Genomic DNA, 164,731 nt, shown 5'->3' on the forward strand with positions numbered 1-164,731 from the left:
TCGCTGACGCTGCCGCTGAACACCACCGGATCCTGCGGCACGACGGCGAATCGGTGGCGCAGCGCGGTGAGGTCGACCGCGCGCGCATCGATGCCGTCGATCAGCACACGCCCCTGTTCCGGGTCGTAAAAACGTTGCAGCAACTGGAAAACAGTGCTCTTGCCCGCGCCCGAGGGACCGACCAGCGCCACCCGTTCGCCACGCGCAACATGAATGTCCACGCCGTCGAGCGCCGGTGTGCCCCTTCGCGTGGGATAGGCGAAACGCACGCCTTCCAGCGCCACGGTGGCCAACGGAGGCTCCGGCAGGGGGCGCGGCGATGCCGGAGACACGATGCCTGGACGTGTATCGAGAATTTCGGCCAGCCGACCGGCCGCACCCGCCGTCTGCGATACCTCGCCCCACACCTGGCTCAGTTCGCCAAGCGCGGAGGCCGCGAACACTGCATAGAGCACGAACTGCGACAGTCTGCCGCCGGTCATCTCTCCGGCAAGCACGCTTTGTGCGCCATACCACAGCACGGCCACGATGCTGCAGCCGACCAGAAACAGCGCCACCGCCGTCAACACGGCGCGCGCACGCACGGAAAGCCGCGCGGCGACATAAGCTTCCTCAGCGGCGTCGCGAAAGCGGCTTGCGGTTTGCGCCTCGGCGTTGAAAGCCTGCATCGTGCGCACCCCGCCGATCGCCTCCGTGGCATAGGCCGTGGCGGCGGCGAGGGTATCCTGCGCCTTGCGGGAGCGCCGCCTCACTCCCCGGCCGGAAAACACCAGCGGCAGCACGATGAGGGGAATGGCTGCCAGCACCAGCGCCGAAAGGGGAGGGCTGGTGACGACCATCATCGCGCTGGCGCCGATGAATATCACGAGGTTGCGCAGTGCCTGCGAGATGCTGGTGCCGAAGGCCGATTTGATCTGCGTCGTGTCGGCGGTCAACCGCGAGGTCAGTTCGCCCGTGCGCGCCATGTCGTAGAATGTCTGATCGAGCGTGACCAGATGCCGGAAGGTTGCGGCGCGCAGATCCGCCACAACCCTTTCGCCGAGCGTGGTCACGAAATAATACCGTGTCGCGCTGGCGACCGCGAGCAGGGTGACTACCCCGCCCAGCAAAAGGAAATAGGCATTGATCAGCCAGGCATCGAGGTCCGAAAAGCCATAGTCGATGACCCGGCGCACGGCCACGGGCAACACCAACGTCGCCGCCGCCGCGATCACCAGCGCGACCAGCGCCGCCAGCGCCTGCCCCCGGTAGCGCCACGCATAGGGGAGAAGGATGCGCATGGCGTCACGGGTGGATTGTTCGCGCGTATGTTGCCCGTCGTGTGCGACGTTCTCCGCCGACGCGGTTGCAGCCCCGCCGTGCGGGATTGAGCCACGAGGGGCTGAGTCGGTCTTCACCGCCGATTCCGCTTTCACGCCGGTCCGCACTCCAGATGGCTCCCCTGCCGTTGATGATTGCGGGTTGGCTATAGGTGCGTTGGCCGTCCGGCGCAAGGATGCGTGTTGATCGGCAGCGGCAAAAGCGCCGGTCTGCGACGAGGTGCCGCTCGCCGCATTTCTATGGAGAACCGCCTTCACAGACCGCTTGTGTCCCGGGCCGTCCTGCGTTATAGGGACGGGAATTCACTTTCAGTTTCGATAGTCGTCAAGGGTCGCCTGTTTCATGGCTGGCCTCGACAGAGACTTTATCCGAGGACCGCGCCATGCCGAAGCAAGATATCCACCCTGACTACCACTTCATCCAAGTCGTGATGACGGACGGCTCCAAGTACGTCACCCGCTCGACCTACGGCAAGCCAAACGGCACGCTGAACCTCGATATCGACCCGACCAGCCACCCGGCATGGACGGGCGGTTCGCAGCAGCTTCTCGACCGTGGCGGTCGCGTGTCGCGCTTCAAGAACAAGTTCGCTGGCATCAGCTTCGGCCAGAAGTAAGTCGCCTGATACGATCGGGGCCTCCGCAGTTATCGTGCTTCTGGCGCTCCGATATGTTCAGCCTTGCAGCGAAAACAATAAAGCCGGTTCCCGCGTAGGAGCCGGCTTTGTCGTTTGCTGTGGGAATAGATGATCCATCAGAAACGCTCTGCGGCGCGTGATTGACGCAGGTGCAGATTGCGCGCTCCCTCATCGTCTTGGGCGAAAGTTTCTATGGAATCGGCTGAAAAAATGCTAGAGCGTTCTCAAGCGAAGTTGATGGCGCTTTTCGTGAATAAAGCGCGTAAAAACAATAGGATAGAGCGTATCTGTGTTTCAGCGAGATGCCGAAATGCTCTAGAGCAACCTGCGTTCGGGGAGATCCGTCGAATGGAACGCAAGTGACGGTAAAATATAGGGTTTAGAGTGCGGGGCATTGTGTTCCGCTGCAACGTTTTGCCTTCTGCCGCGCAACGTTGAATCAGTCAGTAACGTCAAACAGGTTTTGCCCCGCACGCCACCGGGCGTATCGGGCGGACAGGAGTGCGCATGCCGGACGACCGTTATTTCCTCTCCTTATCCTGCCGCAATCGCCCGGGAATCGTCGCCGCGGTCGCGCGGTGCCTGTTCGAGGCCGGTGGGAACATTCAGGAAGCGCACCAGCACGACGATATCGAAACCGGCATGTTCTTTGCCCGCATCGGCTTCAATTTCGTCAACGGCGATGATCTGGAAACGTTGCGGACCCGATTTGCCGATGTCGCCGCGTCGTTTGACATGAACTGGACCATGCGATCAGTGTCGCAGCCGCTGCGTGTGCTGGTTCTGGTGTCGCGTTTCGACCATTGCCTGTCGGATATTCTGTATCGCTGGCGCATTGGCGAGTTGAACATGTCCATTGCCGGCATTGTCGCGAATTATCCGCGCGAGACGTATCCGCATCATGATTTCAATGGCACGCCTTTCGATTACCTGCCTGTTACACGCGAGAACAAGGCAGAGCAGGAAGAAAAGCTTTGGAGCATTATCGAGGAGCGGCAGGTCGATCTGGTGATACTGGCCCGCTACATGCAGGTTCTCTCGCCGGAGCTGGCGCGGCGGCTGGAAGGGCGCTGCATTAACATCCATCACTCGTTCTTGCCCGGCTTCAAGGGGGCCAAGCCCTATCACCAGGCGCATGAGCGCGGGGTGAAGCTGATCGGCGCAACGGCACACTATGTCACCAGCGATCTCGATGAAGGTCCGATCATCGAACAGGACGTGGAGCGGGTGACGCATCACGATACGCCGGAAACACTGGTGCGCAAGGGCCGCGATATCGAGCGTCGCGTGCTGGCGCGTGCCCTGGCGTGGCATCTCGACGGCCGGGTTTTGCTGAATGGCCGGAAGACCGTGGTATTCAAGGACTGATATCCGTCAGCCGATAACGAGATATCCCAAGTCCGTTACTTGATTTCAACGTGCGTGCAATGCGATGGATCGATTGGCACGCCAACCGCCCCAGCGGAAGGACCGAGCTTATGAGCGCCAAGATCATCGACGGCAAGGCCATCGCCGAGAACCTGCGCAATACCATTGCGGCTGAAGTCGCCGATATCGCTGCCCGCACCGGCGCGCAACCGGGGCTTGCCGTTGTGCTCGTCGGCAACGATCCCGCCAGCGAGGTCTATGTCGGATCGAAAGCGCGCCAGACGGTTGCGGTTGGCATGCGTTCGTTTGAACACCGGCTTCCAGCCGACGTGCCGGAAGCCGAATTGCTGGCACTGGTGGCGCGTCTCAACGCTGATGACGCCGTGGACGGCATTCTCGTGCAACTGCCGCTGCCGGCGCACATAAACACTGATCGCGTCATCGAGGCCATTGATCCGGCCAAGGATGTCGACGGTTTTCATCCGGTCAACGCCGGCCGCCTGTTGATCGGTCTGCCGACGCTCGTTGCCTGCACACCGCTTGGTTCGCTGTTGCTGCTGCAGAGCGTTCATCAGGATTTTTCCGGTCTGTCCGCCGTGGTGGTCGGGCGCTCCAACATCGTTGGTAAGCCGGTGGCGCAGCTTTTGTTACAGCATAATGCCACGGTCACCATCGCCCACTCGCGCACCCGTGACTTGCCCGCGGTTGTCCGCGCGGCAGACATCGTGGTTGCGGCTGTCGGGCGCCCCGAACTGGTTCGTGGTGAATGGATCAAGAGCGGCGCGACAGTCATCGATGTCGGCATCAACCGTTTGCCGCAGGAGCCAGGCGCGGCGAAGGGTCGTCTTGTCGGCGACGTAGCATTCGATGAAGCCGTGAAGGTTGCAGGGGCCATTACCCCCGTTCCCGGCGGCGTCGGGCCGATGACCATCGCGTGTCTGCTGCGCAATACGCTTCAGGCATTCCGCGCGCGGCGTTTCGGCGAATAAGAGCTACCGCTTAGAGTATAGCCTCAATGAAAAAGGACCGGGAAATCCCGGTCCTTGAAGTAATCACGGGCTATATGGCCCAATTTGAAGCGTCCATCAGCGCGAGAGGGTAACCGGCGCTCCCGATTTGGCCAGCACGCCATTGAAGTTCCCGCCGCCGCCACGCATCCGCGCCACGACATTGCCGCGCGCATACAGATAGACCTCGTTCCCACGAAGATCCCACGCGTTGACGCTTTGCAGATCCTGCGAGGAGCAGCCGCTGGAAGACGCCTTATAAAGATCGAGTGACGGCGAACTGGACAACACCACCCGGCACGAACCGCCTGCGGCTTCGCTCGCCCGCCAGCTTCCCGTTACCGATGTCCGTGTCGGGGCAACGGCCGGGGGCGGCGCTGCCGGAGGCGCACTGGTGGACGGAAGCGACGCCACCTGTCCCGGTGTCGTCTGCCCGAGCGCAGCGTTGGGATCTTGTCCGGGGAAGGAGCCCGGCGTCGCTGTCGCTTCCGGAAGCGTTGCCTCGGGCGCGACAACTGTGCCCGGCGCAGGCGGGAGAGGGGAGGCGATGACCGAGGCGGAAGGGGCGTTGGGCGCAACAGGAACGATATCGTCAACGGGCGCGGAAATCACGCGCGGCGAACCATAACCACCGGCGGAGCCATAGTGGCTGCCGGGGGAAAGGCGAGCCGAACTCGCGCATGCGGCCAGCAAGAGAACGGGCACAACGGCCACTGCCATTTTGACGGCAGGCTTGGCCCGTGCGCGCATAAAAGTCCAGCCGGCAGTGTTGACGACAGTATTGCCAACGGGGGCAAATTTTTCATCGCTCCCTGTTGATCGGATTCCGTGGGCCATCATCGATTCCTCACCAAAACGCGCATGTCAGAAAGAGCAGGCATCAACCGGCCCGCTCTAGCCGCGCAACATGTTGTGCCACGAACGTTAACGAAACAGGAGAAAAATCTGTTCCGCCCAAGCCAGCTGAATCAAAGATGGCGCATTCCTGCAACAGAATGCGCCATCTCTTGAAACAATGGACGGAAACAGACGCCGCTTCGGATCACACCTGTCGAGCGACCATCATCTGCTTGATTTCAGCAATGGCCTTGGCCGGGTTAAGTCCCTTCGGGCAGGCATTGGCGCAGTTCATGATCGTGTGGCAGCGATAAAGACGGAACGGATCCTCAAGATCGTCGAGCCGGTCGCCGGTCGACTCATCGCGGCTGTCGATCAGCCAGCGATAGGCCTGAAGCAGTGCTGCCGGTCCCAGATAGCGGTCGCCGTTCCACCAGTAGCTCGGGCAGGACGTGGAGCAGCAGGCGCACAGGATGCACTCATAAAGGCCATCGAGCTTCTGCCGGTCCTCGTGGCTCTGACGCCATTCCTTTTCCGGAGCGGGCGTCACCGTGTGCAGCCAGGGCTCCACGGACGCATGCTGCGCATAGAAGCGGGTCAGATCAGGCACGAGATCCTTCACCACCGGCATGTGCGGCAGCGGGTAGATGTTGACGATGCCGTTCTTCTCGACCTCGTTGATACCCCGCGTGCAGGCGAGGGTATTCGAGCCCGAGATGTTCATGGCGCACGAACCACAGATACCTTCGCGGCACGAGCGGCGGAAGGTGAGGGTGGCGTCGACGTTGTTCTTGATCCAGATCAGCGCATCCAGCACCATCGGACCGCAATCGTCACGGTCGACATGATAACTATCGATGCGCGGGTTGTTACCCGTATCCGGATCGTAGCGGTAAATGTTGAACAGCGTGGTCCGCGTGGCGCCCTGCGGGGCAGGCCAGACCTTGCCCGACTGCACCCGGGAGTTTTTCGGAAGCCTGAACTCAGCCATTGTCTTTACTCTCCGCTGGGCTGCGCCTTTCGACGCGCCTCAGTAAAAACGAGGTCCGCAAGAGCGCCTCAATCCTATAAGCGTCAGTAAACACGCGCCTTGGGCTCGATATACTGAATCTCATTCGACATCGTGTAGGTATGAACCGGACGATAATCGAGCGTTACCTTCTGTGAATGCGTATCGAGCCACGACAGCGTGTGCTTCATCCAGGTCTGGTCATCGCGATCCGGATAATCCTCACGTGCATGGGCGCCGCGGCTTTCAAGACGGTTGGCCGCGCTTTCCATCGTCACCACTGCCTGAGTGATGAGGTTGTCGAACTCCAGCGTCTCGACGAGGTCCGAGTTCCAGATCAGTGAACGATCGGTCACGCGGACATCGGCTGCCGATGTCCACACGTCGTGAATGAGCTTCACGCCTTCGGCCAGCACCTCACCCGTGCGGAACACGGCGCAGTTGGACTGCATCGTGCGCTGCATGTCGAGACGCAAATGCGCCGTTGGCGTTCCGCCCGATGCGTGACGGAAGCGATCGAGGCGCGACAACGCCAGATCGGCCGAGTCTTTCGGCAGCTCCGGCTGCTTTTCACCCGCCCTGACAATCTCCGCCGCGCGCAAACCTGCGGCGCGGCCAAACACCACGAGGTCGATGAGCGAGTTCGAGCCAAGGCGGTTGGCGCCATGCACCGACACGCAGGCGGCCTCGCCAAGCGCCATCAGGCCAGGCACCACCGAATCGGGGTCGCCGCCGCGCTTGGTCAAAACCTCGCCGTGATAGTTGGTCGGGATGCCGCCCATGTTGTAATGAACGGTCGGCAGAACCGGGATCGGTTCCTTGGTGACATCGACGCCGGCAAAGATGTGCGCCGATTCGGAAATGCCGGGCAGACGCTCTGCCAGGATCGCCGGATCGAGGTGATCGAGGTGGAGGTAGATGTGGTCTTTGTTCTTGCCCACACCCCGGCCTTCGCGAATCTCGATGGTCATCGAACGCGATACGACGTCGCGCGATGCAAGATCCTTGGCTGACGGCGCATAACGCTCCATGAAGCGCTCGCCCTCGGAGTTGGTGAGATAGCCGCCTTCGCCGCGCGCACCTTCGGTGATCAGACAGCCCGCGCCATAAATGCCCGTGGGATGGAACTGCACAAACTCCATATCCTGCAGCGGCAGACCTGCCCGCAGGATCATGGCGTTGCCATCGCCCGTGCAAGTATGCGCGGACGTGGCGGAGAAGTAAGCGCGGCCATAACCGCCGGTCGCGAGGATGACGAGCTGAGAGCGGAAACGATGAATGGTGCCGTCGTCAAGCTTCAGCGCCACGACACCACGGCAACGGCCTTCCTCGTCCATGATCAGGTCGATGGCGAAATATTCGATGAAGAACTCGGTGCTGTTCTTTACCGCCTGGCCATAAAGCGTGTGCAACATCGCGTGGCCGGTACGGTCGGCGGCGGCGCAGGTGCGCTGGGCAGTGCCCTTGCCGAAATGCGTCGTCATGCCGCCGAACGGACGCTGGTAGATCTTGCCTTCCTCGGTACGCGAGAACGGCACGCCCCAATGCTCCAGCTCATAAACCGCAGCAGGCGCGTTGCGCACCAGATACTCGATAGCGTCCTGATCGCCGAGCCAGTCCGACCCCTTGACGGTGTCGTACATATGCCATTGCCACTTGTCCTCGCCCATGTTGCCGAGCGAAGCGGATATACCGCCCTGTGCCGCCACCGTATGCGAGCGGGTGGGGAACACCTTCGTAACGCAAGCCGTGCGCAGGCCCGCCTGCGAGCAGCCAACCGTGGCGCGAAGACCCGCGCCGCCGGCGCCCACAACCACGACGTCAAAGGTGTGGTCGGTGATCGGATAGGCGCTGCCGGTCGCGGCGGGAGAGGAATGCGTGGCCATCTTTATACCCCGAACGAAATCTTGAGAACGGCAAACACCGCAGCAACTGCCACCACAACCGTGAACAGGATATTGGCGATAACCGCCGCAACCTTCAGACCCTCATGATGGATGTAATCCTCAATGACGATCTGCACCCCGAGCTTGCCGTGGACAGCGCCAGTGACGACGAACAGCAGCAGCAGGATGGCGACAAACGGGTTCGCGATGAGCGCCCGGGCGGATTCATAATCGCGCGTCGATGCGCAGATCACGATGGCGACGAAAGCCAGCGCCAACGGCACCATCGCAACGGCGGTCACCCGCTGCCGCCAGAAATGTTCGGTGCCGGACTTTGCCGACCCCAGCCCCCGCACACCCTTGGCCGGCGTGCGAATGGAGAAATGAAACTGACTCATAGCAAGCTTCTCCCGTGTCCCGGTTTCCCGTTCCCTTGGTCCCCGTTCAGCCGACGCTCAGGCCGATGACCCAGATGACGATGGTGAGGATGCCGGATGCGATCAGCGTGCCGCGCGCAAGACCCATGCGCGACTTGTAATCGAAGCCGTAACCGAGATCCCAGACGAAATGCCGGATGCCGCCGGCCATATGATGCAGCAGCGCCCACGTGTAGCCGAAGAGGACAACGCGGCCGATGACCGACCCGAACACGTCCTGGGCGATGGCATAGGCCGCCGGCCCCGCCGCAAGCGAAACGAGCCAGTAAGCCAGCAGCAACGTACCCGCATAGAGAGCAATGCCGGTGGCACGGTGAATCACTGACATGGCCATCGTCCATGTCAGGCTGTAGATCTGCAAGTGAGGCGACAGCGGGCGTTCCGCCGGTCGCGCAGGACTTTTCGCCTCGGCCATGGTCGTCGATCTCCTCCGTGGTTGCCGGGTCCGCAACGCCGATCCCCTGATGGAACAACGCCGGTTGGCCGACACAAATCCGATAGTCTAGAGCTACTCGAAGTTGCAAAGCTTCGTATCTAATCCATCGTCTCTTAGCAACGGAATGCAACAGATCGCCGGTGACAAATTATGAGAATTGTCATTCGCCATTTTTCGCGCGTGGCGTTCGCCGGCGTGCTTCAGGCTTTTTTGCCGCGCTTGTTCGGGCCTCGGCTCCCTGCTGCCAGCAGGGCGGTGAGCGCTTCTGCGATGCCGGATCCTTCTCCGGCGAGCCGCACTGTTTTGAGGCGCGATGTGTGCCCGGACACGAGATCTGCGGCGGAGGCCGGTACGCCTGTCGCTTTCGCCAGCAGCTTGAGCAGCGCCTGATTGGCGGCGCCATCCTCGGGCACACTTCTCACGCGCGCCAATAGCACCGAGCGCCCATCGGAGAGTTCGCCGATTCCATCAATAGCGTCGCGTCCGCCTTTCGGTGTCAGGCGAACGGAAATCGTGACGCCATCATTATCGATGCGCCACGGCAATTCGTTCCCTTCCGTCTGCGGCATGCGAATCAGGGCAGGGCGGGACGGAGGTAGCGCTCGATGAAGCTTTGCAGGAAGAACACCAGCAGCAGCAGAATCACTGGAGAAATATCGATGCCGCCGAGATTAGGCAGCACGTTCCTGATTGGTCTCAGGACAGGCTCCGTTGCCTGATACAGAAAGTTCACGACGGAGTGGACGAAGCGATTGCGGGTGTTCACGACGTCGAAAGCGATCAGCCAGCTGAAGATGGCGCTGGCAATGATGATATAGGTGTAGAGATTCAGCGCGAGCTGAATGACGTCGAGGACCGATTGCATATCGTCTCCTGAAACCCGAATACCGAGAGGCGGGAAATTCTGTCGCTCTTATATAACGAGCATCGCCCGCGAGAGCCAGAGGGGAAGAGCGCATTCCCCGATCGGCCTCCTGCTTAGCGGGAATGCTCCTTCATCGTCAGTGGAAAAGAGGGTAGCGGAAATTCTCCTGGCGGTGATGCGCGGGCAATTGACACTGCATGGGCGGAGTCCTAAAAGCCACTCCATCGGGGCTGTAGCTCAGTTGGGAGAGCGCTGCAATCGCACTGCAGAGGTCGTGAGTTCGAATCTCATCAGCTCCACCAATCACTTCCATTCCGCTGGCGTTTTTAATTTCAACAGGCACCGTATTCAACGGTACGGCGGTTGAGCGGCGAGCATGCTGGCCATCTGATTATCCTCCGACCCACCTGGACGCAAAGCCGAATCAGCTGTCCGGCCATAGCTTGTCACGCTGCCCGAACGGCCTCGCAAGCTCATTGAACTTGGCGGGCGTTCCTTGCTGTTCAAGATCCGGAAGAAGGTTGCGTGACAGAAGACGGGTGATTGTCACTCACCCTTGCGGCGTTTTTCGCGTTACGGAAGCGGAATGCCGGGACTGTCAGGATGAGCAGGGACCCAACAATCAGCCCAATTCCTGTCCAGCCTTGGGCGGGCAGGCGTTCGCCAACGATCAGCACGGCGAGTATAGCTGCCACCACAGGTTCCAGCAGTGTCAGTGTGGTTGCCATGGTGGCTGAAATGCTCGCCAGTCCGTAGCCGAACAGGAGATAGGCGATCACCATCGGCACCAGAACCATGTAGAGGCCAACCGCGACGTTGGACCAGCTCGCCATCAGCGGCGCTCCGGTCAGCAGGAGGACGGGCAGCAGCAGGACGCCGCCGCTGCCGAACATGGCTCCCATCGTCGCCCGGGAGGGCAGGCCGGACAGCATCAGACGGCGTGCGATCCATGAATAATAAGCATATGAGAGACCGGCGCCGACGCCGAGTATGATTCCATAAAATGTGTCCGCGCTTTCAGTGCCGCTTGTCGCCGCGGCGGTGGATGCCTCCCCCAGGCAGAGCAGTGTCGCGCCGGCGAGCCCGACGATCACCCCCAGAAGCCACCGCAGCGTGAGGCGTTGGCCGTCGAACAGCCACTCGATCAGCGAGGCCGCCAGTGGTGCGGAGCCGAGGGAGACCACGGAGCCGATGGCGACGCCGGCATAATGCATGGACGAGTAGAAAGTCAGCGGATAAATCGCGACCGCTACTGCACCCAACGCCAGCAGACGCCATCGTTTGGCGATTATATGGCCATGCTTCAGCATTGGTCCGAGCGCCGTCAGGCACAGGATGATGCCCCCCAGCCCCATCGTGACTGCTCCGATGCCCAAAGGGCTGACGCCGGTGGCAAATGTCGCCGTTGTTCCGGTCGTTCCCCACAATACCGAGGCGATGAGGACGCAGATGCCCCCGATCTGCGATGAGCGCTGCATGGTCATGCCCTGTCGATGATCGAGATGGCGATCTGGCGCGCTGTCGCAAGTCGCGCGTCATGGCCCTCAAGTCCGGCCCGCGCCATCGCGCCTTCGAGCAGGAAGGAGAGATGCTCGGCGGTTTTATCGATTGAGGCGGCGCCATCTGGATCGCGCTCTCTCGGGGTCAGCTCAAGAAGGTATTGCCTGAACAGGCTTTCGACTTCCTCTTTCTGGGAAATGACGATAGCGCGCGCCGGCTCGCCGACCGGAAGCTCCGCGGCAGCGTTGAGCAGACCGCATCCACGGAAACCCCAGGCAAAGGAGCATCCGGCGTGATCGACATATGAGTCAAATACCGCGAGTATCTTGTCCCGTGGCGTCTGTGCTTGCTCAAGTCGTTGCTTGCACAGATCCTGCCATTCGGCGTTGCGGGCATGGACGTAAGCGCTCACGAGATCTGCCTTCGATGAGAAGTTGTTATAGAGACTCATTCGGGCAACCCCGGCATGATTGATGATGGCGTCTATGCCGGTGGCGCTGACACCGTCGCGATAAAACAATTCGGACGCTGCTTTCAGCAGGCGCTCCCGTGCAGGCGCTTTATCGGACATCTTTGGCTTCCCCCAGCATTATGTATAGACCGATCTACCTATTGACTGGATTTGTCAAGCTTCCAGGGGAGTTGATGGCGGTGGCAAGATGCGCCGAAGCGCCGTTTGTGGCGGGGCGTGCCAAATATTGGATATTTTTGCGATGTTTTCGCCGGCAAAAGCCTTTTAGCGTCATTTGTGCAACATCGAGTTAGAATTGATCGCATAATGACAGATATGTCTTTTACGGGGCTTGTGTCGTGGCGACGAATAAATCATGGTCTGCGACATAAGTTGCGTTTCCATCGGTGGACTCTTGATCGAGGGTCGTGGGCGCAATTCCAGCTTTCCCTGCAAGTCCATGCTTGCACGCGATTTTTTGTCACGATTGATATGCTTCGGAGAGTGATGATTATGAATATTGTGAAAAGCCTTCTCTTGGGCTCAGCCGCCGGTTTCGTTGCAATTTCTGGCGCCCAGGCAGCGGATCTGCCGATTGCCAAGGCCGATCCGGTAGAATACGTCCGCGTTTGCTCCACGGAAGGTGCCGGCTTCTTCTACGTCCCCGGTACGGATTCCTGCATCCGCATCGGCGGCCGTGTCCGCGCCGAGTTCGGCTACAGCCAGCCGCAGAACACCGCTGGTGTTTATGCGACAGGCAATGGCCGCCGTCAGGACGCCACCGGCTTCCGCGCCCGCGGCCGTCTGGACGTCGACGTCCGCACGCCCAGCGATTACGGCACGGTTCGCACGTTCATCCGCTTCCAGATCGACAAGAACTCCGGTGGCCTGTTCGGCACGGACAACGGCGCTCTGCTTGACCGTGCATTCATCCAGTTCGCTGGTATCACCGCTGGTCGCGCGCAGTCGTTCTTCGACTTCTACGCCAACGACCTGAACTACGGCGGCAGCCTCGGTTCGGATACGAACACCAACCTGTTCGCCTACACGGCAACGTTTGGTTCGGGCTTCTCGGCCTCGCTGTCGCTTGAAGACCGCAACAACCGCAACGTCAACGGCACCGTGTATGACGTCGCCGGTCAGCGTCTGCCCGACGTTGTTGCCAACCTGAAGATCGATCAGGATTGGGGTTCGGCACAGCTCTCGGGTGCCCTGCACCAGCTCAACTCCGCAACCGTGTATCTCCCGTGGGCAGGCCAGTACCCGACGTGGGGCCAGCGCGTTGACACGACCTACGGCTTCGCCGTTCAGGCCGGTGCCAAGTTCAACATCTCGCAGCTCGGCAAGGGTGACGTTCTGTGGTTGCAGGCTGCTTATGCAGACGGCGCTCTGGGCTATCTCGGTCTCGGCAGCCAGACCATCGGCCGTGTGAACTCCATCGCCGCTGACGGTGTCATCTCCAACGGCGACATCAAGAAGACCAAGGGCTGGAACGTTCTGGCCGCTGGCGTCCACTACTGGACCCCTGGTCTGCGTTCGACCCTCTGGGGTTCGTACACCGACGTGAACTACAGCTCGGCCGTGAAGTGGGACAACAGCGCCTACCGCGACTTCAACCTGTTGCAGGCCGGTACGGCTCTGATCTGGTCGCCGGTTCGTCAGTTCGACATCGGTGTGGAAGTTCTGTACCGTCGTCTCGAAAACAACCGCAACTGGGCTGATCTGACCACGCCGTACTACATCAAGCGTTCGGAAGACCAGTTCCAGACCCGTCTGCGCGTTCAGCGCGACTTCTGATCGGACACCCGGCATCTTTGCCGTCGCTATCCTGAAAAGCCCCGGTGCTTCCGCACCGGGGCTTTTCTTATGCGCCTGGCATGATCAATCTGGTGGAGTGACCCCCGCTGAGAGTTGATCACGATGGATGAAGCGAAATGAAGCGGGCCAAGTGAGAATAGTCGTACTTAAAGTCGTAAGATTCAGGTGTCTGTTGTTGGCAAAGCGAATCATCACTGTATCGGTAGCGGGTTATGCAACTCAAGCGGAGCAGCCCGGCAGGGCCATCGCGCGCTCTGGCAGGCGATTACTCGGACGTCTGCCGTTTCTGATGACCGCCTGGCAGCTTGTTGTAGAACGGCGTGCAGAATCTGGCGCGTTTAACTGGCTATACCTGCTCCGACTCGCATAACCTTGGTCTGAAACCGTCCAGCATCGGTTTGCATGCGGGGAGGGGCTCTGCCAAAGTGCGGGCACCTGTTCCATGCAGATCAGCTTGTATCCTTGTGAGAGCTTGCATCCTAGGGAGAGTAAGAGCACCATCCGGCGGTTGTTCTTGTTTAGGCTGTCGAATGACCAAGGCTCCGCTGAACGATCAAGTGACCAAGCCATCCCGGCGAACTGCTGTTGTGGTTGAGGGGTATCCGCGCCTTTCGGATACGTCCGTCGCGCAGGAGCTGCTGGCGCTGCAAAAACGTGGCGTGCCATTCGAAGTCTGGTCGCTGCGTCGCGGCTTGGAGGAGGGTGCGCACCCCGTTTACCGAACTGTGTCCGCACCCGTTGTTCGGTTGCCAGGACGTCTGCTTCGCGCGCCGTTCCGGGCGGTGTCAGGATTGCTGGCTGTATCTGGATTGCCCGGCTTTCCGGCCGCTGTCCGGCAGTTTCGCCGGGACTTTGCCCGTGACCGCTCGCTGGCCCGAATGCGCATGTTCGGACAGGCACTCGTGATGGCAAATGAGCTGCCGGCCGATATTGGACACATACATGCCCATCGGCTGGATGCCCCGTCGTCTGTCGCGCGTTATGCGGCGACGCTGCGGGGGATAACGTGGAGCTTTTCCGCGCATGGAGGTGACATCTGGCGCATTCCGGACTGGGAGCAGCGTGAGAAGCTGGCGGACGCGCTCTGGGGCGTGGCCGGCACCAAGGAGGGCAGGGACCATCTGGCGGAGCGTGCGCCTTATCGCGAGCACGTTGCGCTTGCTTATCATGGGCTCGATCTGGGGCACATTCCCGCGCCGCTTCCACCGTCAGGACGGAATGGCTCCAACCCGGCCGATCCGGTGCGCATTGTGTCAGTGGGCAGTGCGGTGGCGAGGAAGGGGTACGATGATTTGCTATCCGCGCTTGCAGCGCTGCCGAAAGACCTTCACTGGCGTTTTGTGCACATTGGAGACGGCGCACAGCTTGATGCGTTGAAGGCGCAGGCCGCGCGCGAGGAACTTGCTGACAAAGTGACGTTTCTTGGTGCGCGTTCCCAACCGGATGTTCTGGCCCTTATCCGCGAGGCGGATTTATTCGTGTTGCCCAGCAAAGCCGGGGAGGGCGGTGACCGTGATGGTTTGCCCACCGCGCTGATGGAAGCCGCGAGTCAGGGACTGGGAATCATCGCAACGCGCTTTGCGGCGATTCCGGAATTCATCGCTGACGGGCACGAGGGTATTCTGGTCCCACCGGGCCGGCGGGACATACTGGCGCTGGCCATAGAAAGCCTGGTGCGTAACCCGGCGCGGCGGGCGGTGCTGGGGTTTGCCGCTGCGGATCGCTTGCGTGAGGATTTCACGTCGGATGCGGGCATCGACGTCGTCGAGGCGCGGCTGAGGGCGGCTTTGGGGTTGGCAAGATCGTTCGTCCCGGTGCAGCGCGACCCGGTGCCATAAAACAGTTGGATAAAGCATGAAAAAAGACGGCGGCGCATATGAGCGCCGCCGTCCTGATAATCTAGCAGTACCTGATGGAGAAGGTTCTTCAGACAACCGCGTTGCCCGGGCGCGACTTCAGCGACAGGGCCACGGCAATGAACGACCAACCTTCGAAAATGAGTTCGATGGCAAGGATCAGGCCGATCAGATAAACCGTGTCTGCAGGCCAGCGCGCGGCGATGATCAGGCCCACGACCAGCGCCAGCACGCCAGCGGCGACAAGCCAGCCCCAGCCGGCGCGGGGGCGCGAGGCAAAGCCGGTCCAGATGCGCAGGATGCCGGCGACGATCAGCGAGATGGCGAGCACGAACGTCAGCGCCACCGAGGCCAGCAGAGGGTTATAGAACGCCAGAAAACCCGCGATGGCATAGAAGACGCCGCTCAGCAGCCAGATGAAAAAGCTGCCCCATTCCTTGACCTGAAAGGCGTGCACGATCTGCACGACACCCGCCACGATGATGAGCGCGCCGATGTAGTAAACGGTCGCGATGGTCGCCACCAACAGATTACCGAGGGCGATGACGCCCAGAACGATCAGCACGATCCCCAGCAGAAGAAACCATATCCACTTGGAGCGCACTTCTTCCCCAAGTGCATTGATGTTTCTAACGCCGCCGGGGCCGCCCTGGCCCTGTCCAACCGAATTCGCCATGATGTTTTCCTTCTTGTTCCAGACTGGAATGGCCTGGCCACATGATATTCACCAGAAACTCTGATGCTGCCACTCGACAGCTTGGACGCGAAGTGTAACCGCAAGTTGTCATGCTGCAAAGCAGCAAAGTTTAATTATGAATTTTTACAAATCCTTATCGGCAATGCGCGTGCGCCGCAGCATTGGACTGTTTCAGGTGTCTAGCTTACCGGCCCTTGACTCGCGGACGTCATGGGTACATATATGGTCCATGCGCCCGGTGGGGCGCCTTTTGGTGTTCAGGTCGCGTGAGCGGTGCCCAATGGCCCGTCCTGCCGGACACGTTGTCTTCAGGAACAGCCCGGATCACGCGGGGCTTCCATCACCCCGCGATAGCTGCCCCTTTAAGATAGCGGGCGGCAACGTCGCTTCATGCGAAAGAACTGACTTTGACTTCATTTACTGACCTCGGTCTTGCCGCCCCGATCCTTTCGGCGCTGGCAGCCGAAGGATACGAAAAGCCGACTCCTATTCAGGAACAGGCAATTCCTTACCTGTTGAAGGGTGAGGATCTTCTAGGCATCGCCCAGACCGGCACCGGCAAGACGGCGGCGTTCGCGTTGCCGATTATCGACCGCCTGTCGCGGGATCGCAAGCCTGCCCCCCGCCATGGGTGCCGCGCGCTGGTGCTCAGCCCCACACGCGAACTGGCCAGCCAGATCGCCGAGAGCTTCCGTTCCTACGCCCGCAACCTGAAGCTTCGCGTCGCCGTTGTGTTCGGCGGTGTGTCGGCTCGGCCGCAGGCGCAGGAACTGGCGCGCGGCGTTGACATTCTGGTTGCGACTCCCGGCCGTCTGCTCGACCATCTCGACGGGCGTGCGGTGATGCTCGACCATGTCGAGGTCTTCGTGCTCGACGAGGCCGACCAGATGCTGGACATGGGCTTCATCCACGCCATTCGCCGCGTTGTGCCGCGCCTGCCCAAGGTGCGCCAGAACCTGTTCTTCTCCGCGACGATGCCGAAGGAAATCGGTATGCTGGCGGGTGAACTGCTGCGCAACCCGGTCGAGGTTTCGGTGACGCCGGTTGCCACGACCGCCGAGCGCATTGCGCAAAAGGTGATTTTCGTGGAAACGGCTCGCAAGCGCGGCTTGCTTGTGGAGCTTCTGCGCGACGACGTTATGGGCCGTACGCTCGTGTTCAGCCGCACCAAGCATGGCGCGGATCGCATCGTGCGCAATCTCGAAGATTCGGGCATTCCGGCTGCTGCCATTCACGGCAACAAGAGCCAGGGCCAGCGCGAAAAGGCTTTGGCCGATTTCCGTGCCGGTCGGCGGAAGATCCTCGTCGCGACCGATATCGCCGCGCGCGGCATCGATGTCGACGGTGTGACGCATGTCGTGAACTACGACCTGCCGAACGTGCCGGAATCCTACGTTCACCGCATTGGCCGCACGGCCCGTGCTGGTGCTGACGGTTCGGCGATTTCGTTCTGTGACGCCGAGGAGCGCCCCTACCTGCGCGACATCGAGAAGATAACGCGCCAGAGCATTCCCAGCGAAGACCGCCGTCTGCCGGCGACTGTCGCGGCGGAAGCACAGGCTCGCCCCGCAGCAAAGCAGGGCAAGCCGGGCGGGCGCGGACCGGGCAAACCGGGCAGCAAGCCTGCGGGCAAGCCCGCAGCGGGTGCGGGACGTGGCGATGCGCCCGGCCGCGGTCGTCAGCGTTTCTCCAGCTCCGAGCAGGGGCAGGGCCGTGGCTCCGCGGGAGGTTTCGGTGCGCGCCGAAACAGCCGTGGACAGGGCGGGCAGGATCGGGCCGCCGGTGACGGTATGTCCGGGGTGGCCTTCATGAAGCCGGCTCGCGGGCGCTGATCCGCTGGATACTTTGAATATTGCAAGGGCGCCCTAAAAGGGCGCCCTTCGCATATGTGTTGGCCACATATTCCCCTCGTGCCGCAGACATCGTAAGCAAGGGCATCATTGCCGGCGGGGGGATCATGGACAGAGGCGAGTCGGATAAGGCCGGGGCACCGGCATCGCAACCCGCAGACGCCATCGGCCTCCCGGTTCTGGCGGCTGTCGTGGCCATCGCATTTGTTGCCATGCTGCCGTATTTCTATGGCTACCGGCTGTCCGGCGACGACATCTGGTTTTTGACGCTGGCGATCGAAGGCCGCGACGCGATCATCAGTAACGCTATTCACGTGGCGCAAGAGCAGGGGCGCATCGGGCAGGTATTGATGGTGCCGCTCAACGTGCTGGGCTCCGTGATTGCTGGGGACGCGGCCGGGCGTATCGGTATTCTGGTGGCATATACGGCCCAGTTGATGCTGTTCGCTGTATTCGTCGCGCAATTGCTGCGGCGATCCTCCGCCGCCCAACAGGTATGGCCATTCCTGTTCCTCCTACTCGTGGCGCTGCATCCGCTGGCTTTCTCGTTTATGCCGCCCAACGCCTATCCGTTGCAGAATACGATTCCTTTCATCGTCATTCTTCTGGCGCGCCTGGCGATGCTACGCCTGCGGCGTGCGCGGGCGCCGTGCCGGTTGTGCGTGGCGCTGGCGCAGGCCGCGTTTGCGCTTGGCATGTTCGTGAGCGAATTTGCCGTCGCATTCGGAACCGCGCTGCTGATAGCGGAATATCTGGCGCGTTACGGGTGGGCGCGGGCCGAGGGGCGCAGTGGCAGCTCGGGCGCGATTCGCGTTGCCTTCGCGCCGCATTTCCTTGTTTCGGACGCTGCGGCCGCGCTGGCCGTGCTGGTGCCGTACGTGGTTTTTCGGTGGATGTTTCCCGGCACTTATGAAGGGAACTCCATCGGCGGGGTGTCCGATCCTGCGCGCGTTATCATAACCGTGTTCGGGCATGTGCGGGATGGAACGGCTTTCCCGCGCCTTGGGGGAGGGCTGCGGTCGGCATCGCCGGGCGATCTGGTGATCGCGCTCATGCTCGGCCTTGCCGTCGCGGTGGCGTTGTACCGAACATCCGCGCCGGTGTTGAGCCTTGCCGCACCGGGCTGGACGCTGATTGTGAGCCTGATGCTCGCGGCCTATGTGACGCTGCCGGTGGCGGTCAGCGCCAAGTATCAGTCCGCCTGCGTCGAATGGGGCGCATGCGGTTATCTCGACAGCCGCATGTCGTATCTCGCCGTGACGGTGGCGTTGATGGCTGCCGTTGCTGCCGGCTGGCGGCTTTGCGGGCAGGCTCGTGACCGGCGGCGTTTTCTGATCGGCGCGTGTGCGGCACTGGGAGTGATGGCTGCATTGGTGTCGATCTACAACGCCGGTAAGGCGCGGGATATGCGGCATGTGCATGAGGTGTGGCTGCGCGCGGATGCGCTGGTCTGTGCCGGCCCAATACCGCCCGACGGCATGGAGGCGTGGGTGCAGCAGGTCGATCCATCGGGGTTTGTCGTCGTCAATCCGCCGAATCAGGTAGCCGATTTCTGGCGCGTGTATGCCCCGTGGCGGGCGCAGAGAATTTGCCAATAGGTGCTTTGCATCGGCGCACAAGCGCTGCTCTTAGGGCGGTGCGGTCGCGATTGCGTATTCCATCGAGGCTTGTGGATTCCGAGCGCCGAGGGTGCTGGAAACGAGCGCCGAAGCCTGCTATCCAATGGCCCATGAAAGAATTGACAAGACCCGTTCTGACGCCGCCCGGAGGGCACCGCAAGGTGCTGCTTCATTCGTGCTGCGCGCCTTGCTCCGGCGAGGTGATGGAGGCCATGCTGGCTTCCGGGATCGATTACACGATCTATTTTTACAATCCGAACATCCATCCCAAGCGCGAGTATCTGCTGCGCAAGGATGAGAACATCCGCTTTGCTGAAAAGCATGGCGTGCCGTTCGTGGATGCGGATTACGACCGTGACAACTGGTTTGCCCGCGCCAAGGGCATGGAATTCGAGCCGGAGCGCGGCGTGCGATGCACCATGTGCTTCGACATGCGATTCGAGCGCACGGCGCTTTACGCCCATGAGAACGATTTTCCGGTGATGACCAGCTCGCTGGGCATCTCGCGCTGGAAGAACATGGCCCAGATCAACGATTGCGGCCACCGCGCGGCTTCGCCCTATGAAGGGCTGGCCTACTGGGATTTCAACTGGCGCAAGGGTGGTGGAGCCGCCCGCATGATCGAAATCAGCAAGCGCGAAGAGTTCTATCAGCAGGAATATTGCGGCTGCGTCTATTCCCTGCGCGATACGAACGAGCATCGCGAGCGGCAGGGGCGGGAGCGGGTCGTGCTCGGGCAGAACTATTATACGGCCGACGAAAACGAGAAAAACGGCTGATAACGCTCTCAGGAGATTCTTATACTGACGCACCTGACGATATTGCAGAAAAAAGGCTGTTCCCATGCTTATCTAAAGCACGGAAACAGCCTGTTTTTTGTTGGGTTGCTTGTGTTGCCGAATGTCAGGTCTTGCTGTCGTCCGTGAACGGGCGCCCGTCTGCGGCCAGCAGGTTTCCGCGATCTGTCGGATGCCACGGTTCTGCTTCGAATGGTCTTGGCGGTATGAAACCGCGTGCTCGCAGTTGCTGTAGAATGACCATGTTCAGCTGACTGGTAACGGACGTCGATTCCTGAATATTGCCAACGAAGCAGAACATGTCGAACCGGATCTTGTTGTCGGTGAATTCGACAAGGTACGCATTTGGCTCCGGCTGCTTCAGAACTGACGGGTGATTGCGTGCGCAATCCATCATGATCTGGCGGACTTCGTTTTCGTCGGAATTGTAGGCTACGCCAATCGATATCGTGATGCGCCCCATCTTGCCCGCGTGAAGACGGTTCTTCACCACGCCGGAGACAAGATTCGAATTGGGAATGATTACGGAGGATCTGTCGAACGTTTCGATCTCTGTAGCGCGGACGTTGATGCGCCGGACGTAACCTTGTTCCGAACCGACGACAACCCAATCTCCCACCCGCACCGGGCGCTCCCACAGCAGGATCAGGCCGGATACGAAGTTGTTGACGATGGACTGCAAGCCAAAACCCACGCCGACGGATAGCGCGCCAGCCACCAGCGAAATGCGGCTCAGGCTGACGCCGAGCTGTGTGCAGGCGAGGGCGATGGCGATGAAGAAGCCGATATAACCGACGGCCGTGCGGATGGAGTTGCGGATGCCGGCGTCAAAGCCGGTCGTGGGCAGCAATTTGTTTTCCAGCCAGCGCTGCAACGCATGGGTGATGATGCTCACCACTGCGAAAGTCAGAATGGCGCTTGCGATGCCGATAGGGGAGATGGATATTTCGCCGATGGTGAAGCCGGTCCGGATGGCCTGAACCGGCGCGTAAAGATCGTCCTTTTCCATTCCCCATGGTGCGATGATGAGAAGAATGGCAATAATCAGCAGCACGATGTTGATGGCGCCAGCCGTCAGGACGCTCAATTGCTCGACGGAGCGGCGGCGCAGACCAATATTCGTTTGCAGGAACAGTGAAGCCTTCGATTCGCGGGCAGGCAGTTTCTCCACCAGCTCTTCCGTGAAGACGCGGAGCAGGAAGTAGAAGCCGATGACCGTGAGAATCCAGATGACCTGGCTGACGATGAACGAGGCGAAGGCGATGTAGCCCGTCGTGACCGCGCAGACGATGGCCAGCACAGCCAGCCAGCCGACGATGGCGGCGATGCCCCTGTAGTCCCCTTCCGCGGGGACGTAGGGGCCGAAGTCGTTCGTTTCAGGCTTTTCGCTGTGCTTCATGCCGCGCAGCGCCCAGACCAGAATGCCGGCGACCACCAGCGCCCACAGCCCGTCGATCAACACCACAAGCGACAGGGCAGCGCCCACGGCGGCGACCGTCGATTGCAGCAGCGTGCCGCCGAGAATCGCCAACGTGCCAACACTGGTGACGCGCGACAAATGACGCGCGGTTTCGTCATCCACCTCAAGCAACCGCCACGCGCCCAGCTCCGGCGCAAAGAGCGCGTCTGAAAGCGCCCGCATGAAAATGATGAACACGATGCTGAACAGAAACCACGAAATCACCGGCGCAATACGGCCACCGAGAAGATTCTCCGAATCCAGTGCGAGGTAGAACACCAGATTTGCACCGGCCACGGGAATTGTGCGGCCCAGCATGAGGCCAAGTGCCTTCACAACTTTTTGCAGCCGGGAGGGGCTGGTGTTGGAGGGGTCGCGCCATGTGAGGCGCGGCAGAATGCGCAGCCTGACCCAATGCAGGACGATGCCGACGAGGAACGCGCCGAATATGTAGGTGAGGCCGCCGCCCTCGAAGCGCTGCTTTACATCTGCCGCCCAGTTGCCGAACGCTCTCTGAACGGCGGCCATGTCGCCCGGCAGGGCATCGCCCGCCAGTTTCCACAGCGTGGGACTCCAGATGCTCATGCTGCGCGCGAACAGGGAACTGGTGAAGGCCGTGCGGCGCAGATCGCTGATGCGCGTCGATAGTTGATTCGCGTGCACCATCAACGTTTCAGCCAGTTTCACTCCGGCGTTGAGTTCCGCGAGGGTGGCGCTGGTTTCCGCCCGCTCGTTGATGATGGTCTGGCTTTCTGCCGGAGCGCCTTCCTCGGGCTTGGCGCCCAACTGTTCAAGCTGCGCATTCAACGCCTGCGCGCGGGGCGTCAACTCGCCGATGATGGTGACGATCTCGGTGGCCAACTCGTCGATGCTGTGGCGCATCTGGGACAGATCGGCATCTTGCTGGTTGCCGGCCTCAAGCCGCTTGTCCATGTCTCCAAGCGAGATGTTAATCGCGTTGAGGCGCTCCATTTGCGGCAGCGGAGCGGTGGCCGCCATCGCTGCTGCAAGACTGGCCCAGACAAACAGCACGAACCCGATCAGAAGCAGGCAATATCGCGGGAGGCTGAGCGCAGTGTAAGGCATAGCTGAAGATTATCCCTGCAAATCCGTGGCCGGATCAGTGAAATTCTGCCGCAACGATAAATCAAATTATCCCGAAGGCCTACCGTCGCACGCCATCTTTTGCATGAATCAGTTTTCGTTCAACTCAGGCGATGATGTGAACGTCAGTGCCACGGAAACGTAGTGTTTTATAATGTGGCATAATTTGTCGCGATTTGACGATGCGTCACTATAACCGACATCACCCTGGCGCTGTACTTGACTTGAGCGCTCACGGGTATTTTCGGAACTGATGCGGCTGTGCGCTTCCCGGTCAGCGGCCGGGTGGCCTGACGGGCAGGGTGCCCGCCCGTCAGGAAGACGCGTATCAGAAACCGGCCAGCTCGGGCGGCAGCTCGGCTTCGAGCACGACGACCTTGGTGCCGATCGGCACGCGGTCATGCAGATCGATGATGTCCTGATTCAGCAGGCGGATGCAGCCGCTCGACATGGACTGGCCAATCGACAGCGGATCGTTGGTGCCGTGGATGCGGTAGAGCGTGTCGCGGTCGCCCTGATAAAGATACAGCGCGCGGGCACCCATGGGGTTTTCGAGGCTGGGCGGCATGCCGCGGCGGTATTCTTCCAGCTCCGGCTGGCGCTTGATCATCTCGGCGGGCGGCGTCCACGTGGGCCATACGGCCTTGCGGCGAATCGTGGCGCGGCCATCCCAGTCGAACCCGGCGCGGCCGACACCTACGCCGTAGCGGATGGCGCGGCCTTCCGGGCGCACGAGATAGAGGAAGTGGTTGGCGGGGTCGATGACGATCGTGCCCGGCTGCTCATCCGTCGGATAAGCAACTTCACGGCGCAGCAACTCCGGCCGGATCTGGGTCAGATCGACGGCGGGGATGGGGAAACGCTCATGCGGCAGGGCGGCGTACATCTGGTAGTAGTGCGGTTCGATCGCCGGCAGCACGGGTTCCGCCACCCGCGGTTGCGTGGATGCGCAAGCAGCGAGAGACAGGGGAGCGCCGATGACAAACAGGCGTCTGCTGATCACGAACATTATTTCCTCGAAACTGGATGAGAGCACCTTACCCCTCGTCGCCAGCGACGGGTAAAGCGCACCCGCGCCGGATCGGCGCTTCAGGGTGGAAGGTCCAAAAAATCTATTCAACTAACCGGCGGCACGGTTTGTTGGTTCCGGCCTCTCGCGAAGTGAAGGCAATTTCATGGCACGCGAAGATGACGGACGCCCGACACGTCATAGTTGAACCCAAATACGTTAACGTGTGGTATTTCAGGCACAAAAATCAGTGACTTCGCTTCACGTCCGCGTGAGGGAGCCGAAGTGGGAGGCGTGAAATAGGAAAATAGTCCTTGACAGCGTGACGCTGGTTTGCTATGGTTCTTACATGCTCCAAAAGTGTGTCCGGAACCCGCCGTCGTTCGCGACGGGCGGGTTTCTTTTTGGGCGCGGGCGCCGTGTGCAATGCATTGCGACCTGCGAGGGAGGAATCATGCCTCGACCAGACCGTGCCGGTGCGAAACCGGGCAGCGACGCCGCATGGGCGGAGGCGCGGCGGCTCTACGAACAAACCGATGCGCCCGCGCGGGACATTGCCGCGCTGCTCGGCAAGGACAATGCGCGGGGGCTCGCCAGCATCGCCAGCCGGTGCGGCTGGAAACGGGTTGGCAGGACCGGGCCGGAGAAAACGGATGTAAAGACGGAGGGCGCGCGCAAGGGAAGCGTCGATACGGCGGCGGCAAAACGGACGTTGCCCGCCAGCAGCCGGCAGGTGTTGATCCGCAAACTGGAACGGACGGTGGCGCGGGAGATCGGCGCCATCGATGCGCGGTTGCGAAAATATTCCGTTGGGGACAAAGGCGACTCGCAGGGCGTCGACCACGAGCGCCACGCCAAGGCGCTGGCAACGCTGGCGCGCACCCTGCGCGAACTGGCGGCCATCGACAGGGCGGAAACGCCGGATCGGGACATGACGCGCGCGGATGCGGACAGGGCGGAGGATGAAGAGGATGACGCGTTCCCCCGTGACGCCGACGCGCTCCGCGAAACGCTTGCGCAACGCCTTGCGCAATTGTCTGGCGGCCGGAAAGCTCGATGAGTTTCTGGCCGGCTGCGATGCGCGGGCGCTGACTTTTCTGATGCATGCGTGGAGCGACGTCTGGGCGCGCGACGACCAGCTGCCGCCGACCGGCGCGCAGGGCGGCGGCGACTGGACCATATGGCTGGTGGTCGGCGGGCGCGGTGCTGGCAAGACCCGTACTGGCGCGGAATGGGTGCGCGGGCTGGCGCAGGGCATGCCGCCGTTCGCGCCGGAGCCGGTGGAGCGCATCGCGCTCGTGGGCGAGACCATCGCCGATGCGCGTGAGGTGATGGTGGAGGGGGTGTCCGGCGTGCTCGCCGTGCATCCGCGCCACGAGCGCCCGACTTGGATACCGACGCGCCGCCGCCTGGAATGGCCCAATGGCGCGGTCGCGCAGGTGTTTTCGGCTGAAGATCCGGAGGCGCTGCGCGGGCCACAGTTCGGGGCCGCGTGGTGCGACGAGCTGTGCAAATGGCGGCATGCGGAGGAAACGTGGGACATGTTGCAGTTCGGCCTGCGGCTTGGGCGGCAACCGCGTGAACTGGTGACGACCACGCCCCGGCCCGTGCCGTTGTTTCGCAAACTCCTGGCGGATCCGCGTGCGGCGGTGACGCGGGCGGCGACGCGGGCCAATGCGTGGAACCTCGCGCCGGCGTTTCTCGATACCGTGGTCGGCAAATATGCCGGGACGCGGCTGGGGCGGCAGGAACTCGACGGCGAACTGATCGCGGAACGGGCGGACGCACTCTGGACGCGCGACATGATCGACACGGCGCGGGCCGATGCCGCCCCGCCGCTGACGCGCATCGTGGTGGCGGTCGATCCGCCTGCAACATCCGGCCGCCGTGCCGACGCTTGCGGGCTGGTGGCGGCAGGGGTGGATGCATGCGGGCAATATTGGGTGATCGAGGATGCCACTATCGAACGCGCGCGTCCCGCTGAATGGGCGGCGCGGGCGCTGGCGCTCTATCATCGCCACCGGGCCGACGCGCTTGTTGTCGAGGTGAATCAGGGTGGCGAGATGGCGGCGGCGGTTATCGCGGGCGTCGATGCATCCGTGCCCGTGACGCCGGTGCGGGCGACACGCGGCAAATACCTGCGCGCGGAACCCGTGGCGGCGCTCTACGAGCAAGGCAGGGTGCGCCACGCGGCGGCGTTTCCGGCGCTGGAAGACGAGATGGCGGATTTTGGCCCCGGTGGCCTCTCAAGCGGCCGCTCGCCCGACCGGCTCGATGCGCTGGTCTGGGCCATTACCGCCTTGGGGGTGAAGGGGGGTGAGCCACGCGTGCGAACGTTGTGATCGCTCCGGTGAAGCCTGAGCACGCTGCCCCTTCACCTTTTTTGTGAAGACAACCTCGCATTGGCTCGGGCGCGCATTCGCGCTTGCCGCGCTTTGCGCGGAGAGGAGGTGAGCCACGCGTGCGGACGTTGTGATCGCTCCGATGAAGCGGGTGCATGCTGCCCCTTCACCTTTTTTATGAAGACAGCCTCGCATTGGCTTGGGCGCGCGTTCGCGCTTGCTGGGCTTTGCGCGGAGCGGGGCGCCAGCCGCGTGTGCGGGCGTTGTGATGAGATGGCCGATTGGTCTTGTGGGAGGGTGGCATGAGCGATTCATATGGTGCCGGCGGTGGGGTTTCCGACAATATGACCGCCAGCATCGAGGCGACGCGGGAGGCGATGCTCGACCTTGAAAATGTCGCTGAGCGCTTCGGCAATACCGTTACCGGCGTGTTCTCGCGCGCGGTGGTCAACGGCAAGCAGTTCGATGACGTTATCCGCTCGCTCGGAACCCGGCTGACGCAGATGGCCTTGCAGGCTGCGCTCAAGCCGCTGGAGTCGGCGATCACATCCAGTCTCGGCGGGGTGCTCGACAAGGGCATCGGCTCGCTGTCGTCGGCGCTTTCGGGAAATCTGTTGTCGGCCAGCGCGGCGGGCAATGTCATTACCGGAGGCGCGGTGCGGCCCTTCGCGGACGGCGGTGTCATCGCCGCGCCGACCTATTTTCCGCTGGGGCGCGGAACGGGCCTTATGGGCGAGAAGGGGGCGGAGGCCATCATGCCGCTGGCGCGCGGACCGGACGGCAAACTCGGCGTGCAGGCCGCAGGTGGCAGGGGCGCAACCGTGAACGTCACCATCAATGCGCAGGACGTGGAAAGCTTCCGACGCTCGGAAACGCAGGTCGCAGCCGCGCTGGCGCGGGCCGTCGCACGCGGGGGGCGCGGGTTGTGAGGCGATCCTCGGCAGCGTCGGCGGCTGTTCAACGGCTGTCGTTGGAGCGCTTGCTCTGACGGCATCGGGGCGGGCGCTAGAGAGCCGCTATTTTTCAGCAAGTTACGTTCGGTTTGGCGGGTCGGCCTGAACGCAGGCTGCTCCATTTTAACGGGATCATGTCATGGCTTCATTCATCAACCGCCTGTTCGGCGGGGGAGGGCGCACGCGCGCGCCCGATAGGCCCGCAGAGGGGGCGGAACCGCCGGCCACGGAGCGCAAGGCGTCGCGTGCGGCGATGTTCGCGGTTTCCGGGCTGGGCAGGCCGGTGTGGACGCCGCGCGACTACACGGCGCTGGCGCGGGAAGGCTTCCAGCGCAACGCCATCGTGCATCGCTGCGTGCGGCTGATCGCTGAATCGGCGGCGTCGGTGCCGCTGATGCTGCGCGACGGGCGGCGCGAATATGACGACCATCCCCTGCTGGCGCTGCTGACGCGGCCCAACCCGCGTGAAACCGGGGCGGCGCTGATGGAGGCGGTGTACGGGCATCTGCTGATCGCGGGCAATGCCTATGTCGAGGCCGTGCTGCTGGATGGCGCGCCGCGCGAATTGTACGCCCTGCGGCCCGACCGCATGCAGGTGGCGCCGGGGCCGGATGGCTGGCCGGCGGCCTACGATTATCGCGCCGGCACGCAGACGGTGCGCTTCCATCAAAGCGGCGACGTGCCGCCGATCCTGCATCTGCGGCTGTTTCACCCGGCGGATGACCATTATGGCCTCTCGCCCATGGAGGCGGCGGCGGTGGCGCTGGATATTCATAACGCCTCGGCGAGCTGGAACAAGGCGCTGCTGGACAACGCGGCGCGGCCTTCCGGCGCGCTGGTTTATGCCGGGCCGGACGGGGCGAACCTCACGGATGCGCAGTTCGAGCGGCTGAAGCAGGAGCTTGAGGCGCAATTTCAGGGCGTGGCCAATGCCGGCAGGCCGCTGCTGCTGGAAGGCGGGCTGGACTGGCGGCAATTGTCGCTGACGCCTGCGGAAATGGACTTCATGGAAGCCCGCGCGGCGGCAGTGCGCGAGATCGCGCTGGCGTTCGGCGTGCCGCCGCTGATGCTCGGCCTGCCGGGCGATTCCACCTACGCCAATTATGCCGAAGCCAACCGCGCCTTCTGGCGGCAAACGGTGATTCCGCTGGTGCGGCGCACGGCACAGGCCTTGGCGCACTGGCTGACACCGGGGTTCGCGAATGCCGGCGCGCGCGGCGGGCTGACGCTGGAGCCGGACCTCGACGGCATCGAGGCGCTGGCGGGCGAGCGCGAGGCGTTGTGGCGGCGCGTCTCGGCGGCGGATTTCCTCACCGACGACGAAAAACGCGAGGCCGTCGGCTATGGCCGCAGAACGGCGGGAGGGCCTCGTGAACGGCATTGACGCGGGCGGGCTTTCAGTCGTCGAGCAGGTGACGGCCAGCTTCGTGGCGCGCGGCGACCTGGCGCATCTGGCGCTGCTGCTGTGGGCGCTGGCTGCCTCGCTGTTGCTGGTCGCGACCTTTCGCGAACTGGCCAGCGCCAACCGGCGGTTCGACGCGTTCGTGCGCGAACTCGCCCGTTTCAACACCCGGCATGACCGGCACACCGATGCATCATCATGAAGGAGGCGGCTCATGGCACGCTTGACGATACCCCGTGCGCGGACGGGCAAAACCGCATCCGCTGACGCCGCATCCACCCGGGCGGGCAGAGGCGGTTCCACCCGGCGCGGCACGGGCGGGCAGGGAACGGCAGGGCAGGCGCGGGAGGCTATCACGGGCTTCATCCGCACGCTGGAGCGGCTGGATGCCGCCGCGCCGCGCGCGGGAGCCGGGCCGGTGCAGACCAAGGCCGCCACCCGCGCGCCGGAGGGCGAGTGATGCGGCGGAAACTGCCGGAGCCGATACGGATGGAGCCGGAGCGAAAACAGCTTTCCGGCGTGCTCGGCCCCATCGATGGCGAGGGCCGCTTCGAGGGTTATGCCAGCCTGTTCGGCGTGCCGGACCTTGGCGGCGACATCATCGAGCCCGGCGCATTCAGCCAGACGCTGGCCAAACGCGGCGCGGCGGGCGTGCGGCTGCTGTGGCAGCACGATCCCGGCGAGCCGCTGGGCGTGTGGCTGTCGTTCCGCGAGGACGAATACGGATTGCGCGCGCGTGGATGCCTCAGCCTCGATGCGCGGCGGGCGCGCGATGTGCATGCGCTCATCGGCAGCGGGGCGGTGGACGGGCTGTCCATCGGCTTCCGCACCGAACGCGCACGCCGGGAGGCGAACGGCCTGCGCCGTATCTCCCGGCTCGACCTGTGGGAGGTGTCGGTCGTCACCTTTCCCATGGCCCCGGGGGCGCGGGTGCTGGCCGCGCCGCCCGTCGATACCCGCGCCGCAACGCCGTTGGCGGAAGCCATCCGGCGCGCGGCGGCGCAGCTTCTTCATCCCTGAACGGAGAGATCCTCATGACCGTTGAATATGCAGCTTCAGCCAACCATGCCGTCATCGCCGGCGCGCCGGAAACCAAGGTAACGGGCATGTCCCACGGCGAGGTGGCGTCGGCCTTCGCCGATCTGTCGCGGGCGTTTTCGTCGTTCCGCGAGGCCAACGATGCAAGGCTCGATGCGCTGGAAACGCGGCTCGCCGGCGATCCGGTGATCGAGGAGAAAGTGGCGCGCATCGACCGTGCCGTCGATGAGGCCAAAAGCCGCCTCGAACGGCTGGTGCTGGACGGGCGCAGGCCGGTGCTCGGCGGGGCGGGGCCTGTCGCCGATCCGGTGATCGACGAGCATAAGGGCGCGTTCGATGCCTATGTGCGCGGCGGCGAAACGGCAGGGCTGAAGGCGCTGGAAGCCAAGGCGCTGTCGGCAGGGTCTGGGCCGGACGGCGGCTATCTCACGCCAGCATCGGTGGAACGGGAGGTGCTGGCGCGGCTTGGCGCTATCTCGCCTTTGCGGGGGCTCGCCTCGGTGCGGCTGATCTCGGGCGCGTCCTATAAAGGGGCCGTCACGAAAACCGCGCCCGTCACCGGCTGGGTGAGCGAAACAGCGAACCGCCCGCAGACGAATTCGCCCGTGCTGGAGGAACTCGATTTTCCGGCGCTGGAGCTTTACGCCTTGCCGGCTGCAACGCAGACACTGCTCGATGATGCGGTGGTGAACATCGAGGAATGGCTCGTTTCGGAGATCGAGACGGCTTTTGCCGAGCAGGAAAGCAAGGCGTTCGTCGTGGGAACGGGAACCGGCCAGCCCAAGGGCGTGCTGAGTTATGCCACGGTGGGGCATGACGCGTGGAGCTGGGGAAAGCTTGGCGCGACCGTGACCGGGGTTTCGGCGGGGTTCCCGGCGAGCAATCCGGCGGATGTGCTGATCGATCTCATCTACAGCCTCAAGGCCAGCTACCGCCAGAATGCCGCCTTCCTGCTGAACCGCAAGACGCAAAGCGCCGTGCGCAAGCTGAAGGATACCGACGGGCATTATGTGTGGCAGCCGCCCGCCACCGCCGATCAGGCGGCATCGCTGTTCTCCTTCCCGGTGGTGGAATCGGAGGACATGCCGGACATCGGGGCGAACAGCCTGTCGGTGGCGTTCGGGGATTTCCGGCGCGGGTATCTTATCGTCGACCGGGCGGGGGTGCGCGTGCTGCGCGACCCGTATTCCGCCAAGCCCTACGTGCTGTTCTACACTACAAAGCGTGTCGGCGGCGGCGTGCAGGACTTCGACGCCATCAAGCTGCTGAAGTTCGGCACCGTGGCGGCGTCAGGCTGACGCCGGTTACCGCCACCGGGCTGCGCGGCCCCAGCGCTTGAGCGTGCCGTCGATGAACGCGCGCTGCGGCGCGACGAGCACGCCTTGCGTGTAGAGGCCGCACTTGTCGTTGCCGGAGCCCTTCGCCCAGGTGGAAACCGCGACCACCGCGCCATCCGCCCCGGCGATGGGGCCGCCGGAATCGCCGTTGCACACACCCGCGCCGGCGCGCTTGCCGAGGCCCGCCGGGTCTGCCGCCCACAGCAGGATCTTGCCCGGTCCGTAAGGCTCGACCGTGACGAGGCCGGCACGGCGGAACGTGCCCATGCTCTCCTGCGCGCCCTCGCGCTCCACGCCCCAGCCGAAGGCTGAGATGGGGGAGCCCGCGGGCGGCAGGCCGCTGGATGCGAGCACAGCCGGCGTGAAGGGCGCGGGAAGTGGTGCGGCGAGGCGGATGAGCGCCAGATCGATGGAGCGTTCGCGCGCTTTGATCGCTCCGGCGTTGTAGCCGGAATGGGCAACGACCCCGGCCGGCTCCAGCAGAACCGGCTGGCCGGCGGCGTCGCGGTAATGCACGCGGATGGCCTTGCTGCCAGCCTTCCCGCCCGCATTGCCGCCCGTCACGCAATGGGCGGCGGTCAGCACCGCATCCGGCGCGACGACGATGCCGGAGCATACGCCGCCACCCTCGGCCAGAACCATCACCGTGCGGGTTTTCAACGGCCCGTCATCCGGCGCGCCCCTGACGATGGCGGCAGCGGGCGAGGCCGTGACGGCCATCGACATCGCCAGCACCGCACGCCGCATCGCCGGGGTGTGCCGGCCTGTCCACAGATTGCGAAGGACCATCATGATTCCCATTCTCCTGACCGGCCCGCAGATCGAGCCGGTGACGCTCGCCGATATCAAAGGCTATCTGCGCCTCGACGGCAATGACGAGGACAGGCTGCTCCACTCCCTTATCACAGCCGCGCGGCTCATGGTCGAGGCCGAAAGCGGACGCTGCCTCATCGGCCAGACGTGGAGGCTCGTGATCGACCGCTGGCCGGGCGGCGGCTGCATCCGGCTGCCGCTGTCGCCGGTGTCCGGCATCGTCGGGGCGCGGGTATTCGACGGCGATGGGGTTGCATCGTCCCTGGAGGCCGATGCGCTGCGGCTGGACCGGGGTGCGGACCCCGCCGTCATCGCCGTGGCGGGAACGGTGGTTCATCCCGGGCGGCCCTTCGCCGGCATCGAGATCGACGTGCGTGCCGGATATGGCGAGGGCATGGGCGACGTGCCGCCACCGTTGCGGCAGGCGGTGCGCGTCATCGTGGCGCGCTGGTTCGAGCTGCGCGGCGACTGGCCGGAGCAGGTGCCGGCCATTCCGCCGGAAGCGCGGGCGATGATCGCGCCCTACAGGCGAGCGAGGCTGTGACATGGCGCGCACAGGCAGAACCAGAGCCGCCGACATCGGCCTGCGGCGGTTGCGCTTCGCGCTGGAACGGCCGGTCGAGGAAGCGGATGGCGCGGGCGGGGTGGTGCGCCGCTTCGCGCTCTGCGCCTTCGTGTGGGGGACGTTGACGGCCATCGCGGCATCGTCGTCCGCCGCGCGCGATGTCGGGGACAGGCCGGATCTGGCGGCGCGATACCGGGTCGCGATGCGCTGGTGCCGTGGCATCGACGGGCGCAGCCGCTTGCGGCTGGGCGAACGGGTGTTCGAGGTGCTCTCCGTCGTCGATCCGGACGGGCGGCGGCGCGAACTTGTCATCGTCGTGCAGGAGGTGACGCCGTGAGCGCTGATTCAGTGAAAGGGCCGGTGCTGGCGCTGCGTGAAGCCATCGTGGCGCGGCTTGCCGGTGACGAGGCGCTTGTCGGGCTGCTCGGCGGCAAACGACTTTATGACGAGCCGCCGCGCGGCATCGGCGGTGTGTATGCCGTGCTGTCGGATACCCGCTCGCGGGATTGGTCCACCGGCTCGGACAGCGGGTGCGAGCAGGATTTCGCCATCAGCGTATGGGCGCACGCGGGCGGGGCGCGGTCGGCACTGCTGGCGGCGGCGCGGATCGAGGCATTGTTGCATGACACGCCGCTGACGCTGGACGGCCATCGGCTGGTCAATCTGCGCGTGACCAGTGCGGAAACACGCCGCGACGAGCGCGCCAACCGCTCGCGCACGGTGCTGCGGCTGCGGGCCGTGACCGAAGCCGTTGCGGACAACTCTTCCGGCAATTGATGGAGAACCCGATGGGAGCCCAGAAAGGCAAAGACCTGCTGCTGAAGGTGCGGCAGGGAACGGGGGCGTTCGTGACCGTGGCGGGCCTGCGCGCCCGGCAGATCGCGTTCAACGCCGAAACCGTGGATGTGACGCACGCAGAATCGGCCGGGCGGTGGCGGGAGCTGCTGGCCGGGGCAGGGGTGCGACGCGCGGGGGTGACGGGCTCCGGCGTGTTCAAAGATGAAACCTCGGATGAACTGGTGCGGCAGAGCTTCTTCGATGGCGCGATCCTGACATGGCAGGTGATCATGCCGGATTTCGGCAGGGTCGAGGGGCCGTTTCAGGTGACGACGCTTGAATATCGCGGCGATCACGCTGGCGAAGTGACGTTCGACCTGTCGCTGGAATCCGCCGGGCAACTGACGTTTACGGCGATATGAGGCGGATCATGGTCAATCGTAGACGCGGCGAGATCGCCGCCGAACTCGACGGCAGAACATGCAGGCTGGTGCTGACGCTCGGTGCGCTGGCGGAGCTGGAAGACGCTTTCGGCGTCGCGGACCTCGCGGCGCTTGGCGAGCGGCTGGCGGCGGGCAGGCTCTCTGCGCGCGACATCGTGCGCATCCTGCAAGCCGGGCTTCACGGCGCGGGGGAGGATGTCGACGTTGCAGCGCTGCCCGTGGCGGCGGCGCTGCCGGACTATGCCCGCGCGGTGGCGGAACTGCTTGCCGCCACTTTCGGGGAACCGGGCGCGACGCCGGACCCTCGCAAGCCGTAGACGCCGGATGCGCACAAGCCGGGGCGCGGCCCTTCCCCTGGGATGAGGCCATGCGTCTTGGCTTTGGTGTTCTGCGGCTTTCCCCGCGCCAGTTCTGGGGCATGACCGCGCGCGAACTCGCGGCGGCGGCGCTTGCCGTCTACGGGACGCCCGTCGCGGCGCTCGGCGCCGATGGGCTTGCGCTGCTGATGCGCGCCTTCCCCGATGATGAGCAGGATGAGGAATGAGAAGCTATGCCCGCCGATTTTCATGACGTGCGTTTTCCGCTCGATGTCGCGCTCGGTGCGACCGGCGGGCCGGAATGGCGCACGGATGTCGTCACGCTCGGCTCCGGCGCTGAGCATCGCAACGCGCGCTGGGGCCGCTCGCGGCGGCGCTACAATGCCGGATACGGCGTCAAGACGCTCGATGCGCTGCACGCGGTGCTGGCCTTCTTCGAGGAACGGCGCGGCAGATTGTTCGGCTTCCGCTGGCACGACCGGCTGGACGGGCGCTCGTGCGCGCCGCAGCAACAACTCGGCGCGGGCGATCAATGGCTGGCGCATGGCGACGGCGCGGCGCGGACGTTCCAACTGGTGAAGCGCTATGGGACGCACTTTTCGCCCTATGTGCGGCGGATCGGCAAGCCGGTGGCCGGCAGCGTGGTCGTGGCGGTTGCCGGTGCGCCGCTGCCGCCCGCCGCGGTGAGCGTGGACGCCGCAACCGGGCTGGTCACGCTGGCCGCAGCGCCACCGCCGGGGGCGGATGTGACCGCCGGTTTCAGCTTCGACGTGCCGGTGCGGTTCGATACCGACGCGCTCGACATTGACCTTGCGGCCTTTGCCGCCGGGGTCATCCCCGCCATTCCGCTCGTCGAAATCATCGATTGAAGGATATGCCATGCGCGATATTCCTGAAAACCTCGCTACGCATCTGGGCGAGGGCGTCACGACGCTTGCCCGCTGCTGGAAGCTGCTGCGCCGCGACGGCGTGGTGGCGGGATTTACCGATCACGACCGAGACCTGACGTTCGCGGGAGTCACTTTCCGTGCCCGCTCCGGGCTGGAGGCGGCGGAGGCGAGCGCGGAACTCGGCTTTGCCGTTGGCGGCGGGGAGGTGGCGGGCGTGCTCTCCGCCGCCAGCATCGCGGAGGCCGATGTCGCGGCCGGGGCCTATGACGACGCGACCGTCGAAACATGGCTCGTCAACTGGAGCGACGTTGCCGAGCGGGTGTTGCTCGACGTGGCTTCCATCGGCGAGATCCGGCGCACGGAACATGCCTTCACGGCAGAGCTGCGCGGTGTGATGCATCGCTATGACGAGGAGCGCGGGCGCGTCTACCGCGCGGATTGCGCCGCCACGCTTGGCGATGCGCGCTGCCGGGTGGCGCTGGATGCACCGCACCTGCATGCCGCCGGGACCGTGACGGCGGTGGACGGAGCATTGGGATTGTCCAGCCCCGTGCTCGCCGGTTTCGCGGATGGCTGGTTCACCGGCGGCGCGTTGCGCTTCGCCAGCGGCGGCAACGCGGGGGCGGTGATCGAGGTGCGGGCGCATATCGGATCGTCGCTGCAACTGTGGGTGGCGACGGCGCGGCCCATCGCCGTTGGGGATGCGTTCCATGTTACGGCAGGGTGCGACAGGAGCTTCGCCACCTGCCGGGCGAAATTCGGCAATGCCGTCAATTTTCGCGGTTTTCCGCATATGCCGGGCAACGACTTCGTCATCCGCTATCCGTTGCAGGGCGAGCCGGGGTTCGACGGCGGGAGCCTCTTCCGATGACGACGCGTATGCGGATCGTGGAAGAGGCGCGCGGCTGGATAGGCACGCCCTACATCCATCAGGCGATGCTGAAGGGCGTGGGCTGCGACTGCCTCGGGCTGGTGCGCGGCGTGTGGCAGGCGCTCTATGGCCAGCCGCCGGAAATGCCGCCGCCCTATACGCCGGACTGGGCCGAGGCGGGCGGGGTCGAAACGCTGCGCGATGCGGCGCTGCGCCATCTCGTGCCCGTGCCGGAGGGGCGGATCAGGGCCGGCGATGTGCTGCTGTTCCGCTGGCGGGTGCATGTGCCGGCCAAGCATCTTGCCATCGCCGCGGGGGAGGATGCGGCGGTGTCGATGATCCATGCGCACGACGGCGGGTGCGTCTGCGAGGTGCCGCTCTCGGACTGGTGGCGGCGGCATCTTGCGTATGCGTTCGCGTTTCCCGGTGTCATTGACGATTGAAGGGATGCGCCATGGCGACTCTGGTGCTTCAGGTGGCGGGCGCTGCCGTCGGCGGGCTGATCGGCGGGCCTGCCGGGGCCATCGCCGGGCGGGCGCTCGGCGGTATCGCGGGGGCGATGATCGACACCTCGCTGCTGTCTTCCGGCAGCGGCGGGACGAAACACACCGAGGGGCCGCGCCTGGCCGACATGGACGGGTTGACCTCGACGGAAGGCGCGCCGGTGCCGCGCGTCTACGGACGGGCGCGGATCGGCGGGCAGCTCATCTGGGCGACGCGGTTTCAGGAGGAAGCGACGCATGACGTGAGCCGCTCGCCAGCCAGCGGCGGCAAGGGCGCGATGCGCGGCAAGGCCAGCGTCACCACAACCTACAGCTATTACGCCAATCTTGCCGTTGGGCTGTGCGAAGGGCCGATCGGGCAGGTGCGCCGCGTGTGGGCGGACGGCAAGGAGCTGGAGCCCGAAATCGGCTATCGCGTCTACGGTGGCACGGAGGATCAGCCGCCGGACCCGCTCATCATCGCCAAGGAGGGGGCGGACAACGCGCCCGCCTATCGCGGCCTTGCCTATGTGGTGTTCGAGCGGCTGCCGCTGGCGGCGTTCGGCAACCGGGTGCCGCAGTTCTCGTTCGAGGTGGTGCGCCCGCTCGACGGGCTGGGCGGGCAGATCCGGGCGATCCAGATCATTCCGGGGGCGTCGGAGTTCGCCTATGAAACCGCCGCCGTGGTGCGGATCGTCGAGCCCGGTGTGTCGCGCATGGAGAACATGCACCAGCAGGGCGGCGTCGCGGATGTGGTGGCCTCGCTGGATGCGCTTGCGGTGGTGTGCCCCAATCTGGAGCGCGTCTCCATCGTCGCGAGCTGGTTCGGGGATGATCTGCGGGCCGGGAACTGCACCGTCGCGCCGCGCGTGGAGTACAACCTCAAGAATACCACCGGCAGCTTCTGGACAGTGGCCGGCTTGCGGCGTTGGCAGGTGAAGGAGGTCAGCCGCCTGAACGGTGCGCCCGCTTATGGCGGAACGCCTTCCGATGCGTCAGTCATTGCGCTGATCCGCGAGGCGAAGCGGCGCGGCTGGCAGGTGATGCTGTATCCGTTCGTGATGATGGACGTGCCGCCCGGCAATGCCCTGACCGATCCCTACACGGGCGGACGGGGCCAACCGCCGTATCCATGGCGCGGGCGCATTACCTGCGATCCCGCGCCGGACCGGGCCGGAACCGTGGATGGCACGGCGGCTGCCGCTGCGCAGGTGGCGCGGCTGTTCGGGCCGGCGAATGGCTGGGGGTTGCGGCGGCTGGTGCGCCACTACGCTGCCCTTGCGATGGAGGCGGGCGGGGTGGACGCGTTCGTCATCGGCTCCGAGATGGTAGGGCTGACGCGCGTGCGCTCCGGGGCAGGGGTGTATCCGGCGGTGGCCGAATTGCAGGCGCTGGCCGGGGAGGTGCGCGCCATCGTCGGCGGCGGAATACGCATTACCTATGCCGCGGACTGGACGGAGTATGGCGCGCATGTGCGCGACGGCGGGGCAGAGGTGCGCTTCCCGCTGGACCCGTTGTGGGCCGACCCGGCCATTGACGCCGTGGGCATCGACTTTTATCCGCCGCTGTCCGACTGGCGCGACGGCGACGGCCATGCCGACGCGCGGGAGGCGGCATCCGTTTACGATCTCGATTATCTGACACGGCGCGTGACCGCCGGCGAGGGATACGACTGGTATTACCCGGATGCGGCGGCGCGTGTCGCCCAGGTGCGGGCGCCGATTGCGGATGGGGCATATGGCAAGCCGTGGATGTTCCGTCAGAAGGATCTCGCCGGGTGGTGGAGCCATCCGCACGTCGAACGGGCCGGGGGTGTCGAAGTGGGCGCGACGGCGTGGTCGCCGGGCTCGAAACACATCTGGCTGACGGAAATCGGCATCCCGGCGGTGGACCGGGGAACCAATGGCCCCAACGTGTTTCCGGACCCCAAATCATCGGAATCGGCACGGCCGCCGTTCTCACGCGGCACGCGGGATGACCTCATCCAGACGCGTGGCTTGCAGGCGATCATCGGTGCTTACGGTTCCGGCGTTACCCCTGCCAATCCGATGTCGCCGCTCGACGGGCTGCCGATGGTGGACGCCAGCCGGCTTTACGTCTGGACTTGGGACGCACGGCCCTATCCGGCGTTTCCCGCGCTCACCGATGTCTGGCGCGACGGCGAGAACTGGGAAACGGGACACTGGCTGACCGGCCGGCTCGACGGGCTGACGTTGCAGGGGCTGGTGGAAATCGTACTCGCCGATTGGGAACTGGGCGGGGCGCAGGTGACGCTCGACGGGGAGCTTGACGGCTATGTCATCGACCGACCGATGTCGGCGCGGGCCGTGCTCGAACCGCTGGCGGCGGCCTTCGGCTTCCATGCTGTGGCAAGCGGCGGGCGGGTGCGGTTCCGGCATAACGCCGGGCCGCCGGTCGCGGCGCTGACGGAGGGGGAGATCGTGCCGGATCGCGACGGGGCGGGCATCGCCCTGCGGCGGGCGCAGGAGACGGATCTGCCTTGCGAGATCAGGCTGGGCTATACCGATGGCGACCGCGACTATCGCCGGTCGGCGGCGTTGTCGCGGCGGCTGGCGGTGGGAAGCCGCCGCACGGAAGGGCGCGACCTTGCTGCCGTGATGCGACCGGGACTGGCGCAGCACCTGGCGGATATCGGTTTGCAGGCTGTCTGGGTGGGGCGCGAGACGGCGACGTTCGCCCTGTCGCCCCGCCACGCCGCGCTGGAGCCGGGAGATGTCATCGCCTTGCCGGTGGATGGCGGGACGCGGCCATTCCGGGTGTCGCGCATCGCAGACGGGGCTGTGCGGCAGGTGGAGGCTTTTGCCGTCGCCCCATCGCTGGAGCGGGGCGCGGTGCCGCATCTACCGCGGCACAGACCGTCCGTGCCGGCGCTGCCGGGGCCGCCTGACGTGACCGTGCTGGACCTGCCTGTCGCCACGGGATCGCCGCCGGTGTTGCAGGCGCTGGCGGTGTTCGCCGATCCGTGGCCATCGCGGGAGGCCATCTGGCGCTCCGGCGACGGGGCGGGCTTCGCGCTGCATGCGGTGGCGGAACTGCCGGCGATCACCGGAGAGACGCTGACCGATCTGGGGCCGGGGCCGCTGTGGCGGTTCGACGATGGCAACAGTGTCGATGTGCGGCTGCGGGGCGGGCTGCTCGCCAGCATCGACGATGCAGCGCTGCTGGCTGGCGGCAATGTCATCGCCGTCGCCGGGTCGGACGGTCGCCACGAGGTGCTGGGCGCAGGCCGTGCGGAACTGGTGGCGGATGGCGTGGTGCGGTTGTCGCGCCTGCTGCGCGGGCTTGGCGGTTCCGAACCGGAGGCGGCGCGGCATGTCGCGGCAGGGGCGCGGGTCGTGGTGCTGGACAGCGCGCTGGTGCCGCTGACCACGGATGTCGCCGATATCGGCAGGCCGTGGCTCTATCGTGTCGGCCCGGCGTCGAGCGACCATGCGGGGCCGATGGTGGTGAACCTCACCGCTGCCGCAACGGGCGAGGCGCTGAAGCCGTTCGCGCCGGTGCATCTGCGGGCGCGGCGAGTGCCGGAGGGCGTCGTGCTGTCGTTCATTCGGCGCACACGCGTCGGGGGCGACAACTGGGAGCTGGCGGACGTGCCGCTGTCGGAAGAGCGCGAGGCATATGAGATCGACATTCTCGCCGGAGGTGCGGTGCGGCGCACGCTCACCGGCGGGGCAGCGGCCATGCTCTATGAAGCGGCGGCGGAACTGGCGGATTTCGGTGCGCCGCAGAGCCTGTTGACGATTTCGGTTTTCCAGATGAGCGCGGTTGTGGGGCGGGGCTCTGCCGCGACCGCGACATTGCAAGTGCGCTGAAGTTGCAAGTGCGCTGAAGGAGCGCCCTGAAAGGACAATCATCATGAGTGAGACGACGAAACTGCGCCTGCCGTTGCTGGCGGCGGCGCAGGCGCAGAAACACGTCACCCATAACGAGGCGCTGCAGAAGCTCGACGCGCTGCTGCATCTGGAGGTGCTTGACCGACATCTGGCCGCCCCACCCGCCAGTCCGGCGGACGGGGATCGCTACATCGTCGGCGCGGGGGCGAGCGGCGCGTGGGCTGGTGAGGACGGCCATGTCGCGGCGTGGCAGGACGGTGTGTGGCGTTTCTTCGAGCCGCAATCGGGCTGGCGTGCCTTCGTGCGCGATGAGGCGACGCTTTATGTGAAGGCGGAGGGCGGCTGGGTTGCCGTGGGCGGCGGCGGTGGTGGCGGGGCGTTGCAGCATGTCACGCTGCTGGGCATCGGCACCGAGGCGGATGCGCAAAACCCGTTCTCGGCGCGGATCGGCAAGGCGCTGTGGGCGGCGACCGAAACATCGCAAGGCGGCACTGGCGATCTGCGCTACACGTTCAACAAGCAGGATGAGCCGAACGTTCTGTCGCTGCTGTTCCAGAGCGGCTGGACGGCGCGGGCGGAGGCCGGCCTGATCGGCGATGACGATTTCCGCATCAAGGTGTCTGCGGACGGTCTGGCGTGGCGGGATGCCATGCATGTCGATGCCACTTCCGGGGCCGTATCGTTTCCGCAAGGTGTCAGTCCCCGGCCGTGGGTGACGCTGGCGGACGCGCCCGTCATCGCCATCGACGCGGCTGCCGGTGACAGCTTCCGCGTCTCGGCAAGCGGGGCGCGCACGGTGGCGAGGCCGGACAATCTGGCGGACGGAGTGCGATTTTTGCTGCGCATCGTCAACACGGCGGCAGTCAGCCTGACCCTCGATGCCGTCTTCGTACCGTGGTCCGGCACCGTGCCGGTGTTCCGCACTGCCGCCGGGGCCGCGAACACGATCGACTGCGTCTATGACGCGGCGGCGGGCAGCATTTTTTATGCATGGTACTGATCCGGAGATGTCATGAGCGATGAAACACACCATTGCGTGACACGGCCATCGTCATGTCACGATCCCTTGTCGCGCCAGGATCCATTGTCGCGCCACGATCTCTGCATCCGGCGCGGCGACAGCGCCGTCGTCACCTTGCGCTTCGGCACGCTGTCGCAAACGGGGGTGAAGGAGGTTCTCGACCTCTCCGGCAGTGACATCGTGCTGGAGATCGACTGGCCAGGTGGCCAACTGGAACGCCGTTCCGGTAACGGGTTGACGCTTGACGGGCCTGGCGGCGTCGTAACCTGGCGGGCAACCCCGGAGGAAACGCTGGCGCTGCCGGAAGGCAGAACCGCCACGTACTGGCTGATGCGCGACATGCCGGATGGCGAGCGGCGAACACTGCTCGCCGGGTATGTCATCGGTGAGGGATTTGTCAGCGAGACAGGAGGGCCGGCGCATGATTGAACCGGAGAATGACGGCATCCTGACCGTAGAGGTGCTCATATCCGGGCCGCAGGGGCCGCGCGGGGAAGCTGGACCGGAAGGGCCGGCAGGGCCTGTTGGTCCACCCGGCCCACAAGGCAGTCAGGGCGAGCCGGGGCCACGCGGCGCGAGTTTCGATGTCGATGTGACCGGGCCATTGGCCACGCGCGATCTGTATGACGGGGAGGCTGCGGGGTTCGCGCTCCTCGCCAGCGATGCCGGCCAGCTTTATATCCGCGAAGGCGCTGCCGGATGGTCTGACGGGATATCCTTCGGCAAGGGCGATCCCGGTGCTCAGGGGCCGTCTGGCCCTGCGGGGGTGCAAGGCCCGCAAGGCGAGACCGGGCCGCAAGGGCCGAGGGGTGACGCGGGGCAAAGCTTCAGCGTCAACGTCGTCGGCGTGCTGGTGGATCGTCCTTTATATGATGGCGAGGCAGCCGGATTCGCCTTTCTCGCTTCCGATGTCGGCCAGCTTTACATCCGCGAAGGCGCTGCCGGGTGGTCTGACGGGATATCCTTCGGCAAGGGCGATCCCGGTGCCCAGGGGCCACCCGGTCCTGCGGGTTTGCAAGGCCCGCAAGGTGAGATCGGCCCGCAAGGTCCGAAGGGCGAGCCGGGTGTGCAGGGGCCTGCCGGGCCAACGGGGGCAACGGGGCCAAAAGGCGCAGCAGGGCCGCAAGGGCCAGTAGGCGCGGCGGGGCCACAAGGGCCTAAAGGCGATGATGCCGCTATCACTTTCGCCACAGACGAGCAGACGAAAACCGGCACCGCGACTGCCTTGTCCACGCATCCGGCCGGCGTGGCATCTGCGGTGCAAGCCGGGTCGTGGATATACGCCGCCGCAAGCGGCAGCGCCAACGCTATCACGATCACGCTCTCACCCGCGCCGGCGACACTGGGGGCGGGAATGCGCGTCGCCTTCATGGCGGCGGTTGCGAATACCGGCACCGTTACCCTCAACGTCAATGGGCTTGGCGCGGTTTCGATGCGCGACAGCAACGGCAGCGTGCTGAGAGCCGGGGACATCGCGGCCGGGAATCTCTACCCTGCCGTTTATGACGGCACCTGGTGGCGGTTGATGTATCCGTTCCAGTCCACCGTTGATCGTGCCGGCTTGCTGGAACTGGCGACCAATGCGGAAACCCAGAGCGGCACCGACAGTGTTCGCGCCATAACGCCAGCCGGTCTCGTATCGCGGACGGCGACGGAAGGGCGCACCGGCCTTGTAGAGCTGGCGACCGCCGCCGAGGTTGCGGCGCTGGCGGATACGGCGCGGGCCATTACGCCGGCCGGGCTTGCGTCGGTGTTCACAGCGTCGAAAGCTCTGGGCGGTTATCAGAAGCTGCCCGGCGGCCTCATCCTGCAATGGGGAACGTCAGTGGTGACGACGGGCGCCGCCGGCGAGGTCGCCGTTTATTATCCGGCAGCCTTCCCGACCGATACCCTGTCGGCTGTCGCATGGAACGGCTATGCGGCCTCCGGTGCGCTGAACATCAATAATTTCAGGGCCGGAGGCGAGTGGCCCAAACCGACCGGATTTGCGGTGCAGGTGTGGAGCATCCAGTCCTCAGCATGGCTGGCCAGCGCGACAGTTCGCATCGACTGGCAAGCGGTGGGCCACTGAAGGAGATTGCGATGAATGTTTACGCTCATGTCGTTGACGGCGCTCTGGCCGGTTTTTACGCCGCAGACATTCACAAGCCGCCGCTGCCTCTAAACGCTAAGGCCAAGGTTCTGGCTGCATGGCATGCCGACCCGCGGCCGCCCATGCCCGAGGGCGTGGTTGCCATTTCGGATGACGATCATCGGCGCTGGGTGGCTGATCAGACTTTGATCCTCGATGGAGATCGGCTGATGCACGCGCCGTAACTCTGTACGCCGTAATTTGAAATAAGCGCCGCTGCCTGGTTCAGCGGTTTTTTGTTGCCCGGCTCAAACCGGGTTTTTTCGGATGCCCGTTTTTTCTTTGCCTGGGGATCATCATGACACGGAAAATCACCGGCTACTGCCTTGAGAAGCTGAAGCAATGGGAGGGCTTGCGCCTCGCCGCGTATCAGGACAGCGGAGGGGTCTGGACTATCGGCTATGGCCACACAGGACGGGATGTCTATCGAGGCAGGACGATTACAGCGGCGGAGGCCGAAAGTCTCCTCGTTGCTGACGTGGCACGCTTCGAACTTGCGGTCGACGGAGCCGTGAAAGTGCCGCTCTCCGACAACCAGTTCGGCGCGCTGGTGTCGCTGGCGTTCAATATCGGGGCAGGGGCTTTCGTGCGTTCTACACTGGTGAAAAAGCTCAATGCGGGCGACTACGATGCGGTGCCCGCGCAACTGGCGCGCTGGGTGCACGCCGGCGGAAAACGAGTGCAGGGGCTGGTTAACCGCCGGGCGGCGGAAGCTGGTCTGTGGGCGACGAATGCTTTCGTCGCATCGGCGCCGGTCCCGGCCTCGCTACCGGCAGCGCCCGTGATTACGGGGGAGTCGGCTGCTGTCACCGCCGGTTTGCTGTCCGCAATCGCCGCTGCTGCCAGTGAGCCGGGGCCATTGCAGTGGATGTTCGGCGCCCTGCTTGTCTTGTCCTACGGTGCGAGCGCGCTGCTGTGGGTGAAAGCGCGATTCGACACGCAATAGAGCCGTTGCGGTAAAGTCATGATATGCGGGGGCGCTCTTGACGTGGCGATAATCTTCAATATCCCGGGTGTCGTTGATTGTCGCCCCCGTATCACCATATTGGCGCGGCAGATGGTGCCACAGACAGATATGCCGGGTGAGTCAGGTTCATGCAGCCGTCCCTTGAGGAAATACTCGATAATTTCGCCTTTCTCGACGACTGGGACGACAGGTATCGCTACCTGATCGAACTGGGCCGAATGCTGGAACCGCTGCCGGAAGATGCGCATACCGACCGCAACAAGGTCCACGGCTGCGCCAGTCAGGTTTGGCTCGACGCGAAAGTCGAGAACGAGCCTGAGGGCGCGCCGCGGCTGATCTTTCGCGGTGACAGCGATGCCCATATCGTGCGCGGGCTTATCGCGCTTGCATTCGCGATCTATTCCGGCCGCCCAGCGAGGGATATTCTCCAGACCGATGCCTTGCCCATCTTCGATCGCCTCGGCCTTGGCGCGCACCTGACGCCGCAACGCTCCAACGGACTGCGATCCATGGTGGACCGGATCAAGGCGGATGCGCGTGTAGCGGCAGCGGGCTGAAACGGAGGCCGCGCTATCTTTCGCCCACCCGACGGTGTGAAATTATCCACAGGGTTCGGGTATGCGGCAAAAGATTTCACCAAGCCCCGTTGACAGTCCGAGAGCGGTTTCGTAGATAGACATCCTCGCTTGACGGCGAGCCCAGGTGGCGGAATTGGTAGACGCGCTGGTTTCAGGTACCAGTGACGCAAGTCGTGGAGGTTCGAGTCCTCTCTTGGGCACCATTCATCCTGATTATCCCTAAGGGGAGGATGAATGACAAAGCAAAGCCATACGGCATCATCCTAAAAATCAGATAGTGCGATCACGGCAGACGATCTCTGCCGTACTCCATCCATGTCCAGCCAAGGCAGTGTAGCCATTCTCCTGTCCATGACGCGGATTCGGGGTGTTCGCGCAGGCCGGGTTCCGGGCGATTTGCAAGCCATGGTTCCTTCGGCGGCAGGGTGGCTTGCGTTGCCAGCGGCGTGCTTGCGCTGCGGTGCATTTCACGCCACAGGGCCAGTCCCGAGGTTGGGCCACGTGCCACGCCCGCGGTCAGAATCGGCATGCGGCGCGTCGTGTTGCCGAACCAGAGCGTGACCTTCAAATCATCCCGGTAATGCGAGCCGTCGATGACGTACTCGCCCGCTCCCGGAACCGGGAGTACGCTCCCCAGAAGAACGCCGTCGAGCAATTCCGCGCAGATGTCGATGGATTTATCTGAGACGGTATCACGGGAAATGACGGTAATTTCCCCGGTTGCCAAAGAAATTTTCTGCAATATATCCATCGTACTGTTTTCTGAAACCTCGCAATTTGACGGGTTGATACGGTCGGGAAGCCACGCATGCGGCGTTTTCGTTTCTACCGTTGATGATAACCTGCGTTTAATTCGAAGTGGCGACTTGAACGCAAACTGCTCTGGATTCTCCGTTCTTGCCAGCGAAACGCCGACAAAAATCGAAGCGTTTTCTTTAATATGGGCTGAATGCTTGTTTAGCTGAAGAAAGCGCTCGATATCAATTTCTTGCTCACCTGATTCTTGCAGATTTGAATATCGAAGGTTCGCTGTTTGCGGGACATGTTTCCCTGGTCATCGTGTCACTCATGAGCCGGCAATCTGTGATCAGGTTGTCAGCCTTGATATGGCCGGAGAAAAACGCAATTTTCCGCTATATACAATCTCAATTTCCGCGTTGAAACGGGATTTATGTTTATTGACATTCCAATACGGGGAATGATAGCTTTTTTGTAATAAGATATTTTTGTCAGCGCATTGCTGAATGGACGTCCGATCTTGATTACCCTAAGTCATGCCAAAAAGCTGTTCTCGACGTCATCCGGAGCGATCACAGCGCTTGATGATGTCACGCTGACTGTCGAGCGTGGGCAGATTTTCGGCATCATAGGCTATAGCGGCGCCGGTAAAAGCACGCTCATACGCTTGTTGAACGGTCTTGAGCGTCCTGACAGCGGTTCTGTGATCGTCGGCGATCTCGACCTTTCCGTGGCATCCGAGGCGCAACTGGCGCGGGCGCGTCCCAAGATCGGCATGATCTTTCAGCATTTCAACCTGCTATGGTCGCGTACCGTGGCGGGCAACATAGCCTTCGCGCTGGAAATCGCCGGGGTCGACAAAAGCGCCATCCCGGCGCGCGTTGCGGAATTGATCCGTCTCGTCGGCCTGGAAGGGCGGGGTGGGGCCTATCCCTCCCAGCTCAGTGGCGGCCAGAAGCAACGCGTCGGCATCGCGCGCGCGTTGGCGAACCGCCCCGATGTGCTGCTGTGCGATGAAGCGACATCTGCGCTCGATCCTGAAACCACCGATTCCATCCTCGATCTGCTGCTGAGCATCAACCGGCGTTTTAATCTTACCATCGTGCTGATTACGCATGAAATGCACGTGGTACGCCGCATCTGCGACGTCGTGGCGGTGATGGAAGCTGGCCGGATCGTGGAGCAGGGGACCGTGGCGGAGCTTCAGGCCAACGCGAAACAGCCAGTCACGCGCCGTTTTCTGCGTCAGTTGACCGAAGATGCCGAGGCGCAGGAACTGGACGAGGGGTTTGATCCTTACGCGGTCGACATCGGTTCTGGCGCGCTCGTCAGGCTTGTGGCTTCGGGGGCTGGCGCGCGCGATCTCGTGCTGGCCGATGTGGCGCGGCGGTTCAATCTGTCTCTCGATATCGTGCATGGACATTTGTCCTTTACGCGTGAGGGCGCTTCAGGGGAACTTTATGTCGAGGTGCCGGCCAAGGGGCAGGAGCTAGTCGAGGTTCTTGCGTGGCTCGCCGAGCGCGATATCGCTGCCGAAATCGTGCGGCGCGGATAAGGAAAACCATGCTCGAAGCGCTCTTTCCTCACGTCCGGCTCGATTCGCTGCTCCAGGCGACCTATGACACCATCTATATGACGGCGCTCGCCGGTGCGGCGACGTTCATTCTCGGCCTGATTCTGGGCGCGCTGCTGTTTCTCACCGGGCCGGGGCAGTTGCTGGCCAATCGTTTCGTTTATGGCCTGCTGTCCATGTTCAGCAACGTCTTCCGGTCCATCCCCTTCATCATCCTGATCGTGTTGCTCATACCGTTCACCAAACTGCTCGTCGGGCGGATTTTGGGCGTTAATGCTGCGCTGCCTGCGCTTATCGTCGGTGCGGCACCGTTCTACGCCCGGCTGGTGGAGATTGCCTTTCGCGATGTCGACAGAGGCGTGCTGGAGGCGACACGCGCCATGGGAGGCGGCATTTTTACCACCGTCTTCAAGGTGCTTATCCCCGAGTCCTCACCTGCGCTTGCAGCCGGTCTGACGGTGACGCTGATTTCGCTCGTCGGCTTCACGGCCATGGCCGGTGTCATCGGCGCCGGTGGCCTTGGGCATCTCGCCTATCTGGAGGGTTTCCAGCGCAACAATGCCGATGTCACGCTGGTAGCGACGGCGATGGTTCTGGTCATCGTTTTCATCATCCAGTTCGTTGGTGATGCCGTGACGCGGAGGCTCGATAAGCGCTGAATTATCTTCAAGCAAAGTGAATGCTGGTTTGCTTGCAGAAGAGGCGTCGTAAAAATTTCCCGAATAGATTGGGATTTCGTGGATTATCGTTCATTCAACTGAAGGAAGCCGCTATGATCAAAGCTCTTGTTTCCGCAGCCGTGCTCGGCGCTATAACGTTTGCTGCTCCGGCATTTGCCCAAACCAAGCTGACGGTCGGGGCATCGTATGTACCCCACGCCGAAATTCTTGAACAGGCCAAGCCTATTCTGGCCGAGCAGGGCATTACGCTGGAAATCGTACCGTTCCAGGACTACATCCTGCCGAACACCGCGTTGGCCTCTGGCGAGATCGACGCCAATTACTTCCAGCACACGCCTTATCTCAACTCGGTACTGGCAGATCACAAGGGCGATCCGACTTATGATTTCGTCAGCGCCGGCGCCATCCATATCGAGCCGATCGGTATTTATTCCAAGCGCGTCAAGAGCCTCAAGGATCTGCCTGAGAACGGCACTGTGATTCTGCGCGATGCGGTTGCCGAGGAAGGCCGTATTCTCTCGATTTTCGAGCGTGAGGGCGTCATCAAGCTGCGCGAGGGACTGACGCCGATTACCGCCCGCATCACCGATATCGTCGAGAACCCGAAAAACCTGAAGTTCCAGGCCAATGTCGAAGCCGGCCTGCTGCCGAAGGTGTATGAGAATGACGAAGCCGATGCGGTCGTCATCAACGCCAATTACGCGTTGGACGCGAAGCTTGATCCGGTGAAGGATCCGATCGCTGTCGAAAGCGGCGAGAACAATCCTTATGCAAACCTGATCGTCGTGCGTCAGGCGAATGCTGAAAAGCCTGAGATCAAGAAATTGGTCGAAGTCCTCCAGTCGAAGCCCGTTCACGACTTCATCCTGGAAAAGTACAAGGGCGCCGTTCTCCCGGTTAATGACTGATGCTGGCGCTTGCACGCGGGTCTGACCCGCATGCAGGCCAAGTTTGACTGGAAACCACCGAAACCCGCTCGGTGGTTTCCAGCATTGTTTTATACTTTGTTTTCAAGATACTCATCGGTGGCTTGCAGTGTCGCATAAGCGAACCCCAGCGCCGCCATTGCAGCGGCATGCACCTGGGCGGCCGGGATAACCTCACCGTTGAACTCAAGCGCACGCGTCGCAACCGCATCGTGGATGACGGTGACGGGATAGCCATAGTCCGCAGCCGCGCGCGTTGCGCCCTCGACGCACATATGGCTCATGGCCCCGGCAATGGTCACATCCGTAATGCCGTTATCGTCGAGAATGGCCTTCAAATCCGTTCCCTTGAAAGCATTGACGGCATTCTTGAGAACCACCGCCTCGCCATCGCGCGGTTGGACGGACGGATGAATGGCCGCGCCATCAGAGCCCGGCGCGAAGAACGGGGCGTCTGCGGACGCAAACTCATGCCGGACATGCACGACAAGATCTCCGCTTTGACGTGCGGCATCAAGCAGATGCGCGGCATTATCGGCCGCTGCCTCGATGTTTTCGAGCTCAAACTTGCCGCCGGAGAAGTAGTCGTTCTGCAAATCGATGACTATCAGTGCGCGTTTGCTCATATCATTCTCCCTGTCGAATTATCGCATGCCGCGCCCTGACTCTGGCGCGCTGGCGTTGCATGAGACCCCCGTCTGGTAGGTCGGCTGATCATAACCTGATGTATCGGGGCTTTTCCATGCCGCTCATGGCCCTATATCAAGATATAGATCGGTTTGCGTTTTGGGCACAAAGTGCCTGAAGGCAAGGTGTTCGGGAGTGGGAAGAGCGCGGTCTCTCGGCGAACGGTATAGAGGTTGGCATGGCATTGGTCTTCGATAACAGTTACGCCCGGCTGCCGGAGCCGTTTTTCGCCCGCCATCAGCCCATGCGCATGCAAAAGCCTGAACTGGTGCTGTTCAACGCGCCGCTCGCGGATGAACTGGGGCTGGATCACGAAGGGCAATCTCCCGATGATCTGGCCGCAATGCTTGGCGGCAATGCGCTGCCGGACGGCGCCGACCCGGTTGCGATGGTTTATGCGGGGCACCAGTTCGGCGGCTGGGTGCCGCGGCTTGGCGATGGGCGTGCGCTGCTTCTTGGCGAGGTCGTGGATGTGAATGGTGTGCGCCGCGACCTTCATCTGAAAGGCTCTGGGCCGACGCGATTTTCGCGCAGGGGCGACGGCCGCGCGGCGCTCGGTCCCGTGCTGCGCGAGTTCGTCGTCAGCGAAGCCATGGCGCGGCTGGGCATTCCCACGACGCGCGCTCTGGCCGCAATCTCGACAGGCGATGAGATCATGCGCGAGACGCTGCTGCCGGGCGCTGCGCTGGTCAGGGTGGCCGAAAGCCATCTGCGGGTCGGGACGTTCCAGTACTTCGCCGCGGCGGACAATCTCGATGCGCTCCGTCTGCTGGCCGACTATGCCATTGCGAGGCTTTATCCTGAAATCGGTGACGGGCCTGAAAAATATAGATTGTTTCTGGAGGCGGTTATTCGCCGGCAGGCGCGGCTTGTTGCCGGATGGATGAGTATCGGTTTCATCCATGGTGTCATGAACACCGATAATACCTCTATATCCGGCGAGACGCTCGACTATGGGCCGTGTGCTTTCATGGATGTATTCGATTGGGGCACGGTTTTCAGCTCCATCGATGCGCAGGGGCGCTATGCTTATGGAAACCAGCCCAACATCGTCTATTGGAATCTGGCGCGTCTTGCACAGGCCATCATGCCATTGATGGCAGAGGATGCTGAAGCCGCTGCGGGTGAGGCGCAGGGGGCGCTGGATGTTTTCCCGGATCAGTATGAAGCGGCATGGCTGGCCGAAATGCGCCGCAAACTGGCGCTTGAAACGGCGCAGCCTGACGATCTTTCGCTGGTGCGTGATCTGCTGGTCGCGATGCGGGACAATGGTCTCGATTACACGCTGACATTTCGACAGCTAAGTAATGTGCTCGCTCCCGACAGATCGCCGGATGAGATGCCCCTGCCGATTGCGCTTGAACCATGGATTGCGCGCTGGCGCGGGCGGCTGGCCGGGGAGCGGACAGGAGACGCAGCCGCGCGAAGCGCCATGAAGCGTATCAATCCGCTCTATATTCCGCGCAATCACCTGGTCGAGGAGGTGATAGCCGCAGCCTATGACGGCGATTTGGGGCCAGTTCGTGCGTTGCATGACGTGCTCGCGGAGCCTTATGAGGAGCGCGCCGAACATGCCCGATACGCCCTTGCGCCGATGCCCGATCAAGTTGTGCCCGCCACTTTCTGCGGAACGTAAAACCAATTGTGCCGGCCCGAGGCTATCGCTGTGACGTGGCGCGATCAAATCCCCGTTGAACCTGCAAATATAATAAAAACATCGGCATAAAGACAAAAACCTTAACCCTGATCATTGACACTTTTAGTTCATGTTGGATGAATTCCCTCCGTACCGCATGAGTCAATGAAGAGGATCTGATTTTGCTTTACGTCGATATTCCCTCGCTTGCCGAGATCAAGGCCCTCAGCGAACTGCGCGCAGATGCCGTGGTGTCGATTTATCTGCCGACGACGCCGGTGACGCAGGAAAACGAGGCCAGCCGGATCGCGCTGGGTAACCTCATCAAGGCCGCTATCGGCCAGCTTGAGGAAGCCGGGTTCGACAAGCGTCGCCTGGGAGAACTGCGCGAGCAGCTTGAGCACCTGCGCGCCGATGACGAATTCTGGGTGCATCAGGCAAACAGCCTCGCCATCATCGCCACGCCGGACCAGTTGCGCACATACCGCCTCGCCAACCGGCTCACCGAGATTCTCGAGGTTTCCAACCGCGTCCACCTGAAGCCGCTGCTGCGCGCAGTAGCATTCCCGCACAGCGCTTACATTCTGTCGTTGTCGGAAAACAAGGTGGGGCTGGTGGAAATGTCCGCCGACTTGCCGCCACACCCGCTGTCCGTGTCGAAGTTCCCGGCCAGTGCGGCATCCGTTGCCGGCAAAAAATCTGTCAACGACCGTGCCACGGACGAGCGCAGCCACAACGGCAGCAGCCAGCGTCAGTTTCTGACGCAGTACGCCCGCAGAATCGACACTGCTCTTCGTGAGTTGGTGTCTGGCGGTGACGTGCCGGTTATTCTGGCCGCGGCAGAGCCGCTGGCATCCATCTATCGTAGCGTCAACTCCTATCCGAACCTGCTGCCGCAGATCATTGCCGGCAACACGGAGCATCTGACGCCGCTTGAGCTGGCCGATGCCGCCCGGCCTGTTCTGGACGCTCATTACGCAGCACAGATCGACGAGCAGAAGGCGCTTTTCTCCGCTCGGACAGGCGATCGCCGCACAACCACGGACGTCTCGGACGCAGCCCGCGCAGCGACCTTCGGACAGGTAGCGACGCTGTTCGTGGATATCGATGAAGTGCTGCACGGCACCGTTGACGATGGAACCGGCGAGGTGCATTTCGGCGAAGAAGGTCCGGATACCTATGGCATCGTCGACGAGATCGCCGTGCGCGTTCTCAACAGCGGCGGGAAGGTGCTGGCGGTGCGCCGGGTGGACATTCCTGGCGAAGGTTCGCTGGCTGCGATTCTGCGTTTCCCTCTCTGACGTTCAGCTGATTCCCTCCCGCCGCATGGTTATGCTCCATCGGCGGGAGGTCTTGCGTAATAAGTGTCGCGCGCGAGAATTTTGTCGAATCTTGAGTACGAATGTGTATACTTGCCTTTAGTTGCTGTTTTTAGAACTATTCGCAACTCTCATAAGTTTCGCGGAAGTATCGATTGGACAGAGAAGGCATGACGATGTCAGGCAATGGTGGTTACGGAAATCAATACTCGGGCCAGTATGGCGACCCCCGGCAGAACCGGCGCATCGATGCGCTTGATGTTCTCGAGGGAGTGCTGAAGGACGGGTTCAGTTTGTCCAATTTTACGCGTATCGCCCGCGCCAGCGGGTCGAGGTTCTGGCTGGGTGCTGCGGTTGGCGCTGGCCTTGTCGTCGTCGCGACGCGCCCGGATGTGCGTGCCGCTGTCTCCGGTGTTCTGCACGCCGGAGCAGCCGCAGCGGGCAGACAATCCACAAAACACGACATCTGAAACTCTGAGGGATTTCGACAGCATACGCTTACGTCATGCAAAGCTTTATACGCTTTGCGTGAAAGCGTCTTGTTGCGACATCCGGTCATTGACGGTGCCGGTACGAAGCAAGATTGGTTGAATAAAGCGGTTCATGGCGTGCAGGCTTGTCGATCTGTCATGCATGATCCCGGTCGTTGCGCCTTGCGCTCCCGGCCGGGAATCGTGTTCGTCCGGCGTTAAAGCAGTTTGCATTCAAGTCGATCCATCGAGCCAAACGCAAGTTGCCGTAAAATATAGAGTTTATAGCGCTCGTTCTCATTCCGTCAGAACATCCGGCGCTCTGACTGTATACTCAGGAGCAAAAGCATGTCGAACGATCATCGAAAAGAGCAGGAAATTCACTATCACTACCACTTTTATGGTGTGAATCCCCAGCAGATATTCGGTCCTGGCGCACAGGCCTCCGGAAATCCGGCTCAGCCCGCCGATCCTGCGCAGGCTGGCGTCCAGGGTAATCCGGGTGGCTTTGCCCCTCAGGGACCGGCTGGCGGCAACCCCTTCGGAGCGTCGGGAGCGCCCTTCGGCGTTCCTCCAGGCGCAGCTCCGCAACAGCCGTTTCAGGCCGGTGCTCCCCAGCCGAATGCGCATCAGCACCCCACGGCGGACTCCTTCATCAAGGGTCTTCTCGTCGGCGGCGGCGCGGCTTATCTGCTGACGAACGAAACGGCCCAGCGCACGATCCTGCGCACGGCCGTACAGCTCTGGAGCGTGGTGCAGGGCGGTTTCGAGGAACTGAAGGAGCGTCTTCACGACGCCGAGGCGGAAGTGGCTGCGGCCGATGAATCCGCCGATATCGCCGACGACGTGCAGGCGGCGGCTGAAGAGGCGCAGGAAACTCTGTCCGAAGGTGCCGACGCAGCCAGAGCGGCGGCCGATGGCGCTCGCGTGGATACGCCTCGTTTTCCTCGCACAGTGAGCTGATTGGCCATGCCGCGTATCGTCCATGAATTGCCGAACCGGCTCAGGCTGAGGTTCGGTCCCGCCGATGCGCGGCTTGAGAGAGCTGCGGGTGCGGTGCGTGATCTTGCCGGGGTTGCGGGCGTGCGCCTCAATCCCGGCGCGCGGACGCTGGTCGTGCAATATGATGGCGACCCTGCGACACGGGCGCGCGTCCTCGCGGACGCCGCCAACCCGCCCGAAAGAGCCTATCCGCTGATCGATGTGGATGGCACCGAGGGTGCTGAACTGGCGCTCGCCGGCGCCGCGGTTATCGCCTCGCTCGTGCTGCCGCGGCAGGCCGCCGGGGTCGTGACTGTCGCCAACATTGCCGGCACAGTCCTCAGCGGTGTGCATGCGGCGCTGACGTCGGGCCTCAAGGTCGAGGTGCTCGATGCGTTGGCAGTCGGGCTGCCGACATTGCGCGGACGTTTCGCCACGGCAAATTTTGCCCGCTTCCTCGTGGAGCTGGCAAACTACATTGAATCCACAACGGTCGAGCGCTCCGACGCTCTGCTGCGGAGCCTGTTGCATCGCAAGCCTGACGACGTTTGGGTGGAAGGGCCGGGCGGGCAGCTCATCCGCACGCCGTTCAACGATCTCAAGGGCGGAGAGCACATTGCCGTCGGTCTCGGCGAGACCGTGCCGGTTGATGGCGTGGTTGTGTCTGGCGATGCGTATGTCGACCAGTCCGCCGTCACCGGGGAAAGCCTGCCAATTCCGCGCGCGCCGGGCGGGGAAGTGCTCGCCGGCAGCATCGTCACGGACGGGCGGCTGGTGGTGCGGGCTGATCGCATCGGCGAGGCCACGGCAACCGGGCGGATCACGCGCTATATTCAGGATGCTCTGGAGCAGCCCGCCGAAATTCAGTCGATGTCCGACGCTCTTGCCGACAAGCGCGTGGGTATCACGCTGGCATCCGCGGCGGGCGTCTTCGCTTTGACGCGTGATTGGCGGCGTATCGAGTCGGTTTTCATGGTGGATTATTCCTGCACCGTGAAGCTGGGCACGCCCATCGTGCTGAAAACAGCCATGTATAATGCCGCGAAGAATGGTTGCCTTGTGAAGAGCGGCCAGACTATCGAGAATCTGGCCAATATCGATACTGTCATTTTCGATAAAACCGGCACGTTGACTCACAATACCTTGCAGGTCACGGATGTCGTGCCGCTGGCCGACGGCCTCACCGAAGAGCAGGCGGTTGCGATCGTTGCGTCGCTTGGTGAGCACACGACGCATCCCATCGCCCGCGCCGTGGTGCAACTGGCGAGAACGCAGAAGCTCGCTCATGTCGACCACGAGGAAGTCAACTTCATCGTCGGGCACGGCGTCGAAGGTGTGATCGACGGCGATACCATTCGCTTCGGAAGCCGCCATTATCTGGAAGATGACGAGCACGTCTCGTTCGCCCGCCAGCGGAAACTGGTGGAAACCTTCCAGGCAGAGGGCAAATCGCTTCTTTACGTGGCGCGCAACAACCGGCCGCTGGCGGTGTTCGCTCTGCGCGACCGGCTGCGGAACGAAGCCTATGATACCGTGCAGCGCTTGCGGGACATCGGCATCGAGCGCTGCGTGATGATTACCGGCGATCACCGCGCCAAGGCGCTTGCCTTCGGCGAGGCGCTCGGGTTGGATGAGGTGCATTACGAGCAGCAGCCGGAAGACAAGGCCGTAATCGTTGCGCGGCTGAAAGCTGAAGGGCGGCGGATCGCCTACGTTGGTGACGGCGTTAACGATGGCCCGGCGCTGATGACGGCTGATGTCGGTATCGCCATGCCGCGTGCCGCCGATATCGCCCGCGCGACGGCTGACATCATTCTGCTTGATGACAAGCTGGAGTCGCTCGTCACTGTGATCGACATTTCGCAGCGCGCGATGAAGCTCGTCGACTCCAACTTCAAGGTGGCCGTAGGCGCGAATTCCGCCATTCTCGCGGGTGCGGTGACCGGGGTGCTGCCCTCCATTGCCACGGCGGCGCTGCATAACGGCACGACTATCGGCGTTCTGGCGCGCTCGCTGCTGGCAAACCGCAGCCATCCGTCACACTAAAGCAGGTCGCGTTCAAGTCGATTTATCGCCCTGAACGCGCCTCGTCATGGAATCGGAGTTTTCCGACTGAATTCCGATTCCACGCGAGCCGGGCGTACTCCCTTCGTTACTGAATCTGCGCTGTTGCCTGCAACGAAGTGGATGCGTATAAGCTGGATACATATTGCGAGCCTGAATGAAATATCCACTAAGGCGCAGATCCGCAAAGCAATTTGCCTGCGAGGTGGCATTGGACATTCATGTTTCGGCTTCATTGTTTGCCGGACTGTTCCCAGGGGAGGGGATCGGTGAACCTTCCTGTGTCGCCCATCATCGGGATATCTCTTCTGGTTCGGATAAGATGAAGAAAGAAAAGATCTACGACTTCGCAATCGATAATCCGCTGACCGACGACAGGCGCAAAATCATCGAGGCGCATATCAAGAAAGCGGCGCAAAGCTCCGGCATGCCGCTGCGGTTCGGTTGGGCACAGGAAGATGCGCGCGATCTGCGCATTGCTGTCGGGCCGGTGGAAATCGAAGTGCGCTTCCATGCCGAAAAGGCAGAGCTGTTCGCCGCCGCTCCGATATGGGCACGGATGCTGTTCACGGATGCCAAGAAAGTCGAGCTCAAGACAATGATTGAGAAAGTCATCGTCGCTTCCGGTCTGCGCGGCCCGGTCGAAACGGCTTGATTGCATTCAACGCAAGCTGCACCGGGCCATTGCTGTATTCCGGTGCAGTCTTCCTGCGGTTCACAGTGATGCGCATTTCCCGATCGGATCATTCCATCTGACCGGGAGACGTTTCATGCGCCGGTCTTGGCGCGTGGCTCTGCTTCCTCTACCCAGCAATAGAACTTCGATGTATGGCCGATGCCGGGGTTGAAGATGTTCTGCGGGTCGATGTTGCGGTAGAACTGCTTCAGGGCTGGTTTTGCGTAATAAAGATGCCCGACATTGTGTTCTGCCGGATATTCCGCGCCGCGCTCATCAAGCAATTTCCACATCGCATGTTCTATAGCAATCGGATCATTGCCCTTCTTGACGATGTAGTCTTGATGGAAGACGTGGCAGAAGAAGTGCCCGTAGTATAGTTTGTTGATGAGCTTGCCCTCGATATCGGCGGGCAGACGCTCGAACCAGTCATCGTCGTTACGGCGCAAGGCGATATCAAGCGCAACGATGTCCTCGACAGTGCTCTTGTGCGTATCACGATAGCGGATTGCTGCACTCGCGACGGCGAAGCGATGCAGGAAGGCTTTGCGGCCTTCCTCTGCGTCGCATTCGAAGTAATCGCCGTCGTGCGTGGCGAAGTAGGTCTTCAGGAATTCGCGCGTCTCGTCCACGCTGTCGATGGATACGCGCACGAGCAGGTGATGCTCGTATAGCGAGCGGAAGTCCTTGATCCGTTTCGGCAAATGGCTTGGCAGAATTGAGACCACCGCCTGAAGCACGTGGTCCGTGACGCCCTTCAGGCCGATACCCTCGAAAAAGGCGTCCACGCGGCTTTTAAGAGCGAAGGCCTTAGGCACATATTCCGTGCCGAGCTTGTCGATGAGCAGGAACGTATCCTTGCCGTGACTTTCGCCGATGTCGAATGCATCCCGGTGGATATACTCGCCCGCGATGGGCAATTGCGCGAAGGCGGTCAGCATATGCCGGCGCACGGCGGTCAGGCTGGCTGTGTCGTTGGCACCGATGTAGAAAACCTGGCTCTTCTCGGCCGGGAAAGTGTCCAGCCGCACGGCGAACAGCACCAGCTTGCCGGCCGAGCCGGACGCCTCGAACAGCCGCCCCGGATCGGCGTTGAAGCGCGCCGGGGTATCTGCATCGACCTGCCGCACGTGCTCGCCATAGTTCTGGTCCGAGGCCGCAAGGCGTTCATCGTGAATGACGTCCGTTGGCGTATAGCGGCGCTTTTCCAGCCGATCGAGGATGTCTTCCGGGTCGTTACCGAGCTGGACGCCCAGATGATTGACGAGGCGCAGCACGCCGTCCTCGCCGACCTGTCCGTAAAGCGCAAGCTGGGTGAAGGCCGGTCCGCGACGGACCAGCGCGCCGCCCGAGTTGTTGCACACTCCCCCTAAAACCGACGCACCGATGCAGGACGAGCCGATAACCGAATGCGGTTCGCGGCCGAGCGGCTTGAGCGTTTTTTCCAGGTTGTCGAGTGTCGCGCCCGGCAGGCAGATCACCTGCCGACCGTCATCGATGACCTGGATGCCGTTGAGCCTGCGCGTGCTGATGAGCACGATCTCGCGGTCATAGGCATTGCCGTCCGGTGTCGAGCCGCCCGTGAGGCCGGTATTGGCGGCCTGCATCAGCACGATCTTGCCGGCCGCGACGGCCGCCTGCACCACGCGCCACTGCTCGACGAGCGTGCCGGGCTGGACGACGGCGAGCACCTCGCCGTCACCGAAACGGTAGCCCTTGCGGAAGCGGCGCGTCTGTTTCGCATCCGTCAGGACGTGAGCGTCGCCGACGATCTTGCGGAATGCGCCGACGAGATTGTCATTGGTGGGGGAGGGCGTGTTCATCCGACGTGTTTCACTTCCGAAGCCAGATATTCTGCTGCGTGAGAATCGATTGCCAGCGAATCCCGCGTCAGCTCGTTGACGGATTTCGCGCCGGTGAGCGTCATGGCAACCCGCATTTCCTTTTCGAACAGGTCCAGCAGGTTGGCGACGCCCGCCTCGCCGGCCGCGGCCAGCGCATAGACGAACGCGCGCCCGATCAGCACTGCATCGGCGCCAAGTGCGATCATGCGCACGACATCGAGGCCGGTGCGGATGCCGCTGTCGACGAGGATCTTGAGATCGCCCTTGACCGCGTCGGCAATCGGCGGCAGCGCGCGCACCGAGGACAGCACACCATCGAGCTGGCGGCCGCCGTGGTTGGAAACGACGATGCCGTCCGCGCCGAAGGATACCGCGTCTCTTGCGTCAGCCGGGTCGAGAATCCCCTTGATGACGATCGGTCCCTTCCAGAAGTCGCGAATCCACTCCAGATCCTTCCACGAGATAGAGGGATCGAAGTTTGCGCCAAGCCAGCCGATGTAATCCTTGAGGCCGGTGGCCTTGCCCAGATAGCGCGACACGTTGCCAAGATCGTGCGGCTTGCCGTTGATGCCCACATCCCACGCCCATTCCGGATGGGTGACGGCCTGCAGAATACGGCGGAACTCGGCGTTGGGGCCGCTCATGCCGGAGTGGGCGTCGCGGTAGCGCGCGCCGGGCACGGGCATGTCCACGGTGAAGACCAGGGTCTTGACACCTGCGGCCTGTGCCCGCTCCAGCGCATTCTTCATGAAGCCCCGGTCGCGCAGCACATAAAGCTGGAACCAGATCGGCCGGTCGATAGCCGGGGCAACTTCCTCGATGGGGCAGACGGACACCGTGGAAAGCGTGAAGGGAATGCCCTTGCGCGCCGCAGCCTTGGCCGCCTGCACCTCGCCGCGCCGGGCATACATGCCGGTGAGGCCAACGGGCGCGAGAATGACGGGCAGATCGAGCTTTTCGCCCCAAAGCTCCGTACCCAGCGTGAGGTCGGACATGTTGCGCAGCACCCGCTGGCGCAGGGCAATATCGGCGAGGTCGCTGACATTGCGCCGCAACGTGTGTTCCGCATAGGCGCCGCCGTCGATGTAGTGGAACAGGAACGGCGGCAGCTTGCGGCGGGCGGCTTCGCGATAGTCTGTCGAGGCGGAGATGATCATGGCGTCTACACTTTTTCCGATGGCAGACGAAGTGAGCGTGCCTTGCGGGCCTCATCCTCGTCTATGGTTTTCAGAGAGGTATGCACGAAATCGATGTGGACATGGGCCGCATGCCGGGCGCGCTCGGGGTCGCCGGCGATAATCGCTTCCATCAACTCACGGTGCTGGGCAGACAGAGGCTCGAAGACCTTCGGCAAGGTGTAGAGCTTCTCTAGGTTCTGCGAAATGTTGGTCTGCAAAAGGGTGAAGAGGCCGCGCATGACCTGTAGCAGGACGAGATTATGCGACGCTTCGGCGATGGTCAGGTGGAACGTGGCATCGGCCCGGGCTTCGTCCATGGTGTTTTCGCTGCCGTGCAGCTCGATCATGGCGTCGAAACGCGCGCGCAGCCTGCGCTTGTCGTCATCCGTGGCACGCAGGGCCGCATGCCAGGCGCCGGCGCCTTCGAGGCCGTGGCGGATTTCCAGCACGTCGAACCTGTATTCCGGATTGACCATGAACAGCGATGCAAGCGGGTCGACGATCACCTCTTCAGACCAGCTGTGCGGCACATCGCAAACATAGGTGCCGCCACCGGGACGGCTGACGAGGCGGCCACGGCTAGCCAATTTCTGGATCGCTTCACGCAATGAGGAGCGGGAAATATCCAGCTCCTCCGCCAGCTTTCGTTCCGCCGGCAGCCGATCACCCGGCAACAGGCCGCGGGCATTGATCATGATCTCAAGCTGTTGAGCGATATGATCGGACAGGCGCATAGGTTTCATCGCGATGTTTACCGGCATTCCGTGGTTATTGGTCTGACCGGAAGATGACGTCTCCGCTTCGGAAGGTCAACAGACAGATATTGCAGTGCGTGCGGCATTTCTCCGCAGCGGTGCCGCCGGCCATTTTCGGTCGCCGGCGTGATGCATCCGGGCGATGCGGCATTTGTATGCCGCATCGCTTGTTGGATCAGGGCAGCATCCACGTCAGGACATAGGCCTGGAGCGTGGTGAGGATGCCGATCAGCACCGTGAAGAACAGGCTGTGCTTCAGGGTGAAGCGGAACAGGTCGGATTCGCGTCCGGCCAGACCAACCGCCGCGCAGGCGATGGCGATGGACTGGGGCGAGATCATCTTGCCGGTCACGCCGCCCGTGGTATTGGCCGCGACGAGCAGCACGTCCGATACGCCGATCTGCTGTGCCGTTGTCGCCTGCAAAGCGCCGAAGAGCGCGTTGGACGAGGTGTCCGAGCCGGTGAGGAACACACCAAGCCATCCGAGGAAGGGCGAGAAGAACGTGAACGCCTTGCCCGTATGCGCCAGGGCCAGCGCCAGCGTGGCGGACAGGCCGGAGTAATTGGCGATGAACGCGAAGGCCAGCACCATGCCGATGGCATAGATCGGCGTCTTCAACTCGCTGACTGTCTCGGTGAAAGTGCTGACAGTGTCGGAGGGGCGCTGGCGCAGGTAGAGCGCCGACAGCAGGGCCGCGATGAAGATCGCCGTGCCCGTGGCCGAGAACCAGTTGAACTGATAGACGGCGTCATAAAGCGTGGGCTGCGGAACGATCGGCGGCACCTTCTCCACGAGACGGTGCAGGAACGGAACCTCGATCTTGATCACCCAGCTTTCCAGCGCGCCGCCAGCAGCGAACAGGCGCTTGAAGGGCTGAATGCTCCAGATGGTCACCATCGCCGTCAGGATCAGAAACGGCGACCATGCCTTCAACACCTGTCCGGCGGTGTGATGGGTCTTAACCTTGACCTTGTCCGCGTTGACATTCGCCTTTTCTTCGGCGCTCAGCTCGAAGCGGAAGATGTGCTTGGGCTGCCACACCTTGAGGAACAGCGTCAGGCAGACCAGCGAGGCGATGGCGGAGGTGATGTCCGGCAGCTCCGGCCCGACATAGTTCGAGGTCAGGAACTGGACGATGGCGAAGGAACCGCCGCCAACGATCACTGCCGGCCACGTTTCACGCACGCCGCGCCAGCCGTCCATGATCGCCATGATCCAGAACAGCACGATGATGGTGAGGAACGGCAGCTGCCGGCCGGCGACCTGACCGATCTCGAAGGGGTCGAGGCCAGTCACCTGTCCGGCGACGATGATCGGGATACCCATGGCGCCAAAGGCCACCGGGGCCGTGTTGGCGATGAGGCACAACCCGGCGGCATACAGCGGCTTGAAGCCAAGCCCGACAAGCAATGCAGCCGTGATGGCCACTGGCGCGCCGAAGCCGGCCGCGCCTTCAAGGAACGCACCGAAGGCAAAGCCGACGAGCAGCATCTGCAGGCGTTGATCTTCAGTAATGGACAGGATCGACGTGCGGATGATGTCGAACTGTCCTGTCTTGACTGAAATCTTGTACAGGAAGACGGCCGCGACGATGATCCACGCGATTGGCCACAGGCCATAGAAAAAGCCGTATACGGCGGATGCCAGAGCCCGGTCTACGGGCATGCCGTAGAACAGGATCGCAACCAGCAGCGACAGGATAACGGTAATCGTGCCGGCAACGTAGCCCTTGAGGCGCAATACCGTCAGCGCGAGGAAGAAGAAGGCGATGGGAATAAGCGCGACAAGGCTTGAAAGCCAGATATTGCCTGCAGGATCGTATATTTGTGGCCATACTTGCATGGTGGGAGGGCTCCACATGATCGAGACGACTTCAGAACAGCGGCAGGCTCTTGTGCCGCGCTGTCAGGGGCGGGCTGGATAGCAGGGAATGTTCGGTCCGACCGGAGGCGGGACGCGGAGTCGATCAGTTCCTCGTCCAGCCGTCGCCGGCAGATCTGTGCGACACGTCGCGATCTGCGGGGGCTGGCATGCAAGCTATTGCTTTGAAGTATTTGATATCTTTTAGCGCTGCGATCCGGCAGGACCGGCGCGCATGTTGTTTGCACTTCATCGGTTCTATCTCCTCCTACGGACTCTATTTTTAACTTTTCTACAACGGTCAGACCAAAAGACCGATTGGTGCGACATAACGCCCAAAGCATGCCGCAAGTCAAGATGTCGCATGGTCGAAGATCATAAAAAAACAGACGAGCGGTCAGACCAAAATGGGGGCGGGCTTGACTGATCGAAAAGCAGGCGCATGGAGGTCTGCATTGCACGCTTTGTCCGCTCTGCTTATGGCGGCACAGTCCTGATATTTATAGAAAAGCTGTCGACATGTAACAAATAACAATATTGATAAGTAAGTCGTCATTGTTATGTCACCGTTTTTGAAGATCAGTAAAAAATATAAGCTTCGGCGTCATGTTATGTCATTCCGGTGTCATTATAAGTGGATGACATGACGCGTTGTTGTTGTCCTAATCCCCGCTGCGGGCCTCGGAGAAAATCGCATGAAACGTTCCATCCTGCTGGCTATTGCCGCCGGCCTGCTGTCCGCGACGGCATTGTCTGCCGCCGAGCCGCTGAATTTCAACCGGGTTTCGGTCTTCCCGGTCATCCGTAACCTGCCTGCGGGCGCTGACCCCAAGGAAGAGACGGTATCCGAGATCATCGCGACGAATGCCGAGGGCACGTTGCTGGTCTATACCGACTCGCCCGGGGGCCGTATCGGTCTCGTCGACATCACCGACGCCGCTGCGCCCAAGCCCGCCGGCACGGTTGCCCTTGATGGCGAGCCGACGTCGGTCGTCGTCGCCGGTAACAAGGCTTTCGTCGCGGTCAACACGTCGAAGAGCTACAAGGAGCCTTCCGGCTTCCTCGCGGTTGTCGACCTTGCCGGCAAAACCGTCGAAAAGAAGATCGATCTCGGCGGTCAGCCCGATTCGGTGGCGCTCGGCCGTGATGGCAAATCCCTCGCCATTGCTATCGAAAACGAGCGTGACGAGGATCTGGACGATGGCAAGCTGCCGCAGGCGCCGGCTGGCTTTCTCGTGCTCGCCAGCGTGGGCGAGGGCGGCGGCGTCGATGAGGCCAGCGTGCGCCGCGTCGAGCTGACGGGCATTGCTGCCTACGCGCCTGAAGACCCGGAGCCTGAATTCGTCGATTTTAACGACAAGGGCGAGGTTGTGGTGACCTTGCAGGAAAACAACCACCTCGTCATCGTCGACTTCGAAACCGGCAAGGTGGTCAGCCACTTCCCCGCCGGCGACGTGACGCTTGAGAACGTTGACACGAAGCGTGACGGCGTCATCAACCCCGTCGACCGTGTCGAGAATGTCCCGCGCGAGCCCGATGCCGTGCGCTGGATCGACAATGATCGTTTTGTGACCGCCAACGAGGGCGATTATAAGGGCGGCGCGCGCGGTTTCACCATTTTCAACCGTGATGGTTCCGTGGCGTTCGAGAGCAACTCGGCGTTCGAACACGAGTTGGTGCGCATCGGTCATTATCCGGAGAAGCGTAACTCCAAGGGTGTCGAGCCGGAAGGCATCGCCTTCGCAAAGTTCGGCGATGACAATCTGATCTTCGTTGGTTCCGAGCGTGGGTCGGTCATCGGCGTGTACCGCGACGAAGGCCCCGGCAAGGAGCCCACTTTCCTTCAGGTTCTGCCGGGCGGCGGCATCGGCCCCGAGGGCCTGCTGGCCATTCCGCAGCGCGACCTCTTCGTCGTGGCGAATGAAACCGACCGCCGCGAGAAGGGCGGCCAGGGCACGACCGTCGCCATCTTCAAGCGCGACGAAACGCCGGCTGCTTATCCCACGCTCGCATCCGGCAACAATGATGCCGGCATTCCGATCGGCTGGGGCGCGCTCTCCGGCGCGGTTGCCGATCCTGAGGTTCCCGGCCGTTTGTATGTCGTCAGCGACAGCTTCTACTCGCAGGGCGCGATCTATGTCGTCGACGCGACGCAATCTCCCGCACGCATCATCGAGCAAATCGTCGTGACCGAGAATGGCAAGCCTGCTGCCGACCTCGATCTCGAAGGCATTGCCGTGCGTCCCGATGGCGGCTTCTGGCTGGCGTCGGAAGGCAATCCCGAACGCGAGAAGAACCCCACGCATTCAAAGCTCGTGCGCGTGGATGCCAAGGGCGAGGTGCAGGAAATCGTCGAGCTTCCCGATGAGTTGAAGCATCACGCCACGCGTTATGGCTTCGAAGGCGTTGCCGTCGGCGGCCAGGGCGACGAGGAAACGCTCTGGATTGCCGTTCAGCGCGAGTGGAAGGATGACCCGAAGGGGCATGCCAAGATTCTGGCCTATACACCTGCGGACAAGAGCTGGGGTGCGCTGCACTATCCGCTCGATACGCCCGCGAACGGCTGGGTTGGCCTGTCCGAGATCACGTATATCGGCGACGATACGTTCATCGTCATCGAGCGCGATAACCAGATCGGCGACGATGCTCAGATCAAGAAGCTGTATCGCTTCTCGGTCAAGGATCTGAAGCCGGCCGCTGTCGGCGAAAAGGAAATCGCCGTTATCGACAAGACGCTGGTACGTGATCTGCTGCCCGATCTGGCTGCTACCAACGGCGTCATCCTTGAGAAGATTGAAAGCTTTGCTATCGACAAGGCCGGCAACAGCTACATCATCACCGACAACGATGGTGTGGACGGCTCCTCGGGTGAGACGCTGTTTCTGAACCTCGGCAATATTTCGCTGCGGTAATCCTGCGGGCCATTCCGTTATATTTGAAAAGCCGGCGGAGCGATCCGCCGGCTTTGTCTTTTCATTCAGGGCTTATCCTCGGGGTGCGTCGCATGGATCAGAAGACCTGACGGAACACCAGGAACAGCGTGAAGGACAGTGCGATCGAGGCAGGCAGGGTCAGCACCCATGCCAGCAGCAGGCTGCGGACCGTGGACCACTGCACGCCCGATCCGTTCGCGGCCATGGTGCCGGCAACGCCGGACGACAGAACGTGCGTGGTGGAAACCGGCAGGCCGAGGTGGTCGGCGGCGCCGATGGTCGCCATCGCCACGAATTCGGCGGATGCGCCCTGACCGTAAGTCAGGTGGCTCTTGCCGATTTTCTCGCCCACCGTCACCACGATGCGCTTCCAACCGACCATCGTACCAAGGCCCAACGCCAGCGCGACGGCGATCTTCACCCAGAGCGGGATGAACTTCGTCGCCTCATCCACCGTCTTGTGGTAGGTGGTCACGATGGCCAGATCAGCGTCGGTCATGGCCAGAAGATGCCGCTTGTCGATCAGCTTCAGCGCTTCACCGATGAGGTAGATGTTGTTGCGCATGTTGCTGACGAGGTCTGTCGGCATGTTGTCGACCGCCGGATAAGGCTCCAGCGCTGCCGTGGTCTGGCGGATGAAGTCGAGCATGCCGACCGTTGTCTGGTCGTTCCATGTTCTCGTGCGCACGGCCTCGCTGACGACTGCCTGCGGGTCCTCGACGGTGATGCCCGGCTTGACATAACCTGCCAGCACCTGCTCCACGGCGACCGATGCGGTCTTGTAGGCTTCGAGGTGGTTCGGGATAGGCGCGCGGTTGAGCGCGTAGGCGGTGGGGACGACACCGATGAGGATGAGCATGATCAGGCCCATGCCCTTCTGGCCGTCGTTGGAGCCGTGCGCGAAGGAAACGCCGGTGCAGGTTGCGATCAGGAGGCCACGGATCCATGTCGGCGGAGGCTGGTTGCCCTTCGGCGCCTCATAAAGCTCCTTGTTGCGGATGATGACCTTCATCGCCAGCAGCAGGAGACCGGCAACGACGAAGCCGATGACCGGCGAGATCAGCAGCGCCATACCAACGTTGCTTGCCTGCGACCAGTCCACGCCGCTGGTGGCCGATCCGGCCGGAGCGATGAACTGGTTGGCGAGGCCGACGCCGATGATGGAGCCGATCATGGTGTGCGAGCTGGAAGCCGGCAGGCCGAGGAACCACGTGCCGAGGTTCCAGAGGATCGCCGCGACCAGAAGTGCGAAAACCATCGCAAAACCGGCGGACGAGCCGACCTGCAGGATGAGCTCGACCGGCAGCAGGGTGAGGATGCCGAACGCGACAGCACCCGAGGACGTGAGCACGCCGATAAAATTGAAGAGCCCGGACCACATCACGGCGACTTCCGCGGGCAAGGAGTTCGTATAGATGACGGTCGCGACGGCATTCGCCGTGTCATGGAAGCCGTTCACGAACTCGAAGCCCAGTGCAATCAGCAGGGCGATGCCCAGCAGCACCCAGGGAACGGATTTTTCGACGACGAGATCCTGAGAGAGAGCGTAACCAATATAAATAATACCGGCAAAAATAATAGCTCCGAAGACAAGAAAGAACCACTTTGTATTGGAGCTTTTAATCGGGTGCTCGGGCTTTAGAACCCCCGCTTCGTTTGATACGACATCGACCATTTGGAACTCCATACCCTATGTGCTGAAAGTATAAATCCATTAAAATTAAGTTAATTCCACGCATGAGCATGAATAATTAAACACTATGATAATATCATGAATTCAGTGTGACGTATTATTCTATGTTTTGTTAAAAAATAATCATTAAAAAGCGATCAGATAATAAAGATAATTGGCAATTTAAAAAGAAATTTAAATTTAAATATCAATAGTATTGTTTCTTAATAAGAATATTTTTATGTGAATTATTGATGTTCTATTGCGCGATTTTTCTGACTTCGCCATGGCGAGCAGGCGAGCAGGCGAGCAGGCGAGGGGGCATTCGAAAGGCTGGAGCGGTTTTCACTCAGGTCGGGGCGACCGTCATTCCGGTCTTCAACCTTTGATATCAATATCGGTATAATTTGGAATCCGGGCGGGCTATATGGGGCCGTCGGGTTGTCGGTAGCGGATATATCAATGCAGGATCTGGTTAATTTCGTTTGGGATCATCCCGCTCTTCTGACGGGTGTCGGCGTATTCCTGGTCATTCTCGCGGCGGTGATTGTCGGCCTGATTGCGCGGTTCGTGCTCGTGCGTCTGGTCAACCGTCTGATATCAGATCTCAGCTTCGTCAAAGGCACGGATTTTGTGAAGGCCGGCATCATTACCCGGCTGGCTAATGCCGCGCCCGCCATGGTGATTTCAAGCTGGATCAGCGAGGTGCCGGGCCTGCCCTTGCCGGTGGTCACCGTGGTACGCAATGTCGCGGATTCCTTCATCGTCTTCGTGGTTGCGATAGCCATTGGTTCGGTGTTGCAACTTCTGGGGAGCTTATGGCAGAAGCGCCATTCCGATTCCGGTCGCTCGATCAAGGGCTTCGTTCAGGTCGCCTGTATTCTGGTCTATATCGTCGCGGCGGTGCTTATCGTTGCCATCATCGTCAACAGGTCGCCGCTCATCCTGCTCTCCAGCCTCGGCGCGTTGACGGCGGTGTTGCTGCTGGTGTTTCAGGATACGCTTCTGTCGCTGGTCGCCGCCATAGAACTGTCCACGACGGATATCGTCCGGGTTGGGGACTGGATCGAGATGCCGTCCATGAACGCCGACGGCGACGTGATCGACATGTCGCTTTATTCGGTGACGGTGCGGAACTGGGACAACACCTATTCCACCTTTCCGGTTCGCAATATGGTGTCCCAGCCTTTCAAGAACTGGCGCGGGATGACGCAGTCGGGCGCGCGCCGGATCAGGCGCTCGATTCCCGTCGATCAAAGCACCGTGCATTTCATCGATGAAGAGTGCATCGATAAACTATCGCAGTTAAGGCACCTGACGGATTTCATCACGCAGGAAAAGCAGAAGTGCGAGGACTGGAACGCACGTCTTGGAGCCTCGGCGCAGGTGCCGGGCAACCGTCGGCGTATGACGAATATCGGACTTTTCCGCGCCTATGCCGTGAACTATCTCAAGTCTCGTCCGGACATCCGCAAGGATCTGACGCTGATGGTGCGCCACGAGCCGCCGGGGCCGAACGGCCTGCCGATTGAAGTTTATTGCTTCACCAACACAACCGAGTGGATCACCTACGAAATGATACAGGCCGATATCATCGACCATCTGCTGGCGATGATGGATGACTTCGATCTCAAGGTTTTCCAAGCCTCCTGATTTTCTAAAGCTCCTGACTTTCCAGGCCTCTTGGTCGGACCTGGCAAGGCTTTGCATGCCATGAACTGAAAGTTTTATGCGCAACCATATGCGACGAGAGTCTATGTTGCGCTCCATCCAGGTTTGAAACATTCTCGTATGAAAGCGGGTCCGGTCAATCGACGATGGCCGGCAAAGCTCAAAAAAAGCGGAACGGGCACGCACCCAAATCCGCACGGGTCCAGACGGACCTGAACGATAGACGAGGAGGAAACCCGAGATGGACACGTCCGTCGCCGCACGCATTGCGGCCAATCCGGATTATCAGAGGCTTAAATCGACGCGATCCAGCTTCGGCTGGACGCTGACGATCGCGACGCTTGTCGTTTACTACGGCTTCATTCTGCTTGTCGCCTTCGGCAAGAACCTGCTGGCGATCCCGCTGGGGTCGGGCGTGATGACGCTCGGCATTCCCGTGGGTATCGGCGTGATCATCTTCACCATCGTGGTGACGGCAATTTACGTCCGCCGCGCCAACAGCGAGTTCGATGCACTGGCCGAGAAGGTCCGGCAGGAGGTGCTGAAATGAGCCGTATCGTCAGCAGAATCTTGACCACTGCCGCCGTCGCCGGTCTGGCGCTTGCGCCGACGCTCGCCCTCGCCGCGCCGGATCTCGGCCCTGCCGAACGGCAGGCCACCAACTGGACGGCGATCATCATGTTCGGCGTCTTCGTTGTGGGCACGCTGTACATCACCAAATGGGCGGCGGGGCGCACCAAGTCCGCGTCGGACTTCTACACCGCGGGCGGCGGCATCACGGGCTTCCAGAACGGCCTCGCCATTGCCGGCGACTATATGTCGGCCGCATCCTTCCTCGGCATCTCGGCTGCCGTGATGATTTCCGGTTATGACGGCCTCATCTACTCCATCGGCTTTCTCGTCGGCTGGCCCATCATCACCTTCCTGATGGCGGAGCGGCTGCGCAACCTCGGCAAGTTCACCTTCGCCGATGTCGCGGCATTCCGTTTCGCCCAGACACCCGTGCGCATCTTCGCCGCATCCGGCACGCTGGTTGTGGTGGCGTTCTACCTCATCGCGCAGATGGTCGGTGCGGGTCAGCTCATCAAGTTGCTCTTCGGTCTCGATTACTGGATCGCAGTGGTCATCGTCGGCGCGCTGATGATGGTCTACGTGCTGTTCGGCGGCATGACCGCGACGACCTGGGTGCAGATCATCAAGGCTTGCCTGCTGCTGGGCGGCGCCAGCTTCATGGCCCTTTCCGTGCTGTGGCATTACGGGTTCAGTCCGGAGCGGCTGTTCGCGGCGGCGGTGCAGATCAAGACGGATATTGCGGCGCAGGGCGGGGCTTCGCCAGAGGCGGCGCGAGCCTCAGGCTTATCGATCATGGCGCCGGGAACGTTCATCGCCGATCCTATCTCGGCCATTTCGTTCGGCATGGCGCTGATGTTCGGAACGGCGGGCCTGCCGCACATCCTGATGCGCTTCTTCACCGTGCCCAGCGCCAAGGAAGCACGCAAGTCCGTGATGTGGGCCACCGGGTGGATCGGCTACTTCTACCTGCTCACCTTCATCATCGGCTTCGGCGCCATCACCTTCGTGCTGACCAATCCGTCCTTCCTCGAACCCGGCGGCGGCCTCATCGGCGGCAACAACATGGCGGCGGTGCATCTGGCGCAGGCTGTTGGCGGCAACATCTTCCTCGGCTTCATCTCGGCCGTGGCCTTCGCCACCATCCTCGCTGTGGTGGCCGGGCTGACGCTCTCCGGTGCGTCGGCTGTGTCGCACGACATCTATTCGACGGTGATCAAGGGTGGCAAGGCCGACAGCGCCTCGGAACTGAAGGTGTCGCGCATCACCACGCTGACGCTGGGCGTGCTGGCGGTGCTGCTGGGCATCGTCTTCGAGAAGCAGAACATCGCCTTCATGGTGTCGCTGGCCTTCGCGGTGGCTGCATCCGCCAACTTCCCGGTGTTGTTCCTGTCCATCCTCTGGAAGGGCACCACGACGCTCGGCGCAGTGGTTGGCGGCTTCCTCGGGCTGATCTCGTCCGTGTTGCTGACGGTGCTGTCACCGGCGGTGTGGGAGGCCACGCTCGGCAATCCCACGGGTTCCGCGCCGTTCCCCTACAGCTCGCCGGCTCTATTCTCGATGACGATCGGCTTCGTGGGCATCTGGCTGGTCTCCATTCTGGACCGCAGCAGGCGCGCGCAGATCGATCGGGACGGCTTCCTGCCGCAGCAGGTTCGCTCCGAGACGGGTATCGGCGCATCTCAGGCGTCCTCGCACTGAGCCGTATCCTCCCGGCAGTTCTTGCCGGGAGGACGCACCCTGCCTGACGGGGCCGGTCCCTCCCACGTGGATGGGCCGGCTTCGTGCGTGGAAGACAGGAGACCGCCGTGAAGGCTTCCGATATCGCGGCCCTGCGTGCCTCTGCCCGCGAGGTGGACAAGCTGATCGTCCGCCTGCACGGGGACGGCATGCGCGCAGACGCCATCGCCCGCACGGTGGGCGCGCTCAACCGCCAGATCTTCGACGAGCTATGGAAGCTGCTGGCCCCGCCCGAGATTTATCGCAATTCCGTTCTGGTGGTGATGGGCAGCGAGGGGCGCGGCGAGCAGATCATCAAGACCGATCAGGACAACGCCCTGCTGCTGCGCGACGGCTTTTCCCACCCGGAGCTGGAGCGGATCACGGCGGCGTTTACGGATGAACTGGCCCATATGGGCTATCCACCCTGTCCCGGGGGCATCATGCTGAGCCGGCCATTGTGGCGGCAGTCCGTCAGCGCGTTCAGTGACATGCTGGCGCGCTGGATTCACGGCGGCGAACCTGATGGACCGATGAACCTCGCCATCTTCCTCGATGCTGCCGCAGTCGCGGGGGATGTCTCGCTGCTCGGCGTGGCGCGCGGGCGCGTAGATGCCCTGTTGATGGACGATGATGGGTTTTATGCCCGCTTTGCGTCCGCCATCGAGCAGTTCGACAGCGGGAGCTGGTGGTCGCGGCTTCCCGGGTTGTCGGGGCGCGCGGCGGTTCAGGTGGATGTCAAGAAACGCGGGCTGTTCCCGCTTGTGCACGGCGTGCGGACGCTGGCGCTGCAATACCGCGTGTTGAGCACGGCCACCGTGACGCGATTGTCCGAGCTGGAGCAGGCCGGACGGATCGACGTGGCCGTCGCCCGCGATCTGACGGATGCGTTGCACGTGCTGATGGAGCTGAAGCTTTCCAGCAACCTGCGGCAAATAAAGGAAGGGCGAAAGCCGGATTCCATGGTGCGGCTGGAGGAGCTGGGGCGTTTCGACCAGACCGCATTGAAGGAATCGATTGCTATCGTCCGCAGCTTCCGCCAATGGCTTCGGCTGCATTACCGGCTCGATATGCTCTGAAGGAGAGGCATGGAAGGAGAGGTCTGGAAGAAGAGGTATGAGACGAACCCACTCTGCGGCGCGATATGTCAATATCCGGTCGGCGCGCGCCACCCTCCGGGCACGCAAGCGGGACGGCATGGCGGCGCTGCGGGCCGAGAACGACAGGCTGCGTGATCGCGAGCGTCTGCGCGACGACATCGTTGCCACCGTCAGCCATGAACTGCGCACGCCGCTGACATCCATCCGTGCGCTGGGTGAGTTGATGCTCGGCAGTCCGGATATGGATGCAGACCAGCGCGATATGTTTTTACGCATCGTGGTTGCGGAAACGGAGCGCCTGACCCGCCTGGCAGAACAGGTGCTCGATTTGACCGCGCTCGACGCGGGTGACGGCGGATGGGACGATGCCGATATCGATATCGGCGCGCTCATCGTTGACGTGATGGCAGGCATGACCGGCGTTTTTGCCGAGCGCGGCATCGCGGTTGCGACGCACCAGCCGCCATGCCCGGCCATCGTCCGCGTTGATGCCGACCGGCTCAGGCAGGTGCTCGTCAACCTGTTGTCGAATGCGGTGAAGTTTGTGCCCGAGAGCGAGGGGCGGATCGATATTGCGCTGACTTTGGCCCGGCAGGACGTCACCGTGCGCGTTTCCGATAATGGCCCCGGCGTGCCGCTGGAGGATCGCCCGCATGTTTTCGCGCGTTTCCGGCAGGGCGGAAATGCGGCCACGAGGCCTCCCGGCAAAGGGCTCGGGCTGTTCATCAGCCGCCGCATCATCGAACGGGCCGGTGGCCGGATGTGGCTTGAAGCGCCGCCCGATCAGGGGGCGTGCTTCGGCTTCAGCCTGCCGTTGGCCGCAGGGGCGGGCGGAGCGGGGAGGATCGACCAATGACCGCGACGGTGCTGATTGCTGACGACGAACCGAATATCGTTCTTGCGCTGGAATTCATGCTGAAGCGGGAAGGGCACCGCGTGCTCGTGGCGCGCGACGGCGCGGAAACCATGCAGCGGATCCGGCAGGAGAATCCGGCTGTCGTGTTGCTCGACGCAACCATGCCGGGACTGTCAGGTTTCGACATCTGCGAGGCGGTGCGGGCAGATCCCGCCCTTGCCGGCACGCGTATTCTGATGCTCACCGCCAAAGGCCGCGAGACGGATAAAGCGCGCGGCCTTGGCGCTGGCGCCGACCTTTATATCACCAAGCCCTTCGCCACCAGCGAACTGCTGGGCAAAATCCGGGAGATGCTGGCTTGAGGCGCTTGCGTCGCCTGCATTTGCTGTTACTCGCGCCTGCCGTGCTGCTGGCGGCGTGGGAGGCGGTTGCGCTGTTTCTCGTGATCGCCGGTGCGGAACCCGGCGCACGCCCCGTGCTGATGCAGGCACTGGCGGGGCAGGCCCCGGCGCTGGCGTTGTGGTGGCTGGCGGCGGCGGGGGCCGCGGCCTTCGGCCTGTATCGTTTGCATCAGGCGTTGATTATTGGCCCGGCCCGATTGGCCGACGCCGCCCGTGTTCTGGCGGAAGACCCGAACGCCCCGCCCATACCCATGCCGGACGCCGCTGCCCTGCGCGGTGTGGCCCGGGCGATCAATGCTCTGGCGCAGAAAAACGCAGCGCTTCGGCTTGAGACGGATCGGCTTGTCGAAGCTGCCACCGCTGCCGCCGCCTATCAGCGAGATCAACTTGCCGCCTTGATGGCCGAGATGGAGCAGGGCGTTATCGTCTGCAATCCGGACGGGAACATCCTGTTCTATAATGAGCGTGCCAGCGCACTCTTGTCGCCGCAGTTTCCTGCCGCTCACGCGGTCGGGCTTGGGCGATCCATCGAGACGCTGCTCGATCCCGCGCTTGTCGCCCACGCGCGCGAGGTGCTGGATACTGGAACGGCTGCGGAGGCGACTCCGCGCTTCGTCACGGCTCTGGCTGACGGACGGCTATTGCGTGTCGGCATTGTTGGTGTGCGGCCCGTGAATGCGGCCGGCCCGCTGACAGGCTTCATCCTGCTGCTCGACGATATCACCGAGGATCATCGCGCCCGCACTGACCGCGATGCGCGTGCGGCGGCGCTGGCGGAAACGATGCGTGCCTCGTTGGCAAGCGTGCGAACGGCGCTCGACCTGCTGGATTATCCCGATCTGGGTCAGGAGGATCGCGCGCGTTTCGAGGCCATCGTGCGCGATACGGTGGCCGAGATGGGTGACAGACTGGCTGCGGAAACTCCCGATAACGGCGATAACCCGTGGCCTCTGCACGACATGCGGGCGGAGGATCTGATCGCCGTTGCGGCGCGCCGGATAAACGCGGCAGTGGGTGCGGATGTCGCATGCGCGTTAGATGCCGGAATGTGGCTGCGCGTGGACAGCTTCGCCATGGCCAGCGCGCTGGCTTTTCTGGCCGCGCGCTATGGTATGAAGGCTCCCGCGCTATGTGCGCGCCGTGCCGGTGACTGGGCACATCTCGATCTGTCATGGCAGGCGGCGTCAACCCATCCCGCGGTCGGTTGGCAGGTGGAGCCTGTGCGGACGGGCGATGGCGTGCTGCCGTTTAACGTACGCGATGTGGCGGAGCGTCATGGCGGCGAGGTGTGGTCCGTTCCGGCGCAAGAGCAAGAGCGCCCATTCATCCGGTTTCTGCTGCCGCTGGCGGAGGGGCGACCGCAAACCCTTGCCGGCCCGTCCGCGAGCCGTCCGGTGTATTATGATTTCGATCTGTTCAAGGCCGGGGCGGAACATCGCGCGCTCGATGACCGCCCGCTCACGGACATCAGCTACACCGTCTTCGACACGGAAACGACCGGGCTGAACCCGGCGGACGGTGATGAGATCATTCAGATCGGCGCGACGCGCATCGTCAACGGCCGATTGCTGAAGGCCGAAACCTTCGATCAGCTTGTCGATCCAGGGCGGTCCATTCCGGAGTTGTCAATCCCGATACATGGCATCACGCCGGAAATGGTGCGCGGCAAGCCCCGCATCGGCGAGGTGCTGCCCGCCTTCCGTGCTTTTGCCGCCGGCACGGTGCTGGTGGGGCACAATGTGGCCTTCGACATGCGCTTTCTGCAAATGAAGGAGGCGCAGACCGGCATTCGCTTCGATCAGCCGGTGCTGGATACGTTGCTGCTGGCGTCAGTTCTTTATCCGCACGAAGCGAGCCACGGGTTGGAGGCGATGGCTGCCCGTCTCGGCATTGCGACATCCGCAAGGCATAGCGCGTTGGGCGATGCGATGGCCACGGCGGCGATTTTCCTCAAACTCATCCCGCTGCTGGTAAGCAAAGGCATTGTCACGCTTGCCGAGGCGCGAAAGGCATCGGAGGCCAGTCCCTATGCGCGCCTGCGATATTGAGCGACGCTGTCCGTCAGATGGGCAGGGAGAGTTGCAGAGGCGCTTGCGCCCTGTCGTTTTCCGCATGCAGCGATGACAGGGTAACGCCGAGCAGGCGAATGCCTTTGTGCGTTGGAAACAGCGGAAGCAGCAAAGCGTCGACGGCTGCTTCGATGGTCTGGCGCTCGTCGTAGTTGTCCGTCTGCGTATGGCTGCGCGTGATCTGCTGGAAATCGGTGTACTTCACCTTCAGCGTCACCGTTCGGCCGCGAATGCCGTTGGCCTCGCAGTAGCGCCAGACTTTGTCGATCAGCGGCCGCAGGGCTTCGCGCGCGTCTGGCGGGTTGAAGATGTCGGCGTCGAACGTATCTTCGCTGCCGACTGACTTGCGAATTCTGTTCGGCTGCACCGGACGGTGATCCACGCCGCGCGAAATCCAGTAATAGAAGCTGCCCGCCTTGCCGAAATGCTCGCGCAGGAAGGGCAGGGCGCAGTTGCGCAGGTCCAGCCCGGTTTCGATGCCGAGCCGGTTCATCTTGGCCGCGGTTGCGGGGCCGATGCCGTGGAATTTACCCACCGGCAGTGTCTCGACGAAAACAGGCCCCATGCGCGGGGTGATGACGAACAGGCCGTCCGGCTTGTTCTGGTCCGACGCCAGCTTTGCCAGAAATTTGTTGTAGGAAACGCCCGCAGACGCCGTAAGCCCGGTTTCGGCGCGGATCGTCTCGCGGATGCGGCGCGCGATCTCCGTGGCGCTGGCGATGTCTTGCAGGTTTTCCGTCACGTCGAGATAGGCCTCGTCGAGCGACAGCGGCTCGATCAGTGGCGTATGCGTGGCGAAAATGGCCCGGATCTGGTGGGAAACCGCGCGATAAGCCTCAAAGCGCGGAGGAATGAAAATGAGATCGGGGCACTTGCGACGGGCCGTGACCGAAGGCATGGCTGAGCGCACACCGAATTTGCGCGCTTCATAGCTGGCCGCAGCCACGACACCGCGCTCCCGGGAACCCCCGACCGCGACAGGCTTGCCGCGCAACTCAGGATTATCACGTTGCTCCACGGAGGCGAAAAACGCATCCATATCGATATGGACGATGCGACGCAGAATGGCCGGTTCGTCGCCGGTATCGCTGCCAGTCATTCGCTTGTCGAATCCATACGTTCGCCAGCCCGATGTTTGCTGCCTTAACCATTTATGGGAGATCGAACCATGAACATCAAGATCTCTGGTGTCCACCTTTTGCAAACTTTCGCCGATGCGATGTTTTGTACTGTGGAGAATTGCATACTGGCGATTGACGCTTCTGCTGATATGTCCCGTCTATGGATAGAAGAATCCGTGCTCCATAGGGGGCGAATCTATCAGTATGGCCGGTCGATATGCTGTCATGGAAAGTTTCGCTCCGAACGATGAATGGAATTCGTGAGGATATTTATTGTGCAACGGTTTTCAGCCGATGCACGGCAAGCAACCTTTGCGAAGGACAATCCGGTTTCCCGGCTCAAGGGGGGCAGGTGCAAGAGCAGGCTGACGCGCAATGCTGATCGATCCCCTGACATTGCGAGCAGTGAGCATTCCCGCGCATTTTCTGCTGGGAGTGCTGCTGCTGTATTCATGGCGAAGAAGCCATCGCAATTACGGGTTTCTGTTTCTCGGCATCTTCTTTTCCGCTTCGGCGCTGTTCGAAATTATCGTGACGTATGCCGACAACATCGGTGTTTTCTATGTGCGGGATATCGGCCTCGTGCTGCTGCTGGCCGCCTATGGCATTGCATGGCAGGCGGCACGGAGATTCGAGGGCCGCTCCATCGGCATCGTGTCCGCGATATCGGGCGCTGTCGTATGGCTGGTGTTTTCGTTTTTCGCCAGCGGTGACTTGCTGATAATCGGCCGTAACATCGCGATTACAGTCCTCCCCTTCGTCTACTGCAATCTTGCGGCGTATGAACTGTATCGAGGGCGTCATGAGTATCTGCACTCGCGGATGGCGCTGTGCGGACTTCTGGCGGCCAAGTCATTGATTTCCGTCACCTGGCTGATCGTGTTTTCGGTCGGAGCCTTCCAGGACGGCAATCTGACGCCGGCCTTGTTATCCGAGGAATGGTCCACCCCGCTGCAAATGCTGTCCCTGCTGGCAAACACGGCCATTGCTTTCCTGACTCTTTCGCTGCTGCGCGAGCGTCTCGAAGCCGAGCATGCGGCGCAGACGCAGGTTGATCCGCTCACAGGGCTTGGCAATCGGCGGGCGCTGAGCACTTTCGCACAGCGCAACCTGCGTCGCAGGGCGATGGATGACACTCCGCTGTGTGTCGCCCTCATCGATCTCGATCATTTCAAGCAGATCAACGACACCTATGGCCATCTCGTCGGCGACGATGTTTTGCAGGAATTTGCAAAGCGCGGATCGTCGAAGCTGCGCGCCAGCGATGCATTGTTCCGCATTGGCGGAGAGGAGTTCCTCTGCGTCGTGCAAGCGGCGGAGGAGCACGATGCCTCGCGTGTCGTCGAGCGCATCAGAGGTACCATGAAAGATTATGGTCTCGGCAAAGGGGATGTCACCCACGCCGTGACCATGAGCGTCGGGATCGCCTGTTCGCGGCGTGTCGGTTACGCGCTGGAAGATCTCATGCGGGCTTCCGACAGCGCGATGTATAGCGCCAAGAATGCTGGACGCGATCAGGTGCACATTTATATCAGCGAAGGGCAGACGAGCAGGATAACGCCGTAATGCAAGGCGCCGCAGAAACCCGAACGCGCCCGTTGTGAGTTTATCAGAACGGGCGCCTCGCCAATTGCTGCCGGATGCTTGTCCGAAAGAAAAGGTTCAGAGATCAGGACTTGTCTTTTTTCTCTTTGTCTTTTTCTTTCTTGTCCTTCTTTTCCTTTTTGTCGATATCCTTTTCCGCCTGCGGATCGGCTTGCAGCGCCTGATGATATTGCTGGCGGATCTGGTTCAGATCGACGGTCGGCGCAGGAAGCTGGAGCTTCAGGTCAAGCAGCGTTTCCTCGACGATCTTGGAAACCGCGAGGTTGCGGAACCACTTGTGGTTGGAGGGAATGACATACCACGGCGCATGCTTGGTGGAGCAGTTCTCCAATGCAGCCTCGAACGCCTCGATGTACTTGTCCCACAGCGCGCGTTCCTTATAGTCCGCATCGCTGATCTTCCACTGGCGATCTGGATCGTTGAGGCGCTCCTCGAAACGGGCAAGCTGCTCCTCGCGCGAGATGTACAGCATGAATTTCAGGACGGTCACGCCGTTGTCCGTCAACAGCTTCTCGAAGTCGTTGATCAGATCGTACCGCTTCGACCACACGGATTCCGGCACGATATCGTGGACACGCACGACCAATACGTCTTCGTAATGCGAGCGGTTGAACACTCCAACCTGCCCGAGGCCCGGAACATGCGGATGAACGCGCCACAGGAAGTCGTGCGCCAGTTCTTCCTCTGTCGGCTGCTTGAATCCGGTGACGTCCGTGCCCTGCGGGTTCATGCCGGACAGCACGTGCCAGCAGGTGCCGTCCTTGCCGGCTGCGTCGATGCCCTGCAACACGATCAGAAGCGCATGCTTCTTTTCGCCATAGAGCTTGCGTTGCAGGCTCGTCAGTTGCTCGACATTTGCGGCGATGTCCGCTGCCGCATGCTCGGCGGACTTGTAATCTCCGCTGTAGGCGGGATCTATATCCTTGAGGCTGACCTTGCTGCCGGGTTTGACAATCAGCTTTTCACGCAGACCCATGTTCGTCCTCCTTCCACCGACGCCTGACGGCACCATGATAACGACATGGCATATGCATGCGTCATTACATGCATTAATGCCAGCTATCGCAAAGATATACAAGGGTTGGCATGCGTCTTTAAATGTATAGAAATGCAAATATTATTATAATGACAAGTTATTGCAGTGCCGCAGAGCAGGCGGTCAGAAAATTCGCTTTCTTCCGGTCATTGTTCGCCGGCTGCGGTCCGTCTCCATTTGGTGGAGACGGTGCAAGTTCTGGCATCAGCTTCCAAGGAAGATGATCCACACCATCGCCACCAGCATGCAGGCGATGGTGACCGGCACGCCGGCACGGGCAAACTCGCCAAAGGAGATCTGCACCTTCTTGGCAGCAGCCTGTTCAACAACGATGATGCCGGCGAGGCTGCCGAATACGATCAGGTTGCTGGAAAAACCCGTTCCGAGCGCCAGCGCGGCGCCGAGCGCATACGCGTTGTGTCCCGGCTCCAGAAACGGCACCAGAAGCATCACTGCCGGATTATTGCCGACAATATTGCTCAAAGCCCCGCCGACGAAGAACAGCGCCACCGGATCACTGAGATCGAAGCCTATGCTGCGCAGCTCGCTCAACAGCATCTGCGGCAGCCCGGTGGCGGCGAGGGCGGCGTTCACCACGAACAGGCCCATGATCAGCATCAGCAGGTTGCCGTCGACATGCGCCAGCATGTCGGTGGAACTGATCTTGCGGTTGATGAGCAACAGGCCGGCTGCTGCCAGCGCTATCAGCTCACGCGGCCAGTCGGAAAAGACGAAGGCGGCGATGACGGCGACAGTGACGACGCTGGCCTTGATGACCTCGTGGACCTTCAGCTTGTGAGGCTTGTGCTCCGCTGCCGGGGCAGCAGTGTCCGCTACTTTGGGAGCAGCCCAGCGTCCGCGATACATCAGCGTGACGATGCCCCAGACGATGGGCAGCGACAACAGGGCCGGCAAGGCGGTGGCCTGCAGGAAGCCGTTGAATGACAGCCCCAGCCCCTGGGCGGCGATCATGTTCTGCGGGCTGCCGATGAGTGAGCCTGATGAGCCGGTGTTGGCCGCAAAGCAGAACGCCAGCAGGAACGGCACCGGATTGAGCCCGCGCGCCAGCGTCACCGAAACCAGAAGCGGCGTCATCGCCACGACAACGACGTCGTTGGTGAGCAGGGAGGACAACAGGCCGCCCACGACAACGAGCACGGCCAGCAACAGCGGCGGCGCGAGCGGCAGCGTGGCCACGCGGCGGGCGGTCCAGTCATAAAAGCCCGAGACCACGAAGGCCGCAGATACGACCATGAGGCCGAACAGCATGCCGATGGTGCGATAATCGATGGACTCCCACGCATCCTTGCCGGAAATCCTGCCGGCGACGATCATGGCCAGCGCGCCGATGACTGCGGCGCCGGTGCGGTCCACCTTGAAGCCCGGCAGCTTGCCAAAGCCCATGGCGACATACACCAGAAGGAAGATGACGATCGCGATGTCCATCGTATACGCATTCCCGGTCATCGGCGATGCAGGACTGCGATCATCGTCCCGAATCGCCGCATCCGGGAGTCGCAATGGCAACAACGGGATAACGAGTACAGCGATACGCTTTACTTGTCACGCCACCCGGCGGGCGCGGGTGACGATTACGGCGCGCTGCTGATAAGCTTGAACGCGATGCTCCACATCACCACGGCGATGACGGCTTCGAGGATGCGCCATGACGATGGCCGGGCAAACACCGGCCGCAGCCACTTTGCCCCGAAGCCGAGCGTGAAGAAAAACACAAACGACGCCGTCACCGCACCCGCCGCGAAAACGGTCTGCTGGCCGGGGAACTGCGTCGAGAGGCTCCCCAGCAGCACCACGGTATCGAGATACACATGCGGGTTGAGCCACGTCAGCGCCAGGCAGGTGGCGAGAACGCGTCCCAGCGGCGCAGCCGGGGCATTGCCGATCACCAGCGCATCGGAGGATCGCAGCGCGGCCAGCAGGCTTTTCGCGCCATACCAGATGAGGAAGGCCGCGCCGCCATAACGCATGACGGGTTCGACGCCGGGCATTATCTCGGCGATCTGGCGAAAGCCGACAACACCGGCGATGATGAGAACGGCGTCTGACAACGCGCAAGCGAGGCAGACGGCGAGGACATGCTCACCGCGTAACCCTTGGCGCAGCACGAAGGCATTCTGCGCGCCGATGGCCACGATCAGACTCAAGCCCATTGTCAGGCCGGTCGTGAAAACCGAAACATTCATCCCTGTCGTATCTCCGCGCGTCGGCGCGTTAGAGGAGATGCGCCTGTCAGTCAGGCAGCTTGGATATCGACATGGCATGCATTAACATAATTAAATATTCTGATCCTGATGAAGCAAGGCTAATGCATGCTGGATTACCCTGCCGCCCATGCTGTCGTGATGGTCGTGCGCACCGGCAGCTTTGAGAAGGCGGCGAACGCGCTCAATGTCACGCCTTCTGCCGTGTCTCAGCGCGTGCGGCAACTGGAGGAACGTCTTGGAGCGGTTCTCGTCGTGCGGGGCTCGCCCTGTGTGGCCACGGAAACAGGCGAGTGGCTGTGCCGGCACATGGAGCACGTCGGCATGCTGGAAAGCGCGCTGATGCAGCGGTTTCCGCTGCCGGTCAATTCCGGGTCATCGTCCGCCCGGGTCACCATCAACGTCGCGGCGAATGCCGACAGCCTCGAAACGTGGTTTCTGAATGCGCTGGCGGATTTCTCAACCGTGTCGGATCACCTGCTGGACATTGCTGTCGACGATCAGGAGCATACGGCCGAATGGCTGAAGCGTGGCCGCGTGCTGGCGGCGGTGACCTCGCTCGACAGGCCCGTGCAGGGGTGCCGGTGCATTCCGCTGGGGGCGCTGCATTATTGCGCAACGGCCAGTCCGGCGTTCATGGAGCGGTATTTCAGGGAAGGCGTGACGCCCGAAACACTTGCCCACGCGCCCGCGCTTGCCTTCAACCGGAAGGATAACCTTCAGGCGCAATGGATCAGGCAGGTGCTGGGGCAGGATGTAATCTTGCATAATCACTGGCTGCCGTCCACGCACGGCTTCGTCACAGCGAGTTTGCTCGGTTTGGGGTGGGGGATGAACCCCATCCAGCTCGTGCGCGATCACCTCGCGGCGGGGCGGTTGGTGGAGATGCTGCCGGATAGCCCGCTGCTGGTGCCATTGTTCTGGCAGGTCAGCCGATTGGCCGATGACAGCATCGCGCCTTTGACGCTGGCGATTATCCGGGCAGCCAAAGCAAATCTGAGGCCAAGGCAAATCTGATACAAACATGACCCGTCGCTTGTGGCGGCGGGTCATGTTCATGTGCGGGATTCAGAGAAGTCGTTCCAGCCGTGACGTATCGGGAACGATGGCGTCGACGGCATTGCCGATGACGGCCTTGCCGGTGCTGTAAACCGTGTCCGAGGCATCGGCCACCCAGCCCAGGATCGCCCGACCAGCGCCCAGTACGGGACCGGGGCGGTCAGATGAAGCTGCCATGGACGCTTCCTGCGAAGCTTGCCCGTCGGCTACCGCCATAGTCTGGCTGCACGGCGCGCCGCAAAGCTCCATCGGCGCGCTGATGGTCTGGCGCTTGCTGGCGGGCTGCGGGAGGGGCGCTGCTGCAAGCGTCACTGGTCTTGCGACAGGCCTTGCCACGGGGCTGGGCATGGTGCGCTGCATGACGCGCGGCGTGTCGGGCTTCTGCGTCGCTGCGGCGGCCACCGTGAGAGCCGGGCGTCGTGGCGGCATGGGGGGCGTATTGCGTGCCTGCGAGACGCTCTCGCCGCCGGACGCCTGAAGCGCGGCGATTTTCGCGACAGGCGGCGTATCTGCTGCCTTTTCGGGCGCGGATGCGGGGTAGATGTCCTCGAACTCGATGATGAGGTTGCTGTGCGGGTCTCCGGCGCGCGGTCCGTCGGAGGCAGCGAATGCGAGCATTTCCCGGTCGAGGGATTCTTTGTCACTCGGCTGGGACTCGATGAAACCGACCGCGTAAATCAGGCAGAAGATGGCCCCGATCGCCCCGATATGGGTCGCAAGATCCTTGATGGCCTGCGATCTAATATCCTTCCAGCTTGTCCGCTGCATATCCATCGGCTGATCTGTCCTTGACTGTGGTGACGGAGCGCCCATCGCCTGCAATCGCGGGCTGGGTCTCCGTCGGGAAGCCCGACCATCGTGGACGATTGTTTCCTGGATATTCCCGGTTGGCGGAATTTTGTGTCCGGGCTGTTTCCGGCCGGCGGGTGGAAACAATCGGATACAAAAATGTCGTTCCCTCCGCCTAGCCGCTGCGCTAACTCCAACTGGCCGTCCGGACAGGCGGATGCCGGTGCCAGCCGGGTCGCAACCCTGTCCATTTGTTAATTTGTCAATGCATCGAAATTTCACGAAAGTGCGCGCACTTTTCTGGTCGACACGCCAGCTCCCTTCGATGTGTCCCGTTCCTTTCAATGTTCCAAGGAGATGCCTGCACCATGGGCGATACGCCCCATATCCTGATCGTGGAGGATGACCCGGATATCAGCGCCCTCGTCGCGCGGTATCTGGAGGGGAACGGCTTTCGCACGTCCGCCGCCGCGAACGGGCGCATGATGGATCGCGTGCTTGCCGATGCGCGCATCGACCTTGTGATTCTCGATCTGATGCTGCCGGGCGAAGATGGCCTCAGCATCTGCCGCCGGCTGCGGGCGGTGTCGCGCGTTCCGGTTCTGATGCTGACGGCGCGCGGGGAGGACATCGACCGCATCGTCGGGCTGGAAATGGGTGCTGACGATTATCTCGGCAAGCCGTTCAACCCGCGCGAGCTGATGGCGCGCATCCGCGCCATTCTCCGGCGGATGTCGCCGGGGCAGGGCGGTGCGGGCTATGGGGCCGCCGGAGATGGCGCCGGGGCGGATGACATGCCGGTGCATATCTTCGAGGGCTGGGTGCTCGACACGCGCCAGCGGCATCTGACCGATCCGGATGGCGCGCGTGTGTCGCTCACCGGGGCGGAGTTCGACCTGCTCACGGCGCTGTGCTCGCGTCCGCAACGTGTGCTGACCCGCGAGCAGTTGCTCGACCTCACACGTGGGCGGGAGGCTGGGCCGTTCGACCGCAGCATCGACATTCTCGTCAGCCGCCTGCGGCAGAAGCTCGAAAACGATCCGCGTGATCCGCAATTCATCAAGACCGTTCGCAGCAGCGGCTACATGTTTGCCGCCAAGGTGGAGCGGCAATGATGGCATGGCTGGTGTCCGCGCTGAATCCGCGGCGCATCGCGGGGCAGATCACGCTTCTGGTCATCGCCTCGGTGGTGCTGTCGCAGATTCTGATCTCGGTTGCGTTCTTTCTGCTGCTGCCCCCGCCGCGCGAGATGGATCGCGAGCGCCGCGACGCTGAACTGGCGCTGGTGGTCGATATCGTCGGGGACGTCGCCAAAGGCGCACCATCCGCCCCCGCGTCGGAACTGCTGGCCGGGCGCTACCCCTGGCTTGCCGTTTCCACGGAGTTGCCGTCCTGGGCGACGGTGGCGGTCACCAATGATGCGGCCGCCGCCCCGATCCTGTCATCGCGTGACGACGTGACGATGTACAGGCGCGACAAGCAGACCGGGCCGCGCAGCGATTTCGCCCTGCGCTTCGACAACGGCATGGTGCTGGTCGCCTCCGGGCTGCCGGATATTCCGCCGGGGCCGCCTGTGGGGGCGCGGCTGGTCGTCATGTTCGGCTTCCTCGCCCCGATGCTGGCGGTGATGACCTTCTGGGCGGTCACGGTGCTGACCGCGCCCTTGCGCCGTTTCACGGAGGCGGCGGAGAGCTTTGACGTCAACCGTGAGCACAAACCCCTGCGGGAGCAGGGGCCGGATGAAATCCGCCGCGCCGCCAAGGCATTCAACAGCATGCGGGATCGCATCAAGGAACTCATCGATGAGCGAACGCAGATGCTGCTGGCCGTGAGCCATGATCTGCGCACGCCTATTACGCGCCTGCGTCTGCGCACGGCCTTCATTGCCGACGAAACCGCCCGCGCACAGATGGAGCGCGACCTCGACCAGATGAACGCCATGCTGCGCTCGGCGCTGTCGCTGATTCGCGATGAGCGCAACGATCCGGCGCTGTCACCCATCGACGTGGCCAGCATCTCGCAAACTGTCACCGACGAGTTCGTCGAGCTGGGCCACGCCGTGAGCTATGAAGGGCCGGATCGCCTCGTATGCCCAGGGCGTTTCGACGACATGCACCGTGTGTTGACGAATCTCGTCGATAACGCCGTTCGCTATGCCGGTTCGGTTGTCATCCGTCTGCGGTATGGCGATAACGGCGGCATCGTGCTGACAGTCGAGGACGATGGACCGGGCATCCCGGAGGCGTGCAGGGAAACGGTGCTGAAGCCGTTCGTGCGCGTCGAGGATGAGCGCCCGATGCGGCCGGGGCAGGGGTTTGGCCTCGGGCTGTCCATCGTGCGCTCGCTCGTTCGCGCGCAGGGCGGTCGCCTGTCGCTGCATGACAATACACCACACGGACTTGTCGTCCGTATCGACCTGCCGCAATTGCCGGCGCATTCATCGGGACCGGGAAACTCATGACCGTCAGACGCCGCCGCCGGACGATCCTCAGGATATTGCTGCTTCTCGTCGTCGCCGGCGGGCTGGTCGCCGCTTACATGGCGTATCAGCGCGACCAGGCTGCGTCGCAGTCCGCCAACGTCATTACGGCGCCGGTGTCGCGCGGCGATATCGAGGTGACAGTGCTGGCCAGTGGCATCCTCAAGCCGGTGCGCCTGGTGGCGGTGGGCGCGCAGGCATCTGGCCGGGTTACGTCGCTCAAGGTCGAAGCCGGTCAGCAGGTGAAGGCCGGCGAGCTGGTAGCCGAGATCGACTCGATCACGCAGGAAAACGCGTTGCGTACCGCTGAAGCAGCCCTTGCCAACGCCCGCGCCCAGCGTGCCGAGAAGGTCGCGAACCTCAAGCTGTCCGAAATCACCGTGGAGCGTCAGCGGCGGATGGCCGCCCAGCGCGCCGTCTCGCAGGCCGAGCTGGATGCCGCCGAGGCGGACGTGGAAGTGATCCGCGCCCAGATTCAGGCGCTCGACGCGCAGATCATTCAGTCGCAAGTGGGCGTCGAGACCGCGCAGGCCAACCTCGGTTACACCCGCATCACCGCGCCCATCGACGGCACCGTGCTGGCCATCGTCACGCAGGAAGGCCAGACGGTGAATGCCGCGCAATCCGCGCCGACGATCATCATCCTTGGTCAGCTCGACACCATGACCGTGCGCGCCGAAATCTCCGAGGCGGACATCGTGCGCGTTTCGGAGGGCCAGCCGGTTTACTTCACGATTCTGGGCGAGGCCGCGCGGCGCTACGACGCCACGCTGCAGCGTATCGAACCCGCGCCGGAGTCGATTTCCAGCGACAGCAGCTTCAGCACGTCCTCGGGGGCGTCATCGTCCAGTTCGTCGACGTCTTCCTCGGCCATCTATTACATCGGCGTGTTCGATGTTCCCAACCCGGACGGGCAGTTGCGCACCTACATGACCGCCGAGGTGAATATCGTGCTCGGCCGCGCGGAAGATGTGCTGACGATTCCGGCGACGGCTCTCAGCGCGCCGTCGCGGGATGGCCGCACATATACGGTGCAGGTGATGGAGCCATCCGGCGCCATCGTGTCGCGCAAGATCGAGATCGGTCTCAATAACAAAATCAGGGCGCAGGTGCTTTCCGGGCTTCAGGAAGGCGACCGCATCGTGACGAGCAGCTTCGCCGCGCCGCCGGCGGGTGCGGCTGGTAGCGGTCCCGGCAGTGGGCCCGGCCGTCGCGGCCCGCCGCCGATGGGGCTGTGACCATGACGCAGCCCAATGATGACGTGCCGCTGCTGGTGGTGGAGCGCCTGCGGCGGGAATTTCCTGCCGGTGAGGGCACGCTCGCCGTGCTCAAGGATGTCGATCTGACGATTCACGCCGGGGAGATGGTCGCCATCGTCGGCGCATCGGGCTCGGGTAAATCGACGCTGATGAACATTCTCGGCTGTCTCGACCGGCCGACATCCGGGCATTATCGCATCCGTGGGCGGGAAACCTCGACGCTGGATAGCGATGAGCTGGCGAAGTTGCGGCGCGAACATTTCGGCTTCATCTTCCAGCGCTATCACCTGCTGCCGGAGCTGACGGCCATCGGCAATGTCGAGATTCCGGCCATTTACGCCGGTGTCGCGCCGCATGCGCGCGAGGAGCGGGCGGCGCAACTGCTGGGCCGCCTCGGCATGGAAGATCGCGTGTCGCATCGGCCCGGGCAGTTGTCCGGTGGGCAGCAGCAGCGCGTTTCGATTGCCCGCGCGCTCATGAACGGGGCCGATGTCATTCTGGCGGACGAGCCGACAGGCGCACTCGACTCCCGCAGCGGCGAGGAGGTTCTCGCGATCCTGCAGGAGTTGAACCGCTCCGGCAAGACGGTCGTCATCGTCACGCATGACATGGACGTGGCCCGCCGCGCCCAGCGCATCATCGAGATCCGCGACGGTGTCATCATCGCTGACCGCAAGACGGAGCAGGACGAGCGCAACGCCGCTGCCACCGAAGAAAACGTGCCCGAAGAAGCCCCGCGCGCGAAGCCGAAGACGGGCATCACCGCTGCCTTCGATCGTCTTGGCGAAGCGTTCCGCATGGCGTTCCTGTCGATGAGCGCGCACAAGCTGCGCACGTTCCTCACCATGCTGGGCATCATCATCGGCATCGCCTCGGTGGTGAGCGTGGTGGCGCTGGGCACCGGATCGCGGCAGAAAGTGCTCGCCAACATCTCCAACCTGGGCACCAATACGCTGGAGATCTTCGCCGGACGCGATTTCGGCGACACCCGTTCCGGCCGCATCACGACGCTCGTCGTCGCGGATGCCGATGCACTGGCGACGCAATCCTATGTGGCCGCCGTCACGCCGACCGTGTCCTCCAGCGGCCTGCTGCGTTTCGGCTCGGTATCCGCCAACGCGATGATCAACGGCGTCGGCGAGCAGTATTTCGACGCCAAGGGCGTCAAGATCGCGGACGGGCAGTTGTTCGACGCCGATAGCGTGCGCGACATGGCGCAGGATGTCGTCATCGATGACAACACCCGCAAGGCCCTGTTCGGCGAGTATGAAGGCAGCCCGGTGGGGCGGACCATCCTGATCGGCAACATGCCCGCGCGTATCGTGGGCGTGACGCAGCCGCAGCAGGGCGGTTTCGGCTCCAGCCAGAATTCATCGGTTTTCCTGCCTTATACGACGGTTCAGAAGCGTATTCTGGGCAACACCACTTTGCGCAGCATCACCGTGCGCGTTGCCGACGAGGTGCCAACCGCCTTGGCCGAGCAGGCCGCAACCGCCTTTCTCACGGCGCGTCACGGCGTGAAGGACTTCTTCATCCTCAACACCGACGACATCCGCCAGACCATCACCAGCACCACCGAAACGCTTACGCTGCTGATCGCGGCGATCGCCCTGATTTCGCTTCTCGTCGGCGGCATCGGCGTGATGAATATCATGCTCGTTACGGTGTCCGAGCGCGTGGGAGAGATCGGCGTGCGCATGGCCGTGGGGGCGCGCCAGAGCGACATCATGCAGCAGTTCCTCATCGAGGCCATTGTCGTCTGCTTCATTGGCGGCATTGGCGGTGTGGGACTGGCGTTGGCGCTCGGTCCGATTTTCGACGCTGTTGGCTCCAGCTTCCAGCTCGTCTACTCGTCCGCGTCCATCATCGGCTCGATGCTGTGCTCGACGATCATCGGCGTCGCTTTCGGGTACCTGCCCGCACGCAGCGCGGCGCAGCTCGATCCGGTCGTGGCCCTGTCCCGCAACTGATGCGGACTCGGCATTGCGGGGTTTCCTGCGTATAATGCCAGACGTGTATCGGCAGGGAGAGGGCTTATGGACAGTCTTCCGATCAGCAGGGCGTTCACGTTGCTGGAGCCGGGGCCTGTGATCCTCGTTTCCACCCACGATGGCCGCAAGGCCAACCTGATGACCATTACCTGGACGATGGTGTTGGGCTTCTCGGCCAATTTCGCCATCACCACCGGCCCCTGGAACTACTCCTACGCGGCATTGCGCGACAGGCGGGAATGCGTCATCGCCATTCCCACCGTCGACCTCATCGATACGGTGGTCGGCATTGGGACATGCTCCGGCGCGGACACGGATAAGTTATCCCGCTTCGGTCTGACACCCGCCGCCGCACGGCATGTCAGCGCGCCGCTCGTGCGGGAATGCCTCGCCAACATCGAATGCCGCGTCACCGACATCGTCGAGGCCCACGGCATTGTCGTGCTTGAAGGGGTGGCCGCTTATATCGACACCGGCCGCAAGGAGCGCCGGACGCTTCATGCGGTAGGCGACGGCACCTTCATCGTGGACGGCGAAACGCTGGACCGGAGGGAGATGATGCGCTCGAAGCTGCCTGAGGGCCTCTGACCCTCAGGCATAGGATTGATTGTGGCTTTACTGCGTGAAAAACGCAGCGACGGCATCGAGTTCTTCCTTGCGAATCTCATGCCCGCCGTCATGAACACGGGTGATGACGTTCGCCTCTTGCGCCGCGAGGTAATCCACCAGCGCCTCGGTCATGGGCAACGGGCAGATCGGGTCTCGCTCGCCCGCTGTTACCAAAACATCGACACCGGCCAGCGCTGGATTTGGCTCCGGCTGCCACGGAATGAGCGGATGCATCAGCACCACCCGATCGAACAGTCGCGGCGCGCTGAGGATCACGGACGCAAGGATATTGGCGCCGTTGGAATAGCCCAGTCCGTAAACCGGCGCACCGGCGTTCGCCTGCCGATGCGCGGCGATGAAGCCGGCCATCTTGTCGGTACGGGCGGCAAGATCCTGCATGTCATAGACCCCTTCGGCCATACGGCGGAAGAAGCGATTGGCTCCGTGCTCGGACACGTCCCCGCGCGGCGCGACAATGCCGGCGTCCGGTAGCAGACGGGCGATCAGCCCGGCAAACTGGTGCTTGTCACCGCCAGTGCCGTGGAACGCGAACACCAGCGGCGCACCGGGCGCGGCGGGTTTGAGGAAATGGTGATAGGCATGGGCTGACATCGCCTGTCTCCGATGGTTGTCTGCAAATGATGGGTATGATCTCAGTCGATGGGAGGCAGCATTTCCTCGATCCGGCTGCGCAGATGCGCGTGCTGCGCCGGAATCCGGAGCGACTGGCCCAGATGCGCGGTATCCTCGTCACGGTCGAAACCGGGCTCGTTGGTCGAAATCTCGAACAGGACACCGCCGGGCGTGCGGAAATAAATGGCCCAGAAGTAATCCCGGTCGATCACCGGCGTTACGTAATATCCGGTGTCGATCAGCGCCTTGCGCACTTCAAGTTGCGCCGCCCGGTTCTCGACGGCGAAGGCGACGTGGTGGACGGAGCCAGCACCCTCACGGGTATGAGTCACGTCCGGCAGCGCCTCCACATCGATGACGCTCGCCCCGTTGCCCTCTGGCACGAAGAACCGCGTCACGTTGTCCTTCGTCTCGAACAGGCGATACCCCATATATTGCAGCAGCTCCGCCGTTGCCCCCGCGCTGCGCAGCCGCAGTGAAACGGAATGAAAACCGCGGATTTCTACATCGGGATCGACGCCACCGTGTGTCCATGGAACGCGTGGATCGCCATCGACTTCCGCGAGCGCGAAGCTATCGCTGTCCGGTCCTGAGAAATAGAGGCGGTTCTCGCCGAAAACCGTCTCTTCGCTCAACCCCGCGACGCCGGCGGCGGCAAGGCGCTCCTTCCAGAAGCCCAGCGCGCCCTTCGGCACCGAGAAAACCGTCGTCCCGACCTCGCCGGTGCCGGGGCGGCCACGGGCAATGTGAGGGAAGGGGAAATACGTCATCACCGTGCCGGGCGTGCCGGCTTCATCGCCATAATAGAGGTGGTACACCGATGGCTCGTCGAAGTTCACTGTCTTCTTGATGCGGCGCAGCCCCAGAACCTTGGTGAAGAAGTCGTTGTTCTGCCGGGCATCGGCAGCCAGCGACGTAACGTGATGCAGGCCCTTGATCGCGGTAAGCATGGCTTTGCTCTCCTGAACGCATGAATTGCTTGAACAGGAAGATAAGCCCGGACACCATGAATGATAATGCATGCAATCTGGCATATATTATTGCGCGCACTGCAATAATATATGCCTCAGCGCCAGCCGAGGCCCGGAGCGACGTGCTTGAGGATCGCTTCGATGACATGGGCGTTGTAGGCGACGCCGAGCTGGTTGGGCACGGTCAGCAGCAGCGTGTCGGCTTCGGCGATGCCCTCGTCCTTGCGGAGTTGCTCGATCAGCGCATCCGGCTCGGCGGCATAGCTGCGGCCGAAAATGGCACGCGTCATGTCGTCGATGAAGCCCACCGAGTCCTGCTCCTTGCTTCCGTTGCCGAAATAGGCCCGGTCCCTGTCATCGACCAGCGCGAAAATGCTGCGGCTGACGGATACGCGTGGCTCGCGCGTGTGGTCCGCTTCCTTCCATGCCTGCCGATAGGCGCGGATCTGCCTGGCCTGCTGAACGTGAAACGGTTCGCCGGTCTCGTCATTCTTCAAGGTGGAGCTTTGCAGGTTCATGCCGAGTTTCGCCGCCCAAACGGCAGTGGCATCGGAGCCAGCTCCCCACCAGATGCGTTCACGCAAACCTTCGGAATAAGGCTCAAGCCGCAGCAAGCCGGGCGGGTTGGGGAACATCGGGCGTGGATTGGGCTCCGCAAAACCTTCGCCGGCCAGCATGCGCAGGAAGATTTCGGCATGCTGGCGACCCATGTCCGCATCGGTCTTGCCATCCTCCGGCACGTAGCCGAAATACCGCCAGCCATCGATGACCTGCTCGGGCGAGCCACGGCTGATACCAAGCTGAAGACGCCCGCCGGCGATCAGATCCGCCGCGCCGGCATCCTCGGCCATGTAAAGCGGGTTTTCATACCGCATATCGATAACCGCCGTGCCGATCTCGATTCGGCTCGTCTTCGCGCCAACCGCCGCCAGCAGTGGGAAGGGCGATGCCAGCTGGCGGGCAAAATGATGTACGCGGAAATAAGCCCCGTCAGCGCCCAATTCCTCGGCGGCGACGGCCAGATCGATCGATTGCAAAAGCGCATCGCCAGCCGAGCGGGTGCCGGATTGCGGGGAGGGCGCCCAGTGCCCAAAGGAGAGAAAACCGATTGTCTTCATGATGGCGCTCCTTAGTTTTCCTGTCCGCGCGGCTGCGTGCAAGATACTACGTCCATCAGATCCGGCAATGACAGAAAAACCGCCGTTTCGATGACCGCAGCCCATGCACTCTGCGGTGTCCATGTGGACGGGGTATAAAACCCTTATATGTCAATGAGATGCAGCCTTTTTATGCCAACTGGCGGATAAATTCTGCTGCGGACGGTCGGTTATACGAATAATGCCCGATGAACAATCCGTATAAAGATCAGTGATCGATCGTCAAATCCGGGAAACGCCCCCGGGCGTCCGTTAAAAGCTTGATGACGCCTGTGGAAAAGTTGATTTCGGTTTATAGTAAACACTAATTAAACATTTGATTCGATATTCATGTCCGATGATGCGTCGTTTATGGTGGGTTTCGTGTAACCGACCATCGACGTTAAGCGTTGTCGTTTGTGGTTTCGGGTCCTCCTTGCGTTCAAGTTGGCATGGGTTTGGCCTGGACTTGCAAAAGATATGTTTTGTTTGTCGATGGCCAGAAGTCACGCCAAGGGGGTCTGAATGGAAGCTGATACCCGAATGATCGGGCAGCCTGATAAGAGTCTCGCGACTTCCGATGCAGCCCTCGGCCGTTTTCCCATATCCTCTTTCGGGCGCAGCGATGTTGCGCGTTACGCTCGCTCCTTCCTCGTGATGGCTGCCGCTTCCGTGTGCCTGTCGGCCTGCGCCACTCGTTTCGAGCCCGAAAACCTTGAGATCATCAGCCAGATTACCGAGGTGCCGCGTAGCCGCGCCATGATCATTCCGGGTCCGGGGAGATTCGGCCTCGTCACCGTTCTCGAACGGCGCTACTCGAATGCCTATTCTCAGGAACTGCTGCTGGAGACCTCGGCTCGCCGCCCCGGTCAGAACAATATACGTGTCGCCTTCGTGCTGCCTGGCAGCACGACCGGGCCGGGCGAGGACGAACTGGACCTGATGCGCCTGTCGCCGGAAACGGTGTCGCGCGATATGAGCGAGCAGTTCCCCGGCGTCAATATGTCTATTTCCGCATTCTTCGTCCAGAATCGCTTTGGCCCGTTCGGTTTCGCCACAGGGCGTTCGGCTTATGGCGACAACTGTGTTTATGCGTGGCAAATCATTGCGCCGGATCGCCCGCTTTCACTGTTCTCCGCACCCAAGGGCAAGATCAATATCAGGCTTCAGATTTGCGACTCTACCGCCACGACCGCGGAGATTCTGGATGTCATGTATAATTTCACGATCAACGCCTATCTGTCGCAATGGAACTGGATGCCGCTGGAGGATACGCCGCCGCTGAATCCCCAGTTCGGCGAGCCAGGCGCCGAAGTTCGTCCGGTGCCCCTTGCCCCGCCAGAGGTGCTTGTTGTACCAGCTCCCGCAGCGGTATCAGCATCGAGTGGAAGACGAGTTAGGCCGGAAACAGTCATCGGGAGCGATGATATTTTCGAATATAGTACTGCGCCGACACGTTCTTCACGTTCCGGCACCGCTCGCGATCGCGATACTGATCCTGTAGCCATCGGTAATTATCCAATCGTCCCGCCACCTCCCTGAAGCAGCCCAACCGTGAGTTTCGTCAAGTGCTCCCAAGGACGTTGAAATGAAAAAACTTGGCGCAGGGCTGCTGTGGGCCATTCTGCTGGTGATTTTCTTCAGCCTCATCACTGTGCCCGTGAGTATGCAGGCGCATCTCGTGTTTACCTGCTTCGTCATCCTGATGATGGTGACGCTGAAGACGCTGCGCGTTGAGGGCGCGGGGCGTATCATCGTTATTTCTCTCGGCATGAGCGTGATCCTGCGCTACGCTTACTGGCGCACCACGAGCACGTTGCCGCCGGTCAATCAGCTTGAGAACTTTATTCCCGCCATCATGCTCTATTCAGCGGAGATGTATGGCATCGGTATGTTGTGCCTCGGCCTTTTCGTGGTGGCCAATCTGCCGGAGCCGCGCATCTGCCCCGAAGTGCCGGACGACGAGCTGCCGACCATCGACGTATACGTGCCCACGTACAACGAAGATAAGGTCATGCTCGCCACCACGCTGGCCGCGGCCAAGAGCATGGAGTACCCGCCCGGCAAGGTGACGGTCTGGCTGCTGGACGACGGCGGAACAGACCAGAAGTGCAATGCCGAGGATGCCGTCACGTCAACGGCGGCGCGTGAAAGACGCGCCGAGCTGACGAAGTTGTGCGAGGAACTGGGCGTTCGCTACATCACGCGTGAGCGCAACGTCCACGCCAAGGCCGGCAACATGAACAATGCGCTCGAACATTCGTCGAGCGAGCTGTTGGTTATTTTCGACGCCGACCACGCGCCGGCGCGGAACTTCCTGAAGGAAACGATCGGTCTCTTTTCGAAGGATGAGAAACTGTTTCTTGTCCAGACGCCGCACTTTTTCATCAATCCGGACCCGGTCGAGCGCAATCTGGGTACGTTCAACACGATGCCGTCCGAAAACGAGATGTTCAACAACATCATCCTTCAGGGACTGGACAAGTGGAATGCGGTGTTCTTCTGCGGCTCCGCTGCCGTGCTGCGCCGGGTCGCGGTAGAGAGTAACGGGGGCTTCAGTCACAACACCATTACCGAAGACTGCGAAACGGCGCTCAATCTGCATTCGCGCGGCTGGCGCAGCGCCTATGTCGGCAAGCCGCTGATCGCGGGGTTGCAGCCGGAAACCTATGCGAACTTCATCGGTCAGCAGTCGCGCTGGGGGCAGGGCATGCTCCAGATCATGATGTTCTACTTTCCGCCGCTGAAGTCCGGGCTGACGCTGGCCCAGCGACTGTGCTACACGTCGAGCGGCCTCTACTGGCTATTCCCGTTGCCGCGCACGCTGTTTCTGATCTCGCCGCTGTTGTTTATATTCCTCAACCTGAAGATCTTTGTGATTTCGGGCGCGGAGTTTCTGGCCTACGTTATTCCGTATATGATCGTGAACCTGCTTATACAGAACTATCTGTATGGCAAACGCCGCTGGCCGTGGGTTTCGGATCTGTATGAATACATACAAATTATCTATTTGCTGCCGGCCATCATTTCCGTGGTGATGAATCCGCGCAAGCCATCGTTCCGCGTGACTGCCAAGAACGAAGTGCAGGAAGAAGACCGCATTTCGGAAATCGGCATGCCGTTCTTCCTGCTGTATGCGGTCTTTGCGCTGACCTTCATTGTCTCGGTGGTGACGGTATTCATGTATCCGCACATGCTGGGGCTGATGATCGCCGTCGGTGGCTGGAACGTGCTCAATCTGGTGATCGCGGGCGGTGCGCTGGGCGTGGTTTCCGAGCGGCGCAATCTGCGGCGCACCCATCGCGTCAATATCGAACGGCGATGCGAGATTACGCTGGAATCCGGCACAGCCTATGCCGGGACCATTGAGGATGTGTCGATCGGCGGTTCGTCGATCCGTATCGCCGGCGCAAAACTAAAGGACGTGCCGAAGGGGAGCATGATCTCCGTCAGCTTCGAGATGAGCGACCACAAGGTCAGCGGGCCGCTGCCGATGATCGTGCGCGGCGGCCGGCAGGTTGACGGCGTGGTCCATATCGGTTGCGAATTCAACGTTACGCAGACCTCACAGTACTTCCTGATTTCCGACCTTGTGTTCGCCAACAGCGACAAGTGGCAGAAGTTCCAGAATTCCCGCGCCGTCGATATCGGTCTGCTGCGCGGAACGCTCTGGTTCATCCGCATCGCACTCTATCAGACTGGCCGCGGTTTTGCCTTTCTGCTGTCCAAAACCAAGCCGTCATCGACAGGGGCGAAGTCATGAGTGCGAAACGATCAGCGACCGTCGCCGTATTGTTGTGCGCACTGACGCTGTCCCTCGTGCTCGTGGTGTCGCTCTTGGTCGGGGTGCCGTTGGCGGCGGAAGACAAGGATGTGCGCATAGCGCAGGTGGCGCAGGTTGCTCCCTTCGATATCAGGGGCGGGGGCGGGGGCGGCGCTCCTGCGCCCGGCGGCACGCCGATAACGACCGCCTCGCTGCCGGCCGACAATCCGATTGGGCGCTATCTGCTGCCAATGGGCAACCTGCGGTTCTCCGGCGAGCGTAACATCCGCTCGTGGAACATCTTCCTGACCCGCGAGGAGGTCAGCGCGGTGCAGGATCTACGGGTAACGTACATCAATGCCATCACGGTCATGCCGGAGGTGTCACGCCTGACGGTGTTCATCAACGAGCGGCAGGTGTTCAGATCCGCGATTGCGTCTTCAAGCAGTCCCAGGACAGTGGATATTCCGCTGCCGGAAGGGCTGTTGCATGCCGGGGCGAATGTGGTTCGGTTCGAGGCTGAGCAGCGCCATCGTGTTGTCTGCTCGGTGGCTGGCACCTATGAATTGTGGACGGATATCGTTGCTGCCCGCACAGGTCTGGTGTTTTCACCGGGCGTCGGTATTGGCCGGTTTCAGTCCGTGGACGAACTTCCGGCCGTGGGTTTCGACGAGAACGGGCAAACGACGCTTGCCGTTGTCGTGCCCGAGGTTCTGGACACAGCCGTCGAAAGGCAGATTCTGATGCTGTCTCAGGCGCTTGCACTGCGCGGGCGCTTTATCCATCCGGTCGTGCGTCTTCCGGATACGTTGCCGGAAGAATCCCGTCCCGGCGAACTCGTCGTGGTAATGACGCAGAACCACCGCCTGCCGCGCGAACTGGCATCGAGACTGCCCCCCGGCAGTTCGCATGCCATCGTGGATTTCGTCCCCCTGCGCGACAAGAGTTCCGCCCTGCTGATCACTGGCGGCACGGCGGGGGATATCGACCGCGCCATCCAGAGCATCGTGCCGCGCTTCGCTGCCGATCCGGCGGCGAAGCCGGAAGTCGACATGGCGTCGTTCTATTATCCGGAAGTTCCCTTCATTTCGGAGGGAACGAGCATCTCCTTGAGCCAGCTTGGCGTCGAGAGCCAGGAGTTTTCCGGCAGGCGCTTCGTCACCACGCTGACCCTGGCCCTGCCTGCCGATTTTTATTCCGAAGCCTATGGTGAGGCGCAGCTTCTGCTGGATGCCGGTTTCGCGACATCGCTTCTGCATAACAGCAACTTCATCGTATCGGTCAACGGCAATACGACGGTTGTGCAGCCTATCGAGGTCAGGGCCGGGGATTTGTGGGATCAGATGCCCATCCGTATTCCCCTGCGTCATTTCCGGCCGGGCGTGAACACCATCGAACTCGAAGGTGTTTTCGAAACCACGGAAGACAGTATCTGCGCACCGGGAACGACGATTTCCAACCAGCCTCGATTTGCGCTCTTCGATAGCAGCAGGCTTATCATTCCCGATTTTGGCCGCATGGGCCGGATTCCGGATCTGGGAGCGTTCAGCGCGCGAGGTTTTCCCTACTGGCAGTCGACGGAGCCGCTGCCGGTGTTTCTGGCCGATCGGGAGCGGGATACGGCCGCGGCCGCAGCCACGCTCGTAGCGCGTGTCGCCTTTGGCGCACAGCGATTCGTGACCATCGACATCGTTCCCAGCCTCAGTTCGATCCGGCAGCAGGGGGCGCTGCTGGTCGGCGCGGCAGCGCAGATGCCCGTTGCGGTTTTGGCGCAGGTGGGGCTTGTGCAAGATCTGCGCGCAATTTGGTCTCAACCATCCTCCGCGCCGGAAGAGACGGTTAATCTTGGCCTGAGCGATTACGATTCCGTCGCCGAACGTTTCCGCACCCGCCAGAGCGCGACGGGAAACACGGATCTTCGGGAGGCATGGCGCAGGGGGGGCGTGGCCGCCGACGCCGATACAGCGGATTATCAGGGCAGCGAGCGCGGCTTCAGCGGCTGGGTCAAGGAGACCTTCGATTTGTCGGTTGATGATCTGCTTCCATCATGGAAACCGACTCTTTATACCCCCACCAGCGGCACCTCGCTCATTCTGGCGCAGGGCGCCAGCCCCGGCGGCACCGGAGCATGGACCGTGATGACGGCGGGTACGCCAGCCATGCTCTCCAACGCCATCGCGCGTTTGACGCGTCCCGAGCTATGGACCCGTGTCGATGGCAAGATTACTGTTTTCCGGATGTCATCTGATACGGTAAAAGTGATTATGCCGGAACGCACGAGCTTTGTGCCGACCCGGCCGGCCGAACTGTTCAATCTGCACCGCGTTGCGGCGAACTGGCTGTCCGAAAACCTTCTGGTCTACGCGCTTACCTTGTTTGCCGTGTGCATCCTTCTCGGTGCCAGCGCCTATGCCCTCCTGAACCAATTGGGAAGACGATGATGCGCTACTCTTTCTCGACCGGCTCGAAGCAGACCAGAGCAGCCATCGCCTTGGCGATCGCTTTCGCTGCCGCGTTGCTGTGCTTCATGACCATCAGTTCCTCAGCCGCTGTGGCCCAGCCGGCGGCAAGAATACAATCCGGTGCGAATGCCCTGATAAGTCCGGATGAGTGGCAGCAATACCGCTCTCGCTTCATCACCTCCGGACGGGTGGTGGACGACGCCAACGGCAACATCAGTCACAGCGAGAGCCAGGGTTACGGCATGCTGCTGGCGGTGCTTGCAAACGATCCGGCCACCTTCGACGCTTTGTGGAGCTTCGTGCGCACGGATCTGCTCATCCGCGACGACGGGCTGGTCGCGTGGCGCTGGGATCCGAAATCCCAGCCACATGTCACGGATGTCAACAATGCCAGTGACGGCGACATTCTGATCGCCTATGCCCTTCTGCTCGGCGCCGATAAGTGGGGCCGGCCGGAACTGGCGGCCTCCGCACGCAAGATTATCAGTGCTCTGGCCCAGCACAGCGTATCCCAGATCGGTGGGCAGCCCATGCTGATGCCGGGTGTGGAAGGCTTCGGCCCAGGCACGCGCAATGATGCGCCGGTCGTGAACCCGTCATACTGGATTTTCGAAGCGCTACCGTTGTTCAGCAAGGTGGATAACGGCAAGGACGTCTGGAACCAGCTGACGAAGAGCGGTCTCGATCTCATCGACGAATCCCGTTTCGGGCCTGCCGGTATTCCGCCTGAGTGGGTGTCGCTGCGCGATCCTGCCCGCCCGATGCTGGCGGACGGCTTTCCCGAGGAGTACGGCTATAATGCCTTGCGCATTCCGCTTTATCTGCTACGGGCTGGCATAGACGACCGCAAGCGCCTTGAGCGTTTCCGGGCTATGTGGACGCGGAACGGGCGTCCGGCCGCCGGCATCATCGATGTCGCCACCGGCAGGTCGACCCATATGTTGAAAGATCCCGGCTATGAAATTATCGCTGCCGCTCTGTCTTGTGCGCTCGACGGGACTCCGATTCCCGATAATCTGAAGCAGTTTTCGCCGACGCTGTATTATCCCTCGACACTCCACCTTCTCGGCCTGTCGCTGGTGAGGGAGAGGTATCCTCAATGTCTTTGAAATCGCTTTCCCCTTATCTTCTGCTTCTCGCCGCGGGCGGCGCGTTTCTCGTCTATTACAATGGCGGGGTGCCGGGGATATGGAAAGACGACCAGCCGATCAGCAGCCTTACCTCGGCCGACAGGGAACTGGTTTCGACCGTTGCCGATACGCGGCTGGGCACGCAGCAGGCAGCTACCCGGCGGACCGGCTCCGATGGGCCGCAGGTTGACGAAAGCGCCATCTATTATTACGCCGCTCAGCGCGACTGGGTGCGCATGCGCGCCGAGATCGAGCGTCTGCGCGCGCTTTATCCGAACTGGGTACCGCCCGAAAACCCCGAACTGGGGCAATCGTCCATCGATCCTGAATTGCAGCAGTTCTGGGCGCTGTTCTCGGAGGGCAACTATCCCGCTGTGCGCGACGCCATCGCCAAGCGCCAGCAAAGCGATCCGGACTGGACGCCGCCTGCCGAACTGACCTCTAAACTGGCTGAGGCGGAGGCACGCCTGCGGCTCGTCAATGCCGGCAAGGCCGAGCAGTGGGCGACCGTGCTGCGGGTAGCGAACGAAAATGCCGGCCTCCTCACTTGCGCCAACGTCGAGGCACTATGGACAGTGGCCGAAGCCTTTGTGAAAACCGACGAGGCCGCACGTGGACTGGACGTCTACAAATATGTGCTCGACAACTGCACCAACGAGGAAGAGCGCGTCGGCACCATCGAGAAGGCTGTCGGAATTTTGCCTATTGCTGAGGCGGAGCAACTTGTGGCGTCCAACACCGGCGAGGCTTACGACAACGCGCGTGACACGCTGGTTCGCCGCCGTGTTGGCGAAGCCGCACAGGATTCAAGCAAAACCGCCAGTGCAACCGACCTTGCAAGAATGGAGCAGATCGTTTCCGCCAGCGACGTGACGGCCGACGATGCCATGCTGCTCGCGTTCTATCTCTACACCCATGGCGATCCGACGCGCGCTGCCCAGATGTTCAGGATCGCCCTCGACAAGAACGGCGGTGCGAAAGCGGGCGAGGGCTATGTTTTGGCCATGCATGCGCTGGAGCGTTTTCTGGAGGCCGAGCCCGTCGCCTACGAATGGCGCGACTCCAATGCTGACAGCATGAAAGCTTACCTCGATCTGATGACGGCCGCGCTGTCGAAACAGCCGCCATTGGAGATCAGCGAAGCGGTTATCCAGCGTTTCGTGCCGGTTGTCGTGCAGCAACAGTCGAGCTTCGGCGGCCAGGCTCTTGGCTGGTATGCCTATAACACCGGCCAGATCGAGAATGCAGAACGTTGGTTCATTCAGGCCCTCAAGTGGGATCGTGATAGCGAGCCCTCGGCCTACGGTCTGGCGATCGCGCGGCAGCGGCTGAAAAATACTCGTGGCTTTGCCGCAGTCGTCAACGCATGGCGCAGCCGTTCCGACCGCATCGACGATCTTGCGCGGGGGATCAACCTGCATGCCCCCCGGCCGACCGACAGTGGCGGCGGTGTCGCGCAGCGGCAGGAAAAGCCCGTCAGCGTGATCACGGACGATGACAGGGAGTTGTTCGGGGCCGCGCCGACCGCCAATGGATCCATTGCTCGCAGCCGAGGCCGTGACAACGCGCAGGTCATTCCGGCCAGCAGCTCCGCTCCCGCAGGGCAGCCTGCTGCCGCCGCGCGTCGTGCTGGCAGCAGGTGCTCATCTGCGTCTTCTCTAAACGATCTGCAACGTCTTTCCGCTTCTGCGGCCATGTCTCTGGGCTGGTGTCTGATGGATCTCGAACGGCCGCTGGAGGCCGCGCGCGCTTTCGATGCAGCAATGGAACGAAGCACTACCGCCAAGGCTCGGGGAGAAGCTGCTTATGGCAAGAGCTACGCCTATCTGCGCGCCGGATTGACCAGCAAGGCGACAGTAGCTGCGTCCAATGCCCAGGTCAGCACCGCTCGTCAGCGAGAACTGCGCATCGCCCTGTTAACCCAGCAGGCGGGTGCCGCTTACGCTGCCGGACGCTACGCGGACGCAATCTTCTCACTCGATGCGAGGAGTCAGCTTGCGCCGGAACAGACAGACCTTATGATGTTGCGAGCATGGGCGTATGTCAATCTTGGCCGGCTTGACGAAGCCGAGCGTATTTTCAAGCTTGTGCAGCGTACCGGCGGATCGCGAGATGCGGCGACGGGCCTTTCCGTTATCCACGAGCGGCGCGGTCTGAACAAATACTGAGGCAGTGCTGGCGAACGCCTTCGCTCCGGAGGACAGATGTCCACTGGAGCGAAGGCGTTTGTCGTCAGTACGAGGCGTTCAGCTTGTCCTGAGTCCGCAGCTCGAAGTCGCTGGCGTCATGGCGCTCCTGCAACTGGTCGGATGGTTCGCCGCTGATGCGGTTGACTTTGCGCCCGCGCTGCACCGCCGGACGTGCGAAGATATCATCGGCCCAGCGCCGGACGTTCTTGTACTCATCCACCTGCAGGAATTCGGCGGCATCATAAAGCCAGCCGAGCACAAGCCCGCCGTACCACGGGAACACGGCGATATCGGCGATGCTGTATTCGTCGCCAGCAAGATAAGGCGTTTCGCTCAGGCGGCGGTCGAGCACATCGAGCTGACGTTTGGCTTCCATCGCGAAGCGATCAATGGCGTAGCGGATTTTCTCCGGCGCGTAGGCATAGAAATGGCCGAAGCCGCCGCCCAGATATGGCGCGCTACCCATCTGCCAGAACAGCCACGACAATGCTTCAGCACGCGCCGCAGGTTCTTTGGGCAGGAACGCACCGAATTTTTCGGCCAGATACAGCAAGATGGCCCCGGACTCGAAGACGCGCACGGGCTCTGGCCCGCTGACATCGAGCAGCGCAGGAATTTTGGAGTTGGGATTGATCTTGACGAACCCGCTGCCAAACTGGTCGCCATCGCCAATGCGGATCAGCCACGCGTCATATTCCGCGCCGGTGTGCCCCTGCGCCAGAAGCTCTTCGAGGAGAATCGTCACCTTCTGGCCGTTCGGTGTCGCCAGCGAGTAAAGCTGCAACGGATGCTTGCCGACGGATAATTCTTTTTCATGGGTTGCACCGGCAATAGGCCGGTTGATGCTGGCGAATGCTCCGCCGTTTTCCTTGTCCCAGGTCCAGACCTTCGGTGGCGTGTAGTCGGATGAAGCCGTCATGGTCAAACTCCTGATCGACGCGCGATTGGCGCTTTTTGGGTTGGATCGGGATGGTAGTGCATCGACAGGCACCCGACCAGCGTCCTCGTTATTCCAGGAATGTAACTGGTCACAAAACGCACATGCCTTGCGCGGCAGGGGAGGGGGGCTGATACAAGAAGAGGCCGGCAGCGTAACTGGCTACCGGCCTCTCATCGCATTGATGTGTTACTGGCGTCAGATGCCGAGGTAGGCTTCAAGAACGCGCGGGTGATCCAGCAATTCCTCGCCGGTGCCTTGCAGCACGATCTCGCCGGTCTCGATCACATAGGCCTGGTGGGCAATCTTCAGCGCCTGCCGCACGTTCTGCTCGACAAGGAAGATCGTCAGTCCTTCATCGTTGAGCATTTTGATGATGCGGAAAATTTCCTGCACGATCAGCGGCGCCAGCCCCATCGACGGCTCGTCGAGTAGCAGGATGCGCGGACGCGCCATTACCGCGCGGCCAATGGCCAGCATCTGCTGCTCGCCGCCGGACAGGTTACCGGCATACCCGTCCAGACGTTCGCGCAGGCGCGGAAACAGTTCGAGCACGTGGTCGAAGTCGCTCGTTATGGCATCGGTATCGCGGCGATGATAAGCGCCCAGTTCAAGGTTCTCGCGCACCGTGAGCTTCGTCAGCATCGCGCGCCCTTCGGCCACCTGCGACAGGCCAAGGTGAACAATGCGATGCGACGGCAGCCGAGTGATGTTCTGCCCGCCGAAAACGACCTGCCCGGCGGCCTTGCGCACGAGACCGGACAGCGCCAGCAGCGTTGTGGACTTGCCCGCGCCGTTCGCCCCCACGAGCGTAGTGATCTGGCCTTCCGTCAGGGAGAAATCGATGCCTTTGACTGCCTCGACATGGCCGAAATTGACCTTGAGGCCGCTGACTTCCAGAAGCGCGCCCATCAAGCTCTCTCCCGCGTATTGGCATCATCGTCCCGGCCGAGATAAGCCTCGATGACGTCCGGATTGTTGCGCACGGCTTCTGGCTTGTCGCAGGTGATGATGCGGCCGAAGTTCAGCACGGCGACCTGCTCGCACAGTCCCATGACGAAACGCATGTCGTGTTCGATCAGGAAAACGGTGTAACCGCGCTCATTGATGGCGCGCACGGCTTTCATCAGCTCCGTCTTTTCAGCCGGGTTCATGCCGGCCACCGGCTCATCGAGCAGCAACAGATGCGGCTCCGTCGCCAACGCGCGGGCAATCTCCAGTCGCCGTTGCTCGCCATAGGAGAGCGTATCGGCAATCTCATGCGCCTTGCCGCCGAGGCCGACCCAGTCCAGCAACTCATAGGCACGCGTGCGTGCGGCAGCTTCCTGTGCTCGGTAATCCGGCAACGAAAACAGCATCGAGATGACGCCGTAATCGATATGCCGATGACGGCCGACCAGCACGTTCTCCAGCAACGACATCTCCTTGAAGATGCGGATGTTCTGGAAGGTCCGCGCGATGCCGAGCCGCGTGATCCGGTGCGGCGGCAGCCCGGCCAGATCCGCGCCATCGAAGGTGATGGTGCCGGAAGTGGGCGGGATGAGGCCAGTAATCAGGTTGAACACCGTCGTCTTGCCCGCGCCGTTCGGGCCGATCAGACCGAAGATGCTGCCCTGCGGCACGGTCAGGTTGACATCGTCCAGAACCTTGAGGCCGCCGAACGATTTCGAGATGGAGGTCAGTTCGAGCATGGTCTACCTCCCGCTGCCGAACCAGCGGCGGAAACGCGCCGGGTCCCACAGGCCGTTGGGCAGGAACAGCACCACGGCCACCAGAATGAAGCCGTTGACGATGAGGCGGAAATCGGCCAGCCCGCGCAGCAGCTCCGGCAGCAGCGTGAGGAAGACCGCGCCGATGATCGGCCCGATGATGGAGGTGACACCGCCAAGGATCGCCATCGTCAGGATCTCGACGCCGCGGTCAAAACCATATTCCTGCGGCCCGATGAAAAAGGTCAGATGCGCGTTGAGCGCCCCGGCCAGCCCGGCGATGGCAGCGCCAAGCACGAAGGCCAGCAGTTTGTTGGCGCGCAGGTCCACGCCCATCAGGCTGGCCGCTGTCTCATCGACCTTGATGGCCTCGAACGCACGCCCGGTCTTGGAGCGGTGAAGCCGCGCCAGCACGAAGATCACGATGACCAGCGCCAACAGCACGTGCCACCATTGCGTATATTGCGGAATGCCGTTGAGGCCCAGAGCGCCGCCGGTGATGCTTTCCGTGTTGAGGATCACGACACGCACCACCTCGCCGAACCCGAGCGTGGCCATGGCAAGGTAAACACCGCCAAGCCGCAGCACGGGCAAGCCAATGGCCAGCGCGACGAGCGAAGGCGCCACCATCGCAACGCCGATGGACAGCGCAAAAGGCGAGTCGTAGTTCAACGTCGCCAGCGCTCCGGCATAGGCACCGATGCCCATGAAGGCGGCATTCGCCAGCGCCAGCACGCCGCAGGCAAGGGTCAGCCAGATGGAGAGCGCGAGCAAGGCATTGATGCCCAGCGTCAGCACCAGGTTGGAATAAACGGCCCAGAACTCGTCAAACCAGAGCAGGAATGCATCCATGATCAGGCCTTCCGCTCGTTCGCCTTGCCGAACAGGCCGGTGGGCCGCACGAGCAGGATCAGGAACAACAGGCCGAATGCAACGGCGTCACGCATGGTCGAACCGATATAGGCCACTGCAAACACCTCGGCAAACCCGAGGAAAAGCCCGCCGATCAGCGCGCCGCGAATATCGCCCATGCCACCGAGAATGATGACGGCAATGCCCTTGTGCAGCATCGGCTGGCCCATCAGCGGATAGACGGCGTTCGCATAAAGGCTGATGAGAACGCCAGCCACGCCGCCCAGCGCCGCCGCAACGAAAGATGTTTTGCGGAACAGACCTTCGACATCGATGCCGAGCAATGCAGCCGCACGCGGCGATTCCGCCACCGCCCGCAGCGCCTTGCCAATGGATGTACGGCGCAGCCCCAGCAGCAGCACGACCATGATCACGATCGTCAGTGCAATGATGCCGATCTCCACCGCCGTAATGTGCAGGCCGCCCGCTTCGATGGAGCCATCAGGCACGACACCGGGCGGGAACCGCAGCGTATCGGCGCCGAAGAGACCCTGCGCTGCGCTGTTCAGCATGATGGCGACACCAATGGTTGCGATCATCGGAATAAGATGCGGCGCATCGCGCTTGCGCAGGGGGGATAGCACAAGAATATCGATGGCCAGCCCGACAAGCCCGCTGATGATGAACGCGATAACAAGCGCGGCCCAGATCGGCAACTCAGCCAGCACCACGGCCTGCAGCGCCGCGTAGGCGCCGACCATGAACACGGCTCCGTGGGCCAGGTTGATGACGCCGAGCACGCCGAATATCAGGGTGAACCCCAGTGCGAACAGCGCATAGACACTGCCGAGCGACAGCGCATTGATAAGTTGTTGGGCAAACATCGCCAGAAACGTTCCCGCGGCGGATGAGCCCGCCGCTTGTCATGCAAGAGGAAAATCCTCGAAAAAGGGAGGGGCTGCCCGGCAAGGCCGGACAGCCGGTCAATTCCGGTTTCCGATCAGTTGACGATCTCGTAGACGCCGTCCTTGGTCACGGAAACGATAGGCTTCTGATCGGCGTCATAGCCGGCCGGCTTGCCGCTGCGATCCTGTGCCTGCTTGAACTTGAACGGGCCGGTAGCGCCGGTCCACGTCACGTCGGGCAGCGCGTCGCGCAGAGCGATTCGATCCTTGGCGATATCCCCGGAAAGCTCCACGGTCTTCAGCGCAGCGGCGACGATGTTAAGAGCGTCGAAAGCCTGCGCGGCGAACTGATCCGGCTTGGAGCCGAACTTGCGCTCGTAGGCCGTGATGAAATTCCGGTTCACGTCCGTATCGCTGCTGACGGACCACGGACTTCCGACCCAGAGGTTGTCGGATGCACCCTTGGCAAGCTCGAAGATCTTGGGCGAGTTGATGCCGTTGCCGCCGATGATGGGAAGATTGATGCCGAGCTGACGCGCCTGCACGAGGATGGGGCCGCCTTCCGCGAGCAGCGCGGACAGCACGATGGCGTCAGGTTCCGTCGCCTTGATCTTGGTGAGCTGTGCCTTGAAATCGACATCGCCCTTGGCGAAAGTTTCGGTCGTGGTGACGGCGATCCCCTGATCCTTGAGTGCCTTGACGAAGTTATCGTAGCTGGACTTGGTGAACACGTCGTCATTGCCGTAGAGCACGCCGACCTTCTTGACGCCTTCCTTCTCGACAATCTTCTTCAGCGTGTCGGGAAGTACGTCCGCTTCGGTAACCGAGTTGCGGAAGACGTAATTGCCGACCGCGGTGATTCCGTCAGCGGTGTTGGACGTGCCGAAAACCGGCGTCCTGGAAGCCTGGGCGATCGGGTGCGCGGCCGAGGCCGAGTTCGACAGCGTCGGGCCGAAAACGACGAGCACCTTGTCCTGGAAGATCAGCTTCTTGAAGACGTTGATCGCCTCTTCCTTGCGGCCCTGTTCGTCCTCGACAACCAGCTTGATGGTGTCGCCGTTGATGCCGCCGGCGGCATTGATCTCATCGGCGGCAAGCTCGAAGCCGTTGCGAATCGCCGCGCCGTACTGGGCGGCAAGGCCGCTGAGCGCAGCCGCGACACCGACCTTGATTTCCGCTGCCTGTGACGACACCGCGCCGGTGGTGACGGCAAGCGCGACAATCGCCGATCTCATGAATCGCATCGAACTCTCCCCGAGGTCGTTCTGGATGTGGTAGCCGCCTTGACGGCGGCGTTGATCTGCCGAATTGGGTCTGCACGGATAAAGGCATCTGCACGGCATTCGGGCAGCACATCGCCGAGCAAGACACGAAATTTCGTCCGGGTCACGTTTGTTGATCACCGGCAGCATTCCGTCAAGCTATTTGCGCAATATAAATCTGTTCCAGAAACAACCGTCCACGCGGTTTTTGCGCCGATGTCCCAAGGCGACCGGCGGTGAGCGATCTGGCCGTTGTCATGAACAGGACGTGATAATGACGTAACTGTCGTTTCACGCGTGGGCTGGGATTCGACGGTTGGGGGCGGGACATATTGACGCACATCGACCGCCGATCAACCGGCATGCAAGCCCAACAAACCGCGCTTTTTTAAAGCGCTATGTCATGATTTGAATATTTACGTTGTCGCACCTGCGTTTCAGACTATTGATCCATTCTATTCCCGTCTGTATGGAGTGCGATTAGACAAAGATGGAGTCGGTGTGCGGGTGTGACGCATGCTGCATCCCTGTAAAGATGGATCGAGATGGATGACCCGCGTTAAAGCGCTACCCTTCCTGCTCCTGTTGGCGATCACGCCGCTGCTGTCTGGTTGCCAGTGGGTCGTGATGTCACCGTCCGGCTATATTGCCGAGCAGCAAAAGAATCTGATTCTGATCGCGACGGGCCTGATGTTGCTCATCATCGTGCCCGTCATGATCCTCACCGTGCTTTTCGCCTGGAAGTACCGCCAATCCAACAAGCAGGCGGATTACGATCCGGACTTTCACCATTCGACCAAGCTTGAGTTCGCGATCTGGGGCGCCCCCATTGCGATCATTCTCGTGCTTGGCACGGTGACCTGGATCGCAACCCACCGTCTCGATCCCTATCGCCCGCTGACGGATATCGGACCTAATACGCCGGTGCCTGCGGGTGTCGAGCCGCTGCGCGTGCAGGTCGTGTCGCTGGACTGGAAGTGGCTGTTCATCTATCCGGAATACGACATCGCGACGATCAACGAGCTGGTTGCGCCTGTCGACAGGCCGATCGCGTTCACCATCACGTCATCGAACCTGATGAACTCCTTCTTCGTGCCGGCGCTGGCGGGCCAGATCTACGCCATGGCGGGCATGCAGACGCAGTTGCACGCCGTGGTGAACGAGCCGGGCGTGTTCAAGGGGTTCTCGTCCAATTATACCGGCCACGGCTTCTCCTACATGCACTTCAAGTTCCACGGCGTCTCGGACAGTGAGTTCGATGCATGGGTGGCGAAGGCGCGTGCGGCCGACGACGTACTGACGCGCTCTGTGTATCTCGACGTCGAGCGGCCGAGCGAGGGCGACCCCGTGCGTTATTTCAGCCGCGTCGATCCTGGCCTTTTCGAGCTGATCGTCAACATGTGCGTACCGGAAGGTTCGCGTTGCATGCGTGATCTGATGCACGACAACAGCAACCGTATCAGCGGCCTTGGGCGCATGGGCAACCCTGAAGCGCTTGCCGCCGCGCGGCTTGAGAAGGCTCTTGCCGCCGATGCGCTGTGCACTCCGGAAGTTCCGCAGGGCCTGACGCTGGCTGGTCTGTCGACGCCGACCAGCGCGTTCTCCGCTATCAAGATTTTCAGCGAGTAAACCGGCATGGCTTTGGACAGCAATCTTCAACAACTGCTTTTTGGGCGTCTTACGCTTGAGGCGCTCCCGCTGCACGAGCCAATCGTGGTTGTGACCTTCGTGGGCGTTGCCCTCGGCGGCATCGCGGTTCTCGGCGCTCTCACCTACTTCCGGCTGTGGGGCTATCTCTGGCACGAGTGGTTTACCAGTGTCGATCACAAGAAGATCGGCATCATGTATATCGTGCTGGGTATCGTGATGTTCCTGCGCGGCCTTGCCGACGCCATCATGCTGCGGCTTCAGCAGGCGATAGCGTCCGGGGGCAGCGAAGGTTATCTCAACGCCCATCACTACGACCAGATCTTCACCGCCCATGGCGTGATCATGATCTTCTTCGTCGCCATGCCGTTGGTGACCGGCCTGATGAACTACGTCATGCCGCTTCAGATCGGCGCGCGCGACGTGGCGTTTCCGTTCCTGAACAACCTCAGCTTCTGGCTGACGACTTCGGGCGCTGTGCTGGTGATGATCTCGCTGTTCGTCGGTGAGTTCGCGCAGACCGGCTGGCTGGCCTATCCGCCGCTGTCGGGTATCGATAACAGTCCATGGGTCGGCGTCGACTATTATCTATGGTCACTACAGATTGCGGGTGTCGGTACGACGCTGTCGGGCATCAACCTGATCGTGACCATCGTTAAGATGCGTTGCCCGGGCATGCACTACATGCGCATGCCGATCTTCACCTGGACCAGCCTGTGCACGAACATCCTGATCGTCGCGACGTTCCCCATCCTTACCGCAGTGCTCGCCCTGCTGACGCTTGACCGTTACGTCGGAACGCACTTCTTCACCAATGACGGTGGCGGCAATCCGATGATGTACGTCAACCTCATCTGGATCTGGGGCCATCCGGAAGTTTACATTCTGGTGTTGCCTGCGTTCGGCATCTTCTCGGAAGTGGTCGCCACGCTCTCGGGCAAGCGCCTCTTCGGTTATACCTCGATGGTTTACGCCACGGCGTGTATCACGATCCTGTCGTACATCGTGTGGCTGCATCACTTCTTCACGATGGGTGCCGGCGCCACTGTGAATACGTTCTTCGGCATCACGACGATGATCATTTCGATCCCGACGGGCGCCAAGATCTTCAACTGGCTGTTCACGATGTACAAGGGACGCATTCGCTTCGAAGTCCCGATGTACTGGTCCATCGGCTTCATGCTGACGTTCGTTGTCGGCGGCATGACGGGTGTTCTCCTTGCCGTTCCTCCGGCGGACTTCGTTCTCCATAACAGCCTGTTCCTCGTGGCCCACTTCCACAACACCATAATCGGCGGCGTCGTGTTCGGCCTGTTCGCCGGTCTTGTGTACTGGTTCCCCAAGATGTTCGGCTTCAGGGCCGATCCGTTTGTTGGCAAGATCGCGTTCTGGTGCTGGCAGATCGGCTTCTGGGTCGCGTTCATGCCGGTCTACATCCTCGGACTGATGGGCGTGACGCGTCGTCTCAGCCAGTTTGACGACACCTCGTTGCAGCCTCTGTTCATCACGGCTGCGGTGGGTGCGGGTCTGATTGGTATTGGCACGCTGGCTCTTGTGGGACAGTTTGCTGTCGGCTTCCTGCGCCGCAAAGACCCGGCTTACGCGGATACCACAGGCGACCCGTGGAACGGACGCACGCTGGAGTGGGCGACGTCGTCCCCGCCGCCTGCCTACAACTTCGCCTTTACCCCTGTCGCACATGACATCGATGCATGGTGGGACATGAAGAAGCGTGGTTATTCGCGTCCGCTGACCGGGTTCGTGCCCGTGCATATGCCGCATAACACCGGCATGGGCGTTGTCCTGGCGGGATTGGCCACGGTTCTCGGTTTTGCTCTGATCTGGCACATCTGGTGGCTTGTGGTCGTCGCCTTCGTGACGCTCATCGGCACGGCTATTGCCCACACGTTCAACTATAATCGGGACTATTACATCCCTGCTGCCGAGGTTGCTGCGATCGAAGATAATCGTACGCGCCTGCTCGCCGGGAAGGTGACATCATGACGAAAGTTTCCAGCACGTCGGGGCTTGCCGGTGAAGCGCCTGTCTTCTTTCTGACGGAGACGGACGAGGATCACGGTCACCACGAAACCGGGACAAATCTCGGTTTCTGGATCTACCTCATGAGCGACTGCCTTATCTTCGCATCGCTCTTCGCCGTACATGCCGTGGTCGGCCGCAATTATGCGGGCGGTCCGGCTCCGGTCGATCTCTTCGATCTCAACATCATCCTGCTGTCGACAACCGCGCTGCTGATCTCGTCGATTACCTACGGTTTTTCGGTCATCGCGATGCAGTCCGGCAAGCAGCAGGGCACGCTGGGCTGGCTGGCGGCCACGGGTGTTTTCGGCCTTATCTTCCTTGGCCTGTCGCTGTATGAGTTTTACCACCTCATCCACATCGGCGCGACGCCGCAGGTCAGCGCCTTCCTGTCCTCGTTCTTCGCGCTTGTCGGCACCCACGCTCTTCACGTCGCGTTTGGCATCGTGTGGCTGGTGGTTCTGCTTGTGCAGATCAAGCAGCGCGGTCTGATCGAGGCGAACCAGCGCAGGGTTCTGTGCCTGTCCATGTTCTGGCACTTCCTCGATCTCGTCTGGATCGTTGTGTTTTCGTTCGTTTACCTGATAGGAGTGCTCTGATGGGTGCGAAATTGCCTGACGCCGCCACGGCGCATTCCGGCGCTCAGCATCACTCCGGTGAAGCTCACGGTACGGTTGGCGGTTATATCACCGGCTTTATTCTGTCGGCCATTCTTACCGTCATTCCGTTCTGGCTCGTGATGAGCGGCGCTCTTGCCGACACGGCGCTGACCGCGCTTGCGGTGGCGGCTTTGGGTGCGTTGCAGATCGTCGTACACATGGTGTACTTCCTGCAGATGAATGGACGTTCGGAAGCTGGCTGGACGCTGTCCGCCTTCATTTTCACCGTCATCATTATTGCGATTGCCGTCGTGGGTTCGGTGTGGGTCATGCATCATCTTGATGTCAATATGATGCCGATGACGCACGAGGATGCCCGCACGCTTCCATAAGGCCATGAATTTGAGCAGCAAATCCTCGTTCCCGCCGCGATCGCTGATCGCGGCGGGAATTGCCGTCTTTATTGTCGTGTGTGGCCTGCTGTCGCTTGGCGTCTGGCAGTTGCAGCGTCTGGCCTGGAAAAACGATCTGATCGCCAGAGTGGATGCTCGCGTGCATGCGGTTCCCGTTCCCGCTCCCGGTCCTGATCAATGGCCCGATATTTCACGTGAGAACGATGAGTATCGGCGTGTCAGCGTGAGTGGGACTTTCCAGCATGATCGTGAAACGCTGGTTCAGGCTGTAACGGAACTTGGAGCCGGTTTCTGGGTCTTGACGCCGCTCGTGGACGACCGCGGGGATGCTATTCTCATCAACCGTGGTTTCGTTCCATCGGATCGTCGCTTACCTGAAAGCCGTGCAGCCGGGCAGATAGATGGTGCGGTGACAGTCACCGGGCTTATTCGCATCACGGAGCCAAAGGGTGCATTCTTGCGCGACAACGATCCGGTTGCCGACAAGTGGTATGCCCGTGACGTTGCCGCCATTGCCGAGGCGCGAGACTTGGGGGATACGGCGCCTTATTTCATCGATGCCGATGGCACCCCCAATCCTGGGGACTATCCGCGTGGTGGACTGACGCGTATCTCGTTCCCCAATACGCACCTTATCTATGCGCTGACTTGGTTCTCAATGGCGGTTATTGCCGCTGCGATGTTCATCGGTTTTTATCGCCATTCGCGGCGTGAGTATCAGCGCCGGTTAGATAACAGGCGGTAATGCGGTTGACATAGATCGCAGCGCCTTCAGGCTGTGCGATGAGGTACAATAAAAAGCGCCCGTTCCACTTCATCGGAACGGGCGCTTTTTTAGAGCATTACGCCTATGGACGATCAATTGGCTGCTGCGCGGACAACGATCTTGACGTCGATCATTTGCGATACCCATTCTGCTGCCGGGTCTGAAAACATCCCGAGATCGAGTTCCGTGCGATCCAGTTCAACCGTGCCTTCGACATTGGCAACACCGTTGTCGATGATAAGGCGGAAGGGCAAGGTCACGGGGAAGGGCTTGTCCTTGATGGTCAGCGTGCCCTTCGCCTCATAACGATCCTCCCCGAGAGCGGCAAAGGTGCTCGTTTCAAACCGCGCCTGCGGAAAGCGGGCTGAGTTGAACCACTCGCCGGTTCCGATGGAATTTTCCTGCGTCGCATCCCCAGTGCGGGCCGATGCCGTATCGATGATGACAACGGCCTTTGATCCAGACAAATCATCCGGATCGAACCTGATATCGCCAGTCCATTCGTTAAAGCGCCCTTCGAACGGGCTGCCGGCGTGCGTGCCGGAAAAAACGATGCTGGACGCAGCCTTGTCGATGACCCATGCGGTGGCCGTTGCCTCGGTCGCTGCATCCGATGTCGCTGATGGCTGCGCGGCGACTTCCGTGACGGTTATTGCGGTTTCTGCCACGGGCGTTGCCGCGATGGCGAGAGGCCCGGGCTGACTCCACGACCATCCGGTCAAGGCGACAGCGACCACCGCCAGGACGCCAGCCACGGCAGCAAACATGCTCGGATAGCTTGAGGCGGACGTCTTGCCAATGTGGCCTGAGTGCTCATCATTGTCACGGCGAAGGAAGGGCACCATTTGCCCAAGGACGCCATCGCGGTCGATGAACTGGTGCTTTAACGCTGCACCGGCATGCAGCGCGACGAGAACGACACCGGCCCAGACGAGAAGGCTATGCGCGCCCATCGCGCCGTAAGCGGCGTTGCGGTCGCCTTCAAAGCCCGGCAGATGAGGCACCTGAAAAAGCCCAAACCACGATGTCGCCACGTTCAGGGGCCGATCCGTGCTGACGGCCCAACCAGCCGAAACATAGGCCCAGCCTGTCAACGGTATGGCAATCAGCAGTCCGTAGAAGCCGATATGGGTCGCCTTTGCCAGAAACACCTCCCACCACTTCATGCCGGGCGGCAGGGGCGGGGCGGGATGGGTGAGCCGCCATACGATGCGGATGGCCGTCAGCGCCAATATCGCAAAGCCGATGGACTTGTGGAGCTGGAAGACCCGGTAAGCAGCCTGCTGCGTGGACGGGTCTGTGATGGCATCGACCATCCACCAGCCCATCGCCGCCATGGCGATCACCAAAAATGCGATAGTCCAGTGCAGTGCAATGGCTATGCCTGTATAGCGGGTGGTTGAGCGCTCGGTGGTCATCGTCGGTAGCCTTTGGTCGATAGCCTTTGACGGAAATAGCGCGAGTTTTTTTAAAGGATCCGGGCAAAGCTGCGGTGGCTTTGCCATGCGGAATAAAAGCATGCCGACACCTTTCAGATGCCGGCATGTTCCGGATCGTTACATCCTGTCGATATCTCTGACGGATGCTCTTATACTGTTACTTAAATGTACTTGGTCGCCGGCTTATTGGGCTTCCGGCTTCTGCTGGATGAATTCGCCGTCGAAGCGGACGGTGATTTCATTGCCAAGCGCGCCGCTGGCCTTCTGGCCGAACTCGGTGCGATCAAACTTGCCTTCCGCCGCAAAGCCGAGAACCGGCACACCAAGGAAGGGGTGGCTGTCCAGCTCGCCATTGAAGCTGGCATCAAGCGTCACGGACTTCGAAACGCCGAGAAGCGTCAGATCGCCGGTGATCTTGGCGGTGCGGGGGCCGGTCTGCTCGACCTTGGTGGACTTGAAGGTGATCTCGGGGAATTTGTCGCTGTTGAGGAAGTTCTGGTTGCGGCTGATATCCTCATTCCAAGATTCAAAGCCCGTGCGCGCGTGGGTGGCCTTGTAGTCTGCGGGATAAGCCGTCTGCACCGACTTCGGGTCGATGGTGACCTCGATGCTGGAAGCGGAGATGTTGGCGGGATCGAAGTTCAGCGTTCCCTGAACATTCGCAAAGCGGCCGGTGTAGTTCGACACGTTGAGGTGCTTCAGCGACCAGAGTAGCGCCGAATGCGTGGGATCGAGCTTGTAGACGCCAGCCGGCGCCTTGACTTCCACAGTCTCGGTCTGCGCCAGCGCGGGGGTGGCGAGAAAAGGAGCTGCGCCTGCGAAAGTGGAGACAGCGCCAAGCATTGCGACGGCAAGGAATTTGCTTTTGTGCATTGGAAGATCCCATCAGTATGATGCAAGCTGAGAATGGTTCAATCTATCGATTTTGCAGCATGATGCAAACTGACAATGTTGTGAAATCTTTTTCTGTGGATTGCCGTTCCTGTGCATCAAAACTTATGTCCGAAATACGGCAATCAACATGTGTGGCTTGTTATACTTTTGGTGCAATTCAACGCAGTGATCATTATTTTTATTGGGCGCACTGCCATATGACTATTGAATGACGGGCGATGGCCCGCGTTTTACATTTCGACATTACATCTCATGCTCCGGCGTCCGGAGAGCGAAGACAACTCAATATCTGGCGGAAAGGCTGCCCCGCGTTGCGCGCATGATCGCGGCATTGAAAATTTATAAACTGCTTATATAGTTAGCCTAACTAATTTGCCAGATCCATTTTGGAGAGCTTCCTTGCCTGACGGGCCCCTTGCCGATGAGGCGGCGGCGATTGCAGACCTGTTACGGCCTGCGATCTTGCGCCTTAACCGTGACTTGCGCCGTGAAATCCGCTCTGCGGCGGGGTTATCCCCGTTTCAGACGCTTATTCTGGCCACGCTCGAAAACGAACCGGGACTTGGCGTCAACGAGCTTGCGCTGCGGGAGCGCATCAAGCCGCCGAGCATGAGCGCACACGTCAAGACGCTGGAGCAGGCAGGATTTCTCCGACGAGAGGAAGGGGCGCATGCCGACCGTCGGCGCGTTCGCCTGCGCGTCACCGCGGAAGGCTCGCGCGTGCTGCAGGATGTCAAACGCGTGCGCACCGCGTGGCTTGCCAAGCGCATTGCCCTTTTATCGCAGGAAGAGCGCGACAGCATTCTGCACGCCATCAATCCCTTGATTAAATTGAGTGAGCCACCCGTATCATGAGCATTCCCGATCACCCGGAGGCGGTTTCCCAGGTTGCCGGAGAGCCGTCGCGGTCGCGGTTCATCGTGTCCTACATCGTCGGTTTTGCGCTGTTCATGCAGCTTCTCGACTCGACCGTGGTGGCGATGGCTTTGCCCGCGATGGCGCGTACATTCGGCGAAGACCCGGTGCGAATGAATGTTGTCATCACGTCCTATCTGCTGAGTGTTTCGGTTTTCATTCCGATATGCGGCTGGGTCGCGGACCGTTTCGGTGCGCGTAACGTTTTCGTTGCCGCCATCGTGCTGTTCACGATCAGCTCGGTCGCCTGCGGCCTCGCCAACTCGCTCGGCCAGCTTGTCGTGGCGCGGTTGTTGCAGGGCATGGCGGGCGCGATGATGGTGCCAGTGGGGCGCATCGTGATGCTGAAGTCCGTGACGAAGGCGGACCTGATGCAGGCCACCGCCTTTCTGACTGTGCCGGCGCTTATGGGGCCGGTGCTGGGGCCGCCGATCGGCGGGCTCATCACCACTTTCGGGTCATGGCGCTGGATATTTCTGATGAACCTTCCGGTGGGCATCCTTGGCGTTATCATGGCGTGCATATACATTCGCAATATCCGCGAAGAGCACGTTCCGCCGCTCGACTGGAAGGGGTTCATCCTCATGGGCGGCGCGCTTGCGGGGCTGGTGCTGGGCTTCGAGATGCTGACGCACGGCGATGCATCCTGGCCCATCAGCTCCGGCATATTGGGGGCGGGTGCTGCTGCGTTGTGGCTCTATATGCGCCATGCGCGGCGCACGGAAGCGCCGCTGATCGATTTCAGCCTGATGAAGATCCGCACGTTTTATGCATCTGTGGTGAGCGGCAATTTCTGCCGGTTCGATATCAGCGCGTCGCCGTTTCTGCTGGCGCTTTTGTTGCAGGTGGTGTTCGGCCTTTCCGCTGTGGCGGCGGGCATGATTACCGCGGCGGGTGCTGTCGGCGCCGTGATGGCGAAGTTCCTCATCACGCCGTTGTTCAAGCAGTTCGGGTTCAGGAGCGTGCTGGTGGTCAACGGCATGGCCTCGGGGTTGGCCATCGGGGCCAGTGCGCTGTTCACGCCGACGACGCCGCATCTTGTCATGGCCATCGTGCTTTTCGTTGCCGGCATGTTGCGTTCAACGCAGCTCACGGGGATCAATACGCTCACATTTGCGGATATTTCGCCTGAACGCATGAGCGCCGCCACGACTTTGTCGAGCATGTTGCAGCAATTGGCGTTCAGCGTGGGTGTGGGCATCGCGGCAGTGACGCTTCAGGCGAGCATGTCGGCGCGCGGTGACACGGAACTGTCCGGGTTTGATGTGCGGGTCGGCATTATTGTGGTCGCGGTGCTGGCGGCCGCGTCGGCGATCGGATTCTCGCGTCTGGCCAGAGATGCGGGCGATGAAGTGAGCAAGCACCATACGGATGAACGGCGGCGTCTCGACGATCCGGCGTCCGGCGGGCATCATTGACCGGGGCGAGAGTGATCAGGACGAACTGCGCGTGAATTCTCTTGAACGGCGTTGCGTCATGCTTACGATACGTATGGTGGCACGGGGGCGAGCGTGACTCGCCGGTTGCGGATCACGCGCAGGCATAAGACAGGTACAGGCGAGGGGCGGAACGACATGACGACACATCATCACACCACTGCATCAGTCATCGACCCGGTCAGGCTCGACAGGCTGGCGGAGGTGGCTGTCAAGGTCGGGTTGCAGCTTCAGGCCGGACAGGATCTGTTGGTGACCGCTCCCGTCGCCGCGCTGCCGCTGGTCAGGCGCATTGCCGAACACGCTTATAAGGCTGGCGCCAATCTCGTGACGCCGTTCTTCTCCGATGAAGAGCTGGCGCTGACGCGCTATGCTTTTGCGCCGGACAGCAGTTTCGACAAGGCTCCGGCGTGGCTTTATGAGGGGATGGCGAAGGCCTTTTCAGGCAACACCGCGCGGCTCGCCATTGTTGGCGACGACCCGTTGTTGTTGGCCAATCAGGATCCGTCCCGCGTGGCGCGCGCCGGCAAGGCCAATTCCGCTGCCTATCAGCCGGCGCTGGAGAAGATTGCAGGCTTCGATATCAACTGGAACATCATTGCCTATCCGGGCACCGCGTGGGCACGGCAGGTGTTTCCGGATGATACAGTCGATGTCGCTGTGTCGCGGCTGGCCGAAGCCATTTTTGCCGCCTCACGCGTGAACGGCGATGATGCGGTGGCCGCCTGGGCGTCGCACAACGCGGCGCTGAAACAGCGATATGATTGGCTGAACGATCAGCGTTTCCATGCGCTGCACTTTACCGGGCCGGGCACGGATCTCGTTGTCGGGCTTGCGGACGGGCACGAGTGGCATGGCGGCGCTTCGACGGCGAAAAACGGCGTGACGTGCAATCCCAACATTCCCACAGAGGAAGTGTTCACCACCCCCCACGCACTGCGGGTTGACGGGCACGTCGTCAGCACCAAGCCGCTCTCGCATCAGGGCGCACTCATCGACAACATCGCCGTGCGCTTCGAGGGTGGGCGCATCGTCGAGGCGCGGGCCACGCGCGGGGAGGAAGTGCTCAACAAGGTGCTGGATACGGACGAGGGCGCGCGGCGACTGGGAGAGGTGGCGTTGGTGCCGCATTCCTCGCCGATTTCGCGCAGCGGCATCCTGTTCTACAATACCCTGTTCGATGAAAACGCTTCGTGCCACATCGCGCTGGGGCAGTGCTATTCCAAGTGCTTCGTGGACGGAGCGAACCTGTCTCCCGATGAGATCGCCGCGCGCGGTGGCAACAAGAGCCTCATCCATATCGACTGGATGATCGGTTCGGGAGAGGTTGACATCGATGGCGTACACGCCGACGGGCGGCGCGTGCCCGTATTCCGCAAGGGCGAGTGGGCGCACGGATAAACGTCGACCAACCATATACGCCGATGTCTGGAAAAACGGTTTCCCGCAGGATTGCGGGAAAGCCCTGTCTTGTGTCCGGCGTAAATGGGTTTACCGCGAGATTGTTTGCTGTTTTATATTTGCATAGTGCATAATAATCACACACGATTTTAGCGAATCGGTCATCGGGGCGCTGACGGGAACGGGACATGTCCCGGAGGGGCGTGGTTTCGATGGTTTGATGCGAGCATGGTGCTCGCGTGTGCCACCATGAAAAAGACCATACTTTTCTATTACAGGCGAACTGGTTGCAGCATGTCGACATTTTTCGGAATGTCGACATGACGGCATGCTTCCGTTGCATGATCTCTTTGCGAAAAATAGTGCCCATTTTGACTGAGGATTCTCTAGAGTGATCCTGTCGTTTTGTAAAATGTGGGTGGGATATAATTATTTAAATCTGTATCAATTCTGTCTGGCCTGATTGTTATATCTGGCGGGCGGCACTCATAAGCAATTTATGTTCAACCGGATTCATCGGACTGAACATAAGCTGCGGTAAAATATGAAATCCGGAACGTCAGCCGCTTCTGTCTCGCATGCTCGCGGGGCAGGCGCTCTCATTGGAGTTCCCTTCTTGGAGTTCCTTTCGGATTTTTCGCGGATGAAAACAGACGTCTATGGTTTTGACCGATTGCGATATTCTTGTCGTGGGTGGCGGCATCAATGGATGCGGCATTGCCCGTGACGCGGCGGGGCGCGGTTATTCCGTCATACTGGCGGAAAAAAGCGATCTGGCCGGGGGCGCGTCCTCTGCCTCGACGAAGCTCGTCGATGGCGGTGTGCGCCATCTGGAGCAGAGGGAAATACGCCTGCTGCGCGAGGCGCTGACGGAACGCGAGATCTTGTGGCGCATGGCGCCGCATATCGTGCGGCCGTTGCGTTTCGTGTTGCCCCATTCCGGGCGGCGACGGCCTGCGTGGCGCATGCGGCTTGGCCTGTTCGTCTATGATCATGTGGGTACGCGCAAGCTGCTGCCACCGACACGCCGGATCAATCTGCGAAAAGACGAGGCCGGATGGCCGTTGAAGCCGACGTTCACGCGGGCCTTCGAATATTCCGATGCCTGGGCGGAGGACTCGCGTCTCGTGGTTCTGAACGCCGTCGATGCCTATAATCGCGGCGCCCGGATTCTCACCCGCACTGCCGTAACGCAGATCGAGCGGCGCGATGGCGTGTTCCACGTCCAGCTTCGCGATATGCGCACGGGAGCGCTATCGTGGAAGGTGGCGCGGCTTGTCGTCAATGCGGCGGGGCCGTGGGTCGACAGGCTTCGCCGGGCGATGAACAAGGGCGCTGCCGTGGCGCGCGCCAGACTGCTGCAAGGCAGCCATATCGTGGTGCCGAAGCTGTTCAGTCACGACCGTTCCTACATTCTGCGGCATACGGACAACAGCCTCGTTTTCGCGGTTCCCTTCGAACGTGATTTCACGCTTATCGGCGCAACCGACCGCCAGCTTTGCAGCGACCCGGATCACCTATCCATCTCGACGGAGGAAATCGGGTTTCTATGCGAGGCGGCGACTGCTTACTTCCGGCAGCCGGTTCTCCCCTCCGACGTGGTGTGGAGCTATACCGGCGTACGCTCCCTGTACGGCAAAAACGTCTCGGATACGCAAAAAGCGCCGCACGACTACGTTCTTGAGGCGGAGGAGGGGGCTGACGGCGACGTGGCGATCCATGTTTATGGCGGCAAGATCACCACTTACCGCCGCCTTGCGGAGGCGGTCATGCGCCTCGTGGAAAAAGCGCTCGACAAACGTGGACCGGCCTGGACGGCTGACAGCCGGCTGCCGGGCGGCGATCTGCAGATCGGAGGGCTGGACGATCTGCTTGCCCGCTTGCGTAAAAGCGCGCCGGATGTGCCTGTGGCCACACTCGAACGTCTCATGATGAACTATGGCACGTTCGCGCTGGCCATTCTGCGCGATGGGTCGCTCGGAAGCATGATCGGCGCGGATCTGGGCGAGAATGAATTGCGCCATCTTGTCGAGATGGAATGGGCGATGACGCCGGAGGATGTTCTCTGGCGACGCACGAAGCTTGGCCTGCGCTTCTCGGCAGTGGAAACGAGAAAACTGGCTGGGCGTATCGGCGAAATGACCGGCAATGAGGCTGTCCTCGAACAATGAGGCAGTCCTCGGGCAATGAGGGCTGCCGGCACTTGTGCCTCCCGAGGTTTGGACCGGAATTGACGCTGTGCCCGGCTGGCCTCAAGTGAAATGTTCTTGAAATAAAGATTTTATGCCACCTGCATATGGCGTCGACACCAAGTCGTTCGCGTTGTGTCGGGGCTATTTTGTGGCGATAAGTGTATAAGTTTGAAATCGTTCTTGAATGTTTGACTCCGCGGTTGTTATGAACAGAGATGTGCGTTATGAGGCGCACTCATCGGGGACATGTCAGGGGGCATGTCAGGCCGTTGACCAAAGCAGGCGTGCTTCCGCGAAGCCGGGTCGTTTCCGTGAGGAATTGTAACGATCAGGCATTGCGGTGACCATGCCTTGCGACGATCGGGACTTTCCGTCGACCGTAATTTGCGGGTAACCGCCGGTCTGCCGGGGCTGTTCGTCGCCCGGTCGATTTCCCGGCCTGATCGGTATCTGGAGTAGGGCGAAGTGAACGAACAGGTGCAGCCGGACGACCTTGATGCCCTGATGCAGCGGATCCGTGCAAATGTGGAAGCACGCAAGGCCAGCACCGAGGCGCAGGTTATTGTTCCAGATAACGTGTCTGCCGTTGCTGCTCCCATTGATGCCGGTCGCCAGCACTATGCAGCCGTAGAAATTCTCGCGTTCTATGATGTTGCCTTTTTGCGCGCCGCGCATCTTGCCATCCTTGGGCGTGAGCCGGATGGCGAGGTTGCTTCGCGGCTTCTGCAGCAACTCCGCCTTGGCGATATCACCCGCATCGATGTGATCGACACCCTGCGCGCCAGCGACGAAGCCGGCGTCCGCGGTGTCCGGATCTCCGGGCTGGGCCGCGCGCGGTTTGCGGATAACATTCGCCGCTCTGCCATCACGCGCAAGCTGGCGGCGCTCGTGCGCATTTCCCGCAACATTCCCCGGCTCGCCAGCTACATGCGCCAGGTCATTTCGCGCGTGGATCTTGCCGAACGCAAGGTGCAGCAGCTTGAAGGGCAGCTCAAAGAGGCGCTTGCGGCACGCGCCGCCGCCGAGGCCCGGATGCTGGAACGGATCGAAACACTTTCCGGCCGCGTCGCCAATATCGAGGAACGCTCGCAGGCCGCAGGCGAGAGGGATGGTGATCGGTAGCTGGAGTTCCGTTTTGCCTGGAGCAGTTTGCGTTCAAGTCGATTCATCGAGTTGAACGCAAGTTGCGGTGAAATATAGAATCTGGAGCACTTGTTCTGATTCTGTCAGAACATCCGGCGTTCCAAAGCAGTTTGCGTTCAAGTCGATTCATCGAGTTGAACGCAAGTTGCGGTGAAATATAGAATCTGGAGCACTTGTTCTGATTCTGTCAGAACATCCGGCGTTCCAAAGCAGTTTGCGTTCAAGTCGATTCATCGAGTTGAACGCAAGTTGCGGTGAAATATAGAATCTGGAACGCTTGTTCTGATTCTGTCAGAACATCCGGCGTTCCAAAGCAGTTTGCGTTCAGGTCCATCCGCGGAATTGAATGCAAGTGAGTGAGAATCCGAACGCCAGAGTTCGTACGACGCTATGCCGCGCGGCGTGCCCTGCCGCGACAAACCGGCCGACAGGGTGAGTGGACTTGAGAGAGTCGGAAAACGCATGAAACCGAAAGTTGCCATTGTTGCCGCAGGCTCCGGCTCCGGTGAAACAGGGGGGGCGGAACGCTTTTTCCTTGGCCTGCGCGATGCTCTGCAAGCGATCGGCCTTGATGTCGAGCTACTGCATATTCCCTCGGTCGAGGCGAACTTCGATACCATCGAGGAATCGTACCTGCGTTTTTATGATCTCGACCTCAGCGCCTACGACGGGGTTATTACCTCGAAGGCTCCGTCCTATGCCGTGCGCCATCCCAACCACGTCTGCTATCTCCAGCATACGATGCGTGTGTTCTACGATATGTTCGAGACCGAGTTCGGCGAGGGATCGCCGGGCCTCAACCGGCAGCGCGCGCTCATTCACGCACTGGATACAGCCGCCCTCAAGGCGCCGCGCACCCGCAAGCTGTTCGCCATCGGCGAGGAGGTGGCCAGCCGCCTGCGCCAGTACAACGGCCTCGACGCCACGGTCATCCGCCACCCCACCAACCTGACAGGCCTGCGGGAAGGGAGCTTCCGCCACCTGTTCATGCCCGGACGTCTGCACCGCTGGAAGCGGGTCGATCTGGCCATTGAGGCGATGCGTTACGTCAAGGCCCCGGTAGAGCTTGTGATCTCCGGTGCCGGCGAAGATGCCGAACGCTTCAAGGCGCTAGCTGCGGGCGACCCGCGAATCCGCTTCACCGGCTGGATCAGCGACGAGGATCTGCTGGCGCTCTATCAGGATGCGCTGGCAGTGCTTTTCGTGCCGCAGCGTGAGGATATGGGGCTGATTACGTTCGAGGCGTTCCATGCCGGCAAGCCCGTTATCACGACAACCGACTCCGGCGAGCCGGCGCGTTTTGTCGAGGATGGCGAGACGGGTTTCGTGACCGCCCCCGATCCGGTGGACATCGCCGCCCGCATCGACAGGTTCGCCGCCGATCCGGCGCTGGCCGAGGCGATGGGCCGGAAGGGCAGGCAGGCAGCGGAGCAGGTGACGTGGGAGAAGGTGGCGGTCGCGCTTGCCACAGCTCTCGAACTGCCGTTCACGCCCTCCGCCGGGTGATCGGCGGCGGGCGCTCGATACGCACCGCGGGTGTGGGCCGTTTGCGTGCGGCTCTTGGTTTTTGAAGAATGATTGACGAGGCGATAATGGCTGTAACGTTGCATACGACGATTTTGGATATGCAGCCGATTGATCCTCCCGTCGGCGGTGGCCGGCTGCGGCTTCTGGGCCTTTATCATGGCCTTGGCGCGTCTGCCGATGATGCAGAAGCGGCTTTGCGGCACGCTGCGCATTATGTCGGCACTTATGACTGGCGCGGCCCTGGCCTTCGCCAGCAGCAACTGACAGGCGTTCTCTATGAGGAACTCGTGCCGCTGTCCGAAGAGCATTTCGCCGCGTCCGACAGGCGCACGGAAGCGCTGGGCGGCAAGAACGTCATCGACACCGCCTTCCACACCATGGCGCACCTGTCGCCGGAGTATGTTGAAGCCGCACGTGCGGCGGCTGCCAGCGCGGATGTGGTGGTCTTCTCGCATCCGTGGATCTATCCGTTGGTGCGCGATGTGCTGCGTCCCGACCGGCAGCTGATCGTCTACGATGCGCATAACGTCGAGGGCCTGCTGCGCACCGACCTGCTCGATGACGGGGCGGGCGGTTCCGAAGTGGCGCGCGGCGTGGTGGAGGTGGAAAACGCCGTGTGCGCCGCCGCCGATCTGGTGCTGGCCTGCTCGCACGATGATGCGACCGCCTTCGCATCGCTCTACGGTGTACCCTTCGAGCGTATCCGCGTTATTCCCAACGGCACCTTCACCCGCAAGATCAAGCCGCCGACCGACGCTGAAAAGCGCGAGGCGCGCGGGCAGTTCGGCGTGGAAGACAAGCCGGTCGCATTCTTCCTCGGCAGCAACTACGGCCCCAACGTCGAGGCGGCGCGTTTCATCGCCGATGCGCTGGCCCCCGCCTTGCCGAACGTGCTGTTCGTCATCGGCGGCGGTGTCGGCGACGGCCTGGAGAACGCTCATACTCCGGCCAACGTGCGCGTCACGGGCCGCTTGTCCGACGCGGAGCTGCTTCAGTGGCTGAAGGCTTCGGACATCGCGGTCAACCCGATGTTCGGCGGCTCCGGCACCAACATCAAGATGCTCGATTTCATGGCCGCCGGTTTGCCCATCGTCACGACGGCCATCGGGGCGCGGGGCATCGATACGTCCGAGCGGGCGTTCGTCATTGCGCAGGCGGAAACGTTCGCGCGCACTGTCAGCAATGTTCTGGGCAACGCGAAAGAAAGCGCGCAGCTTGCCGCCGGAGCGCGGTCGCAGGCCGATCGTTTCTACTCCTGGGAGCGCATTTCGGATTATCTCGGCACGATGCTGTCGCGGTGGGCGGAGATCCGCAAGGCCGGGAAGCAGCCGCCGTTCTTTTCGGTGGTGGTGCCCACTTATGAGCGGCATGAGCTGCTATCGACGCTCGTCAACTTCCTCGACAAGCAGAAATGGCGTGATTTCGAGGTGATCATCGTCGATCAGAGCGCATCGCCCTGGCCGGATCGCGATAAGGCGTTCAGCTTCGATCTGCATTACATCCACACGGATCGCAAGGGCGCGGTGACGGCGCGCAACACGGGCGCGGGGCTGGCGCGGGGCAAGGTGATCGCCTTCACCGATGACGACTGCGAACCTGACGAGAACTGGCTGGCCGCCGCCCATGAGGTGTTCACCACGACCGATGCCGTGGGCCTCGAAGGGCTGATCCGTTCTGACCGCGTGGGCGATTCGGCCTGGCGCCCGGTGACCAACGAAGGGTTCGAGGGCATCGGCTTCATGACGGCCAACCTGTTCGTGCGGGCGGATATTTTCCACAAGCTCAACGGCTTTGACATCGCGTTGGAGAAGCCGCACTTCCGCGAGGATACGGACCTTGGCTGGCGCTTGCAGGATGTCGGCGAGGTGCCGTTCTCTCGCGAGGCGTGGGTGTATCATCCGCCTCATTCTCGCGAGATCGAGCGGGAATCGCAGACGGTGCGCTCCACCTTCTTTCAGAACGACGCCATCCTGATGCGCAAGCACCCCGAGCGCTATGCGGAACTGATGCTGCGCGAGGTGCAGTGGCAGCACGTGCCGGATTTCTGGGATCATTTCCTCAAGGGCATCGAGCTGCACGGCGTCGAGGTGCCGGACGACATCCGCAACATCATGCGCGAGAATGCCGGTATCGAGTTCACCGGCCTGTTGCAGGCGGGTGGCCAGAGCTTGCCGCCTGCCGGCTCCACCGGCGTTTCGCCTGCTCTGGATGCAGCGCGTCGCCCTGCCGGGTTGCATCGCGTGCTGGGGCGCTCGCTGGCGTGGCCGATGCGGTCGCTGTGGCATCAGGTCTGGGAGCGAATCGAGCGGCGCGTGCGCCCTGTCGAGCAGCGCCTTGACGGTACGAGCGCATCGCTCCTGCAGTTGCAGCGATCGACGGACGAGCGGCTGAAAAAAGTGGAAGCCCGGCTGGAAGCAATCGAGAGGCATCTGTCCATCGGGGGCAGCAAGGGACTTTCCGGCTCCGGTAAGGCCAAGCTTGCCGAAACCGGCAACGCGCTGGACAATGAGCGTTCTCAGGCCGTGGCGGACAAGGATGTCGCGGAGATCCTGCGCGCCGCCGCGCTCGTGATGCGCTCCCGCGCCCGGCTGGAGGCGGTGGCCGAAGACCCGGCCGCCAATGCCTCGTCCGGTCCGAACAAATCCTCTGACCGATAAGAGCTGCCTGAAATCGCCTGATCGTATCGGCTGACACCAGCCGGCTGCTGCGCGGATCAGGCGTGAGACCTGCGCAGTGTGTGGCGGTGTTATCCGGCGGTGTTATTCAATGGCCTCATCCGGATAGACGCCCCACAGCAGTTTCTGCTGGATGAAGCCCCTGACATTGCGGATCGACACGCGGCACCATGTGCCGTCGCAGTTGTCGATGCTGACGATGACGCCGGGCTCCAGCCGCGCCTGCACCTTGACGTTTTCCGATGCGCGTTCGTAAAGCGGATAGGGGCCGCCTTCCTTGTTGCGGTCCCATGGGGCCACCAGCGCCGTGCGACGGCCGGACAGCAGGCTGTGCAGCACCCAGCCTTCCGATCCTTCCGAATCGCGGATGCGCCGCCACGTGGCGAACTCCGCCGTCACTTCCACTGGCAGGCCGGCGCGCTGGTACACCCACAATGTCCGATGATCCTTGGCCGGTCCGGCGCGCAGGTTCACCCTGTCCGACTTGAGGCTGACGTAGCGCGGCACGGGCAACCCGCTGACGGAACCCACCGTCTGGCCGGCATTCGTCTGCTGGGCGACGGCCGGCGCGGACAGCGCGAACGACGCGGCTAAGGCGAGGACACAGGTGAAGATTGCGGCTCTCTTGGACATATCGTGCGTTCCGGGCGGCCTTTCAGGCTGGACTGTGGCATCGTGTGCGCGGGATGATTGCGAAGTTGGGACTTGCAGGAGCGCCCAAAATCGTATCATACCGGGTAAGGATGCTGTCGGTTGCTGCAATTGACGTTGCATAGGCTATCCAGAGTTCTTGTGCCCCAGCGGTTGTTAACGTGGGGTGAAACGCAGCGTCGGGATCGGAACTTTCGCCCATGAAGAAAAAGCCCCTTGTCGTTGTCACCCGCCGGTTGCCGGAAAGCGTCGAGACGCGTATGCGCGAGCTGTTCGACGCCCGCCTCAACGTGGACGACAAGCCGCTGACGACGGAAGAGCTCGTCGAGGCCGTCAAGATCGCCGACGTGCTGGTGCCCACGATCAGCGACCGTGTCGACGCGGAACTGCTCGCCCACGCCGGCCCCCAGTTGAAGCTCATAGCCAATTACGGCGCCGGGGTCGATAACATCGATGTCGGTGCGGCGCTGGCGCAGGGCATCACGGTCACCAACACCCCTGGTGTGCTGACCGAGGACACGGCCGACATGACCATGGCGCTGATCCTTGCCGTGGCGCGGCGGATTCCCGAGGCGGCGCAGTTCCTGCCGGGCGGCGAGCCGTGGGAGGGCTGGTCGCCGACCGCCATGCTCGGCCGCCGCATTGGCGGCAAGCGTCTCGGCATCGTCGGCATGGGACGCATCGGGCAGGCGCTGGCGCGGCGCGCAAAGGCGTTCGGCCTGTCCATCCATTATCACAACCGCCGCCACGTCGCGCCGGAAATCGAAGCCGCACTCGAAGCCACTTACTGGGATTCGCTCGATCAGATGCTGGCGCGGACGGATATCGTATCGGTCAACTGCCCCCACACTCCTGCAACCTATCATCTGCTGTCCGCCCGCCGACTGCGCCTGCTCAAACGGGACGCCATCCTCGTCAATACCGCGCGCGGCGAGATCGTGGACGAAGTGGCCCTGATCGAGATGCTTGAAGCTGGAGAGCTTGCCGGGGCAGGGCTGGACGTGTTCGAGGCCGAGCCGGCTGTGGACCCGCGCCTGTTGAAGCTGGCACGCCGCAACGCCGTGGTGCTGTTGCCGCACGTCGGATCGGCCACCATCGAAGGGCGCGTGGAGACCGGGGAAAAGGTGATCGTCAACATCAAGACCTTCCTCGATGGACACCGCCCGCCTAATCGTGTGCTGCCGGGCATGGTGTGAGGCACCGGGAATGAGCGATTTTCGGGACCGTGGCGAGCCGTCCGCCTTTGGCATCGTGCTGCAGGCGGCCGCTGGCGCTGCGGGCGACGTGTTGTCGCCGCCGCTGCGCAAGCTGCTGTGGTATTCCCTCGGGCTGACGCTGCTACTGCTTTTCGCGCTTGGCACCGGCATGTCCGCCATCATCAACTGGCTGGCTGATCAATCCGTGTGGCTGTCGAGCTACCCCTACATCAGCGCAATTGCCGTTGTATTGGCGGCAGCCGGGGTTTTCGTTGGCCTGATCTTTCTGATCCCGCCGGTTTCGGCGGTGGTGGCTGGCTATTTTCTCGATGATGTCGCTGCTGTCGTCGAGGCGCGATGCGATCCGGGCGGGAGGCCCGGCACCGCACTGCCCGTGGGGCAGGCGCTGATCGCGGGTCTGCGGTTTGCAGCGCTGTCGCTTGGCGTCAACCTGCTGGCACTTTTATTATTGCTGGTGCCCGGCGTCAATCTGATCGCATTTCTCGCGGCCAACGCCTATCTGTTCGGCCGCGAATATTTCGAGCTGGCAGCGGGGCGCTATCGATCCGTCGAGGACGCGCGGGATCTGCGCCGCAGAAACGCCACCCTTGCATTCATGGGCGGTCTGGTTACGGCGCTGCTGGTGATGGTGCCGATCGTCAACCTCGTGACGCCGCTGTTCGGCACCGCGCTGATGGTCCGCATGCATAAAGCCGTTGATCGTCAGGAGAGACGGCGAGGCGTGGTTATATCCGCACCTCGGTAAACTGACCGGACTTGCGGAAACGCCACAGATAATCGGCCACAATTGCCTCATAAGCCGAGGGCGCGATGCCGAGCCCTTCCAGCGTGCGTCCTTCGGCAATCGCCTCGGCGGAAACGACGTTGTCGAGCGCCAGCAGCTTGACCTGATCGGGCGTCACGACCAAAGCGTCCGGCAACAGGCCCAGCGTCAGCTTGTCGAGGAACTCGATTATACCGGCCTGTACCCGCGCAACGCCGAAGGGCAGCGAGATGACGGGGCGCTGACGGCCCGTGACGGCCTGAACATGCGTTACAAGCTGACGCAACGTCTGCACCTGCGGCCCACCGATCTCATAGATCTTGCCGCCGGCCACGGCGCCGTCGACGGCACGGGCGATGGCTTCCGCGACATCCACCGCGTAAACCGGCTGGAAGCGCGTCTGCGCGCCGACGATGGGCAGAACGGGCAGGGCACGGGCCAGCGCAGCGAAGCGCGTGAAGAACCCGTCCCCACGGCCGAAAATAATGGACGGACGGAAAACGACAGCATCAGGAGCGGCAGAGAAAACGGCTTCCTCGCCGAGCGCCTTGGTGCGGGCATAAAGGGAGTTGGAGTTTTTGTCCGCACCAATGGCGGAGACGTGCACGAGCCGGACGCCGTGAGCGGCGGCTGCTTCCGCTACGACACGCGCGCCATCTTCCTGCACGGCCTTGAAGTTCTGCCGGCCGATCTGCTGGAGAATGCCAACGAGGTTGATGACGACATCCGATCCCTCGACCGCGCGCTTGACGGATTCAGCGAAGCGGACGTTGGCCTGCACGGGCGCGATCTGCCCAACCACACCCAGCGGCTGCAAATGGCCCGCCAGATCAGGACGGCGCACGGCGACGCGGACGCGATAGCCGCGCTGGGCAAGTGCCCGCACGACATGGCGGCCGAGAAAACCCGACCCTCCGAAGACCGTCACGAGTTCCGCTGAACGCAACATCACTTCCGCCATCGGTATCTCCCACACAGGTCAACAATCAGTCCGGCTGCCCGGCTCCTGAAACCACGCTGGCCGCTTCCCGGACGATCCGGGCCGGCAATCACCCTGTTGAATAGCCAATTCGCTCCACCGTGTACAGACACTCCGGAATGATTCAAGCCTGCAACGGCAAAAACATCTGAAGCGGTACGCGAAGCCGCAATACTGCCGCTGTTCGATCAAAGTTCTTTCCGATCAGGTGGAAGCGACTGATCGGAAAGAATTCATGCTCACGATGCCATTTGAACAGGATAAACAGAGCCGGTGCAGCGCGGTCAGGCGCCTGCAATAATATCCGCGTAACGGTCATGCTGTTTCTTCAATATAGCGGTGATGAAGGAGCATTCCGAACGCACGCGACCATTGGCCTCACGCACGGCCTCAAGCGCGCCTTCGGCAAGACGGCTGCCGACACCGCGTCCGCCCAGCACGGGAGGGACTTCCGTGTGCTCGAATACATAGATCGGGCGGGCATCGTCTTTCGCGGTTTCGGTCCTGTAACCGATGAATGCAGTATGGCCGTCCACGACCAGCTCGAAACGATGATCGGTTGTATTGTTGATGATGGTTTCCGACATGACAGCTCCCGATTTGCGTGAAGCCTCGCCGAAACGAATCTTCACATAGAAATGATTGGGCCGGATATGCGCAGCTATCCCAGCCGATCATAGGAAGATGTGGTGGCGGCCGCCCTTTTCTACAAGAGATGAACATAGGCGATAGAGTTATTCACAGCTTTCTAGGTGACAGAAATAGCGCTCGCGTAAAGCGTCATAGAAAATAATGCCTAGTGATGCTGCATTATTGTGCGCCGCAAAAGGAAAAACGAGGTATTGCATTAAAGCGAGCAATTATCGCAAGATACACCCAATTATGACAGTGGGGGAGTGGTTATCCCGGTGTCGTGGAGTCTTGATCGTGAGCTGCGAGCGCCAGTTTTGTCGGGCTTGAAAGTAAATGGTTCTGTACAGGAGTGTGCCTGTGAAGCCCAAGACATGGCGACGACATTGCCATCGTTGAATGGAAGCGGGGAATGTTCGATCCCGCCATGAGTTTGCCGCAAAGGAGTATATTTTAGTGTTGCGTGACTAATGATTATGAATTAAGAAAACTTGCAAGGAAGACATTTTACTCTCTTTTATTGAGGATCTCCAGTGACAGACGATACCCAACAAGCAGACAAGGTGAATTATGTCGAGCTTGCAGCTGACATAGTTTCCGCTTATGTCGCCAATAACTCGGTCGCAGCTGTAGAGTTGCCGGCTCTTATCAATGAAGTTCATTCGGCGCTGCGCCGGGTCTCTTCAGGTATCGGTGAATCCGCTGCCGAGCCGCCGAAGCCTGCAGTAGCAATCAAGAAGTCCATCACCCCGGACTACATCATCTGCCTTGAAGACGGTAAGAAGTTCAAGTCACTGAAGCGCCACCTGCGCACGCAGTACGATCTGACGCCGGAACAGTACAGGGAGAAGTGGGGTCTTGCGCCTGACTATCCGATGGTTGCGCCGAACTACGCGCTTGCTCGCTCCCAGCTGGCCAAGGAAATGGGTCTCGGACAGCAGCGCCGTCGCGAAACCGTTGCTGCTTCCGCTGCGCCTGCTCCTGCAAAGCGTGGCCGCCGCAAGGCTTCCGGCGAGTAATTGTCTGCCGGCACGCTGTTTTCTTGAGCGGCTGCTGTGTAGAAATGATTTGAAGGCGGTTGGCAGTCATGTTGCCGGCCGCCTTTTGCATTGTATGATGCTCGATATTTATTCAGTCGGTTGCGCTCAACTGCGTCAGTGCTACTCGGTGCATGTGCTGGTGTATCGATCTTGATGTCAGCTTCAGCATTGCGATGGAAGGCGCTACGCTATGGTGCATTCAGTCATACGCGCCAATGTGGCTTGAATGTGATGCCTGAATCGGGAATTCCTGTCCCGATGCCGCCATAAATCATGCATAAGACTGTTTGGTCACTTCTCTGCTTTCCGGGGTATGCGCTCGGGGTGGCCGTTTGAGATGGGGCTTGGCGTGCAAGTATTTCACGTAACACTTGTGAGCGGCATTGCGGGTGCCTAAATTGCGTCGATGCCCGCTTCGTGCGGTCTGGTGAAGTATCGGATAATATATCGCCTGTCCGGCTGCAGAAGATCAGTGCCGGATGTTTTTGCAGTTGGGGCACGATGACGGTCGAGTTTCAGGATTTGCCCGGAGAGGACAGCCCGTCCAGATCGCGGCGCGACAGGGGCGCCCGGGTACCGTATAGCCTCAGGCTGTGGCGGCGGGCTCGCTTGTCGGCGCGGATTCCGCGCATTCTGCGGGGCATCCTGTCGCGTGCATCGTCCAGCCTGACGCGCCGTATCGTGGTGCTCAATCTCGTGGGGCTCGTGGCGCTGTTGAGCGGGCTGCTTTACCTGAACCAGTTCCGCGCTGGCCTGATCGAGTCCCGCACGCGCAGTCTGCTGATTCAGGGAGAGATTATTGCCGGCGCGATTGCGGCGTCCGCCAATGTCGACACCGATACCGTCACTGTCGACCCTGACAGGCTGTTGCAGTTACAGGCCGGTGAAAGCCTTGGCCTTGGCGAGGAAATCTCTCCGCTGGACTTCTCCATCAACCCGGAGCAGGTGGCGCCGGTGTTGCGGCGGCTGGTGACGCCGACGCGAACCCGTGCGCGTATTTATGACCGTGAGGGCATGCTGCTTCTCGACTCGCGGAATTTCTACTCGCGCGGCGATATCCTTCGCTACGATTTACCGCCGGCGGGCCAGCAGCCGGGCGTTTTGCAGAAAATTCAGGATTGGTTGCGCGGCAAGATCGCCCCCGGTCCTTCGCCGATTTCCGAGGAGATCAACACCGCCGCCGGGCGCGTCCTGCCCGAAGTGCGGGAAGCGCTGGGCGGAACGGCGGCAAGCGTGGCGCGCATCAACTCGCAGGGCGAAACCATCGTCTATGTGGCTCTGCCGATCCAGCGGCTGCGCACGGTGCGCGGCGCGCTGCTGCTGTCCACGCAGGGCGGCGATATCGACTCGATCATTGCGAGCGAGCGCTGGGCAATGCTGCGGGTGTTCGCGGTTGCTGCCATCGTGATGACGGTGCTGTCCGTGCTGCTTGCCGGCACCATCGCCGGGCCGGTGCGCCGGTTGGCAGAGGCTGCCGAGCGGGTGCGGCGGGGTATCAAGTCACGACAGGAGATCCCGGATTTCACCGCCCGCTCCGACGAGATCGGCCATCTGTCCGGCGCTTTGCGGGATATGACACAGGCGCTGTATCGGCGCATCGACGCCATTGAGAGCTTTGCCGCCGATGTGGCGCACGAACTGAAAAACCCGCTGACATCGTTGCGAAGCGCCGTGGAAACTCTGCCGCTGGCCCGCAATGACGATGCGCGCGACAGGCTTTTTGCCGTCATCCAGCAAGACGTGAAGCGGCTCGACCGGCTGATCAGCGATATATCGGACGCGTCGCGGCTCGATGCCGAACTGGCGCGGATCGAGTCCGAACCCATCGATGTGGTTCTGGCGCTCGAAACTGTCGCGGCGGTGGCGCGCGGGGTGCACGATAACCCGATCATCATAACCGTCGACCCGGACGCTGATCCCGGCCGTGACTTCCTTGTGCTGGGGCATGACGGGCGGTTGGGGCAGGTGTTCAACAATCTGGTCGACAACGCCATTTCCTTCTCACCGCCCGATGGGGAAATCCGGATCGACTTGCGCCGCGATGGCAACGAGGTCGTCGTCACGGTCGAGGATGACGGGCCGGGTATTCCCGAACATGCGCTGGAACGCGTGTTCGAGCGCTTCTACACCGACCGTCCGGCGCAGAAATTCGGTCAGAATTCCGGCCTTGGCCTATCGATTTCCCGCCAGATCGTCGAGGCCCATCGGGGAACGATCAAGGCCGGAAACCGGACCGATGCCGATGGCGAGGTGACGGGTGCATGCTTTGAAATCCGCCTGCCGGCCATGCAGCCCGGTGCATGAGCAGGTTTCTGGAACGGAAGAAGCGCCGCGAAAATCATGATGGCTGCCGGTGACGCTGTAATATCGGAAGGAACCGCTGACACGAAAGCCGTCACCGTTCACGCGACGGCGGTGGTCATCGGCGAAACCGGCGTGCTGATCCGGGGGCGATCGGGCAGCGGCAAATCCACGTTGGCGCGGCAGATTCTGGAGTGCGGCCGGCGGGAAGGGCGCTTCGCCCGGTTGGTCTGTGACGACAGGATCAGGCTCGTTCATTGTCATGGCCGGATCGTGGCGCATGCGCTGCCATCCATCGCCGGTTTGCTTGAGGTGCGCGGAACCGGGCTGGCGAAAGTGCCATTTCAGCGTGCGGCGGTCATCGGCCTGGTTGTTGATTCGGATTTAACGCTGGAGCGCATGCCCGATTCCGGAGACAGGACGGTCGATATTCTCGGCGTGCAGCTGCCACGCATCGCGGTGGGAGGCGCAACTGATGCATCAGGACTGATTTTTTGGCTTTTCGCTCAACGGGAAAGCGAATGGTGTGACATTTATGGTCACATAATGTCGATTTAAGTCTGGAACCCTTGCACTTTTCCCCGCAATGCACAAAATGGATTCTTCTGTCATGGATCGTGACGGTGGTACAGGGTTCTGAATGATCGGTCTCGTATTGGTGACGCACGGTTGTCTGGCGACGGAGTTTCGTGCAGCGCTGGAACACGTGGTAGGTCCGCAGACGCAGCTCGAGACCGTAACAATCGGTCCGGAAGACGATATGGATGGCTGTCGGCAGGATATTCTGCAGGCCGTCTGCCGGGCTGATACCGGCGAAGGCGTCGTGGTACTTACGGATATGTTCGGCGGCACGCCGTCCAATCTTGCAATTTCCTGCATGAACGGCAGCAAGGTCGAGGTGATTGCCGGCATGAATTTGCCGCTCCTCATCAAGCTTGCATCCGTGCGCGAAGAGCGCAGCATCGATGAAGCGGTGCTTGAGGCGCAGGAAGCCGGGCGTAAATATATCAACGTCGCCAGCCATGTGCTGACGGGGCGTTGAACGGTTTCTTCCGTTGCGGAGCGTGCCGTTCTGGCGGCCGGCTGTGCGCATGGTAGCTTGCGCGCCCGAATCGGCGTATCGGGACATTGGACGTTTATGCATGGGGCGTCGCGCATGCGCGACAGCTCGTCCGCTATGGTTTCGCGAAAGTGACAGGACGTGATCGATATTGCTGACGACAGCCCCGTGCGCGAGGGCCAATCCGCTGTGGGCGCCGATGTAATGACCTCTGACAGTTCGACAGCGGAACAGGCTACTGCCGCGCCCGCGCCGCGCGAGTTGCCCATCGTCAACCGCAAGGGCCTGCATGCGCGCGCGTCCGCCAAGTTCGTCCAGACCGTCGATCGTTTCGATGCGGAAGTCAGGGTCACCCGCGCCGGTGAGACGGTGGGCGGGCGTTCGATCATGGGTCTTTTGACGCTTGCCGCCGCAAAGGGCACCAGCATCACGGTCTCCGCGACGGGTGCGCAGGCGCACGAAGCGCTTGATGCCATCGAGGCGCTGCTCGCCAACCGTTTCGGCGAAGACGAATAGTTCTCCCTGCTAATATATAAAGACTTCTTTATATCATTGTTGCCGCGTGCGATCTGCGCTGCTATAGAGCGCGTGCGTCGGTGCGCTTGCGCGTGCCGGTTTTTCGGCCGGAGTGTCGGGTTATCATTTCAGGATAGGACAGATGTCGCAGGATTTTGTCGTCAAGGACCTTTCGCTGGCCGATTGGGGTCGTAAGGAAATTTCCATCGCCGAAACGGAAATGCCGGGTCTCATCGCCGTGCGCGAGGAGTTCGGTCCCGCGCAGCCGCTGAAGGGCGCGCGCATCGCCGGCTCCCTGCATATGACCATTCAGACCGCCGTCCTCATCGAGACACTGACGGCTCTTGGCGCCGATGTGCGCTGGGCATCGTGCAACATCTATTCCACGCAGGACCACGCCGCGGCCGCCATCGCTGCATCGGGCGTGCCGGTGTTCGCCGTCAAGGGCGAGTCGCTGGAGGAATACTGGAACTACACCCGCAAGATTCTCGAGTGGGGCGACGGTGGCACGCCGAACCTGATTCTCGATGACGGCGGCGACGCCACATTGTTGGTGCACCTTGGCCTGCGCGCCGAAAAGGGCGACACGGCGTTCCTCGACAAGCCTTCGTCTGAGGAAGAGGAAGTGCTGTTCGCGCTGATCAAGCGCACGCTGTCCGAAAAGCCCGGCTGGTTCGCCGAGCTTGCGGCCAACATCAAGGGCGTTTCCGAGGAGACGACCACGGGCGTGCATCGCCTCTACATCATGGAGCGCGACGGCAACCTGCTGTTCCCGGCCATCAACGTCAACGACTCGGTCACGAAGTCGAAGTTCGACAACCTCTATGGCTGCCGCGAGTCGCTGGTGGACGGTATCCGTCGCGGCACGGACGTGATGATGGCCGGCAAGGTCGCCATGGTGGCGGGCTTCGGCGATGTGGGCAAAGGCTCCGCCGCGTCGCTGCGCAATGCCGGCTGCCGCGTTCTGGTGTCGGAGATCGATCCCATCTGCGCCCTGCAGGCGGCGATGGAAGGCTATGAGGTCGTGACGATGGAGGAGGCCGCGCCGCGCGCCGATATCTTCGTCACCGCCACCGGCAACAAGGACATCATCACGCTCGACCACATGCGGGCGATGAAGGATCGCGCCATCGTCTGCAACATCGGCCATTTCGACAACGAGATCCAGGTCGGCGCGCTGCGCAACTACAAGTGGGACAATATCAAGCCGCAGGTGGATGAGATCACTTTCCCCGATGGCAAGCGCATCATCCTGCTGTCCGAAGGCCGTCTCGTGAACCTCGGCAACGCCACGGGCCATCCCTCGTTCGTCATGTCGGCATCGTTCACCAACCAGACGTTGGCGCAGATCGACCTGCACACGAAGCAGGGCGAATATGGCAACAAGGTCTACACGCTCCCGAAGCACCTCGACGAAAAGGTCGCGGCGCTGCATCTGTCCAAGATCGGCGTGACCCTGTCGAAGCTGTCCGACGATCAGGCCAAGTACCTCGGCATTCCCGCCGAAGGGCCGTTCAAGCCTGATCACTACCGCTACTGATGCCATCCGGCCGGCGCACTTTTGGGCTCCGGCGAAGGATGAACAGACGATGGCCGCACTCTGAATTTTATATTTGATGGCAACTTGCGTTCAATGCCGACGGATCGGGTTGAACGCAAATTGCTCATGGTGCGGCCATTCTGCGGCGCGAAACCGCATGCAATTGCGTCATATTGACTCGCATTGTGACGATGCCTTGGCTATGCTCCTATGATAGCTGGGGGAATCGATTGTTTTCATCCCGTTAACCACTTTCTGATGATGTGCCTGAGGCTATAGAGTATTGGTGATTCGAGGCTCGGTTCTTGCTGGACCGGGTATCATCAATCGTTGTTTCTCGGGCGGGGTTCATGAAGGGAAGAGCGCGCACGCTCTGGCGTCGATACGGGACTGTGATGTCGACGCTCGCCCGGAATGGATCGGGGGATTCGCTGTCCTCTGTCTTGCGCCAGCTTTCCGTTCGCCCGACAGCATTGGCGCGCTTTGCCTCCGGGTGTAAACGCTCGGCGGGCCGCAATGGGCTTCAACTGCGAAAACTCGGCTTCATTTCCGCTCCGTTTGGTTTGAGGGGCGGCGGCGCGCCGTTATGGCTCTGTCGGGGAAGGGCGCGGTTTTTGGCCGGTTGTTCCGTGGCGGCGGTCTGTGTCGCGGATCCGCTTCGGGCGCAGGGTGCAGGGCCATCGGCCTCGCTTCCTGAGGTGGGTTTTGCGTCTGGCGCACATTCTATTGCAGTGCTGGCTTGCTTTATCGGTCTCGTGTCAGCTTTCGCGATGGCGGTGGTGGCGCTTGGGCGGGAACGGGCCAAAGGGCAGCGTGCCCGGTCCGTGCTGGTTGGGGAACTGGCGGAACTGCGTGCCCGATACGATCGCTATGCCACGCTGATTGCGGCCGAACCGCAGATTATCGTCAGTTGGCCCAGCCGCAGAGGCGATCCGGTTATCGAGGGTGACACGGATCTCGTCGTGCCCGGGCAGCCCGCGCGGCGCGTGCTGGCGTTTGGTGCGTGGCTGGCGCCTGCCCATGCGCAGGCGCTTGAAAGTGCGCTCGATGCACTGAAAAATGGCGGTGAGAGGTTTCGCCTCGGTTTGCGGAGCATCGACGGACGCTATTTCGAGGCCGATGGCCGTGCCATTAGTGGGCAGGCGGTGTTTCGTTTGCGGGAAACGACGGTCGAGCGGCAGGAACTCACCCGTGCCCGTGAGGCGCTCACGAGCGCACGCGGCGATCTGTCCGCCTTGCGCACCATGCTTGATGCGCTGGCGCAGCCTATCTGGCTGCGGGACAGGGAAGGGGCGCTGATCTGGGTCAACCTCGCCTACGCGGCAGCGGTCGGTGCGAGCGATGCTTCCGAAGTGGTGGCAAGGCAGATCGAGATTTTGAATGCTGACGTGCGTTCGTCGGCGCGCGAGACTGTGACGAACGGCGCGATTTATGCCGGACGCGTCAAATCGCTTGTTCGCGGCGTCGAGCTGGCGCTTGATGTCGTTGAAAGCCCCGGCGGCAGCGGCGCGGCTGGCATGGCGACCGACATCACCGCGGTCGAGATCGCGCGCGAGGATCTCATGCGGTTGAAGCAGGCCCACGCCCGCACGCTGGATCGTCTGCCGACCGCGGTGGCGATCTTCGGCGCGGACAAACGGCTTGTGTTCCACAACGCGGCTTACCGCAAGCTGTGGGGGCTGGATGAAGAGGTTTTGGCCTCGGCTCCGTCCGATAGCGACATTCTTGAGCGGCTTCGCAACGAGCGCAAGCTTCCCGAGCAGGCGGACTTCCGCAAGTGGAAGGGTGAGCTGTTCATGGCTTACCGCGCCGCCGATCCCAAGGATCACTGGTGGTATCTGCCGGACGGGCGCACGCTGCATGTGGTGGTCACGCCTAATGTTCCCGCGCGTTCCGGTGCGCCTGCGGGCGGCGTCACTTACGTTTTCGATGACGTCACGGAGCGTTTCAGCCTCGAATCCCGCTATAACGCCCTCATGCGTATGCAGGGCGAAACGCTGGACTCGCTGCGCGAAGGCGTGGCGGTGTTCGGTTCCGATGGCGGTCTGAAGCTCTCCAACCCGGCTTTTTCAGAGCTGTGGAAGCTCGATGACGATACCATCACGGGCCGGCCGCACGTTGATGTCATCGCCAACCATTGCGCGGCGCTTTCGGCAGATACCACTGTGTGGGCCGATATCCGCATGGCTGTCGCCGGCCTTTATGACAAGCGCACGCGGCGCACGTTCCGCGTCAACCGTCTCGACGGCGCCACGCTGGACTGCGCCACCGCGCCCCTGCCGGATGGATCGACGCTGCTGACCTTCACCGACATGACGGCGAGCGTCAGTGTCGAACGGGCGCTGACGGAGCGCACCGAAGCGCTGGAGGCCGCGTCGCGCATCCGCGACGACTTCCTGCGCCATGTCTCGTTCGAGCTGCGGCTGCCGCTCAACAGCGCCATCGGTTTCGCGCAGTTGCTGGCGGAAGAAACCGTTGGCCCGCTCAACAGCAAGCAGCGCGAATATGCCGATCACATCAAGCGCTCGTCGGAGAGTTTGCTCACGCTCATCAACGATATTCTTGACCTGACCATTATCGATAACGGCGGCCTTGAGATGACGTTCGCGGATGTCGATGTGGCCGAAGCCGTGGCAGCCGCCATTCGTGGCATCGAAGATCGGCTTGCTGAAAAGGATGTCCGGTTGCGTGTCGAGGTGCCGGTCGATATCGGGGTTTTCCAGGCGGACGCGAAGCGCGTGCGGCAGGTGCTTTATAATCTGTTGTCGAGCGCGGTCGGCGCGTCGGCGGGCGGTAGCTCCATCACCGTCAGCGCATCGCGTGTGGGCGAGTTCATCCATCTGGCTGTGATCGATTCCGGCAACGGACTGACGGAGGCGCAGATCGAGCGCTTGCTGTCACGCGAGCCGGCACGTGCGGATGTCGGGCTGTCGGTGGACGTCGGGCTGTCGCTGGTTCGCGCTTTCGTCGCGCTGCATGGGGGCCGCATCGAGGCATCGTCGTCTCCGGGAGAGGGGACTCGCGTCATATGCATCTTCCCCGTCGCCCGGCCTGAGGTCGACCATGACGGGCGCGGCGGAAAGGTCGCCGCAGCATGAGTTTGGCTCCGCAAACAACCAGCTGGGCCATTCGCCTCGGTGATCAGTCCGCCACAGAACATCTTGCTGCGGTGCTGGCGCGCGAGGCACGTGCGGGCGATGTCATCACGCTTTCGGGTGATCTCGGTGCGGGCAAGACGACTTTCGCCCGTGCATTCGTGCGCGCCTTCGTCGGCGACAGCAAGCTGGACGTGCCAAGCCCGACATTTACGCTGATGCAAATCTACGAATGTCCGCGCGGCAATGTCGTCCATGCGGATCTCTACCGCATTCACGACCCGCTGGAACTGGACGAGCTTGGCTGGGACGAGGCCATCGACGGGGCCGTGGTGCTGGTGGAATGGCCCGACCGAGCCGGCGACTGTCTTGGCGGCAACCGTCTCGATATCAACATGCGGCTGGTGCCTGGTGCCGATGATGAGCGGATTGCCGTCATCACCGCGTTCGGTGAGCAGGCACCGCGTCTTGCCGCGCTGAAGGCGTTGCGCATGGTGATAGACCGGGCTGGCTGGGGACATGCGGAACGGCAGGCGATTTACGGCGATGCATCGAGCCGCCTTTATGAGAGGCTCACCAGCCCTGATGGCGAGACCGCCATCCTGATGATTTCGCCGCCCCGCCCCAGGGCCCCGGTGTTTCGCTCTGAAAAGCCTTATCACGTCGCGGCGCGATTGTCTGAATCGGTGCATGCCTTCGTCGCAGTGGATCGCGGGTTGCGTGCGCTGGGCCTGAGTGCGCCGGTCATTTATGGGCAGGATCTCGATACCGGGCTGCTGCTGGTCGAGGATTTCGGCAGCGAAGGCGTCGTCGATGCCGCTGGCCCGATCGCTGATCGTTATGCCGAGGCGGTGCGGGTGCTGGTTCGGCTGCACACGTCGCCGGTGCCGGACAGGCTGCCCGTGGTGGACGGCGTTGAACATGTCGTGCCGCCCTACGACCTCGATGCGATGATGATCGAGGTCGGGCTGCTGCTGGAGTGGTATCTGCCGCATCTGGCGGGCCGTTTCGTGCCGCATTCCGGACGCGCCAACTTCGACCGGATCTGGGCCGGCCTGCTGCGCGGCGTCAGTGGCGCCTCTGACGAGAATCCGGGATTGCTGGGATCGGAGGATGGTACGCGGGCGGATCGCACGTGGATATTGCGCGATTTCCATTCCCCCAACCTGATCTGGCTGAAAGAGCGCGAGGGTATCGGCCGTATCGGGTTGATCGACTTTCAGGACGCGGTCATGGGCCACCCGGCTTATGACCTTGCCTCGCTGTTGCAGGACGCGCGCGTTACGGTGCCGCCGGAGCTGGAACTGAAGCTGCTGGCGCTCTATGCGCACGAGAGACGTGCGCGCGATCCGGCTTTTGATGCACAGGCTTTTATCCGGGCTTATGCCATTTTGGGGGCACAGCGTGCGACCAAGCTGTTCGGCCTTTTCGTGCGACTGGACCGGCGGGATGGCAAGCCCGCCTATCTGGCGCATTTACCGCGTATCGGCGTTTATCTGCTGCGCAACCTGCGCCACCCCGCACTGGCCGAACTGAAGAACTGGTTCGAGACGCATGTGCCGCAAATCGTGAACGAGGGCAGTGAACAAGACAACGTGGCGGATGGGGATCGAGGGTGACGGCGCGAAATAATCGCGTGTGCCTTGCGCCGTTTTCATGTTGCTTTGTCGTCAGCAGTTTTTAATAACATGACAACGGCGGTTCCGGGCGGACGCTGAGTCCTGTCCGCGATGTTCTGCATCGGCTGAATCGTTCCTTATCGACACGCGCTTCGTGCGCCACAGATCAGCATTGTCTGTCATGCCAGAAAATCACGCGTTCGTTCCCGCTTCCGCAATGGTGCTCGCCGCAGGTCTTGGCAAGCGCATGCGCCCCGTCACCGCAACCCTTCCCAAGCCGCTCGTGCGCATCGCCGGCCGCTCGCTCATCGATCGGGCGCTCGACAGGCTGGCCAAAGCCGGTGTCAGGCGGGCGGTGGTCAACGTTCATTACCTGCCGGATCTTGTGGAGCAGCATCTCAAGCACTTCACGGGGCTCGATATCGTTATTTCCGATGAACGCAGGCAGTTGCTCGAAACCGGCGGTGGCACGAAGAAAGCGCTGGATCTTTTGGGGAATGATCCATTCTTCGTCGTGAATACCGATGCGATGTGGCTTGAAGGGCCGGCCTCGAACGTGCAGCGTCTCGCCAACCGCTGGAACCCGGACGAAATGGACGTTCTGCTGCTACTGGCCAGCGCTGCGGGCAGCATCGGGCATGAGGGCGAAGGCGATTTCAACATGACGCCGGACGGGCAACTGAGCCGCCGTCCCGAGCGTGAGATTGCGCCTTTTATTTATGCGGGCGTGGGGCTGATCAAGCCTGAGCTGTTCGAAGATACGCCGGATGGCCCGTTCTCGCTGAACATCCTGTTCGATCGCGCTATTGCGGCTGGCCGCCTGTATGGGTTGCGCCTCGACGGTGCCTGGCTGCATGTCGGAACGCCGGGCGCCATCCTGGAGGCGGAAGATTACGTCGCGGCGAGCGCCCGGTGAGGAGCGTGGGGACGTGACGGACTCCGCTGAAGCGCGCCCTCGCGTGTTGCGTCCGCATGTCTTCAATATCGTCACCGGCGCGCCTTTTCTGCCAACGCTCGCCGATGCGCTGCTTTCGGGGCGCATCGTGCCCGGCTTTCCCGATGCCGGCGACCCTCTGTCCCTGTCGCGAGCCACCATCTATCTGCCAACCCGCCGTGCCGCCCGGGCGCTGGCCACGCTGCTGGCCGAACGCGCCGCGCCCGCGCCGGTGCTGCTTCCGCGCCTCGTGCCGCTGGGCGATGTCGACGATGCCGAACTGGCGCTATCGGCGGAGGATGGCGACGCCGAGGCCGGTCTTGCGCCGGAACTGGCGGCAGCGGTTGCAGCGGAATTAGCCCCTGCCATCGGAGATGCCGAGCGGCGGCTGATCCTGACGCGGCTCGTGCTGTCATGGGCGCGGGCGGTGGACAGGGCGTTGCTACGCCTGGACGAACGCGAGCCGCTGCTGGTGCCGGCGTCGCCCGCCGATGCGCTGGCGCTGGCGGGCGATCTGGCGCGGCTGATGGATTCACTCACCACCGAGGATGTGCCGTGGGACGCGCTGCGCTCGCTTGTCGAGGAGCGGCACTCGCAATATTTTGCCATCACGCTGGCTTTTCTGAAAATCGCCGCGGAGCAATGGCCGGCCATTCTGGCGGCTCGTAAGGCCAGCGATCCGGTTGCGCGCCATCACAAGCTGACGCTGGCCCAGGCGGAATATTACCGGCGCACGGCTTTGACGGATACCGCGCGGGGGCCGACAATCGTTGCCGGCTCCACCGGCTCCGTTCCGGCGACGGCGCAGTTGATTGCGGCGATTGCGCACTTGCCCCAGGGCGCGGTGGTGCTGCCGGGACTGGACGATTTGCTTGATCCGGCCGCATGGGCGCTTGTGGGCGGCGAGACGGGGGGGCGGCATAGCCAGCCGGTTGCGAGCCATCCGCAGGCGATTCTGCATCGACTGTTGGACACCATTGGCGTCACCCGTGCTGACGTCGTGCCGCTTGGTGTGGTGTCACCGCGCATGGATTTGCGGCGTCGTTTCATCAGTGAGGCGCTCCGCCCGGCGGAAACGACCGACCGTTGGCATCTGGAACGCGGGCGCGTGATGGGTGCTGAGGCCGATCCGCTGGCCGGAATCGCGCTCATCGAGGCAGCGGACGAGCGCACGGAGGCGCTGGCAGCGGCCATCGCCCTGCGCGAAGCGCTGGAAGGGGAGGGCAAAACGGCGGCTCTCGTCACGCCCGACAGAGCGCTCGCAGAGCGTGTTGGCGCGGAGTTGCTGCGCTGGGGCATCGTTGCGGAAGACTCTGCCGGACTGCCGTTGACCCGCGCCCGTGCGGGCACGCTGGCGCGCCTCGTAGCGCAGGTTGCGGTCACCGATTTCGCGCCCGAGCCGTTGCTGGCGCTGCTGGCGCACCCCTTGGCGACTTTCGGCCTATCGCGTGCCGAAGTGGAGAGCATAGCCGCTACGCTGGAGATCGGCCTGCTGCGCGGTCCCGCGCTTCCGGGCGGTGTTGCCGGCATGCGCACAGCCCTGCCGGTGCGGCGCGACGAGGCGGGCAACCGCCATGCCGCCCGCCCGATCAAGGCGCTGACCCCGGCGGATTGGGACGCCGCAACGGCGTTTATCGACCGGCTCGCCGATGCCTTTGCCGGTTTCACCATGCAGGATCATGCCGGGAGCGTGGATCTCGTGGCGCTTGTTGCCTGCCATGCAACTGCGGTCAGCAAGGTTGCGGCGACGGAAGCAGGCGCCGCACTGCCTGCGGGCGAAGGCGGCCCTGAACTCGCAGCGCTGTTCGATGACATCGCGTTCAGTGATGCCAGCGGCGTCAATGGACGTTTTGCCGACTATCCGGCCTTTTTCGATGGCCTCGCCAGTGAGCGCGTTGCGCGCCGCGAGAGTGGCGGCGCGGCTCATCCGCGCGTCAAGATCTGGGGTCTGCTGGAAGCGCGCCTGCTCGATGTGGATCGCATCGTGCTTGGCGGTCTGGATGAGGGTGTCTGGCCGCCGAAGTCGCGCACGGATGCTTTCCTGAACCGTCCCATGCGCGGCATGTTGGGCCTCTCCGCGCCCGAGCGGCGCATCGGTCAGACGGCACATGATTTCGCCGAAGCTTTGGGCACGGATGATGTCGTCATAACCCGGGCGCTGAAACGCGACGGAGCGCCAACCGTGCCGTCGCGGTTTTTGCAACGCATGAAGGCGCTTGCCGGCGCGCAGGCGTGGAGCAATGTCACGAGGGCAGGGGAGCGTTATCTCGCCCTCGCCGCTGCGGTGGATACGGCACCGCCCGCGCCGGCTATCCGGCGGCCTGCCCCCAAACCGCCGCGCGAGTTGCTGCCCAAGGGCCTCAGCGTCACCGCCATCGAGACGTTGGTGCGCGATCCTTATGCGGTCTACGCGCGCCACGTGCTGAAGCTCGACCCGCTTGACGCCGTAGCCACGCCGCCGGGCGCGGCGAACCGGGGAACGCTGGTGCATGAGGCCCTCGGCAACTTCGCCATCGCGTGGCCCGGCGCGTTGCCCGCTGATCCGCTGGCGGAGGCGTTGCGCCTGGGGCGCGAGGCGTTCGTGCCGCTGGCTGTCTATCCCGAAGTGACGGCGATGTGGTGGCCGCGTTTCGAGCAGGTCGCGCGCGCCTATGTCGACTGGGAGATCGCAAGGCGGCCGGACATCGTCAAACTTGCGGCAGAGATCTATGGGCGGGTGGAGTTTGCCGTCCCCGGCGGCACTTTCACGTTGTCGGCGCGGGCGGATCGCATCGAGACATGGGCCGGGCACGCTGTGATCGTTGATTTCAAGACCGGCGCGGCACCGACTCCGGCCCAGATATTTGCCGGCTTTGCGCCGCAGATGACACTTGAAGCCGCCATGCTGAAACGAGGCGCTTTCGACGGTGTAACGCCGACGGAAGAGATTGCGCTGCTGTATATGTTGGCAAAAGGTGGCCGAGACCCGCTGGCTGAAAAGCCCGTCGAGCCTCCCGCGCGAGGGGAGACGCGCACTGTGGCGCAGGTCGTGGAAGAGCATTTTGCCGGCTTGCAGGCGCTGCTGGGCCGTTACTACGCCGGCAAGACAGGTTTTGCATCGCGCCCGTTTGCGGAGTACGCCAAGCGGGAAGGCCCTTATGACCACCTTGCGCGGGTGCGCGAATGGTCTGTGCTGGCGGCGGGGGAGGATGCATGAGCCATTTCGTTGTGCCGCCCAAAACCGTCATCGATCAGCGCCGCGCGGCGGACCCATCCGCTTCGGCCTGGGTTTCGGCCAATGCCGGTTCAGGCAAGACGAAAGTGCTGGCCGATCGCGTGTTGCGCCTGCTGCTCGACGAGGTTGAGCCGACGCGTATTCTGTGCCTCACCTTCACCAAGGCGGCGGCGGCGAACATGTCCAACCGGGTGTTCGACGAGCTTGGTACATGGGTGGTGATGGACGATGCCACGCTGGCGGCTCGGCTTGAGGCGCTGGATGGTGTAGCGCCATCCGCCCAGCGGATCGCGGTGGCGCGGCGGCTGTTTGCGCGGGCGGTGGAAACACCGGGCGGGCTGAAAATCGAGACGATCCACGCCTTCTGCGAGCGGCTGCTGCATCTTTTCCCGTTTGAGGCCAACGTGCCCGCCCGTTTCGAGGTGCTGGACGAGGCATTGTTGCGGAAACTGCTGGAGCAGGCGACGCAGGAGGTGTTGGCCGTTGCCGGTGAATCCGCAGTCGGGCAGGCATTAGATATTGTGGCGCGCGAGGCCGGGGATGAGGCCGTGGGCCGAGCGCTGCGGTCTGCCCTGCGATACAAACTATTTCTGCGCGAACATGCTGATCCGGAAAGTCTTGAGCGCGTTCTGGGTGCGTTTGCCCGTCAGTGCGGCATCGCCCCCGGAGACACACCGGACAGTCTGCGCCGTTCCGTTATCGAGGACGGGATCGCCCCCGCCGAGTGGGCAGCCATCGCCGAGTTGCTGGATGCAGGCGCGAAGACGGACAAGGGCCGTGCGGCGCTGTTGCGGCAAGCCCTTGCCGCGCGCGATGAGACGGAGCGCTTTGTGCTCTATCGCGACGTGTTCTTCACCAAGGCGGGCACGCCTTCCAAGTCCATGGGCACGAAGGCCATCGACCCCGTTCTCATCGAGCGGCTGGTAGATGAGCAAGGCCGGATCGATGCGCTTCTCGGGGGTATCCGGGCGGCAGAGGCCATCGCCCGCACGCGCTCGCTGTTCGTGCTGGCGCAGGCCGTGTTTGCACGGCTTGAGGCGCTGAAAAGTGCTCGTGCGGCGCTGGATTTCGACGATCTTATCGCCCGCACGGTGAACCTGCTCACCAAGGCGGACGCTGCATGGATTCTGTATAAGCTCGATGCCGGCATCGATCATGTGCTCGTCGATGAGGCGCAGGATACCTCGCCGGACCAGTGGGCCATTCTGCGCAAGCTCGTGGAAGAGTTTACCTCCGGTGAGGGCGTATCGCCGCGGCGGCGCACGCTTTTCGCCGTGGGCGATCCCAAGCAGTCGATCTACGGTTTTCAGGGGGCCGCGCCGCATGAGTTCGAGGCGAACGGGCGTTATTTCCTCAGCCGCTCCAAGGCGGCGGGCATGGCCTTCGAGGATGTGCAGCTAACGGTGTCCTTCCGCTCCGCGCCGGAGGTGCTGTCTGCCGTCGATGCTGTCTTCGCTTTGCCGCATCATGCAAAAGGGTTGACGCCGGGTGATGCCGGGGCAACGCCGGTGCATGAGAGTGCGCGTCCGTCTTTTCCCGGTGTCGTCGACGTGTGGCCGACGATCTGGAAGGACAAGACACCCGAGGCCGATGCCTGGAGCCTGCCGCTCGACGAGCCTGACGCCTCGGAACCGGCGGTGCGGTTGGCGCGCAAGGTGGCGCACACCATTCGGCGTTGGATGCATGAGGGCGATGAGACTGGCCGCCGCATGCCGCCCGGCGATGTGCTGGTGCTGGTGCGCAAGCGGCACACCTTCTTCGAGGCGGTTATCCGTGCGCTCAAGGATGCCGGCGTCCCCGTGGCGGGCGCGGACAGGCTCACCGTGGCGGATCATATTGCGGTGCGCGATCTCGTTGCCGCCGGGCGGGTGGCGCTGCTGGCTCGGGACGACCTGACGCTGGCGGCGGCGCTGAAGTCGCCGCTGGCCGGCTGGGGTGACGATGACCTCATCCGCATCGCCGCGCCACGCGCCGACGACACACCGCTGATCGACGCCATCCGAACGGCAACGGACGGCGGCGATCCGGCGGCTCTTCGCGCTATCGAGCATATTGAAACGTGGCAGGCGATGGCGCGCACGCACGGGCCGTTCGGCTTCTACGCCATGCTGCTGGGGCCGCAGGCCGGGCGGCGCAAGCTGGTGGCGCGGCTTGGGGCAGAGGCCGGAGACGCCATCGACTCTTTCCTGTCGCAGGCGCTGGCCTATGAGCGCCGTTTCGCGCCGTCGCTGGCCGGGTTCCTCAGCGCTTTTGAAAATGCGACCGGAGATATCAAGCGCGACATGGACGACACCCGCGACGAGGTTCGGGTGATGACGGTTCACGGCGCCAAGGGGCTGGAAGCGCCCGTCGTCATATTGGCGGACGGCGGCGAAAAGCCCGATGGCAGCCATGATCCGGACCTGATCGAGGTGCCTGTCGGCATCGGCGCGGGCATTGTGTTGACGCCGATCTGGTCTCCGGGCCAGCGTTTCGATCCAGTGCCGGTGGCGGAGGCCCGCGCGGCCCTGCGCGCCAAAGCCGTGGAGGAAAACGCGCGCCTGCTCTACGTGGCGCTGACGCGCGCGCGGGATCGGCTGATCGTGGCGTCTGCCATCAAGCGCGAACCGAAGGCCGACGACGCCGAGGCAGGTGCGGCAGCCCGGCCGCCGGATGAAAGCTGGTCCGGCATGGTGGTGAACGGCCTGGAGGCTGCGCCCGAAGATGCTGCCCGTTATGGACATCTCACCCGCATATCGGAGGAGGGCGGCGGCGAGATCCTGCGCTGGTCCTCGCCGGACAAGACAGTTGAGGTGCGTGAGCTGGCAAAGACCGCGCCGCAGCCTGATATGCCGGTGCCGGACTGGCTCGCTGCGCCTGTGCATCCCGAAATGCCGCCCGCGCCACCCTTGCGGCCTTCGAGCGCGCTGGACGCGGCGGATCGGCCTCATCGCCCGCTTGATGATGCATCGGCAGCGGAAACGGCGCGTTTGCGTGGCCAGTTCGTGCATGCGCTGATCGAGCGTCTGCCCGCGCTTGCCGCAGATCGTCGCCGTCAGGCAGCCATCGCCTATCTGGATGCGCGCGCGCCGCGTCTGGCGGTGGAAGAACGCAGTGCCATCGCCGATGCCGCATTGTCGGTTGTCAACGCGCCTGCACTGGCGGCGCTTTTCGGCCCCTCCGGGCGCGGCGAAGTGGCGATTGCCGGCGACGTGACCCTCACGAACGGGCAAACCGTGCCGGTTTCAGGGCGCATAGACCGGCTGGCGATCCTTGGCGACGAGGTCCATATCGCCGACTTCAAAACCGGCGCGCCCCCCACAGTGCAGCATGACACGCACCTCGCCCAGCTCGCGCTGTATCGCGAACTGTTGACGCGGGTCATGCCGGAGAAGTCCGTGCGGGCATTTCTGGTTTATGCGCAGGGGCCTGCCGTCGTCGAAATATCCGCCGAGCGGCTGGATACGGCCATCCGCAAGGTGGTGGCCGGTTTCAGCCGGATGTAGAAACGCCGGCCCCGCGCATCAGTTCGTCATGCGTGACAGCATGCGGTATGTGCCGTGGGCAACATTCTCGAACGCCTGCTCCACCATGGGATGCCGAACGGGCTCGCCAGAGGTGTCCTCAACCAGGTTCTGCTCCGAAACATAGGCGATGTATTCGGTTTCCGTGTTTTCGGCAAACAGATGGTAGAACGGTTGGTTGCGGTCTGGCCGTTTATCCTCGGGAATGGACTCGTACCATTCCTCGGAATTGTTGAAACAGGGATCGACGTCGAAGATCACGCCCCTGAAGGGGTAGACACGGTGCTTTACGACCTGACCGAGTCCGAACTTCGCCTGGCGCATGCCGGAAAATCGCAGTTTATCCATGACACGATCAAACTGCCGCTCGGTGTCATTGTCAAGTGCCGGCAAAGGTCCGCGTCAGCGCCGCGCTGTCACACTGTTTCGCCGATGAAAAAGGGTTGTCGCGGGCGGGCCGCAATCCTATGCAGAGAGAAGGCTGAACGCAAACTGCTCCAGAGGGTCCGATGACAGTCACGCATGAGCACACCGGCGGGTGCGTCGATATCCTGATCGTCGGCGGCGGCATCAGCGGGTTGTCGGCGGCCGACGCGCTGGTGGAGGCCGGGCGCGATGTCGCTGTGCTGGAGGCGGGGGATCATCCCGGCGGCGTGATCGGCTCCGAGCGGGACGGCGGCTGGCTGGTGGAAACCGGGCCGAACACGCTGCTGGTCAAACCGGCGCTGCATGCCCTGCTGTCGCGCATCGGGCTGGATGGCGAGGCCGTCTTCGCCGACAAGCTCAACGCCAAGCGTTATGTGCTGTTGAACGGGCACATGCGGGCGCTGCCCTCGGGGCCGGTGGGGGCGCTGACCAGCCCGCTCGTCGCGCCGGTTTTGCCTCGGTTGCTGGCAGAGCCATGGACACGGCGCGGCGATGCGGTTGACGAAAGCATTGCCGCCTTCGTGCAAAGGCGTCTGGGGCGGCATATGGCGGATGTGTTGGTGGATGCATTCGTGAGCGGAATTTACGCTGGCGATCCGTCGCGCCTGTCCCTGCGGGCGGCGTTTCCCCGGCTATATGCGCTGGAGCAGCAACACGGCTCGCTCGTGCGCGGCGCGCTCGCGGCGATGCAGCGCGCCCGCCGCGACAAGGCTCACAAGCCCGCGCTGCCGAAACAATGGCGCAGGGGCCTCATCAGCTTTCCCGATGGGCTTCAGGCCCTGCCGCAGCGCTTGGCGGAACGGCTGCGCACCAATGGCGCGACGTATTGCCCCGGATCGCCGACGGTGGAAATCGGCAGGGATGGCCCGGACTGGCTGGTGCGGGACGGGCAGGGCCGCGTATGGCGTGCCTCTCATCTGGTGCTGGCGACTCCCGCGCCTGTCAGCGCCAGCCTGCTGCGGCATACTGATGATGCGCTGGCGGATATGCTCGGCCGCATTGTTTATGCGCCGATTGCCGCCGTGGCGCTGGGCTTTGCGGCGAATGCCGTGCGCCATCCGCTCGACGGCTTTGGCCTCCTGCTGCCGCGCCGCGAGGGCCGCCGCACGCTCGGGGCGCTGTTTTCCTCATCCCTGTTTCCGGGCAGGGCACCGGACGGGCACCGGCTGATCTCGGCCTTTATTGGCGGGCGTCGAGATCCCGACGCCGTGTTGCTGGACGACGACGAACTGGCGGCGCAGGTGCAGCGTGATCTGGGCGATCTGCTGGGGCTGTCGTCACCGCCGGTCTGGCGGAAGATCCGGCGCTGGCAGGCGGCGATTCCACAATATGAGATCGGCCATTGCGACCTGCTGGCCCAGATCAACAGCCGTCTGGCCCATCATCCGCACCTGTCGCTGCTGGGTAACTGGCGCGATGGCATCAGCGTCGGCGATTGTCTGGAAAACGGTCGCAAACTGGCCGAAAGCCTTCTCACCAGCGAAAAACGCCATGCACAGCCCGCAGCCGTCACCCACGCCTGATTTTAACATTCAAGAGATTTTGTCCGAAAGCGCTTTACAATATAGATAGAGCCTTTCGGCATTTCGTTGAAACGCCAAAATGCTCTATCCTTTTGGTTTGACGCGTTTTCTTCACGCAAAGCGGTATCCACTTTGCTTGAAAACGCTTTAGTCGTCAGATTTTGTCAGGAGTTGGAAAGCCTGCCGCGCTTCTTGCGAATGCGTATCCGGCGAGAAGCGCGCCGCGCCAGTTGCCATTATGAACTCGGGGATCAGGACATGAGCCACAATCAAAGCAACGTCATCTTCATCACCGGCGCGACCTCAGGCTTTGGCCGCGCCACCGCCCGCCGCTTCGCCCGCGAGGGGTGGTCGCTTGTGCTGACGGGCCGCCGCGTTGAGCGTTTGCAGGAGCTGGCGCAGGAGCTGGGCGCGCAGGTGCCGGTGCACATCGCAGCGCTGGATGTGCGGGATGCCGCGGCTGTGAAGGAGGTGGTAGCCGCACTGCCGGAAGGGTTCCGCCGCATCGTCGCGCTCGTCAACAACGCCGGCCTTGCGCTGGCGCCAGTGCCTTCGCAGAACGCGGCGCTGGAAGACTGGCACACGATGATCGACACCAACGTCACCGGCCTCGTCAACGTGACGCATGCCGTGCTGCCGCTGTTGATCGAAACGGGCGCGGGGGCAAGCATCGTCAACATCGGCTCGGTGGCCGGCGAATGGCCTTATCCGGGCGGGCACGTGTATGGCGCGACGAAGGCCTTCGTCAAGCAGTTCAGCTTCAATCTGCGCTGCGACCTGATCTCTACCGGCGTGCGGGTGACGGACATCGAACCCGGCATGGCCGAAACCGAATTCACGCTGGTGCGCACCCGCGGCAACCAGGCGGCATCGGATGCGCTCTACGCCAACATGACCCCCCTGTCCGCCGAAGACATCGCCGAACAGATCCACTACGTCGCAACACTCCCCGCACACATCAACATCAACAGGCTGGAAATCATGCCCGCCCGTCAGGCATGGTCAGCGTTCGCGGTTCACCGCGATACCTGAGCAGTGTCGGGCCAGCAAGACAAAGCAGAGAAGGCATGAGACGGTTCGAAAGAGCCGTCTTTTTTCTTTAGAGGCAGTTGAATTCAAGCCGGTTCAGCAAAGTGAACGCAAGTTACGGTGAAATATAGATTTGAGAGTTTCTGTTCTGATTTCGTCAGGCCAGCATATTCCATAAATATATTATATTTTCAATAAACAATCGAAGTGCATCATATAGGTAAAGCGAAATCCATGTTCATGTCCGCATGTGCTTGTATGGATTATATAGTGTGTACAATACAGGCATGAAAGAGAAATCGTTACAGGTATGCGCATGCCGCAAGGCATGAAGGCGGTAATGACTGGCGCGCACATTGTATCAAGACAGGTCAATACAGCGAAATAATTTCGACCGTCAATACGACATTAGCGTCGCACTGGCGACATATACTGCGTTTATGTTGGAAGCCTATGGCATGCGGAGTGGTGTCTGTTGAACATTACTGCGGGCTTATGTGATATTTTTAACACTTTTCAGTCTGACCGAAATGCATGGAGTATTGACATGGCAACGAGCAAGTATATTAAAATCGATTCTGTTGAAGTTAATGGAGTAGATATTGGAGTAGATAATTATAATAGCGGAACTTATAAAGTATATAATGGGGATGTTATTACTTATACATATTCAGGGTTTGATGGAGGAACTGTTTTTTTTGAATGGTCAGGCTTCAGGTCCGGTTCTGATGGTTCAGATTCTGATGCTTTAAAACCTAATCATATAATTACTATAGACGGGAATGAGGCTTCGTGGTGGTGGAGTCAAGGAACTTATATCACCAATTATCCGGCTCCTACGCTTCAGTCTTTGAACCTTGTAGTAGAGGTTAAAATACGTAATTTTGTCGATGCTGCTGTAGATAATATTAAGCTTAATGTTCCCTCGGTCTCGGCGCATAACACCAGTCTGATCATATCCTCGGAGGGCAATCCCGCTCTGGCGATCGCGGATACATCCGGAAAAGTCATCGTCGATGGCGGTGGCATCACGGCGGGCACCGAGTTCGTTATTCAGCCGTCTGATGAGCGAGTTGCGGAGGGTGAGGGCATCAAGATCACTCTGACGCTCGACGCCTCGCTGGCGGGCAAGGGGATCGATCTCAATGGCTGGACGGTCGATGCGACCCATTCCAACGTCTTCACCAAGACGGTGCGCCCCCACACGGGCACGACAACATTCGACAGCATCCATCTCACGCTGCCGCTTGTCGACGGCAACGGCAAGGACATCGACTGGAGCACGAAGCAGCCGCTGTCGCTGGCAGCCGTAGAGGTGGATGCTGCCGGGAATGACCGGGGCGGCCCAACATACGCCATCACCCTGTCCGGCATAAATGCTTCTGGTCCCGAGGTATCGAGCGCCCTGACGGTGAATGGCGCTGCTGTCGACCTGGCTCATGGTGTCAACGCAGGCGACGTCATCGATATCGCTGTGGGCAGTCACTACCTCGGCGAGGGCAGCAAGGGCGTGGTCCTCACCGTGATACTGGACGCCTCACTGGCCAACAGGGGCATCGTTTTCGATGGCTGGACCGCCGACGCCGCGCACACCACCTTCACCAGAACGGTTACCAGTGACGCGATCACGGGGGCGTATCCCTCTGTCGCCATCAAGCTGCCGATAACGGATGCATCCGGCGCCATCATCGACTGGGCCGGCAAGCCGCTCGACGTGCGGACGGCGGGGCTGAGCGCCACTTCAGCCGTGATCGCCACGGCGGATAAAATCGTGCCGGTGAATGCCGTGGACGCTATCTCTGTCATCGCGACAGTGGACGGCCGGGCGCTTGGCGATGTCGTTGTCGAAGGCGAGACCATCGATATCGCGCTGGCCAGCCGTGACGTCAGCGAGAACACCGTGCATATCAAGCTCACGCTGACGCTCGACGCGTCGCTGGCGGGCAAGGATATCGATCTCGTTGGCTGGACGGTCGATGCGACCCACTCCAACATCTTTACCAAAACGGTTACGAAGAGCGCCAACGGAAGCTACGAGACCGTTCACGTCACACTGCCCGAGAGGGATCTCCATAATGCCCTCATCGACTGGAACAGCGGCAGCCTCACCCTCGTCGCCCAGGGCCTGGACAACGCAAACAACCCGACCTTGTCCAAGACCATCGCGATGCATGTCTGGGACAAGGTCATCCTCGATGTCGATGCCACGGTGAACGGTGAGCCGTTTGTGAACGGCGGCACCATTTCCGCCGGCCAGACCATCGACATCGGCGTGAGCGCCCACGACCTTGGCGCGAACAGCCAGGGCGTGAAGCTGACGCTGACCCTTAGCGCATCGCTGGCCAACAAGGGCATCGTCATCGACGGCTGGACGGTCGATCCGTCCCACTCCAACATCTTCACCAAAACGGTGCATAGCGTCGCCGGTGGCTATCCCGACTCCAAGATCCTGGTTCCTGTTCGTGATGGCAGCGGCCATATCATCGACTGGGAAGGCAACACCATCCGCCTCGCGGTCGCCGGGCTGGACGGCACGGGCACGGGCATTATCGAGCGCGCTTACCTGTCGCAGGTGAAGGGCACGCCGGCCGTGTCTTTTGCCGCCACTGTCGACGGGGGCACACTTGGCGAAGACGGGCTGGTGCTGGCCGGCAAGGAAATCAGCATCACGCTGGACAGCGCCAACCTCGGCACCGACAGCCAGGGCGTGCTACTCAAGCTCACGCTGGATGCCTCGCTGGCCAACAAGGGCATCGTCATCGACGGCTGGACCGCCGACGCCGCGCACACCGTCTTCACCAAGACGGCGCAAAAGAGCGCACTGGACGGGACATATCCAAAGGTAACCGTCATTCTGCCGAACGCCGACGGCAGCGGCAACCTTATCTCCTGGGATAACTCGAGTGTGAGCGTGGAGGCGGACGGCCTCGACGGGAAGTCCGCGACGCTGGTGGAGACCAGCCTGCACCTGAATGTGCAGACCAGCGCCTCGGATACGCCGGTCTTTACGGGCGTGTACGACAGCATCGGCAACAGCACCGGCTACCTTGATACGGGAGCGGCGACCGACGACACGCTGCTGGCGCTGACGGGCACGGGCGCCGTGGGTGCGACCGTGGTGCTTTATGACGGCGACAAGCAACTGGGCACCGCGACGGTGGGGGCCGATGGCCACTGGCTCTTCCACACAAGCTGGCTGACGGATGGAGAAACCTACACGTTCAAGGCCGCTTATCATGGAAGCACCTCGTTCACCGATAGCCGCATCATCACGATCGATGCCCCGTGGGCGGTGGCGCCGGAGACGCAGGGCGCCCTTGGAACCAAGGCGAACAGCTATGCCTTTGCGGCGTTGAAGGCTGACGGTTCGGTCGTCACGTGGGGCGATGCGGCTCATGGCGGCGACATCAGCGCTGTTGCAGTCAGGCTTTCGAGCGGTGTCAAGGAAGTGTTTTCAAGCGATGGCGCCTTCGCGGCGCTGAAGGCTGACGGCTCTGTCGTCACGTGGGGGGCTGAGGCTAACGGCGGCGACAGCAGCGCTGTTGCGGCGCAGCTTTCGAGCGGTGTCGTGGAGGTGTTCGGGACCAGTTACGCCTTCGCGGCGTTGAAGGCTGACGGTTCGGTCGTCACGTGGGGGCCATCGGCCCGCGGCGGCGACAGCAGCGCTGTTGCGGCGCAGCTTTCGGGCGGTGTCGAGCAGGTGTTTTCGACCGTTGACGCCTTCGCGGCGCTGAAGGCTGACGGCTCTGTCGTCACGTGGGGGGCAGCGGCCGACGGCGGCGACAGCACCTCCGTTGCAAACCAGCTTTCGAGCGGCGTCCAGCAGGTGTTTTCAACCGTTTACGCCTTTGCGGCGTTGAAGGTTGATGGCTCTGTCGTCACATGGGGAACCGCCGCCAGCGGTGGTGACAGCACAGCGGTTTCGGCGAAGCTTTCGAGCGGCGTCGTGCAGGTGTTCGCGAATGGTAGCGCCTTCGCGGCATTGAAGGCTGATGGCTCTGTCGTCACGTGGGGAACCGCGGCTAACGGCGGTGACAGCACCTCTGTTGCGGAGAAGCTTTCAAGCGGCGTCGTGCAGGTGTTCAAGGGTGGTAGCGCCTTCGCGGCCTTGAAGTCTGACGGCTCTGTCGTCACGTGGGGAATCGCGGCCAACGGCGGTGACAGCAGCTCTGTTGCAAACCAGCTTTCGGGCGGCGTCAAGGAGGTGTTCTCGAACAACGAGGCCTTTGCAGCGCTGAAGAATGACGGCTCGGTCGTCACCTGGGGTACTGCGGCTTTCGGCGGCAACAGCAGCACCGTTGCGCAGCAGCTTTCGAGCGGCGTCGTGCAGATTGTCCAGACCCCCGCCGCCTTCGCGGCGCTGAAGGCTGACGGCTCGGTCGTCACCTGGGGTACAGCGGGCAGCGGCGGTGACAGCAGCGCGGTTGCGGAGAAGCTTTCGAGCGGCGTCCAGCAGATTTATGCGAATGGCGCCGCCTTCGCGGCCTTGAAGTCCGACGGCACGGTCGTCACCTGGGGCGCCGCGGCTGACGGTGGCCTCGGTAATGCCGTTTCGGCGGGGCTGACGAACGTTGTCGGCCTGTCCAGCCCGAGATATCCGCTTGACGCGCCGCTGACGCTTTACGCCGTCGACACCAGCGCGGACGGCAAGACGATCATCCTGAGCTACAATGAGGAACTCAACGCCGGCAGCACGCCGCCCGCCAGCGCCTTTACGGTGAAGGTGGACGGAGAAACCCTTGGCGCGAACGATATCGCCAGGGTTTCGGTAGAGGGCGCAACCGTCAAGCTGACGCTTGTCAGCAGCAAGGTCATCGCCGTCGGGCAGTCCGCGACGGTGACCTATACGGCGCCGGAAGCTGGCAACGCCGCGATCCAGGACAAGATCGGCAACGCCGCGGTTTCGGTCAACGACCGGGGCATCGCCAACAAGTCGAGCTACACCGATCCCGGCTCCGACAACAAGTATGACGTCTACCGCGCATCTGGTGACGACACGACCCAGACCCTGCGCGGCAACCTTGCCGATTATGCCCTTCTGGATAATGTCGGCGCCTACGTCAACATCGGCAAGCCCGGTGCTGTCGTTGACAGCCTCGTCGGTTTCGAGCATCTGGCATTCAAGGATGGCAGCATCTCTCTCGCAACCGACAGCGCGCTGTTCGACCCGGTGTTCTACGCCATCAGCAATCCGGATGTTTACCGGGCCGGCGTGGACTTGCAGGCGCACTTCCAGCAGTTCGGTAAAGCGGAAGGGCGCAATCCGAATGCCCTCTTCGACGCCAAGGGCTATCTGGCGGTGAATACGGATGTCGCGGCGGCGGGCATCAACGCCTACGACCACTTCGTCGCGAATGGCGCTGCGGAAGGTCGCGATGCCTCGGCCAACTTCGACATCCGCTATTATCTGGTGAAGAACCCGGATGTCGCGGCTGCCGGCATCAACGCGCTGGAGCATTATCTGGCCCACGGCCGCGCGGAAGGCCGCGAGACGAGCAAGGCCATCGGCCAGAACATCCGCGCCGACTCGTTCGACGAGGATTACTACCTACTGGCGAACGCCGACATCGCGGCCGCCGGCATCGATGCGCAGGCCCACTTCGACCAGTTCGGCTCTGCCGAGGGTCGCGCGGCGAATGCCTACTTCGACCCCGCGTATTATCTGGCGCACAACGCGGATGTCGCGGCGGCCGGCATCGACGCGCTGGCGCACTACAACGCCAACGGCTGGCGCGAAGGCCGCGCGGCCTCCGAAGACTTCAACACGGCGGCCTATCTGCACAACAACCCGGACATCGCGGCGGCAGACATCAACCCGCTGACGCACTACCTGCAGTACGGCATCTACGAAGGCCGCTCGGACGAGAGTCTCAACGCCTGAGATCGGAACAGAGCCTGACGAGAACAGGGGGGCGGGCCAATGGTCCGCCCAACGAAAGAATTATATGACGCGTCTCCCGGCTGCATTTCAGTGACGGGGCAAGGAGTGACGCATATGTCATTCAATTGCAAAGTATGCGCCATATCATGCGTAATAATCCTGCATGTGGATGAATTTTTATGACATTTATAACGCCCATCTCTGGCTGGGCAGTGTTTTTTATTAATTGATGATAATGGAGATTTAGGAATGACTACACTGACTCTGAAGCAAGAAATTTTCGCCGATACGAACAGCAACGGCGTTCTCGACGCGAACGAGAGGGCGCTTATCACCGTGACGGGCGCCGATCTTCCGTCCGGCGCTAACGACGTCACGGTCACGTTGACCGTTGATGCACTGGAGGATCTGTTCGTAAATCAGACCATGGCTGGGAATGACGGCTGGGCTTGGGAGGCCACCGCCAAGACGCTGACGAAGATCGTTAGGATCGTGGACGGCCTGACTGCCGTGACGTTCACACTGACGCCTCTTGTTGACCGCAAGACCTTCTCGGTCGATGCCAAAATGGCGGGCAACGCCACCGTCAGCGCGGGGGCTGAAAACCAAGAGGGTAGACAGGCGATCACCGTGACGGGCACCGGTCTTCCGTCCGGCGCTAACGAGGTCACGGTCACGTTGACCGTTGATAATGATATCACTGAGCTGTTCGCAGATGAGACTGCCGCTCAGACTGACGGCTGGGCGTGGAATGCCGAGGCCAAGACTCTGGCGAAGACCGTTGAGATCCCGGACGGCGAGACTACGACGACTCTCACTGTGACGCCTGCGGGTACATGGGACAACACCAAAGTCGCTGTGGCACTCGTGAACGACAACACCGTCAACGCGACCAAGCTGGATGTGCCGGTGGGCGCTACTACACTGACTCTGTCGCAAGCCATTACGACCGATACGAACGCCGACAGCGCTCTCGACAAGGACGAGACGGTGACGATCACCGTGACGGGCGTCAATCTTCCGGACGGCGCTAACGAGGTCACGGTCACGTTGACCGTTGATGCACTGGAGGATCTGTTCGCAACTGATGCTGACGCTCAGTCGGCCGGCTGGGCTTGGGAGGCCACCGCCAAGACGCTGACGAAGACCGCTACGATCGCAGCTGGCGAGGCTACCACGACGTTCGAACTGACGCCTCTTGTTGCCGGCAAGACCATCGATGTCGATGCCAAAATTGAGGACAACGGCAGCTTCAGCGCGGCGGCTTCAGAAGACGCGGGTGAGGTGACGATCACCGTGACGGGCACCGATCTTCAGCCCGGCGCTAACAAGGCCAAGGTCACGTTGACCGTTGATAGTGATATCACTGAGCTGTTCACAGATGAGGCTGCCGCTGACGCTGCCGGCTGGGCGTGGGATGCCGATGCCAAGACGCTGACGCAGACTGTTACGCTCGCAGATGGCCGGAGTACTACGGGTTTAACTCTGAGGCCTGTGGGTGTGTGGAACACCGAGAATGTCACTGCGGAACGCGTGGACGACAAAACCGTCAATGCGACCAAGCTGAATGTGTCGGTAGCCGCACTCCCTGCTACACTGACTCTGACAAGCGTAATTGCGGAGGATACGAACGCCGACGGCATTCTCGACGCGAACGAAAGGGTGACGATCGTCGTGACGGGCGCCAATCTTCCGGACGGCGCTAACGGGAACGACGTCAAGGTCAAGTTGACCGTTGATGATTACACTTGGCTGTTCGCAGATGAGACTGCGCTTAACGCTTCCGGCTGGGTTTGGGATCGCTTCAACACGCTGACGAAGACCGTTACGATCGTAGAAGGCGCTACGACCGCGATGTTCCAACTGACGCCTCTTGTTGCCGGCAAGACCATCGATGTCGATGCGCAACTCGTGAGCGACAGCACCGTCAATGCGACCCAGCTGGATGTGACGGTAGCCGCACTCCCTGCTACACTGACTCTGTCGAGCGAAGTTACGGGCGATACGAACGCCGACGGCACTCTCGACGCGAACGAAACGGTGACGATCACCGTGACGGGCGCCAATCTTCCGGACGGCGCTAACGACGTCACGGTCACGTTGACCTTTGATGAACCGAGTGATCTGTTCGCAGCTCAGGCTGTCGCTGAGGCTGCCGGCTGGACTTGGGGTGCCACCGCCAAGACGCTGACGAAGACCGTTACGATCGCAGCTGGCGCTACGACCGCGACGTTCGAACTGACGCCTCTTGTTGCCGGCAAGACCTTCTCGGTCGATGCCAAAATCGTGGATAACACCGCCGGCACCGTCAGAGCGACCGCTGAAAACAACGCGAATGGGAGTGCGGTGGAGATCACTGTGACGGGCACCGATCTTCCGTCCGGCGCTAACGAGGTCACGGTCACGTTGACCGTTGATAATGATATCACTGAGCTGTACGAAGATGAGGATGCCGCTGAGGCTGCCAACTGGACTTGGGATGCCGACGCCAAGACGCTGACGGCGACCATTGTGCTCGCAGACGGCCAGACTGAGGTGTCTTTCGATCTGAGGCCTAATGGTACATGGAACACCGACAATGTCGCTGTGAAACTCGTGAACGACAAAACCGTCAAGGCGACCAAGCTGGATGTGTCGGTTGCAGCACTCCCTGCTACACTGACGCTGTCGAGCGAAGTTACGGGCGATACGAACGCCGACGGCACTCTCGACGCGAACGAAACGGTGACGATCAAGGTGACGGGCGCCAATCTTCCGGACGGCGCTAACGACGTCACGGTCACGTTGACCGTTGATGAATACACTTGGCTGTTCGCAACTCAGACTGAGCTTGACGCTTCCGGCTGGGATTGGGATGCCACCGCCAAGACGCTGACGAAGACCGTTACGATCTCAGCTGAGTCGACCGCCACGGGGTTCACACTGACGCCTCTTGTTGCCGGCAAGATCATCGGTGTCGATGCCAAAATCGAGGACAACGGCACCGTCAGCGCGACGGCTCAAAGCATCGGGGGGGGTCATGTGGCGATCCAGGTGACGGGCACCGATCTTCCGTCCGGCGCTAACAAGGTCAAGGTCACGTTGACCGTTGATACTGATATCACTGAGCTGTTCGCAGATGAGGCTGCCGCTGGGGATGAGGGCTGGGCGTGGAGTGCCGAGACCAAGACGTTGACGAAGACCTTTGAGATCCCAGACGGCAGGACTTCGATGGGGATCTTTCTGACGCCTACGGGTACATGGGACATCACCAAGGTGACTGCGGAACGCGTGGACGACAAAACCGTCAATGCGACCAAGCTGGATGTGTCGGTTGCAGCAGCCACAGACTCGACGGCTCCTGCACTGACTCTGTCGAGCGAAGTTACGGGCGATACGAATGCCGACGGCGTTCTCGACGCGAACGAAACGGTGACGATCACCCTGACGGGCGCCAATCTTCCGGACGGCGCTAACGAGGTCACGGTCACGTTGACCGTTGATGCACTGGAGGATCTGTTCGCAACGGATGCTGACGCTGGCGCTGCCGGCTGGACTTGGGATGCCACCGCCAAGACGCTGACGCGGACCGCTACGATCGCAGCTGGCGCTACGACCACGACGTTCACACTGACGCCTCTTGTTGCCGACAAGACCATCAATGTCGCTGCGGAACTCGCGAGCGACAGCACCGTCAAGGCGAACAAGCTGGATGTGACGGTAGCCGCAGACCCGACGGCTCCTGCACTGTCTCTGACGAGCGAAGTTACGGGCGATACGAACGCCGACGGCGTTCTCGACGCGAACGAAACGGTGACGATCACCGTGACGGGCGCCAATCTTCCGGACGGCTCTAACGAGGTCACGGTCACGTTGACCGTTGATGCGCTGGAGGATCTGTTCGCAACGGATGCTGACGCTGGCGCTGCCGGCTGGACTTGGGATGCCACCGCCAAGACGCTGACGCGGACCGCTACGATCGCAGCTGGCGCTACGACCGCGACGTTCACACTGACGCCTCTTGTTGCCGACAAGACCATCAATGTCGCTGCGGAACTCGCGAACAACAGCACCGTCAAGGCGCGCAAGCTGGATGTGACGGTTGCGGCAGACCCGACGGCTCCTGCACTGTCTCTGACGAGCGAAGTTACGGGCGATACGAACGCCGACGGTGTTCTCGACGCGAACGAAACGGTGACGATCACCGTGACGGGCGCCAATCTTCCGGACGGCGCTAACGAGGTCACGGTCACGTTGACCGTTGATGCGCTGGAGGATCTGTTCGCAACGGATGCTGACGCTGGCGCTGCCGGCTGGACTTGGGATGCCACCGCCAAGACGCTGACGCGGACCACTACGATCGCAGCTGGCGAGACGACCGCGACGTTCACACTGACGCCTCTTGTTGCCGACAAGACCATCAATGTCGCTGCGGAACTCGCGAACAACAGCACCGTCAAGGCGAGCAAGCTGGATGTGACGGTTGCGGGCGAGTCGACCGAGCCGACGCAGCCGACTCAGCCTACGGAACCGACCGAGCCTACGGAACCGACGGGGCCGACTGAGCCGACGCAGCCTACGGAACCGACGCAGCCGACGGAGCCGAGCGAGCCGAGCGAGCCGACGCAGCCAGGCGATGCCGGAGCGGATGACAAGCTTGACGTCATCGTTGCGCCGGCAGGCAACAAGATCGTGACGTTCGCCAAGAACCTCTCGGACTATGCTCTGGAGTACAACGGCACGCACATCAGCTTCAACGCAGGCGGCGCGGTGGCAGACCATCTCGTCGGCTTCACCAAGCTGGTGTTCAAGGACGGCTCGATTGATCTGGCCTCGCACTCCGGTCTGTTCGATCCGGTGTTCTACGCCCTCAACAACCTTGACGTGTTCAAGGCCGGCGTGGGCTCGTCCGTGCACTTCCTGCGGCACGGCGCTTCCGAAGGCCGCGATCCCAACGCCTTCTTCGACGTCAGCGGCTATCTGGCCGTGAACAAGGATGTCGCGGCAGCCGGTGTGAACGCGCTGGAGCACTTCATCCAGCACGGTGCGGCTGAGGGACGCGATACATCGGCCAACTTCGATGTCCGCCTGTATCTGCAGAACAACGCGGATGTCGCGGCAGCCGGTGTGAATGCGCTGGAGCACTACCTCCAGTACGGTCGTGCGGAAGGCCGCAAGGCTTACGAGGCAGTTGGCGAGACCATCGCAGCCGACGGCTTCGACGCGCAGCACTACCTGCTCTCGAACGCCGATGTTGCGGCGGCGGGTGTGGATGCCCGCACGCACTTCGCCGAGTATGGCTTCAAGGAAGGCCGTTCGGCCAACACGCTCTTCGATCCGGCTGACTATCTGGCCGCGAACGCGGACGTTGCGGCTGCTGGCGTCGATCCGCTGGCGCACTACAACACCTACGGCTGGCGCGAAGGCCGGGTGGCATCATCCGAGTTCGACACCAACGCTTATCTGGCAGAGAACACGGACGTGGCTGCAGCAGGCATCAACCCGCTGACGCACTACCTGCAGTACGGCATCTACGAAGGCCGTGAGATCCACGAAGTCTGAGATCAATCCAGAGCCTGACGAGAACTAAGGGGGCGGGCCAATGGCCCGCCCAACGAAAGAATTGTATGACGCGTCTCCCGGCTGCATGTCAGTGACGGGGCAAGAACTGACGCATGTGTCATTAAATTGCAAAGTATGCGCCATATATTGCGTAACAATGCTGCATGTGGATGAAGTTGTATGACATTTCTATCATTCGTCTCTGGCTGTGCAGTGTTTTTTATTAATTGATGATAATGGAGATTTAGGAATGACTACACTGACTCTGACGCAAGCCATTACCACCGATACGAATGCCAACGGCGTTCTCGACGCGGACGATACGGTGACGATCACCGTGACGGGCGCCGATCTTCCGTCCGGCGCTAACGAGGTCACGGTCACGTTGACCGTTGATGAACTGGAGGATCTGTTCGCAACGGATGTTGACGCTGACGCTGCCGGCTGGACTTGGGAGGCCACCGCCAAGACGCTGACGAAGAACGTTACGATCGAAGATGGCGACGTTGAGACGACGTTCGAACTGACGCCTCTTGTTGCCGACAAGACCATCAATGTCGATGCGCAACTCGTGAGCGACAGCACCGTCAATGCGACCCAGCTGGGTGTGACGGTTGCAGCAGCCACAGACTCGACGGCTCCTACACTGGCTCTGTCGCAAGAGGTTACGGGCGACACGAACGGCGACGGCACTCTCGACGCGAACGAAACGGTGACGATCAAGGTGACGGGCGCCAATCTTCCGTCCGGCGCTAACGAGGTCACGGTCACGTTGACCGTTGATGCACTGGAGGATCTGTTCGCAACGGATGCTGACGCTCTGACGGCCGGCTGGACTTGGGAGGCCACCGCCAAGACGCTGACGAAGAACGTTACGATCGAAGATGGCGACGTTGAGACGACGTTCGAACTGACGCCTCTTGTTGCCGACAAGACCATCA

Annotated in this window: 132 protein-coding genes, 2 tRNA genes and 1 pseudogene (1 of these 135 running past the window's edge); 93 read left to right on the forward strand and 42 right to left on the reverse strand. The window is 62.0% G+C overall.

The window, feature by feature from the left end:
* A protein-coding gene (locus tag FHS81_RS08035; protein WP_183752025.1) for an ABC transporter transmembrane domain-containing protein crosses the window boundary here: on the reverse strand, positions 1-1,280 show its 5' portion. 475 nt of this gene lie to the left of the window's left edge; the window shows 1,280 of its 1,755 coding nt (coding positions 1-1,280); the start codon lies at positions 1,278-1,280; its stop codon lies beyond the left edge, outside the window.
* Between the two features lie 422 nt (positions 1,281-1,702).
* Here FHS81_RS08035 and rpmE point away from each other — a divergent pair, with 422 nt between their 5' ends.
* The 3 genes from rpmE (at position 1,703) to folD (ending at position 4,314) form a co-directional block, all read left to right on the forward strand.
* Positions 1,703-1,936, forward strand: a complete 234-nt coding sequence (gene rpmE / locus FHS81_RS08040) for a 50S ribosomal protein L31 (RefSeq protein WP_183751714.1) — start codon at positions 1,703-1,705, stop codon at positions 1,934-1,936.
* A gap of 528 nt (positions 1,937-2,464) precedes the next feature.
* Complete coding sequence (purU, locus tag FHS81_RS08045) at positions 2,465-3,325, forward strand: formyltetrahydrofolate deformylase (protein WP_183751716.1); 861 nt, start codon at positions 2,465-2,467, stop codon at positions 3,323-3,325.
* A 110-nt stretch (positions 3,326-3,435) separates the two neighbouring features.
* The gene (folD, locus tag FHS81_RS08050; RefSeq protein WP_183751718.1) at positions 3,436-4,314 is read left to right on the forward strand and encodes a bifunctional methylenetetrahydrofolate dehydrogenase/methenyltetrahydrofolate cyclohydrolase FolD; all 879 of its coding nucleotides are present in this window, start codon (positions 3,436-3,438) and stop codon (positions 4,312-4,314) included.
* Positions 4,315-4,410: 96 nt separating this feature from the next.
* Here the strand turns inward: folD and FHS81_RS19175 are convergent, their stop codons facing one another.
* The 7 genes from FHS81_RS19175 to FHS81_RS08085 form a co-directional block, all read right to left on the reverse strand.
* The gene (locus FHS81_RS19175; protein ID WP_210281591.1) at positions 4,411-5,052 is read right to left on the reverse strand and encodes an AprI/Inh family metalloprotease inhibitor; all 642 of its coding nucleotides are present in this window, start codon (positions 5,050-5,052) and stop codon (positions 4,411-4,413) included.
* A 322-nt stretch (positions 5,053-5,374) separates the two neighbouring features.
* Positions 5,375-6,160 (reverse strand): succinate dehydrogenase iron-sulfur subunit, encoded by a 786-nt coding sequence (locus FHS81_RS08060; protein WP_183751721.1) that lies wholly within the window; start codon positions 6,158-6,160, stop codon positions 5,375-5,377.
* 83 nt (positions 6,161-6,243) lie between these two features.
* Positions 6,244-8,064 carry a succinate dehydrogenase flavoprotein subunit gene (gene sdhA / locus FHS81_RS08065; protein ID WP_183751722.1) on the reverse strand — a complete coding sequence of 607 codons (1,821 nt, stop codon included), beginning with the start codon at positions 8,062-8,064 and terminating at the stop codon, positions 6,244-6,246.
* Between the two features lie 2 nt (positions 8,065-8,066).
* Complete coding sequence (sdhD, locus tag FHS81_RS08070) at positions 8,067-8,462, reverse strand: succinate dehydrogenase, hydrophobic membrane anchor protein (RefSeq protein ID WP_183751723.1); 396 nt, start codon at positions 8,460-8,462, stop codon at positions 8,067-8,069.
* A gap of 46 nt (positions 8,463-8,508) precedes the next feature.
* Complete coding sequence (gene sdhC, locus FHS81_RS08075) at positions 8,509-8,916, reverse strand: succinate dehydrogenase, cytochrome b556 subunit (RefSeq protein ID WP_183751724.1); 408 nt, start codon at positions 8,914-8,916, stop codon at positions 8,509-8,511.
* Positions 8,917-9,137: 221 nt separating this feature from the next.
* Complete coding sequence (locus FHS81_RS08080) at positions 9,138-9,506, reverse strand: DUF167 family protein (protein WP_183751725.1); 369 nt, start codon at positions 9,504-9,506, stop codon at positions 9,138-9,140.
* A gap of 5 nt (positions 9,507-9,511) precedes the next feature.
* Positions 9,512-9,802 (reverse strand): YggT family protein, encoded by a 291-nt coding sequence (locus FHS81_RS08085; protein ID WP_183751727.1) that lies wholly within the window; start codon positions 9,800-9,802, stop codon positions 9,512-9,514.
* 226 nt (positions 9,803-10,028) lie between these two features.
* Here FHS81_RS08085 and FHS81_RS08090 point away from each other — a divergent pair.
* Positions 10,029-10,104: transfer RNA gene (locus FHS81_RS08090), tRNA-Ala, on the forward strand.
* A 201-nt stretch (positions 10,105-10,305) separates the two neighbouring features.
* Here the strand turns inward: FHS81_RS08090 and FHS81_RS08095 are convergent.
* Both FHS81_RS08095 and FHS81_RS08100 read right to left on the reverse strand, forming a co-directional pair.
* Positions 10,306-11,280 carry a DMT family transporter gene (locus FHS81_RS08095; RefSeq protein WP_210281592.1) on the reverse strand — a complete coding sequence of 325 codons (975 nt, stop codon included), beginning with the start codon at positions 11,278-11,280 and terminating at the stop codon, positions 10,306-10,308.
* 2 nt (positions 11,281-11,282) lie between these two features.
* Positions 11,283-11,873, reverse strand: a complete 591-nt coding sequence (locus FHS81_RS08100; RefSeq protein WP_183751731.1) for a TetR/AcrR family transcriptional regulator — start codon at positions 11,871-11,873, stop codon at positions 11,283-11,285.
* Positions 11,874-12,266: 393 nt separating this feature from the next.
* Between FHS81_RS08100 and FHS81_RS08105 the strand changes: the two genes are divergently transcribed.
* Together FHS81_RS08105 and FHS81_RS08110 are read left to right on the forward strand one after the other, a co-directional pair.
* Positions 12,267-13,550 (forward strand): porin, encoded by a 1,284-nt coding sequence (locus tag FHS81_RS08105; RefSeq protein ID WP_183751733.1) that lies wholly within the window; start codon positions 12,267-12,269, stop codon positions 13,548-13,550.
* 551 nt (positions 13,551-14,101) lie between these two features.
* The gene (locus FHS81_RS08110; protein ID WP_183751735.1) at positions 14,102-15,409 is read left to right on the forward strand and encodes a glycosyltransferase family 4 protein; all 1,308 of its coding nucleotides are present in this window, start codon (positions 14,102-14,104) and stop codon (positions 15,407-15,409) included.
* Between the two features lie 88 nt (positions 15,410-15,497).
* Here FHS81_RS08110 and FHS81_RS08115 read toward each other — a convergent pair whose 3' ends face one another.
* Positions 15,498-16,103 (reverse strand): HdeD family acid-resistance protein, encoded by a 606-nt coding sequence (locus FHS81_RS08115; protein WP_183751737.1) that lies wholly within the window; start codon positions 16,101-16,103, stop codon positions 15,498-15,500.
* A 428-nt stretch (positions 16,104-16,531) separates the two neighbouring features.
* Here FHS81_RS08115 and FHS81_RS08120 point away from each other — a divergent pair, with 428 nt between their 5' ends.
* The 3 genes from FHS81_RS08120 (at position 16,532) to FHS81_RS08130 (ending at position 20,372) form a co-directional block, all read left to right on the forward strand.
* The gene (locus tag FHS81_RS08120) at positions 16,532-17,956 is read left to right on the forward strand and encodes a DEAD/DEAH box helicase (protein ID WP_183751739.1); all 1,425 of its coding nucleotides are present in this window, start codon (positions 16,532-16,534) and stop codon (positions 17,954-17,956) included.
* Between the two features lie 125 nt (positions 17,957-18,081).
* Positions 18,082-19,572 carry a hypothetical protein gene (locus FHS81_RS08125; RefSeq protein WP_183751741.1) on the forward strand — a complete coding sequence of 497 codons (1,491 nt, stop codon included), beginning with the start codon at positions 18,082-18,084 and terminating at the stop codon, positions 19,570-19,572.
* Between the two features lie 131 nt (positions 19,573-19,703).
* On the forward strand, positions 19,704-20,372 hold the full coding sequence (locus tag FHS81_RS08130; RefSeq protein ID WP_183751743.1) for an epoxyqueuosine reductase QueH: 669 nt from the start codon (positions 19,704-19,706) through the stop codon (positions 20,370-20,372).
* 124 nt (positions 20,373-20,496) lie between these two features.
* Here the strand turns inward: FHS81_RS08130 and FHS81_RS08135 are convergent, their stop codons facing one another.
* Together FHS81_RS08135 and FHS81_RS08140 are read right to left on the reverse strand one after the other, a co-directional pair.
* On the reverse strand, positions 20,497-22,935 hold the full coding sequence (locus FHS81_RS08135; protein WP_183751745.1) for a DUF3772 domain-containing protein: 2,439 nt from the start codon (positions 22,933-22,935) through the stop codon (positions 20,497-20,499).
* Positions 22,936-23,281: 346 nt separating this feature from the next.
* The gene (locus FHS81_RS08140; protein ID WP_183752027.1) at positions 23,282-23,962 is read right to left on the reverse strand and encodes a L,D-transpeptidase; all 681 of its coding nucleotides are present in this window, start codon (positions 23,960-23,962) and stop codon (positions 23,282-23,284) included.
* A gap of 454 nt (positions 23,963-24,416) precedes the next feature.
* On the opposite strand from FHS81_RS08140, the gene FHS81_RS08145 reads away from it, so the two are divergent.
* From FHS81_RS08145 to FHS81_RS08180, 8 genes are all read left to right on the forward strand, one after another.
* On the forward strand, positions 24,417-25,022 hold the full coding sequence (locus FHS81_RS08145; protein WP_183751747.1) for a hypothetical protein: 606 nt from the start codon (positions 24,417-24,419) through the stop codon (positions 25,020-25,022).
* Positions 24,934-26,304 (forward strand): DNA-packaging protein, encoded by a 1,371-nt coding sequence (locus FHS81_RS08150; protein WP_183751749.1) that lies wholly within the window; start codon positions 24,934-24,936, stop codon positions 26,302-26,304. The genes FHS81_RS08145 and FHS81_RS08150 overlap by 89 nt, the downstream gene beginning before the upstream one ends.
* Positions 26,305-26,606: 302 nt before the next feature.
* Positions 26,607-27,233 (forward strand): phage tail tape measure protein, encoded by a 627-nt coding sequence (locus FHS81_RS08155; protein WP_183751751.1) that lies wholly within the window; start codon positions 26,607-26,609, stop codon positions 27,231-27,233.
* A 163-nt stretch (positions 27,234-27,396) separates the two neighbouring features.
* Positions 27,397-28,641 (forward strand): phage portal protein, encoded by a 1,245-nt coding sequence (locus tag FHS81_RS08160; RefSeq protein WP_183751753.1) that lies wholly within the window; start codon positions 27,397-27,399, stop codon positions 28,639-28,641.
* A complete protein-coding gene (locus FHS81_RS08165; protein ID WP_210281615.1) occupies positions 28,628-28,861 on the forward strand; it encodes a hypothetical protein in 234 nt (77 codons plus the stop codon). Before FHS81_RS08160 ends, FHS81_RS08165 begins: the two co-directional genes overlap by 14 nt.
* A 12-nt stretch (positions 28,862-28,873) precedes the next feature.
* Complete coding sequence (locus tag FHS81_RS08170) at positions 28,874-29,119, forward strand: hypothetical protein (protein WP_183751755.1); 246 nt, start codon at positions 28,874-28,876, stop codon at positions 29,117-29,119.
* Positions 29,119-29,679, forward strand: a complete 561-nt coding sequence (locus FHS81_RS08175) for an HK97 family phage prohead protease (protein WP_428982441.1) — start codon at positions 29,119-29,121, stop codon at positions 29,677-29,679. Before FHS81_RS08170 ends, FHS81_RS08175 begins: the two co-directional genes overlap by 1 nt.
* 14 nt (positions 29,680-29,693) lie before the next feature.
* The gene (locus FHS81_RS08180; RefSeq protein ID WP_428982442.1) at positions 29,694-30,995 is read left to right on the forward strand and encodes a phage major capsid protein; all 1,302 of its coding nucleotides are present in this window, start codon (positions 29,694-29,696) and stop codon (positions 30,993-30,995) included.
* A gap of 6 nt (positions 30,996-31,001) precedes the next feature.
* On the opposite strand, the gene FHS81_RS08185 is transcribed toward FHS81_RS08180, so the two are convergent.
* Positions 31,002-31,826 (reverse strand): S1 family peptidase, encoded by an 825-nt coding sequence (locus FHS81_RS08185; RefSeq protein ID WP_246374911.1) that lies wholly within the window; start codon positions 31,824-31,826, stop codon positions 31,002-31,004.
* Here FHS81_RS08185 and FHS81_RS08190 point away from each other — a divergent pair.
* The 17 genes and pseudogenes from FHS81_RS08190 to FHS81_RS08270 all read left to right on the forward strand — a co-directional run bounded on the left by FHS81_RS08190 (position 31,825) and on the right by FHS81_RS08270 (position 44,946).
* On the forward strand, positions 31,825-32,391 hold the full coding sequence (locus FHS81_RS08190; RefSeq protein WP_183751757.1) for a head-tail connector protein: 567 nt from the start codon (positions 31,825-31,827) through the stop codon (positions 32,389-32,391). The genes FHS81_RS08185 and FHS81_RS08190 overlap by 2 nt on opposite strands.
* 1 nt (position 32,392) lies before the next feature.
* The gene (locus FHS81_RS08195) at positions 32,393-32,749 is read left to right on the forward strand and encodes a head-tail adaptor protein (protein WP_183751759.1); all 357 of its coding nucleotides are present in this window, start codon (positions 32,393-32,395) and stop codon (positions 32,747-32,749) included.
* Positions 32,746-33,189, forward strand: a complete 444-nt coding sequence (locus FHS81_RS08200) for a DUF3168 domain-containing protein (RefSeq protein WP_343052453.1) — start codon at positions 32,746-32,748, stop codon at positions 33,187-33,189. Before FHS81_RS08195 ends, FHS81_RS08200 begins: the two co-directional genes overlap by 4 nt.
* Positions 33,190-33,200: 11 nt before the next feature.
* On the forward strand, positions 33,201-33,611 hold the full coding sequence (locus FHS81_RS08205; protein WP_183751761.1) for a phage major tail protein, TP901-1 family: 411 nt from the start codon (positions 33,201-33,203) through the stop codon (positions 33,609-33,611).
* Positions 33,612-33,619: 8 nt separating this feature from the next.
* A complete protein-coding gene (locus FHS81_RS08210; RefSeq protein ID WP_183751763.1) occupies positions 33,620-33,949 on the forward strand; it encodes a gene transfer agent family protein in 330 nt (109 codons plus the stop codon).
* A gap of 41 nt (positions 33,950-33,990) precedes the next feature.
* Positions 33,991-34,176, forward strand: a pseudogene (locus FHS81_RS08215) (phage tail assembly chaperone); the annotation flags it as partial.
* Positions 34,177-34,182: 6 nt separating this feature from the next.
* Entirely contained in the window at positions 34,183-34,818 is a 636-nt protein-coding gene (locus FHS81_RS08220) for a DUF2460 domain-containing protein (RefSeq protein ID WP_183751767.1), read from the forward strand.
* Between the two features lie 10 nt (positions 34,819-34,828).
* Entirely contained in the window at positions 34,829-35,710 is an 882-nt protein-coding gene (locus FHS81_RS08225) for a DUF2163 domain-containing protein (protein ID WP_183751769.1), read from the forward strand.
* Entirely contained in the window at positions 35,707-36,153 is a 447-nt protein-coding gene (locus tag FHS81_RS08230; protein WP_183751771.1) for a C40 family peptidase, read from the forward strand. The genes FHS81_RS08225 and FHS81_RS08230 overlap by 4 nt, the downstream gene beginning before the upstream one ends.
* An 11-nt stretch (positions 36,154-36,164) precedes the next feature.
* On the forward strand, positions 36,165-40,025 hold the full coding sequence (locus FHS81_RS08235; protein WP_183751773.1) for a baseplate multidomain protein megatron: 3,861 nt from the start codon (positions 36,165-36,167) through the stop codon (positions 40,023-40,025).
* 43 nt (positions 40,026-40,068) lie between these two features.
* Positions 40,069-41,046 carry a DUF2793 domain-containing protein gene (locus tag FHS81_RS08240; protein ID WP_183751775.1) on the forward strand — a complete coding sequence of 326 codons (978 nt, stop codon included), beginning with the start codon at positions 40,069-40,071 and terminating at the stop codon, positions 41,044-41,046.
* A 12-nt stretch (positions 41,047-41,058) separates the two neighbouring features.
* Positions 41,059-41,496: a hypothetical protein gene (locus tag FHS81_RS08245; protein ID WP_183751777.1), complete on the forward strand. Its 438-nt coding sequence runs from the start codon at positions 41,059-41,061 to the stop codon at positions 41,494-41,496.
* A complete protein-coding gene (locus FHS81_RS19180; protein WP_281374434.1) occupies positions 41,489-43,138 on the forward strand; it encodes a gp53-like domain-containing protein in 1,650 nt (549 codons plus the stop codon). The genes FHS81_RS08245 and FHS81_RS19180 overlap by 8 nt, the downstream gene beginning before the upstream one ends.
* A gap of 11 nt (positions 43,139-43,149) precedes the next feature.
* On the forward strand, positions 43,150-43,383 hold the full coding sequence (locus tag FHS81_RS08255; RefSeq protein ID WP_183751779.1) for a hypothetical protein: 234 nt from the start codon (positions 43,150-43,152) through the stop codon (positions 43,381-43,383).
* 113 nt (positions 43,384-43,496) lie between these two features.
* Positions 43,497-44,144: a lysozyme gene (locus FHS81_RS08260; RefSeq protein WP_183751781.1), complete on the forward strand. Its 648-nt coding sequence runs from the start codon at positions 43,497-43,499 to the stop codon at positions 44,142-44,144.
* Positions 44,145-44,293: 149 nt separating this feature from the next.
* Positions 44,294-44,722, forward strand: coding sequence for a SufE family protein (locus tag FHS81_RS08265; RefSeq protein WP_183751783.1), 429 nt, complete (start codon positions 44,294-44,296; stop codon positions 44,720-44,722).
* 139 nt (positions 44,723-44,861) lie between these two features.
* Positions 44,862-44,946: transfer RNA gene (locus FHS81_RS08270), tRNA-Leu, on the forward strand.
* A gap of 80 nt (positions 44,947-45,026) precedes the next feature.
* Here the strand turns inward: FHS81_RS08270 and FHS81_RS08275 are convergent.
* Positions 45,027-45,494: a hypothetical protein gene (locus FHS81_RS08275; protein WP_210281593.1), complete on the reverse strand. Its 468-nt coding sequence runs from the start codon at positions 45,492-45,494 to the stop codon at positions 45,027-45,029.
* A 507-nt stretch (positions 45,495-46,001) separates the two neighbouring features.
* Here FHS81_RS08275 and FHS81_RS08280 point away from each other — a divergent pair.
* From FHS81_RS08280 to FHS81_RS08290, 3 genes are all read left to right on the forward strand, one after another.
* Entirely contained in the window at positions 46,002-47,036 is a 1,035-nt protein-coding gene (locus FHS81_RS08280; RefSeq protein WP_183751787.1) for a methionine ABC transporter ATP-binding protein, read from the forward strand.
* Between the two features lie 8 nt (positions 47,037-47,044).
* Positions 47,045-47,713 carry a methionine ABC transporter permease gene (locus tag FHS81_RS08285; RefSeq protein WP_183751789.1) on the forward strand — a complete coding sequence of 223 codons (669 nt, stop codon included), beginning with the start codon at positions 47,045-47,047 and terminating at the stop codon, positions 47,711-47,713.
* 113 nt (positions 47,714-47,826) lie between these two features.
* The gene (locus FHS81_RS08290) at positions 47,827-48,642 is read left to right on the forward strand and encodes a MetQ/NlpA family ABC transporter substrate-binding protein (RefSeq protein ID WP_183751791.1); all 816 of its coding nucleotides are present in this window, start codon (positions 47,827-47,829) and stop codon (positions 48,640-48,642) included.
* Between the two features lie 89 nt (positions 48,643-48,731).
* Here FHS81_RS08290 and FHS81_RS08295 read toward each other — a convergent pair whose 3' ends face one another.
* On the reverse strand, positions 48,732-49,286 hold the full coding sequence (locus FHS81_RS08295; RefSeq protein WP_183751793.1) for a cysteine hydrolase family protein: 555 nt from the start codon (positions 49,284-49,286) through the stop codon (positions 48,732-48,734).
* 239 nt (positions 49,287-49,525) lie between these two features.
* Here FHS81_RS08295 and FHS81_RS08300 point away from each other — a divergent pair, with 239 nt between their 5' ends.
* The 6 genes from FHS81_RS08300 to FHS81_RS08325 all read left to right on the forward strand — a co-directional run bounded on the left by FHS81_RS08300 (position 49,526) and on the right by FHS81_RS08325 (position 56,472).
* On the forward strand, positions 49,526-50,983 hold the full coding sequence (locus tag FHS81_RS08300; protein WP_183751795.1) for a protein adenylyltransferase SelO: 1,458 nt from the start codon (positions 49,526-49,528) through the stop codon (positions 50,981-50,983).
* Between the two features lie 182 nt (positions 50,984-51,165).
* Entirely contained in the window at positions 51,166-52,284 is a 1,119-nt protein-coding gene (locus FHS81_RS08305; protein ID WP_183751797.1) for a baeRF11 domain-containing protein, read from the forward strand.
* A gap of 188 nt (positions 52,285-52,472) precedes the next feature.
* The gene (locus FHS81_RS08310) at positions 52,473-52,772 is read left to right on the forward strand and encodes a hypothetical protein (protein WP_183751799.1); all 300 of its coding nucleotides are present in this window, start codon (positions 52,473-52,475) and stop codon (positions 52,770-52,772) included.
* 348 nt (positions 52,773-53,120) lie between these two features.
* Entirely contained in the window at positions 53,121-53,735 is a 615-nt protein-coding gene (locus FHS81_RS08315; protein WP_183751801.1) for a hypothetical protein, read from the forward strand.
* A 6-nt stretch (positions 53,736-53,741) separates the two neighbouring features.
* The gene (locus tag FHS81_RS08320; protein WP_183751803.1) at positions 53,742-55,799 is read left to right on the forward strand and encodes a heavy metal translocating P-type ATPase; all 2,058 of its coding nucleotides are present in this window, start codon (positions 53,742-53,744) and stop codon (positions 55,797-55,799) included.
* A gap of 340 nt (positions 55,800-56,139) precedes the next feature.
* Positions 56,140-56,472 (forward strand): hypothetical protein, encoded by a 333-nt coding sequence (locus FHS81_RS08325; protein ID WP_183751805.1) that lies wholly within the window; start codon positions 56,140-56,142, stop codon positions 56,470-56,472.
* Between the two features lie 113 nt (positions 56,473-56,585).
* On the opposite strand, the gene dld is transcribed toward FHS81_RS08325, so the two are convergent.
* From dld to lldP, 4 genes are all read right to left on the reverse strand, one after another.
* Positions 56,586-58,316 (reverse strand): D-lactate dehydrogenase, encoded by a 1,731-nt coding sequence (gene dld, locus FHS81_RS08330; protein ID WP_183751807.1) that lies wholly within the window; start codon positions 58,314-58,316, stop codon positions 56,586-56,588.
* Entirely contained in the window at positions 58,313-59,494 is a 1,182-nt protein-coding gene (gene lldD, locus FHS81_RS08335) for an FMN-dependent L-lactate dehydrogenase LldD (protein ID WP_183751809.1), read from the reverse strand. Before lldD ends, dld begins: the two co-directional genes overlap by 4 nt.
* 5 nt (positions 59,495-59,499) lie before the next feature.
* Positions 59,500-60,258, reverse strand: coding sequence for a transcriptional regulator LldR (lldR, locus tag FHS81_RS08340; protein ID WP_183751811.1), 759 nt, complete (start codon positions 60,256-60,258; stop codon positions 59,500-59,502).
* Between the two features lie 187 nt (positions 60,259-60,445).
* Positions 60,446-62,113, reverse strand: coding sequence for an L-lactate permease (gene lldP / locus FHS81_RS08345; RefSeq protein ID WP_183751813.1), 1,668 nt, complete (start codon positions 62,111-62,113; stop codon positions 60,446-60,448).
* A 713-nt stretch (positions 62,114-62,826) separates the two neighbouring features.
* Between lldP and FHS81_RS08350 the strand changes: the two genes are divergently transcribed.
* Positions 62,827-65,043, forward strand: a complete 2,217-nt coding sequence (locus FHS81_RS08350; RefSeq protein ID WP_183751814.1) for an esterase-like activity of phytase family protein — start codon at positions 62,827-62,829, stop codon at positions 65,041-65,043.
* Positions 65,044-65,140: 97 nt separating this feature from the next.
* Here the strand turns inward: FHS81_RS08350 and FHS81_RS08355 are convergent, their stop codons facing one another.
* Entirely contained in the window at positions 65,141-66,739 is a 1,599-nt protein-coding gene (locus FHS81_RS08355) for an inorganic phosphate transporter (RefSeq protein ID WP_183751817.1), read from the reverse strand.
* A gap of 459 nt (positions 66,740-67,198) precedes the next feature.
* Here FHS81_RS08355 and FHS81_RS08360 point away from each other — a divergent pair, with 459 nt between their 5' ends.
* The 7 genes from FHS81_RS08360 (at position 67,199) to FHS81_RS08390 (ending at position 75,101) form a co-directional block, all read left to right on the forward strand.
* Positions 67,199-68,389, forward strand: coding sequence for a mechanosensitive ion channel family protein (locus FHS81_RS08360; RefSeq protein WP_183751820.1), 1,191 nt, complete (start codon positions 67,199-67,201; stop codon positions 68,387-68,389).
* 259 nt (positions 68,390-68,648) lie between these two features.
* Positions 68,649-68,957: a DUF485 domain-containing protein gene (locus tag FHS81_RS08365; protein ID WP_183751822.1), complete on the forward strand. Its 309-nt coding sequence runs from the start codon at positions 68,649-68,651 to the stop codon at positions 68,955-68,957.
* Positions 68,954-70,678: a cation acetate symporter gene (locus FHS81_RS08370; RefSeq protein WP_183751824.1), complete on the forward strand. Its 1,725-nt coding sequence runs from the start codon at positions 68,954-68,956 to the stop codon at positions 70,676-70,678. The genes FHS81_RS08365 and FHS81_RS08370 overlap by 4 nt, the downstream gene beginning before the upstream one ends.
* Before the next feature lie 107 nt (positions 70,679-70,785).
* Positions 70,786-71,775, forward strand: a complete 990-nt coding sequence (locus FHS81_RS08375) for a putative nucleotidyltransferase substrate binding domain-containing protein (RefSeq protein ID WP_210281595.1) — start codon at positions 70,786-70,788, stop codon at positions 71,773-71,775.
* Between the two features lie 37 nt (positions 71,776-71,812).
* Positions 71,813-72,652, forward strand: a complete 840-nt coding sequence (locus FHS81_RS08380) for a sensor histidine kinase (RefSeq protein ID WP_183751826.1) — start codon at positions 71,813-71,815, stop codon at positions 72,650-72,652.
* Positions 72,649-73,014, forward strand: a complete 366-nt coding sequence (locus tag FHS81_RS08385; protein ID WP_183751828.1) for a response regulator transcription factor — start codon at positions 72,649-72,651, stop codon at positions 73,012-73,014. Before FHS81_RS08380 ends, FHS81_RS08385 begins: the two co-directional genes overlap by 4 nt.
* Positions 73,011-75,101, forward strand: coding sequence for an exonuclease domain-containing protein (locus tag FHS81_RS08390; RefSeq protein ID WP_183751830.1), 2,091 nt, complete (start codon positions 73,011-73,013; stop codon positions 75,099-75,101). The genes FHS81_RS08385 and FHS81_RS08390 overlap by 4 nt, the downstream gene beginning before the upstream one ends.
* A 13-nt stretch (positions 75,102-75,114) precedes the next feature.
* On the opposite strand, the gene dinB is transcribed toward FHS81_RS08390, so the two are convergent.
* Positions 75,115-76,221: a DNA polymerase IV gene (gene dinB, locus FHS81_RS08395; protein ID WP_183751832.1), complete on the reverse strand. Its 1,107-nt coding sequence runs from the start codon at positions 76,219-76,221 to the stop codon at positions 75,115-75,117.
* Positions 76,222-76,618: 397 nt separating this feature from the next.
* Between dinB and FHS81_RS08400 the strand changes: the two genes are divergently transcribed.
* The gene (locus FHS81_RS08400; protein ID WP_183751834.1) at positions 76,619-77,809 is read left to right on the forward strand and encodes a GGDEF domain-containing protein; all 1,191 of its coding nucleotides are present in this window, start codon (positions 76,619-76,621) and stop codon (positions 77,807-77,809) included.
* A gap of 103 nt (positions 77,810-77,912) precedes the next feature.
* On the opposite strand, the gene FHS81_RS08405 is transcribed toward FHS81_RS08400, so the two are convergent.
* The 3 genes from FHS81_RS08405 to FHS81_RS08415 all read right to left on the reverse strand — a co-directional run bounded on the left by FHS81_RS08405 (position 77,913) and on the right by FHS81_RS08415 (position 81,088).
* A complete protein-coding gene (locus FHS81_RS08405; protein WP_183751836.1) occupies positions 77,913-78,824 on the reverse strand; it encodes a polyphosphate kinase 2 family protein in 912 nt (303 codons plus the stop codon).
* 264 nt (positions 78,825-79,088) lie between these two features.
* Positions 79,089-80,330, reverse strand: a complete 1,242-nt coding sequence (locus tag FHS81_RS08410) for an ArsB/NhaD family transporter (protein WP_183752043.1) — start codon at positions 80,328-80,330, stop codon at positions 79,089-79,091.
* A 146-nt stretch (positions 80,331-80,476) separates the two neighbouring features.
* On the reverse strand, positions 80,477-81,088 hold the full coding sequence (locus FHS81_RS08415; RefSeq protein ID WP_183751838.1) for a LysE/ArgO family amino acid transporter: 612 nt from the start codon (positions 81,086-81,088) through the stop codon (positions 80,477-80,479).
* A gap of 126 nt (positions 81,089-81,214) precedes the next feature.
* Between FHS81_RS08415 and FHS81_RS08420 the strand changes: the two genes are divergently transcribed.
* A complete protein-coding gene (locus FHS81_RS08420; RefSeq protein ID WP_183751840.1) occupies positions 81,215-82,123 on the forward strand; it encodes a LysR family transcriptional regulator ArgP in 909 nt (302 codons plus the stop codon).
* Positions 82,124-82,174: 51 nt separating this feature from the next.
* On the opposite strand, the gene FHS81_RS08425 is transcribed toward FHS81_RS08420, so the two are convergent.
* Positions 82,175-82,939 carry a hypothetical protein gene (locus tag FHS81_RS08425; RefSeq protein WP_183751842.1) on the reverse strand — a complete coding sequence of 255 codons (765 nt, stop codon included), beginning with the start codon at positions 82,937-82,939 and terminating at the stop codon, positions 82,175-82,177.
* 383 nt (positions 82,940-83,322) lie between these two features.
* Between FHS81_RS08425 and FHS81_RS08430 the strand changes: the two genes are divergently transcribed.
* From FHS81_RS08430 to FHS81_RS08450, 5 genes are all read left to right on the forward strand, one after another.
* Positions 83,323-84,069: a response regulator gene (locus FHS81_RS08430; RefSeq protein WP_183751844.1), complete on the forward strand. Its 747-nt coding sequence runs from the start codon at positions 83,323-83,325 to the stop codon at positions 84,067-84,069.
* Complete coding sequence (locus tag FHS81_RS08435; protein ID WP_183751846.1) at positions 84,066-85,415, forward strand: ATP-binding protein; 1,350 nt, start codon at positions 84,066-84,068, stop codon at positions 85,413-85,415. Before FHS81_RS08430 ends, FHS81_RS08435 begins: the two co-directional genes overlap by 4 nt.
* Positions 85,412-86,671, forward strand: coding sequence for an efflux RND transporter periplasmic adaptor subunit (locus tag FHS81_RS08440; RefSeq protein ID WP_183751848.1), 1,260 nt, complete (start codon positions 85,412-85,414; stop codon positions 86,669-86,671). Before FHS81_RS08435 ends, FHS81_RS08440 begins: the two co-directional genes overlap by 4 nt.
* 2 nt (positions 86,672-86,673) lie before the next feature.
* Positions 86,674-88,662, forward strand: a complete 1,989-nt coding sequence (locus FHS81_RS08445; RefSeq protein WP_183751850.1) for a MacB family efflux pump subunit — start codon at positions 86,674-86,676, stop codon at positions 88,660-88,662.
* A 66-nt stretch (positions 88,663-88,728) separates the two neighbouring features.
* Entirely contained in the window at positions 88,729-89,271 is a 543-nt protein-coding gene (locus FHS81_RS08450; RefSeq protein ID WP_183751852.1) for a flavin reductase family protein, read from the forward strand.
* Between the two features lie 27 nt (positions 89,272-89,298).
* Here the strand turns inward: FHS81_RS08450 and FHS81_RS08455 are convergent, their stop codons facing one another.
* The 3 genes from FHS81_RS08455 to FHS81_RS08465 all read right to left on the reverse strand — a co-directional run bounded on the left by FHS81_RS08455 (position 89,299) and on the right by FHS81_RS08465 (position 92,014).
* On the reverse strand, positions 89,299-89,904 hold the full coding sequence (locus tag FHS81_RS08455) for an alpha/beta hydrolase (protein ID WP_183751854.1): 606 nt from the start codon (positions 89,902-89,904) through the stop codon (positions 89,299-89,301).
* 41 nt (positions 89,905-89,945) lie between these two features.
* Positions 89,946-90,875, reverse strand: a complete 930-nt coding sequence (locus FHS81_RS08460; protein WP_183751856.1) for a VOC family protein — start codon at positions 90,873-90,875, stop codon at positions 89,946-89,948.
* 116 nt (positions 90,876-90,991) lie between these two features.
* Complete coding sequence (locus FHS81_RS08465; protein ID WP_183751858.1) at positions 90,992-92,014, reverse strand: LLM class flavin-dependent oxidoreductase; 1,023 nt, start codon at positions 92,012-92,014, stop codon at positions 90,992-90,994.
* Positions 92,015-92,557: 543 nt separating this feature from the next.
* Here FHS81_RS08465 and bcsN point away from each other — a divergent pair.
* The 5 genes from bcsN to FHS81_RS08490 are packed head-to-tail and all read left to right on the forward strand — an operon-like array spanning position 92,558 to position 101,555.
* Positions 92,558-93,574 carry a cellulose biosynthesis protein BcsN gene (gene bcsN, locus FHS81_RS08470; RefSeq protein WP_183751861.1) on the forward strand — a complete coding sequence of 339 codons (1,017 nt, stop codon included), beginning with the start codon at positions 92,558-92,560 and terminating at the stop codon, positions 93,572-93,574.
* A 46-nt stretch (positions 93,575-93,620) separates the two neighbouring features.
* Positions 93,621-95,795, forward strand: a complete 2,175-nt coding sequence (gene bcsA, locus FHS81_RS08475; RefSeq protein ID WP_183751863.1) for a UDP-forming cellulose synthase catalytic subunit — start codon at positions 93,621-93,623, stop codon at positions 95,793-95,795.
* A complete protein-coding gene (locus FHS81_RS08480) occupies positions 95,792-98,236 on the forward strand; it encodes a cellulose biosynthesis cyclic di-GMP-binding regulatory protein BcsB (protein ID WP_183751865.1) in 2,445 nt (814 codons plus the stop codon). The genes bcsA and FHS81_RS08480 overlap by 4 nt, the downstream gene beginning before the upstream one ends.
* Entirely contained in the window at positions 98,233-99,366 is a 1,134-nt protein-coding gene (locus tag FHS81_RS08485; RefSeq protein ID WP_246374912.1) for a family 8 glycosyl hydrolase, read from the forward strand. The genes FHS81_RS08480 and FHS81_RS08485 overlap by 4 nt, the downstream gene beginning before the upstream one ends.
* A complete protein-coding gene (locus FHS81_RS08490) occupies positions 99,357-101,555 on the forward strand; it encodes a tetratricopeptide repeat protein (RefSeq protein WP_183751867.1) in 2,199 nt (732 codons plus the stop codon). The genes FHS81_RS08485 and FHS81_RS08490 overlap by 10 nt, the downstream gene beginning before the upstream one ends.
* A 64-nt stretch (positions 101,556-101,619) precedes the next feature.
* On the opposite strand, the gene yghU is transcribed toward FHS81_RS08490, so the two are convergent.
* The 6 genes from yghU to FHS81_RS08520 all read right to left on the reverse strand — a co-directional run bounded on the left by yghU (position 101,620) and on the right by FHS81_RS08520 (position 107,214).
* Positions 101,620-102,495 (reverse strand): glutathione-dependent disulfide-bond oxidoreductase, encoded by an 876-nt coding sequence (gene yghU, locus FHS81_RS08495; RefSeq protein ID WP_183751869.1) that lies wholly within the window; start codon positions 102,493-102,495, stop codon positions 101,620-101,622.
* A 216-nt stretch (positions 102,496-102,711) separates the two neighbouring features.
* On the reverse strand, positions 102,712-103,425 hold the full coding sequence (locus FHS81_RS08500) for an ABC transporter ATP-binding protein (RefSeq protein WP_183751871.1): 714 nt from the start codon (positions 103,423-103,425) through the stop codon (positions 102,712-102,714).
* Positions 103,425-104,204 (reverse strand): ABC transporter ATP-binding protein, encoded by a 780-nt coding sequence (locus tag FHS81_RS08505; RefSeq protein ID WP_183751873.1) that lies wholly within the window; start codon positions 104,202-104,204, stop codon positions 103,425-103,427. Before FHS81_RS08505 ends, FHS81_RS08500 begins: the two co-directional genes overlap by 1 nt.
* A 3-nt stretch (positions 104,205-104,207) precedes the next feature.
* Positions 104,208-105,074 carry a branched-chain amino acid ABC transporter permease gene (locus FHS81_RS08510; RefSeq protein WP_210281596.1) on the reverse strand — a complete coding sequence of 289 codons (867 nt, stop codon included), beginning with the start codon at positions 105,072-105,074 and terminating at the stop codon, positions 104,208-104,210.
* 2 nt (positions 105,075-105,076) lie between these two features.
* Positions 105,077-105,958, reverse strand: a complete 882-nt coding sequence (locus FHS81_RS08515; protein ID WP_183751875.1) for a branched-chain amino acid ABC transporter permease — start codon at positions 105,956-105,958, stop codon at positions 105,077-105,079.
* A 116-nt stretch (positions 105,959-106,074) separates the two neighbouring features.
* A complete protein-coding gene (locus tag FHS81_RS08520) occupies positions 106,075-107,214 on the reverse strand; it encodes an ABC transporter substrate-binding protein (protein WP_210281597.1) in 1,140 nt (379 codons plus the stop codon).
* A gap of 576 nt (positions 107,215-107,790) precedes the next feature.
* On the opposite strand from FHS81_RS08520, the gene cyoA reads away from it, so the two are divergent.
* From cyoA to FHS81_RS08545, 5 genes are read left to right on the forward strand one after another with little or no spacing between them, the layout of a single operon-like run.
* Complete coding sequence (gene cyoA, locus FHS81_RS08525) at positions 107,791-108,870, forward strand: ubiquinol oxidase subunit II (RefSeq protein WP_183751880.1); 1,080 nt, start codon at positions 107,791-107,793, stop codon at positions 108,868-108,870.
* Positions 108,871-108,876: 6 nt separating this feature from the next.
* Positions 108,877-110,892: a cytochrome o ubiquinol oxidase subunit I gene (cyoB, locus tag FHS81_RS08530; RefSeq protein ID WP_183751882.1), complete on the forward strand. Its 2,016-nt coding sequence runs from the start codon at positions 108,877-108,879 to the stop codon at positions 110,890-110,892.
* A complete protein-coding gene (gene cyoC, locus FHS81_RS08535; protein WP_183751884.1) occupies positions 110,889-111,527 on the forward strand; it encodes a cytochrome o ubiquinol oxidase subunit III in 639 nt (212 codons plus the stop codon). Before cyoB ends, cyoC begins: the two co-directional genes overlap by 4 nt.
* Positions 111,527-111,919, forward strand: coding sequence for a cytochrome o ubiquinol oxidase subunit IV (cyoD, locus tag FHS81_RS08540; RefSeq protein ID WP_183751886.1), 393 nt, complete (start codon positions 111,527-111,529; stop codon positions 111,917-111,919). Before cyoC ends, cyoD begins: the two co-directional genes overlap by 1 nt.
* 4 nt (positions 111,920-111,923) lie before the next feature.
* Complete coding sequence (locus tag FHS81_RS08545) at positions 111,924-112,685, forward strand: SURF1 family protein (protein WP_183751888.1); 762 nt, start codon at positions 111,924-111,926, stop codon at positions 112,683-112,685.
* 113 nt (positions 112,686-112,798) lie between these two features.
* Here the strand turns inward: FHS81_RS08545 and FHS81_RS08550 are convergent, their stop codons facing one another.
* Positions 112,799-114,124 (reverse strand): cytochrome b/b6 domain-containing protein, encoded by a 1,326-nt coding sequence (locus FHS81_RS08550; RefSeq protein ID WP_183751890.1) that lies wholly within the window; start codon positions 114,122-114,124, stop codon positions 112,799-112,801.
* 204 nt (positions 114,125-114,328) lie between these two features.
* The gene (locus tag FHS81_RS08555; RefSeq protein ID WP_183751892.1) at positions 114,329-115,018 is read right to left on the reverse strand and encodes a YceI family protein; all 690 of its coding nucleotides are present in this window, start codon (positions 115,016-115,018) and stop codon (positions 114,329-114,331) included.
* Between the two features lie 420 nt (positions 115,019-115,438).
* Between FHS81_RS08555 and FHS81_RS08560 the strand changes: the two genes are divergently transcribed.
* The 7 genes from FHS81_RS08560 (at position 115,439) to FHS81_RS08590 (ending at position 126,310) form a co-directional block, all read left to right on the forward strand.
* A complete protein-coding gene (locus FHS81_RS08560) occupies positions 115,439-115,894 on the forward strand; it encodes a MarR family winged helix-turn-helix transcriptional regulator (protein ID WP_183751894.1) in 456 nt (151 codons plus the stop codon).
* Complete coding sequence (locus FHS81_RS08565) at positions 115,891-117,372, forward strand: DHA2 family efflux MFS transporter permease subunit (protein WP_183751896.1); 1,482 nt, start codon at positions 115,891-115,893, stop codon at positions 117,370-117,372. The genes FHS81_RS08560 and FHS81_RS08565 overlap by 4 nt, the downstream gene beginning before the upstream one ends.
* 156 nt (positions 117,373-117,528) lie before the next feature.
* A complete protein-coding gene (locus FHS81_RS08570) occupies positions 117,529-118,791 on the forward strand; it encodes an aminopeptidase (RefSeq protein WP_183751898.1) in 1,263 nt (420 codons plus the stop codon).
* 659 nt (positions 118,792-119,450) lie between these two features.
* Positions 119,451-120,962, forward strand: a complete 1,512-nt coding sequence (gene glpD, locus FHS81_RS08575; protein ID WP_183751900.1) for a glycerol-3-phosphate dehydrogenase — start codon at positions 119,451-119,453, stop codon at positions 120,960-120,962.
* Positions 120,963-121,448: 486 nt separating this feature from the next.
* Complete coding sequence (locus FHS81_RS08580; protein WP_183751902.1) at positions 121,449-122,105, forward strand: hypothetical protein; 657 nt, start codon at positions 121,449-121,451, stop codon at positions 122,103-122,105.
* Between the two features lie 483 nt (positions 122,106-122,588).
* Positions 122,589-123,632: a glycosyltransferase family 4 protein gene (locus tag FHS81_RS08585; RefSeq protein WP_183751904.1), complete on the forward strand. Its 1,044-nt coding sequence runs from the start codon at positions 122,589-122,591 to the stop codon at positions 123,630-123,632.
* Positions 123,633-123,751: 119 nt separating this feature from the next.
* A complete protein-coding gene (locus tag FHS81_RS08590; protein WP_210281598.1) occupies positions 123,752-126,310 on the forward strand; it encodes a glycosyltransferase in 2,559 nt (852 codons plus the stop codon).
* A gap of 102 nt (positions 126,311-126,412) precedes the next feature.
* Here FHS81_RS08590 and FHS81_RS08595 read toward each other — a convergent pair whose 3' ends face one another.
* Positions 126,413-126,961 (reverse strand): SH3 domain-containing protein, encoded by a 549-nt coding sequence (locus tag FHS81_RS08595; protein ID WP_183751908.1) that lies wholly within the window; start codon positions 126,959-126,961, stop codon positions 126,413-126,415.
* 218 nt (positions 126,962-127,179) lie between these two features.
* On the opposite strand from FHS81_RS08595, the gene FHS81_RS08600 reads away from it, so the two are divergent.
* The gene (locus tag FHS81_RS08600) at positions 127,180-128,175 is read left to right on the forward strand and encodes a 2-hydroxyacid dehydrogenase (RefSeq protein ID WP_183751910.1); all 996 of its coding nucleotides are present in this window, start codon (positions 127,180-127,182) and stop codon (positions 128,173-128,175) included.
* A 10-nt stretch (positions 128,176-128,185) separates the two neighbouring features.
* Positions 128,186-128,941: a sulfate transporter family protein gene (locus FHS81_RS08605; RefSeq protein ID WP_210281599.1), complete on the forward strand. Its 756-nt coding sequence runs from the start codon at positions 128,186-128,188 to the stop codon at positions 128,939-128,941.
* Here the strand turns inward: FHS81_RS08605 and FHS81_RS08610 are convergent.
* The 3 genes from FHS81_RS08610 to FHS81_RS08620 all read right to left on the reverse strand — a co-directional run bounded on the left by FHS81_RS08610 (position 128,922) and on the right by FHS81_RS08620 (position 130,525).
* Positions 128,922-129,920 (reverse strand): complex I NDUFA9 subunit family protein, encoded by a 999-nt coding sequence (locus FHS81_RS08610; protein ID WP_183751912.1) that lies wholly within the window; start codon positions 129,918-129,920, stop codon positions 128,922-128,924. The genes FHS81_RS08605 and FHS81_RS08610 overlap by 20 nt on opposite strands.
* 142 nt (positions 129,921-130,062) lie before the next feature.
* The gene (locus FHS81_RS08615; RefSeq protein WP_183752057.1) at positions 130,063-130,257 is read right to left on the reverse strand and encodes a hypothetical protein; all 195 of its coding nucleotides are present in this window, start codon (positions 130,255-130,257) and stop codon (positions 130,063-130,065) included.
* Entirely contained in the window at positions 130,223-130,525 is a 303-nt protein-coding gene (locus tag FHS81_RS08620) for a GNAT family N-acetyltransferase (protein ID WP_183751914.1), read from the reverse strand. Before FHS81_RS08620 ends, FHS81_RS08615 begins: the two co-directional genes overlap by 35 nt.
* A gap of 576 nt (positions 130,526-131,101) precedes the next feature.
* Here FHS81_RS08620 and FHS81_RS08625 point away from each other — a divergent pair.
* The 11 genes from FHS81_RS08625 to addA all read left to right on the forward strand — a co-directional run bounded on the left by FHS81_RS08625 (position 131,102) and on the right by addA (position 149,372).
* Positions 131,102-131,587, forward strand: a complete 486-nt coding sequence (locus FHS81_RS08625; RefSeq protein ID WP_183751916.1) for a MucR family transcriptional regulator — start codon at positions 131,102-131,104, stop codon at positions 131,585-131,587.
* A gap of 522 nt (positions 131,588-132,109) precedes the next feature.
* Positions 132,110-133,912: a sensor histidine kinase gene (locus FHS81_RS08630; protein WP_183751918.1), complete on the forward strand. Its 1,803-nt coding sequence runs from the start codon at positions 132,110-132,112 to the stop codon at positions 133,910-133,912.
* 36 nt (positions 133,913-133,948) lie between these two features.
* Entirely contained in the window at positions 133,949-134,467 is a 519-nt protein-coding gene (locus FHS81_RS08635; protein ID WP_183751920.1) for an HPr kinase/phosphorylase, read from the forward strand.
* Positions 134,468-134,549: 82 nt separating this feature from the next.
* Positions 134,550-134,951, forward strand: coding sequence for a PTS sugar transporter subunit IIA (locus FHS81_RS08640; protein WP_183751922.1), 402 nt, complete (start codon positions 134,550-134,552; stop codon positions 134,949-134,951).
* 222 nt (positions 134,952-135,173) lie between these two features.
* On the forward strand, positions 135,174-135,485 hold the full coding sequence (locus FHS81_RS08645) for an HPr family phosphocarrier protein (RefSeq protein WP_183752051.1): 312 nt from the start codon (positions 135,174-135,176) through the stop codon (positions 135,483-135,485).
* A gap of 142 nt (positions 135,486-135,627) precedes the next feature.
* Complete coding sequence (gene ahcY / locus FHS81_RS08650; RefSeq protein ID WP_183751924.1) at positions 135,628-137,025, forward strand: adenosylhomocysteinase; 1,398 nt, start codon at positions 135,628-135,630, stop codon at positions 137,023-137,025.
* Positions 137,026-137,780: 755 nt separating this feature from the next.
* Positions 137,781-140,123 carry a sensor histidine kinase gene (locus FHS81_RS08655; RefSeq protein WP_343052454.1) on the forward strand — a complete coding sequence of 781 codons (2,343 nt, stop codon included), beginning with the start codon at positions 137,781-137,783 and terminating at the stop codon, positions 140,121-140,123.
* Positions 140,120-141,739, forward strand: a complete 1,620-nt coding sequence (gene tsaE / locus FHS81_RS08660) for a tRNA (adenosine(37)-N6)-threonylcarbamoyltransferase complex ATPase subunit type 1 TsaE (RefSeq protein WP_183751926.1) — start codon at positions 140,120-140,122, stop codon at positions 141,737-141,739. The genes FHS81_RS08655 and tsaE overlap by 4 nt, the downstream gene beginning before the upstream one ends.
* Before the next feature lie 181 nt (positions 141,740-141,920).
* Positions 141,921-142,655: a nucleotidyltransferase family protein gene (locus FHS81_RS08665; protein ID WP_183751928.1), complete on the forward strand. Its 735-nt coding sequence runs from the start codon at positions 141,921-141,923 to the stop codon at positions 142,653-142,655.
* Positions 142,656-142,668: 13 nt separating this feature from the next.
* On the forward strand, positions 142,669-145,869 hold the full coding sequence (gene addB / locus FHS81_RS08670) for a double-strand break repair protein AddB (protein ID WP_343052455.1): 3,201 nt from the start codon (positions 142,669-142,671) through the stop codon (positions 145,867-145,869).
* Complete coding sequence (gene addA, locus FHS81_RS08675; RefSeq protein WP_183751932.1) at positions 145,866-149,372, forward strand: double-strand break repair helicase AddA; 3,507 nt, start codon at positions 145,866-145,868, stop codon at positions 149,370-149,372. Before addB ends, addA begins: the two co-directional genes overlap by 4 nt.
* 18 nt (positions 149,373-149,390) lie before the next feature.
* On the opposite strand, the gene hspQ is transcribed toward addA, so the two are convergent.
* Positions 149,391-149,738: a heat shock protein HspQ gene (gene hspQ, locus FHS81_RS08680; RefSeq protein ID WP_246374913.1), complete on the reverse strand. Its 348-nt coding sequence runs from the start codon at positions 149,736-149,738 to the stop codon at positions 149,391-149,393.
* Positions 149,739-149,899: 161 nt separating this feature from the next.
* On the opposite strand from hspQ, the gene hemG reads away from it, so the two are divergent.
* From hemG to FHS81_RS08705, 5 genes are all read left to right on the forward strand, one after another.
* The gene (gene hemG, locus FHS81_RS08685) at positions 149,900-151,339 is read left to right on the forward strand and encodes a protoporphyrinogen oxidase (RefSeq protein WP_183751934.1); all 1,440 of its coding nucleotides are present in this window, start codon (positions 149,900-149,902) and stop codon (positions 151,337-151,339) included.
* A gap of 258 nt (positions 151,340-151,597) precedes the next feature.
* A complete protein-coding gene (locus FHS81_RS08690; protein ID WP_183751936.1) occupies positions 151,598-152,371 on the forward strand; it encodes an SDR family NAD(P)-dependent oxidoreductase in 774 nt (257 codons plus the stop codon).
* Between the two features lie 847 nt (positions 152,372-153,218).
* Positions 153,219-158,249 (forward strand): SwmB domain-containing protein, encoded by a 5,031-nt coding sequence (locus FHS81_RS08695; protein ID WP_183751937.1) that lies wholly within the window; start codon positions 153,219-153,221, stop codon positions 158,247-158,249.
* Between the two features lie 249 nt (positions 158,250-158,498).
* Entirely contained in the window at positions 158,499-163,790 is a 5,292-nt protein-coding gene (locus tag FHS81_RS08700) for a beta strand repeat-containing protein (RefSeq protein WP_183751939.1), read from the forward strand.
* A 250-nt stretch (positions 163,791-164,040) separates the two neighbouring features.
* The coding region (locus tag FHS81_RS08705; protein ID WP_210281600.1) for a hypothetical protein at positions 164,041-164,731 on the forward strand (691 nt) is incomplete at its 3' end.

Origin of the sequence: Pseudochelatococcus contaminans (genome assembly GCF_014195635.1) — a bacterium.
GTDB lineage: Bacteria > Pseudomonadota > Alphaproteobacteria > Rhizobiales > Beijerinckiaceae > Pseudochelatococcus > Pseudochelatococcus contaminans.

Bases quoted from the DNA above. Each gene is read 5' to 3' on its own strand.
- FHS81_RS08100 (WP_183751731.1), bottom strand. From the start codon at position 11,873: ATGTCCGATAAAGCGCCTGCACGGGAGCGCCTGCTGAAAGCAGCGTCC.
- FHS81_RS08115 (WP_183751737.1), bottom strand. From the start codon at position 16,103: ATGGCGAATTCGGTTGGACAGGGCCAGGGCGGCCCCGGCGGCGTTAGA.
- FHS81_RS08440 (WP_183751848.1), top strand. From the start codon at position 85,412: ATGACCGTCAGACGCCGCCGCCGGACGATCCTCAGGATATTGCTGCTT.
- FHS81_RS08185 (WP_246374911.1), bottom strand. From the start codon at position 31,826: ATGATGGTCCTTCGCAATCTGTGGACAGGCCGGCACACCCCGGCGATG.
- FHS81_RS08400 (WP_183751834.1), top strand. From the start codon at position 76,619: ATGCTGATCGATCCCCTGACATTGCGAGCAGTGAGCATTCCCGCGCAT.
- FHS81_RS08235 (WP_183751773.1), top strand. From the start codon at position 36,165: ATGGCGACTCTGGTGCTTCAGGTGGCGGGCGCTGCCGTCGGCGGGCTG.
- FHS81_RS08265 (WP_183751783.1), top strand. From the start codon at position 44,294: ATGCAGCCGTCCCTTGAGGAAATACTCGATAATTTCGCCTTTCTCGAC.
- lldD (WP_183751809.1), bottom strand. From the start codon at position 59,494: ATGATCATCTCCGCCTCGACAGACTATCGCGAAGCCGCCCGCCGCAAG.
- FHS81_RS08285 (WP_183751789.1), top strand. From the start codon at position 47,045: ATGCTCGAAGCGCTCTTTCCTCACGTCCGGCTCGATTCGCTGCTCCAG.
- FHS81_RS08325 (WP_183751805.1), top strand. From the start codon at position 56,140: ATGAAGAAAGAAAAGATCTACGACTTCGCAATCGATAATCCGCTGACC.
- FHS81_RS08460 (WP_183751856.1), bottom strand. From the start codon at position 90,875: ATGCTTACCGCGATCAAGGGCCTGCATCACGTTACGTCGCTGGCTGCC.
- lldP (WP_183751813.1), bottom strand. From the start codon at position 62,113: ATGCAAGTATGGCCACAAATATACGATCCTGCAGGCAATATCTGGCTT.
- FHS81_RS08610 (WP_183751912.1), bottom strand. From the start codon at position 129,920: ATGGCGGAAGTGATGTTGCGTTCAGCGGAACTCGTGACGGTCTTCGGA.
- FHS81_RS08420 (WP_183751840.1), top strand. From the start codon at position 81,215: ATGCTGGATTACCCTGCCGCCCATGCTGTCGTGATGGTCGTGCGCACC.
- hemG (WP_183751934.1), top strand. From the start codon at position 149,900: ATGACAGTCACGCATGAGCACACCGGCGGGTGCGTCGATATCCTGATC.
- FHS81_RS08260 (WP_183751781.1), top strand. From the start codon at position 43,497: ATGACACGGAAAATCACCGGCTACTGCCTTGAGAAGCTGAAGCAATGG.
- FHS81_RS08520 (WP_210281597.1), bottom strand. From the start codon at position 107,214: ATGAGATCGGCGATTGTCGCGCTTGCCGTCACCACCGGCGCGGTGTCG.
- FHS81_RS08275 (WP_210281593.1), bottom strand. From the start codon at position 45,494: ATGGATATATTGCAGAAAATTTCTTTGGCAACCGGGGAAATTACCGTC.
- FHS81_RS08360 (WP_183751820.1), top strand. From the start codon at position 67,199: ATGCAGGATCTGGTTAATTTCGTTTGGGATCATCCCGCTCTTCTGACG.
- FHS81_RS08605 (WP_210281599.1), top strand. From the start codon at position 128,186: ATGAGCGATTTTCGGGACCGTGGCGAGCCGTCCGCCTTTGGCATCGTG.
- FHS81_RS08205 (WP_183751761.1), top strand. From the start codon at position 33,201: ATGGGAGCCCAGAAAGGCAAAGACCTGCTGCTGAAGGTGCGGCAGGGA.
- addA (WP_183751932.1), top strand. From the start codon at position 145,866: ATGAGCCATTTCGTTGTGCCGCCCAAAACCGTCATCGATCAGCGCCGC.
- FHS81_RS08210 (WP_183751763.1), top strand. From the start codon at position 33,620: ATGGTCAATCGTAGACGCGGCGAGATCGCCGCCGAACTCGACGGCAGA.
- FHS81_RS08480 (WP_183751865.1), top strand. From the start codon at position 95,792: ATGAGTGCGAAACGATCAGCGACCGTCGCCGTATTGTTGTGCGCACTG.
- FHS81_RS08135 (WP_183751745.1), bottom strand. From the start codon at position 22,935: ATGCCTTACACTGCGCTCAGCCTCCCGCGATATTGCCTGCTTCTGATC.
- FHS81_RS08555 (WP_183751892.1), bottom strand. From the start codon at position 115,018: ATGCACAAAAGCAAATTCCTTGCCGTCGCAATGCTTGGCGCTGTCTCC.
- FHS81_RS08175 (WP_428982441.1), top strand. From the start codon at position 29,119: ATGCGGCGGAAACTGCCGGAGCCGATACGGATGGAGCCGGAGCGAAAA.
- FHS81_RS08570 (WP_183751898.1), top strand. From the start codon at position 117,529: ATGACGACACATCATCACACCACTGCATCAGTCATCGACCCGGTCAGG.
- FHS81_RS08245 (WP_183751777.1), top strand. From the start codon at position 41,059: ATGAGCGATGAAACACACCATTGCGTGACACGGCCATCGTCATGTCAC.
- FHS81_RS08085 (WP_183751727.1), bottom strand. From the start codon at position 9,802: ATGCAATCGGTCCTCGACGTCATTCAGCTCGCGCTGAATCTCTACACC.
- FHS81_RS08240 (WP_183751775.1), top strand. From the start codon at position 40,069: ATGAGTGAGACGACGAAACTGCGCCTGCCGTTGCTGGCGGCGGCGCAG.
- FHS81_RS08290 (WP_183751791.1), top strand. From the start codon at position 47,827: ATGATCAAAGCTCTTGTTTCCGCAGCCGTGCTCGGCGCTATAACGTTT.
- FHS81_RS08190 (WP_183751757.1), top strand. From the start codon at position 31,825: ATGATTCCCATTCTCCTGACCGGCCCGCAGATCGAGCCGGTGACGCTC.
- FHS81_RS08430 (WP_183751844.1), top strand. From the start codon at position 83,323: ATGGGCGATACGCCCCATATCCTGATCGTGGAGGATGACCCGGATATC.
- FHS81_RS08595 (WP_183751908.1), bottom strand. From the start codon at position 126,961: ATGTCCAAGAGAGCCGCAATCTTCACCTGTGTCCTCGCCTTAGCCGCG.
- FHS81_RS08435 (WP_183751846.1), top strand. From the start codon at position 84,066: ATGATGGCATGGCTGGTGTCCGCGCTGAATCCGCGGCGCATCGCGGGG.
- FHS81_RS08365 (WP_183751822.1), top strand. From the start codon at position 68,649: ATGGACACGTCCGTCGCCGCACGCATTGCGGCCAATCCGGATTATCAG.
- FHS81_RS08385 (WP_183751828.1), top strand. From the start codon at position 72,649: ATGACCGCGACGGTGCTGATTGCTGACGACGAACCGAATATCGTTCTT.
- FHS81_RS08690 (WP_183751936.1), top strand. From the start codon at position 151,598: ATGAGCCACAATCAAAGCAACGTCATCTTCATCACCGGCGCGACCTCA.
- FHS81_RS08195 (WP_183751759.1), top strand. From the start codon at position 32,393: ATGGCGCGCACAGGCAGAACCAGAGCCGCCGACATCGGCCTGCGGCGG.
- FHS81_RS08500 (WP_183751871.1), bottom strand. From the start codon at position 103,425: ATGGGCGCGCTTCTGGAAGTCAGCGGCCTCAAGGTCAATTTCGGCCAT.
- cyoB (WP_183751882.1), top strand. From the start codon at position 108,877: ATGGCTTTGGACAGCAATCTTCAACAACTGCTTTTTGGGCGTCTTACG.
- glpD (WP_183751900.1), top strand. From the start codon at position 119,451: ATGGTTTTGACCGATTGCGATATTCTTGTCGTGGGTGGCGGCATCAAT.
- FHS81_RS08505 (WP_183751873.1), bottom strand. From the start codon at position 104,204: ATGCTCGAACTGACCTCCATCTCGAAATCGTTCGGCGGCCTCAAGGTT.
- FHS81_RS08315 (WP_183751801.1), top strand. From the start codon at position 53,121: ATGTCGAACGATCATCGAAAAGAGCAGGAAATTCACTATCACTACCAC.
- sdhA (WP_183751722.1), bottom strand. From the start codon at position 8,064: ATGGCCACGCATTCCTCTCCCGCCGCGACCGGCAGCGCCTATCCGATC.
- FHS81_RS08295 (WP_183751793.1), bottom strand. From the start codon at position 49,286: ATGAGCAAACGCGCACTGATAGTCATCGATTTGCAGAACGACTACTTC.
- FHS81_RS08415 (WP_183751838.1), bottom strand. From the start codon at position 81,088: ATGAATGTTTCGGTTTTCACGACCGGCCTGACAATGGGCTTGAGTCTG.
- FHS81_RS08125 (WP_183751741.1), top strand. From the start codon at position 18,082: ATGGACAGAGGCGAGTCGGATAAGGCCGGGGCACCGGCATCGCAACCC.
- FHS81_RS08225 (WP_183751769.1), top strand. From the start codon at position 34,829: ATGCGCGATATTCCTGAAAACCTCGCTACGCATCTGGGCGAGGGCGTC.
- FHS81_RS08255 (WP_183751779.1), top strand. From the start codon at position 43,150: ATGAATGTTTACGCTCATGTCGTTGACGGCGCTCTGGCCGGTTTTTAC.
- FHS81_RS08350 (WP_183751814.1), top strand. From the start codon at position 62,827: ATGAAACGTTCCATCCTGCTGGCTATTGCCGCCGGCCTGCTGTCCGCG.
- lldR (WP_183751811.1), bottom strand. From the start codon at position 60,258: ATGAAACCTATGCGCCTGTCCGATCATATCGCTCAACAGCTTGAGATC.
- FHS81_RS08620 (WP_183751914.1), bottom strand. From the start codon at position 130,525: ATGTCGGAAACCATCATCAACAATACAACCGATCATCGTTTCGAGCTG.
- hspQ (WP_246374913.1), bottom strand. From the start codon at position 149,738: ATGGATAAACTGCGATTTTCCGGCATGCGCCAGGCGAAGTTCGGACTC.
- FHS81_RS08510 (WP_210281596.1), bottom strand. From the start codon at position 105,074: ATGGATGCATTCCTGCTCTGGTTTGACGAGTTCTGGGCCGTTTATTCC.
- dinB (WP_183751832.1), bottom strand. From the start codon at position 76,221: ATGACTGGCAGCGATACCGGCGACGAACCGGCCATTCTGCGTCGCATC.
- FHS81_RS08635 (WP_183751920.1), top strand. From the start codon at position 133,949: ATGATGGCTGCCGGTGACGCTGTAATATCGGAAGGAACCGCTGACACG.
- FHS81_RS19175 (WP_210281591.1), bottom strand. From the start codon at position 5,052: ATGGCAGTGGCCGTTGTGCCCGTTCTCTTGCTGGCCGCATGCGCGAGT.
- FHS81_RS08665 (WP_183751928.1), top strand. From the start codon at position 141,921: ATGCCAGAAAATCACGCGTTCGTTCCCGCTTCCGCAATGGTGCTCGCC.
- FHS81_RS08110 (WP_183751735.1), top strand. From the start codon at position 14,102: ATGACCAAGGCTCCGCTGAACGATCAAGTGACCAAGCCATCCCGGCGA.
- FHS81_RS08455 (WP_183751854.1), bottom strand. From the start codon at position 89,904: ATGTCAGCCCATGCCTATCACCATTTCCTCAAACCCGCCGCGCCCGGT.
- FHS81_RS08600 (WP_183751910.1), top strand. From the start codon at position 127,180: ATGAAGAAAAAGCCCCTTGTCGTTGTCACCCGCCGGTTGCCGGAAAGC.
- FHS81_RS08320 (WP_183751803.1), top strand. From the start codon at position 53,742: ATGCCGCGTATCGTCCATGAATTGCCGAACCGGCTCAGGCTGAGGTTC.
- FHS81_RS08490 (WP_183751867.1), top strand. From the start codon at position 99,357: ATGTCTTTGAAATCGCTTTCCCCTTATCTTCTGCTTCTCGCCGCGGGC.
- FHS81_RS08565 (WP_183751896.1), top strand. From the start codon at position 115,891: ATGAGCATTCCCGATCACCCGGAGGCGGTTTCCCAGGTTGCCGGAGAG.
- FHS81_RS08485 (WP_246374912.1), top strand. From the start codon at position 98,233: ATGATGCGCTACTCTTTCTCGACCGGCTCGAAGCAGACCAGAGCAGCC.
- FHS81_RS08450 (WP_183751852.1), top strand. From the start codon at position 88,729: ATGGACAGTCTTCCGATCAGCAGGGCGTTCACGTTGCTGGAGCCGGGG.
- FHS81_RS08220 (WP_183751767.1), top strand. From the start codon at position 34,183: ATGCCCGCCGATTTTCATGACGTGCGTTTTCCGCTCGATGTCGCGCTC.
- purU (WP_183751716.1), top strand. From the start codon at position 2,465: ATGCCGGACGACCGTTATTTCCTCTCCTTATCCTGCCGCAATCGCCCG.
- FHS81_RS08630 (WP_183751918.1), top strand. From the start codon at position 132,110: ATGACGGTCGAGTTTCAGGATTTGCCCGGAGAGGACAGCCCGTCCAGA.
- FHS81_RS08155 (WP_183751751.1), top strand. From the start codon at position 26,607: ATGAGCGATTCATATGGTGCCGGCGGTGGGGTTTCCGACAATATGACC.
- FHS81_RS08645 (WP_183752051.1), top strand. From the start codon at position 135,174: ATGACCTCTGACAGTTCGACAGCGGAACAGGCTACTGCCGCGCCCGCG.
- FHS81_RS08355 (WP_183751817.1), bottom strand. From the start codon at position 66,739: ATGGTCGATGTCGTATCAAACGAAGCGGGGGTTCTAAAGCCCGAGCAC.
- bcsA (WP_183751863.1), top strand. From the start codon at position 93,621: ATGAAAAAACTTGGCGCAGGGCTGCTGTGGGCCATTCTGCTGGTGATT.
- cyoC (WP_183751884.1), top strand. From the start codon at position 110,889: ATGACGAAAGTTTCCAGCACGTCGGGGCTTGCCGGTGAAGCGCCTGTC.
- FHS81_RS08380 (WP_183751826.1), top strand. From the start codon at position 71,813: ATGAGACGAACCCACTCTGCGGCGCGATATGTCAATATCCGGTCGGCG.
- rpmE (WP_183751714.1), top strand. From the start codon at position 1,703: ATGCCGAAGCAAGATATCCACCCTGACTACCACTTCATCCAAGTCGTG.
- FHS81_RS08425 (WP_183751842.1), bottom strand. From the start codon at position 82,939: ATGGATATGCAGCGGACAAGCTGGAAGGATATTAGATCGCAGGCCATC.
- FHS81_RS08230 (WP_183751771.1), top strand. From the start codon at position 35,707: ATGACGACGCGTATGCGGATCGTGGAAGAGGCGCGCGGCTGGATAGGC.
- ahcY (WP_183751924.1), top strand. From the start codon at position 135,628: ATGTCGCAGGATTTTGTCGTCAAGGACCTTTCGCTGGCCGATTGGGGT.
- FHS81_RS08150 (WP_183751749.1), top strand. From the start codon at position 24,934: ATGACGCGTTCCCCCGTGACGCCGACGCGCTCCGCGAAACGCTTGCGC.
- FHS81_RS08370 (WP_183751824.1), top strand. From the start codon at position 68,954: ATGAGCCGTATCGTCAGCAGAATCTTGACCACTGCCGCCGTCGCCGGT.
- FHS81_RS08640 (WP_183751922.1), top strand. From the start codon at position 134,550: ATGATCGGTCTCGTATTGGTGACGCACGGTTGTCTGGCGACGGAGTTT.
- FHS81_RS08080 (WP_183751725.1), bottom strand. From the start codon at position 9,506: ATGCCGCAGACGGAAGGGAACGAATTGCCGTGGCGCATCGATAATGAT.
- FHS81_RS08140 (WP_183752027.1), bottom strand. From the start codon at position 23,962: ATGTTCGTGATCAGCAGACGCCTGTTTGTCATCGGCGCTCCCCTGTCT.
- cyoD (WP_183751886.1), top strand. From the start codon at position 111,527: ATGGGTGCGAAATTGCCTGACGCCGCCACGGCGCATTCCGGCGCTCAG.
- dld (WP_183751807.1), bottom strand. From the start codon at position 58,316: ATGAACACGCCCTCCCCCACCAATGACAATCTCGTCGGCGCATTCCGC.
- sdhC (WP_183751724.1), bottom strand. From the start codon at position 8,916: ATGGCCGAGGCGAAAAGTCCTGCGCGACCGGCGGAACGCCCGCTGTCG.
- bcsN (WP_183751861.1), top strand. From the start codon at position 92,558: ATGGAAGCTGATACCCGAATGATCGGGCAGCCTGATAAGAGTCTCGCG.
- sdhD (WP_183751723.1), bottom strand. From the start codon at position 8,462: ATGAGTCAGTTTCATTTCTCCATTCGCACGCCGGCCAAGGGTGTGCGG.
- FHS81_RS08170 (WP_183751755.1), top strand. From the start codon at position 28,874: ATGGCACGCTTGACGATACCCCGTGCGCGGACGGGCAAAACCGCATCC.
- FHS81_RS08700 (WP_183751939.1), top strand. From the start codon at position 158,499: ATGACTACACTGACTCTGAAGCAAGAAATTTTCGCCGATACGAACAGC.
- FHS81_RS08145 (WP_183751747.1), top strand. From the start codon at position 24,417: ATGCCTCGACCAGACCGTGCCGGTGCGAAACCGGGCAGCGACGCCGCA.
- tsaE (WP_183751926.1), top strand. From the start codon at position 140,120: ATGAGTTTGGCTCCGCAAACAACCAGCTGGGCCATTCGCCTCGGTGAT.
- FHS81_RS08550 (WP_183751890.1), bottom strand. From the start codon at position 114,124: ATGACCACCGAGCGCTCAACCACCCGCTATACAGGCATAGCCATTGCA.
- FHS81_RS08060 (WP_183751721.1), bottom strand. From the start codon at position 6,160: ATGGCTGAGTTCAGGCTTCCGAAAAACTCCCGGGTGCAGTCGGGCAAG.
- FHS81_RS08410 (WP_183752043.1), bottom strand. From the start codon at position 80,330: ATGGACATCGCGATCGTCATCTTCCTTCTGGTGTATGTCGCCATGGGC.
- FHS81_RS08585 (WP_183751904.1), top strand. From the start codon at position 122,589: ATGAAACCGAAAGTTGCCATTGTTGCCGCAGGCTCCGGCTCCGGTGAA.
- FHS81_RS08180 (WP_428982442.1), top strand. From the start codon at position 29,694: ATGACCGTTGAATATGCAGCTTCAGCCAACCATGCCGTCATCGCCGGC.
- FHS81_RS08515 (WP_183751875.1), bottom strand. From the start codon at position 105,958: ATGTTTGCCCAACAACTTATCAATGCGCTGTCGCTCGGCAGTGTCTAT.
- FHS81_RS08615 (WP_183752057.1), bottom strand. From the start codon at position 130,257: ATGACCGTTACGCGGATATTATTGCAGGCGCCTGACCGCGCTGCACCG.
- FHS81_RS08160 (WP_183751753.1), top strand. From the start codon at position 27,397: ATGGCTTCATTCATCAACCGCCTGTTCGGCGGGGGAGGGCGCACGCGC.
- FHS81_RS08300 (WP_183751795.1), top strand. From the start codon at position 49,526: ATGGCATTGGTCTTCGATAACAGTTACGCCCGGCTGCCGGAGCCGTTT.
- FHS81_RS08445 (WP_183751850.1), top strand. From the start codon at position 86,674: ATGACGCAGCCCAATGATGACGTGCCGCTGCTGGTGGTGGAGCGCCTG.
- FHS81_RS08545 (WP_183751888.1), top strand. From the start codon at position 111,924: ATGAATTTGAGCAGCAAATCCTCGTTCCCGCCGCGATCGCTGATCGCG.
- FHS81_RS08095 (WP_210281592.1), bottom strand. From the start codon at position 11,280: ATGCAGCGCTCATCGCAGATCGGGGGCATCTGCGTCCTCATCGCCTCG.
- cyoA (WP_183751880.1), top strand. From the start codon at position 107,791: ATGACCCGCGTTAAAGCGCTACCCTTCCTGCTCCTGTTGGCGATCACG.
- FHS81_RS19180 (WP_281374434.1), top strand. From the start codon at position 41,489: ATGATTGAACCGGAGAATGACGGCATCCTGACCGTAGAGGTGCTCATA.
- FHS81_RS08310 (WP_183751799.1), top strand. From the start codon at position 52,473: ATGACGATGTCAGGCAATGGTGGTTACGGAAATCAATACTCGGGCCAG.
- FHS81_RS08465 (WP_183751858.1), bottom strand. From the start codon at position 92,014: ATGAAGACAATCGGTTTTCTCTCCTTTGGGCACTGGGCGCCCTCCCCG.
- folD (WP_183751718.1), top strand. From the start codon at position 3,436: ATGAGCGCCAAGATCATCGACGGCAAGGCCATCGCCGAGAACCTGCGC.
- FHS81_RS08590 (WP_210281598.1), top strand. From the start codon at position 123,752: ATGCAGCCGATTGATCCTCCCGTCGGCGGTGGCCGGCTGCGGCTTCTG.
- FHS81_RS08130 (WP_183751743.1), top strand. From the start codon at position 19,704: ATGAAAGAATTGACAAGACCCGTTCTGACGCCGCCCGGAGGGCACCGC.
- yghU (WP_183751869.1), bottom strand. From the start codon at position 102,495: ATGACGGCTTCATCCGACTACACGCCACCGAAGGTCTGGACCTGGGAC.
- FHS81_RS08105 (WP_183751733.1), top strand. From the start codon at position 12,267: ATGAATATTGTGAAAAGCCTTCTCTTGGGCTCAGCCGCCGGTTTCGTT.
- FHS81_RS08405 (WP_183751836.1), bottom strand. From the start codon at position 78,824: ATGGGTCTGCGTGAAAAGCTGATTGTCAAACCCGGCAGCAAGGTCAGC.